This is a genomic window from Lentzea chajnantorensis (genome assembly GCF_054300775.1).
The window spans coordinates 5,206,755-5,429,456 of record NZ_JBSDZT010000002.1; the positions used below are offsets into that span (position 1 = coordinate 5,206,755).

Consider the following 222,702-nt stretch of genomic DNA (forward strand, 5'->3'; position numbering starts at 1 on the left):
GTGACGCACACGGTCTCATCGTCAGGCGAGGGCGAGATGTCCCGCTCGCCGAGGACGGCCTGCGTGGGTGCCATGTCGAGCTTCGTGCCGAACACGAACGGAGACCGGCCATCCAGGACAAGCGCTTCACCGGCTGCTACTTCGAGCCACTCCGGCTCCTTGCCGAGGCGGAACTTGATCTGCCCTCGCGTCACCGCCAGGACCTTGACCCTGCCGGGCGGTGGCGATTGGATCAACCAATCGCCCGAACCGGACCGATGACCGGCAAGGACGCAACTGAGACGCAATGTGCTCATCACGTCGGAAAAAATGTCTTCGCCGGTCATGACTCTCCGGTGTCAGGCGTTGATCTCATCCCACCACTCCAGCGAGAACGAGTCGATCATCTCACCGAAAGCCTCGCTGACTTCCGGTGTGGTGGCGCGCCAGGCGGCGTAAGCGGCCTGGTCCTCCTTGGAATCCCACTGCTCGATCAGCATGAAGTTGTCGGGGTTTTTCGCCTCGCGCACCACGCGAAGCCCGATGAGTCCCGGACGGGAGCGCGTGGCAGCCAGCGTGACCCGGTAAAAATCGATGACGTCTGACGCGCGGCCGGGCTTGGCCGTGACTTTCAGCAGAGCGGTGTGTGCCATGAGGAGCCTTCTTCTGGGGGAGTGGCCGGTTCGGCCTGGAACTACCTGTCGCAGGTCGCTCAGCCAAGCTACAGGCTCCGATGCGGACCGCAGTCGTCATTCTGACCGCCGTTGTTGTCAATGCGTACGGGTTGGGCAGTCGAATGACGCGGCTACGAGATCCGCATGCCACCCGCCTAGGCTGGTGGCATGCGGATCGGAGAACTGGCCCGGCTGACCGGGGTCAGCGCCCGCTCGCTGCGCTACTACGAGCAGCAGGGCCTGATGCACAGCACGCGGTCCGTCGGCGGGCAGCGGCACTACCCGCCGACGACGGCCGTGCGCGTCGAGATCATCCGGCGGCTGTTCGACGCGGGCCTGAGCAGCAAGGTGATCGCGCGGCTGCTGCCCTGCGTGGACAGCGACAGCAGGGCCGTCGCCGAGGACGCCTTCACCACGATGACCGGCGAACGGGACCGGCTGACCGCCGACATCGCCAGGCTCGTCGAGGCCAGGGCCGTCCTCGACGAGCTGATCGAGATCAACACCAGCTACCGGCAGGGGACGGCCACCGGCTGAGCGCCGTCAGCGGCTCAGGTCGACGACGAGCTTGCCCGTGGCGTGCCGCGACTCGACGAGCGCCAGCGCCTCCTGCGCCCGCGCGAGCGGGTAGGTGCCGGTGATGTGCGGGTCGAGCCGCCCGGCGACCATCAGCTCCGCCACGCGTTCGAGCCCCGCCCGGTCCAGCCGCCGCCGGACCGCCGCGCCACCCAGGTCGGCCACCGACGGGTCACCGACGGAGACGAGCGCCTCCGGCTTCACCGCGAGTGCGGCCACCGCGCGCAACGACTCGCCGCCGACGGTGTCGACCACCGCGTCGAACCCGTCGGGCGCCAACTCGCGCAACCGCTGCACGACATCGCCCCCGGTGTAGTCGACGAAGGTCGCACCGGTCTTCGCGACGAGCTCCCGCTTGGCCGAGCTCGCCGTGCCCGTCACGACCAGGCCGCGGTCACGCGCGACCTGCGCCAGCGCGATGCCGACACCGCCGCCGATCCCGTTCACCAGCAGCGAGGAACCGGCGGGCAGGTCGAGCTGGTCGACCACGTCCAGCGCCGTGGTGCCCGCGACGGGAATGGTCGCCGCCCACGTCGCCGGCAGCGCGTCGGGGATGCGGGCGGTGGACTCGGCGAGCAACAGCGTCGTCTCGGCATAGGTGCCCGCGAACGTGAGCGCGAACCCGGTGACCCGGTCACCGACGGCCAGCCCGGTCACGTCGGCGCCGACGGCGAGGATCGTTCCCGCTGCCTCCATGCCGAGCACCTGCGGAAAGGGCACGTCGCCGTTCATCGCGGTCACGTGCCCGGAGCGCAGCAGGTGGTCGAGGGGGTTGACCCCGGCGGCCTCGACGCGGACGAGGACCTCCGCCGGACCGGGCACCGGATCGGGCCGCTCGAAGAACTCCTGGACCTCCGGTCCGCCGAAAGCCTTGTAGCCCAACGCAGTGCCCATCGCGGATCTCCTCCACCGGTGGCGTTCCGGCCTTCGGAACGCGCTGCCCCGACGTTAGGTGCTGACACCGGTGTCAACTTCCACCCGATGTGACGCGGGCAACTCGGGGAGGGCGGGAACCACCTGAAACGGACGACACGGCGCAAACATCAATTGCGCGAAACAACCCGATGGTGTGGTGATCGGCCGACATTCACACCATCGCGTGATCATGGATTTCTGGGTCCCGCACCGGTCTGGCTACGGTGCTGCGAGGTTCCGGCTGAGCGGTTGCTCGCCGAGTCCCGAGTGAACACAACCATTCTTAGGAGATTTCGTGCTGAAGAAGGCAGGAGCGGCCGTCGCCATCGCGGGCGCTTTCCTCGGTTTCGGTTCGCAGGCCATGGCCGCCACCCCCGAGCTGGACCTCACCCACCAGGTCGGCCTCGTCGACCTCGACGACACCGAGATCGCCAGCGACATCAACGCCTGTTTCATCGACGTCAACGTCATCGCCGTGCCGGTCCTGTCGGACAACGACAGCGGCCTCTGCGGCAACCCGGACGACAAGTAGGCGGTGGGCCGGGCGCCTGGGCGGCGCCCGGTCTGCCCCGCCGGTGCCGGAAGTCGGCGCGCGGGCTGTGACGGCTGGTACTTCGGGGATCGGCCGCCTGTCCGCCGCGCCGGCGCCGGTGCGGCGCTCGCCACCGGGAGGTGCGGGCCGGCAGCAGCTCCGGTGCTCCTCGCCGCACTGTCCATTCGGAACAGACTGCTGGTGGTGTCGGACCGCGCCATCGCGAAGGCCGACGACGTCGGCCACTCGATCACCATCTTCCGCCGGCCATGGCGCGGGCGATCGGCCAGGCACCGGGGGAGGTGTTGGACAGCACCGTGCAGGTGGTGCCGGTGTGCGGGTCGTGGGTCGACTTGAACGACACCCCGGCGTCGCTGCCGACGAGCATCACCGTGTCGGTGCCGCCGCGCAGCCAGAAGCCCAGCGCGTACTGCACCGGTTCGTCCTCGGGCACGTCGAACCGCGGGCGCACGACCTCCTCGACGTCGGGCACGATCCGCCCGGCGAACAGGGCGCGCCAGAACGCCGACATGTCCGCCGCGGTGGTGTGGATGCCGCCGTCGCCGGTGGCCAGCACCGGCAGGTGGAAGACGTTGGAGCGGTTCACGCCGTCGATCGGCAGGTAGCCGATGGCCGCGTCACCGGGCAGCTCGTCGGAGCGCAGGAAGTCGGTCCTGGTCATGCCGGCGGGCCGCAGGACGCGTTCGCGGACCAGGTCGTGGTAGCCGGTGCCGCTCGCGCGTTCGGCGAGCAGGGCGAGGACGACGAAGCCGCTGTTGCAGTAGCTGAACCGTTCGCCCGCGGGGAACTTGGCCGGGTGGCCGTCGAGCAGCGGCAGGAACGCCTCGGTGGTCGTCAGTTCGTGCGCGGCGCCGACGACGTAGTCGGTGAGCTCGTGGCCGGCTTCCTCGTCGAGGTAGTCGCCGATGCCGGAGGTGTGGGTGAGCAGGTGCTCGACGGTCACGTCGTCCGCGATCAGCGGCAGGTCGTCGCCGAGCAGCGAACGGGCCGCGGTGTCCAGGGCCAGCTTGCCCTCGTGCACCAGCGAGAGCACGGCCAGCGCGGTGAAACCCTTGCTGCCGCTGGCGATGCCGAACCTGGTGTCGACGGTGTTGGGCACCCGGTGGGCGCGGTCGGCGAGCCCGTAGGCGCGTGCGATCTCGACCTCTCCGCCGTGGTCGAGCCACGCGACCCCGGAGAAGTCCTCTTCCTCTGCTGTGCGGTCGATCTCCCCCTGCACCATCCAGGCAGGGTAGGTCCGGTGAACGCGCCGGACGAACGATTTACCGCTCACTCACCGGGGACCACGATGCCCATCTCGTAGGCGGCCACGATCGCCTGCGCCCGGTCGCGCACGCCCAGCTTCGCGAACACCCGGCTGACGTGCGTCTTCGCCGTCTGCTCGACGATCACCAGCGCGGCCGCGATCTCGGTGTTCGAGAGGCCGCGCGCGACCAGCCGCAGCACCTTCAGCTCCTGCGCGGTCAGCCGGTCGGCGCGTTCGGGCCGCACCGCGCCTGGGCGGCGGGCGGCGAACTCCGCGACCAGCCGACGGGTCACGGCGGGCGCGAACAGGGCGTTGCCGGCCGCCACCACCCGCACGGCGTTGACGAGGTCCTCCAGCGGGGCGTCCTTGAGCAGGAAGCCGGAGGCGCCGACCCGCAGGGCGCCGTAGACGTACTCGTCGACGTCGAACGTCGTCAGCATCAGCACGCGGGTGCCGAGGTCCGGGGTGCCGAGGATCAGCCGGGTGGCCTCCAGGCCGTCCATCACCGGCATGCGCACGTCCATCAGCACGACGTCGGGGCGGTCGCGGACGGCCGCGTGCACGGCGTCGGCGCCGTTGCTCGCCTCGCCGACCACGGTGATGTCCGGCTGTGCGGCGAGCACGGCGCGGAAGCTCTGCCGGACCATCGTCTGGTCGTCGGCGATCAGCACTGTCGTGTTCACGGCTGGTCCTCGTTCCCGGTCAGGGGCAGCGTGACCGCCACGACGAAACCACCCCGTTCACCCGGACCCGCGACGATCGTGCCGCGCAGGGTCGCGACCCGCTCCCGCATGCCGAGCAGGCCGTGCTTGGCCCGGTCGTCCGTCGGCGGCCCGGGTTCGGCGGCGGCGCTGTTGCGCACCACCACCCGCAGGTCGGCGCCCACCGTGACGCGCACGTCCACAGTGGACCCCGGGGCGTGCCGGACGGCGTTGCTCAGCGCCTCCTGCGCGATCCGGTACGCCGACAGCGCGACACCGCCGGGCACGCCGCTCACGTCGCCGTCGAACCGCACGGTCACCGCGACTCCGGCGCTGCGCAGGCGGTCGACCAGCTCGGCGATCTGCTCCACGCGCGGCTGGGGCGCGGTCTCGGCCTCGCCGTTCTCGTTGCGCAGCACGCCGAGCAGCCGCCGCATCTCGGTCAGGCCCTCCCGCGCGGTCTCCTGCATCTCGGCGAACTCGCCCTCCAGCTCCGCCGACAGGCCGGGGAACCGGTACCGCGCGCTCCCGGCCCGCAGCGCCAGCACGGACATGTGGTGCGCCACCACGTCGTGCAGCTCGCGGGCGATGACCGCGCGTTCCTGCAGCGTGGCGGCGCGGACCTCCTCGACCTCGCGGCGCCGGGACTGCTCGTTGCGGTCGGCCTCGGCCACGCGCCGCAACCGCATCGCGTTGCCCACGACGAGCACACCGCCCACGATGGCACCGACCAGGAAGATGTCCCGGTAGTCCCACATGTGCGCCCACACGACGACCATCGAGAAGAAGAACACCCACACGAGCACGGTCTGCCGGTAGGCCTGGGCGGTGGTCAGCAGTGCCGCCGCGGCTGCGAGGACCGTGCCGGGCGTCCACGGCCAGCCCCACGCCGAGCGGAAGTCGTGCAGGACCACCGGTTCGAACACCATCACGACCGCGAGCATCCGCCACGCCCACAGCGGGTGGATCTGCGTCAGCAGCACGGCGGCGACGGCGAGACCGGTGAACCACCACGCGGGGATCGACGAGTAGGTGAACCGCAGCTCGGCCGGGCCGACCACGTTCAGGAAGACCACCCAGGACGCGACGCCGAGCACGAGCACGATCCGGAGGCGCCGCCAGCCCGCCGACGCCGGCGTCCTGACCAGCCTGCTCGCCGAGAACAACGTGAACACGCCGGCGGCGAGGAACTGCCGCACCACGGCACCCCTCATCCGCCCCACCGCCCCGGAAGATCATCCACTCGCGCCGAACCTACTCCACCCCCGGACAGGAGGCCGCGCCACGCGAGCACCCCACCGACGACCGCGACCAGCACGTAGAGGTTGTCCAGCACGGCGTTCCCCGTCGGCACCAGCAGCGGCCACAGGACGAAGACCGCCCAGACGGGCACCTGCGCGGCACCTGGCCCGCGCAGGAGGAACGCCACCAGCGGCACGACCCACACCCAGTGGTGCGACCACGAGATCGGGCTGACCAGCAGCCCGCAGAACGCTGTGACCAGCAGCGCCCCCAGGGGCTCACCGCGCAGGTGCGCCCGCCGGGCCAGCACCGCCGCCGCGGCCACGCAGCCCAGGCAGAGCGCCGCGACCAGCAGGGGAGCCCACGGTGCCGCACCGGTCAGCCGCTGCACCGCACCGGAGATCGACTGGTTGGCGAGGTGCCCGTTGCCCGTCGCGTCGTTGCCGCGGAGGACCGCCGACCCCCAGTACCGCAGCGAGTCACCGGGCAGCAGCAGGAACCCGAGCAGCTGCAGACCGCCGAACACCGCCAGCGCCCGCCCCGCGTCCCGCACCCGCCCGGTGACCAGCAGGTGCAGCACGAACACCAACGGCGTCAGCTTCACCGCCGCGGCGATCCCGACCAGCACGCCGGAGAACCGGCCCTGCCGCAGCACGTCGACCACGACGACGGCCATGAGCAGCACGTTGACCTGTCCGTATCCGACGGTCCGCCACACCGGTTCGAGACCGAACACCGCCGCGAACAGCAGCGGTGACGGCGTCCGGCCGGTGGTCCACCGCAGCACCACGCCCACGCCGAACGCGGTGGCGACGGCGAACACCGCCCACGTGAGCTGGGTCGGCAGCACCGCCAGCGGCGTGAACAGCACGGCCGCGACCGGCGGGTAGGTGAACGGCAGGTCGACCGCCCACTCCGGTGTGGCGGTGAGGTGGTCGTACAACGCCTCACCGCGGAGCACGGCCAGCGCGCCGGAGCGGTACACCGCGCTGTCGAGGCCCAGCGGCAGCCGCAGCGCCCACCCGGCCAGTCCGAACAGGACGAACGAACCGGCGAGGAGCACCGGGGCGGAACGGGAGCTGAGCACACCGGGAACGCTAGGGGGACGGCGCCGTGGCGTCGTCGTACCCCGGCGCCCACCGCGAGCGCTACCGCGGTAGCGGGTGTTCGGGCGTGCTACCGGGGTAGCACGGAACGCCTTCACCACCGACCGTCCTCACGCAACAGCCCGGTGACGGACGCCGGGGAAGCCGGTCGAAAGCGTTACCTTGGCTTCATGAGCAACAACGGGGAGGGGCGCGACGGAGCGCTCGTGCAGTCCGTCGACCGGGCCATCGCCGTCCTGGAGCTGTTGGCGCGCAACGGCGAGGCCGGCATCACCGAGATCGCGGCCGAGCTCGGCGTGCACAAGTCCTCCGCGTCCAGACTCGTCTACACCCTGCGCGCCCGCGACCTCGTCGAGCAGAACGGGGAGCGCGGACCGTTCCGGATCGGACTGGGCATGCTCCGGTTCGCGGGCGCCGTCACCGGCCAGCTCGACTACGCCCGGCTGGGTGGCCCGGTCTGCTCGGCGCTCGCCGACCAGCTGGGGGAGACGGTCAACATCGCCGTCCTCGACGGCGACAACGCGCTCAACGTCAGCCAGGCCCGCGGCAGCTCCGCCGTGGCGGCGCAGAACTGGGTCGGCCAGCGCACGCCGCTGCACGCCACGTCCAGCGGCAAGGTCCTGCTCGCCGGTGCGTCCGGTGCGGACCGGGAACGCGTGCTCGGCGGCGACCTGGAGGCCTGCGCGCCGCGCACGATCACCGATCCGGTGCGGCTGCGGGAGGAGTTGCGGCGCACCGCCACGGACGGTTACGCGACCTGCTTCGAGGAGCTCGAACCCGGCCTGCACGCGGTCGCCGTCCCGGTGTTCGGCGCGCACGGCGACGTGGTGGCCGCGATCAGCGCCGCCGGACCGGCCTACCGGCTCTCGCAGAAGCGCGTGCCCGAGGTCGTCGAGGAGCTGCGCGCCGCGTCCCGCGACCTCTCGGCCCGCCTGGGGCACCCCGCCTGACCGACCCCGCCCGCCGCGGCGACCGGCGCCAAGGTCAGATCAGGGCCCGGATCGCCCGCTCGAACCCGATGACGTGCTGGGAGGCCAGCTCGGCCGCCTTCTCGGCGTCGCCCTCGACGATCGCGGTCAGCAACGGCACGTGCTCGTCGACGTGCCCGGCCATCCCGGACAGGCGCGGCAGGAACACGCACCAGATGCGGGTGGCGAGGTTGTCGTAGGAGATGAGCGTGTCCTCCAGGAACGGGTTGTGCACGCACCGGTAGATCGCGCGGTGCACGTCCACGTCGGCGCGCAGCAGCGCGGTGTTGTCGCCCGGCCGGGCTGCGGTCTCCAGCTGGGACCGCAGCCCGGTCAGGGCGGCCCGGTCCGCTGCGGTGGCGCGCTCGGCCGCGGCGGCGGCGGCCAGCGGTTCGAGCGTGCGGCGCACCTCGGAGACGTGGGAGAGGTCGGAGATGTTCACGTCGGTGGCGAACGTGCCGCGGCGGGGGAAGGCGACGACGAGCCGTTCCTGCTCCAGGCGCTTGAGCGCCTCGCGGATCGGCGTGCGGCCGACGCCGAGCTCCGCGCGCAGCCGGTCCTCGTTGATGGGCTCGCCCGGCCTGATCTCCAGCATCACCAGCCGGTCGCGCAGCACGGCGTACGCCCGTTCGGTGAGCGAGACGGCCGCCGGCTCGTCGTTGACCCGTGCGTTCATGTGACCTACGGTAACCCACAGACTGATATACCAGAAGTCGACCAGGTGATTCCCGCTGGAGGCGTCGCATGACCAGCCCGCCAGGAGCCCATCTGCCCGAGCACCCGGACTTCCTGTGGGAGAACCCGGAGCCGAAGGCCTCCTACGACGTCGTGGTCGTCGGCGGCGGGGGCCACGGCCTGGCCACCGCCTACTACCTCGCGAAGGTCCACGGCATCACGAACGTGGCGGTGCTGGAGAAGGGCTGGCTCGCGGGCGGCAACATGGCCCGCAACACCACGATCATCCGGTCGAACTACCTGTGGGACGAGAGCTCCGGCATCTACGAGCACTCGCTCAAGCTCTGGGAGGGCCTGGAGGACGACCTCGGCTACCCGGTCCTGTTCGACCAGCGCGGCGTGCTGAACCTCGCGCACAGCCTCCAGGACGTCCGCGACAGCGTCCGGCGGGTCAACGCCAACCGCCTCAATGGCATCGACGCCGAGTGGGTGGACCCCGACGGCGTCGAGGAACTCTGCCCGATCGTCAACACCTCGCCGGACGTGCGCTACCCGGTGCTGGGCGCGACCTACCAGCCGCGTGCGGGCATCGCGAAGCACGACTACGTGGCCTGGGGCTACGCGCGGGCCGCGCACGCCATGGGCGTCGACCTGATCCAGAACTGCGAGGTCACCGGCCTGGAAACGGCTCACGGCCGGATCACCGCGGTGCGGACGTCGCGTGGCCGGATCGCCGCGGGCAAGGTCGCGTTGTGCGCGGCCGGCCACAGCTCCGTGCTCGCGCAGATGGTCGGCCTGCGGCTGCCGCTCGCCTCGCACCCGTTGCAGGCCCTGGTGTCCGAACTGCTCGAACCAGTGCACCCGACCGTCGTGATGTCCAACGCGGTGCACGTCTACGTCTCCCAGGCGCACAAGGGCGAACTGGTGATGGGCGCGGGCATCGACAGCTACAACGGCTACGGCCAGCGGGGTTCGTTCCACGTCATCGAGGAGCAGATGGCCGCGGCGCTGGAGCTGTTCCCGGTGTTCGCGCGGGCACACCTGCTGCGGACGTGGGCGGGCATCGTCGACGTCTCGCCGGACGCCTCGCCGATCGTCGGCCTCACCCCGGTCGGCGGCCTGTACCTCAACTGCGGCTGGGGGACCGGCGGGTTCAAGGCCACGCCCGGTGTCGGCGACTGCTTCGCGCACACGGTCGCGCACGACGAACCGCACCCGTACAACGAGCCGTTCACCCTCGACCGCTTCACCACCGGCGCCCTCGTCGACGAGCACGGCGCCGCCGCCGTCGCGCATTAGGGCCTGTGTCGAGGTCCGTGTTCGCGATAGCCGGGCCTGAGGCGGCCCCAGGGGGCACGGGCGGACAGCCCACATAGAACACCGCGGTATGCGGGCTGTCCGCCCGCACCGCCAGGAACCACCTCAGGCACGACTCTCATCGAACGGGACCTCGACACAGGCCCTGGCAGGAGCTGACGATGCAACTCATCCCGTGCCCGTGGTGCGGACCGCGCGAGGAAGCCGAGTTCCACTACGGCGGCCAGGCCCACGTCGCCTACCCCGAGGACCCGTCGGCGCTGACCGACGAGCAGTGGGCGCAGTACGTGTTCTTCCGGGACAACCCCAGCGGCCCGTTCGCCGAGCGCTGGAGCCACAGCGCCGGGTGCCGCCGCTGGTTCAACGCCGTGCGCGACACCCGCACCCACGGGCTCCTCGCCACCTACCGGTCCGGCGAGCCGATGCCGGAGGTGGCCCTGTGATGTTCCGGACCCCGACCGGCGGCGAGGTCGACCGGACCACGCTGCTGCGCTTCACGTTCAACGGACAGGACTACACCGGCCACCCCGGCGACACGCTCGCCTCCGCGTTGCTGGCCAACGGTGTCCACGAGATCGGCACCAGCGTGAAGCTGGGCCGCCCGCGCGGGATCGTCGCGGCCGGGTCGGAGGACCCGACGTCGCTGGTGCAGGTCGAGGCGCCGTTCTCCGAGCCGATGCTGCTCGCCACGACCGTCGAGCTGTACGACGGCCTGGTGGCGCGCGGCCTGGCCGGGCAGGGACGGCTCGCCGCCGAACCTGACCCGGCGCGCTACGACGCCAAGCACGTGCACTGCGACGTGCTGGTCGTCGGCGCCGGACCGGCGGGGCTGATGGCCGCGCTGACCGCCGCCCGCAGCGGTGCCCGCGTGGTGCTGGTGGACGAGCAGAACCGGCCCGGCGGTGCGCTGCCGGTCTTCGAGGAGCACCTGGACGACCGGCCGGCGGCCGCGTGGGTCGCCGACGTGGTCGCGGAGCTCAAGGGCACGCCCGGTGTGCTGGTGCTGGACCGCACCACCGCGTTCGGCATGTACCAGGACGGGTTCGTGCTCGCGCTGCAGAAGCGCACCGACCACCTCGGGTTCGCCGCACCCGCCGGCGTCGCCCGGCAGCGGGTGTGGCGGATCCGCACCAAGCAGACAGTGCTCGCCACCGGTGCCCACGAACGCCCGGTCGTGTTCCCGGACAACGACCGGCCCGGGATCATGCTGGCGTCCTCGGCCCGCACGTTCCTGCGCCGCTACGGCGTGCTGCCCGGTTCACGCGCGGTCGTGTTCACCACCCATGACAGCGCGTACTGCGCGGCGATCGACCTCGCGGAGTCCGGTGTGGACGTCGCGCTGGTGGTCGACGCCCGGCCGGAGGTACCCGCCGCGCTCGCGGCCGAGTGCGCGGCGCGGGGGATCGAGGTCCGCGCCGGGCGGGTGGTCACCGGCACGGAGGGCGAGGGACGGATCACGGCGGTGCACGTCGGCGACGAGGTCGTCGCGTGCGACACCCTGCTGGTGTCGGGCGGCTGGAACCCGGTGGTGAGCCTGTTCAGCCAGGCCGGCGGCACACTGCTCCACGACGACGGGCTCGGCGCGTTCGTGCCGGGACCGGCCGAGCCGACGGTGCGGGTCGCCGGTGCGGCGAACGGGAACCTCGACCTCGCCCGGTGCCTGGGCGACGGCAGCGTCTGCGGTGCCGAGGCGTCGCTCGGCGCCGGGTTCGACCCCCGGACGATGGTGCCGCGACCGGTGCCGGACGCGCGGTGCACGGGCCGGTCCGGTCTGGTGCTGTGGCGGGTGCCCGGCTCCGACGAGACGAGCTTCGTCGACCTGCAACGGGACTCGACGGTCGCGGACGTGCTGCGCGCGACGGGCGCGGGGTTGCGGTCGTTGGAGCACATCAAGCGGTACACGACCATCGGCACCGCGCACGACCAGGGCAAGACCTCGGGCACGATCGCGGCCGGCATCGTCGCGGAGACCCTCGGCGTCGAACTGGCCGAGCAGCGGCCGACAACGTTCCGACCGCCCTACACCCCGGTGTCGTTCGCCGCGCTGGCCGGGCGCAACCGCGGCGAGCTGCACGATCCGGTGCGGGTCACGGCGATCCACCCGTGGCACGTCGCGCACGGGGCGGTGTTCGAGAACGTCGGCCAGTGGAAGCGGCCCTGGTACTACCCGCGGCCGGGTGAGGACCTGCACACGGCCGTGCTGCGCGAATGCCGGGCCGCACGCGAGGGCGTCGCGCTGATGGACGGCTCCACGCTGGGCAAGATCGACGTCCAGGGCGCGGACGCCGGCGAGTTCCTCGACCTGCTCTACACCAACCTGATGAGCACGCTGAAGGTCGGCCGGATCCGCTACGGCGTCATGTGCGGCGTGGACGGCATGGTGATCGACGACGGCACCGTGATCCGCGTCGGCGAGGAGCGCTACCTCGTCACCACGACGACCGGCAATGCCGCCAAAATCCTCGACTGGATGGAGGAGTGGCTGCAGACGGAGTGGCCGCACCTCGACGTGCACTGCGCGTCGGTCACCGAGCACTGGGCCACGATCCCGCTGGTGGGGCCGAAGTCCCGTGCGGTGCTCGCCGCGGTGGCGCCCTCGCTCGACGTCTCGAACGCGGCGTTCGAGTTCATGACCTGGCACGACACCGAGGTCGCCGGTGTGCCCGCGCGGGTGTGCCGGATCAGCTTCTCCGGCGAGCTGGCCTACGAGATCAACGTGACCGCCTGGCACGGCATCGCCGTGTGGGAGGCGCTGATGGCGGCGGGGGAGGAGCACGGGATCACGCCGTACGGCACCGAGACCATGCACGTCCTGCGCGCCGAGAAGGGCTACCCGATCATCGGCCAGGAGACCGACGCCACCGTCACACCCCAGGACCTCGGCATGTCGTGGGCGGTGTCGAAGAAGAAGGCCGACTTCATCGGCAAGAGGTCCTTCGCCCGTGCGGAGAACAACCGCGCCGACCGCAAACAGCTCGTCGGCCTGCTGCCAGTCGACCCGCGGGTGCTGCTGCCGGAGGGCGCGCAGGTCGTCGAGACCGACCGGCTGCCCGAACCGCCGGTGCGGATGCTCGGCCACGTCACCTCCAGCTACCCCAGCGCGGCGCTGGGCCGCACCTTCGCGCTCGCCCTCGTGCGCTCCGGCCGCGACCGCATCGGCGAGACCCTCTACGTGCCGGTCGGGGACGCGCTCGTCCCGGTCACCGTGACCGGCTCCGTGCTCTACGACCAGGAAGGAGCCCGCCGTGACGGCTGACCCGGTGAGCCCGCTGGCGGCCTGGACCGACCGGCTGACCGCGCTCGCACCCGCGCTGGGCGTGCGCGAGGTGCCGTTCCGCTCCCAGCTCACGGTGCGGGTGTCCAACTCCGGCGCCATCGCGGCCATGGGCGGCGCGCTGGGCGTGGTGTTCCCGGCGAACGCGTGCACGTTCACCACGGGAACCGGCCCGTTCGGTGCCGTGGAGGTGCTGTGGCTGGGGCCTGACGAGTTCCTGGTCGTGGCCGGACCCGATCTGCAGGCGGTGGTCGAGGAGGTGCTGCGTGGCGCGCTCGGTGGTGAAAGGGGGTCCGTTGTGGACACTTCGGCTCAGCGCACGACCGTGGAGCTGGAGGGTCCGCACGTCCGCGACGTGCTGGCTCACGGATGTGCCGTGGACCTGCACCCGGCTGCGGCTCCCGTCGGCACTTGCGTGCAGACGCTGCTCGCACGCACAGGGGTCATCCTGCAGGTGACCGGGCCCGACCGGGTCGCGCTGCTGGTGCGGTCGTCGTTCGCCGGGTACCTGGCGGCGTGGCTGGCCGACGCGTGCACCGAGTACCTGGCAGTGCCGTTCGACGGCAGCGGCACGGTCGTGTTCCGCTGACCCCGATCGCGGTTGAGCCGCCAGGCCACGGGTATGAGCGGAGGGTTCACACCCGTCGACGAAGCAGGTGGCGATGAAGGTCGAAGAGGTCGAGGCGGTCTCCCGGAACGACGAGGTCGAGGTGTCGGGGTCCGCGCTCCCCGTCGGTGACGGGTCCTGGGACCCCGAGAAGCTGTACGCCGCGGCGCTGGCCACGTGCCTGCACCAGGCCGTGGTGCTGGCGGCCTCCACCGGCGATCTCGACACGACCGGCAGCGCCGTGCGCGCACGGGTGGCGCTGAACCACGGCACCGCCTAGGACTACACCGTCGACGCGTCACTTTCGGTCGCGCTGCCCAACGTCTCGAGCGAACGCCGGGCCGACCTGCTCGACCAGGCGGTCCGGCACTGCCCGCTGGTCGGTGACTGGCCCGTCGCCCTGGACGGCTGATCCTGTTTTCGGCGGGTGCGCGGTGGGTAGGCACAGCGCATGGCCGACAGTTCAGCAACCACGGTTCGTTGTCAGGTTTCGCAGGCTGAGGTGACGCTGCGGTCCAAGACGGTGCTTTTGGACCTGGCCGGCGAGTGCCGCGTCGAGGGCGGCGCGGTGGCCGGCCTGCGGCTGTCCGCGGACCTGCCCGACGCGGGCGGCCCCGAGGACGGCGGCACCGTCGTGCTGGAGCAGGACGGGGACGGGCTCACCGCCGTGGTGACGCAGCCCGGCGGTGAGGTGCGGCTGAGGAGCGAGGAACCCGTGCGCTGGACCGGGAGCGGATCGCGGTTCGAGACGGGGGAGCTGACGCTCGTGCTGGCCGAGGCACCGGACGCGCCGGTGCTGTCCGCGCCGGGCTTGGAGCTGCAGGTGGAGGGGCAGTAGCGCCGGGTCGTGTCACGGCGCGCCTGCGGAGCGCGACACTCCTCAGGTGGAGCCCAACGAGCAGTACGACTTCGCGCTGTCGTTCGCCGGACCCGACCGGGTGTTCGCACGCGGTCTCGCCGAGGCGCTGAAGGCCGACGGGCACAGAGTGTTCTTCGACGAGTACCACCAGGCCGAGCTGTGGGGCACGAACCTCTTCGAGAAGCTGCTGGACGTCTACGGCAAGCGGTCCCGGTACGTCGTGGTGGTCGTGTCCCGCCACTACCTCGACAGCGTGTGGACTAGGTGGGAGCTGCGCTCGGCGCTGGAGACGGTGCTCCAGGGCAGGGACGACGCCGTGCTGCCGCTGCGCCTCGACGACACCGAGCTGCCCGGCCTGCCCAGGAGCACCGCCTGGATCGACGTGCGGGAGGACGGCGAGACCGACGTCGAGCTGCTCACCCGGCTGCTGGCCGGCAAGCTCGCCGCCGCCACACCGGTGCGCCGGCGGCGGGTGCTCGCACTGGGCCTGGGCGGGGTCGCGGTGGCCGCGACGGGCACCTACTTCGGGACCCGGTTGTTCGCACGCGCTGAGCCGGGCAGCGAACTGTGGCACAGGGGGTTCGAGTCGGCCTGCTTCCCCGTCGTCAACGGTGCCGACGTGGTGCTGTCGTTGCGGGACGGCGGCGTGGTCGGGCTGGGCCAGGACGACGGCGCGCAGCGCTGGCGGGTGGACCTCGGCGGCGCGATGACCGGGCCGTGCTCCGTCGTTCGCGGTCTGGTGCTCGCCGGCCGGGCGATGACGCAGAACCGAGGACGCCTGACCGCGATCGAGGACGGCGGCGCCGTGCGCTGGTCGCTGGACACGGACGGCCTCCCGGCCTGCCACCGGGAGGCGCGGGACGGCACGGTCCTGGTCGGCACGAACACCGGCTGGGTGTTGCGCGTCGACGAACGCTCCGGTCAGGTCGTTGAGCAGGTGCGGGTCTCCAGGCAGGTCAACGACGTCGTGGAACAGCAGGGGTTCGTGTACTCGGCGACGGCGGTCGACGGCGTTCAGGTGCACGCCGACGGCAAGCAGGCGTGGAGCCGCACCACCGCCGGGGCCGTCCAGGGGCTCGCCACCGACGCGAACCACCTCTACGCGACGGTCGGCATCACCCGGCAGGGGGCGTCGAGCGGGCAGGCCGTCAGGTACGACGCGATCACCGGTGAGCTCGGCTGGCAGCACAGCTTCGACGCGCTCGTGCAGGCGGCACCGGTGGTCGTGCGCGGCCAGCTCGTCGTCTCCGACATCGGCGGCACGGTGCACTCGCTCGACGTGGAGAGCGGCGCCGTGCGGTGGCAGCAGAACGTCGGTGCCGCTGCGCAGAGCCGGACGACGTGGGACGGCGACGCCCTGTACGTCGGGACCCGCCGCGGCCTCGCCGTGCTCGACGTGCGCAGCGGCGCCGTGCGGTGGACCAAGGACGTCACGACCGCGGTGCCCACCACCGCGCACTCGGCGGCACGGCCGGTGCTGGGGGACAAGGCGGTCTTCCTCGGGTACGGCGACATGCAGACGTCCAGCACGAACGGCGACCTGTACGCGCTCGTGCGCTGAGCCGGCCTCAGACGTAGTCCAAGACCCCGGCCTCCTCCACCGCCGCCAGCGACAACGTCTTGTACCCGACCTCGTCGAACAGCACCATCAACCGGTCACCGTCCTGCTGCACCACCGTGCCGCGCCCCCACAGCTCGTGCCGCACCTCGGAGTCCGGCCGGTGCTCAGCGGCCACGCCGGCCGCGTCGGCTTCCTCGGGCAGCCCCTCGTCGCACCGGTCGCAGTGACCGCACGGCCCGTCGAGCTCCTGCCCGAAGTACCCCAGCAGGAACCGGCGGCGGCAGCCGCGGGTGCCGGCGTACTCGCGCATGACCTCGACCCGTGACCTGTCGCGTTTCAGCTGCCGCTCGGCTTCTTCCTCGACGACCGCGACCGACTTCGCCGGCGTGGGTGCACCGTCCGCGTACCGCACGCCGTCGCGCGTGATCTCCACGATTCCGGCGCTCTCCAAGAGGTTCACCGTGCCGGTGACCTTCCGGCGCGAGCACTCGACCCGGTCCGCCAGCGCGGTGAGCGTGATGCCGGGCTGCTCGCGCACGAGCGCGGCCACCTCGCGGGCGCAGTCGAGGTCGGCGCGGCGGGTGTTGAGGAACCGTTGCAGGCCCTCGTCCTCCTGCCGGTGGAACAGGACGGCCTCGGCGGGCTCGCCGTCGCGGCCGGCGCGGCCGATCTCCTGGTAGTAGGCGTCGAGCGAACCGGGGGTGGCCGCGTGCACCACGAAGCGCACGTCGGGCTTGTCGATGCCCATGCCGAACGCGGAGGTGGCCGCGACGACGTCGAGGCGGTCGGCCATGAAGTCGTCCTGGACCCGTTTGCGGTCGGCTGCCTTCATGCCGGCGTGGAACGCGGCCGCCCGCAGTCCCTTGGCGGCGAGGGCCTCGGCGTAGCGCTCGGCGTCTTTGCGGGTGGCCGTGTAGAGCAGGCCTGGGCCCTTCCGCTCGACCACCCGGTCCACAACGGACCGGGAGCGGTCGTCCTCGTCGGTGCCGAAGCGCACGGACAGGTGCAGGTTGGGCCGGTCGAACCCGGCGACCACCACGGCGGGGTCGCGCAGGCCCAGGTGCTCTACCACGTCGCCGCGGACCGGGCCGCTCGCCGTGGCGGTCAGCGCGAGCACGACGGGGTGGCCGAGGCGGTCGACGACCTCGCGCAGCCGCAGGTAGTCGGGCCGGAAGTCGTGACCCCACGCCGACACGCAGTGCGCCTCGTCGACCACGAACAACGACGGCCGACGGCGGTCGAGTCGGTCGAGCACGTCGGGGTTCGCGAGCTGTTCGGGGGAGAGGAACAGGTACTCCGTCCGTCCCTCCGCGAACTCCCGCCACGCGTCCTCGTTGGACTCCGCCGAACGTGTTGAGTTCACGGCCGCAGCCGGGGGAGCGCCCGCCGCGCGCAGTGCCGCGACCTGGTCGCGTTGCAGCGCCACCAACGGCGAGACCACCACCGTCGGGCCGTCGAGCAGGATCGCGGGGACCTGGTAGATCGCGGACTTGCCCGCGCCGGTGGGCATCACGACCAGCGCGTCGCGCCCGTCCAGCACGTGCCGCATCGCGCACAGCTGCTCGGGCCGCAGCTCGGTCCAGCCGAAGACGTCCTCCGCCGTGCGCACCAGCCGGTCGTGCGAGCTCATCCGGTCGCCCGCAGGTCGTAGCGCTGGGCCGCCCACTCGGCCAGCCGCGGCCGCAGGACCTGGTACACGTCCGGATCGAGCGCCATGCCGGTGTGGGTGCTGTGCACCTCCACGCACTCGGCCGACGGGTCCTGGCACAGCTGCCACGGCACGATGCCGTCCGACCTGGAGTAGATCGACACGGCGGGCAGTTCCGGCGGCAACGGCGCGGCGGCGGCTTGGACGTTGTCCTCGAAGCAGTCACCGGCGAGGCACTCCGGGTCCATCAGCCCCGGCACGCCGACGCGGGACAGCTGCGCCAGCGCCCGTGCCGCGAGCAGCACCTGCGGGTGCGCGCCCATCGGGTCGAGCACCGGGCTGCCCATCATCACCAGACCGCTCACCACGTCGGGCCGGCGGGTGGCGGCCACCCTCGCGAGCCCGCCGCCGCGGCTCTGCCCGAGCAGCACGACCGGGCCGCCGGTGGCCTCCGCGTGCTCGACCAGCCGCTGCTCGACCCGGTCGACCAGCTCGGACGTGCAGCCCACGGTGAACCCGGTGCCCGCGCCGGTCGGGACGTAACCGCGGTCGCGCAGCCACGTCGTGGTGAAGGTGAGGCTCAGGTCGCTCGCACCGAAACCCGGCACCAGCACGACACCGAGACCGGCTCCCTCGTGCGGGTTCGCGTCGCGCCACACCCGGTGGCGCAGCAGCCGCGGGATGGTCAGCGCGGCGACGGCGACGTGTTCACGTGCGAGTGAACGCAGTTGTCCAGCAGGGGTCATCCGTGGTCTCCGCTTCCAGTTCGTGCGCGTGCGGAGGAATTAGCCCGGACGGGTGTCGGCAAACACGGACGGCGGTCACGTTTTCGGTTCAGCAGCTTTTGAAAATGATCAGAACCGAGTCGTTTGCGACGGATTTCGACGGGTAGCTCGTAGGCCAGGACACGACTACGAGCTGAGGAGTCAGCCGTGACCGAGAACCAGATGGGTGGAGTGCGCACCGCGGCCCGGGACGAAGGTTCCCAGGTCGCGCAGCACGCCAAGGAAGCAGCCGGCGAGGTCGGCAGCACAGTGCGCGACCAGGCCGCGCACGTGGCGCAGGAGGCGAAGCAGCAGACCCGCCACGTCGTCAACGACGTGCGCGAGCGCGTCGCGGCGGAGGCGGAGCAGCAGGCCCAGCGGGTGTCGAAGCAGCTCGGCCGCATCGCCGACGAGCTGAGCGAGATGGCCGGCGGCGCGTCGTCCGACTCGATGTCGGCGGGTGCGATCCAGAGCGCGGCCGACACGAGCCGCCAGGCCGCGCGGTTCCTCGACGAGCGAGGAGCGCAGGGGCTGCTCGACTCCGCACGGGACTACGCGCGGCGCAAGCCGGGCACGTTCCTGCTGGGCGCCGCGGTGGCCGGGTTCCTCATCGGCCGTGTCGCGAAGAGCGCGACCGGTGGCGGCCAGAGCGGGCAGCGCTCCGGCGGCGGCGTCGTGCCGGTGACGTCGGAACGCGCCGACCTGGCACCGGGCTACACCGAGCCCACGGGATACCCGTCCACGCCGGGCTACGGCTCGACGCAGGGTTATGCGGAGTCGCCGGGCCACGGCGTGACGCAGGGCTATGCGGAGTCCCCGGGCTACGGCTCGACGCAGGGCTACACCGGGACGCAGGGCTACACCGAGAAGCTCCGGGTACGCCGGGACCACGGGTCAGCAGGTGACCGGTGAGACCCCCGGCTACGGCGCGACGCCCGACTACGGTGCCCCGGCCACGTCGAACCCGGCGCCCGGTCGGCCCGCGGCGGGGGTGCCGCATGTCGAGCCCTGAGTACCCGCAGGCCCGCACCGAGGAGTCGCTCGGTGACCTGGTCAGCGAGCTCACCGGTGACCTGTCGAAGCTGATGCGCCAGGAGCTCGAGCTGGCGAAGGCCGAGCTGCGGCAGGAGGCGAGCAAGGCCGGCAAGGCCGGCGGCATGCTCGCCGCCGCCGGGTTCGCCGGGTACCTCACGACGGTGCTGCTGAGCTTCGCGCTCGTGTTCGCGCTCGGCGCGGTCATGCCGCTGGGCTGGGCCGCGCTGATCGTGGCCGTGCTGTGGGGCATCGCCGGCGCGGTCCTCTACACCAGCGGGCGGGCCAAGCTGCGCACCGTCAACCCGAAACCCGAACGCACCGTCGAAACGCTGAAGGAGGACGCGGAATGGGCGAAACACCCGACCAAATAAGGCGTGACATCGAAGTCACCCGCGCCGAGCTGAGGGCCGACGCGAACCGGCTCGTCGACCACACCAGCCCGAAGCGCATCGCCGAACGGCGGGTGCAGGGCGTGCGACGGGGACTGACCGCGATGAAGGACAGGGTGATGGGAACCGCGAGCGACACCGCCCAGAGCGTGCGGGCACAGGGGCAGAACACCGGGCAGGCCGTGGCCGAACGGGCCGAGCAGGCCGGTCAGGCCGTTGCGGACCGCGCGCAGCAGGCCGCGCAGGTGGTGCAGGAGGCCCCGCAGCGGGTCGCCCGCCAGACGCAGGGCAGTCCGCTCGCGGCCGGCCTGATCGCGTTCGGCTCCGGACTGCTGCTGGCGGCCGTGCTGCCCCGCACCGACGCCGAACAGCAGGCGGTGCAGCAGCTCTCCGACACCTTCAGCGATGCGATCGAACCGGCCAAGGAGGCGCTGACCGAGTCCGCTCAGCACCTGAAGGAGGACGTGACGTCCTCGGTGACCGACGCCGCCGGTGAGGTCAGGCAGGTCGCAGCGGACGCCGCGCAGACCACCGCCCAGCACACCCGCGAGGCGGCGCAGGACGTCGGCGGCCACGCCAAGGAGTCCGGTCAGCGCGTGGGCAACGAGGCCACCGGTCACTGACCGCCCGCACATCGCCGTTGTGGCGCGACGAGAGGAGAACGACGTGCCCGTTCCCGTCGAAGACCTGAGGAAGCTGCTCGACTCGCCGCGCCACAACGCGATGCTGGTGCACGTGGAGGGCCGGTACGTGGTGGCCGGCAGCACCGAGCTCGACCGGCCCGACCTGCGCGGCGCCCTGCCCGTGGTGTCCAGGGACGACCTGCTGGACCGGGCCGGTGGCGAGCCGGTCTCGGACCGGGCGCTCGCCGAGGCCGCCGCGGCACTGAGCTCCGCGGTCGACAACCGCGGCGGCTGATCGGGGGACACCGCGACTTTCCCGCGCACAACCCGTTTGCCACCCGTGAACCGCGGGTAGCCGGGATCGGCGTCAAGCAGTCGGCGCTCCCGTTCCCGACTGTCCGAAGGTGGCCACCGTGCAGCACCGCTCCCTCGACCAGGCCATCTGCGACGCCCTGGTGCTCCTCCGCGCGACCGGCGGCGCCGACCTGGCGCTGCAGGCGGAACAGGCCCGCAAGTGCCTGGCGCGCGCGGTGCTGAGCGCACCTGCGGCGCCGCAGCAGGCGCTGGCCCACGTCGCCGCCGCTGACGACCACCTGGAATACGGTGAGCTGATGGAGGCGCGGACGCTGCTGACGGCGGCGCGCAACCACCTCCGCGGCCGTCGCGCCGTGGTCGCCGCCCGCGCATGAGGGGGCCGGCCTTAGCACTGGCCGTTCTGTTCGTCGCGGGCTGCGGAGGCCTCGGGCCCAGCGCGGCCGATCGGCCGAACACGCTCGTCACCATGGGTTTCGGCCTGCCGGACGAGCACGCCACCGCCCGCGTGGCGGTCTTCAAGGCTGACCGGCCCGAGGTCGACCTGCGGGTCAACGAGGGCGTGTTCGACGAGCAGCAGTTCCTCTCCTCGGTGGCCGCGGGCGACCCGCCGGACCTGGTCTACGCCGACCGCCGCAAGCTCGGCGGGTACGCGGCCAGGGGAGCGGTGCAGGACCTCGGGCCGTGCCTGGCCCGCCACCGCGTCGACCTCGCCGGTTACCGCGAGGCGGCGGTGCGGCAGGTGACCTACGAGGGCACCGTGTACGGGGTGCCGGACTTCTTCACCGTCCGGGTGCTGATCCTCAACAACCCGGTGCTGCGCGAGAACGGCGTCGACCCGGCCCGGCTGTCCACAACGGACTGGAACGCTCTCGCCGAGGTCACCGCGCGGCTCGCCCGCGTGCAGGACGGCCGGGTGCAGCGCATCGGGTTCGACCCGCGCATGCCGGAGTTCGTGGCCATGTGGGCCAAGGCGAACGGCGCCGACCTGCTCGGCGACGAACCGCACCTGGACGACCCGCGCGTGGTGGAGGCCGTCCGCTACACCGCCGGGCTGGTGCGCGAGCAGGGTGGCTGGGCGGCGTTCAAGGCGTTCCGCGACACGTTCGACTCCTTCGGGGCGAAGAACGAGATCGCCACCGGCCAGGTCGCCGCCATGGCGATGGACTCCTGGTACGTCAACACCCTCGCCGCCAACTCGCCGGACGTCGACGTCACGATCGCGCCGTTGACCGACCGGCGCGGTGCCCCGCTGACCGAGGCAGGAGGGCAGGCTTGGGCGATCCCGAAGGGCGCCCGCCACCCGGACCTCGCCTGCGACTTCATCACCACCATGACCGCGACCGACACGTGGGTCACCGCCGCGAAGGCGCGCAGGGACGCACTGGCCGCGAAGGGGAAGCCCTACAGCGGCACCTTCACCGCCAACCGCGCCGCAGACGAGAGGATCTTCGCCGAGGTCTACGACCCGCGCGGCATCCGGGTGCTCGAACAGGGCGTGCGAGTGCTGCAGTCCGTGCAGGACAAGGCCTTCGCGCTGCCACCGAGCCCCGCTGCCAGCGACCTCGTGCGGTCGTGGGAGGCCGCGGTCACCAGGGTGCTGCTCGGTCAGCAGAGCCCCGAGGAGTCGATGGCGCAGGCGCAACGCGAGGCCGGCCGGGCGCTGACCCGCGTCGGAGGACGCTGATGACGACCGCGCGGGAGGCCCGCGCGGGCTGGTTGTTCGTGCTGCCGTGGGTGCTCGGGTTCCTGCTGCTCACCGCCGGGCCGATGCTCTACAGCCTGTACCTGTCGTTCACCCACTACGACCTGCTCAAGCCCGCGCGGTTCACCGGGCTGTCGAACTACCGGGAGATCCTGACCGACGACCGGGCGGCGATCGCGTTGTGGAACACGGTCTTCTTCACGCTGCTGCACGTGCCGCTGCAGATCGTGCTCGCTCTCGGGCTGGCCTCGCTGCTGCGCCGCGCCGGCCGGTCCGCCGGGTTCTTCCGCACCGTGCTGTTCCTGCCCACGATGACCCCGCCGGTCGCGCTGGCGGCGTTGTTCCTGTTGCTGCTCAACGGCCAGAACGGCGCGGTCAACGCGGTGCTGGGCTGGTTCGGGTTCACCGGTCCGCAGTGGACGACCGACCCGGACTGGATCAAACCGGGCCTGGTGCTGATGAGCCTGTGGACCGTCGGCAGCACCGCCGTGCTGTACCTGGCGGCGCTGACCAGGGTGCCGGGGGAGCGCTACGAGGCAGCCAGGCTCGACGGCGCCTCGCCGTGGCGGCAGTTCTGGCACATCACCCTGCCCGGCATCAGCGGCACGGTGTACTTCACGGTCATCGTCAACACCATCGCGTCGCTGCAGGTCTTCACCGAGGCCTACACGATGTTCTTCGGCGCCCGCCCGTCGTCACCGGCCGAGGGCGACGCGGCGCTGTTCTACGTCATCTACCTGTTCCAGGAGGCGTTCGGCTCGCTGCGCATGGGCTACGCCTCGGCGCTGGCGTGGGTGCTGTTCCTGGTGATCGCGGCAATCACCGCCGTGCAGGTGCGGCTCTCGCGCGACTACGTGCACTACGAGGACCGGTCATGACCCGCAGGCTGCCCGTGGTGCTGGCGCTGGTCGCCGTCGGGGTGCTGTTCGCGTACCCGTTCTGGTGGCTCGTCAGCGCGTCGCTGAAGGACCGCTCGCAGGTCTTCGACAACGCCCTGCTGCCCGAGGTGCTCCGGCCGGAGAACTACGCCGAGGTCTGGCGGGCCGTGCCGTTGCTCGCGTGGGTGGGCAACAGCGTGGCGGTCGGGTTCGCGGCCGCCGCGGCGGCGACGGTGTCGAGCGCGGTCGTGGCGTTCGGCTTCGCCCGCTTCCGGTTTCGCGGCCGCGGTGTCCTGTTCGGGCTCGTGCTCGCCACCATGATGCTGCCCGCCGCCGTCACGATGGTGCCGGTGTACCTGGAGTGGCACGCGGTCGGCCTCGCGACCACGCAGGTCCCGCTGTGGGCGGGCAACCTGTTCGGGTCGGCGTTCTACGTGTTCCTGCTGCGCCAGTTCTTCCTCGGCCTGCCCGCGGAGGTGTTCGACGCGGCACGGGTCGACGGCGCCGGGCCGTGGCGGCAGTTCCGGTCCCTCGCACTGCCGCTGGCCCGGCCCGGCTTGATCGTCGTGTTCGTGTTCGAGCTCAAGGCCGCCTGGACGGACCTCATCCGGCCGCTGATCTACCTGCGCGAGCCGGAGCTGTACACGTTGCCGCGCGGGCTGAAGGCGGTGCTGGACCGGTTCGGCCAGGGCGGCGAGGCGCAGTGGGAGCTGGTGATGGCGGCCAGCGTCGTCGCCACCGTGCCGATGATCCTGCTGTTCCTGGTGGCCCAGCGGTACTTCGTGCGCGGCACGGTCACCCAGCAGGTCGAGGAGTGACTCACGGGTCCATGCCGCCCTCGTCGTCGGGCTCGGACTCGTCGGGTCCGCGGTGCGGGCCGCCGGGGTTCTCGTCGGCGTAGGTGGGCCGGGTGTGCTCGCCGCCGATGTCGGCGTCCTCCAGTTCGCTCTCGGCGGTCACCCGGTCGGGCTCGGGCGCGCGGCTCGTCATCGCCACTCCTCCTGCCAGTCGTGGTGCTCGTTGTAGGCGGACGCGACCAGCCGCAGCACCGCCTCGTCCTCGGTCTGCTCCACCTCGGTGCGCAGCAGGCCGACCTTCTCCGGGAACGGCACCGTGGCCCGTTCCTCCGCCGCCTGCACCGGTCCGGGCAGCAGGAGCAGCCCGGCGCCGTCGTCGGAGCGCACGACCCGCAACCGGCCGCGGCGCTCGGCGTCGTCGAGCCGCGGCAGCTCCTCGTCGGCCAGGCGGCGTTCGTCCTCGTCGAGCCGGTCCAGCACGAACCGCCGCAGTTCCTCGATCGGCACGCCAGGGGTGTTCACGCCAGAGTTGTTCATGAGAGAGGGGTATCCGCTCCGCCGCCGGGTACGCCTGCTGGCAGCAGTCGCTTCCGGAAGGAGCACCTCATGCGCAGTCGCGTCCGCGCCGCGGGCCACGCCGTCCACCCCATCCTCATCGTGTTCCCGTTGGGCCTGCTGACCACCGCGGTCGGCTTCGACGTGCTGTACCTGCTCACCGACCGGGTGAGCTTCCAGTTCACCGCCGCCCACCTCATCGCCGCGGGCGTGCTGATGGGGGTGGTCACCGCCGCCACGGGCTGGCTCGACTGGGCGCTGGTCGTCCCGCGCGGCACCCGAGCGCGGCGGATCGGGTTGCTGCACGGCCTGTCGAACGGCGTGGTGCTGGTGGCGTTCGCGATCAGCTGGTTGCTGCGCCTGGGCGAGCCGGACTGGCACCCCACCTGGCCCGCGATCGTCGTGGCCTGGCTGGGTTTCCTGGCCGGCGGCCTCGGTGGCTGGCTGGGCGGGGAACTGGTCGAACGCCTCGGCGTCAGCGTCGAGGAGAACGCCCACCCCGACGCACCCAGCTCCCTGAGCGGTGCCGCCCCGTCCCGGCGCTAACCGCCCCTTGGCTTTTCTGGCATCTGCAAGTACCCCCAACTCAACATCAACAGGCACTTTCCCACTACCAACAGCGTTTCCCGCCACCTGCGCACGCCGATCCGGTCCGGCGGGCGGCGACCATGTTGGTAGTGGTCAGCGGCGGTTTGATCATGAGTTGGTGGTACTTGCAGATGCGTGGGGCGACAACGGAGGGGCGGGCTAGACGAGTAATGCGTAAGTCAGGGTGGCAGCCGGGGACGGACGAAGGGTGTTCAAGATCCGTTTGTGACGACAGACCTGAACACCCTTCTGACCGCACTCTACGTCAAGATCGACGACCGCCTCGCCGGTCGGCCTCGGGCGGGCAGACCGCCGAAGCTCACCGACGCCGAGCTGGTCACCCTGGCCGTGGCCCAGGCGCTGCTGGGTTCACGTCCGAAGCCAGGTGGTTGCGGTTCTTGCCTCTCCGGATGCCCGGCGCGTTTCGGTACCTGCCCGGCCAGTCCGGCTACAACCGGCGCCTGCGCGCCGCGCTACCCCTGATCAAAGAAGTGGCGCGCTGGCTGGCAACCGACACCGACCTGTGGACCGACGACACCTGGATCGTCGACTCCACCCCGGTCGAGTGCGGCCGCTCCCGGCCCACGGTCATGCGTTCAGAGCTGGCCGGCTGGGCGAAATACGGCTACTGCCGCTCACACTCCCGCTGGTTCTGGGGGCTGCGCCTGCACCTGGTCTGCACCCCGGCCGGACTGCCGATCACCTGGGCACTGGCCGACCCGAAGATCGACGAACGGCAGGTGCTCATGGCCATCTGCGACCACGAACCCGACCTGCTCACCGCCCGACCAGGCTTACTGATCATCGCCGACAAAGGTTATGTGTCCCGCGAACTCGACCGGTTCCTGGCAGTACGCGGAGTCCGGCTGATCCGGCCGTCCTATCGCAACCGCACACCCCATCCCGGCGAACGCCTGCTCAAATCCATCAGGCAACTCATCGAGTCCGTCAACGACACGCTCAAAGGACAGCTGGACCTCGAACAGCACGGCGGACGCACCATCGACGGCGTCGGGGTCCGCATCGCCCAACGCATCCTGGCCCTCACAGCCGCTATCTGGCACAACCGCGCCACCGGCCAGCCCGTCACCCGATCCCTGACCGCCTACGACCACTGACCGACTTACGCATTACTCGTCTAGGGGCTCAGGTGGCGGCCGTAGCGTCGGGCGGCTCGGACGATCGTGGTGGAGGCGGGTGCGACCACGAGGTCCAGCACCCGGCTCACCGGCGCGAGAGCACCCAGGCGTGCGACGGCCCACCAGCGCGGCGCGGCCATCGTCCTGGAGGTTCGCGCGGTCAGGCACCGCTCGACCGCGCGGGCCACGGCCTCCGGCGCCGAACCCGCGGACAGCCGGTTCGGGGCCTCCTGCTCGGACGGACGGCCGTTGAGGTCGCGGGAGAGCCACTCGGTGCGGATCGGACCGGGGCAGACCGCGTGCACCTTCACGCCTCGCGGCACCTCGCGCCGCAACCCAACCGCCAGCCCCAGCACACCGGCCTTGGTGGCCGAGTACAGCGACAACGGCGGCACGGGCACCCACGCGCCGATCGACGACATCATCACCACGTGCCCGCCGCGGGACTCCAGGTGCGGCAGCACCAGCCGGGTCAGCTCGACCACCGCCGTGAAGTTGACCTCGACGAGGCTGGTCGCCTGCTCGGCGTCCAGCTCGGCGAGCTTCGCGACCCGGCCCTGCCCCGCGTTGTTCACCAGCGCGTCGATGCGGCCGAACCGGTCGACGACACCGCGCACCAGCTCCTCGCGCGCCCGCGGATCGGTGACGTCGCAGCACATGCCCCAGGCACCGGGCAGCTCCTGCACCGCGGCGGTGAGCCGGTCCTGGTCACGGCCGCAGATCGCCACACGGGCACCGCGACGGGCGAGCCGCCGCGCGGTGACGCGGCCGATGCCGGCCGACCCGCCGGTGATGAGCACGACCTGACCTTCGACGGAGCGCACGGCGTCACCTCGCGGACAGCAGAGTGGTGTACAGGGTCAGACCGGGGCCGAACGCCATCGCCACCACCGGGTCACCCGGTCGCAGCCCAGCGCCCCGCACCAGCTCGTCGAGCACCAGCAGCACGGTCGGCGACGAGCAGTTGCCGTGCTCGCGCAGCACCCGCCGGGACGGCTCCAGCGCGTCCGGCGGCAGCCCGAGCTCGTGCTCGACGGTGTCGAGGATGCGCGGACCACCGGGGTGCACGGCCCAGCCGCGCACCTGCGGCACGGTCAGGCCGTGTTCGGCGAGCAGCCGTTCCACGGCGTCCCGCACGTGCTTGCCCAGCACGTCGGGCACCTGCAGGGACAGCGTCATCCGGAACCCGTGGTCGGTCACGGTCCACGTCATGTGGTCCGCGGTGGCCGGATCGGTGACGGCACCGGTCCCGACCACCTCCAGCCCGCCCCGGCCGGGCAGCACGACCAGTGCGGTGGCCGCGTCGCCGAACAGCGCGTGCGTGACGACCTGCTGAAGGTCCTTCGTGGAAGGTTGGACGTGCAGTGACGTGCAGCTCCAGGCACAGCAGCACCGCAGGACGGCGGTGCACGGTCACGTAGTCGGCCACGGAGCTGAGCGCGGGGAGCGCGGCGTAGCAGCCCATGTGCCCGACGAGCAGCCGCTGGGCGTCTTGGGGGAGTTCCAGCGACGCGGCCAGCTGCACGTCCAGGCCCGGTGCCGTGTAGCCGGTGCACGACACGACGGTGAGCTGACCGACGTCGGACGCGTCAAGACCGGCCGACCGCAGCGCGGCGGTCACGGCCTGGTGCCCCAGCGGCCGCGCGTGCTCGTCGTACAGGCGCATCCGCTCACCGGTCGTCCACGCCGACACGTCGAGCTCCAGCGGGCTCACGACGGCATGCCTGCGCTGCACGCCGGCCGCCGCGAAGATCCGCCCGGCCGCCCTGCTGCCGTCCAGCAACGGGCTGAAGTGGTGCTCCCACACGGCGTCCTGCTCGATCACCGGCGGGAACGCGGTGCCGATCGCGGCGATGTGCGCGGTCACCAGCGCGCCACCTCGTCCGGGTTGTCGCCCAGTGCGCTCGCGCCGAGCCAGTCGGCGCACACGTCGGACGTCGCCGGTTGCAGCGCACCGCAGCGGGCGTCGCGGTAGAGCCGTTCCAGCGGGTGCCCGCGCCGGGTCGCCGACGCCCCCGCCGCCTCCAGCACGGAGAACGCCACCTGCGCCGCCGTGTCTCCAGCGGTGAGCTTCGCGCGCCACACCCAGCGGTTCGTCTCCGGGCTGCCGGGGTCGTCGGTGACCTGCCGCGCCGCCCTGCGCACGACCAGCTCGGCCGCGGCGACCGCCACGTCGGCCCGCCCGAGCCGGGCGCGCACCATCGGCAACGTGTGCAGCCCGCGTTCCCGCAGGTGCGCCACGCCGTGCCGCAGCACGGACTGCGCGACACCCACGTAGACCGCGGCGTAGGAGGCGACCAGCCACTGCGGCATCACCTGGGCCAGCAGCAGCGCGGCCCCCTCGATCCCGCCGACCAGCGCGTCCTCGCCCACCTCGACGTCGAGGTCGAGGTCGTGGCTCGTGGTGGCGCGCATCCCGAGCGCGTCCCAGGTGGGCCTGACCTCGACGCCGGGGCCGGCCGGCACGAGGAAGTACGACACCTTCGGTTCCTCCGACGTGCTGTCCCGCGCGGCCACGAGGTAGGCGTCGGCGTGTCCCGCGCCGGAGACGAACGTCTTCGCGCCGGTGATCCGGAAACCGGAACCGGTGCGCTCGTAGGAGGTCCGCACCTGCGACAGCCGCGAGCCGACGCCGCGTTCGCTCATCGCCACCGCGTACAGGGCGCCTTCCGCGGCAGCGGCCAGCACCCGGTCGCGGGAGGCGAAGAAGCTCTCCGGCGCACCGAACTGGCGCACCAGCTCGTCGGGGGTGTGAGCGAGCGCACCGGTGACCGACGCGTGCATGTTGAAGATCAACGCCGTCGCCCCGGCGCCACTGCCCAGCTGCACGGCGACGTCGGTGTAGTCGGCGAACGAGGCACCCGTGCCACCGAGCCGCTGCGGCACCATCAGGCCGAGCAGGCCCGCGGAGCGCAGGTCGGCGAAGTCCTCCTCGGGGAACTCCCCGGCCACGTCGTACTTCGACGCGCGGCCGGACATGCGGTCAACCAGTGCGGGGAGGTCCACGGATCATCCCTTCTTGCGGCCGGCGCCCTGGAAGAGCACGGCCGTGGACGCGGTCGGCACCATGCGGACGGACCGACCGCGGCGCGCGAACCACGTGAGCAGGTCGGGCAACGAGGGGCGGATACCCCGCAGAACCAGGCGCACACCGTGCCGGGTGCACTCGCGCACCAGCAGTGCCCGGTCGACGAACAGCGCCGGGTCGTGCACCCCGCGCGGCGCCAGGCCGAGCACGCGTTCCGCCACCCCGACGGCCACCAGCCGGCACAACGCGGTGTCGGCCAGCGTGTCGAGCACCAGCAGGCCACCGGGGCGCAGCACCCGGCAGGCCTCGGCGACGGCCGCGGGCAGGTCGGGGACGTGTTCGAGGATCTCGCCGGCGACGACGACGTCGGCGCACCCGTCGGGCAGCGGCACGGCGAGCACGTCCGCGCGGACGGGCAGCACGCCGCGTTCGGCCGCCTGGCGCAGTGCTTCGTGGGAGAGGTCGACCCCGATGTGCCGGTAGCCGCGCACGTGCGGCGCGAGCAGGCCCGCACCGCAGCCCAGGTCGACCAGCACCGCACCGGGAACGGCCGGTGGAACCAGGGCGGCCCGTGCGGCGGCGAGCCAGTGCAGCATCACGAACGCGCCGCTCGGCCGCCACCACTCGGCGGCCAGCCGTTCGTACAGCTCGGGGTCGTTCGGTTCAAGATCGTTCTGCGCGGTGGCCGCCCGCTGGCAGACTGGAGGCCCATGGGTCGCCTCGAAGCTCTCGCGCGTTCCTGTCATCCGCTGCCCTCCGTCGCGGTCACCGTGGTGGCCACCGTGCTGGCCGCGGCGGTCGGTCGGTCGGCCGCCGGACTGGTGGCCGTCGCGGCGGCGGTGCTGGCCGGGCAGCTGTCCGTCGGCTGGCTCAACGACCTGCTCGACGCCGGCCGGGACGCGCGCGTGGGCCGCGCGGACAAACCGGTCGCCACCGGCGTGGTGTCGAGGCGGGTGGTGGCGGTCGCGACGGTCGTCGCCGCGGTGGCCGCGGTCGGACTGTCGTTGCTGTCCGGTGTGGACGCAACGCTGCTGCACGTCGTGATGCTGTGTTCGGCGTGGGCGTACGACCTCGGGGTCAAGGCCACGGCGTTCTCCGTTGTGCCGTACGCGCTTTCGTTCGGGTTGCTGCCCGCGTTCGTGACGCTGGGCGGTCCGGACGGGCGGTGGCCACCGCTGTGGCTCATGGCGGCGGCCGCCGTGCTCGGCAGCGCCGCCCACTTCGCCAACGTCATCCCGGACCTCGACGACGACGCGGCGACCGGCGTGCGCGGGTTGCCGCACCGCATCGGCGGAACCGCCAGCGCGTGCGTTGCAGCCGCGCTGGCGGTGATCACCGGAGTGGTCCTCGCGGTCGGCCCGCCCGGCCCCGTCACCGCGGCGGGGCTCGTGGCGGTGCCGTTGTCGGTGCTGATCCTCGTGCTCGGCAGGCTGCGCGGACGACGGCCGGGGTCGCGGGCGAACTTCACCGCACTGCTCGCGGTGGCGGTCCTCGACGTGGCGCTGCTGATCATCACCGGTGGGGTGGAGCTGGGCGGCGCGGTCAGCTGACCGCGGGCCCGGAGTCGCTCGAACCCGACAGCTCCTTGATGAACTCGTGGCACTGCCGGGCGCGGGCGGAGTCCTCCTCCATCACGCGCCGGAAGAAGTCCGCGATGTCCTGACGGCCCGCGTTGTCGGCGTCCCGCACGTACTGGCCGTAGTCGTGACCGGCCTTGAGCGCGTGGTACTGCACGGAGATCAGGTCGTAGGTGACGTCGTCGAACCCGGTTTCACCCGTTGCCATTGATACCTCCAGTGTTTTGTTCGGCACCGGAGTCATACCCGCGCAGATCCGGTCGAACCCGGTTGTTCCGCGCAACGTCGGGTACTCACGGCTCTCGCGCTCCGAGAGAGGCAGAAACCATGAACTCAGCAGGGAAAGCGCTGCTGGCCGCGGGCGTGGTGACCGCGGCGGCGGTGGCGCGGCGCCGGCGGCAGGCGCAGGGGAAGGGGGAGCGGCCGCTGACCGTCACGGTCGACCGCGCTCCCACCGACGTGCAGGCGGCGTTACCGGACCTGACCGGGCCGTGGCGGGACCAGGCCGAGATCAGCATCCGCGCGGCCGCAGGGGACAAGGGCACCGAACTGGTCGCGCAGCCACTGGGCGACGCGTCCCGCGCCGATCTGCGGGAGGCGCTGCGCAGGGCGAAGTCGGTGCTGGAGGCCGGCGAGGTGGTCGAACCCGACACCGCGCCGACGCACCCCGGCCCCCTGGGCAAGGCGCTGCAGCTGGTGACCGGAAGGGGAGGTGGCCGGCTGTGAAGGCGTTGTGCTGGGAGGGGATCAACGACGTCCGCGTGCAGGACGTGCCGGACCCGCGGCTGCTGAACGACCAGGACATGATCCTCAAGGTCCGGCTGAGCACCGTGTGCGGCTCCGACCTGCACCTGCTCACCGGCCACATCCCGTTCATGCAGGCCGGTGACGTGATCGGGCACGAGTTCATGGGTGAGGTGGTCGAGGTCGGGCCCGGTGTCACGCGGCACCGGCCGGGTGACCGCGTCGTCGTGTGCTCGTTCATCGCCTGTGGCCGCTGCTGGTACTGCCGCAACGAGCTGTACTCGTTGTGCGACAACACCAACACCAACCCGGCCATCACCCAGGGCCTCTGGGGCGCCAACCCCGGCGGCATCTTCGGCTACTCGCACGCGATGGGCGGCTTCCGCGGCAGCCACGCCGAATACGTGCGCGTGCCGTTCGCCGACCACACCGCCATCCCCATCCCCGAAGCGGTTGACGACATGAGCGCGCTGTTCACGTCGGACTCGGCAGCGACGGGCTGGATGGGCGCCGACCTCGGCGGCGTGAAACCCGGTGACGTCGTCGCCGTGTGGGGGTGCGGCGCTGTCGGGCAGATGGCTGCCCGTGCGGCTCAACTGCTCGGCGCGGAACGGGTCCTGGTGATCGACCGGTTCGACTACCGGCTGCGGCAGGCGGAACAGCTGTTCGGCGTCGAGACCATCAACTACGAGAACACCTCCGTCGGTGACGCGCTGCTGGAGGCCACCGGCGGGCGCGGACCGGACGTGTGCATCGAGGCGGTCGGCTGCGAGGCGCACTCAACGGGGCCGCAGTACGCCTACGACCAGGTGAAGAGCAAGCTGAAGCTCGAAACGGACCGGCCGATCGCCGTGCGCGAGGCGATCTACAACTGCCGCAAGGGCGGGTCGGTGTTCGTGCTGGGCGTGTTCACCGGGTTCGTGGACAAGTTCCCGCTGGGCGCCATGATGAACAAGGGTCTGACCGTGCGCGGCGCACAGCAACACGGCCAGCGCTACATCCCGGCGCTGCTCGACTGCATCGCCACCGGCGAGCTCGTCACGAACCACCTGGCGACCCACGTCATGCCGTTGAGCGAGGGCGCACACGGCTACGACATCTTCAAGAAGAAGGACGACGGCTGCGTGCGGTCGGTCTTCAAGCTGTGAGCAGGTCCCGTGGGGGTGCGGTCACCGCACCCCCACGGGCATCAGCGGCCACGGGCCGGTGTCTGCTGGTACACGCCGTGCCGCAACGGGGTGTTGCCGTCCGGGGACTGCTGGGGCGACACCGGCGACCCGCCGGCCGTGCCGTCCGCCGGTGGCGTGTTGCGCTGGTCGCCGCCTGCCGGTTCGGCGCCGTCCGCGAGCTGCCGCAACCGTTCGTCGACGACCTCCAGCACCGGTGTGCGGTTGCCGTGCGCCTCCTCGTGCTCGCGCACCCGCCGCAGGTCCTGCTCGTCCAGCGACCGGATGCGGTGCTTGAGGTCGCCGAGCGTCAGCTGGTCGTAGCCGGAAATCGGGAGTTGTTCGCTCATGTGCGTCGGCTACCCGGCCGGGTCGGGGAAAAACGACCGGAGTTTGCCCGTGACCCCACCGGGCATTCGCGCACGGACAGGAACGGGGTGAGGTGTGTACGCAGACGACCTGGTGCGGCCGTGGTGGGAGGCGCTCGGGGAGACGGCGCCGTTGTTCGACATCCACACGCACGTGGGCACGAACGACCCGAGCGGGTTCTCCTGCACCTTCGACCAGCTGCTGGACGCCCTGTCCGAAGTGGACGCGGCCGCGGCGGTGTTCCCGCTGACCGAGCCGAAGGGCTACCGCCGTGCCAACGACGCGGTGATCGCCGCCGCGCAGTCACCGGTGGTCGCGTTCTGCCGGGTGGCGCCCGGTGACGACGCGGAGGCGGAGGCGCTGCGGTGCGTGCGGGCGGGTGCGCGGGGGATCAAGCTCCACCCGGCCAGCGACGAGTTCGCCCTCGACGACGACCGGTTGCACGGGGTGTTCGGCCTGGCGCATGAGCTGACGCTGCCCGTCGTGGTGCACGCCGGACCCGAGATCGACCCGTTCGGCGACACGCTGCTCGCGGTGCTGCGCCGCTACCCCCGTGCCCGGTTCGTGCTGGCGCACGCCGCGCTCACGGACCTGGCGTGGCTGTCCGGGCACCCGGTGGACAACCTGTACCTCGACACGTCCTGGTGGAGCCCGACCGACCTGGTCGTCGCGCTCGCCACGATGCCACCCGGACGGGTGTTGTTCGGCAGCGACGTGCCGTACTCGACGGCGCTGTGGGGCGCGCACGCGGCCGCACGCTGCGCCCGGTACGCCGGCCTGGACGACGAGCAGGTCGCGGGCGTGCTGGGCGGCAACGCGCTGCGGCTGGTGGAACGACGGGACGCCCCCGACCTCGGTCCGGCGCCCGGCCGGGTGCCGGTGCTGGACCCGTTGCTGGAACGCCTGTACGTGTACCTCGCGGCCGGGGTGGAGGCCACCAAGCGCGGCGAGTCGCCCGGCCAGATGCTCGACCTGGCGCGGCACTGCTGCGGCGTCCGGCCGGAGCACCCCGACCGCGCGGTCTTCGACTCCGTGCTCGAACTGCTCGACCGCTACGAGAAGCACGCACCGCACCTGGAGACCGGCAACGAGTACGCGCCCGGCTGGGACCTGATCGCGGCCGCCGCGCTGGTCGCCCGCACCCCCGGCACGGCGCTGCCGGGCTGAACCCGCACCACAACCCTCCGAACGACCGGATGTCGTCAGCGCTCCGCGGAGCTACCTTCGCCAGACCCTGCAAACCTGCAGACCCTGCGAAGGAGCTCCACCGTGCGAAGAAGACCCCTGCTCGGCACGGCACTGGCGGCAATCGTCGCCGCGGCGGTCGCCCTGCCCGCCTCCGCCACGGCCCAGGCCGGCTGTTCGGGCACCAACGACGGTGACGTCGCGATCGGTGACAACACCACCGTCGAGTCACCGCTCACCATCACCGACTGCCCCTCGGCACCGTCCGCCACCAGCACGGTCCCGGTGAAGATCGTCCACACCTACATCGGCGACCTCGCGGTGGCGCTGGTCGCCCCGGACGGCTCCACCTACCCCCTGCACAACCGCAGCGGTGGCTCCGCGGACAACATCGACCAGACCTACACCGTCGACCTGTCGGCCGAGACCTCGAACGGCACCTGGAAGCTGCGGGTCAACGACAACGCGGCCAACGACGTCGGCCGGATCGACTCCTGGTCGCTGAACCTCGGCGGCTCCACCCCGGCCGGCGACTTCTCCGTCGCCGTGTCGCCCACGTCCGGCTCGGTCGCCGCGGGCTCGTCGGCCTCGGCCACCGTCTCGACCCAGACGACGGCCGGCCAGGCGCAGACCGTGCAGCTGACCGCCACCGGCCTGCCCTCCGGCGCCACCGCGTCGTTCAGCCCGGCCTCGGTCACCACGGGCGCGAGCTCCACGCTGTCGGTCAGCACCACGTCCTCGACCGCGTCGGGCACCTACCCGATCACCGTCCGGGCCGCGGGCGGCACCACCAAGACCGCGACCTACACGCTGACGGTCACCGGCGGCACCGGTCCGCAGATCCCCGACGTCGACGTCGCGGCGGTCAAGGCGCACCTGACCCAGTTCGCCACCATCGCCTCCCAGAACGGCGGCAACCGCCGTTCGACCACGGCCGGCTACCGCGCCTCGGTCGCCTACGTGAAGGACAAGCTGACCGCGGCCGGGTTCACGGTGTCCGAACAGGCCTGCACCTCCGGCTGCTCCACCGGCGCCGGCCCGAACGTGATCGCCGAGTGGCCCGGCGGCAACGCGAGCAACGTCTACATGTTCGGCGCCCACCTCGACGGCGTGTCCGCCGGTCCCGGCATCAACGACAACGGCTCGGGCTCCGCGGCGCTGCTGGAGACCGCGCTCGTGCTCTCCCGCAGCAACCCGGCGATGCTGAACAAGGTCCGGTTCGCCTGGTGGACCGACGAGGAGCAGGGCCTCAACGGCTCGCGCTTCTACGTCTCGCAGCTGCCGTCGACCGAACGTTCGAAGATCAAGACCTACCACAACTTCGACATGGTCGGTTCCGTCAACGGCGGCTACTTCATCAACAACATCAACTCCACCCAGTCCGTGCACATGAAGGCCTACTGGGACTCGCTGGGCCTGCAGCCCGAGGAGAACACCGAGGGCCGCAACCGGTCCGACGACGCGTCGTTCACCAACGCGGGCATCCCGGCCTCCGGGTACGCGATGGGCGCCAGCGCCACCAAGACCTCGGCCCAGGCGACGAAGTGGGGCGGCACCGCGGGCCGCGCGTTCGACCCGTGCTACCACTCCTCCTGCGACACGACGGCCAACATCAGCGACACCCACCTCAACCGCGCGGTCGACGGCATCGCCTACACCCTGTGGAAGTCCGCGGTCGGCAGCAGCACCCCCGGCGCGGACTTCTCCGTCGCCGTGTCGCCGACGTCCGGCTCGGTGGCGGCGGGTTCGCCGGTCTCGGCCACCGTCGCGACCCAGACGGTGAGCGGCAACGCGCAGACCGTGCAGCTGTCGGCCTCCGGCCTGCCCTCGGGCGCGACGGCGTCGTTCAGCCCGGCGTCGGTGAGCACCGGTGGCAGCTCGACGTTGACGATCAACACCACCGCGTCGGTCGCGTCCGGCACCTACTCGGTCACGGTCACCGCGGCCGGTTCGGTGTCGCGCACCGCCACCTACGGCCTCACGGTCACCGGTGGTGGCGGCGGGAGCTGCAACGGCACCAACGGCACCGACCTCGCCATCCCCGACGCGGGCGCGGCCGTGGACAGCGACCTGGTGATCTCCGGCTGCTCGGCCACGCCCTCGGCCACCGCGACGGTCGCCGTGCGGATCGTCCACCCCTACATCGGCGACCTGACGGTGTCCCTGATCGCACCGGACGGCACGGCGTACGTGCTGCACAACCGCAGCGGCGGCAGCGCGGACAACATCGACCGCAGCTACACCGCCGACCTGTCCGCTGAGACCGCGAACGGCACGTGGAAGCTCCGCATGCGCGACCTGGCCTCGTCCGACACCGGCACCCTCGACACGTGGAGCCTCAACCTGACCCCGTAGTCACCTGTTGGGGAAGTGGCCTCTCAGAAATCTTGTGGACTGGGCCTTCTGGGAGGCCACTTCTTGCCGTGATGATCGTCGGCATGACGACGCACACCGTTGCCGAGCTCGACGACGAGAACACCGCCCTGGCCTTCGAGGCGATGCGGGAGCTGCGGGCGCACCTCGCCTCCGCGGACGAGTTCGTGGCGGCGGTGCGGGTGCAGCGCAAGGAGGGCTACCGGCTGGTCGGTTCGTTCGACGCGGACGGGAAGGTCGTCGCGGTGGCCGGGTTCCGTCCGCTGACGAACCTCTACGTGGGCTACCACCTCTACATCGACGACCTGAGCACCCTGCCCGCCGCGCGCAGGCAGGGCCACGGGGGAGCGCTGCTGCGCTGGGTCGACGAGGAGGCCCGCCGGCTCGGCTGCGGTCAGGTGCACCTGGACTCCGGCACGCACCGGCACGAGGCCCACAGCCGCTACTTCTCCGCCGGGTACGTGATCCCGGCGTTCCACTTCAGCAAGCCGGTCTGAGCACCCGGCCAGAAGCCTTTCCCGCCCCCTCGTTGCTGCCCAGGCGTCTGCAAGTACCATCAACACTTGATCAAATCGCCGCCAACTACCACCAACCTGTTCGCCACCTGTGAATCAGGTTGATGTTGAGTTGGTGGTACTTGCAGACGCCGGCAAAGGCAGCGGCCCGGAGGGGCGGCCGGAGATGCGCCGATCAGCCCTTGGGCTCGTCCTCGATCACGCCGACCAGCTCCGGGTCCTCGGGAGCGGGCATGTGGCGGATGCTGTCACTGCCCTTGTGGTCGCGGGCGCGGGCGTAGCGGGAGTCCAACGCCCTCACCAGCTTCTGCGCCGCGCCGGCGTACGCGTCGTCCACGGTGGTCGCGTGGTGGGTGACCGCGACCGGCTGCTTGCCCTTCGGCCGCGCGTCGATCACGCACTTCTTGTCCTCCGGGGTGGTGCCCCCGTCCTCGCTGAGGTGCACCTCCACCCAGGTCAGCCATTCGCTGAACCGGGACAGGCCGCTCTCCAGGTCGGTGGTCACATAGGCGGCCAGTCCTTCGCCACCGTGGATGTTGTGGTCGGTGTTGACCTGGATCTGCATGAGCACCCTCCATACGGGAAACAAATGGTCCTGGTCGATACCACGGGAGCGGCCGGTTCAAACGCGGCGCCGTTCAGCGCAGGGGAGCTGCCCGGCAGCCGTTCTCGGCGCCGACCGGTGCGGAGGCTGGGAAGTTCTTGACCACCGGTGCCGTTCGAGGCACTGTTCAGCCAGGTGTGGAAAGCGGTTACCGGGGGGTGGCGTGGCACGGCCGAGTGCGTTGGTGGTCCGCGGTGGCTGGGAAGGCCACCAACCGGTGGAGGCCACCGAGTTGTTCATCCCCTTCCTGGAGGACAGCGGTTACGCCGTGCGGGTCGAGGAGTCGACCGAGGTGTACGCCGACGCCGCCGAGATGGCGCGCACCGACCTCGTCGTGCAGTGCATGACGATGTCGGAGATCACCGACGAGGAACTGAGCGGGTTGCGCTCGGCGGTCGAGGCCGGCACCGGGTTCACGGGATGGCACGGCGGCATTGCGGACTCGTTCCGCGCGTCGGCGGACTACCTGCACCTGGTGGGTGGGCAGTTCGTCACGCATCCGGGCAAGGAGCCGTGCGAACGCCAGGGCGGGCCGGAGGACAACTTCCTGCCGCACGAGGTGACCATCACCGCGCTCGGCCGGGAGCACCCGATCACCGCGGGCGTCGAGGACTTCGAGCTGGTCACCGAGCAGTACTGGGTGCTGCACGACGACCTGGTCGACGTGCTGGCCACCACCACCCACCCGACCCGGCCGTGGCACCCGTGGCACCGGCCGGTCACCTGCCCGGCGATCTGGACGCGGCGGTGGGGTGCAGGGCGGATCGTGGTGACGACGCCGGGGCACAGCCTGGACGTCCTGCGGCACCCCGCTGTCCGCACCGTCATCACGAGGGGGATGTCGTGGGCGACCCGCACCGCGTCGGAATCGTAGGGCTCGGGTTCATCTCCGGGCAGTACCTGGACACGCTCCGCGACCACCCGGCGGTGCGCGTCACCGCGGTCGCCGATCTCGACACCACCCGCGCGGCGGCGGTCGCGGCCGAGTTGCCGGGTGCCGAGGCGGTCAGCGTCGAGGGCCTGCTCGGCAGGGCGGACGTCGACACGGTCCTCAACCTGACCGTGCCCGCGGCCCACGCGGAGATCGCGTTCCGGGCGATCGACGCGGGCAAGAACGTCTTCGGCGAGAAACCGCTCGCCGTCACCTTCGCGGACGGCCGGGCGATCGTCGACCGGGCCGCCGCGGCCGGTGTCCGGGTCGGGTGCGCGCCGGACACCGTTCTCGGCACGGGCACGCAGACCGCGCGGGCCGCGATCGACAGCGGGCTCATCGGTCGCCCGCTCTCCGCGTCGGCCGTGATGGTCACGCCGGGGCACGAGCGCTGGCACCCCAACCCCGACTTCTACTACACCGCGGGGGGCGGTCCGCTGGCGGACATGGGGCCGTACTACCTCACCGCGCTGATCCACCTGCTCGGCCCGGTGCGCGCGGTGGTCGGCGCGGTCAGCCGCCTGCGCAGCGAGCGCGTCATCGGGTCCGGGCCGCGGACCGGTGAGCGGGTCCCGGTCGAGGTAGACACCCACGTCTCCGGCGTGCTCGAACACGTCAGCGGTGCGCTCTCGACCATCACGACCAGTTTCGACGGGGTGACCACCACCGCCGTGCCGATCGAGGTGCACGGTGAGACCGGCACGCTCGCGGTACCCGACCCGAACCACTTCGACGGTGAGACCCGCCTGTTCCCGCTCGACGGCACCGGGTGGCGGACCCTTCCCGCCGCTGCGGGCTACACGGGAGCAGGGCGCGGAGTCGGCCTGCTCGACCTCGTCGCAGCCGACGGGCAGCGGGCGCCGCGCGCCGGCGACGAGCTCGCGCTGCACGTGCTCGAGACGATCACGGCCGTGCTCCGGGCGGGGGAGGAGGGGCGGCGGATCGAGCTGACGACCACGGCGGAGCGGCCGCCGTTGGTGCCCCTCACGCCCGTGGCCGGGCTGACACCGCGAACCGGTAGTGCTCCAAGGGAAAGCGCCCCGCAGCCCGGTGCGCGTTGATCGTCGAGGTCGGTCGCAGCAGCGTCGCCTCGCCGTGCTGGTTGAAGTAGTAGCTGCGCGAGGTGGCGCACTGTCCCAGTGAGAACACGGAGTTCTCCGCGACCCGCGTCCGCATCCGGTGCAGGAACTCGTCGTTGGCCCGCTGGGTCACCTCGAAGACGTCCGCCCCGCGTGACCGCATCGCCGTGAACAACCGGGCCATGTGCTTCATCTGGCTCTCGATCGTCGTGAAGTACGACAGGCCGCTGTAGGAGTAGGGGCTGTTGAGCGACACCAGGTTCGGGAACCCCGGCACGGTCACGCCCTCGTAGGCCTGGAACCGGTTCTCCCGCCACCACGTGCCCAGGTCCCTGCCGTCCCGTCCGAGCACCTCGAACGCGGGGAAGTTGACGTCCCACAGGTTGAAGCCGGTCGCGAGCACGAGCACGTCGATCTCGGTGCGCCCGGCGGCGGTGACGATGCCGGACGAGTCGACCCGCGTGATCGGCGACGTCTCCAGGTGGACGTGGGGACGCGTGAACGTGCGGAAGTAGTCGTTGGAGAACGTCGGCCGCTTGCAGCCGAAGGAGTAGTCCGGGGTGAGCGCGCGGCGCAGCCCGGGGTCGCGGACCTGGCGGTGCAGGTGCGCCCGGCACCACCGCTCTGCCAGCCGGTTGGCGACCCGCAGCTGCCGGTAGTGCACGACACCGGAGATCATCATGAGCTCCAGCACCGAGCTGCCGAGCCGGCGCACGGCCCGTTGGACGACCGGCAGCCGCGCGAACAACCGCCGCACCGGCGGCGGGATGCGGTAGTCCGGTTTGGGACTCACCCAGATCGGGGTCCGCTGGTACACGGTCAGCGCCGCCGCCGTCCTCGCCAGCTCCGGGACCAGCTGGACCGCCGTGGCGCCGGTGCCGATCACGGCCACCCGCTCGCCGGTCAGGTCGACCGGCTCCCACGCGGCGGTGTGGACGACCCGGCCGGCGAAGGTCTCGATGCCGAGGATGTCCGGCGTCCTGGGCATCGACAGGAACCTGGTTGCCGTCACGAGGTACCGCGCCGCCACGACCGAGCCGTCCGCGGTCCGCACCTCCCAGTGGTCGTCCCGCCAGACCGCACCCGTGACGGTCGTGCCGAACCGCATCGACCGGCGCAGGTCGTACTTCGCGGCCACGTGCTCGGCGTAGCGCTTGAGCTCCTCGCCCGGCGCGAAGAGCCGCGACCAGTGCGGGTTCGGCTCGAACGAGTAGGAGTACGTCGGGGAGGGGATGTCGACCGCGAGGCCGGGGTAGCGGTTGACGTGCCAGGTGCCGCCGAGGTCGTCCTCCCGCTCCAGGACCAGCAGGTCGCACATCCCCAGCCGCCTGAGCTGGATCGCGGCACCCATGCCGCCGAACCCGGCACCGACGACGACCGCGTCGTGGACCATCGGGAACCTCCTCACGGAATCGCGTGTCAGCTTCGGAACCGTATGTCAGCTTTGTGGTGATCACAAGGGATCGCAGGTCATAGACTCGGCGTCATGACGTCCAGCGCCCACCCGGTCAGCCGCGCCGAGCGCAAGAAGCAGGAGCTGCGCCGCGAGATCATCGACGCGGCCTTCGACTGCTTCGCCGAGACCGGCTACCACGCCACCGGCATCGCCGACGTCGCCGCGCGCCTGGGCATCGGGCACGGCACCTTCTACCGCTACTTCCAGAACAAGCGCGACATCGTCGACCACGTCATCGACGACCTCGTCGCCCGCGTCACCGGCGCCCTCACCGCGGAGAACGCCCCGGACGCCGTCTCCACCCTCGACGAGTACCGCGCCCAGTCCGCCCGGATCGGGGAGTCGCTGGCGCGGATCTTCACCGCAGACCCGCGGGTGCCGCGGCTGCTGCTGTTCGAGGCCCCCGGCATCGACCGCGCCATGGCCGACCGCGTCCTCGACCTCTTCGAGCTGGCCGACTCGCTGACCGCCGCCTACCTCTCCCACGGCGTGGAGCTCGGCTACCTGCGCGCGGACCTCGACGTCGCGAACACCGCGCGGGCCGTCAACGGCATGATCCTCGGCTCGGCGATCGCGTCGTTGCGCGCGCCGGGGGAGCAGGAGCAGCGGCGGTTGAGCGAGGCGGTGCGGCGGGTGATGTACGACGGGATCGCGGCACGCGGCTGACCGCGTCCTGATCGAAGCTCAAGCCTTCCCCAAATGAGATGCGCGTCACTCGTGCGGTCCCTAACCTCGGTTCATGAAACTGCTGCTCTGGTTCGCGCTGGCGTGCATCTGCGCGCTCAGCGGTGACCACGCGCTCGCAGCGGTCACCGTGATGCTGCTGGTCGCCTGCGCGACCGACCGGGTGCGTCACTGACCCTTCGACAGGAGCCGGGCCGTCGGCCTGGCCCCGATGCCGTGCACCAGCACGCTGCCGAGCACGCACACGATCGTGATCACCAGGATCGTGTCCGCGGCGTCGCCCTCCGGCAGCTTGTTGAACGCGAGCAACCCGAACACCACCGTGGTCGTCCCGCGCGGCCCGAGCGCGCCCACCAGCACGCGCTCGCGGCCGCGCAGCCGCGACCCGCCCAGCGCCAGCACCACCGGGACGAGCCGCACCACCGTGAGCACCGCGAGGCAGAACAGCAGGACCTGCCACGACACGCCGAGGGAGAAGGTCAGCACCGCGGCGATGCCGACGACGAACCACATGGTCATCGTCAGCAGCCCGGTGACGTCGTCCAGCAGGTGCAGGTCGTTGTTCAGCACGTCGGCTCTGATCTCCGCGCGGTCGGCGGCACCGGCGCGGACCCGGCGTGCCTTGAGCAGCCGGTGCACGTACCGGAAGGCGATGCCGCACACGAACGAGGCGACGAACCCGTTGCCGTCGATCGCGACCGTCGCGGTGTAGGTGAGCAGCGGTGCCAGCAGCACCGCAACGCGTCCGGACTGCGCCGTCACCCAGCCCGCCCGGTGCGCCCGGTCCATCAGCCACCCCAGCAGCAGGCCGAGGACCACGCCGGCGACCACGGCCTTGACCGCGAACGGCAGCACCGTGGCCAGCGCCTCGACCGGCGAGCGCTCCTGGGTGTGGTCGCCGGCCAGCACCAGCGCGAACAGGAACAGCGGGGAGACGATGCCGTCGTTGTAGCCGCTCTCGACGTTCAGCGTGCTGCGCACCCGCACCGACAACGCCGGGTCGCGCACCACCCGCTCGGCCGCGGCGAAGTCCGTCGGCACCGTCACGCACGCGACCAGCAGCAGCACCGCCCACGACAGCGACGGGAACAGCAGCCAGCCCAGCACCGCCGCCAGGCCCAGGCTCAGCGGCATCGCGACGAGCAGCACCCGTGCCGCGGCACCGGGATAGGCGCCCCACAGCCGGCCGGCGCGCACCTCGGTGGCGTCGGCGAACAGCAGCACCGCGAGGATGATCTCGGCGACGTGCTGGGCCGCCTCGGTGTTGAAGACCGCGGCGATGGAGTTCTCGTTGGCGAGCCCGACCGCGACGCCGGCGAGCACCATCACGACCGGTGCGCCGAGGTTCCAGCGGTCCAGCCGGGACGCCGCCAGCGAGCGGACGACCATGGCGAACGCGGCGGCGAGCAACAACGAGTTCATGCCGCCATCTTGACCCAGAAGTCCTAAGAGGACCCTGTTCGGCGCGAAGTGGGACGACCTCGTGTCCACGGTGAAGTCGATGGGCGCCGGGATTCGCCTGGAGCGCGCATCGGACAGTAAATAACCTCTATAACTTCAGTGCTATCTAAAACCAACCCTCTGCTCCGGGTGCCGCAAGTCCAGTCTTGTACGCCAACAAGACCGCCTGTACGTGGCCGACCAGCGGGTGGTGAGCCCGTTCACCGGACGGTAGATCGCCCGGTGAACGGGCTCACCGGGCTACCTCTGAGCGGTCATGGTGGCCGTGTCGATCACGAACCGGTACCGCACGTCGCCGGCCACCACCCGTTCGAACGCCTCGTTGATCTGCGCGGCGTCGATCACCTCGACCTCCGCTCCGATGCCGTGCTCGGCGCAGAAGTCGAGCATCTCCTGGGTCTCGGCCATGCCGCCGATCTGCGAGCCGGCGAGCGAGGTGCGGCCCTGCAGCAGGGAGAACACGCTGACCTCCATGGACTCCTCGGTGATCCCGAGGCAGACCATGGTGCCGCCGTTGGCCAGCAGCGTCAGGTGGGAGTCTACATCGGACAGTCCGGAGACCGTGCACAGGATCAGGTCGAACGTGCCGGCGAGCTGTTCGAACGTCGCCGGGTCCTCGGTCGCGTGGTAGTGGGCGGCGCCGAGTCGCAGGCCGTCGTCCTTCTTGCGCAACGACCTCGACAGCACGGTCACTTCGGCGCCCATCGCGTGTGCGATCTTCACCGCCAGGTGTCCGAGCCCGCCCAGGCCCACGACCGCGACCTTGCGGCCGGGTCCGGCCTGCCAGTGCTTGAGCGGGGAGTAGGTGGTGATGCCCGCGCACAGCAGTGGTGCGGCCTGCTCCAAGGGCAACGCGTCCGGGATGCGCAGCACGAAGTGCTCGTCGGCCACGATGTGCGTGGAGTAGCCGCCGCGGGTGCGTTCGCCGCCCTGGTAGCTGTCCACGTCGGAGTAGGTCTCGACCGAGTCCGCGCAGTACTGCTCCATCCCGTCGGCGCACTTGTCGCACGACCGGCACGAGTTGACGATCACGCCCACCCCGACCCGGTCTCCGACGGCGTGGCGGGTCACCTCGGGGCCGATCTCGGTCACGACGCCGGCGATCTCGTGGCCGGGCACCATCGGGAACAGCTCCCTGCCCCAGTCGCCGTTGACCTGGTGGACGTCGGAGTGGCACACCCCGCAGTAGCGGATGTCGATCGCGACGTCGTTCGGGCCGAGTGGGCGGCGGGGGATGGTGGTCGGTTGCAGCGGGGCGCCGGCTGAGGGGGCGGCGTAGGCCAGTGCTGTGTGCTCGGACGGTTTCTGGTCGGTCAGGGCGCCGGAGAGGAGCTCCGCCGGACCGGCCAGTGCGTCGACGACGTCGGCGGCGGCGCGCAGCAGCACGCGGGCGAGCACCGGTTCGATCGCGCCGGCCAGGTGCGGCACGCTGGTGCGGAACGCCACCCGGTGCACGACGCGGCTGCCGGTGCCGTCGGGTTCGACCTCCCACGCGCCGCCGAAGTCCACGAAGTCGCCGCTGACCTGTTCGAACCGCACCACTCGCGCGTCGCGGTCGGTCTCGGTGCGCTGTGTCCAGCGGGCCAGTCCGCCGCGGAACCGCAGGGCGTACCGGTCGCCGTCGTCCGACGGTGCCACGGACTCGATGTCGGTGGCGGCGTCGGCGAAGCGGCCGGGGTGCAGCAGTTGGTCGAAGACCTCGTCGGCCGGTCGTGGTGTGCGCAGGACGACGCTGTGCTCGTTCACCGTGCTCCTCCCCGGTTGATGTTCACGCCCTGCAGGTGGGTCGTGCGCAGCATGAGGTAGTTGGCCTCGCCGAACACGCCGCCGGTGAGGCCGGTGCCGCCGTGGGTGGGCAGGAACGGGCGGAACGCGGAGTGCGAGTCGTTGACGTTGACCACGCCGCCGGAGGTCACTCCGGCGGCGACTTCGGCGACCAGCGCTTCGTCCTGGACCCAGAAGGAGTTGCGCAGGCCGTAGCGGTTGGCGTTGACGAACCGCACGATCTCGTCGAACAGTCCGTCGTGCTCTTCGGGGACGACGACCGGCAGCAGCGGTGAGAACGTTTCCTCCCGCACCGCGGGCATGTCGCGGGCGCGGTCGAAGCCGTCGACCCGCAGCACGGCGGGTTCCACGAAGAAGCCCGTGTCCGATGGTGTCCCGTCGACTTCGAGTCGTCGTCCGCCGTGCAGCAGTGTCGCGCCTCGGCGCACGGCGTCGGCGATGTCGGCGAAGTAGGCGTCGGCCATCAGCACCGGTGTGAGCACCACTCCGGGTTCGTCGGGGTAGCCGGGTTTGGTGGCGGCTGCGGCGGCCACCAGTTTCTCCAGCAGCGCGTCGGCGATGGCCGGGTGTGCGATGACGTGGTTGGGGATGTTGCAGATCTGCCCGGATTGGCGGAAGTTCTCCGTGATCGCCGCCGCCGCGCTGTCGAGGTCGGCGTCGGCCCACACGACCACGCAGTCGTTGCCGGCGAGCTCCAGCACGGGTTTCTTGCCCGCGGCGATGGCGGCGCGTTCGAACTCCAGGCCCTTGGCGCTGCCGCCGACGTAGACGATGTCGTTGACGTGCGGGCTTGTGAGCCACAGGTCGGTCATCGGTGGCCCGCAGAGGATGTTGAGCACTCCGGTGGGTGCTCCGGCTTCTTCCAGCACGGGTACGACGACCTCGCGCAGTGCGTGGGTGGTGGCCAGTGGCACGCCGCGGGGGGCGCGCACCACCACGGCGTTGCCCGCGAGCAGTGCGGTCGCGCCGAACAGGGCGTTCGGGGTCGAGGCGTTCTGCGGTGGGTTCACGCACACCACGCCGTCGGGTACGCGTCGCACGATCGCCTGTCCGCCGCAGCCGCGGTGCTTGGTGGTCTGCATCTGCGATGCGCACCAGGTCAGCGTCTCGGCGCTGAAGTCGGCCCGCCAGTACTCGTCCAGTGTCGGGCCTGCCAGGTCGCGGGGCTGTCCTTCGGCCACCAGGAGTTCGACGATGTCGTCGCGCTTCTCCCGGAGTCGTTCGCCGATGCGCATCCCGATCTCCAGGCGGTCGCGCAGCGGCACCCGCGCCCACTCCGGTGCCGCTCGCGCCGCTGCTTCCAGCGCGTCGGTCGCCATGCGGTCGTCCGCCAGGGCGCATCCGCCGACCACGGCGGGTCCGGCGGTGCGCGGGTCAGTCAGACCGGCGTCGAGGTCGCGTTTGAGCGCGAGCGCCGGCATCGTGTCCTCCAGCACGGCCCGTGCCGTCACCGTGTGCACGTACCGGCCCTGTGGGTGCTCGACGTCCTTGCCGTCGATGTAGGCCGGGTACATCAGCAGGTCGTTCATGTCATCACCCCTCGTCGCACGTGCGCGGCGATCTCCGCCGCCTGCGCCCGGATCTCCGGTACCGCGGTGCTCTCGAACTCCTCACCCCGGCGCAGCGCGCCGAGTGTGAACACCCGTCGTGGCGTGCCCCACCGGTCCAGCACGCGGCCGTCGGCGCCGGTCCGCACGCCGAGCCCGACCGGGTCGGGTCGCGCGGTGCCTTCCGCGACCAGCTCCCGCACCAGTGGGCCACCGTCGCGGCGGAAACCGGTCGCGTTGACCAGCCACCCCACCCGCAGCGCCTGCCCGCCGGTCAGGACGACTTCGAACCCGTCCTGCACGGGTGTCAGCGCCTCCACCCGGCCGCGGTGCAGCCGCAAGCGTCCCGAGGCGAGCAACGCCCGCACCGCGCGGTGGGTGTCGGGTGCGGCCCGGTGCCGGTGCACGTTCCAGTAGTGGTGCACCCGTTCCAGGAACCGCCGTTGTTCCGCCACTCCCAGCTGTCGCCACAGCCGGCGGGTGTGCGGCCGCAGGTGGTCCACGAACTCGCGCCACCGCTCGGGGTCGGCGGACACGCAGCGGCGGGCGAACCGCAGCAGCTCACCGAGTGAGCCGATCTGTTCCGGCGGGTCCGGGAAGGACGGTGCCCCCGGCTTGCGGCGGTGCGGGCGGGGGAGCAGTCCGTGCCGGGACACGGCGTGCAGCGGCGAGTCCGGTGCCAGACTCACGGCGATGTCCATCATGGACAGTCCGGTGCCGAGCACCAGCACCGGTGCGCCACCGGTGTCGGGCAGCGGTCCGGCCCACGGGTCCGCGACGTAGCGCGGTGACCCGTCGGGCAGGAGGTCGGCGAGCGGGTCACCGCCGCCCGCGCCCGGTGCGAGGACGGCGAAGTCGGCGTGCACCGCCCCGGTGCGGGCCAGTTCCACGGTGACGCCGTCGTCGCGGGTGGACAGTCCGACGGCGGTGTCGGCGACGTGCCGCACCACGGCCTGGCGGTCTGCCTGCTGGTTCTCGGCCCGCTGTTCCTCGGCGGCCAGGGTCTGGGCCAGGTAGCGCCCGTAGTCCCGGCGGGGCAGGAACGCTCCCGGTTCCGCTCCGCTCCAGCGCACGAAGTGCTCCGGGTCGTCGTCGAACGCGCTCATCTTCTCGGCGACGGTGTTGAGCAGGTGCCCGGGGTCGCCGGTCCGGTACGCCCGGCCCGGGCCGAACTCGCCGCTGCGGTCCACCAGGACCAGCTCGACGGGGACGCCGGAGCGCAGCAGGTGCACCGCGGCCAGCGTGCCGCTCGCGCCCGCGCCGATGACGACGACCCGGACCCGCTCGTCGGTCACGGGGCGGTCCCGGTCGCCGGCGACGACCCGGTCGTGCTGACCCGTCACCGGGCGGCCGCCGGCGCCGTCCTGCTCACCGGCGGCCGCCCGGACGCGCTCTTCCGCGACGCCCCGGTCCCGCTCACCCATCACCGCGCCCGTCGGTCACCGCCGAGAGCGTGTCGCCGACCTGGCCCGCGGCGAGGGTGTTGCCGCCGTTGGGGTCGATGAGCAGGAACGCGCCGGTCGCGACGCAGTCGGTGTAGTCGTCGAACGGCAGGGCGTCGGCGACCTCCAGGCGCACCTGGCCGATCTCGTTGAGCTCCAGGCACTCCGGGTCGCGTTCGAGCACGAGCTCCTGCTCGTCGAACCGGGCGGCCAGGCTCGGGACCCGGCACTTCGTGGTGCGCGTGCCGTGCCTGAGCAGCACCCGCGCACCGGGGCGCAGGGGTTCCTCGGCGAGCCAGCACACGGTGGCGGTGAGCTCGGCGGCCAGCTCCGGCAGGCGGTCGGCGGCGGCGATCAGGTCGCCGCGGCTCACCGGCAGGTCGTCGGCCAGCGTGAGGGCCACCGGCTGCCCGACGGTCGCCTCGTCGACCGGGCCGTCGGGGGTGCCGATCTCGGTCACCGTCGAGCGGGTGCCGGCGGGTAGCACCACGACCTCGTCGCCGGTCCGCACGGCGCCGGCGGCGATCTGCCCGGCGTAGGCGCGGTAGTCGTTGTCGCCGTCGCGCAGCACGTACTGCACCGGCACCCGCAGGCCCACGTCGCAGCCGCGGTCGTCGGGCTGCACGGTCTCCAGGTGCTCCAGCAGTGTCGGTCCGTCGTACCACGGGGTGTTCTCGGAGCGGGTCACGACGTTGTCGCCGGTCAGGGCCGACAGCGGGATGGTGGTGATCTGCTCTGGCCGGAAGCCCAGCGACTGCGCGTGTGCGACGAACTCCTCGCGCACGGAGGTGTAGGTCTCCTCGGAGAAGTCGACCAGGTCGAGCTTGTTGACCGCGAGCGTGATGCCGGGAACGCCCAGCATCGCCATCACGGCCAGGTGCCGGCGCGTCTGGGGGAGCACGCCCTTGCGCGCGTCGGTCAGCAGCACCGCGTGGTCCGCGGTCGACGCACCGGTCACGGTGTTGCGCAGGTAGTGCACGTGACCGGGGGTGTCGGCGAGCACGAAGGTGCGTTTGGCCGTGGCGAAGTAGCGGTAGGCGACGTCGATGGTGATGCCCTGCTCGCGTTCGGCCCGCAGGCCGTCCACCAGCAGCGAGAGGTCGGGGTTGTCGAGCCCGCGTTCCTCGCTGCTGCGCAGCACGGCGTCGATCTGGTCGCTGAGCACGGACTTGGTGTCGTAGAGCAGCCTGCCGACCAGGGTGGACTTGCCGTCGTCCACGCTGCCCGCCGTCACCAGTCGCAACAGGTCGGACGTCATCAGAAGTACCCCTCCCGCTTGCGGTCCTCCATGGCGGCCTCGGACATGCGGTCGTCGGCCCTGCTGGCACCGCGCTCGGTGAGCCGGCTCGCCTTGATCTCCTCGATGATGTCGGTGACCGTGGCCGCGTCGGACTCCACGGCACCGGTGCAGGAACCGTCGCCGACGGTGCGGTAGCGCACGGTCTTCTCGACGGTCTCCTCGTCGTCGGCCGGACCACCCCACTGCCCGGAGGTCAGCCACATGCCATCGCGCAGGAACACCTTGCGCTGGTGGGCGAAGTACAGCGAGGGCAGCTCGATGTCGCGGGCCTCGACGTAGCGCCACACGTCCAGCTCGGTCCAGTTCGAGATCGGGAACACCCGCACGTGCTCACCGGGGGAGTGCATGCCGTTGTAGAGGTTCCACAGCTCCACGCGCTGGCGGCGCGGGTCCCAGCGGCCGAAGCTGTCGCGGACGCTGAAGATCCGCTCCTTGGCCCGTGAGCGCTCCTCGTCACGGCGGCCGCCGCCGATCACCGCGTCGAACTTCTGCTCGGTGATCGTGTCGAGCAGCGGCACGGTCTGCAGCGGGTTGCGCATCCCGTCCGCGCGTTCCTGCACCGCGCCCTTGTCGATCCAGTCCTGGACCTCCGCGACGTGCAGCCGCAGCCCGAAGCGGTCCACGATGTCGTCGCGGAACTGCAGCACCTCGGGGAAGTTGTGGCCGGTGTCGACGTGCACCAGGGTGAACGGCGGTGCGATGGGGGCGAACGCGCGCACCGCCAGGTGCACCAGGACCGTGGAGTCCTTGCCGCCGGAGAACAGCAGTGCGGGCCGGTCGAACTCGCCCGCCACCTCCCGCAGCACGTGGATCGCCTCGGCCTCCAGCTGTTCGATGCCGGTGACCGCTTTTTCCTTGGCCGGCGCGCTCATCGCAGCACCACCTCCCGGATGTCCTGTTCACGGCGTTCGGACTCGCAGCGCTCCAGGGCGCGTTCGATCATCTCGACGCTCTCCTGCACGCTCAGCGACGCGGTGTCGACGAGCACGTCGGGGGAGGCGGGTGCCTCGTAGACGTCGCTGACCCCGGTCATCGCCTCGACCTGGCCGGCGTCGGCCTTGGCGTAGAGGCCCTTGACGTCGCGTTCGGCGCACACCTGCACCGGTGCGTCGACGTAGACCTCGACGAACGTCAGCCCCGCCGCCTCGTGCGCGGCGCGGACCTCCTCGCGCACCTCGCGGAACGGTGCGATCACCGACACCACCGACAGCACGCCGTGGGAGGCGAGCATGGCGGCGAGCTTGCCGATGCGGCGGATGTTCTCGGTGCGGTCGTGCTTGCTGAACCCCAGCTCGGGGAAGAAGTCCTTGCGCACGGCGTCACCGTCGAGGTGCTGCACCGTACGGCGGTCGCGCAGCCGCTCGACCAGCTCCCGGCCCAGTGTCGACTTGCCCGAGCTGGGCAGCCCGGTCAGCCACAGCGTGGTGGTCACGTGTTCCTCCTTGTCCAGTCGTGGTTTCGGTCCGGGCCCGTCAGGGCGCGTGCTCACGGCCCAGCAGCTCCCGTGCCACCACGAGCTTGGTGGCGTTCTCGGTGCCGTCGGCGATCTCCTGCCCGATGGCGTCGCGCACCCGCCGGCTCGCCGGGTGCTCGTCGCTCCAGCCGCGGTGGCCGAGCGTGAGCAGCGCCTGGTGCGCGGCGTCGACACCGACGCGCGGTGCCCACCACTTGGCCATGTTCGCCTCGGCGCGGTGCGGCAGCCCTGCGTCGGCGCGCCACAGCGCCTCGAAGGCGAGCAGCCGGGCCGCGTGCACCCGTGTGGCGTGTTCGACCAGTGGGAACGCCACGCCCTGGTGCTTGCCGATGACCTGCCCGAACGACTCGCGTTCACGGGCGTAGGCCAGTGCGTCGTCCAGTGCGGCCTGGGCGTTGGCCACGGCCAGCACGGCGATCAGTGCGCGGGAGTGGTCGAAGCCGCGCATCACCCCGCTGAAACCCTCGCCGACACCGCCGACGACCTCGTCGTCCGCGGCGCGCACGCCGTCGAAGTGCAGCGTGGCCCGGCCTCCCGCGCGCACACCGAGGTCGGTGAGCCGTTCGCGGGAGATGCCGTCGCGGTTGAGCGGGACGAAGAACGCGGTCACACCGCGCGCCCCGTCCTCGCCGGTGCGGGCGAACACCAGCCCGTGGGTGGCGTGCATCCCGAGCATGATCGAGGTCTTGGTGCCGGTGAGCAGCCAGCCCTCGCCGTCGCGTTCGGCGCGCAGCTCGATCGCGGCCGCGTCCGTGCCGTGCTCGGGTTCGGTGAGCACCAGTGCCACCACCGAGTCACCCGAGGCGACCGCCGGCAGCCACCGGCTCTGCTGCTGCGCGGTGCCGCTGCGGCCGATGATGCCGCCGATCAGCGCCGCGTTGAGCACCGGGTAGCACGCCGTCGCCTCGGCGCGGGCCAGCTGCTCCACCGCGATGCCGACCTCGACCGCGCCCAGCCCGCGGCCGCCGTGTTCCTCGGAGATCGCCAGACCGGTCAGCCCGGCCCGGCCCAGCTCGGCGAAGAACCCGGACCAGAACGTGCCCTCCCGGTCGTCGAGTGCCGCGTGCCGGGCGATGGTGTCCTGGGCGAACGCGCGGACCTTGTCGGCCAGCGCCTGTTGCTCGTCGGTGAACGAGAAGTCCATCTCCTGCCCTCCCTCAGCCGCTGACCAGCTGCTCGCGCAGCTTGAACTTCTGGACCTTGCCGCTGGGCGTCGTCGGCAGCTCACCGACGTGCTCGACGCGTTCGGGCCAGTACTGCTTGGCCATGCCCAGCCCGTCGAGGTGCTCGCGCAACGCCGGCAGCTGTGGTGGCTCGCCCTGTGCCACGATCACCGCGCACGCCCGCTCACCGAGCCGGTCGTCGGGGTAGGCCACCACCGCGACGTCCTTGATGTCGGGGTGGCGGCGCAACGCCGCCTCGACCTCCACCACGGGCACCTTCTCGCCGCCGCGGGAGATCACGTCCTTCTCCCGCCCGGCGATGCGGATGCCGCCGTGTCCGTCGTCGCGGGCCAGGTCACCGGTGTCGAACCAGCCGTCGGCGGTCACGTTGTCCGCGTAGACCTCCGGGCGTTCGAAGTAGCCCAGGCACTGGGTCGCGCCCCGCACCTGCAGCCTCCCCGTGGCTCCCGGCTCGACCAGGGCGCCGTCCTCGTCGACGATGCGGACCTCCATGCCCGGCACCGGGGAGCCGTCGCTCTCGGCGGCCCGCATCTGCGGGTCCTCCGGCCGGGTGATCGTGGGGGCGCCGTTCTCGGTCATGCCCCACAACGCGTACAGCCGGCAGCCCAGCACGTCGCGGGCCTGCTCGACCAGCACTGGTGGGATCGGCGCGCTGCCGGTGGCGAACGTGCGCAGGCTCGACAGGTCGCGTTGCTGCTCGCGCTGGCGGTCGATCAGGTCCACCAGGAACGGTGGCGCGCCCATGAAGAACGTGACCTGCTCGGTTTCGAGGACGCGCAGCATCAGGTCGGCGTCCCAGTTGTCGATGTGCACGCACGTGGCGCCGAGCAGCAGCGGCATCGTGAAGTTCCACGTCCACCCGGCGTTGTGGGTGGTGGGGGAGCCCATCGCGGTGACCTCGTCGTCGCGCAGGTGCAGCGCGTCGATCTGCATGCGGTTGGTGGCGTGCAACGTGTTGTGGCTGTGCATCACGCCCTTGGGCTCACCGGTCGTGCCCGAGGTGAACATGACGTAGGCCAGGTCGTCGGGCTTGGCCTCACGGCCCTCGATGTCACCGAAGACCGCGCCCTCGGTGCCGGGTTCGCCCAGCAGCGCGGTGTCGAAGTCCCGGGCGTCACCGAGGTCGGCGTCCGAGCCGGCGGCGCCGACCAGGACACGTTCTCTGATCGACGCCACCTCGCGGGCGACCTCCTCGCTGAGACGGGCGTGCGAGAAACCGCGGTGCTCGACCGGTCCGATGTAGACCGGGCTCTTCGTCAGGGTCGTCATGAACGCCAGCTCGCGGCGGCGCATGATCGGCAGCACCGGTCCGGCGACCGCGCCGATGCGGGCGCACGCCAGCGTCGTCGCGAGCAGCTGCCAGGAGTTCGGCAGCTGCAGCGTCACCACGTCACCGCGTTCGACGCCGAGGCCGGCCAGTCCCGCCGCGATCCGCTCGACTCGGCGTTCCAGTTCGGCGTAGGTCAGCGTCTCGGTGTCGCGGCCGTCGGTGTGCCACACGACGACCGCGCGCCGGTCGGGGTGCTCCCGCGCCGCCCGGCGCAGGTCGTCGACGAGCGTCTCGTCGGTGCGCCACCACCCGTTGGCGCGGTAGGTCTCGGCCAGGTCCATCGTTCTCACTCCTGTCGCGGGGTCGTGGTCACACCGGCGCGCGCGTGTTGCCGCCGTCGACCAGCAGCAGCGCGCCCGTGACGAAGGCGGCCTGCCGGGAGGCGAGGAACGCGGCCAGCGCACCGAAGTCGTCCGGGTCGCCGACGCGGCGCAGCGGTACCTCGGCGGCCGCGGCGGAGGTGTCCTCACCGGACGGTCCGCGCAGCGCCGGGGTGTCGTGGTAGCCGGGTGCGAGGACGTTGACCGTCACACCGCTGTCGCCGAAGGCGTGCACGAGGTTGCGGGCGTAGGACAGCACCCCCTGCCGGGCCACCCCGGACAGCACGTTGTGCGGCATCGGCTGGCGCACCGCCTCCGAGGTGATCATCAGCACCCGCCCGTCGCGGCGCAGGTGCGGTGTCGCCGCCTTCACCAGCGCCACGTGGGGGATGAGCGCGGTGTCGACGGCCCGGCGGTAGTCCTCGGGCCCGAAGTCGGCGACCGGGCCCTGCACGACCCCGCCGGTGTGGCTGACCACGACGTCGATCCCGCCGAACTCGGCCACGGCGCTGTCCACCCAGCGCTGCACCGCGCCGTCGATGCCGACGTCGGCGATCTGGGCGTGCACCCGGCCACCGCCCAGCGCCTCCAGCTTGCCGCGCGCCTCGGTGAGCCGGTCGCGGTCGCGGCCGCAGATCGACACGTCCGCACCCTCGGTCACCAGGGCGCGGGCCACACCGAGCCCGAGGCCGCTGCTGGCGCACGCCACGAGGGCGACCTTGCCGTCCAGTCCGAGGTCCATCAGCCCTCCCTGCCCGCGCGCACCGGGTAGCCGTAGCGCACCAGCTGCGGTGCCGCGGCGGCCGTGGTGAACGCCCTGGGCTTCCACGGCAGGTCGGTGCGCCACCGGCCGTCGGCCTTGATCAGCACCTGGCCGTGGTGGAAGCGGTCCGGGTTGCCGGTCACCGTGTGGTTGACGCCGAGCTCGACCGTGCCGCCCGCGGTCACCGGGACGCTGCCCGGGATGCCCGCGAACGCCATCACCTCACCGATCACCTCGTCCGGGCGTGCGGAGAAGTCCTCGTGACGCACCCGCAGGTACCGGTCGTGGCCGGCCAGCGCCAGCAGGTCGGAGGCGGCGTTGACCGCGCTCCAGTAGCCGGTGCTGCGGGCCGCGCTCATGCGCGTCACGTAGCTCTTGTCCTTGCGGTAGGAGTGCGCGGTGGCCCGTGCGTCGCGGACCACGTGCAGCACCCGCACGTCCAGGTCGTCGCGGCCCAGCAGCGCCGCGGCCTCCGCGGGGTACTTCGAGCTGTCCACGACCACCTCGGCACCGGCGGCGCGTGCGGCGGCGCGGTAGAGCTCGGTGGTCACCCCGGTCACCCACCGCACGTCCGGGGGTGTGTGCAGCGGGCCGAGCGACTCCGCCAGGCGCAGCGGGGTGTGGCGGGCGCGCAACCGGGTGGCCTGCACGGCCTCGACCGCCTCGGCGACGTGCCGGTCGGCGGCCACCTCCTCGGCCAGCACCTGCGACCACACCGGGCAGCCGGTCAGCGGTTCACCGCAGCCGCAGCTGGAGTTCGTGCCCCGCGTGAGGATGCCGTTGCGCCACAGGTAGTGCAGCTCGCCCACGTGGACCGCGTGCGGGGTCTCGTTGAGGACGTTGCCGATCATCGTGCTGCCGCAGCGCATCATGCCGGTGACGTAGAGGACCCGCATCAGCGCGCACCCTCCTGCTCCACGAGCACGAAGTGCTGCGGCAGGTGCACCGCGAGACCCATGCGGCTGCCCGCCTCCAGCAGGTCACCGCCGTCCGGGGCGGCACCGCGGCGCAGCGTCAGGTGCGAGATGCCGGGGTCCAGGAACGTGGTGGCGGCGCGGAAGTCACCGAGCAGCACCTGGTGCTCCGGGATCATCCTGGTCCGCGCGATCCGCACGCCCGCCTCGGCGAGCCGGCCCAGCAGCCCGGACTCCACGGCCTGCCAGTACACGGCGTTGTGCGCCACGATCCCGTCGCACGACCCACCGGTTTCCTCGACCAGTGCCGCCGCCCTGGTGAGCAGGTCCACCGGCCGGCAGTCGACGGTCATGCGGCGGGCCTCCGGCAGCTCCAGCAGACCGGGCACCGCGCCGTCGTCGCTGCCGCGCAGCAGCACCTGGTTCTCCGTGGTGCCGAACCGCACGATCAGCCGGAAGTCGATGAACGCCGCCAGCAGCCGCGGGTGCTCCAGCAGGCCGGCGGGCACCGGCAGCGACACCCCGATGTCGGTGAGCTTCGCCGCGTCCAGCAGCGGCTGGAACCCCGCCTCCGGGGTCGTGTCGAACGTGACGCCCGAGCGTTGCCCGCGGTCGGACTCCGGCTGCGGTTCCCGCACGAACGGCGTGTCGCCGTCGCGGACCGTCGCCATCTTCATCAGCTGCCGCACGGTGAACCGCGGTCGTTCGGCGAACAGCGGGAACGCCGTGGGCAGGTAGCCGCGGTAGGTGACGGTCACGTCCTCCGCGCGGTTGCCGAACGCCGCGGCCTGTGCGAACTCCGAGCCGGGCGAGCTTCTCGGTCATCGCCGGGTCGGCCAGCAGCTGCCGCATCTGCTTGATCTGAGCAGTCATGAGTGCCTTTCCTCCCCGGTTCAGGCCGCGATCGCCATGCGGCCGTGCACGACGTCACCGATGTCCCTGGCCAACCGGCCGGGAGTGGGGTGCTGGAAGATGTTGCGGCCCATGGCGAGCCCGGCCGCTCCCGCCCGCATGGTGGCGGCGACGCGCTGCAGCAGCTCCCGCCGGTCGTCCACCGGTGCCCCGCCCGCGACCAGCACGGGGATCGGGCACGCGCGCACCACGTCCGACAACGCGTCCGCCGTGCCGGGGTAGGTGACCTTCACCAGGTCCGCGCCCAGGTCCGCCGCGAGCGTGGCGGAGTGCCGCACCAGCTCGGTGTCGGTGCCGTCGTCGATCTGCGGGCCGCGGGCGTACATCATGGCCAGCAGCGGCACACCCCAGCGGTCGGTCTCCTCCGCGGTGCGGGCGAGGTCGGCGATCTGCTCGGCCTCCTGCTGCGAGCCCATGTTCACGTGCACGCTCACCGCGTCCGCGCCCAGCCGCAACGCGGCCTCCACGCTGGTGACGAGGTACTTGGCGTCCGGGTCGGGGGCGTGGGCGGTGCTCGCGCTCAGGTGCACGATCAGGGAGGTGTCGACGAACAGCTTCGGGTCGAGGTGGCGGACGGTGCCCTTGTGCAGCACCACCGCGTCGACCTTGGCGGCGACGAGCTGGCCGATCAGGTCGCCCAGGGAGTCGTCGGGGGTCACCGGTCCGTCGGCGACGGAGTGGTCGAGCGGGACGACCAGCAACCGCCCGTCGCCGTTGCGGTCGATGCGGTTCAGGCGCAGCTTCGCGCCGAAGGATTGCGGCTGGTTCACCGGAACTGGCTCCTTTCGCACAGTGGTGGGGTCAGGCGGGCAGTGCGCTGTCGGGGTCGTGCAGCCCGAAGCGCTCGTGCAGCGTCCGCACGGCGTCGTGCACGCGGTCGCGGGCCACCAGGAACGTCGTGCGTTCCTGGCTGCACGACACGCATTCGGCCGGGATGCCCGCTGTTGTCAGGGCGTTGAGGCCCAGCGCGGTGAGGCCGGGCCGGCTGAGCAGGCCGGTGCCGACGGCGCAGACCCGGCCGAGGTCCTGGCGCAGGGTGACCGCGCAGTCGTCGTCGGGCAGCTCACCGCGCACCGCGCCGGCCGCGTCGTCCGCGGCGGTGTCGGTGACGCAGAACCGCATCCGCAGCGGAGCGCCGCGGTGCGACAGCCACTGCACCGAGTCGACCGCGATTCCCAGGCGCGCCACCGCTTCCAGCACGCGCGCACCGCCGTCGGCCGGGTCCCGCCCTGCCTCGACCACGACCTGGGTGACCTTGTCGTCGTGGGTCACCGCCACCACACCGGCGCGTCCTTCCAGGACGTCCGAGTCGAGCATCGCCGCTCTCCCTCCGAAGATCGTGCTTCCCTCGCCGAGCCCGGCCGAGTCGCGCACCACGATGTCCACGCCGTGCGCCGCGGCCAGCTCGACCGACCGCGGGTGCAGCACCCGTGCGCCGGAGAACGCCATCTCGGCCATCACCGCGGCCGGCAGCCGCTGCAACAGCCCGGCACCGGGCACCACCCTGGGATCGGCGCTGGCGACCCCGAGGACGTCGGTGTAGATCTCGCACACCGGCGCGCCGTGGGCGACGGCCAGCGCGACCGCCGAGGTGTCCGACCCGCCGCGGCCCAGCGTCACCACCGCGCCCTCCTCGTCGAGGGCCTGGAAACCGGCCACGACCACGACGTGGCCGCGGTCGAGCCACTGCCGCACCGTGCCGGTGTCGATCGAGGCGATCACCCCGGCACCGGGCGGGCCCACCGCCTTGAGGCCGGCCTCCGGCCCGGACAGCGACACCGCCGGCACGTCCAGCTCGCGCAACGCGATGGCGAGCAACGCCGCGGAGGCCAGCTCACCGGTGGCGAGCAGCTTGTCGGTCTCCCTCGGGTCCGGTGACGTGCTGACCGCCGTGGCCGCCCGGACCAGCTCATCGGTCGTGGCACCCCGTGCGGACACCACGACGACCACCTCGGCGCCGGCCCGGTGGGTCTGCGCCACCCGCCGCGCCACCGCCGCCACCTGGGCGTCGTCGGCCAGCGAGCTGCCCCCGTACTTCTGGATGCTGATCTGCATGCCACTCCGTCCGGAATAAGTCCAGAAGGGAAGTCGAATTCGCTCAGAACCGGTCCGAGCAGCGCCACTCGTGGTGGGCTCGAACTCGTCGCGAATTAGAAGTTCCCCGTGGCGGGGGTCCGTGAAGCTCGCTCAAATCCATGAACCTGCGCGCGGCGAATGCCGAATGCGTGCGGCGCTTCTCACGTGAATGAGTGAGGCCAGATGGCGGTGAAAGAAAAAGAACGCCCGCCGGTGGCACCGGCGGGCGTTCGAAGGTCGGGGTCGGTCAGGGGGTGCGGCGGGGTGCGCGGTCGCGGTCGTGGGCGATGACCTGCAGCGCCAGCTCGACCCGGTTGGTGACCTGCAGCTTCGTGAACGCGTTGCGCACGTGCGTGCCGATGGTGTTGGGGGAGAGGGTCAGCCGGGTGGCGATCGCCTTGTTCGTCAGGCCCTGGGCGACCAGCCGGGCCACCCGCACCTCGGTCTCGGTGAGGCTCGCCCACAGCTCCAGCGACGGCTCCGGTACCGCGTCCCGCGGCGGGCGGGTCTGCCGGGGGCCGTCGGCGAGGTAGCTGCCGGTGCGGCCGGGGGCCAGCGGGACACCGCACGCCGCCCACGTCTGCCGTGCCTGCTCCAGCAGCTCACGGGCCCGGTCGGGGTCGTCGTGGGCACGGGCCAGCCTGCCCGCGTCGGCCAGTGCGGCCGCGGCGGCCGCCCGCCGGTCGCTCAGCCGGTTCAGCTCCGCGGCGCGGACCACCGCGTCCGGGTCACCGTCGCGCAGGCCCGTGGCGTGCGCGGCCGCGGCGGCCACGCCCAGCACACCGGGGTTGAGCTCGCTGAGCTGCTGCGCGACCCGCACGACCTGGTCGACGCGGTGCTCGTCGGCGCGCCGGCGGGCCAGCCCTACCAGCACCGGTGCGACCGGGGACGGCGCGGTGGCCGTGATCGCCAGCAGGTCCGCGCCGCTGAGCAGCCCCTCGGCGACCTCGGCCGCCTCGTCGTGCCGGTCAGCCGCGCACAGCCACAGCACCCGCCGCCACGCCAGCCGGGCCGCCCCGGCACCGCGGCCGCCGACCTGCTCGGCCTCCCGCAGGTTCGCCTCGGCCGCCCCCAGGTCACCCAGCCCCGTGCGGATCTCCGCGAGCAGCAGCAACGCCCGCCCCAGCAGCGGCGTGAACGGCCGGTCCCTGGCGCTGCGCACCGCCAGCTCGGCGTCGGACTCCGCGGTGCGCAGCCGGCCGCTGGCCAGGTGCGCCCTGGCCCGGTGGTACTGCCAGCGCGGCATCGGCCACGCCGTCCCCAGCTGGGCCGACTCACCGGCCACCACGGTCAGCGTCGAGTGCACCTCGTCGAACCGGTCCAGCGCCACCAGCGGCGCGCACAGCCACAACCGGGAGTGGTGCCTGCGCGGGAACGGCCCGGTCCGGTCGGCCTCCCGCACGGCGGCCCTGGCCAGCTCCAGCGACCGGCTCAGCTCACCGCGGCGCAACGCGACCTGCGCCCGTGCCGCGGACCCGAACACCACCGCCTCACCACCGGCTGCCCGCGCCCGTGCCGCGGCGCTCTCCGCAGCGTCGGTGTGCCCGGCGGCCGCGAGCCGGTAGGCCTGCACCGCCGCGAGGTCGGCCCGGTGCTGGTCGTCGAGGTCCGGCCGGGCCAGCGCGCGCCGCGCGTACTCCACGACCACGTGGTCGTGACCGGGGTCGCGGCCGTCGGCCAGCTCGCCCAGCGCGCAGACCAGCCGCGTCTGCGTGGCGGGGCCGGGCACCCGGCTCAGCGCCCGCACCGCCAGGTCCCAGGCCTCGCCCGTGCGCCCGGCCAGCGCGAGCAGCCGCACCGCCTCCACCACCAGCTCGTCACCGCCGGGGTGGTCGTCACCGACCACGTCCAGCAGCTTCACCGCCAGCTCGGCGGCCTCGACCGGGCCACCGGTGCGTTCCCGCACGGCCTTGCGCAGCGCCTCGACCACCGCGGGCGAACCGCGGCGGCCACCGCGTTCGAGGTGGCGCACGACCTCCGCCGGCGCACCGCCCTCCGCGGCGACGACGTCGGCGGCCTCGCGGTGCAGCGCGACCCGCACCGGCTCGGCCAGCCCCGCATACACCACCCGGCGCACCAGCTCGCTGCGGAAGGCCAGGCCTCCGGCATCCGGTGCCAGCACCCCGGCCTCGACCAGCTGCGCGGCGGCCTGCAGCAGCTCGGGCACCGGCTTGCGCAACAACGCGGCCGCCTCGTGCACGGTGAACGCCCTGCCCAGCACCGCCCCGGCGTGCAGCACGGCGGTGGGGGTCGCGGCCAGGTCACCCAGGGCGGCGCGGACGTCCGCGACCAGCCAGGACGGCAGCGGCTGCCGGTCGGCGCCGGCGGCGAGCACCGCCGTACCACCGCCGACCTGGATGTGCCCGGCCTCGTGCAACGCGCGCAGGACCCGTTCCGCGTCACCGTCGACGTCCGTCGCGATCGCGACCACGGCCGGGTCGGGCTCGGCGCCGAGCACCTGTGCGCACAGGTGCCGCGCGTCGTCCCCGGTCGGCCACCGCGCGGGCAGCAGCCGCGCACCGGCGTCCAGGAGCACGTCGACGACCCCGCGCACGGCGGGGGAGGCCTGCGCCGGGCGCAGCGAGAGCAGCCACAGCACCGGGGTGGTCGCCAGACCGGGGATCAGCACCCGCAGCGCCAGCGCCGTCGCGTCGTCGGCGTGGTGGAAGTCGTCCAGGCACACCAGCACGCCGCCGTCACCGGCCAGCCCCACCAGCTGTGCTCTGACCTGCCGCAACGCGGTCAGGTGGTCGACGTCGAAGTCGCGGTGGGCGTTGGGCACCCCGGCGCTGAGCGCCGCTCTGAGCGTGGACAGCGGTGCCACCCGGTCGACGTGGGTCGCGCGCCCGTGCACCACTCTCGTGCCCCTGCGCGCGGCCTCGGCCCGCGCGTGCCCGACCAGCGCTCTGCGCCCCAGCACGCCGTGCTGCTCGGCAACGAGCACGCTGCCCTCGCCGCGTTCGAGTGCGGCGAGGGCAGCGGTGACGAGCTCGGGGCTGCCGGGTGTTCGCGGTGCTCCCGGTGTTCGCTGTGGTCCCGGTGTTCGCTGTGTGGACGGTGCTGTGGCGGGCTGCTCGACGTCCTTGAGCACAGAGGTCCTCCCCGTCGGCGGACGTGGCGCGTCGTCACCCTCAGGCGCCGCGGTACTACTGCACGTACCCACTCGCTCACCCGCTTGAACCGCCCATCCAGGTGCTAATCGGACATCCGTGGCTGGGCTGATCCCGTGACGACTGTGGTTGGTCCTACGTGCGAAAATACGCGCAGATCCACCGGACCCGCGCCGAATGCCTGCGGGACCCCGTAGTCCGTCACGGGGAAATTTGCTTAGCCGTGAAGCGAGCTGAGAACCCTCTGCGCAATTGCGTTGTCGACGCGCACGCCTGGAGGGGGCAGTGAAGAGGATTTGGATATGGGCTTTGTTCAGCGGCGCGTTCGCGGTGGCGTGCACCGAATTCGCCGTCGTCGGACTGCTGCCCCAGATCGCGCGTGACCTGAACGTGTCGGAGGCGGCCGCGGGCCAGCTGGTGACGCTCAACGCCGTCGCGTTCGCCATCAGCGCCCCGGTGCTCGCCGCCGCCTGCCACCGGATGGACCGGCGCAAGGTCCTGTTCGGCGCGCTCATCGTGTTCGCCGTCGGGCACCTCACCGCCGGGCTCGCACCCAACTACGCGGTCCTGCTGGGCTCGCGCATCCTCTCCGGCGCCATGATGGGCCTCTACCTGGCCACCGCCATCGGTGCCGCCGCCCGCCTGGGCGGGGAGGAGAAGCGCGCCTCGAAGATCGCCACGATCCAGGCCGGCGTCAACACCGCCACCGCGCTGGGCGTGCCCATCAGCACCCTGCTCGGCCACCAGATGGGCTGGCGGGTCCCGATGCTCGTCATCGGCGGCATGGCGTTGCTGTCACTGGCGTTCATCGCCATCGCACTGCCGCCCACCGGTGCCGACGACGGCCCGCCGCTCAAGGTCCGCCTGCGCGCCATCCGCACCGCGCCCGTGCTCATCGGCCTCGCCGCGATCACCCTGTTCTGGGGTGCCTCGTTCACCGTCTACACCTACCTCGTGCCACTGCTGGAACAGCGCGCAGGCCTCGACAGCACGATGGTCATCGTCGTGCTCGTCATCGCCGGTGTCTGCGCCGTGGTCGGCAACGTCATCGGCGGCAAGGGAGCCGACACCGACTCCCGCAAGACGCTGCTCATCACCTCCGCCATCACCTCCGTGGCCCTGCTCGCCGTGCTGCCGATGTCCACCAGCGCCCTCCAGACCATCGCGCTCGTCGTGGTGTGGCAGCTGGCCGCCTGGTCGTTCGTCCCGGCGGTGCAGGCCGCGCTGTTCCAGGCGGCGGGGGAGGGCGGCGAGCTCGCGGTCTCGTTCGCCGTCTCGGCGTTCAACATCGGCATCGTCGCGGGCGCCGGCTTCGGCGGCATCGCACTCGACCAGTTCGGCCTGCCCGGCGTGGCCGTGCTCGGCGCGGCACTCAGCCTCGTGGCACTGGGCTTCGTCGTGCTGCTCGTCCGCCAGGTCGCGCGCCGCGAGCTCGCGGACACCACAGCGAAGTAACAGCACCGCGGTGAGGCCAGCCGGTCGTGACCGCCGTGACCCCTGCACCACCGGATCGAAGGGATGACCATGGGACTCGAATTCGACGCCGTCCTGTTCGACATGGACGGCACCCTGATCGACTCCACCGCCGCCGTGCGCAGGGCGTGGCACCGCTGGGCCGAGGAGGAAGGCGTCGACCCGGCCCGCCTCGCCGGCACGGAAGGCAAGCCCGCCAAGGACATCGTCGCCGCCCTGCTGCCACCGGACCGGCACGAGTCGGGCCTCGCCCATTACTCGCACATCGCCACCCACGACCTCGACGGCGTCGTCGTGCTGCCCGGCGCGCTCGACGCGACCACCGCCGTCGGCGACCGCAAGGCCATCGTCACCTCCTGCACCCGTGACGTGACCGACGCCCGCACGACCGCCGCCGGGTTACCCGTGACCGACGTGCTGGTGACCGCCGACGACGTCGACCGCGGCAAACCCGAACCCGTCCCGTACCTCAAGGCCGCCGAACAGCTCCACGTCGACCCGCGCCGCTGCCTGGCCGTGGAGGACACCGCCTCGGGCCTCGCCTCCGGCCGTGCCGCCGGCTGCACCACGCTGGGCGTCGGCACCGACCTGGACGCCGACATCGTCGTGCCCGACCTCTCCCACGTCCGCTTCGAGCTCGCGGGAGACCGCGTGACCCTCCACGTCCGCACCCCGGCCTGAGCATCTGCAAGTACCACCAACCTGTTCGCCACCCGCAGGGGCCGGAGGTGCTGTTGGCGGTGGTTACGAGCCTGTTGATGTCGAGTTGGTGGTACTTGCAGATGCGGGGGAGCGGTTAGAGGACGTCCAGGGGTTCGGGGCCGTCCGGGGGAGGGAAGGCCGTGTCGAGGTCGGACAGGTCTTGGACGGTGAGGTCGAGGTCCACGGCCGCGGCGTTCTCCCGCACGTGCTCCGGGGAGCTGGACTTGGGGATGGCGGTGACACCGGGCCGGCGCAGCACCCACGCCAGCGCGACCTGCGCGGGGGAGGCGTCGTGGCGGCGGGCGACCTCCGCCAGCACCGGTGAACGCAGCAACCGGCCCTGCTCGACGGGGGAGTAGGCCATGACCGAGATGGACCGCTCCGCCAACCACGGCAGCAGGTCGTGCTCCGGCCCGCGGCGGCTGAGGTTGTAGAGGATCTGGTCGGTCTGGCAGAACCCGGACAACGCCGTCAGCTCACTCATGTCGGCCACGTCGAAGTTGCTGACGCCCCAGTGCCGGATCTTGCCCGCCTCGACGAGCGCGGCGAACCCGTCGAGGGTCTGCTCGAACGGCACCCGCCCCCGCCAGTGCAGCAGGTACAGGTCGATCCGGTCGGTGCCGAGCCGCCGCAGGCTCGCCTCGCACGCCCGCACGGTGCCCGCCGCGCTGGCGTTGCGGGGGAGCACCTTCGACACGAGGAACACCTCATCCCGCCGCCCCTCGACGGCCTCGCTCACGACCTCCTCGGCGCCACCGTCGGCGTACATCTCGGCGGTGTCGACCAGCGTCATGCCCAGGTCGAGGCCCAGCCGCAGCGCGGTCACCTCGTCCGCGCGCGCCGCCCGCGACTCACCCAGGTGCCACGTGCCCAGGCCGAGGGAGGGGATGGACTCACCGGAGGGCAGCCGCACGTGCGTGGTCGTCATGCGCACAGGATGCCCGCCGCACCGCGCTTGTCACCCGTTGATCAGCCGGAACCACACGCACACGACAGGTGCCCGTCCGCTGGGCCGGCCACCGCCGTGCTCCGCCCAGAACCCGGCGTGCACCTCCCGCCAGTGCTCCACCGAGGTGAACCCCTCGCCCTCCGCCTCGGCGAGCTCCCAGCCGACCAGGTCGAACGGCGTCACGAGCACGGCCGTCACCTCGACCACCGCGAGCCGGTCACCGGCGCTGTCCACGAGCACCAGCCGCTCACCGACGTGCTCGGGCAGCTCACCCTCACCGGTGTAGCCGGCCAGCAGACCGGCGGTGGCCTGCTTCGTCCCGGCGAGCACCAGGGCGGTGAGCCGGTCGCGGTGCTCACCGGGCAGGCCGAGCTCGAGCGTGCGCAGTCCGTCCAGGCGTGGCCACATGATCAAGATCCTAGGCCGCACCCGGTGCGCCGCGTGCGGCTTTCCGGGCACGCAAAAAGCCGCCCCGGAAGGCGACCGGGACGGCTTGAGCGTCTGTGCTCGGGTCAGGCCGTGCGGGTGCGGCGTCCGCGCAGCTCTTCAAGGCGCTCGTCGAGCAGCTCCTCGAGCTCGGGGATCGACCGGCGCTCCAGGAGCATGTCCCAGTGCGTGCGCGGCGGCTTGACCTTCTTCACCTCCGGCTCGACACCGTCGATGATCTTCGACTCGGTGCCGTGCAGACGGCACTCCCACGTCGGAGGCAGCTCGGCGTCGTCGGAGAACGGGACCTCGAAGTCGTGTCCCTTGGGGCAGGCGTACCGCGCTGCCCGGCGCGGAGCGAGATCGTGGTTGCGGTCGGTCTCGTAGCTGACTGCTCCGAGCCGGCTTCCACGCAAAACGCGGTCGGCCATGGCGGTGTCCTTTCGCTCGGCTCAGGGCCGGGGCCCAGGCTTCTTGCTCACCGTGTGCAACGCCCGGATTGCTCCGTTTGTTTCCGGTTCGCTCTCATGGTTGCCCACAGTGACGTCGTTCACTCGTCAACGAAGGCTTCCTACTAATGGATGCGATCGCTCAAGGATCGTGACGCGTTATCAAGCTACTGGGCTTATGCGTCACTCTAATGGCCTAGCAGGCCGCTGGGAAGTCGATCACGCCAACCGGAGTTGACCACTTTGTGCGACGTCAGGACCCAGATCACCTAGCCGAAAGTGACGCCGACAGAGGACCTGGTAGCGGACAGTAGTTTCCGTGGTATCGGTTACACAGTTGCTGTCCGTACCCGATCGGTGCTGTTCCGTGTCCGGCACCGTGTCGGCCACCAGAACCGTGTCCCCGGCCCGGATCACCCGTCCGGCCCGCACCCGCGCGTTGAACCGTCCCGGCACCCCGCACCAGCACAGGACCTCGACCTGGATCGCCTTCAGCTCGTCCGCGAGCTCGAACAGCCGCTGCGAGCCCGGGAACATCTCCCCGCGGAAGTCGGTGGCGAGCCCGAAGCAGTAGACGTCGACCTGGACGTCGTCCGCGAGCTCGGCCAGCTGCTCCACCTGGACGGGGGTGAGGAACTGCGCCTCGTCCACGATCAGGTAGTCCACCCGGCGGCCCTGCGCCCACTCGGCGCGCACCAGCCGGCGGAGATCGTCGTCGCGGATCTCCGCGGCCTCTCTGGTGATGCCGATGCGGCTGGAGATCTGCGGACGCCCCGACCGGTCGTGCCGCACCAGCAGCAGGCCGCGCCGGCCCTGCCGCGAGTTGTTGTGGTCGATCTGCAGGGCGAGCGTGGACTTGCCGCAGTCCATCGGGCCGAAGAAGAACTTCAGGTGCCCCACCACCGGGGTGGTCCGCCGCGAACCCGCTACGGGCACGGCGGACAGGGCGTCTGTCGGATCGGGTAGGGCGTCCACGGCGGGTCACCCTAGTGCCTGGCCGGTGATCAACAGGAATCGGCTGATCAACGCCGACCGGCACCGCGGCGTCCCCGCGCTGTGTCGTTGTCCATCGTGCTCCTCCTGTTGTGCTCGCCGGCCTCCGGTGGGCTGGAGATAGCCGGTGCGCCGGGGGCCGAAACATCACGTTTGAATACACCTCCACCGCCGATACCAGGCCGGTTCGCTGCGCCATGGGATTGGAACAATTGTTTTCAGAATCTCCATGACTTCAGTGTTGACTGAAACAAGCACTTCGCCGATGTCCGGCTTCCCGATATAGCTCGCGTCGCGATATATTCAGGGACATGAGTGGTCGGATCATGTCCGAGCAGGCGTTCCTGGTGCTCACCGCACTGGCCGAGGAGCCGCTGCACGGGTACGCGATCGTGCAGGCGGTGGAGCAGCTGTCGCAGGGCCGGACCATGCTGCGCGTCGGCACGCTGTACGGGGTGCTGGACCGGCTGGTGGCCGACGGCCTGGCCGAGCGCGACCGCGAGGAGGTCCACCAGGGCCGCCTGCGGCGCTACTACCGGCTCACCGACTCGGGGGTGCGGGCGTTGCAGGCGGAGGTCGCCAGGCTCGGCGCGAACGTGCGCGCGGCGGCGGCGGTGCTGCGGGGGAGGGGGATCGAGGCATGAGCAACCTGGAGCGCCGCTACCGGCGGCTGCTGAAGGTCCTGCCGGGCTGGTACCGGCGTGACCGCGAGGAGGAGATGGTCAGCATCTTCCTCGCCGAGCGGACCGACGAGCTGGACCTGGAGCACAGCTGGCCGGGCTGGGGGGAGACGTGGGCGACGCTGGGCCTGGGGGTGCGCACCCACCTGGCCGCCGGCGCGGCGCTGGTGCACGTGCCGGACCGGGCGCGGTGGCGCGGTGAGGTCGTGCGCGCCCTGGGGGTGCTGGGGCTGCTGCTGGGCGTGTTCTACGCCGGTGCCGCCGCCCTGCACCTGGTGCTGACCCGCGGCGGTTCGCCGTGGGTGCCGCCGGCCGCGTCCGTGCGGTGGTTCGAGCTCGCGCCGGTCGTGGCGTTCGCGGCGCTGCTGGCGGGCAGGCGCACGGTGGCGAAGGTGGTGGCCGCGCTTGCGGTGGTGCCGGTCGTGGTGGCGCTGTCGGAACCGGGGCCGGTGCTGTTCTCGCTGGCGTTCCAGGTGCCGACGCTGGTGCTGTTCGCGTGCCTGTGCCTGGGTTTCCACCGGGAGGCGCCGACGCCGCCTGCGCGCCGGCTGGCGTGGTGGGGTGGGGGAGCGCTGGTGCTGGGGCTGGGTGCCGGGCTCGCGCCGGGAGTCGGGCTGGTGGTCGTGGCGCTGCTGGCGGTCGCGGTGCGCGTGGTCGCCTACGTGCGCGGGGATGTGGTGCTGGGGAGGGCGCTGTCGGTCTTCGCGGCGTTGCTGCTGGTGCCGGTCGCGGTGCTGCTGGCCGGCGAGGTGACCTGGGTGGTGTGCGCGCTGGCCGTGCCGTTGGTGGGGAGCGTGGTCGCGCCGGTGCGGCGGGCGCGGGTGGCGTTGTCGTGACGGGGAAGGGGCGCTGACCGCGGTCAGCGCCCCTGGGCGGGTCAGACGAGGGTGGGTTCGGGGTTGCCGACGGCCTTGATGGCCCTGCGGACCGGCACGAAGATGAGCAGGACGAAGCCGGCGACGAAGAAGATGATCAGCGCGAGGATCGCGGGCCGCAGGCTGCCGGTGGCCTGGCCGACGCCCGCGAACACCAGCGGGCCGAGCCAGCTGGTGGAGCGCTCGCCGACCTCGTAGAGCGAGAAGTACTGCGCCTCGCGTCCTGGCGGGACCATCTGGCTGAACAGGCTGCGCGACAACGCGTTCGTGCCGCCCAGGACGATGCCGATGCCGGCGGCGACGAGGTAGAACTGCATCTCGTCACCGGCCTGCACGAAGAACGCCGCGGTGATGACGACGATCCACACGAGCAGCGAGCCGAGGATCGTCTTCTTCGCGCCGACGCGCTTGGCGACGAAGCCGTGCAGCACGCCGCCGAGGAAGGCGACGAACTGGACGATCAGGATCACGGTGATCAGCGTCTGCTGCTCGAACTTGCAGCTCGACGCTGCCGTACTGCGCGGAGACGTTCGCGACGGTGGCGATGCCGTCGGTGTAGATCAGGTAGGTGCCCAGGAACGCGAGGGTGAGCGGGAAGGCCTTGGCCTGGCGCAGGGTCGTGCCGAGTTCCTTGAAGCCGGCGGAGATGACCGAGGTGCCGTGTTCGCGGCCGTGCGGGTTCTGGTGCTCGGTGAGGGCGCGCAGCGGGATGATCGTGAACGCGGCCCACCAGATGCCGGAGATGACGAACGCGATGCGCGCGGCGTCACCGGAGCTGATGCCCAGCGAGTCGGCCGAGAGCGTGATGCCCAGCTGGACCGCGAGCGCCACGCCGCCGCCGAGGTAGCCGAAGGCCCAGCCGCGGCTGGAGACGGCGTCGCGTTCGTCGGGGGTGGCGATCTCGGGCAGGAACGCGTAGTAGACGACGACGCTGGAGCCGTAGCAGATGTTGGCGATGACGAAGAGGAGGACGCCGAGCTTCCAGTTGGTGCCCTCGACGGTGGCGAGGGCGATGGTGGCGGCCGAGCCGGTGAAGGCGAAGGCGCCGAGCATCTTCTTCTTGTTCTGGGTGCGGTCGGCGATGGCGCCCATGACCGGCAGGACGAGGACCTGGACCACCGTGGCGACGGAGAGCAGGTAGCCCCACAGGGACCCGGCGGGGAACTGCAGCCCGAGCAGCGTGACGTCGCAGCGGTCGAAGGCGTTGTCGCCGGCGCACGGGGTGGCGCCGTTGAGCGCGCTGTCGGCCTTGGCGGCGTTCTCGGCGATGCTGGTGAGGTACAGCGAGAGGAAGACGGTGATCACGGACGTGGGGAACACGGAGTTCGCCACGTCGTACCAGACCCAGCCGCGCTGTTCCCTGCGGCGGCCGGCGGTGGTGGCGTCAGTGGGGTCGTCGCCCTTGACCTTCATGTCGGCGGACTGTACTTGTCCGCCGACTCACCCGATCCGGTGACTGTCCAACCTGTTACCAGTCGCCACGTGAGCGCAGGACGTCGCGCAGGACGTCGGGCCGGTCGGTCACCAGGCCGTCGACTCCGAGGTCGAGCAGGGCGCGCATGTCGGCCTCGTCGTCGATCGTCCACACGTGCACCTCGAGGGCCCTTTTGTGGGCTGCGGCGACGAAGCGGCGGTCGACGACGGTGAGGCGGCCCTGGCTGCGGGGGACCTGGGCGACCTGGCCGCGGACGGCGAGCCCGGCGAACGGGACGCGGCGTGCTGCCCACAGCGCGCCGGCGGAGCGGGGGCCCATGGAGGTGAGCAGGCCTGCTCCGCCGAGGCGGCGCAGGCGGGCGAGGCGGTGGTCGGAGAAGCTCGCGAGGCAGACCCGGTGCAGTGCCCCGGTCTTGCGCAGCAGCGTGACGACGGGTTCGACGGCGTTGTCGGCCTTGACGTCGATGTTGAAGAACGTCTCGGGCAGTTCCTCCAGGACGTCGGCGAGGCGGGCGATGGGTTCGCGGCCGCCGACGCGGGCGTCGCGGACCCGGGCCCAGGGGAGTGCGGAGACCACGCCTTCGCCGTCGGTGGTGCGGTCGAGGGTGTGGTCGTGGTGGACGACGACCTCGCCGTCGCTGGTGGCGTGCACGTCGGTCTCGACGTAGTGGTAGCCCTCCCGGGCGGCGCGGCGGAACGAGCTCAGCGAGTTCTCCATGCCGGTGAGGTCGTCGAGGTGCCAGCCGCGGTGGGCGAAGGCCCGCGGGTGCGGGCCGGCGAGGTAGGGGTGGGTCACGGGTGCGAGTGTGCCTGGCGAAGCCGGCCGTGAGGTGGCGGTTGGGTGGCGCACCACTTTCTTGTTCAATTCTATGGTTTCAGTGCAAACCAAAATTAACACTCCAAGGTGGTCACGCTCTCAACACACCTCAAGACCGAAAACAACCAGGAAGAAGCCGAGCAGGTCCGTGGCGGAATGGGACCAATCGCGCGACCGGTGCTGTCCGGTTCCCTACGAACGTCGGGGTTTGTGGCGCGTCGCTTACGCCCACCCCAGCTCACCCGCTACCGTCGCGCGCCATGGAGCGCTCCATGGAGGCGGATGAGCCCAGGCACTGCGCGTGGTGCGGGCGGCGGTTGCCGGGGAGTGGGCGGATCGGCCGGCCGCGCAGGTACTGTGCTCAGCCGTGTCGCCAGCGGGCGTACGAGCGGCGGGCGGCGTTGCAGCGCGGTGGGCTCCCCGAGGACGCCGTGGTGCTCAGCACGGCGGAGTTGGCAGACTTGCAGGACCGGCTGTTCCAGCTGCGGTGTGCCGCGGAGGACGTGGTGACGGCGGCGCAGGACGGTGCGGAGAACGAGGAGCTGCGCAAGTTGGCGGCGGAGTTGGTGGAGTCGGCGAAGGGGTTGGAGCGGCTGCGTTAGCCGTTCGCACTCCAGCGAACCAACCGGCGTAGCGGGTTGCTTACGTCCGGTGATCGGACGATCATGACGCGCGTGACCTCCTATTGCCGCACGGTGCTCGACCGGGCGGATGTCGGCTATGCCGTGACGGATGCGCGCGGCAGCCTGTTGTGGTGCAACCGCGCGCTGGGCGCTGTGCTGGGTGTGCCGGTCGAGCAGGCGTACGGGCGGTCGTTGCCCGCGTTGCTGCCGGGGGTGCCGGAGGGGCCGTCGCCCGCGCGGGAGGTGCTGGCGCCGGGGCCGCGGTGGCTCGAGGTGCGGTGCAGCCGTTTGGGTGACGACCTGATGTACGAGGTCGTGGACGTGTCGACGTGGCGTGACCGGGAGCTGACGGTGACGCAGGAGGCGGACGCGCTGCGGCGGGCGCAGGCGCTGGGCCGGATGGGCACGTGGGAGTGGTCGATCTCGGAGGACCGGGTGACGTGGTCGGACACGTTGCTGGAGATGTTCGGGTTCGCGCCGGGCACGGCGTTCGACTTCGAGATGTACGCGCAGCTGGTGCACCCCGACGACCTGCCGATGATCGAGGAGAAGCTGGACACGGCGCTCAAGACGGGGTCGGTGTTCACCTACACGCACCGGATGTTGCGCCCGGACGGTGCGGAGCGGGTGTTCGAGTGCTTCGGTGAGGTCGTGGTCGACGAGACCGGGGCGCCGTTGCGGGCGTTGGGGACGGCGCACGACGTGACGCAGTCGAGCCGGGTGCACGACGAGCTGGTGCGGATGGCCGAGCAGGACCCGTTGACGGGGTTGCCGAACCGGCGTGCGCTGACGCGGGCGTTGGAGAAGGAGCTGGCGAACAACGGGTCCGGTGCGTTGCTGGTGCTGGACCTGGACAACTTCAAGGACGTCAACGACCTGCGCGGGCACGCGGTGGGTGACCGGGTGATGCGGATGCTGGCGTCGGCGCTGCAGTCGCGGCTGGGTGAGCAGTTGATCGCGCGGCTGGGTGGTGACGAGTTCGCGGTGGTGCTGCCGGGGTCCTCTGCGCGGGACGCGGGTGCGGTGGCGGACGGGTTGCGCGACGCGGTGGCGGGTTTTCCGCTGGCGGGGATCGGGACGCCGGCGCGGATCACGGTGAGCACGGGGCTGGCGGAGTACGGGCCGGGTGACTCGTGGGAGCTGGTGCTGGCGAACGCGGACCTGGCGTTGTACGCGTCGAAGGCGGCGGGCCGGGACCGGGTGACGGTGTACGAGCCGAACCACTACGCGGACACGGTGAAGCGGGTGTCGGTGCTGGACCGGTTGCGGCAGGCGCTCGCGGGTGAGGGTCTGGCGTTGTACGGGATGCCGATGGTGGAGCTGCAGTCGGGCAAGACGCTGGGGCACGAGCTGTTGCTGCGGTTGGAGGACGGTCAGGAGCCGTACCTGGGGCCTGCGGACTTCCTGCCGGTGGCGGAGCGGTCGAACCTGATCCTGGAGGTCGACCGGTGGGTGTTGTCGACGGCGATCGACGCGCTGGTGGCGGAGCCGAGCTCGTCGTTGCGGTTCAACGTGAACGTGTCGGGGCGGACGTTGGAGGACCCGGACTTCGCGGGGTTCGTGCTGGACCGGTTGGGGCGTGCGGGGGTGGCGCCGGGCCGGTTGGGGTTGGAGATCACGGAGACGGCGGCGGTGACGAACCTGGACGCGGCGGTGTCGCTGGCGACGCGGCTGCGGCAGTTCGGGTGCCGGATCACGCTGGACGACTTCGGTTCCGGTTTCGGGTCGTTCGTGCACCTGAAGCACCTGCCGATCACGGGGATCAAGATCGACGGTGAGTTCGTGAAGGGGATCGAGACGAACGACGCGGACGCGGTGCTGGTGTCGGGGATCGTGCAGATCGCGAACGGGCTGGGGTTGTCGGCGGTGGCGGAGTGGGTGGAGCGGCCTTCTCAGGTGGAGGCGTTGCGGCGGTTGGGGGTGCGGGTGGGGCAGGGTTTCCACCTGGGCCGGCCGGTGCCGTTGCGTGAGGTGGTGAACGCGGAGCGCATGCCGCCGAATGGTGCATTGTCGTCTCGGGTGGTCGGCGCAGAGGATGGTGCGCGCTCCTGATCACCGCCTTGATGGGATGCCCGTGTCGTCTTGTGGTCTGCGTCGTCTTGAGTTGGGTGTTGCCGAGCCCGAGGTGTCGGTGGACTTCTTCGCCGGTGTGCTGGGGTGGACGGTGATCGCGGAGCCGGGTGGTTCGTTCTCGGGCTGGGTCGGTGACCGGTTGGCTGCGCGGGTGGCGGTGGGGGAGTCGGGCTGGCGCGTGGTGTTCGGTGACGACGGGGCGCGGGAGCTGGGGGACGGGTCCTGTGTGGACGTGGGCCGGGTGTTGCACGGTCCGTGGGCGCCGGCGCCGCGTGCGGGGGAGCCCTGCTGGGTGGAGCTGGTGGTGGAGCGGCCCGACGACGCGTTCTGGGCCGGGGCGCTGGGGTGGGACGTGGAGGCGAGGTCGGAGGACTTCGCGGTGTTCCTGGCGGCGCGGCAGGGTGATCGGCGTGCGGTGGCGGGCCGGTTGCGGACGGGGCGGGCGCCGGGGTGGATGACGTACTTCGCCGTGGACAGCGTGGAGGACGCGTGTGCGCGGGTGTCCGAGTTGGACGGTCGGGTGCTGCTGGGGCCGACGACCGTGCCGACCGGACTGGTCGCGTCGATCTCGGGGCCGCACGGTGGTGCGTGTGCGGTGCTGGAGCGGCCCCGCGGCTGGGGCGGTGCCTGGGCGGTCTGAGCCCGGTCCGCGGTGCTCAGGTGTCGAGCTCGGGTGGGAAGCCGCCGGTGGCGATGGGGCCCCAGGTGTCGATGGTGACGCGGAGGAGGGCCTTGCCCTGGCGGCGCATGGCGGCGCGGTACTCGTCCCAGTCGGGGTGCTCACCCGCGATGCAGCGGTAGTACTCGACGAAGTCGTCGAGGGCGTGCGGCAGGTCGAGGACCTCGGCGGTGCCGTCGACCTGGACGTAGGGGCCGTCCCAGTCGTCGGAGAGCACGCAGAGGGTGACGGCGGGGTTGCGGCGGGCGTTGCGGACCTTGGCGCGCTGCGGGTAGGTCGCGATGACGATGCGGCCGCCGGTGTCGACGCCGCAGGAGACGGGGGAGACCTGCGGGCCGCCGGTGCTGGAGCGGTGGGTGATGAGGACGCCGTGGTGGCGCGGGCGGAGGAACTCGAGCAGCTGCGGCCGGTCGACGAGGTCGGTCGTGGCGATCTTCGGCATGATGTGCAGCATGGCACGGTTCACCTCGTTCGACGGTACTCGGCTCGCCTACCGGGAGGTGGGGGAGGGTGCTCCCCTGCTGGTGCTGGCGGGTGGTCCCGGCAGGGCGTCGGAGTACCTGGAGACGCTGGGCGGGCTGGACCGGCACCGCAGGCTGGTGGTGCTGGACAACCGGGGTACCGGTGAGTCCGACGAGCCGGTGGAGGCGTTCACCTACCGGCGGGACATGTTGGTGCGGGACGTGGAGGTGCTGCGCAGGCACCTGGGGCTGGAGCGGGTCGACGTGCTGGGGCACTCGGCGGGTGCGGGGATCGCCATGGGGTACGCGGCGGACTTCCCGGACCGGGTGGGCCGGTTGGTGCTGCTCACGCCGGCGTTGCGGTCGGTGGGGCTGTCGCCGGAGCAGAGCGACTGGGACACCTTCCTCGCCGCTCGCGCCGATCAGCCGTGGTTCGCGGCGGCGCAGGAGGCGCTGGAGCGCAGCGCGGCCGGTGACGACTCGGTGGAGAACCGGGTGGCGGCGTCCCCGTTGCTGTACGCGCGGTGGGACGAGCGGGCGCGGGCGCACGCGGCCGCGGAGCTGGGGCAGTGGAAGTACCCGGTGGCGCTGGGCTACAACGCCGAGGGCGCGTTCGTGCCGGGGGTGCTGCGGCGGGCGTTGGTGGAGTTCGACCACCCGGTGCTGGTGTACGCGTGCGGTGAGGACCCGATCTCGCCGGTGCGGCGGTGCCGGGAGCTGGCGGAGCTGTTCCCGGACGCGGTGCTGACCGTGCACGAGGGTGTGGGGCACTACCCGTGGGTGGAGGAGCCGGACGAGGTGTCGGCGCGGATCGCGGCGTTCCTGGACGCGTGAGGGTTCGCCTGGGGGCCGGTCAGAACGCGGGTGCGGTGGCCACGCGGTCGCGGCCGGAGTTCTTGGCCCGGTAGAGCGCTTCGTCGGCGGCGAGCAGCAGTGGGCTGAGCTCGGTCGCGGTGTCGGGGAACACCGCCGCGCCCACGGAGGCGGTCAGGCCGGTGATGACGCGGGGTTCGCCGCTGCGGTCGACGGCGGGGACCTCGAGGCGGGCGATGTCGAAGCGGATGCGTTCGGCGGTGGCGCGGACCTCGTCGGTGCCGACGCCGGGCAGCAGGACGGCGAACTCCTCGCCGCCGAAGCGGCCGACGAGGTCGTAGGAGCGCACGGCGTGGCGGACGGAGTCGGCGATGGCGCGCAGGACCCGGTCGCCCGCGAGGTGGCCGTAGGTGTCGTTGATGACCTTGAAGTGGTCGATGTCGAGGATGAGGACGCCGACGGTGGAGGTCAGGCGGCGGGCGCGGGCGAGCTCGCGTTCGGCGACGTCGTGCCAGAAGGTGGCGTCGACCAGGCCGGTCTTGGAGTCGGTGCGGGCGGCGACGCGGAACTGCGGCAGCAGCAGGCCCATGTGCAGGGCCAGGACGGTGAGCAGCAGGATCGGCGTGAGCCACGGTCGTGCGGTGGCGATGATGGCGACGCCGGAGCCGAGGCCGACGGAGGCGGTGACGATGAGGACGTCGGAGGCGTGGCCGAGCGCGGTCTTCACCGGGTTGGCCGGGTTGGTCATGATGATGGCGCCCACGACCAGGGCGTAGTTGACGAACCAGTAGAGGAACCCGGCCACCGCGAGGGCGATCAGCCCACGTGGACCGTCCAGATCAGACGGAGCTGACGCCGAGAACATGTGCAGCACCCATTGCGCTGCGGCACATCCAAGTATGACAGTGGCGGCGGAGAACAGCTTCCGGTACAGGACCGCCCGGCGTTTGTAGACCCGCAGCCACGCGTGCAGGTAGATGGTCACGACCAGCAGGACGACCAGTGGCATCGGGAGTACGAGCACGCCCGCGAACTGCCACACCGACTGCATCTGCGCGTGCGGGGCACCCTCCACGGAGATCTCGCGGATGCGTTCGATGCCGCGTGCCGCTTCCAGGTGGACCAGGGCGGCGACGGCGAGTGCCGCGAACCACGTCCACGAGCGCGCCTCGACAGGGGTAAGCCGTGCGGTTGCGAGCGTGACGAGTGCCGCCGTCACGGAGATCGTCACGACGTAGGTCAGCACGACAGGAGGAAGAGACCATAGCTTCCACCGGCGCGGGTCGAGCCAAGGCACGCTGCCACCCCCACCGAAAACCATCAGGAACCAACCACTGTAGCCACCGGGTCACGCCAAGTCGTGGCTCCATGTGGGGGACCTCACCCTGAGTAGTCCTCGCGTTCTCGCGCACCATTCACCCCTTGCAACTCCCGCATTCCCACAAGGAGACGGTCATCATGATGAACACCGCGCTGTCCACCGACTGGACCTTCGCCGCGTCGACGGACTGGACCTTCCGGTCCTCCACCGACTGGACGTTCACGTCGACGGACTGGACGTTCGCCTCGACCGACTGGACCTTCGCGTCCACCGACTGGACCGTCTGACCACCTGGGACGCAGTGGGAGAGGGGTGCGCCGGCCGGTGTGGACGGCCGGCACCCCGCTCTCTCGTTCACGGCGTGCCGCGGGCAGGCGCCGCCACCGCCTGCCGCCACGACCAGCCCGCCGCGCACGCCGCGAGCACGCCCGCGAGGCCCGCGGCGGCGATGACCTGGTGCGCCGCCCACCGTTCGGCCAGCAGCCCGGCCAGGCCGACCCCGACGCCCTGCGACACCCGCAGTGCGGTGACGGCGAGCCCGAAGGCCTGCCCGCGGGCGGCGTCGGGCACCTCGCGCACGAACGTGGTGTTCGCGAGCAGCTGGTAGGCGCTCGCGACCCCGGACAGTGCGATCAGCGCCAATGACCAGCCCAGTCCCGGTCGCAGCAGCACGGGCAGCAGCACCGCGCAGGAGGCGACCGCCAGCCACGGCATGGCGGCGAGCTGCCGGTGGTGCGGGATGCGCGCGACCACGGCCATGCCGGCGACGGCACCGGCGGCGTGCGCGGCGAGGATCAGCCCCACCGCCGACGCGCCCGCTCCCAGCTGTGCCGCGTAGGGAGCGGCCAGTGCCTCGGCGACGATGTAGAACCCGGACACGCAGGCCAGTGCGACCAGGGCCCGCAGCCGGCGGGCCCGCCAGACCAGCCGTGCGCCGCCCAGCAGGTCCGAGGACCAGGCCCGCACGTGCGGGTGCTCCGGGACCGCGCGGCGCAGCACGTGGGCGCTGACCAGCAGGGCGGAGACGGCGAAGGTCACCGAGTCGGCCACCAGCACCGGACCGGGCCCCCACCACGCCACCAGCGCGCCGCCGGCGACGAACCCCAGCACCTGCGCGGCCTGGGTGACGGTGCTCAGCGCCGCCATCCCCAGCGGGTAGCGCTCGTCGGGCAGCACGTGCGGCAGCAGCGCCGCCCGCGCCGCACCGTGCGGGGCCCCGGCGAGCTGCACCAGCACCAGCACGGCCGCCAGCACCCACAGCGGCAGCCCCGGTACGGCCATGACCAGCAGCAGCACCGCCCGCACCAGGTCGGCGGCCACCATCACGTCCCGGCGCGCGAACCGGTCGGCCAGCCCGGACAGCAGCGGCCCGCCCACCAGGTCGGGCAGGAACGTCAACGCGTAGGTCAGCGCCGTCAGCCCCGCGCTCGCCGTGCGGTCGTAGACGTGCACCGCCAGCGCGACCCGCGCGAACTGGTCCCCGGCCACCGACACCACGTGCGCGGCGAAGAGGGCGCGGAACTCACCGTCACGGGCAAGATCGCGGTAGCCGGGCATGGGCTACAGGATGGCCGACCCGGCCGCGTGCCGGGTGATCACCGGCGAAATCCGCTGTCCGGGTTGCCCCACCTGCCGTCACCGCGCCGCCGAACGCGACGACCCCCGCGGCAGGCACATGCAAATTGCACGCCCACGGCCACCCTGGCCCTTCCGGTGACGCAGCGTCACCAGCAGGGCCAGGGCGGGCCGCGCCCGTTCCCGGTCTCAGAGCTGGGCCCAGAACCCGCACCGGTGGTCGCGGGCGAAGTCGGTGGGGCCGATGGCACCCGGAGCCAGCGACTGCACCGCGGCCCGCCAGCCGGGGTCGCCGGTGCGGGCGAACCGGCCCCACGCCGTGATCATGTAGTCCGACACCGCGCGTTGGGCCGGGGTGAGCACCACGCCGGGGAAGTCGAACAGCATCAGCAGCTCGGAGGCGTGGTAGGCCCTGTACCCGCCGGGGAACGGCGGCAGGTCCGGGAACAGCAGCGGCACGCCCGCGTCCGCGAACTCGTAGCCCGACACCCGCTGGTGGCGGCCCAGCTCCCGGCGCGCGTCGGCCACCGTGCACGCCCACGACTGGTCGGTCATCAGCCGGGCCAGCTCGTCGCGCACGTCGCCGTTGCCGTCGGCGGGGTAGCGGGCCAGCACCCGGTCCACGTCCTCGGCCGCGTACAGCCCGGCCAGCGCCTGCCGGTAGGCCGCGGTCGGGATGGGCTGCGGGAAGAGCAACGCCGCGAACAGCGTCGCCTCGTCGTGCGTGGAGCCCACCAGGGTGGGCACGTGGTGCATCCGGCCCGTGCGCTGCGCCACCACCGGGTCGACCGGCAGCACCGCCGTGCCGTGCGCGGGGGTGCCGAACGCGGTGTGCACACCGAGCAGCGCGGTCACCGGCAACGCCCGCAGGCACGCCACGTCCGCGCACCCCAGCCCCGCGGCGGCCTGCGCGCCGGTCTGCTCGACCGCCGCCCGCTCGCGCCACAGCGTCGAGAACACCCCCGGCTGCCCGCCCGGTGTCGTCAGCCCGCACGGACCGGACTGGATGATCGCCTTGTCGAACAACCCCGCCGCCCGCGGCGATGCCAGCAGCGCGCACACGCTCAACCCACCGGCGGACTCGCCGAACACCGTCACGTTGCCCGCGTCGCCGCCGAAGGCCCGCGCGTTGCGCTGCACCCACCGCAGCGCCGCCTGCTGGTCGGCCAGCCCGAACGCACCCGACCCGGCGAGGCCGGGCAGCCCGAAGAACCCGAACACCCCGAGCCGGTAGTTCACCGTCACCACGACCGCGCCGGTGCGGGTCGCGAGCCGGCGCGCGTCGTAGTCCGACGCCGCCCCTGCGGTGAACCCGCCGCCGTGGACCCACACCATCACCGGTCGCGGCCGTGCCGGGCCGGTGGGTGCGGTGACGTTGAGGTACAGGCAGTCCTCGGTCTGCGAGCCCGGCTGGCCCAGCTGCGGCAGCTGAGCGCACTTCGGGCTCGGCACCGTCGCGTCCCGCACCCCGCGCCACGCCGCGGCCGGCTGCGGGTCGCGCCACCGGTTCGCGCCCACCGGCGGCGCCGCGAACGGGATGGCGCCGAACGTCCGGTACCCCTCGGCCACCGTCCCGGCCACCAGGCCCTTGTCGGTGCGCACCACCCGGCCGTCCCCGGCCCCGTTCCCGGCGGCCGCCGGAGCCGTCACCACCGCCGTGGCGAGCACCGCGGTCAGCGTCGCGGTCAGCACGGACCTCATCGGCTTGCGTCTCATGGAACCCCCTCAGTCCGCCACCGAACGTAGCGAGGCCGCCACGGGGCCGATACCGCCGGAGGTCGCCGTCCCCGTCATCCGAAGGCGATCGCCCGGTTGCCGACATACCGACCGGTCGGTACCCTCCGGTCCGTGGGTGACACGACACTTCCCGACAGCCCGTCGGTCGACGCGCTGGTCTTCGACTGGGGCGGGGTCATGACCGTCTCCGTACCCGAGTTCGTCGGTCAGTGGATGCACGCCGAGGCCGTGGACCGCGACGTCTACGGCCGCATCATGCGCGACTGGCTGGGCCGGGAGGCCCGTCCCGGCAACCCGGTGCACCTGCTGGAGACCGGCGAGCTGACCGTGGCGGAGTTCGAACGGCTGCTGGCCGCCGAGCTCATCACCACCGGCGGTGACCCGATCCCCGGCAAGGGGCTGCTGCGGCGCATGTTCGGCGGCGCCACCCCCGACCCGGCGATGGTCGAGCTGGTCCGCAAGGCCCGCGCCGCCGGCCTGCACACCGCGCTGCTGTCCAACAGCTGGGGCGAGGGCTACCCCGCAGACCTGCTCGTCGAGCTGTTCGAGACCGTCGTCATCAGCGGCCGCGTCGGCCTGCGCAAACCCGACCGGCGCATCTACCACCACACCCTGGAGCAGATCGGCCTGCCCGCCGGGCGTGCCGTGTTCTTCGACGACGCGCCCGTCAACGTCGAGGCCGCCCAGGCGATCGGCATGCACGCCTTCCGCCACACCACCGCCGATGCCACCCGCGCCCACCTCGCCACCCTCGGAGTGACCCTGTGAGTGAACCCGTGACCGACCGCCCTGCCCCGGACCAGCCCGGCTCGGAGCTGCCTGGCTCGGAGTTGCCCGGCCTCGACCTGCGTGCCCTGGCCACCCACCTGGGCACGGGCCCGCTCACCGGTGAGCTGTTCCGCGGCGGCCGTTCCAACCTCACCTACCGCGTCGGCGACGGCACCCGCACCTGGGTCCTGCGCCGCCCGCCGCTGGGTCACGTGCTGGCCACCGCCCACGACATGGCCCGCGAGTTCCGCGTCATCTCCGCCCTGGCCGGCACCGCGGTGCCCGTGCCCGGCACCCACCGGCTCGTGGAGGACCCGTCGGTCATCGGCGCGCCCTTCTACCTGATGGACGAGATGCCCGGTGCCGCCCTGCGCGAACGCTCCCAGTGCCCGTGGCTGACCCCCGAGGACGCCCGCGCGTTGTCGCAGCGCCTCGTCGACGTGCTCGCCGACCTGCACGCGGTCGACCCCGCCTCGGTGGGCCTGGCCGGCTTCGGCCGCCCCGACGGGTTCCTCACCCGCCAGGTCACCCGCTGGGGCAAGCAGCTCGACGCCTCCCGCAGCCGCGACCTGCCCGGCATCGACGAGCTGCGCGACAAGCTCGCCGCCACCGTCCCCGCCTCCGGGCGCGCGACGATCATCCACGGCGACTACCGCCTCGACAACGCGCTGGTCACCCGCGACCCGCTCGCCATCAGCGCCGTCTTGGACTGGGAGATGGCCACCCTCGGCGACCCGCTGGCCGACCTCGGCCTGCTCTACGTCTACTGGGCAGGCCTGGGCGCGGACCTCGGCAAGGGCGCCGACCCCATCACCGGCGGCGTCACGTCCCTGCCGGGTTTCCTCACCGCCGACGAGCTCGTCGCCCGCTACACCGCCCGCACCGGCACCGACACCTCCGGCCTGGGCTGGTACATCGCCTTCGGCTACTTCAAGCTCGCCGTCATCGTCGAGGGCATCCACTTCCGCTTCGCCAGCGGCAAGACCGTCGGCGCGGGCTTCGACAAGCTCGGCGCCTTCACCGTCCCCCTCGTCCGCCAAGGACTCGCCGCCGCCCACAAGGAGCTTCTGACATGGACTTCGCCTACGACGCCAAGACCGAGGAACTGCGCACCCGGCTCCTCGCGTTCATGGACTCCCACGTCTACCCCGCCGAGGCCGTGCTGGAGCAGCAGCTGCACGACGCCGAGGACCCGTGGCAGCGCCAGCCGGTCCTGGAGGAGCTCAAGGCCGAGGCCCGCCGCCAGGGCCTGTGGAACCTCTTCCTGCCCGACCCCGAGCACGGCGGCGGCCTGACGAACCTGCAGTACGCGCCGCTCGCCGAGATCACCGGCCGCAGCCCCCACCTCGCCCCCGAGGCCCTCAACTGCGCCGCCCCGGACACCGGCAACATGGAAGTGCTCGCCATGTTCGGCACCGACGAGCAGAAGAAGCAGTGGCTGCAGCCGCTGCTCGACGGCGAGATCCGCTCCGCGTTCTGCATGACCGAACCCGACGTGGCCTCCTCCGACGCCACCAACATCGCCACCCGCATCGAACGCGACGGCGACGACTACGTCGTCAACGGCACCAAGTGGTGGTCGTCGGGGGCGATGAACCCCAACTGCGCGATCTTCATCGTCATGGGCAAGACCGACCCCGACGCTGAACGCCACCGCCAGCAGGCCATGATCCTCGTCCCGCGCGATGCCCCCGGCGTCACCGTCAAGCGCGCCCTGCACGTCTTCGGCTACGGCGACCACGCCCACGGCGGCCACGCCGAGATCGAGTTCACCGACGTCCGCGTGCCGGCGGCGAACCTGATCGCGGGGGAGGGCGAGGGCTTCGCCATCGCGCAGGCCCGCCTGGGCCCCGGCCGCATCCACCACTGCATGCGCCTGATCGGCATGGCCGAACGCGCTCTGGAGCTGATGTGCCGCCGCGCCGTGTCCCGCGTCGCGTTCGGCCGTCCCATCGCCACCCAGGGCGTGCTGCAGGAGTGGATCGCCGAGTCCCGCGTCCGCATCGAACAGGCCCGCCTGCTCGTGCTCAAGACCGCGTGGCTCATGGACACCGTGGGCAACAAGGGCGCCCACACCGAGATCCAGTCGATCAAGATCGGCGTCCCGGCCATGGCCGAGTGGGTCATCGACAAGGCCATCCAGGCCCACGGTGGCGGTGGTGTCAGCCAGGACTTCCCGCTCGCGGAGCTGTGGGCGGCCACCCGCACGCTGCGCCTGGCCGACGGCCCCGACGAGGTCCACCGCATGTCGCTGGCCAAGCGGGAGCTGAAGAAGTACCTCTAGGACACGACCACGGGGCCGGGTCGCCACCGCCGTGGCGACCCGGCCCCGTGATGCTCAGGTGAACAGGCAGAACGGGTGCCGTCCGGGTCGAACAGCACCCGCACGCCGGGCTGCGGCTGCACCGGGGCCAGCGCCGCCCCGCACGCCGGCGCGTGCCCGGTGGCCGCCTCCAGGTCCTCCACCTCGATGTCGAGGTGCTGCGTCGCGTTCTGCCCCGAGCGCGTGCTCGGCCACACCGGCGGCGTGAACTCGTTCTCCAGCTCGAAGTTCACCGCAAGCCCGTCCGGCGTGCGCACCAGCGCCCATCGCGGTTCCGCCTCCGCCACGTCCGCGCCCAGCAGCCGCGCGTAGAACTCCGCCAGCTCCCGCGGCCGCGCACAGCCGACCGTGACCGAGGTGAGCCGCATGCCGTGAACCTCCCGTGTCGCCTCCACCGGCAGGCGGTACCCGCCGCGGCCGGGTACCCGACACCGGTCAGTTGTTCAAGGCTTCGCGGGCCGCGAGAGCCGCGCGGCAGGCGTGCACGAAGTCCCAGAACACCTCGGTCGTGGTGTGCCGGCGGTCGGAGCGGGAGTTCTCGGCGAACATGGCGCCGCGCAGGGGAGTGGTGAGCTCCAGCTGCCCGCCCCGGCGCGACCGGGTGCGGTTGGCGATGTTCGCCCGGTCGCCGCCACCGAGGATCGGGTGGTCGGCGGCGTCGACCGTGTGGAACCCGGCGCGGCGCAACCGGGTCAGCAGCTCCGCGCGCAGCAGGGCGTCGCGGCCGCCGACCAGCACCGCCCGGTCGTGGTCCTCCAGGCCCGCCGCCGCCGCGGTGCACCCGTGCAGGCCCAGTGCGTGCGCCGCACCCGACACCAGCGTGCGCGCCACCCGGTCGTCGCAGTGCGACGAGGTCACGTGCAGCTCGTCGTTGGCGACCGAGCGCAGGCCCTCGAACATCCAGTAGTCGTGGGTCTGCCCGATGGGCACCCGCGTCGAGGGGTGGTAGCCGGCGATCGCGAGGCACAGCTCGGACGTGCCGACCTCGATGCCGCCGCCGTGCGGGGCGAGGACGACCGACTGCGTGCGGGGACGGTGCCGCTTGAAACGGCGCCGGTAGTCCACCCGTTCCACCAGTCGGGGATCGGCGTAGAGGTCGGTGTTGGACGCGTAGACGTCCAATGCCGCCCATTGGGGCTGGGGTCTCATGGCGGGCGGAAGCCTACCCGGGATCACCCGGTCGGCCGCCGCCCGCCGTGTGAACCATCACGCGCGGTGAGTCGTCACGCGCTGGGAACGGTCACGCGTCGATCTGCTTCGGGGACTCGTCACCCGAGGTGATCGCGATCTTGCGGGGCTTGGCGCGCTCGGCGATCGGGATCCGCAGCGTCAGCACACCCGCCTCGTAGCCCGCGTCGATGTGGTCGGTGTCGAGCGTGTCGCCCAGGAACAGCTGCCGCGAGAACACGCCCAGCGGCCGCTCCGAGACCTGCATCTCGACGTCCTTGCCGACCGGCCTGCGCTCGGCCTTGACCGTCAGCACGTTGCGCTCGACGTCGAGCTCGATCGCGTCCGGCGAGACACCCGGCAGGTCGAAGCACACGACGAACCGGTCACCGTCGCGGTAGGCGTCCATCGGCATGGCCGAGGGCCGCGACCACGTGCCCTGTCCGCCGAACACCTGCTGCGTCAGCCGGTCGAGCTCGCGGAACGGGTCAGTGCGCATCAACATCTGACACCTCCTGTCACCTCGTGGACTGTCAATGCGCTGCACCACTGTTGTAACATGTCGTCGAGACGATGACAAGCCACCGATGTCATCAGGAGGACGACATGCCGAGTGACTACGAGACGGTCCGCGCGACCGCTGCCCGGCCGGGCAGCGCCACCGAGGTCCTGTCAGCCCTGATGCTGCTGCGCCGGCTGCGCGACGAGCTCTCCGACTACGAGCCGCAGCTCATCGAGGCCGCCCGTTCCCTGGGCACCAGCTGGGCCGACCTCGCCCCCGCGCTCGGTGTCGCCAGCCGTCAGGCCGCCGAACGCCGCTACCTGCGCGTGCGCCGCACCGATGACACCGGCACCGGCGACGAGCGCGTGCAGGCCGAACGCGACCGCCGCGCCGGCGACAAGGCCGTCACCGCCTGGGCGCGCGAGAACGCCGCCGTCCTGCGGGTGCTCGCCGCCCAGGTCGGCCCGCACGACGCGGGCGTGCAGGACGCCCTCGGCCACACCGACGCCGCCCAGCTCCTCGAGCCGCTGACCCAGGCCGGTCCCGGCCTGCGCGACGGCCACCCCGGCCTCGCCGACCAGATCAGCGCCATCGGCCGGCAGACCGACCGGCTGCGCCTCGACGCCCAGCAACGCCGCACCCTCTGATCACCCACACGAGCCCCACCCGCCACATCCGAGGGCACGCGGGGACCTTTCGTACCCTCCAGGGGTACGAAAGGTCCCCGCGTGCCCTGAACAGACGGGGGGTCAGAGGAGGCGGAGTGTTGCGGCGGCGGCGTCGAGTTCCGCCGCCACGCCCAGAGGCAACGTCCACTGCCCGGCGCAGTGCCCGAACCCGAAGTCGCCCAGCACCGGCACCCCCAGCGGCACGAGCCGGTCCAGCAGCACCGCCGACGGGTCACCGCACCCGGTCCACGACCCCAGCACGATCCCCGACACCGGCTCGAACCACCCGGCCCGCAGCAGCTGCGTCAGGATCCGGTCCAGCCGGTAGGGCTCCTCACCGACGTCCTCCAGCAACGCGATGGCCCCCGGCTCGGGCACCGACCACCGCGGCCCGCCCACCGACGCCGCCAGCAGCGCCGCGTTCCCGCCCACCAGCACCCCGCGGGCGGTACCGGGCACCACGGGCGTTCCCGCGGTCCACGACGACACGCCCTCGAACAGGAACCGCCGCAGCCGCTCCTGCGCCACCGGGTCCTCGACGAAGTCCCGCGTGCCCGGCATCGGCCCGAACACCGTCGGCTGCCCGGCCGCGTTGAGCTCCGCGTGCAGCACCGTCACGTCCGAGGAGCCCACGAACACCCGCGGCGGCAGTGACCGCCACGGCACCAGGTCCGTCATCCGCAGGCACCCGTACCCGCCGCGCATGCAGAACACCGCCGCCACGTCCGAGCACCACGCGTCCACGAACTCCGCCGCCCGGTCGGCGTCGGAACCGGCCAGGTACGGCAACGACCACGCGTCCACCACAGGTGTGGTGACCGTCAGCCCCCACGACCGCAGCACCGCCACACCCGCGGCGACCAGCGGCGCGAGAGCCGGGCCGGCCGGTGACACCAGCGCGACCCGGTCCCCGCGCTTCAGAACGCTCACGAGCGCACCGCGCGCAGGGTCACGAACGCAGGTCCAGCACCGGCACACCCGGCGGCGTGAACCCGAACACCTGCCCGTAGAACGACAGCTCCGCCTCCAGGGCGGCCTTGATGTTCTCGGCCTTGCGGAACCCGTGCTGCTCGCCCTCGAAGGTGAGGTAGGCGTGCGGGATGCCCGACCCGTCCAGGTCCGCGGCGAACCGGTCGGCCTGCTCGGGCGGGCAGATCTCGTCCTCCAGGCCCTGCAGCAGCAGCACCGGACCGGACACCGACCGCGCCTTGTTCGACGGCGACCGGTCCCGGTAGCGGTCAGCGGCCTCGGGCAGCGTGCCCACCAGGCCCTCGACGTAGCGGGACTCGAAGTCGTGGGTCTCCCCGCCCTCCGAGGTCCAGCCCGCCAGGTCGAGGATCGGGAACGCCACCATGCCGCACCGGTAGACGTCGGTGGAGGTCAGCGACGCCGCCGAGGTCCAGCCACCGGCCGAGCCACCGCGGATGGCCAGCCGCTGCGGGTCCGCCGTGCCCTCCTTCGCCAGCTCCTGGGCCACGAACGCGCAGTCCTGCACGTCCACGACACCCCATTGCTCGCGCAGCCGTTCCCGGAACGCCCGGCCGTAGCCGGTCGAGCCGCCGTAGTTCACCGCCACCACGCCGATGCCGCGGCTGGTGAGGTAGGCGATGTCGGAGTCGAGCTTGGGCAGCGCCCGCCCGGTCGGCCCGCCGTGCACGTGCACCACGTACGGCGGCAGCTCACCCTCGGGAGCGGCGAAGTCGGGGTTGGTCGGCGGGTAGACGTAGGCGGGGACCTCCCCGAACACCCGCTCCACCGGCACCGGCAGGTACGCGGCCTGCGCCGGTTCCTCACCGCCGGTCAGGTAGGTCAGCTCGCCGTTGGACAGGTCCAGCCGCACGACGTTGAACTCCAAGGTCGGCCCGGCCGCCCCGTCGATCACCACGCCGTCGCGCACCGACAGGTCCGCCGCCCACATCGGCAGGTCGGTCTCCACGTCGGTGACCGTGCCGCTGCGCTCGTCGAGCACCGCCAGGTGACCCGAGCGCACCACCAGGTAGCGGCCCGGCGCCAGGGTGGCGAACCAGCGGTTGCCCAGCCGCCACATCGGGCCGCCCAGCTCCTCCGCGCACTCGGCCAGGTTCGTGCGCGAGCCGTCCAGCCCGACGCGGAACAGGTTCCACCAGCCGTGCGGGTCGGTCAGCGCCAGCAGCGAGTCGCCCTCCCACTCGAACTGGCACACCGCCTCGGTCGTCGACCCGGTGAGCACCCGGTGACCGGGTTCGCCGATGTCGGCCACGCACAGCTCGGAGCCGTCCCACGGCATCTGCGGGTGGTCCCAGCCGATCCACGCGAACTTCGTGCCGTCGGGGCTGATCTTCGGGCCGGTCATGAAGTGGTGCGACGACCCCAGCACCCGCACCTCACCCGACGGTGTGATCGCCACCAGGTCGCGGCGCACGTCGGTGCGCGCGTCCCCGGTGATCGACTCGCGCACGCACCACACCTCGCCGTCCGGTCCCGCGGACAGGTCGGCGTAGCGCAGCCCGTGGTGGCGCTGCGGTTCCGGCGTCAACGGCACCGGCGGCACCTGCGGGGTGTCCGGGTTGAACACGTAGACGCGCTGGTCGGTCCAGTGCGTGAACGCCACCCGGTCCTCGGCGAGCACCACGAACGGCCGCCCGCCGTACTCGTGCACCCGGTTGCGGGCGTTCCACGGCGCGGGCAGCACCTCCACCCCGTCGCGCACCAGAGCGACCCGGCCACCCTCGGCCGGCCTGCTCTCGGCCCACCACACCTGCTCACCGTGCAGGTCGGCCCACTGGAACCCACCACCCGGCTTGGAGGTGTCGCCGGCGCTGATCGGCGAGGTCCACGTCCCGTACGAAGCGATCTTCACCACAACCCGACCCTATACGCGGAGTGTTTGGTGGGGGAGGACCTGCCGACGATCTCCGCGTGGCCTAGGGTCGTAGGTGCCATGGCTCGCGTCATTCACGTATTCCGCGCACCCGACCGGTTCATCGCAGGAACCGTCGGGCAGCCCGGCGACCGCATCTTCTACCTGCAGGCCTCCGAGCAGAGCAGGTTGATCAGCGTCGCGCTGGAGAAGCAGCAGGTCCAGGTCCTCGCCGAACGCATCGGCTCGCTCCTGGAGGAGGTGCATCGCCGCTTCGGCACCGAGGTGCCCGACGACGCGCCACCCGACGACGTCGACACCGAACCCCTCGACGTGCCCGTCGAGGAGGAGTTCCGCGTCGGCACCATGGGACTGGGCTGGGACGCCGAGTCCAAGGCCGTCGTGATCGAACTGCTCGCGATCTCCGAGGAGGAGGTCGACGAGGCGGTGGTGCTCGACGACACCGAGGAGGGCCCCGACGCCGTGCGGGTGTTCCTCTCACCCGGTGCTGCCCGCGCCTTCGCCGCCCGCGCCGACCGCGTCGTCAACGCCGGCCGCAAACCCTGCCCGCTGTGCGCCGAACCGCTCGACCCCGACGGCCACATCTGCCCGCGCCAGAACGGCTACCGCCGCACCGAGGAAGACTGACGTGGACACCGCCGCGGCCATCGAGTTGCTGACTCACGGCCGCATCGAGGTCGAGGGCAGGCTCGTCGACGCCTCCAACGCGACGCTGTTCTGCAAGATCTCCCACAACGGGCTCGACGCGCAGTGCGTGTACAAGCCGGTGCGCGGCGAACGGCCGCTGTGGGACTTCCCCGACGGCACCCTCGCCGGCCGCGAGGTCGCCACCTACCTGATCTCGGCGGCCTCCGGTGTCGGCGTGGTGCCGCCCACGGTGCTGCGTCCCGGCCCGTTCGGCTCGGGCATGGTGCAGCTGTGGGTGGACACCCGCGAGGAGGACGAGCTCGTCGACATCGTCGGCGTCGACGACGTGAAACCGGGCTGGATCCCCGTCTTCCACGCCCACGACCGCTTCGGCGACCCGGCCGTGCTCGTGCACGCCGACCACCCCCGCGTCCAGCTGATGTCCGCGTTCGACGTCGTGGTGAACAACGCCGACCGCAAGGGCGGCCACGTCCTGCACGCCGTGGACGGCGGGGTGTTCGGCGTCGACCACGGCATCTGCCTGCACGTCGAACCCAAGCTGCGCACCGTGCTGTGGGGCTGGGCCCGCGAACCGCTGCCCGAGCCGGTGCTGGAGGCCATGCGCCGCCTCAGGTCCGCGCTCGAGGGCGACCTGGGCGAACAGCTGCACGACCACCTCACCCGCGCCGAGGTCCGCGCGGTCTCCGAACGCACCGACAAGCTGCTCGCCGACGGCGTGTTCCCCGAACCGTCGGGCGACTGGCCGGCAATTCCGTGGCCCGCGTTCTGACGCACGGTTAGCGTCCGGGGTTGTGATCACCCCGCCCAAGCCCGTGCCCGGTGACCGCGTCGCGGTCGTCTCCCCCTCCGCGGGCCTGCCCGGGCTGTTCCCGCTGCCCTACGAGCTCGGCCTGCGGCGGTTGCGCGAGCTGGGCCTGGAACCCGTGGAGTACCCGGCCACCCGCAAGATGGGCGCGAGTCCGCGTGAGCGCGCTGCGGACCTGCACGCCGCGTTCGCCGACCCGGACGTCAAGGCCGTGATCGCGAGCATCGGCGGCGACAGCCAGATCGAAGTCCTGCCGCACCTGGACGTCGAGCTGGTCACCGCCAACCCCAAGCCGTTCGTCGGGTTCAGCGACAACACGAACCTGCTGGTCTGGCTCGCCAACCGCGGCATCGTCGGCTACCACGGCGCCACCGTCATGACCGAGCTCGGCCGTCCCGGTGCCCTGCACCCGGCCACCCGTGACTCGCTGCACGCCGCCCTGTTCACCACCGGCGAGTACGCACTGCCGCAGTCCACCGCCTACGGCGACGTGAACAAACCCTGGGACGACCCCGCCACGTTCGACGCCGAACCCGAGCTGCGGCCCGCTGCCGGCTGGCAGTGGCACCACGGCGACCGCGTCGTGGAGGGCCAGGCGTGGGGTGGCTGCCTGGAGGTCCTGTCGTGGCTGCTGATGGCCGACCGCGAGATCAAGCCGCCCGAGCACTACGAGGGCAAGGTCCTGTTCTTCGAGACCTCCGAGGAGATGCCGCCCGCCACCGAGGTGTTCTACGTGCTGCGCGCGATGGGCGAACGCGGCCTGCTGGCCCGGTTCGCCGCCGTCCTCGTCGGCCGCGCCCGCGCCTGGTCGTTCACCAAGCCCGGCACCGACCGGGCCGCTTACACCGCAGACCAGCGCGAGGCCGTGCTGCGGGCGTTCGCGCGGTACGCGCCGGGCACGCCGATCGTGTTCGACGTCGACCTCGGCCACACCGACCCGCAGCTGGTGGTCCCGGTCGGCGGCCGGGTGCGGGTGGACGGCCCGAACCGCACGATCACCGTCACCTACTGACCCGCACAACCTCACCTCCCCGCACCGATCTGCCCCGGTAGCGACCGGAAAACGACCGGAAACCGGGGTGAATCCGGCCTCCGGGGCGAAACAGACCCGGCGTCCTGGCCCGAGTCGCTAGCGTGAAGCGGGTGATCGACGACCCCGCCAGAGCCCGCCTGGTCCGCCGTTTCGGAGACTCCGCCACCACCTGGCTCGACGCCCTGCCCGACCTGGTCGCCACCCTCTCCGCCCGCTGGGGCCTCACCGTCGTCGAGCCGATGCCCGGCGGCACCGGTGTCACGTTCCGGTGCACGAACGCGGTGCTCAAGCTGACCCCCGAGCACGACATCGCCGCCCACGAGGCCAAGGCGCTCACCGCGTGGGCCGACACACCCGCGGCGGTGGACCTGCTCGACACCGACCTCGCCCGCGGCGCCCTGCTGCTGGAGCTGCTGCACCCCGGCACCGAGGCCACCGACCCGGCGCGTGTGGTGCCGGTGCTGCACCAGGCCGACCCGAAGGGGTTCCCGCCGCTGCGCGCCCGCGTGGACTTCCTGTTCGAGACGTTGCTGCCGCGCCGCACCGGCACCTACTACGCCACCGAGCACGCCAAGGCCCGCCGGCTCGCCACCGACAACACCCCGGTGGTGCTGCTGCACGGCGACATGCACCCCGGCAACGTCCTGCAGAGCGCGCGCGGGCCGGTGGCGATCGACCCACGGGCGTGCGTGGGTGACCCGGCGGTGGACTGGCTGGACTTCGTGCACGGCGGGTACGACCTGCACGGCGCCGACGTGGACCTCGACCGCGTGCACGAGTGGCTCACCGCCTTCAAACCGTTCTACGGCTAGGGTCTGCGGGTGCGTTCTCACGACTACGGCCGCGATGTCCTGTCCACCCCGAAGCGCAAGAAGGTCCGCGAGGTCGCGGCCGAACCCGGTCTCGTCGTCGAGGACCCCGCCAGCGGCTTCTGCGGCGCGGTCGTGAAGTTCGAGCACGGCAACGTCGTGCTGGAGGACCGTCACGGCCGCCACCGGCTGTTCCCGCTCACGCCCGCCGGGTTCCTCGTCGACGGGCAGCCCGTCACGCTCGTGCGGCCCGTGGCCGCGCCGCAGAAGGCGCGCATCAGCGCCTCCGGTTCGGTGAAGGTCGAGGGGCTGCGGGCGCGGACGGCCAAGGCCAGCCGCATCTGGGTCGAGGGCAAGCACGACGCCGAGCTCGTCGAACGCGTCTGGGGCCACGACCTGCGCGTCGAGGGCATCGTCGTGGAACCCCTCGACGGCGTCGACGACCTGCCCGCCCGCATCGCCGAGTTCGGCACCGCGGCGCACCGCCGCCTGGGCGTGCTGGTGGACCACCTCGTCGCCGGGTCGAAGGAGCAGCGCATCGTCGACCAGGTCCGCGACGACAACGTGCTGGTCACCGGCCACCCCTACGTCGACATCTGGCAGGCCGTGAAACCCGCCGCCGTGAAGATCGAGGCGTGGCCGGTGGTGCCCAGGCACATCCCGTGGAAGGAAGGGGTGTGCGCGCAGCTGGGGTGGGGTGAGACCTGGGAGGGCTGGCAGCGGGTGCTCGGCGCGGTCAGCAGCTACCGCGACGTCGAGTCCGACCTGCTCGGCGCCGTGGAGCGGCTCATCGACTTCGTCACCGTTCCCCGGGACTGACCCGCCTGTAGCGGGCGACGAGCACACCCGTGCCCGTGGTGGTGCTGCCGGTGAGCGCGAACCGGGTCAGCGGCGCCGGCCCCTCCCTCACACGAACGGCGGCCGCAGGTGTCGACGCCGCAGGATGATCGGTTTTGTCACGGTCGGGGGCGCAGCGCGCTGAAGTTCAGCCGGTCGGGCGGCCCGTGGTGTATGTATGGGCGCATGGCCGCCGCGCTGATCTGGCTGATCGTCGGGATCCTGCTCGTCGTCGCCGAGGTTCTCTCCGGTGACTTCGTGCTGGTGATGCTCGGCGCCGCCGCGCTGGCCGCGGCGGGGGTGACCGCGCTGGGTGCTGGTGACCTGGTGAGCGTCCTCGTCTTCGCCGCGTCCTCGGTGGGTCTGATCGCCGGTGCCCGGCCGCTGCTCAAGAAGCGGCTGCAGCTGGGTTCCAGCGTGCGGATGCACCACGAGGCGCTGCTGGGCAGCAAGGCCGTCGCGGTGTCCGAGGTGGACGAGCACGGCGGGCAGGTCAAGATCGGCGGCGACACCTGGAGCGCGCGCACCCTCGACGGGTCCGTGATCGCGGCAGGCGAGGCCGTCACCGTAGTCGAGATCTCGGGAGCGACGGCCGTGGTGATCGCCGCGGTCTGACCGCCGCGCTGCGATCACGCGACCGGCCGTCGGAGCCCAGAAGGATGTGAACCGAGTTGGACCCGATCACCGGCGTGGTCGCGGCCGTCATCGCCCTGTTCGTGTTGATCGTCGCCGTGAAATCGGTGCTGGTCATCCCGCAGGCGCAGGCCGCCGTCATCGAACGTCTGGGCCGCTACCGCAACACCGCCGCGCCCGGCCTGAACATCATCGTGCCGTTCATCGACAAGGTGCGGGCCCGCATCGACCTGCGCGAGCAGGTCGTGTCGTTCCCGCCGCAGCCGGTGATCACCCAGGACAACCTGACCGTGTCGATCGACACGGTCGTGTACTTCCAGGTCACCGAGCCGCGCAGCGCCGTCTACGAGATCTCCAACTACATCGTCGGTGTCGAGCAGCTCACGATCACGACGCTGCGCAACCTCGTCGGTGGCATGAGCCTGGAGGAGACGCTGACCTCCCGCGACCACATCAACGGTCAGCTGCGCGGGGTGCTCGACGAGGCCACCGGCCGCTGGGGCCTGCGGGTGGCGCGGGTGGAGCTGAAGTCCATCGACCCGCCGCCGTCGATCCAGGACTCGATGGAGAAGCAGATGCGCGCCGACCGCGAGAAGCGCGCCATGATCCTCAACGCCGAAGGCCAGCGCGAGTCGTCCATCAAGACCGCCGAGGGCCAGAAGCAGTCGCAGATCCTCGCCGCCGAGGGCGCCAAGCAGGCCGCGATCCTCACCGCGGAGGCCGAGCGGCAGTCCGCGATCCTGCGCGCGCAGGGTGAACGCGCCGCCCGCTACCTGCAGGCGCAGGGCCAGGCGAAGGCGATCGAGAAGGTCTTCGCCGCCATCAAGGACGGCCGCCCCACCCCGGAGGTGCTGGCGTACCAGTACCTGCAGACGTTGCCGCAGATGGCGCAGGGCGACGCGAACAAGGTGTGGATGATCCCGTCGGACTACGGCAAGGCCCTCGAGGGGTTCGCCCGCATGCTCGGCGCACCCGGTGAGGACGGTGTGTTCCGCTACGAGCCGCCCGCCGACACCGGTGAGCGGCCGAAGCCGGAGCAGGACGACCCGTCGGTCGCCGACTGGTTCGACACCAAGCCCGACCCGAAGGTCGCCGAGGCCGTCGCCGCCGCGGAGGCGGTGGCCCGCAAGGAGGTGCCCAGTCCGCTGAGCGCACCGCCGCGGTCCGTGGGCGGCGCGGCGGCGTTCCCGGAGCTGGAGGCCGAGCAGCCGCGTTCCCTGCACCAGCCCGACGAGCAGGCCTGAGCACAAGACACGACGAGGAACGGCCCGCCCCTGCCACCGGGGGCGGGCCGTTCGCCGTCGTGAGCTGCGGAAACAAGAAAGTCCGGAAAATCTGCGGGCCGGGTGTCGATCCCGGCACCGGCCCGTTCGACCTGGGCGTGAAAGGGTCCACACCGGACCCACCCGAACCCCCTGGGGAGATCGTCATGAAGTTCATGCTCATCTGGCGCGTCGAGTCCGACGAGGCGTGGAGCAACCTGGGCGAGATCGACTTCGACCAGATGATCGAGACCGTCGGCCGCTTCAACGAGGAGCTCATCGAGGCCGGTGTGCTGATCGCCGCCGAGGGCCTCGCACCCGCCGAGGAGGGTGTGGTCGTCGACTTCTCCTCCGAGCCGCCGGTGGTCACCGACGGCCCCTACGGGGAGACCAAGGAGCTGTTCAACGGCTTCTACCTGATCCGGGTGGACTCCATCGAGGAGGCCGTCGAGTGGGCCAAGCGCACCCCGATGACCGCCGCCGGGTTCAAGACCGAGATCCGCCGCGTGTCCGAGATCCACGAGTTCCCCCAGGACAACGAGTGGATCAAGAAGGAGCGGGCCTGGCGCGAGTCCACCGGCCAGCTCTGAGCACACGCGTCTGATCTATTTTGGGCGCCATGAGCGACCCCACCGGCCGCAAGGCCGTCGCCGCGGTGTGGCGCATCGACTCCGCCCGGATCGTCGGTGCGCTCACCCGCTACACCGGTGACTTCGCCCTGGCCGAGGACCTCGCGCAGGAGGCGCTGGCCGAGGCGCTGGTGACGTGGCCGCGCGAGGGCGTGCCGGCCAACCCGGCGGGGTGGTTGCTCACCGTCGGGCGGCGCCGGGCGATCGACGCGTTCCGCCGGCGCAGCACCCGTGACGAGAAGTACGCCGCCCTCGCCCACCACCTGCCCGAGGGCGGCGCGCTGACCGGTGCCACCGAACCCGCCCCGGCCCCCGGCGACGTGCTGTGGGACCCCGACCAGATCGACGACGACACCTTGGCGCTGGTGTTCACCTCGTGCCACCCGGTGCTGTCGCGGGAGGCCGCCGTCGCGATGACGTTGCGCGTGATCGGCGGTCTGAGCAGCGACGAGATCGCGCGGGCGTTCCTGGTGCCGACCGCGACGGTGCAGGCGCGCATCACGCGGGCGAAGAAGACGCTGGGCGCGGCGAACGTGCCGTTCGAGGTGCCGCCCGCCGCCGACCGCCCGAAGCGCCTCGCGCAGGTGCTCAGCGTGATCTACCTGATCTTCACCGAGGGTTCGTCGGCCAGCTCCGGTGACGAGGTGATGCGCCTGGACCTGGCCGGTGAGGCGCAGCGCATGGCCCGCATCCTGGCGCGGCTGATGCCGGGGGAACCCGAAGTGCACAGCCTGCTGGCGTTGCTGGAGCTCACGGCCGCCCGCTTCCCGGCCCGCCGCGGCCCCGACGGGGAGACGGTGCTGCTGGAGGACCAGGACCGCTGCCGCTGGGACCGCTCGGCCATCACCCGCGGCCGCGCCGCCCTGGCGAAGGCCGCCGACGCGGGCCGCGGCTACGGCTACTACGGGCTGCAGGCCGCGATCGCCGAGTGCCACGCCCTGGCGCCCTCGGTCGAGCAGACCGACTGGAACCGCATCGTCGTCCTGTACGAGGCGCTGGGCCGGCTCGCGCCCTCACCGGTGGTGGACCTCAACCGCGCGGTGGCGGTGTCGATGGCGCGGGGGCCGGAGGCGGCGCTGCCGATCGTGGACGCGCTGGCCGGGTCGGAGGCGTTTCGCGACTCCCACCAGCTGCCGGGGGTGCGGGGGGAGCTGCTGCGGCGGCTGGGGCGGGTGGACGAGGCCCGGGCCGAGCTTGAGCGCGCGTTGGTCCTGTGCGGCAACGAGCGTGAGCGGGCGGTGCTGACCCGCAAGCTCGCCGAGCTGTAGGCGGGCGACCACGAGCGGTGAACAGCAGGGTTCCGTTAGGGCGACATCGGTAGCACTCGGTCGAGTGACGAGTGTTTGATGTTGTGATGAACTCGTTGCCCGCCGCCGTGGCTTCCGCGCTCGCCGAGGCCGGTGGTGAGGACGACGCCGACTGGCCGGCGCGCTGGCAGGAGCTCACCGCCGTGTCGGTGGAGCTGCAGTCGTTGCTGCTCACCGATCCCGGGCCGGAGCTGGTGGCGCTGGTCGAGCAGATCGTCACGCAGCTCGCCGACGGGGTCGCGGGCAGCCGAAGACACCGGGTGGAGCTGGCGGAGCTGACCCACCGGGTGCTCGACATCCACGCCCGCGCGTGCGCGGTGAGCACGCCTGACCCGGTGCGGCTCGCCGACTGGCTGCTCGATCTGCAGCTGGAGCACCCGGAGGCGCCTGAGGTCGCGCTGGCGCCGTACGCGGGGGCGCTGGACGACGAGGGGCTGGCGCACTACCGCGAGCGGGCGGTCGCGTTGTTCGAGCCGTTGCCGGTGGTGGGGTTCGGGGAGACCGGCCGCTACGACCGGGCCCGGTGGGCGTTGCTGCGGGTGATGGAGGAGCTGGCCGAGTACACCGACGACGTGGACCTGCAGCTGCTGGTGCTGTCCAAGGACCTGTCCTCGGGGTGGCACTACCTGCAGGTCGCCACGGTGCTGCGCGACGCGGGCCGCGCCGATGAAGCGCTGGAGTGGATCGACCGGGGGTTGCGCGCGACCGGTGGGCGGGGTGCGGCGTTGCGGTTGATCGACCTGGCGGTGGAGGAGCACCTGCGCCGGGCGGCGCCGCACCGGGCGGTCGCGGTGTGCCGGGAGGCGTTCCTGGTGCGGCCCAACCTGGAGATCTACCTCAAGGCCCGTGCGCTGGTTGTGCACACCGACGAGTGGCCGCCGTTGCGCGCGGAGCTGGTGGAGCACCTGGTGCGTGACGGTGGCCGGTTGGCGATCGAGGTGTACCGGCGCATCGTCGAGGTCGAGCTGGCGCGGCGCGGGGTGCAGGAGCAGGAGGTGGTCGTGGGGTGGTTGCGGCAGCTGCGCGGTCTGCAGCCGGACGCGTTCGCCGACTACCTGGAGCACATCAAGTCACGGCACGTCGCCGACCGGGAGCTGCTCGACGAGCTGTCGCGCCGCGGCCTCTGACCAGTTCACCTCCGGACAGTCCGCACTCGTGCTGCGTGGTCGAGGCCGGAAGGGGTCCGGTCCGCCCACGGCCGGACGCGTTCGAGCTGGGCGGAGAGCGAGAGCAGGGTGCACTCGTCGTGCTGGCGGCCCACGAGCTGCACCGCGAGCGGCAGTCCCGCGGCGCTGCGGCCGGCGGGAACGCACGCGGCCGGGTTGCCCACGATGTTCCACAACGGCAGGAACGTCGTGTAGCGGGCGGCGGCCAGCAGAGCCGCGACGACGGTGGTGCGGTTCCACTCGCCCACGCGGATCGGCGGCCGGGTCAGCGCCGGGGTCAGCAGCACGTCGACCCGGCCGAAGACGCGGTTCGCGTGCGCCGTGAGCGCCGCGTCCTGGCTGCGTGACCAGCGCACGAGCGCCCGCGGCAGGCGCCGGCCGAGGTCGGCGGCGGCGCGGGTGCGCGGTTCGAGCAGGTCCGGCAGCTCCACCTCGGTGCGGGCGAGGTGGGCGTTGTGCAGGTAGCGCAGCGCGAAGCGGGTGGAGGCCGACAGGTCCTTCATCGGCGGGTCGAGCCGCACGACGTCATGTCCCAGGTCGGTCAGCAGGGCGGCGGTGTCCTGCACGGCGTCGCGGACCTCGTCGTCGATGCCGATGCCCGGTCCCCACGGCCGCAGCGACACCCCGATGCGCAACCGGCCGGGGTCGGTGCGGGCGGCGTCGGTGAACGTGGTGCGCGGCGGGTGGGCGACGTGCGCGTCACCGGGCACGGGGCCGTGGATCTGATCGGCGACCAGTGCCCAGTCCTCGACCGTGCGGGTGATCGGCCCGGCCACCACGAGCCCGCCCCACACCTGGGGCTGCGGGGCGAGGGAGACGCGGCCGCGCTGGGGCTTGAGCCCGAACAGGCCGGTCACCGCCGCCGGGATGCGGATGGACCCGGCGCCGTCGGTGCCGATCGCCGCCGCGGCCAGTCCCGCCGCGACCGCGACCGCCGATCCGCCGCTGGACCCCCCGGGGGAGTGCGTCAGCGACCACGGGTTGCGCGTGGGCCCGGCCCAGCCGCTCTCGGTGTGGGGCCACAGCCCCAGCTCCGGCATCCGGGTGCGGCCGATGACCACCGCGCCGGCGGCGCGCAGCCGGGCCACGACCGCGGAGTCGGCCGGCTGCGGGGTGCGTGCGGCGTTGGTGCCCCCGGTGGTGGGCAGACCGGCGACCGCGAGGTCCTCCTTGACCGCGATCGGCACACCGCGCAGCGGCAGGTCGGCATCGCAGCGGTCGGCGGCGTCGGCTTCGGCCAGCGCCTGCTCGGCGAACACGACCCGGAACGCCCGCAGCACCGGGTCGAGCCGTTCGATGCGCTCCAGGTGCCGCCGCACCAGCTCACGCGAGGTCACCTCGCCCGCCCTGATCGCCGCGGCCTGCCCGGCGACACCGGCGAACACCAGCTCCTCGGTCATGGCCCGACCCTAACGTGATCACCCGGACCGCAGTACCGGTATGAGAGTCCGCGGTCCTCGTCACCGGCTGAGCCGGCCGGGGGGAGTCAGGCGGGCCGGCGGCTGCGGTGGTTGGCGACGTTGACGCGGTTGGCGCACCTGGTGGAGCAGAACCGGCGGCGGCCGTTGCGGCTGGTGTCGACGTAGACGGTGTCGCAGCCGTCGCGGTCGCACCAGCCGATGCGCCCGGCGTCCTCGCAGAACAGCGCCGCCATCCCCGCCGCGGTGTAGGCCTTGAGCCGCACGTCGGTCGGCGCGTCCTCGCGTGCGTAGTGCAGGTGCGGCGCGCGGCCGTCGTGGGTGGAGATGTAGTGCGTGGTCGAGGACTGGGCGAGCAGGTCGTTGAGCAGGTCGACGCCCGGTTCGCGGAAGACCTGCCGCAGCCGCTCGACCCAGTTCCGCACGTCACGTTCCTGGCGTGCGTCCAGCGAGCCCAGCGGCTTGTAGTCCGAGGCTTTCAGCACGTCGAGCAGGGGTGTGGCGGGGTCGGCGTTGACCAGGGTCGCGGCGAGCTCGGCGGCCGCCCCGCCGTAAGGGTTGAAATGCACTAGACCATGACACCAGAGTTGGGGGCATGATCGCCACCTGCCCCGCGTGCCACTGGCCCTGCGACTCCGCCCTGTCCCGCCACGGCCCGGTCGCCTACGTGCGGTGCGTGTGCGGCCTGTTCCTGGTGATCGACCGCGGGGTGCTCACCGCGACCGCCGGGACCAGCGCGTTCCGCCCGGTGCCGCGGACCAGCGGTGACCAAGTACCCTCGGGGCGTGAGCCGTCGTGATCTCCTGTGCGACACCGCGATCCAGATCCTCGCGGTGGAGGGCGGCCGGGGACTGACCCACCGCGCGATCGACCGCGAGGCCGGCGTCCCCATCGGCACCACCAAGAACTACTTCCCGACCCGCGAGGCCATCCTCGAGGCCTCCGCCGCGCGCATGACCGCACTGCACCGCGCCGCCGTGGACCGCCTGCGCGAGACCACCCCGGCCGACATCAGCCCCGCCGACGTCGCCGAGCTCTACCCGGCGCTGCTGCGGCGCGCGGTCGCCGAGGACCCGACGCAGATGCTCGCGATGGTGGAGCTGTACCTGGAGGCGGTGCGCCGGCCGGGGGTGCGTGCGGCGTTGTCGGGCATGGTGCTGGCCAACGCCGAGGCCGCCGCCGCTCTGCAGCAGGCCGCGGGGCTGCCCTCGACGGTGCGCGACACGGGCCTGCTCGACGCGTACTTCCTGGGGGTGGCGATCTCGTTGCTGGCGTTGCCGGTGGACACGCTGGAGACCGTGGGCCTGGACGACCCGTACGCGCTGGGCATCGGCGTGTTCTCCGCGACCGTGCCCGGCCCGGTCGCGCCCCCGGCGCAGCACCGCGAAGCGGGCAGCTAGCCCAGGGCCGCGAGCAGCGCGGTGTAGGTCTGTTCCACGTCCAGCCCGCCGTTGTCGATGACCGTCGTCCCCGGTGTCAGGTACCGCCGCAGGTCGTCGAACACCTGGTGGATCAGCGCCTGCCCGCCCAGTGCCCTCACCACGGCGTCGATGGGTTCGTCGCGTTGCTCGAACCGGGTGATCGCCGTGGTCCGCGGGGCGAGCAGCACCACCTCCACGTACCGCGCGCCGGCGGAGCTCACCGCGTCGGCGAGGACGTCGCGCTGGTCGCGGCGGGTGATCAGCTGCGGCATCACGACGTCGTGCCCGGTGCGCAGGTGGTGGGCGGCCATGGTGAGCGCGAGCGGGCGGACCAGGTCGACGGTGGCGAAGAAGTCGTCCTGCCAGCCGCCGACCAGGCCCACGATCCGGTCGGCGTCGAGGTTGAGCGTGAGCGGGTGGTCGGCGGCGTAGCGGGCGGCGAGGGTGGACTTGCCCACGCCGGTGGGACCGTTGAGGTGGATCAGCCTGGGCGGCACGCGCTCACCAGTTCGTCGACGGCGGTCGCGACCAGTGCGGTCGCGGTGTCGGGTGAGCGGCCGCAGCTCGACGGGCGCGGGGGCACCGGCCGCTCGGTCAGGGTCACCCGCCATTCTCGGCCATCGGCGTGGCGCACGGTCGCGGAGCCGGCGTTCTCGGCCACGACGGTGAGCACGTCGCCGGTCTCGCCGATCCGCTCGCGCACGGCGACCTCGGCGACCTGCCCGCGCGGGGTGAAGCAGGACCGGCCCCGGCAGCGTTCGGCGGAGACGCCCTTGGTGGTGAGCCGTTCGGCCAGGTCGTGGTCCAGGCGGCCGTAGAGGTGGCCGGTGGGCAGCAGCACACCGGTGGGGGCGAAGCGGTGGCCGCCGGTGTGGGTGCACTCCCACAGGTTCAGGGCGGTGGCGATCGGCCGCCCGTACAGCGCGCAGCACACGTCGCGTTTGCTGTTGGTGCACACCAGCAACAACGGGTCGTGCACCGGTGTGCCGAACGCCGTGGAACGCCCAGCGCCCAGCGCGGCGAAGTCCAGCTCCAGCAGCTCCTCGGGCGCGCCGACGTCGGCCTGTTCCAGCCACGACGCACCGGGGGTGGTGGCGGCGAGGTAGACGCGGCGGCGGGCGGGCACGCCGGTGTCGGCGTGGCGGCCGGGACGGCGGATCAGCAGGATGCGCACCCCCGTGCCGCTCGCACGGCGGTGCAGCTCGGCACCCAGCTCGCGGTCGAGGTGGCTGTCCAGCAGCGCGTCGCGGCCCCACGGGCCGGGCTGCTCCAGGCACAGCCACGCGGTGGCGGTCGCGGCCGTGCCGGCCAGCGGCTCACCCGCGAGGTCGGCGAGTACGGAGCACCTCATCTGCGCACTCTATACGGCCGATCGGGTGATGGCTAAGGACACCCTTACCTTCATCGTCGGCGGGTACCCGGCATCGACCGGGTGAACACACCACTGGGTTGTGCGACGGCGCCGCCTGCGTGCACGGCCGCCACGAGACCACGACCGCCCCGGTCAACGTCGCGTTCGTCGTGGTGACCCGCGCCGGGCAGCTCTGACCGCGGGCGTGCGGGTCCTAGGGTGACCGGCATGACAACGGTGATCACCGGGGGAAGCCGGGGGATCGGTGCCGCGACCGCGCGCAGACTGGTGCGCGACGGGCACCGGGTCGTGATCAGCTACCGGCAGGCCGCCGACGAGGCCCGTGCCCTGGAGCAGGAGCTGGGTGTGGTGGCCGTGCGGGCCGACACCGCGGACGAGCACGACGTGGCGCGGCTGTTCGACGCCGCCGGCGAGGTCACGGGCGTGGTGAACAACGCGGGCATCACCTCCCCGGTGGGGACGCTGGCCGAGCTGCGCACCGAGGACCTGCGCCGCGTCGTGGACGTCAACGTCGTCGGCGCGTTCTTCGTGGCCCGCGAGGCGGCCCGGCGGATGAGCGCGGGCGCGATCGTGAACGTGTCCTCCGGTGCCGCGACGCTGGGCAGCCCCGGCGAGTACGTGCACTACGCCGCCACGAAGGCCGCGGTCGACGCGCTGACGATCGGCCTGGCCAAGGAGCTGGCGCCGCGCGGGATCAGGGTGAACTGCGTGCAGCCGGGCACCGTCCGCACCGACATCCACCGGCTCTCCGGTGTGCCGGACCGGGCCGACCGGGTGGCGCCGCGGGTGCCGCTGGGACGCGCGGGGGAGGCCGAGGAGATCGCGAACGCCATTGCCTGGCTGCTGTCGGCGGAAGCCTCCTACACCACCGGGGCGGTTCTGCGGGTGACCGGCGGGATGTGACGGGCGGGCGCACCTAGACTGCTGGGTCATGTCCGCTCCGACCCTGGCGGAGTTCGTGCTCGCGAACACGACTCCGACGCCGGTGCCGCTCGTGCCCGAGATCGTGCTGCACAGCGCGTGCGAGGCCATGGAGCTGTGGGAGCGCACGCACCACGACCAGCCGCCGTTCTGGGCGTTCCCGTGGGCCGGTGGGCAGGCGCTGGCCCGGCACGTGCTCGACCACCCCGAGCTGGTCGCGGGCCGCACGGTGTTCGACCTCGCGTCCGGTTCGGGGCTGGTGGCGATCGCCGCGGCGCTGGCGGGAGCCCGGGAGGTCGTCGCGAACGACATCGACCCGTTGTCGCTGGCGGCGGTGCGGCTCAACGCCGAGGCCAACGGGGTGCGCGTCACGACCCTGGCCGCCGACCAGCTCGCCGGGGACGCCGCGGGCGCGGGCGTGGTGCTCGCCGGGGACGTGTTCTACGACGCGCGGATCACCGCGCTGGTGCTGCCGTTCCTGCACCGGGCGGCGGCACGGGGCACGGTGGTGCTGCTGGGCGACCCGGACCGGGCGCACCTGCCGCGCGAGCGGTTCACGCAGCGGGCGCGCTACGAGGTGCCGGTGCCGTTGACGCTGGAGAGCACCGAGACCCGCAGCGCGACCGTGTGGACCGCCTAGTTGGTCACCAGGCAGAAGGGGTGACCGGCGGGGTCGGCGTAGACGCGGAACCCCGTCTTGGACCGCGAGCCCTTGAGCTTGGTCGCCCCGAGTTCGAGCACGAGCGGTTCGGACTCGTTGAGGTTGCTCACCATGACGTCGAGGTGCACCTGCTGCGGGTGCTCCTGGCCGGGCCACTGCGGCGGCTCGTAGTCGTCGACGCGCTGGAACGACACCCGCATCCCACTGGGAGCCTCCAGGGTGGTCCACCACCCGTCGGAGTCGGTGACCTTCCCGCCGATCAGCTCGCGGTAGAACTCCGCGAGCTCGTCCGGTTCGGGGCAGTCCAGCACCACGTCGTAGAGCTGCACCGATCGCCACGACTCTCCTCGTCAGCCGCACCTCGCGCCACCTGCTGGCGGCGCGAGCGACCTTAACGCCCACCCGCCGGGCACCCCGCGTCAGCCCAAACGTTCCACCACGAACGCCGTGAGGAACCCCGCCGTGGTGCACAGCCCGGTGTAGAGGCGGGCCCGTTCGAAGGCCTCGGGGATCATGGTGTCGGCGATCATCGCCAGGATCGCCCCGGCGGCCGTGGCGGTGATGACGGCGATCACCTGCGGAGAGGCGCCGTCGAGCAGCACGTTGCCCAGCGCCGCCGAGATGCCGCTGGCCACGGCGATCACACCCCACACGCCGAAGACGTAGCCCGCTCCGCGCCCCGCCTGCTTCATGCCCGCGACGCTGGACAGGCCCTCCGGGACGTTGGAGATCACCACGGCCACCAGCATCGCGACCCCGATGCCCCCGCCGTCGAGCAGCGACACACCAAGCACCACCGACTCCGGCACCCCGTCGAGCAGCGCGCCGACCGCGATCGCCGTGCCGCTGCCGGCCTGGTCGGACTCCGAGGGCTGGTTCGCGGCCCGTTTGCGGTGCCGTGCCCCGTGGCGGGCCAGCACCACGTTCGCCAGCACGTAGGCCAGCGCGCCCCCGGCGAACCCGGCCGAGGTCGCCAGCAGGCCACCGGTCTGCTCGGCCTCGTCCACCAGCTCGAACGACGCCGCCGCGATGAGCACGCCCGCGCCGAAGGCCATCACCACCGCGACCACGTCGCGCGGCACGCGCACGAACCAGGCGACGACCGCGCCCGCGACGAGCGCGCCGCCACCTGCCAGACCCCACAGTCCCGCTTCGATCCACTGCGTCACCGAGGCGGGGTGCCCTGCAACTTCGCGAAGAACACCTTCAGGTCCTCGGCCAGCAGATCGGGTGCCTCGTGCCCGGAGCAGTGCCCGCCGCGGTCGAACTCCGACCAGTGCACCAGGTTGTGGTGGTCGCGTTCGGCGAAGCGGCGGATCGACTGGAAGTCGTCGGGGAAGACCGCCACGCCCAGCGGGAACGTCGTCGGCTCGCCCGGGGTGTCCTCGCGGTGGGCGTCCTCGTAGTACAGCCGCGCCGAGGACCCGGCGGTGCGGGTGAACCAGTGGATCGACACGTTCGCCAGCAGGAAGTCCCTGCTCACCGCCGGCTCACCCATCAGCTGCAGGATCCAGGCGAGCTGACCTGTGGGGGAGTCGGCCAGGGCGAACGCCACGTTCTGCGGCCGCGACTGCTGCAGCTTCGCGTACCCCGACATGGTGTCGTAGAAGTTCTGCAGCACCCCCGGGCGCCGGTGCTCGTCCTGCGTCAGCCCCTCCACCTCGGCCGGGTCGCCCGAGGGGAACGAGAAGACCTGCGTGACGTGCACCCCGGCCACGTGCTCGCCGTCCACCCGGCCCAGCTCCGGCCCGATGATCGCCCCGGCGTCGTTGCCGTGCACCCCGTAGCGGGTGTGGCCCAGCCGGCTCATCAGCTCCGCGTAGGCCCGTGCGACCCGCCCGGAGTGCCAACCGGTCGCGGTCGTGGGACCGGAGAACCCGACACCGGGCGTCGAGGGGATCACCAGGTGGAAGTCGTCGCGCAGGTGCTCGATGACGTCCACGAACTCCAGGACCGTGCCCGGCCAGCCGTGGATCATCAGCAGCGGCAACGCGTCCGGATTCGTGCTGCGCACGTGCAGGAAGTGCACACCGGTGCCGTCGATCTCGGTGACGAACTGCGGGAAGGAGTTGAGCCGCGCCTCGACCGCCCGCCAGTCGAACTCCTCGGCCCAGTACCGCGCCAGCTCCCGCACGGTCTCGACCTCGTCGCCGTAGCGCGCCCCCGCACCGGGCACCTGGTCGGTCCACCGCGTGCGCGCCAGGCGCAGCGCCAGCTCGTCGAGCTCTGCCGCGCCGACCGCGACCCGGAACTCCCTGATCTCCGTCGTGTCACCCATCCTCCGCGGCATTGTGGCCAGCTCCTGTCCTAAAGTTCCGGGTCATGTTGGAAACCTCCGCACGCTTGCTGCGCCTGCTCGCCCTGCTGCAGTCCCGCCGCGACTGGCAGGGCTCGGAGCTCGCCGACGAGCTGCGGATCAGCCCCCGCACCGTCCGCCGCGACGTCGACCGGCTGCGCGAGCTCGGCTACCCGGTCAACGCCACCACCGGCAGCTTCGGCGGCTACCGCCTCGGCGCCGGCGCCGAGCTGCCCCCGCTGCTGCTCGACGACAACGAGGCCGTCGCCGTCGCCGTGGCCCTGCGCACCACGCCGGTCACGGGCCTGGAGGAGGTGTCGCTGCGCGCCCTGCTCAAGCTCGAACAGGTCCTGCCCTCCCGGCTGCGCCACCGCGTCTCCGCGCTCGAAGGCGTCGAGTCCGTCCCCCGCGACAGCCCCGCACCGGCGCTGGACCCCGAGCTGCTCACCACCCTCGCCGCCGCCTGCCGCGACAGCGACACCCTCCGCTTCGACTACACCTCCCACGACGGCACCCCCACCCGCCGCCGCGCCGAACCCCACCGCCTCGTCAACTGGGGCCGCCGCTGGTACCTCGTCGCCTGGGACGCCGACAAGCAGGACTGGCGCAGCTTCCGCGTCGACCGCATCAGCCGCCCCGTACCACCGCACGGGCCCCGCTTCACCCCGCGCGAGCTCGACGCCACCACCTACGTCGCCTCCCGGGTGACCTCCGCGGCCTGGCGCTACGAGGCCCGCGTCCTCGTCCACGCCCCCGCGACCGAGGTCCTCACCCGGATCAGCCCCGCCATCGGCAGCGTCGAGGCCGTCGACGAGCACACCTGCGTCCTGGTGACCGGCTCGGACTCCGTCGAGACCCTCGCCGTCTGGATCAGCATGCTCGGCTTCGACTTCGAGGTCACCTCACCGCCCGACCTGGTTGCACACGTTCGCACCCTTGCGGCCCGCTACGCCCGCGCCGTACAAGACTGACCATGGCCATCACGGGTAGGGACATCGAGCACCTGCTCTACACCGACACCCCCGACCCGGTCCTGGTCCTGCACGACGGGGCCACCGAGATCGTCGCCGCGGCCGAGCTCGGCGCCTGCCCGGGAGCGGTGGTGGTGTGCTCGCGCGCCGAGGTGCTGCGCCGGGTGGGGGAGAGGGACCTCAGCGAACAGGACCTGGCGGGACTGGCCGCCGCCCTGTCCGACGCGGTCGCGGACCCCGCCCGCGCACGGCCGCTGTGGCCCCTGTGAGCACCCGGCCTACCGCCTGCGGCGCACCCTGACCGGGTCACCGGGCGCGGGCGCCTCGTCCTGCCGCTGGGCCTCGGCGTGGACCTCGACGTTCGTCCGGTGTGCAACCGGATCCCAGATCTCCTCGAACGGCGCCATGAGCGAATGCCCGCTGCCGCTGCGCCGGGCCCGATGGGCGTACCAGGCGAAACCCGCCAGGAAGAGGGGCAGGCTCAGCAACGCGGCCACGGACGCCAGGAGCTCCACCCACCCGACGGTACAGTAACGTCGGGTATCCAGAAACACCGTGTTACCGAATGGACGGCGATGACCCGCCTCACCCGAGCCGAGCAGCAGCGGCTCACCCACGACCACCTGCTCACCGCCGGCCGCCAGGTCTTCCTGCGCCGCGGTTTCCTCGCCGCCACCGTCGAGGAGATCGCCGCCGACGCCGGCTACACCCGCGGCGCCGTCTACAAGCACTTCGGCGGCAAGGAAGGCCTCTGGCTCGCCCTCGTCGACACCGACGCCGACACCCACCTGCAGACCCTGCGCACCGCCCTGAGCGCGGCCACCACCCGCGACGAGCTGATCGCCGCACTCACACCCGCCACCACGACCGGCGACCAGGCCGCGCGGTGGAGCGCGGCCGCCGCGGAGGTGCTCGCCGCGACCGCCCAGAACCCCGGCACCGCGGCCCAGGTCGCCGCCGTCCAGCAACGCCACGACGACGCCGTCACCGCACTGCTGCGCGAACACTCCCGCCGCCTCGGCCTGCACCCCGCCCTGCCCCTGGAGCAGGCCGTCGTCCTGCTCGGCGCACTGGGCATCGGCCTCGCCCTGCGCCAGACCGTCGCCCCGGCCGCCGACCCCGCCGCGATCCTCGGCCATGTGCTCGACACCCTGTTCCGGTGACTCAGCCGGAGAACAACACCAGCAGACCGATCCCGACCAGCACCACCGGCAACGCGATGTGACCCCACCTGGCCAGCGCGCGGGCGACCACCTGCCGGGAGGCCAGGAACCAGCCCGCCAGGCACCACACGCCCACGAGCGCCAGGAACACCACGACGTAGAGCCACAGCGCGTCGGTCACCGTGAAGACCGGGACGTAGACGCCGATGTTGTCGCCACCGTTGGCCAGCGTCACACCCGCGACGGCCAGGACGCCCGGAGCCGCGCCGGGGTCGCCGTCGTCGTCCCCGCGCCACAGCGACCAGGCCGCCTTCAGGCCCAGCGCCAGGGGGATCAGGCCGAGCCAGGGGCGGAACTGCTCGGGCAGCAGGGAAGCGCCGAGGGCACCCAGCACCGCCACCACGAGGATGCCCGCGAAACCCAGGTACTGACCGGCCACGATCTGCCAGGCGGAGCGGGCGCGGGCGAAGAACAGGGCCAGGAGCACCAGGTCGTCGACGTTGGTGACGGCGAACATGCCTGCGGCCTGGGCGATCACAGCGAGGTCCACGAGCGGGGATTCTCGCGCACGCGACAAACGGATAGCTCATCCGGATGTGCTAGCGTCCCGAAACGGATCATCTATCCACACAGGAGACGCCATGCCACCCAAAGCAGTCATCACCGCCGCAACCGCCGGCATCGGACTCGAAACCGCAAAAGAACTCGCCCGACGCGGATTCGCCGTCACCGTCATCGGACGCAACCCACAACGAGGACACCAAGCAACCGCACAGATCGGGGGAGAAGCCCGATTCCTCCGCACCGACCTCGCCTCACTGCACCAAGTACGCGCACTCGCCCGCAAACTCACCGACGAAGGACCACTCGACGTCCTCATCAACAACGTCGGCGCCATGTTCCCCCGACACCAGCACATCGACGGCCTCGAAGCCACCTTCCTCGTCAACCACCTCTCGCCCTACCTGCTCACCGAACTGCTCCTGCCCGTCATCACCGGCCGCATCGTCAACGTCACCTCAGCAGCCGTCATCGCCGCCAAGAAGAACTTCGACCACACCGAACCACCCGGCGGCTACTACGCCTTCCACTGGTACGGCCGCGCCAAACTCGCCAACCTCGCCTACACCCTCGACCTCAGCACCCGCACCAACGGCATCACCGTGATCGCCGCCGACCCCGGCGGAGCAGCCACCGACATGACCAACGGCACCATGAACGACCCGAACATCGTCTCCCCACCACTGCGCCTGCTCTGGCCACTGGTCAAACGCACCTTCGCCCGCTCCACCGCCCGACCCGCCACCCACGCCGCACAACCCTCCATCACCGCCGCCACCAACCCCGCACTCACCGGCCGAACACAACTCCTCATTGGGCCGAACGGGACACCCACCACCCCCCACCGCACCGCACTGCAACCCCACGTGATCGCCGCCATCCGCCGCCTCAGTGAACAGCACGCGCCACTCGAGCCCAGCTGACCCAATACGGATGGGCTATCCAATTACCCTGGACACATGACGCCACTGCGCAAGGACGCCGCCCGCAACTTCGACCGCATCGTGGCCGTCGCACGCGAACTCGTCGACCAAGGCACCCCACTGCAGCTCAACGACGTCGCCCGCCGCGCAGGCCTCGGCGTCGGCACCGTCTACCGCCACTTCGCCACCACCGAAGCCCTCCTCGAAACCATCGCCACCCCCTACCTCGAAACCCTCACCGCACACGGCCACCACGCCCTCACCGCCGACAACCCCTGGCACGCCCTGCGCACCTTCCTCGAACGCACCGTCGAAGCCCAGGTCACCGACCCCGCCACGGTCAAAGTCGTCGCCTCCACCACCGACGCCCTCCCACACACCACCGAGCTCAAACACCAACTCCAAGCACTCGGCAAAGCCCTCTTCGCCCGCGCCCGCGACGCCGGCCACGTCCGCACCACCGTCCACGACGGCGACATCGTCCCCCTCATGTGCGGCATCGCCTACGCCGTCCACCTCCACGGCCACCCCACCCACGACCGCGTCACCACAGCCCACCGCTACCTCGACACCCTCCTCGAAGGCCTCCACGCCTCCTGACCGCACACCTACCGCGGGGGACCGGCCACCACGAACTCCCGCAACCCCGCCACATCCCGCGCACCACCATCAGTCAGCACCCACGTCACCCCCGCCTCCTCATACGCACCCACATCCGACAACCCCGGACCCCAGATCACCAGATCACCCCCGACCGGCCCACCCGACGCCACGAACTCCGCCTTGATCCGCGCCGCATCAGCGGGGGAGACCACCGCCAACCCCGACCCACCGAACACCGCCGGCACCACCCCGTCCGCCAACGCCGCCGCACGGAACGGCACCTCCCGAGGCCACACCCCACCCACCCAGATCGGCACCTCCACCGGCGCGAACCGCACACCCTCCGCACGGAACAACGCACCCCGGTGATCCACCACCTCACCCGACAACAACGCCCGCACCAACCCCACGCCCTCCGACATCGCCTCCGCCCGCGACACCACCTCACCGAAGGGGGAGAAGTCCTGCGGCGTCCCCGCACCCACCCCCAGCACCAACCGCCCACCCGACAACCGCTGCACCGTCGACGCCTCCAGCGCCACCTTCCACGGCCGCCGCCGCCCCAACGACGTCACCACCGGCCCCAACCGGATCGACGACGTCCGCGCCGCCACCGCACCCAGCACCACCCACACGTCCGCCACCACCGGCTCGTCCGGCACCACCACGTGGTCCCACAGGAAGAACCCGTCCCACCCCGCCTCCTCGGCGGCCACCGCCAGCGACACGAGCTCAGCCGGGTCACCCAGCTCCGGACCGAAGCACGGCACGTACATCGCGAATCGCATGCACCGAGTGTGGCAAGCACCCCTGACAAGATCATCTGACCAGGGGAGCTAACGCCACGGTGACGAAAGCAGGCGAGCGTCGGCGAGCGGCCGCAGCGCGGTCACCGAAGCGCCACCTTCACCAAGCGGCAACAGCGACGCGCGTCCCGACGCAGAACGACGAACCGACACGCGAACCGAGCGTCAGCGCCCGGCGAACGCAACGCGGCGCAAGGCAGGCGCGCGAACCCCGGAGGAGGGCTCCAGCAGCGCCGGATCCGCGTTACTTGACATAATGTAGATTATCGGCGAAACGGCGACCTGCGGAGATCGTCCAGAAGGACCCGAATCCCAGGCCGTCGCGCCGGACTGTCCTCAGGTGCGTCTGCGGGTGTCGCCCACGGGCAGGTCGGCGGACACCCCTGCAGACGCCTGAACCTCGAACCTCGGCGATGCCGGAGCGCGGTCGGCATCGACTGGTTGTGGAAGAGACGCGCGAACCGGTGAATCGTGACGCGGGCTCCCCGAGGAACTCCGGCGCCACCGACCGTGCCACCGCCCGCCGCCGGAGTCCGGCGAAACGGACATTTGATGCATAATCGCCATTATCCAGCACAGAACGCGGAATTGTCGGTGCTGTGCGGTACAAGATCCATATGCACGTGCTCGCCGCGCAGGACGCCTTCTTCCTCGCCCGCCGGACCCGCAAGGACTCGCCGCACACCACCGCGGCCTACCAGCGGGATCTCGCCGGCGTGACCGCACTCCTGGCCGAGACCCTCTCCTCCCCCGTCGAGGACCTCGTCGTGCAGGACCTCACGGGCGCCAACCTGCGTCACGCTTTCGGGTTGTTCGCGGACACGCACGCCAAGAGCTCCGTGCTGCGGGCCTGGTCGACGTGGAACCAGTTCCTCACGTTCTGCGTGGCCGAGGACCTGATCGCGGGCAACCCGATGGGTGCGGTGGCGCGGCCGAAGACCCCTCCCCTGGTGCCCAAGCCGTTGCGGGGTGAGGACACGCCCGAGCAGTTGCTGACGGCGGCCGCGGAGGGGGCGCGCAAGGGGCGTGACCCGTGGCCGGAGCGGGACGTGCTGGTGATCGCGCTGGGGTTGGTGGCGGGGTTGCGCAGTGCGGAGATGCGGACGTTGACGCTGGCGAGCGTCGTGGGGCGGGAGGGTGATCGGCGGTTGCACGTGAAGGGGAAGGGGAACCGGGACCGGTCGGTGCCGATCGAGCCGCCGATGGAGCGGATCGTGGAGGCGTACCTGGCGAGTTGCCGGCGGCGGTTTCCGCAGGGGCGGTTCGACCGGGACAGTGCGTTGTTGCGGGATCGGCATGGTGAGCCGATCGGGCGGGGTGGGTTGGAGTACCTGGTGAAGTCGTGTTTCCGGTGGGCGGGGTTGCACGACCGGGTGCCGACGGGGGCGAACCTGCACGCGTTGCGGCACACGTTCGCGACGCGGTTGGCGGAGGACGGGGCGTCGGCGAGCGAGATCATGGCGTTGCTGGGGCATGCGAGTTTGGCGACGAGTCAGAACTACATCGAGGCGACGGCGCGGGAGCGGCGTGCGGCGGTGGCGAGCAATAGGACGTATCGGGCGTTGCGGGACATGTAGTGGGGTTCGACCGGTGTGCGGGAGCCTCGGTGGGTCGGGGTTGCCCTGGTGCCGGTGGGGTGGGCCGTGTGGGTGACGTGGTGGTGCGAAAACCGCATTTCAGGGGTACTCAGTGGGAATGAGATCCGTGTGGCGTGGGGCCATCTCCTTCGGGTTGGTGACGATCGCCGTGCGCCTCTACACGGCTGTCGAGGAGCACGACTTCCGTTTCAACCAGGTGCACCGTGAGGACGGCGGGCGCATCAAGTACAAGCGTGTGTGTTCGGTGTGCGGCAACGAGGTGGAGTACGGCGAGATCACCAAGGGCTATGAGCTGGACGACGGCCGGATGGTGGTCATGGAGAACGAGGACTTCGAGAAGTTGCCGGTGAGGACCGACAAGTCGATCGAGGTGCTGGAGTTCGTGCCGGCGGAGGAGATCGATCCGATCTACTTCCAGAAGACGTACTACCTGGAGCCGGACAAGGCGGCGGCGCGGCCGTACGTGTTGTTGCGGGATGCGTTGGTGAAGACGGGTCAGCTGGCGGTCGTGAAGATCACGATCCGGCAGAAGGAGACGCTGGCGACGATCCGGGCGCGTGATGACGTGCTGGTGTTGCACACGATGTTGTGGCCGGATGAGATCCGCAGGGCGGAGTTCGACTTCTTGGAGCAGGACGTGGAGGTGCGTCCGCAGGAGTTGAGGATGGCGACGTCGTTGGTGGAGTCGATGGCGGGTGACTTCGATCCGGGCTCGTTCACCGATGACTACCGGGATGCTCTGGAGAAGGTCATCGCGGCGAAGGCGGAGGGTGCGGAGTTGCCCGAGCAGCCGGAGTCGGAGGACAAGGGCGATGTGATCGACCTGATGACGGCTTTGGAGCGGAGTGTGGAGAAGGCGAAGGCCGGGCGCAAGGGTGCGTCGGCGAAGAAGGCCGCTCCGAAGAAGAAGGCTTCGTCGGCGTAGATGGCCGGGCTCGACGAGTACCGGCGCAAGCGGGATCCGGCCAGGACGCCGGAGCCCGTGCCGGGTGCTGCGGTTCTCCCCCGTGGTGACGATGACACGTTTGTGGTTCAGGAGCACCACGCGTCGAGCCTGCATTGGGATGTGCGGTTGGAGCGGGGTGGGGTGCTGGTGTCGTGGGCGGTGCCGAAGGGGTTGCCGCCGACGACGGATGTGGTGCGGCTGGCGGTGCGCACGGAGGACCACCCGCTGGAGTACGCGGAGTTCTCGGGTGAGATCCCGAGGGGTGAGTACGGCGGCGGGTCGATGGTCATCTGGGATCGGGGCCGGTACGAGACGGTGAAGTGGTCGGACCGCGAGGTGGACGTGGTCCTGCGCGGGGGTCGGGTCGAGGGTCAGTTCGTGTTCTTCCGGTCGGGTGGGGACGGGAAGAACTGGATGGTGAAGCGGCGGTACGCGAATGCGCGGCCGGACTGGCAGGTGTTGCCCGAGCAGGTGAAGCCGATGCTGGCGGTTCCGGGTTCGTTGCCTGCTGATGATGACGACGAGTGGGCGTACGAGTTCAAGTGGGACGGTGTCCGGGCGATCCTGCGGGTCGAGGGTGGCCGGGTGCAGGCGTGGTCGCGGTTGGGCAACGACATCACGGTGGCGTATCCGGAGCTGCAGGCGGTGGGTGCGCAGCTGGGGTCGACGGAGGCGTTGCTGGACGGGGAGATCGTGGCGTTGCGGGATGGGCGGCCGAGTTTCAGCGCGTTGCAGAACCGGATGCACGTGAGCAAGTCGGATGCGGCGCGGCGGGCGGCGCGGCAGTACCCGGTGACGTTGTTGGTGTTCGACCTGTTGCACCTGGATGGCCGGTCGTTGGTGTCGTTGCCTTTTCGGCAGCGCCGTGAGTTGCTGCGGGAGCTGGGGCTGAGGGGGCCGAACTGGCTCACTCCCCCGTCGTATGACGCCGATGGGGCGGCGGTGCTGGCGGCGAGCCGGGAGCAGGGTCTGGAGGGTGTGGTGGCGAAGCGGCTGGACTCGGTGTACCAGCCGGGGGTGCGGTCGCCGGTGTGGCGCAAGATCACCGATCTGATGGCGCAGGAGGTGGTGATCGGGGGCTGGCGGATGGGTGAGGGCAAGCGTGCGGGGGTGGTCGGTGCGTTGTTGCTGGGTATTCCGCAGGACGGCGGGCTGGCGTTCGCGGGGTCGGTGGGCACGGGGTTCAGCGACGCGGAGCTGGCGGTGCTGACGCCGCGGTTGAAGGCGTTGGCGCGCAGGTCGTCTCCGTTCGTGACGGAGATGCCGAGGGAGAGGTCCAGGGGCGCGAAGTGGGTGGAGCCGGAGCTGGTGGCGGAGGTGGTGTTCCGGCAGTGGACACCGGACGGGCGGATGCGGTTCCCGGCGTGGCGGGGGTTGCGGCCGGACAAGACGCCCGGGGAGGTGACGCGGGGTGAGCGGTGAGGTGTCGGTGCGGGTCGAGGGCCGGGTGTTGAAGCTGACGAACCTGGACAAGGTGTTGTACCCGGGGTTCGGGTTCGCCAAGGGTGAGGTGATCGACTACTACACGCGGGTCGCGCCGGTGCTGCTCCCCCACCTGAAGGACCGGCCGGTGACGTTGAAGCGGTTCCCGAACGGGGTGGACGGGAAGTGGTTCTTCGAGAAGAACGCGCCGCAGCGCCGTCCTGAGTGGGTGCGGACGGTGCGGTTGGAGTCGCCGGGCAGCACGAAGGGCAACGAGACGGTCAACTACGTGCTGGTCGACGAGTTGGCGACGGTGGTGTGGCTGGCGAACCTGGCGGCGTTGGAGTTGCACGTGCCGCAGTGGACGGTGGGTCCGCGGGGTGGGAAGCGGGATCCGGACCTGCTGGTGTTCGACCTGGATCCGGGGGCGCCGGCGACGGTGGTGGAGTGCTGCCGGGTGGCGGAGCTGGTGCGGACGGTGCTGGACGACGACGGTGTGGACTCGTGGGCGAAGACGTCGGGCAACAAGGGGATGCAGGTGTACGCGTACGCGCCGGCGAAGGACACGTCGGAGTACGCGAAGGGGGTGGCGCGGCGGTTGGCGAGGGAGTTCCCGGAGCTGGTCGTGTCGACGATGGCGAAGGCGCAGCGCACCGGGAAGGTGCTGATCGACTGGTCGCAGAACAACCCGGCGAAGACGACGGTGGCGCCGTACTCGTTGCGGGCGCGGGAGCGGCCGACGGTGTCGGCGCCGGTGACGTGGGACGAGGTCGAGGAGTGCCGGGTGGTGGAGGACCTGGTGTTCACGGCGGATGAGGTGCTGGCGCGGGTTGATGCGGTGGGTGACCTGTTCGGGGGTTGATATTCTGGCCGACTGCCTACGAGGGGGTGTGTCGTGGACGTCGAGCTCGTGGAGTACGACTGCGCGTGGCCGGGGTTGTTCGAGCGGGAGCGTGCGCGGGTGCTGGGGGCGGTGCCGGGTGCGGAGCTGGAGCACGTGGGGTCGACGTCGGTGCCGGGGTTGTGCGCGAAGCCGGTGGTCGACCTGATGCTGGTGGTGGCGGACGCGGCGGATGAGGCGTCGTACGTGCCGGCGTTGGAGGCCGTGGGGTATCGGGTGGTGGTGCGGGAGGACGACTGGCACCACCACCGCATCCTCAAGGGGCCGGACACGAACGTGAACCTGCACGTGTTCGCGCGGGGGTGTGCGCAGGTGCGGCGGCATCGGGTGTTCCGCGACTGGTTGCGCGTGAACGACGAGGACCGTGCGCTGTACGCGCGGGTGAAGCGGGAGCTCGCCGGGCGGCAGTGGGAGCGGGTGCGGGACTACGCGGCGGCGAAGAACGAGGTCGTGCTGGAGATCCTGGAACGCGCGTACGTGGCGTGGCGGTTGCCGTCGGACGACGTGGAGTTCGTGACGGAGTCGCCGGTGGGGTCGGGGCAGGTCGTGCTGGAGGACTACAACCCGGACTGGCCGGGCTGGTACGAGCGGGAGGCGCGGCGGATCCGGGGTGCGCTGGGGGCGGCGGTGCTGCGGCTGGAGCACGTGGGGTCGACGTCGGTGCCGGGGTTGGCGGCCAAGCCGTTGATCGATGTTCTGCTGGTGGTGGCGGACTCGAACGACGAGGACGCCTATGTGCCGGCGTTGGTGGCGGCGGGCTATTACCTGCGGTTGCGGGAGCACGGCTGGTACGAGCACCGGTTGTTGCGCGACCACGGGCCGGACGTGAACCTGCACGTGTTCTCCCCTGCCTGTGAGGAGGTCGACCGGATGCTGGTGTTCCGCGACCGGCTGCGTTCCCACCCGGCGGACCGGGAGGAGTACGAGCGGACCAAGCGCGTCTTGGCGGGGCGGACCTGGGATCGGGTCCAGGACTACGCCGACGCCAAGACGCGCGTGGTGGAGCGGATCATCCTGCGGGCGCTGGCCTGATCAGCCCAGGCGGCACGCGCTGATGACGATCTGCTGGCCGAGCAGCGTCTGCACGCGCACGGCGGTCTGGGTCAGCTGACCGCCGGGGCCGGTGGTCGTTTCGTTGAGGTGGACGGTGGCGACGCCGGGGATGCCGATGGTGGCGGGTGCGGAGCCGATCGGCTGGCCGTTGAGGCTGCCGACCTTGGAGGTGCCGGTGATGCCGCCCGAGTCGCTGGTGCAGGAGGCTTCGACGGCGTTGAGCTGGATGGCGCCGCCGAGCAGCGTGGCGCCCTCGACGCGTGCGTTGGCCCGGGTGCGGCCGGTGGTGGGGTCGAGGGTGCAGTCGGCGTGCAGGGCGTTGACCGACGCCAGGCCCAGGACGTTGACCGTGGCGATGGTCTTGTCCTCGTTGGGCGGGCACGTGGCGTGCGGGGTCTTGGCGACGGTGATCAGGCCGCTGGCCGAGAGGGCCCATGCTTCGCCGCGCAGGTAGATGACGACGGTGAGCACCGCGGTGGCGGAGCCGCCGTCGTCGTCGGTGACGGTCACCAGGACGTTGTGCACGCCCAGGGTGGTGAAGGCGTGTGAGCCGGTGCAGGTCTTGGCGCTGTGGTTGACGGTGCCGTTCTCCGGCGCGCCGCCGTCGACGTAGTCGAAGGTGCAGGTGTGGGTGTCGTTGGCGGCGATGTCGGTGAACGGTGCGGTGAAGTTCACGGTGGTGCCGCGGGTGGCGAGGGTCTTGTCGGCGGTGAGGGTGGTGTTCGGGGCGACGTTGGTCAGGGTGAGCGTCGTGGTCGTGGAGACGGCCGGGTTGAGGCCGTCGTCGGCGGTCAGCCGCAGGGTCCACACGCCGTCATCGGTGCACCTGACCGTGGTGGTCTGGGCGGTGGGGTCGGCGAAGGTGCAGGTGGCGCCCGCGTCGACACCGGACTGCGGGGTGGCGGTCCAGGAGGTGGTCAGCGAGGGGCCGTCGGGGTCGGTGACGGTGCCGGCGAGGGTGACGTCGGTGCCTTCCTGGCCGGCGTAGGGGCCGCCGGGCAGGACGACGGGTGGGGCGTTGACGCGCACGGTGGTGCATTCGGTGACGCTGCCCGGTCCCCCGCCGTCGGTGCCGCGGGCGGTGACGCACAGCTGGTGGGTGCCCGCGGTCAGCGCCGGGGTGTCGACGGTGTAGTCGACGGTGGCGGGGCCGTCCTGGGGCAGGGCCGGGGTGATGGCGGTGACGGGCAGGTCGGCGCCGCCGTCGACGGTGAGCGTGAGCTGGGTGAGCTTGGAGGCGATCACGCCGGGGACGAGGTCGGGCAGCTGGGAGACGTCGGGGACCTCGGTGCAGGTGCCGCCGGTGGTCTCGGCGATCTTGCGCAACGAGCTCTGCGAGCCGGCGAGGTCGCAGGCGACGCCGTTGGACACGGCGAAGGTGTAGATCGTGATGCCGGCGGCGACGGCTTGCTGCAGCTGGGCGTCGACGGAGCCGGCACCGGCGCCGTCGGACAGGAACACCATGAGCTTGCGCTGCTGCGGTGCGGCGGTGGCGGAGGCGAGTCCGGCGGTCAGCGCGGCGGTGTAGTTGGTGCCGCTGGGGAAGCTGTGGTCGGTGAACAGGCCGACGCCGCCGTAGCGGGCGGTGGTCACCGCCTCGATGACGTCGGGGGTGCCGTTGCCGTTGGTGTCGGCGGCGGGGGCGGCGGTCTTCTGCTCGCCGGCGGCGGGGCTGACGTCGACCGGCGCGCCGTCGGTGCCGAACACGGCGGCGCCGACGCTGCCGACGACGGTGTTGGGGACGGCGGCCTTGGCGTGCAGGGCCTTGGCTGCGGCGACCTCGCAGTCCAGGACGGTGTTGGGCTGGCCGTCGCCGTTGTGGTCTCCGCCGCAGCCGGCGGCCACGGGTGAGGCGGTGGAGCCGGACACGTCCAGGACGTAGGTCAGCGCGGTGTCGACGATCGCGACGCCGGTGCCGATGGTGGCCTTGCCGGTGACGGTGACGGGGCCCGGTACTACGAGGGTGCCGGGTGCGGGGCTGGTGATGGTGACGCCGATGCTGGTGCCGCCGGGCAGGTTGCCGGTGGCCGCGTGCGCGGGCAGGGCCAAGGCCACGGTGGTCACCAGTGCGGTGCCGACCGTGAGGGTGGGTCTCATGCGCGTGGTCTCCGCTCGTTGGGTTCTGTTCCCCGACCGATCGGAAGGAGATCGCACGCGGGCGTTCGGATACACACCATCACCGCTTTGCACCGGTAGTCGGCCTGTTCGGACCAATGCCGGTTCCGGCCCGGTGGGTGTGCGGTGCCGGGAAGGAGCACCGGTCGTGGTGGTGGGGTGCCGGGTCCGGGCAGGTCGGTGGGCGGGAGGTCGCCGCGATGCGGCAGCGGGCGCTGCTCGCGCTGGAGGTTGGGCGGATCGTGGGGCACGAACAGCTGATCGGCGGCTTGTACCCGCGGCCGCCGGCGGGTGCGGTCGCAGCGGTCCACACCGCCCCTGCCGATCTCGGCGGGGGCGGTGCAGCACCTCAGATGCGCGGTACCGCGCGGACCAGGGTGCGGGTGTAGTCGTGTTCGGGGTTGAGCAGCACCTGCTCGACCGGGCCCTGTTCGACGATCTTGCCCTGGTGCATCACCGCGACCCGGTCGGCGATCTGCCACGCCAGGCCGAGGTCGTGGGTGATGATCAGGGAAGCGAGGCCCAGCTCGCGGCGCAGCCGCAGCAACAGCGCCACGATCTCGCCGCGCACCGAGGCGTCCAGGGAGGCGACCGGTTCGTCGGCCACCAGCAGGCGGGGTCGCAGCACCAGGGCGCCGGCGATCACCACCCGTTGCTGCTGGCCGCCGGACAGCTCGTGCGGCACGGCGTCGAGGTACACCGTCGCCGGTCGCAGCTCGGCTCGTTCGACGGCGGTGGTGACCTGTGCGTGTTCGTCGTCGGCCAGGCCGTGCACGCGCAGTCCCTCCGCGACGGCGGCGTAGACGGTGTGGCGGGGGTTCAGGGCGCTGGCGGGGTCTTGGAGCACGAGCTGCACCTGGCGGCGGAACGCCTTGAGCGCCCGGCCCGAGCGGGGCACCTCGGCGCCGTCGAAGACCACCGTGCCGCAGGACGGTGCCCGCAGGCCCATGATGGCGCGGGCCAGTGTCGTCTTGCCGGAGCCGGACTGCCCCACCAGCGCCACGATCTCCCCGTGGCCGACCTCCAGGTCGACGCCGTCGACCGCGCGGGTCCGGCCGTAGTCCACGCGCAGGTCGCGCACCTGCAGCAGTGGCCGCGGGGGGTCTTCCGCGGGCTCGGTCCAGCGGTGGGCGGGGTCGCCGATGACCGGGAACGCCGCCGCGAGCGCCGCGGTGTGCGGGTGGCGCGGGTTCGCGATCACCGTGCGGGTGCCGCCGCGTTCCACGAGCGCGCCGCGGTGCATGACCGCCAGGTCCTCGCAGGTCTGCGCGAGCACCGACAGGTCGTGGCTGATCATCAGCAGGCTCAGGTCCTGCTCGGTGACCAGCCGTGTGACCAGTGCCAGCACCTGGGCCTGCACCACGACGTCGAGCGCGGTGGTCGGTTCGTCGGCGATCACCAGCCGCGGTGAGCACGCCAGCGCCATCGCGATCATCACCCGCTGCTTCTGCCCGCCGGAGAGCTCGTGCGGGTAGGCGCGGGCTTTGCCGGCCGGCAGCTCGACCTGTTCCAGCAGCTCCCGGACGTTGCCGGGCGTGTGGTGCAGGCGCATCGGTTCGGCGATCTGCTCGCCGACGCGGCGCACCGGGTTCAGCGAGTGCATCGCCCCCTGGAACACCACCGACGCCGATGCCCACCGCACCGCTCGCAGCCGGCCCCACGACATCGCCGCGACGTCCTCGCCGTCGAGCAGCACCTCGCCCTCGACCCGCGCGGTCTTGGGCAGCAGCCGCAGCACCGACATCGCCAGCGTCGACTTGCCCGACCCCGACTCCCCCGCCAGGCCCAGCGTCCGCCCGGCGGCCAGGGTGAGGCTCACGTCGTCGACGACCCGCTTGGGTCCGTAGTGGACGGTGAGGTTCTTCAGCTCCAGCACCAGGTCACCTCTTCGGTGTCACAACGGCTTCCAGGGCGCGGCCGACCAGCGTGAACGCCAGCACCACCACGACGATCGCCACTCCCGGCGGCAACAGGAACCACCACGCCCGCTGCGGCACCGCGCCGTGCAGCTGCGCCTGGTGCAGCATCGCGCCCCACGAGATCCGGGTCGGGTCGCCCAGCCCGAGGAACGCCAGCGTCGACTCCGCCACGATCGAGGACGCCACCGCCAGCGTCGTGTTCACCAGCACCAGCGGCACCACCGAGGGCAGCACGTGCCGGCCGATCACGTGCAGGTGCCCGCCGCCCAGGGCGCGGGCGCGTTCCACGAACGGCCGTGCCTCGATCGTCAGCGTCTGCGCCCGCACCATCCGCGCCGTCGACGGCCAGCTCGTCAGCCCGATGGCCAGCACGATCGTGCCCAGCCCGCGCGGCAGCACCGTGGACAGCGCGATCGCGAGCACCAGTGCCGGCAGCACCAGGAAGAAGTCCGTGACCCGCAGCAACGCCCCCGACACCAGCCCGCCGAAGTGCCCGCTGGTGATGCCCACCAGCGTGCCGATGCCCACCGACAGCACCGCCGCGGTCAGCCCGACGAACAACGACGTGCCCGCACCGGAGACGACCAGGGCGGCCACGCTGCGGCCGGTGTGGTCGGTGCCCAGCCACGCGGCCGCGTCCGGTGGCTGCCAGGCCCGTGCGCTGACCCGCGTCACGTCCAGCGCCTCCGCCGGCACCAGCCACGGCGCGAGCACCGCCACCACCGCCGCGACCAGCAGCACCACCGCGCCCGCGACACCCGAGCGGTGGGACAGCATCACCCTCATACGACCTTCACCCGTGGGTCCAGCACGCCGTGCAGCAGGTCGGCCAGCAGGTTCATCACCACGACCCCGCCCGCCGTCACCACCAGCAGCCCCTGCAGCAGGAAGTAGTCCGGCCCGGTCAGCGCGTCGTAGAACAACAGCCCCAGCCCCGGCCAGGAGAACACCGTCTCCGTCGTGATCGCCCCGCCGACCACCAGCCCGAACCGCAGGAACACCAGCGTGATCGCCGGCAGCACCGCGTTGGGCACCGCGTGGCGGCGGCGCACCAGGTCGTCGCGCAGCCCCTTGGCCCGTGCCGTGGTCAGGTAGGGCGCGTGCATCTCCTCCAGCAGCGACGAGCGCATCACCAGCATGTACTCCGCCGCCACGACCGCGACCAGCGTGAGCGACGGCAGCACCAGGTGGTGCCCGACGTCCAGTGCCTGGGACAGGAAGTCGGGTGCGGTGTCGGTGTCGCGCATGCCGCGGGAGGGGAACAGGTCGCCGGTGGCCATCATGAGCAGCATGCCGAGCCAGAACGTCGGCACGGCCCACAGCGTCAGCGACACCCCGGTCGTCACCCGGTCGAACGCCGTGTCGCGCTTCCACGCCGCCCGGATGCCCAGCCACAGGCCCAGCAGCACCGCGATGAGCGTGCCGGTGCCGACCAGCAGCAGCGTCGGGCCCAGGCGTTCGGCGATCACATCGGCCACCGGCCGGCGGAACGTGAACGACGTGCCCAGCTCACCGCGCAGCAACCCGGTGAAGTAGGTCCAGAACTGTTCCGGCAGCGGCCGGTCCAGGCCGAACTGCGCGCGCAGCTCGGCCTGCATCGCCGCGGTCGTCGGCCGTCCGCGCGTCATCGACACCACCGGGTCGCCGGGCACCACGCGGAACAGGAAGAACCCCAGCACCGCCACCATCACCAGGCTCAGCGCAGCACCGCCGAGCCGACCGAGCAGCCGCACGCTATTCGCGCTCCCCCACCGTCGCCCGCCGCCGCGCCACCACGGCGACCACCACCACGACCAGCCCCAGCAGCACCACGCCGCCGATGACCAGTGCCGTGCGGCTCACCGTCGCCGTCGTCGCCGCCCGGTCGGCGGGTTCGGCGCCGTAGTAGCCCCACACGCCGTTCTGCGCCATGATCACGCCGCCCTGCGCCGGTTGCGTGGTGAAGCGGGCGACGTGGTCGGACCGGTAGGCCTCCAGGGCGTTGTCGTAGGCGAGCACGACCGCGGGCACCTGGTCGTAGAAGCGGGCCTGCATCTGCTTGACCAGCTCGATCCGCTTGGACTCGTCGAACTCCGAGAGCTGGCGGGCGTAGAGCCGGTCGTAGGTCTCGTCGCAGAAGTAGGCGTCGGTGGTGCCGCCCTTGCCGTCCGCGCCGGGACGCTGCCCGCAGGTGTGCAGGCTCAGCACGAAGTCGGGGTCGACGTTGGTGGCCCAGCCGGAGAACGCCAGGTCGTAGGTGCCGGCCGTGGTGGCCTCGTTGAGCTGGTTGTCCGACACCAGCCGCACGTCCAGTGCGATCCCGACCTCGCCCAGCGACCGCTTCAGGTACTCCGAGGCCTGTTCGTCGTAGGCGCGTCCGGCCCGGCCCATCAGCCGCAGCGCCAACCGGGTCCCGTCGGCTTTGCGCGCGACACCGGCGGCGTCGAGGGCGGCGTTGGCCGCGGCCGGGTCGTACCTGCGGCGTTCCTGCTCGCTCGGTTGCCAGTGCCACTTGGCGAACACCGGTGGCACCAGGCCCGCACCGCGCTCGGCGTAGCCGAGGTTCACCCGGGAGACCAGCGCGTCCATGTCGACGGCCTGCGCGATGGCCCGCCGCACCCGCACGTCGCGCAGCGCCGGGTTGCCGTCGCCGATCGGTTCACCCGAGCGGGTGGCGGCGCCGGGGTTGATCAGCAGCTCGGTGAACCGGCGGCCCTGCGCCTTGTTGCGCGTCACGCCCTGCCGGCCGGCCAGCGAGTCGAACTGGGCCGGTGCCATCCGGTTGACCAGGTCGACCTCGCCCTTGCCCAGTGCCTGCACCGCGGCGTCGGAGTTCTGGAAGTACACGAAGTGCAGCTCGTCGTACTTCGGTGCGCCCCGCCAGTGGTCCTTGTTGGCCTTGAGCTTGATGAACTGCCCGGCCACGTGCTCGGTCAGCACGAACGGCCCCGACCCGACGACGGGCATCCGGTCGTTGGCGTAGTCCTTGACGCCGGTCACCTCCTCCCACACGTGCCGGGGCACGATCGGGATGTCCAGCGCCAGCATCGTCACCTGCGGTGCCTTGGTCCTGATGACCACGGTGCGGTCGTCGGTGGCGGTGACGGACTCGAAGTTCGCGACGAAGCTGCCGTTGGCGGTGCGCGCGGCCTCGTCGGTCAGCATCAGGGTGTAGGTGAACGCGACGTCGTGGGCGGTGATCGGCTGCCCGTCGCTCCACCTCTTGCCCTCGGGCACCGTGAAGGTCCAGGTGAGCTTGTCCGCCGAGGTCTCCCACCGGCTGGCGATCCCCTCGGTCACACGCTGGTCCTCGGCGGCGTAGGCGGTGAGGTAGTCGTACATCAGCCGGTTGACCTCGGTGCTCGACTGGAACACCGCCAGGAACGGGTTCAGCGAGTCGATCTGCTGCACGATCGCGACCTTCAGGATCGTCGGCTGCTGCGCCACCGCCGCCGGTGTCGTGGCCCCCAGGACGGTCGCGGCAGCGACCAACGCGCACAACCTCACCCGCACGAAATACCCCTCTCCCCAGCCGCCCGCCGCTACGTTACCCAGATGTGCGGATCATGATCTCGGCAGACATGGAAGGCGCCACCGGCGTCACCTGGACCGGTGACGTCGTTCCCGGCACCGAGCCGTGGCAGCGGTTCCGGCGGCTGTTCACCGGCGACGTCAACGCCTGCGTCGAGGGCCTTGTCGCCGGCGGGGCGACCGACGTGCTCGTCAACGAGGCCCACTCCTCGCAGCGCAACCTGCTGCTGGAGGAGCTGCACCCGGCCGCGCGGCTGCTCACCGGCCGCCACAAGCCGCTGTCGATGATGCAGGGCGTCGACTCGGGCGTGGACGGGGTGGTGTTCCTGGGCTACCACGCCGCCGCGGGCGACACCGGGGTGCTGGCCCACACCTACCTGGAGAACTCCGTCACCGGTGTGTGGCTCGACGGCGTACTTGCCTCCGAGGGCCTGCTCAACGCCGCACTGGCCGCCGAGCACGGGGTGCCGGTGCTCATGGTCACCGGCGACGACCGCACCTGCGTCGACGCCCGCGCTTACGCGCCCGGCGCGCAGCTCGTGGCCGTGAAGGAGTGCGTGTCGCGCTACGCCGCGGTGTGCCTGCCGCCCGCGGTGGCCCACTCCCGCATCACCGAGGCGGCGACGCTGTCGATGGCACGCGCCGGGCGTGACCGCGGTGCCGTGGCGGCGCATCGCGTCGAGGTGGAGTTCGACGCCACCCACCTGGCCGACGCCGCCGCGGTCGTGCCGACCGTCGAGCTCGTCGGGGTGCGGCGGGTCGGGTTCGACGCGGTGTCGATGACCGAGGCGATGAAGGCGTTCAAGGTCGTCACGCACGTGGCCGCCGGGGCGATCGAGGGCATCTACGGCTGACCCCCGCCGCACACCCGGTGCGTGCGATCGTCCCGGATCGTGGGTGCCGTGACCTTCTCACGAGGCACCTGTGGTTACGGTGGCCCCATGACGTTGGACGTGGCACAGCTGTGTGCGCAGCTCATCCGCTTCGACACCACCAACCGCGGCGGCGGTGAGTCCCGGGGCGAACGCAAAGCCGCCGAGCACGTCGCGGCCGTGCTGCACGACAGCGGCGTGGTGCCGACGCTGCTCGAACCCGCGCCGCGGCGCACCAACGTGCTCGCCCGCATCCCCGGCACCGACCCCGGCCTGCCCGCCGTGCTGGTGCAGGCCCACCTCGACGTGGTGCCCGCCGACCCCGCCGAGTGGAGCTTCGACCCGTTCAGCGGCGAGATCCGCGACGGGTTCGTCCACGGCCGCGGCGCGGTCGACATGAAGGACATGGTCGCCATGACGCTGGCCGTGGTGCACCGCTGGCACACCGAGGGCCGCCGACCCCGCCGCGACGTCGTGCTCGCGTTCGTCGCCGACGAGGAGGACCTGGGCGCCTATGGTGCGCACTGGCTCGTCGAGCACCACGCCGGCCACTTCGCCGGGGTGCAGGCCGCGATCAGCGAGTCCGGGGCGTTCTCCTACGACGTCGACGGTGTGCGGCTGTACCCGGTCGGCACCGCCGAGCGCGGCACCTCCCACATGCGGCTCACCGCCACCGGCCGCGCAGGGCACGGGTCGCGGCGCAACCCCGACAACGCCGTCACCGCCCTGGTCACCACCCTCGCCCGCATCGCAGCCCACCGCCACCCCGTCGTGCTCACCCCGACCGCGGAGGCGTTCCTGGTCGGCGCGGGCAAGGCACTGGGGATCGAGGTCGACCTCGACGACGTCGACGCCACCGTCGCCCGCCTGGGCCCGGCCGCCAAGCTCGTCGAGAACACCGTGCGCTGCTCGACCACCCCGACCGTGCTCGACGCCGGCTACAAGGTCAACGTCATCCCCGGCACCGCCACCGCCGAGCTCGACGTGCGCACCCTGCCCGGCACCGTCGAGGAGGTCCTCGCCACCATCGACTCCCTGCTCGCCCCCGGCGTGACCAGGGAGCTGATCAACAGCCAGGCACCGGTCGAGGCACCGGTCGACACACCCTGGTTCACCGCCATGGCCGAGGCGCTGCGCGACGAGGACCCCTCCGCCGTCGTCGTCCCGTACTGCCTGGGCGGCGGCACCGACGCCAAGGCGTTCAGCAAGCTGGGCATCCACTGCTACGGCTTCGCGCCGCTGCTGCTGCCCGCGCGGGGGTACGACTACCGCGCGATGGCGCACGGTGTCGACGAACGCGTTCCCGTCGAGGGCCTGGAGTTCGGTGCCCGCGTGCTCGACCGGTTCCTGATGTCCTAACGCGGCGGCAGGGGCAGCGGCACCGCGGGCAGGCCGTCGATGCTCGCGACGTTCGTCGGCTTCTTGCCGGTGTACTCGCGGAACTCCTCGTCGGACTTGCGGCCGAAGTAGTCCGCGTGCAGCGTGCGCTCGCAGCGGTAGTCCATGAACGGCACGGCGAACCCGCAGGTGTCGCTGACCAGCTCCGCGTGCACCACGACGACCGCCCGCAGCCCCGGCCCGTCCGCGTCGCCGAAGCCGGTGACCAGCTCGGTGAAACGCGCGTCGTCGCGGAAGACGACCTCGCCGCGGCCGTGCACGCGCACGATGTTGGGCGGCCCGTCGAACGCGCACCACATCAGCGTGATCCGGCCGTTCTCCCGCACGTGCGCGATCGTCTCGGCGTGGCTGCCGCCGAAGTCCAGGTACGCCACCGTCCGGTCGTCGAGGACGCGCAGCGTGCCCGCGCGGCCCTTGGGCGAGAGGTTCACGTGACCGTCCCCGGCCAGCGGCGCCGTCGCCACGAAGAACACCTTCTGGTCCTCGATGAACTCCCGCAGTCGCGGCTCGATGCGCTCGTAGCTCTTACCCATGCCCGGCAGTATCGACGGCGTTGCGGAACCTGTCAGCCGTCTTTCCCAGGTGCTGAACCAGCTCCGGCGGACCGTCCACCTCGAACTCCGCGTCCAGCATTCCCAGGTGCACCGCCAGCACCTGCGGGGTGTCCGACCCGGCCGTCACCCGGCACGTGCGCTCGTCCACCGCCTCCACCAGCGCCGCCGGCACCCTCGCCGCGATCTCCGCCGCCGGCGCGTGCACCAGCACCGTCGTGCGCCACCGCCACGCCGCCGTGGCCAGGCCCTGGGCCAGGTGGGTCTCCAGGTCCGGCAGCTCCCGCGGCGTGAACCGCGGCCCGGCCGGCACCCGCGGCCGCACCCGGTCGGCGCGGAACGTGCGCCAGTCCTGCCGCGCCACGTCCCAGGCCACCAGGTACCAGCGGCCCCGCGCGTGCACCAGCCGGTGCGGCTCGACCTCGTGGCGGTCCTCGGTGCCGTCGAACGCCACGTAGTCGAACCGCAACCGCTCCCGTGCCCGGCAGGCGTCGACGATCGTCACCATCGCGTCCGGGTCCGGCTCCGCGCTCGTGCCGGTGCTGTGCTCCCGCACCGCCGAGACCCGGTGGCGCAACCGGGAGGGCAGCACCTGCTCCAGCTTCTTGAGCGCCCGGTCCGCGGTCTCGGAGTCCTGCGTGCTCAGGCTCAGCGCGACCGCCACCGCCTCGTCGTCGTCGAGCAGCAACGGCGGCAGGCTCGCTCCCGCGCCCAGCCGGTACCCGCCGGTCACCCCGGGTGTCGCGTGCACCGGGTAGCCCAGGGTGCGCAGCCGGTCCACGTCGTTGCGCACCGTCCTGGTCGTCACCTGCAACCGCCGTGCCAGCTCCGGACCCGTCCAGTCGCGCGGGGACTGCAGCAGTGACAGCAGCTTCAGCAGCCGGGCCGACGTCTCCAGCACGAGTTCCACCCCTCCCCGCGAACGCGGAATGAAACTTTCCGCAATTGTTCCCAGTGTGTCAGCCGTGAACACAGTCCGCGTGGAGGTTCCCCGGAGCGAGCCCGGCGACCTGCGGCAACGCCTCACCGCGCATCAGGCGGACCCGCGGGAGACCGCCTGTCGATCATGGCAGGGTGACGCCCATGTCCCGTGACCCCAAGGCAGACCTGCACCACTACCTCAAAGCAGCCCGCGAGGCCCTGCTGTGGAAGCTCGACGGCCTGTCCGAGTACGACGTGCGCCGCCCGCTCACCCCCACCGGCACCAACCTGCTCGGCCTGGTCAAGCACCTCGCCGGCGTGGAGCAGGAGTACTTCGGCGCCTGCATGGGCCGCCCCTTCGGCGAGACCCTGCCCTGGATCGACAACGGCGACCCGAACGCGGACATGTTCGCCACCGCCGAGGAGTCCCGCGAGTTCGTCCTGTCCCTGCACGCCCGCGCCACCGCGTTCGCCGACAGCTCCATCGAGGAGCTGCCCCTGGACGCACCCGGTGTCGTGCCGTGGTGGCCGCAGGACCGCAGGCACGTCACCCTGCACCTGCTGCTCGTGCACGTGATCGCCGAGACCAACCGGCACTGCGGCCACGCCGACATCGTCCGCGAGACCCTCGACGGCACCGTCGGCCTGCGCGCGGCCGTGTCGAACCTGCCCGACGGCCAGGACTGGCCCGCGCACGTCGCCCGCGTCGAGCAGGCCGCCAGGGAGGCCGCCGCGCGCACCGCCTGACCTCGGACGGGGTGCGCTGCCCGCGGCGTGCGGCGCACCCCGTCGCGGCGCGCACCTCGGTTGACGGTCAGCCCCGTTCCACCAGGTGGCGCCATACGGATGGCGGGATGACAGCGGGGCTTCACACGCACTACACATTGCGGAGCCATGTCCCTGCCGTGGTTCGAAAGGGTTGCCCTGCATGCGAAAAAGCCATCTCAGACCCCTGATCGGGGTCACCGTCGCCGCCTCGGTGTGCTTCGCGATGGGCGGCGTGCCCACCGGCGCGGCCCCCGACCAGGCCGAGACGTCGACGAACTACCAGGTCAGCGGGGTGCGCACCGCTGAGCAGCGCACCAAGGTCGCCAAGTCCGGTGCGGCGATCGACTCGGTCGAGGAACACGGCATCGTCGTGGTCACCGCGACCGGTCGTGAGGTCAGGAACCTGCGCGCGCAGGGGTTCGAGGTCACCGAGCTGCCCAAGCGGCTGGAAGCGAGCTCCGCCATCGGGCCGTTCGACTTCCCCGCGGCGGACTCGAACTACCACAACTACGCCGAGATGACGACGGCGATCAACAACGCCGTCGCCGCCTACCCGAACCTGATCAGCAAGCAGGTCATCGGCAAGTCCTACGAGAACCGCGACATCATCGCTCTCAAGATCAGCGACAACGTCACCACCGACGAGAACGAGCCGGAGGTGCTGTTCACCCACCACCAGCACGCCCGTGAGCACCTCACCGTCGAGATGGCGCTGTACCTGGTCAACCAGTTCACCACCCAGTACGCCACCGACGCGCGGATCAAGGGTCTCGTCGACAGCCGCGAGATCTGGATCATCCCGGACGTCAACCCCGACGGCGGCGAGTACGACATCGCGACCGGCACCTACCGGTCGTGGCGCAAGAACCGCCAGCCCAACGCCGGCTCCAGCAACGTCGGCACCGACCTCAACCGCAACTGGGCCTACAAGTGGGGCTGCTGCGGCGGGTCGTCGGGCAGCACCGGCAGTGAGACCTACCGCGGGCCGAGCGCGGAGTCCGCGCCCGAGGTCAAGGTCGTGGCCGACTTCGTGCGCGGCCGCAACGTCGGCGGCAAGCAGCAGATCACCGCGTCCATCGACTTCCACACCTACAGCGAGCTCATCCTGTGGCCGTGGGGCTGGACCTACGACGACATCGCACCGGGCCTGACCCAGGACCAGCGCGACACCTTCGCCACCATCGGCCAGTCGATGGCGCAGAGCAACGGCTACACGCCCGAGCAGTCCAGCGACCTCTACATCACCGACGGGTCCATCCCGGACTGGCTGTGGGGCACGCAGGGCATCTTCGCCTACACCTTCGAGATGTACCCCGGCAGCGCCGGCGGCGGCGGTTTCTACCCGCCCGACGAGGTCATCCCGGCCCAGACCTCCCGCAACAAGGAGGCCGTGCTGCAGCTGCTCGAACGCGCGGACTGCCCGTACGAGGCGATCGGCAAGGAGGCGCAGTACTGCGGTACCACGCCCCCGCCGACCGGCAAGTACTTCGAGAACGCCACGGACTTCCAGATCAAGGACAACGCCACGGTCAACTCCCCGATCGCGGTGTCGGAGGTGGCGGGCAACGCCCCGTCGACCCTCAAGGTCGCCGTCGACATCAAGCACACCTACCAGGGCGACCTGCGCGTCGAGCTGGTCGCACCGGACGGCACCGCCTACGTGCTGCACAACCGCTCCGGCGGCGGCACGGACAACATCAACACCACCTACACCGTCAACGCCTCCAGCGAGGTCGCCAACGGCACCTGGCAGCTGCGGGTGAACGACAACGCCGCCCAGGACACCGGGTTCCTCGACAAGTGGAGCCTGCAGTTCTGACCGGCTGACCGAAGCGGTCCCTCAGGGCGCCGGCAGCACACCGGCGCCCTGAGGGCCGTAGTCGCGCACGACCATCGAGTCGTGCAGCCGCACGCCCTTCGAGTTGAGCTTGGCCAGCGGCCGCACCAGCCACACCGGCAGCGACGTCGCCACCTGCATGCCGCGCACCAGCCCCGTGACCCCCAGCCGCGACCGCGGGATCAGCGTCCTGGCCATGCCGAGCGCGAACTCCCGGCTCGCGTGCACCACGCCGCGCATCTCCCGCTCGTAGCGGGCGAACCCCGCCACGTGGTCGCCGCCGGCGAGCTCCCCGGCCAGCACGTACGCGCCCAGCACCGCCAGGCTCGTGCTCCCGCCGACCGCGGGACCAGGGCAGTGGGCGGCGTCACCGACCAGCCCCACCCGCCCGCGTGACCACGTGTCCTCGCGCAGCTGGGTGATCGAGTCGAAGTAGAACGCCCCCTCGCCGTCCAGGTGCCCCAGCCACGAGTCGACCTCCGGGTGCAGGCCCGTGAACGCCTCCCGCAGCAGCTGCTTCTGCCGTGCCACGTCGTGGTGGTGGTAGTCGAGCTCGCGCTCGCGGCGGAACAGGAACACCGCCCGCGCGTCGCCCAGGTGCCGCGCCCCGTACAGCGCCGCGCTGCGCCCCGGCCCGATGTGCCCGGTCATCGCCCCCGGCACGCCCAGCTCCCGCGGCACCGACAACACCGCCAGGTACGCGCCGGTGAACCGCTTCGCCACCTCGCCGAACACCAGCCGCCGCACGTTCGAGTGCAGCCCGTCCGCGCCGATCACCAGGTCGAACCGCCGCGGCACCCCGGCCTCGAACGTCACGTCCCCCTCGGTGATGGAGGTGATCGAGTCGCCGAAGACGTACTCGACGTCGGCGCGCGTGGCGTCGTAGTAGACCTCGCTGAGGTCGTCGCGCATGACCTCGACGTGCCGGTCGGATGCCGCCGCGAACAGCTTGGTCGCGTCCCCGCTGATCGGCCGGCGCGTGCCCTCGCGCAGGAACGTCAGCCGCTCGGTGCCGGTCTTCATCGACTCGATGCGCTCCAGCACGCCCATGCGCTCGGAGATCTTCATCGCCGGGGCGAACAGGTCGACCGCGTGCCCGCCGGTCTTGCGCAGCACCGGTGACCGTTCCACCACCGTCACCTCGTGCCCGTACCGCGTGAGCCAGTACGCCAGCACCGGACCCGCGATGCTCGCCCCCGAAACCAGAACCCGCACGTCACACCCCCTTACTTAACGGTCGGTAAGTGACCTGGTGCCAGGCTAGCACCGCCGCTTACCTACCGTTAAGCAAGTTATGCTGCGCCCGTGGCCCGACCGTCCGACACCAAGCAGCGCATCCTCACGACCGCCCGCGAGCTCTTCGCGGCCAAGGGCGTGCAGCAGACCAGCCTGCAGGAGATCGCCGACCGCCTCGGCATCACCAAACCGGCGCTGTACTACCACTTCTCCTCACGCGAGGAGCTGATCCGCAGCATCGTCGAACCGCTGCTCAACGACGGCCAGAGCTTCCTGGAACAGATGGAACGCCGCGCCGACGTCGCACCGCGCGAGCTGCTGGAAGGGTTCTTCGACTTCCACCACCGCTACCGCGCCGACATGCTGTTCCTGCTCACCGAGATGACCACGCTCGCCGAGCTCGGCCTCATCGACGTCGTGCTGTCGTGGCGCGCCCGCCTGAGCAGGCTGATCTTCGGCGACCACCCGACGCTGGAACAGGAGGCCCGCGCCGTGCTCGCGTTCGGCGGCATGCAGGACTGCACCATGCAGTTCCCCGACGCCCCGGTGGACGAACTGCGCGCCGCCACGGTCGCCGCCGCGTGGGACGCGCTGGGCCTGCCCGCCTGAGCACCCGGCCGTTGCTGCCCAGGCGTCTGCAAGTACCACCAACACATGATCAAATCGCCGCTGACTACCAGCAGCTGGCAACCTGCTCAGACGAGCAGCCGCTGCTGCGCCACGGCGCGCGCGAAGCCGTCCACGTTGTCGATCATGATGTTGTGCCCGGTGCTGGGCACCGCGACCAGCTGCACCCCGGCCTGCGTCAGCTCCCGCGCACCGGCCGGTGGGCTGTCGGCCGGGTGCAGCAGGACGCAGGGGATCTCCAGCTCCAGCAACAGCCTGCGCATCGTCGGGTGCGTGCCGCGCACCAGTCCGGCCGCGCTGCGGTACAGCGCTTCGCGCCCGGCCAGCCGCATCGTCGCCGCCCACTCGGGACCGGCGTCGGCGAGCACCTGCTCGTAGCCGTGCGAGAGGAACTCGGCCTCGTCGTAGGCGGCGATGCCGCGGCTGCCCAGCGCGCCGAGGTACGGCTCGAGCGGGTCGAGGTTGGGGTCGACGAGCACGAGGGAACGCACCATCTCCGGGTGCCGCGCGGCCAGCACGACCGCCACCGCGCCACCCATGCTGTGCCCGACGATCTCACTGCGCCGCAGGCCGATCTTCGCCAGCGCCACGGCGAGCGCGTCGGCGTGGCCCTCCAGCGAGTAGGCGAACCCGGTGGGGCGGTCGCTGATGCCGAAACCGAGCAGGTCCAGCATCAGGCTGCGGCGGCCGGCCAGCAGCGGGTGCGCGACGGCCTCCGCGTAGTAGGGCGCGGAGGACGCGCCGAGACCGTGCAGGTAGACGCGAGCGGGTGAGGCGCCGGGAACCTCGACCCACCGGATGTTGACCCCAGGTCTGATCTCAACGGCGCGCATGGCTGGACATTACCCTGCCGCACAGCGGTCTCAGACCGCTTTCGACAGCAGCCCCGTGCTAGTCGACCAGGCCCGCCGACAGCACCGCGAGCACCAGCGACACCGCCGTGAACACCAGCGTGTAGCTGAAGGCGATGCCCGCGTGCAGCCACCGTGAGCGCGCTCCCTCGCACAGCGACAGCTGCCAGTACCCGGCGCCCAGACCGAACACCAACCACGGCAGGACCAGGAGCGCCGGCGCCGGTTCGCCGAGCACACCGGTCACCGCGAACGGCGTCAGGACGGTGACCGCGCCCGTGCCCAGGGCCAGCGGCCACGGCCGGTCCACCGGCTCCCCGGACAACCGCCCCGCACCCACCGCCACGACCGCCGCCAGCACGACGGCGGCGATCAGCACCCCCAGCAGCCACACGTCACCGGCCGGAGCGGACCGCGCGACGGGCACGAGCACCACCGCGAGCGCGACGACGACGGCGGTGGGCAGCACCGGCAACACCCAGGCGTGGCGGAGGGTCACGCCTGTGATGGTCGCGCACCACCCCCGCGCCTGTCGCCGCGTTCGTGTTATTCCACCCCGAGCTCCCGGTCGATCGCCCCCGACACCAGCTCCCGCGCCCGCGCCACGCTGACCGAGCCGCTGTGCCACCGTTCACAGAGCCCCTCCACCAGCGCGGTGAGCCGCTCCGCCGCCGCATCCGCGTCCTCGCCACCGGCCACGCGGACCAGCTCGGCCACGTCGGCGTTCCACGCGCCGGTCGTGCGCTCCAGCGGCTCGCGCAGCTCCTCGCAGAACACCGCGCTGGCCCGCAGCTCACCCCACGCGACGCTGTTCTCCCGCACCTCGTCGACGTCCTGCAGCTCGGCCAGCAGCAGCTCCCGCAACGCCTCACGCGGGTCCCGCGCGGTCGTGCCGGTGTACTCGGCGGCGCGGTGGTTCACGTGCTCCAGCGCCGCGCGCAGGATGCCGGCCCGGTCCTTGAAGTGGTAGTAGATCAACGCCGTCGACACCCCGGCCTCGGCGGCGAGCTTGTCCACCCGCAGCCCGCGCACCCCGTCCTGCGCGATCACCCTGACCGCCGCGTCGAGCAGTTGGGCCCTGCGCTGCGACACGCTCACCTCGGTTCCTGTTGCGTCGTGCGGTGGCGACTACCGCCGTCTCCGCGGCTCCGCCCAGTGAGCAGGCCGGGTGAGCACCGCGGGGAGCTTCGTCCCTGCGTTGCCGCGCGCGGCGTTGACCTGCATCTGCGTCAGGAACAGGCTCGTGCTCAGGTCCGCACCCGACACGTCCGCGCCCCGCAGGTCCGCCCCGATCAGGTCGGCACCGCGCAGGTCGGCACCCGTGAGGTCCGCGCCGATCAAGTAGGCGCCGCGCAGGTCCGCGTCGACCAGCTTCTTGTTGCGCAGCCGGGCCCCGATCAGGTCCGCGCCGCGGTAGGACTTCGCACTCGACCGCAGCCGTTCGCTCGTGCGCAGCAGCAGGACGTCGACCTTCGCGCGGATCTCGGCGACGTCCAGCGCGAGAACGGTGTCCGGATCAGCCGAGGCACAGCCCTCGACCTCCGCGTACGCCGCGGTGAGGTCGTCGTGCGGGTCGCGCCGCTGGGCTTCGGCGAGGTACCAGAGCAGTTCGTGCAGCTGCCGCACGACGGGGAAGACGTCGAACATCTTCTGCCGCTCGGCGGTGCGCCAGTCGACACCTCCGAACACCGTCTGCGACACCCGCTGACCCGCACCGAAGCAGTCGTACACGGTGCAGCCGGCGTAGCCGGACGTGCGCAGCTTCGCGTGGATTCCGCAACGGTGATCGGCCAGCAGGTTGCGGCACGGCGTGCCCGCGTCCTTGGTGGCCGCGAAGTCCGCCGACCTCGCGAACGGCAGCGCCACGCAGCACAACCCGAAACAGGCGGCGCAGTCCGCCTTGAGCTCGTCCATCGCGGTCAGGATACGGGCCAGATCAATGCCATCACTCGCGACGGTCACCGTGCGGCCAGAACACTGGGACGCGAGGGGACCGTGCACACCGAGGCGCACCACCGCGAGGCCGTCGGCACCGGTGCCCGCGTGGGGCGGGATGGGCGCGGTGCTGCGGCAGCGCAGTGACCTGCCGGGCGCCCACGAGTGGTTCCGGCACGGCGCCGAGCTGGGCGACGAGTACTCCGTTCTCAGCTCGGCGCGCGCAGGCTTCGCAGTTCGGCCATCACCTCGTCCAGCTGGCGCTCGGCTCGTTCCGCACGCGCCAGCGTTTGCGCCCGCGCGTCCTCCACCGCCGCCAACGCCTGCCGCACCGCCGCCACCTGCTCGCCGCTCTCCCGCCGGACCTGCGCGAGCCGTTCGTCGACCTCGTCCCGCATCCGTTGCACCTCGGCGCGCGCGTCGGCCGCCGTCTGCTCGGCACGTTCCGCGCGCACCACGGCCTGATCGCGTGCCATCGCCGCCTTGCCCACGGTGTCCGCGGCGGCCTGGCGTGCCTGCTCGACCTGCGCCACAGCTTCCGACCGGATCTGCTCGACCTGCGCTGCGGCCTCCGACCGGGCCTGGTCAGCGGCTGCCTGCGCCTGCTCGGCCGCCGCCTGAGCCTGCTCCACCCGGGCCTGGGCTTCGGCGCGGGCTTGTTCGATCTCCTTCGCCGCCTGCCGCCGTGCCTGCTCGGCGTGCTTCACCGCGTCTGCCCTCGCCTGCTCCACGGCCTCACCCGCGAGCCTCACCTTCTCCTCGGCCTCGGCCCTGATCTCCTCGACCACGGCCGCCGCCTGCACCCTGACCTCGGCGACCTCCGCCTCGGCCCGCTCCTTCGCGGCCTGCGCCTGCTCACGCGCCTCGTCCCGCTCGGTGAACGCCCGGTCCGCGGCCTCGTCGGCTTCCTCCGCGGACCGCACCGCCTGCTCGGTGACCACCTCGGCCGCCTTGCGTGCCTGCTCAGCGTCGTGGCGGCGCCGTTCCGCGGCCGCGAGGTCGGCCTGCGCCTCCGCGACCCGGCGAGCCGCCTCGGCCTCCGCCGCCTGAATCTGGCTCTCGGCGACGCTCGGGTCCGCCATCGCGTTGAGTTCACCGACCGCCCGGCCCAGCGTCTGGGTCATCTGCTCGGACAGCACCCGGAAGCGGTCGAGGAGCTCTTCAGCCCTGATCTTGGCGGTACCGGAGACCCTAGGCAGATTCGTCACGGTGACGACCTCCAGGTTTTGCTCCGCCCCTTTCTCGGCCGCCTCTTGGAGCCGTTGCCGTTCCCGCCATGCCCGCCAGCGCGTGTGCTCGGGCAGGTCGCAGTACTCCGAGGGCCTACCGGGGCCGCTACCTCGGAAAACGGGGCGTTCGCAGCCCGGGAAGTTACAGCTCGTCTCCACGGGCAATATCGTAGCAGGGTTACGTGTGCAGTTACGTTGTCCAACGCAACGCAAACCAAATAGGCGTCCAGAATCTGACCGCCGATAAGTGAAAATTATCGGCGGCCAGCATCCGGGGAGGCTGCCAACGAAACCGGTCCCCCGGCAGCCTCGAAACGCCCTGCGAAAACTGTGAACCGCCTACAAACTTCCCTAATGGCGGCGATCGCGGAACGTGGCCCGCAAATCACTCACCCACGCCTGCGGGTTCTCCCACGGGATGAAGTGCCCGCCACGCTCGTGGGCATTGACGTTCACGTGGTTGAACCACGCCGCCTGCGGACCGCCGAGGAACGCCGCGACCCGCTCCTCGGCGGTGTGGATGCCCGGCGGGTTCTCGTAGGTGACGAACGTGAGCCCGACCGGCGCCTCCACGACCGGGGTGCGGGAGTGCGAGGGCTGCCACGGGTGCCGGTTGGCGTTGGCGTAGTAGCGCATCGAGGTGGTGATGGAGTTCGTGACCCAGTAGATCGTCGCGTGCGTCAACAGGTCGTCCCTGGTGAACACGGACTCGACATCGCCGCCGTTGTCGCTCCACGCGGTCCACCGCTGCAGCAGCCACGCGAGCAGCCCGGCCGGCGAGTCGCTCAGCCCGTGCGCCAGCGTCGCGCCGTCGAGCATGTGCACGGCCAGGTGCGTCGCCCAGCGGCGGTCCATCTCGATGATGCGGTCGCGGACGTCGGCGGGCTGGTCGTCGGTCAGCGGGCGGTTGCGGGCGAAGTCCCAGGCGCGCGGGCCGGTGAAGAAGTCGAGCGGCAGGCCGGAGCCGATGTGGATGCCGTGCAGCGAGCCGGCGTACTTGTGGCCGAGCTGGCTGGAGACGATCCCGCCGATGTCGCACCCGCCGGCGGCGTACCGGTCATGTCCGAGGACGTCGGTCATCAGCGCGTGCCACAGGTCGGCGACCTTCCAGAAGTTGACGTCCGGGAACCCGGTGAGCGGACCGGGGAACCCGAAACCGGGCAGCGAGGGCACGATGACCTCGAACGCGTCGGCCGGGTCACCGCCGTGCGCGGCCGGGTCGGCGAGCGGGCCGATGACCTTCGACCAGTGCCAGAACGTCCACGGCCAGCCGTGGGTGAGGATCAGCGGGATCGGCGCCGGGCCGCGTCCGGGTGCGCGCAGGAAGTGCACCGGGACATCGGCGACGGTCACCTCGTAGTGTTCGTGGGCGTTGATGGCGGCTTCGGCCGTGCGCCAGTCGTAGCCGTCGCGCCAGTACGCGACCAGCTCGCCGAGGTAGCCGGCCGGTACGCCGTAGGACCAGTCGTCGTTGCCCTCGTCCAGCGGCGCGCGGGTCCGCGCGAGGCGGGCGCGCAGGTCGTCGAGGACCTCGTCGGGCACGTGGATCGGGGTCGGGTGCAGCGGGAAGGCCTGCCCAGTGGTCATGACCTTCGTTCTACCCGCCGGTGCCGGCCGGGTTCAGGCGGGCCAGGCGCGCAGCAGCGAGTCGAGCGCGTCCACGGCGCGGGTCCACGACGCCTCGACCCCGCGCGGGTGGCTGTGGAAGGCGCCCGCCTGCTCCAGCGACACGTAGCCGTGGAAGGTGCTGTGCAGCAGCCGCACGGCGTCGGTCTGGTCGGGTTCCCACAGGTCGTAGCCGCGCAACAACGCCCGTGTCAGCTCGGTGTGCCGCTCGGCCGCGCCGGTGGCCGCCGTGTCCGGGTCCAGCGCGATCCGCGTGGCCGCGTACCGGCCGGGGTGCTGCTTGGCGTAGCCGCGGTAGGCGTCGGCGAACGCGCGCAGCGCCTGCTTGCCGGAGCGGCCGGCCAGTTCGGCGGCGACGCGGTCGGCGAGTTCGGCCAGCGACTGGACGGCGACGCGGGTGCGCAGGTCGTGGGCGTTGCGGATGTGCGAGTACAGCGAGGCGTCTTTCACGCCGAAGTGGCGGGCGAGCGCGGACACCGTCACGTTGTCGAAGCCGACCTGGTCGGCCAGCTCCGCCGCCGCCTGCGTGAGGCGGTCGGCGGTGATCCCCGCGCGTGCCATGCACCACCCTTCCTAGGGCTCTTAATCATTTGCCTAGTACCTCTAGGTAAACCTACCGTCGAGGTCATGAAGCCGCTGACCGAACACGACATCCGCGCGTCCTTCGTCAATTCCACCAAGGGCGAGGCCAAGCGCATGCACGTGCCCCGCGATCTCGCCGACCGCCCGTGGGACGACCTGGACTTCCTCGGCTGGCGCGACCCGGCGGCACCCGACCGCTCCTACGTCGTCACCGAGCTCGGCGACCGGTTCGCGGGCGTGGCGCTGCGGCGGGCCGCCCAGTCCGGGCTGCCGCGCAAGTCGATGTGCTCGTGGTGCCTGACCACGCACTCCGGTGACGGCGTGTCGCTGATGACCGCGCGCAAGGCCGGCAAGGCGGGACAGCTGGGCAACTCGGTCGGCGTTTACCTGTGCGCGGACCTGGACTGCTCGCTGTACCTGCGGGGACGCAAGGACGCCGGGTTCGGCGGGCGGATCCACGAGTCACTGGCACTGGAGGACAAGGTCGACCGGCTGCTGGGGAACGTGGCGGCGTTCTTCGCGCGCGTCAGCTCCTAGGGACCGCGGTCTACAGCTCCAGCACGAGCTCGGCGGTGCACGCGCGGGCGCACGGCCACGGGTCGCCGCACTCGGTGCAGCCGGAGGTCGCGGGCAGGTGCGCCTCGAGCACGCTGACCGCCCGGTCGCGGTAGCGCTCCAGGTCCGACTCCCAGCCGTGGCGGGAGGACGCGGTCGCACTCGTCATCGTCATCAGTCCTCAGGGTTGTGCTGTAGGACACAGGATGCACCCGCGCGAGCGGTTGTGGGTGCGCAACGGGCGAACAGGTCCCGTTCCGGCAGGAAAGCGCACGGCACGTTCGCGCGGCGGGCCGGGCGGGACGTGACCTCCAGCCACGCCCCCAGCTCGCGCCACCGGCCCCCCGGTCGATGGCTGCCGGCGCCCCCGACGAACGCCGGCACCACCGTTGTATCGGTCCGGGATTTTTCATGTTCGGGCATCGGCGGCTAATCAACGGGAAAACGTTCCACCGACCGGGGGACCCGCACCGCCCGCACGGCGAACCCGGTGCGCGGAAGGCGAATCTGGGCGGGTGCGGGCGGCATCATGTGGGCATGGACATACCGGCGGCGCTGGCCGCGGCCGCGCGTGGTGACCAGACGGCGTGGGATGCCCTGATCAGGCAGTTCAGCGGGCTGCTGTGGTCGGTCGCCCGCGCCCACCGGCTCAGCGACGCCGACGCCGCCGACGCCGTGCAGTGCACCTGGATCAAGCTGGTGGAGCACCTCGACCGCATCGCGGAGCCCGAGCGGCTGGCCGGGTGGCTCGCCACCACGGCGCGGCACGAGTGCCTGCAGCTGATCCGGCGGTCGGGGCGGTTGCCGGAGCCGGCCGAGATCGACGACTCCGCCGACCCCGCGCCGCCGGTGGACCACGCGCTGCTCGTCGGTGAGCGGGACGCGGCGCTGTGGCGGGTGTTCGAGGGGCTGCCGGACCGGTGCCGGCGGCTGTTGCGCGTGCTCATGGCGTCACCGCCGCCCGCGTACGCCGAGGTCGCGGCCGCGTTGGACATGCCGGTGGGCAGCATCGGGCCGATCCGGCAGCGGTGCCTGAACCGGCTCAGGGCGCTCGTCAGCGGCGAGCCGGTGCTGGAGGAGCGGTCATGAGCGAGGACGACGACTTCCTGGCCGAGCTGCGGGCGGCGGCGGACCGGTTCGACCCGGTGCCGGCCGGGGTGCTGCGCGACGCGAGCGCGGCACTGGCGCTGCGGGCGCTCGACGAGGAGCTGGCGGTGCTCGTGGAGAACGAGGCGGCGCTGGTGCGCGGTGACGACGGGCCGTTGCTGCTGGCGTTCGAGTCCGAGCGGGTGACGCTGAACCTGGAGATCAGCGGCGACACCGTGCGCGGGCTCGTCACCGGCGCGGTGGGCGAGGTGGTGGTGGAAACACCGCGGTCACGGCGTTCCACCCCGGTCGTCGACGGCTGGTTCACGGTCACGGACGTGCCGTCCGGGCTGGTCAGGGTGCGGGTGACCGCCACGGACGGCACCGTCGTGGTGACCCAGTGGGCGCGCTTCTAGAGCAGGACCCGCACGTCGAACGGGCCGTTGACGCCCCACGCGTGCCGGGTCTCGCACCGGCCGAGCAGCACGTCCCGCGCGGCCGTGGCGGTCAGGCCGCTCTCCATCAGCGCACCGATCCGCCCGGTCACCGCGGCGGCCGCGAACGAGGTGCCCGACCACGTCGCGAACCCCTTCTCGAACGGGCCGTGCACGTCCTCACCGCGGGTGAAGACCGTGATCCACCGGCCGCAGGCGCTGAACTCGGCGATCTCCCCGCTCGCCGTGGTCGCGCCGACCGAGAGGACGCCCGCGTCGGCGGCCGGGTAGTTGCGCAGCGGTGAGGCGTTGTTGGGCACCGCTGCGACGACCACGACGTCACCGGCCAGCGCGTCGAGCGCGGCCCGCAGACCCTCGGGGGTGCCCTGTTCGGAGAGGCTGCCGCCGAACGACAGGTTGATCAGCTTGATGTCGGGCCGGTTCAGGTTCTCCAGCGCGGCCACGACCTGGGTGTCGTCGTCGGGTCCCTCGACCAGGGCGCGGCGCAGGACGACCGTGGCGGTCTTCGCGTGGTCGAGGACCACCCCGGCGACGAACGTGCCGTGCCCGGAGCCCGCCGCCTCGACGTGGTCGTCGTCGACCTCGACGTGACCGTCGAGCCACGGGTGCGGTGCGTAGCCGGTGTCGACCACGCCGATCTTCAGTGCGGCGTCCGCCGCCGGCAGCGGCACCCTGGCGATGGTGCTGACCGCCTGGGCGAGGCCGTAGGCGTGCGGGTCTCTGCCGCCCATGGTGTCCACTCCCCTCCTGCGTCCGGATGAGCATGTCCGAAGCTTGATGCCGCGGCAACGGATAGCTGATACACACCGCCTATGACGCTCGTCCGTGCGGAGCAGGCGAAGGACCTCGCCTACACCTCACCGGCGCGTGCCCGCCGCCTGGCCGAGTCCGTACGCGGTGGAATGGACGCGGAGACCGAGTCGGTGGCGCTGCACGCCCTGGGCATGGCGGCCTCGGCGGTGGGGCGGCTCGACGAGGCCGAACGACACCTGCGCGCGGCCGTGTCGGTCGCGTCGGTGGCGGGGCTGGTGGTGCGGGCCGCGCAGGCGCGGGGGTCGCTGGGGTACGTGCTGACGCTGACCGGGCGCACGGCGGAGGCGTTGCGGGCGCTGGCCGACGTGCCCGAGCAGGTGGACGGGGTGACCGCGGCGCGGCTGCTGATGCAGCGGGCGCTGGTGCTCACCGAGATCGGCCGGTTCGCCGAGGCCGCCGACGGGTTCGCCGCGGCGCTGGCCGCGAACCCCGGTGACCCGCTGCTGGAGGCGACGATCCGCAACAACCGGGGCCTGCTGCGCGCGCACCGGCGGGACTGGCGGGGTGCGGCGGAGGACCTCGACCTCGCCGAGTCGCTGTACGTCGCCGCCGGTCACACCGGGCGGACCGCGATGGTGTTCCACAACCGCGGGGTGGCGTTCGAGGCACGCGGCGACGTGCCGGCGGCGCTGGCCGCGTTCGACGAGGCGGCGGCCCGGTACGCGGCGGCCGGGCGGGACCCGGGGTTGCTGCCGATCGAGCGGGCCGAGGCGTTGCTGTCGGTGCGGCTGGTCGCGGAGGCCCGGTCGGCGGCCGCGGCGGCGGTGGCGGCGTTCACCCGGCAGCGCAACTTCGTGGACGTGGTGCAGGCACGGCTGGTGCTGGCGCGAGTGGAGCTGGTGGCGGGGGACCCGGTCGCGGCACTGGCCTCGGCGGTGTCGGCCGGGCGGTCGGCGCGGCGGCAGGGGCGGCCCGCGTGGGCGGCGTTCGCCGGGTACCTGGCGTTGCGGGCGCGGTGGGAGCGGGGGTCGGCGTCGCTGCGGTCCGCGCGCCGGGTCGTCGAGGCGCTGGCCGGTGAGGGCTGGGTGGTCGCGGCGCTCGACGCGCGGCTGATCGTGGCGCGGCTGGCCCTGCAGGCACCGCGGCACCGGGCGGTGGCGCGCGCGGAGCTGACCGCCGTCGCTGCGGCCGCCCGCACCGGTCCGGCGGAGCTGCGCGCACGGGCCTGGCACGCGACGGCCCTGCTGCGGCTCGCCGACGGTGACGTGAAGGGCGCCGAGGCGGCGCTGCGGTCCGGGGTCGACGTGCTGGCGGCGTTCCGCAACGGTCTGGGCGCGACGGAGCTGCGGGCGCACGCGTCCGGGCTGGCGGGCGAGCTGGTCGCCACCGGCACGCGGCTGGCCCTGGCCGGCGGCCGTCCCGCCGCGGTGTTCGGGTGGGCGGAGCGGTGGCGGGCGGGGGCGTTGCGCGTGCGCCCGGTGCGGCCGCCCGACGACGACCGGCTGGCCGACGACCTCGCGGAGCTGCGGCAGGTCATGGCCGCCGGAGACCTGCGCCGGCAGGCCGAGCTGGAGCAGGCGATCGGGGCACGGGCCCGGCACGCGACCGGCATCCGCGCCGCCGACCCACCGCCGTCGCGCACCCGGCTCAGCACGGCGCTGGGCGATCACGTGCTGGTCGAGTACGTCGAGTCCGACGGGCGGCTGCACGCGGTCGTCCTCGACCGCGGCAGGGTCCGGTTGCTCGACGCGGGCCCGGCCGAGGCCGCCGCACGGGAGGTGCAGGCGCTGCGGTTCGGCATCAACCACCTCGCGCACCGCATCGGCTCCGACCGCACCCGCAAGGCCATCGAGGAACGCCTCGGCCAGGCCGCCGACCGCCTCGACCGGCTCCTGCCCGCGACGAGGAAACCGCTGGTCATCGTGCCGACCGGTGCGTTGCACGCACTTCCGTGGCCCGCGCTGCCCAGCTGCCGGGGCCGGGCGGTGACCGTCGCGCCGTCCGCGGCGCTGTGGCTCAGGGCCGCGGAGTCCGACCACGTCACCGGGCGCACGGTGCTGGCCGCCGGACCGGGCCTGCGCCACGCCGTGGCCGAGGTCGAAGCCCTGAAGCGCCGCTACCCGCACGCCGAGCGGTTCACCGGCAGGAGGGCGACCACGGCGAACCTGCTGCACGCCCTCGACGGCGCCGAGCTCGCGCACATCGCCGCGCACGGCCGGTTCCGCGCGGACAACCCGCTGTTCTCGACGCTCACCCTCGCCGACGGTCCGCTCACCGTCTACGACCTCGAAGGACTGCACCGGCCGCCGCGGCAGGTGATCCTGTCCGCGTGCGAGGCGGGCAACTCGGGCATCCGTCCGGGTGACGAGCTGCTCGGCCTCGCCGCGGCACTGCTGGCGCTGGGCACCAGGACCCTCATCGCCTCGGCGGTGTCGGTGCCCGACGACACCAGCAAGGCGCTGATGCTGCGCTACCACCGGGAGCTGGCGGCCGGCCGTGCCCCGGCGGAGGCGTTGGCGAAGGCGCAGCGCACCTGGACCGAGGCGGTGTTCCAGTGCTACGGCGCGTCTCTGCCCTGACCAAACGGTCCGACGGGTGCGGTGCGCTCAGGTCCCCGTGCGATCACGCGTGGAGAACCGCCCGCAGCCCGTCGATGCCCGTGAAGTGGTGCCCGCGCATCCCGGCCCGCCGCGCCGCCTCGACGTTCTCCAGCCGGTCGTCCACGAACAGGATCTCGTCGTCGCCGAGGCGTTCCCGGCACCACTCGAACGCCTCGATCGACGGTTTCGCGTGTCCGATGCGGCAGGAGAACGCCCGCAGCTCGAACAGGTCGAGCCACGGGTAGCGGCGTTCGAAGTCGCGGGCGTGGTCCTCGGGGATGTTCGACAGCAACGCGATGCGCCTGCCCGCGGCGTGCAGTGCGCCGAGCAGGGCGACCATCTCGTCGTCGACCTCGGTCCAGCTCGCCACGTCCTGCTCGACCATCGGCGGGTACCCGACGCGCCGCCAGTACTCGGCGGCGGTCACGTCGCCGCGGTCGTAGGCGGGGCGGTGCGCCCAGTAGGCCTGCCAGAACGCCGGGTCGGTGCTCATGGTGTCCATCACCGCCCGGGACTGGTCGCGGGCGATCACCCCGAACATGTCGAACAGCACGATCACGCCGTCACCACCGCCACGCCCGCTGCCGTCAACCCGTCGTCGCCGTCCGCATCGGTCACCACGGCGTCCAGGGCGGACACCGGTGCCACGAACGCCAGCGCGGTGCGCGTCAGCTTCGAGGCGTCGGCCGCGGCGATCACGCGCCGGGCCGACGAGATCGCCGCGCGCTTGACCGCGGCGTCGTCCAGGTCGAACGCGGTCAGGCCCTGCTCGGCGGAGAGGCCGCAGCAGCCGATGACCGCCGTGTCGAAGCGCAGCGACTGCAGCGACTGCAGGGTCAGCGGTCCGGTCAGCGCCAGCTCCCCCGCGCGCGGTGTGCCGCCGGGGATCAGCAACGTCAGCGACGGGCCGCCCACCAGCGCGTTCACCGCGTGCAGCGACAGCGGCATCACGGTCAGACGGCGCGCATGCAGCACGTGGGCGACCTCCACGCACGTGGTGCCGCTGTCGAGCACGACCGACTCGCCGTCGGAGAGCAGGCCCGCGACGACCCCGGCGATGCGGCGCTTGGCGTCCAGCGCCTCCTCCGAACGCAGTGCGTACGGTGGTTCAGACCCGCGCAGCAGCAGGCTGCGCGCACCACCGCGGTAGCGCTCCAGCACGCCTTGCGCGGCGAGCACCTCCAGGTCGCGGCGGATCGTCATCTCGGACGCGCCGGTCAGCGACGCGAGCTCCGCCACACCGAGGGAGCCGGCGTCGCGCACGGCCTCGGTGATCTGCCTCAGTCGGGACACACTCGCGATTGAACACCAGCTGTGTTCGAAGTTCAAACTTTCAAACACGCGGATTGTTCGTTAGCGTGAAGCATGTGAACGCTCTCAGGGCCGCGCGGGTGGCCACCTTCACGTACTTCGCACTCAACGGCTTCCTGCTCGGCATGTGGATCGTGCACATCCCCACGGTCGAGCGCCGGGTCGGCATCGACCACGCGGAGCTCGGCCGGTTGCTGCTGGTCCTCGGGCTCGGCGCGTTCATCGGCATGCGGGCCGGCGGCTGGCTGACCGACCGGTTCGGCGCGCGCACCGTCACCCCGCTCGCGGGCGTGCTGTGCAGCGCGGCCGTCGTGCTGCCGGGACTCTCCACCGGTGAGCTGGCGCTCGCCGCGGCGTTGCTGGCGTTCGGGTTCGGCAACGGCGTGCTGGACATGGCGATGAACGGGCACGCGGTCGTCGTCGAACGCGAGTACGCGCGCCCGGTGATGTCGGCCTTCCACGCGACCTGGTCGCTGGGCGGTGTCGCCGCCTCCCTGGTCGGCGCGCGCACGCTGAGCTGGGAGCTCTCGCCGGACACGACGCTCGCGGTGGTCGCCGTCGTCGGCGTGGTGGTCAGCCTCGTCACGGCACCGGCGTTGTCGCACGGCGCGACGACCATCCCGCACGAAGGCGACGAGGACCAGCCCAGGACGAAGAAGAAGGTGCCGCTGCGGATCTGGGTCATGGCGGGGCTCGCGTTCATGGTGATGCTCAGCGAGGGCGTCGCCAACGACTGGAGCGTGCTGCACCTGCAGGACGTCCTGGGCGCCGAACCGCAGATCGCCGCGCTCGCCTACGGCGCCTTCGCGACCACCATGACCGTCGGGCGGCTGCTGGCGGACCGGGTCACCGCGAAGATCGGGCCGATGGCGGTGCTGCGCTGGGGTGCGGTGATCGCGGCGGCCGGGTTGCTGCTGGCGGCGTTCGCACCGTGGACCGGCCTGGCGATCGCGGGCTGGGCGGTGGCCGGCGCCGGGTTGTCCGGCACGGTGCCGCAGCTGTTCAGCGCGGCCGGGCACGCCGACCCGAGCTCCGCGGCGGTGAACATGTCGCGGGTGGCGGGCCTGGGCTACATCGGCGTGCTCGCCGGGCCCGCGGTGATCGGCTGGCTCACGCACCTGATGCCGCTCAACGTCGCGTTCGTGCTGCCGGTGCTGTTCTGCGTGGTCACGGCGTTCGCGGCCGGTGTGCTCAGGCCCGCGGCCACCGAGGTCGAACGCACCGCCGACCCCGTGCACTGACGGAACGGGCGCGGCACGCCGGAAAGGCCTCGATCTTTCCGGCGTGCCGCAGCGCTCGCAGGTGATTCACTGTCCCGCATGGATCTCCCCGAACTGGACCTCGCCGCGCTGGACCTGACCACCGCGCACCTGGCCGACGCCTGCATCCGCACCGGCGTCCCGGTCCGCACCGCCACCCTCGCCCCGGTCGTCCCCGGCAGCAGGGTCGCCGGCCGCGTCCTGCCCGCTCGCCACGCCGGCAGCGTGGACGTCTTCCTCGAAGCCGTCGAGCGCAGCGCACCCGGTGACGTGCTCGTCGTCGACAACGACGGCCGCACCGACGAGGCGTGCATCGGCGACATGGTCGTGCTGGAGGCCCAGGCCGCGCAGCTGCGCGGCCTGGTGGTCTGGGGCCTGCACCGCGACACCTCGGACATCCGCGCGATCGGGCTGCCGGTGTTCAGCCTCGGCGCGAACCCGACGGGGCCGCTGAGCCTGCGCGACCGGGCACCGGAGGCGCTGTCGACCGCCCAGGTCGACCAGTGGACCGTCACCAGCGGCGATGTCGTGTTCGGCGACGACGACGGCGTGCTGTTCGTGCCCGCCGACCAGGTCGAGACCGTGATCGCCAAGGCGCGGGGCATCCGCGACGTCGAACGGGCGCAGGCGCAGCGCGTGCGGCAGGGTGAGTCCCTGCGCAGCCAGCTGCGGTTCGACGAGTACCTCGCGAGCGGGCTCACGTTCCGCGAGCACCTGCGCGAGATCGGCGGCGCAGTCGAGGAGTGAGGACCGCGATCGCGCAGCTCCGGTATGCGGGTCGCGACCCCGTGTCGAAAAGGTCCTGAGCCCTTCGACGGACCGGTGACAACGCCAGCCGCGGAGAGGAAGCGCAGAGATGGACTGGACCCTCGAGGTCGTCGTCGTACCGGTGTCGGACCTGGACCGGGCGAAGCACTTCTACGCAGAACAGCTCGGGTTCGTCGTCGACCACGACACGACGTTCGACGAGAACACGCGCATCATGCAGCTCACGCCACCCGGCTCCGGCTGCTCGGTGGTGATCGGCAAGGGGATCGTGAAGGGCGAGCCCGGCACGCTCAAGGGCGTCCAGCTCGTGGTCTCCGACCTGGAGAAGGCTCGCGCGCAGCTCGTCGAGCGCGGGGTCGAGGTCAGCGAGATCGTGCGGATGAACGAGAAGGACGGCGGGTCGTTCGTGTTCTTCGACGACCCGGACGGCAACAGCTGGGCCGTGCAGGAGATCAGGGCCCGCGCGACCGGTGGGGAGTGGAAGTGAAGTACATGCTGGTCAGCTACGGCGGCGCCCAGGAGGACTGGGAGGGGCTCGCCGCGTGGACCGACGAGGACATGCACCGGATGATCGGGTACATGCGCGACCTGGACGCCGAGCTGCGCGCCACCGGTGAGCTGCTGCAGTCCGAGGGGCTCAGCGGGCCCGCGCGGGCGTTCGTGGTGCGCGGCGGCGAGGACGGCGTGCCGAACGTGGTCGACGGGCCGTTCGCCGAGTCCAAGGAGGTCATCGCCGGCTACTGGGTGGTCGACGTGGACAGCCGCGAGCGGCTGCTGGAGATCTGCCAGAAGGCCTCGGCGTGCCCCGGCCCCGGCGGGAAGGTCCTGAACCAGCCGATCGAGGTGCACCCGATCATGGGCGCCCCCGACGTCGACCAGGACACCCTGGCGCCGTACAAGCAGTGACCGGGACGGGGTCGGACCGCTCAGGCCCGACCCCACCAGGATCAGCCGTGCGGGTAGCCGCTGACGTAGAGGACCTGGCCGGTCACGAAGTCGGCGTCCTCGGCGGCGAAGAACAGCACCGCACGCGCGATGTCGTGCGGTGTGCCGATCCGCCCGACCGGGATCGACCTGCGCACCACTTCGAGGTGTTCGTCCATGGTGCGCCCGGCCCGCGCGGCGCTGACCTCCGTCATGCCGGTCCGCACGGTGCCGGGACCGACGGCGTTGACGGTGATGCCGTGCGGTGCGAGGTCGAGCGCGGCACCGCGGGTGAGCCCCTCGACACCGGCCTTCGCGGCGACGTAGTTGATCCGCTCGCCCTGCACGATCGCGGAGATGCTGGAGATGGTGACGATCCGCCCCCACCCGGCGTCCCGCATCGCCGGCGCGGTGGCCTTGAGCATCAGGAACGCGCCGCGCAGCACCGTGCCCTGCACCGCGTCCCAGTCCTCCAGGGGCATGTCCAGCGGGTGGTTGTCCCGTGCGAACCCGGCGTTGTTGACCAGGATCTCCACCGGCCCGAACGCCGCGACGACCTCGGCCACCGCCGCGTCCACCGAAGCCGGGTCGCTGACGTCGCACTCCACCGCGACCGCCTGCCCACCCGCCTCGGCGATCCGGCCGGCGACCGCGCGGGCGCCCTCGACGTCGCGGTCCACCACGGCGACCCGGTGACCCAGCTCGGCCAGCTCCTGCGCGATACCGGCGCCGATTCCCGATCCAGCGCCGGTGACCAGCGCGACACGTGACTGCATGTGGTCAACCTGCGCGAGGCCGGTCCCGTCCGCAACCGGGTTTCGCGAACGGTGCGGCTTCACCAGATGAGCAACGGCTCAGGCCAGCGCGCGTGCGACGGCGGCTTCGACGTGCAGCCGGGTCGTGGGGAACACCGGCAGCGGCACATCGTGCTGGCTGATCAGCAGCTCGATCTCGGTGCAGCCGAGGATCACGCCCTGCGCGCCCTCGAACCGGCTGATCACGTCCTGGTAGGCGCGTCGCGACTCGTCCTTCACCACACCCAGGCACAGCTCGTCGTAGATGATCCGGTGCACGGTCGCGCGGTCCTGCGGGCTGGGCAGCAGCACCGTGAGGCCGTGCTGCTCCAGGCGTTCGCGGTAGAACGGCTGGTCCATGGTGAACCCGGTGCCGAGCAGCCCGACGGTGGTGAGCCCGGCCTGCGTGATAGCGGTGGCGGTGGTGTCGCCGAGGTGGACCACCGGGATGTCGACGGCGGCTTGGACCTCGTCGAACACCTTGTGCATGGTGTTGGTGCAGATGAGCAGGAAGTCCGCGCCGCCGGCCTGCACGAGCCGCGCGGCGTCGGCCAGTGCCTTCGCCGCGTCGTCCCACCTGGCCTCGACCTGCATGCGTTCGATCTCGGCGAAGTCGACGGAGTGCAGCACGACCTTGGCCGAGTGCAGGCCGCCCAGCCGTTCGCGCACGACGGTGTTGGCGAGCCGGTAGTACTCCGCGCTGCTCTCCCAGCTCATGCCGCCGAGCATCCCGATGGTCAACATGCCGTCAGTCAAGCACTCCAGCGCGCGTCGCGTCCGGTCTTGGCCAGCAGCCGTTCGAACGCGGTGGCGTCGGCGGGTGGTTCGGTGGGGGCCTGGAAGACGTTCCACTCCAGGGCGGTGGGGCCCATCTGCTCGACGAGGCCCTCGACGGCGGTGAGCACCTCGGGGTCGGGTTCGAACCGCTGACCGGTGGCCTGCGCGAGGTCGGAGGCGTGGATGGTGAGGTCGAGCAGCGCGAGCCCGCCGACCACGGAGGCGGGCAGGTTCATGTTGCCGGCGATGCCCTCGTCCGCGCCGGGCTGTCCCCAGGCCTCGACGAGCCGGGCGGTCTCGGCCGGGTACTGCGCGCGCCAGTCCGGGTAGTGCGGTGTGGTGCTGAAGTCGGCGTCCTGCTTGACGGCGAGCTTCTGGAACTCGACGACGACGTGCAGCAGGTGGTCGAGCAACGCGCGCACGTCGTAGTCGGCGCACGGGGTCGGCTTGGTCAGGTCGTCGTCGCTGATGGTCGCGATGACGGGCAACGCGTGGTCGCGGGCCCGGTCGAGCAGAACGCTGAGCTTCATGGTGAGGACGGTAGGACGCGGCGTGGGGACGTTCTTGAAGAAACGCGCCACATAGGATTCCCGGCGTGCAGGGGCCGCGCCGGGACACACGGGGGATCGTCGACGCACGGGAGCTCTTCGCCCGTGTCCGGTTCCGCCGCCGCCTGCCCGCGCCCGAGCTGCGGCCGTACCTGGAGCACTACTGGCTCATCGACGGCGAGCTGGACACGCCCTACACCTCGCACGTCGTGCCGCACCCGTCGGTGAACGTCGTGTTCGAGCACGGCCACGAGCACCCGGAGATCGCCGGGGTCGGGCTGGGGTTGTTCAGCCGGGAGCTGCGCGGGCGGGTGCGGGTCGCCGGGGTCCAGTTCCGGCCGGGCGGGTTCCGGCCGTTCCGCGCGGAGCCGGTGTCGCGGTGGACCGGGCGGCACGTGCGGCTGACCGACGTGCCCGCGGCGCTCGTGCTGGCCGTGGAGGGCGAGGATGATCGGGTGGCGGCGCTGGACGCGTTCCTGCTGGGCCTCGGACCGGTCGCCGACCCGCAGGCGGCGCTCGCGGTGGAGCTGGTGCAGCGCATCCGCGAGGACCGGGAGATCCGCCGGGTCGCTGACTTCGCCCGTGCCGAGGGCGTGGCGGTGCGGACGTTGCAGCGGCTGTTCGCCGACTACGTGGGGGTCAGCCCGAAGTGGGTGATCCTGCGCTACCGCATCCACGAGGCTCTGGAACGGGCGGAGACCGACGTCGAGTGGGCCGGGCTCGCCGCCGACCTCGGCTACAGCGACCAGGCGCACCTGGTCCGCGACTTCACGCAGACCGTCGGCGTCTCCCCCACCGCCTACGCCAGGGCGCTGACCTGAAAACGGTTCGACGCCGCCGCCGGCCCCTGCCACAGTGCCCGCTGTGACGACCGAACTCCTCACCGCCGAGGACGTGCGCCTGATGCAGGGCCTGGCTCAGCGGGTCACCGCGGTCCGCCCGGAGCTGGTCAACAGCGACGCCTCCTACGGTGAGCTCGCGTGGAACTGGGGCAAGGACCACGCCACCGAGGGCCACGCCTGGGTGCGCCGGCTCTGGTTCGCGGGCGACGACCTGGTGGCCTGGGGGTGGGCGCAGCTGCCGCGCCGGGTGGTCCGCCGTGACGGTTCGGTCAGGGACGTCACCGGCGCCTACCTCGCCCACCAGGTGCACCCCGGCCACCCGGCGCTGCTGGACGAGGTGGTCGACTGGTTCGACGGCGTCGCACCGGGTGTCGACCGCACGGTGCTGCCCAACGCCGACGACGAGGCCGCCCTCGCGCGGTGGACGGCGCACGGCTACGAGGTCGACCGGGACTCGCTCGGCGGCTGGACCCAGCTCAACGAACGCGACCTCACCGACATCGCGCAACCCGTGCTGCCGGCCGGTTTCCGGTTCCGCACCGCCGACGAGGCCGGTCCGGAGGCGGTGGTGCGGGCGCACGTCGACGCCTGGGCCGGCTCGACGTACTCGCCGCGGTCCTACGAGGGTGTCCGGCAGACGGCCGCTTACCGCGGTGACCTGCACGTCCTGGTCGAGGCGCCGGACGGGACGATGGCGTGCTCGGCGATCATGTGGCTCGACGAGGTCAACCGGACCGCCGAGTTCGAACCGGTCGGCACCCATCCGGAGCACCGCAGGCGTGGCCTGGCCAGCGCGGTGTTGCTGCACGGCATGGGGCTCGCGCGGGCGGCAGGGGCGGTGCACGTGACGGTCGCGTGCCTGGGCGCGGACGAGCACCCGTCGGCACGGGAGCTGTACTACGGCGTCGGGTTCCGGCTGCTGTCGCGCGACCTGCCGCTGATCAAGCGGGCGGACAGCGCCTGATCGGCCACCCCACGGCTCACCTCGCCAATGCGCGTCCGATCGCGGCCACCGCCGTCGTGATGTCCCCCGGTGTCGTCGCCGCGTACCCGAGCACCAGCCCCGGCGCGTGCTCGGTCTGGCAGTGCCACGACAGCGGCTGCACCTTCACCCCGCCGGCGAGCACCCGCGCCCGGTTCTTCGCGGTGTCGTTCACCGCGCTGGGGGTGACGCTCGCGCTCACGTGAGGCAGGCGGCGGCGCGGTCGAGCAGCAGGGTGCGCTCGCGTTCGTTGCGGGTCAGGCCCGCCGCCTTCTCGAACTCCGCCCGTGCCTCGTCGGTGCGGCCGAGCTTGAGCAGGAAGTCGCCGCGCACGCTGGGCAGCAGGTGGTAGCCCTGCAACGCCTTCGCGCCCGCGATCTCGTCGACGAGCGCGAGCCCGGCGGCCGGTCCGTAGGCCATGGACAGCGCCACCGCCCGGTTGAGCTCGACCACCGGCGAGGGCGAGAGCCGTGCGAGCACCTCGTAGAGCGCGGCGATGCGCCGCCAGTCGGTGTCCTCGGGCCTGCGGGCGCGGGCGTGGCAGGCCGCGAGCGCCGCCTGCACGTAGTAGGGGCCGGGCGGCTGGTTGAGCGCCTCTGCCCGTTCCAGCGCCGCGAGGCCGCGGCCGACGAGCAGCCAGTCCCACCGGGCGCGGTCCTGTTCCAGCAGCAGGACCGGTGTGCCGTCGGGGGCGGTGCGGGCCTGGGAGCGGGAGGCCTGGATCTCCATCAGTGCCACCAGCCCGTGGACCTCGGCCTCCTTCGGCGCGAGCTCGGCGAGCACCCGGCCCAGCCGCAGCGCCTCCGCGCACAGCTCCGGTCGCATCCAGTGGTCGCCCCGGGTGGCGGAGTAGCCCTCGTTGAAGATCAGGTAGATGACCTCGAGGACGCTGGCCAGGCGGGCGGCGAGCTCCGGTCCCTCCGGTACCTCGAACGGCACCCCGGCCTCGGCCAGCGCCTTCTTCGCGCGCACGATCCGCTGCGCCACCGCGGTGTCGCTGACCAGGAACGCCCGCGCGATCTCCTCGGTCTTGAGGCCGCCGAGCATCTTGAGCGTCAGCGCGACCCGCGCCTCGGTGCCCAGCACGGGGTGGCAGGCGGTGAACATGAGGCTGAGCAGGTCGTCGCCGATCTCGTCCTCGACGCCCGCACTGGCGTCCGGTGAGGACTCCCGGACGTCGCGGCCGATCTCCTCGACCTTGCGGTTGAAGTTCTCGCGGCGGCGGATCTGGTCGACGGCCCGGCGCTTGGCCGTGGTCGTCAGCCACGCGCCGGGGTTGTTCGGCACTCCCTCGACCGGCCACTGCTCCAACGCCGCGACCAGCGCGTCCTGTGCCATCTCTTCGGCCAGGCCGACGTCGCGCACGTACCTGGCGAGCGCGGCGATGACCTTCGCCGACTCCATCCGCCAGACCGCGTCGATCGTCCGGTGCACCGAGGTCGTAGCCCCCATGGGGGCATCAGACCACAGCCACCTGCCGGATTTCCACGATGCACCCGGCCACTGGCAGGCGCCGCACGCGTTCGACCGCTTCGGCGTGGTCGCGCACGTCGATCAGCCAGTACCCGCGCACCGGCGCACCCGCCGTGGCACGGCCGTTCCCGTCGACGGCGCCGGCGCGCAGGTCGGCCGCGTCGAGCAGCACCCCCGCCCGCGCCAGCGCGTCGCAGTACCTCGTGGCGAACGGCAGCTCAGCCGCCGTCCTGACGATCACCAGAAACCGCACCGGGTCCTCCTCGTCGCGCGTCCCCCGCGGGAACGTCGATCGAGGAGCCGCCGAAATCGACGGCGTGGTCGCGCGCCCATGCCGCGAACGTGCGGTAGGGCCTGCCGGTGACGGTCTCGAAGTCCGGCTCCACCGCGAACTCGTAGTCGGAGAAGTCGTCCGCGTCGCCGCCCTCGTAGCCGCCGAGGCCCAGGACGTAGCGGGCGATCTCCTCCGGCCAGCCCACGCTCACGTAGTAGGCCAGTGCCTGCTCGACCGTGACGTCGGCGAAGCGCAGCTCCCGCCCGAGCACCTCGCCGATCGCCCGCGCCATCTCGCGTTGCGTGAGCGGCGCGGGGCCGCTGAGCGTGTAGGCCTTGCCGTCGTGGCCGTCCTCCAGCAGCGCGGCGACCGCCACGTCGGCGACGTCGGCCTCGTGGATCGGCTGGCCGAGCTCGTCGGGGTTCGGGTGCACGATCGTGCCGTCGGCGCGGATCGACGGTGCCCACAGGTCGACCTTGTTGACCGCGAACTCGCCGGGCCGCACGTGCGTCCACGCCACCCCGGAGGCCTCGACCGCCTGCTCGACCGGCAGGTGGTGGGTCCGGTCGTAGCCGTGGGTCACCGCGCCCGAGGACAACGTGACGATCCTGCGCACACCGGCCCGCACGGCCAGGTCGACGACGCGCTGCGCGGTGGGCGGGTGCGCGAACAGGTAAAGCTTGTCGACGCCGTCGAACGGGATGCCGCCGGGGTCGTCGAGGTCGCCGCGCACCACCTCGACGCCGTCCGGGAAGCTCGCCTTCGCGGGGTCGCGGGTCATCGCCCGCACGCGAGTGCGGTCCGCGAGTCCCCGCACCACCAGCCGGCCGACGTTGCCGGTCGCCCCGGTCACCAGGACCGTCATCGCAGGCCTCCCTCGATGCCGTCGAGCAGCTTGGTCAGGCCGTAGTCGAACGAGCCGCGCACCTGCTCGGCGAGCGTGCCGCCGGTGTCGTAGGCGCCGGCGTTCCACAGGGTCGTCATCGTCGGGTAGCGCTCCACGTCGAAGTAGTCGTCCCAGAACAGCTGCCGCGCGTGCCACCAGGAGTCGCCGGACTCGCCGGTGACCTGTTCGAGCTGCTGGTCGTCGACCTCGGCGGCCGCGGCGCCGTGCACGAACCCCTCGACGGCGGTGTGCGCGACGATGACCTGCCGCGGTTCGAGCCCGGAGTCGGCCAGCGCGGCCAGCACGAACTCCTGCCCGTCCATCAGGCCCGGTCCGAGCGGTGGCCGCACCATCGACACGTCCCGCATCCACGGGTGCGCCTGGTAGACGGCGCGGGTGCGGTCGGCGTAGTGCTGGATGCGTTCCCGCCACGTGCCCTCGGCGCTCAGGTCGCGTTCCTGCAGCACCGTGTCGGCCATCAGGTCGATGAGCTCGGCCTTGCCGGGCACGTGCCCGTAGAGCGACATCGTGCCGACGGTGAGCTCCTGTGCGACGCGCGCCATCGACATCGCCGCGAGTCCTTCGCGGTCGGCCACGGCGATGGCGGCCGCGACGACCTGGTCGACGCTCACCTTGGGCTTCCTGCCGACCGGTTTGGGCTCCGGCGGCCGGCGCCAGAGCAGTGCGATGGTCTTGGCGGCGTCTCCTGCGCCGCTGCGTTCGACGGCCATGCGTCCCCCTTATTTCCGTAGGCCATACGGAAATAATACCGTACGTCATACGGAAACTGGGTCAGTTCGCGCCCAACCGCGCCCGGAGGTCCGCCACCTGGGCTTTCGCGGCGGTCAGGTCGTCCTGCAGCCGGACGATCACGACCGCGGAAGCCAGCGGGTGACCGTCGTCGAACAGCGCCCGGAAGCGCTGCGCGAGGCCGAGCTGACGGCGGGAGTAGCGGCGGTGACCGCCGTCGGAGCGCTGCGGCACGAGGACGTCGGCCGCGTCGAGGCTGCGCAGGAACGCCTGCTGCACGCCGAGCAGCTCGGCCGCCCTGCCCATGCTGTAGGCCGGGTAGTCCTCGTCGTCGAGGTCGCTGAGCGGCACGCCGGACTCCTCTATCGGGTGGTTGACTAAACCTACAGTGCGCGCTACAAAAAATATGTACCTGCTAGCTCTTCATCGAGGAGTGGTACAAGGTGCTGACGACCGGTGAGAGGGCGTTCGCGGACCTGGTGTACGCCGACCCGGCGTGGGTGAGCGCGGAGTTCGAGGCGATCATCGACGCCAACTTCGGTACGACACCGAGACCGCGTCACCACCGCCCCGCGGCCGCCGTCGGGTTCGCGGAGCCCGCGGCACTGCGAGGGGTGTGGCGCACCGGGTCCGCGAGGTCGCGGCAGCGATCTCCCCCGGCCGGATGAGGCAGTCGCGTTCTCGTCCAGCCGACGCGGGAAGGAGCCCAGACACAGGGGAAGGGGCGGCAGACCCGGAGGTCTGCCGCCCCTTCCGCGTGGTGGGAGCTGGTCTTCTAGGCGGCGAGGTCGGCGCCCGCCGGTTCGAGCAGGAGCTGCGCCACGCCGAGCTGGCGGGCCGCGGCGCGCAGGTCCTTCACGACCTCGGCGACGTCGCGGCCGAGGTCGCGGTCGGCGCGTGCGGCCAGCCGGGCCGCTGCCGAGCTCAGCTCGGCGCTCCTGAGGCTGATCTCTTCCACCGCCGCGCGCAGTTCCCCGGCGGTCAGCGGGGCGCTCATCCGCGCCACGCCAGCTTCGTCAGCATGTCCTTGCCGCGTTCGGCGCTGCGCGGGTGGCTCAGCACGTCGTAGCGGCCCGCGACCAGCTGCGTGGTCGAGGCGAAGTCGCGCTTGCCGCGTGTGGCCGCGTAGCGCATGGCCGACGAGGCCAGACCGAAAGCCGTACCGACGAGCAGACCGGTGACGATCGGGGCGATGGCGCCGCCGGTCGAGAACAACCCGAGCAGCAGACCGACGAACAGACCGAACCAGGCACCGGACGCGGCGCCGGCGCCGAGCACGCGACCCCAGGTCAGGCGCGCGGTGACGCGTTCGACGATCATCGGCTCGACACCGACGATGGTGACGTCGGCGACCGGGAAGTCGTTGTCCGCCAGGTGGTCGACGGCTCGCTGCGCCTCTTCGTAGGTGGCGTAGGACCCGATCGGCCAGCCGCTGGGCGGGGTGGGCAGTGCGTTGACGCCGGTCGTGGCTCCAGCGGTGAACGGAGTCGCGGTGGTCATGTGCAACACCTCCGATGTGCGATCCCCTACATCTATTAGTACGAATGTGCGGGCACGGGTGTTCCTGAAGTTGAGCCGATGTGACTCAGCTCCCTCTCGGTGAGCGCGATGTCCAGCGACTCCAGTGCCGCACCGAGGTCCTCGACCTCGACCCGCTCCGGTTCGGCGCCCGCGCGGTCGACGGTGAGCGTGCGGCCGACCAGCCGCCGGCTCAGACCGGGTTCCAGGCGCATCACGACGAGCTGGCCGCTGAACGGCGACCTCGGGTGCGTGGCCACGTAGTAGTTGGCCGCCAGGTAGTCGACCGGCAGCTGCTCGACGTCGTCCTCGAACGCGTGCTGCAGCTCCCAGCCGTCCGCGGTCTGCTTCTCCAGCACCCAGCGGCGTTGCGCGCGCCGCAGCCGGTGCGGCCACCCCGCCTGGTCCACGACCGCGCCGTCGCGCAACGGCATCGGGTGCAGCATCCCCGCGCCGAACCCGACGTCGGCGAGCTGACCGTCCACGATGGACATCATGTGCGTGCGCGGGCCGGTCCTCACCCGGCTCATCCGCCGCTGCACCGTGTGCCCGAGGCGTTCCAGCACCGCCGTGAACAGCAGCTGGTGCTCGAAGCAGTACCCGCCGCGGCGGCGGTGGACGAGCTTGTCCTGGATGTCGGCCATGTCCAGCGACGGCACGAGACCCAGCATCACGTCGATGTTCTCGAACGGAATGGCGCGCACGTGCGCCTCATGCAGCTCCGCGAGCGAGCTCGACGCGGACGCTCCCGTGCGCTCCAAGTACGCGTCCACGTCGACGACGTCCGTCTCCCACATGCGTGACCCCCTTCGGCTGTGAACCCCTCGCCCACCCCAACTCGATCACGCCGACTCCCATTCCTGGCGGGTCAGCTCGTACTCGACGTCACCGTGCTCGGCGCCGGGCAGCGGCTCGTCCCACTGCGGGAACACCGTGCGCACGTACCGCAGCCCGCATTTCCGCATGACCCGCCGCGACCCGGCGTTGACCGCCATCGTGGTCGCGACGACCCGCTGCGCCCCGCGTGCGCGGAACGCGTGCTCGACCAGCGCCCCGGCCCCCTCGGTGGCGTACCCGCGGCCCCAGCAGTCGCGGCGCAGCCGGTAGCCCAGCTCGAACACACCGGCACCGGTGTCCCCGAGCTCGAACCAGCCCAGCCACCGCCCGGTGCGCCGCTCCACGGCCGCGTGGAAACCGCCGGCCAGGTAGTGCTCGACGGGCGCGGGGTCGAGGAACCGCATCACCTCGGGGTCGGCGTGCAGCCGCCGCAGGTCGTCCACGTCGGACTCGGTGAGCGGGCGCAGTGTCAGCCGTTCGGTCCGCAGGCGTTCCACACCGGCATCCTGTCCGGGCTGTCCACCGGATTACGACTGGGTCGCGCGCAGGGCGAGTGCGGCGACCAGGCGCAGAGGTGTCCTGCGGAGCAGGAAGGCGGTGAGCTTGTTGAGGTGCCCGTCGACCACGGCCGGTCCGCGGCGCTCCAGTGCGGCCAGCGCGGTGCGGGCGACCTGGGCGGGATCGCGCTTCCCGCGGCCGGGCCGGGCGTTCATCGCCGTCCGCGTCGGTCCCGGGCTCACCGCGACCACGCGGACGCCGCTGGAGCGCGTCTCGGCCCACAACGCCTGCGTGAAGGACAGGACGTAGGCCTTCGACGCCGCGTAGGCGGCGAGCACGGGCGCCGGGGTGTAGGCCCCGGTGCTCGCGATGTTGACGACCGATCCGCGGCCCCGCCGGACCATCCCGGCGACCACGAGCGCGGTCAGCTCGGTCAGGGCACCGGCGTTGAGGTCCACCAGCCGGCGCAGGGCGGCGGGGTCGCTGTCGGCCACCGGCGCACGTGAGCTGGTGCCGGCGTTGTTGACCAGCATCTCCACCTCGACACCCGCCTCCCGCACGACCTCCAGCAGGCGGTGGGGAGCGCCGGGCTCGTCGAGGTCGAGCGGCACGCACCGCACGACGACACCGTGCCGCTCGCGCAGTCCGGCGGCGGTCCTCTCCAGTTGTTGAGGGTCGCGGGCCACCAGCACCAGGTTCGCCCCGTGGCCCGCGAGCGCGTCCGCGATGGCCTCGCCGATGCCGCTCGACCCGCCGGTGACCAGGGCGTGGCGGCCCTTCATCTCGGATGCCGTTGTCATGGCGGCTAACCTAAACATTGACGTCAACGTGAAGGTCAAGCCGACGGCCGGGAAGGCGGGACGTGATGCGCATCGGAGAAGCTCAGCCGGGCGACCGGCGCGAGCACGCGGGCTCTGCGCTACTACGAGGAGCAGGGACTCATCCGCAGCGAGCGCCTGCCCAACGGGTACCGCGACTACGGGCCCGAGGCGGTCGGCGTGGTGGAGTTCATCCAGGACCTGCTCGCCGCCGGGCTGTCCTCCAGGGTGCTGCGCGACGTCGTGCCCTGCGTGGGCGGCGGCCACGAGAGCACCGCGTGCTCCGAGCTGCTCGCCCGGGTTCAGCAGGTCCGCGATGACCTGCTGGACCAGGAGCGGCGCATCCGCGCCCGCCGGCAGGCGCTGGAGCAGTACCTCACCGGCCGGCGCAGCCCGCGCGGCAGCACCGGTCTGACCGGTGTGCCCGGGACTTCGGCCTGACCGTCTCCGGTGCCCCCGGCGTCCGATGTGGTGGCCGTGACCGGGGTCACGGCAGGCCTGCCCTCGTGCGGGGCGCAGGAGGGCGCGATGGCAAGATCCTCGCGTGCCGATCGATCAACAGTCCGGCAGTGCAGAGCCGGCGACCGAGGTGTTCGCGAAGATCACGTCAGAGGAACCGAAGGCGGCACCCGCGCCGGCGCCCGTGCGCCGACGCAGGTCGCTGTCGCGGCGGCTCGCCCGCCGCATCCTCGGCCCTACTCTGATGACCAGGAAGGACTGAGCTCACTACCGGTCGGGGACCTGGCCGAGCCCGCCGCACGCGCGGCAGGCGGTCCGGTCCTCGTTGAGCCCAGATCCATGGCAACGGCTGCACTCCTTCACAGGACGACAGTGTCCGCTTCTACTCCGAGTGGCCGCAGCCGCCGAAAAAGGGACCCCTTGGCAATAATGGGTGAACCCCATCGTTCACGCTCGGTGACGACCCGGTGATCAGGCCGGGGTGGACGGTCCCGCCGGGATCTCGTTGGCACGTGCGACGTTCCCTGCGACGATGCCGCTGCGCTCGGCCGCCGGGACCCGCCACCAGCCCGAGCAGCCGCGCGGGCACGGGTGTGACATCTCCTGCACGACAAGGCCTTCGTCACCGAACACCGGCTGTTGCCACGACATGGTCCCCGACCCCGCGCACAGCAGGCAGGTGTCCTCTTCATGTTCCACCAGTGGTGATTACTCCACACTCGACACCGCGGGCAATCGCTGGATCGAGGGGAGAAGCGGGCATGGCGGTAGCGGTCGTGACGGGAGCGGGTTCGGGTGTGGGGCGTGCGGCGGCGCGCACCCTGCTGGCCGCGGGGTTCCGGGTGGCGCTGGCCGGTCGGCGCGCGGACGCGTTGCGCGAGACCGCCGAGGGCTTCCCGGACACCGCGCTGGTGGTACCGGCCGACGTGTCGCGTGAGGACTCGGTGAGCGCTCTCTTCCAGGCGGTGGTGGACTCCTGGGGCCGGGTGGACGTGCTGTTCAACAACGCCGGCACCACCGTGCCGGCCACGCCGGTCGAGGACTTCGGCCTCAGCGCGTGGGAGGAGGTCGTCGGGGTGAACCTGACGGGCGCGTTCCTGTGCGCACGGGAGGCGTTCCGGGTGATGAAGACCCACGGCGGCGGGCGGATCATCAACAACGGCTCGGTCTCGGCGTCGGTGCCGCGCCCGCACGCGGTGGCCTACAACGCGACCAAGCACGCGATGACCGGGCTGACCAAGTCGTTGTCGCTGGAGGGCCGCGCGCACAACATCGCCTGCGGGCAGATCGACATCGGCAACGCGGCCACCCCGATGACCGAGCGGATGGGCCGAGGCGTGCTGCAGGCCGACCTCGAGACGCGGCCGGAGCCGACGTTCGACGTGCGGCACGTGGCCGACGCGGTGCTCTACCAGGCGCGGTTGCCGCTGGAGGCCAACGTGCAGTTCATGACCGTGATGGCCACGGCCATGCCCTACATCGGCCGGGGTTAGACCGCGGCATCAGATCGGCTGGGGTTAGACCGCGGCATCAGATCGGCAGGGGCTGGGCCTGGTACATGCCGCCGCCGCGTTCGAGCAGGCCGTGGTCGACGAGGTAGCGGCGGAGGGTGACGTGGTCGACCTCTCCCCCGTCGCACCACGCCCGCAGCCGTTCGTTGACCTGCTTCTCGTCGTAATACTCGCGGGCGGTGAAGGCGCGTGCGGCGACATGTTCGAGGATCTTGCGGCGGCGTTCGGCCGCCACCGGGAGCGAGATCAGCTTGTCGCCGCGCACGAACGGCGCGAGCCCGTCGGCGGGCATCGCCTCGGTGAGCGTGGCGGCGAGCGGCTTGAGGTCGGCCGGGCGGGCCGGTTCTCCCTCGACCAGCCCGGCCTCGCGCAGCTTGAGCAGTGCGACGCCCGCGTCCTTGACCTTGAGCCCGGACGCGGCGGCGACGTCGGCCAGCGTTCCCGCGCCGAGGACGACGGCGGCGAACGCCCGCAGCCTCGACGGTTCGGCCAGTGCGCGCACGACGTTCTCGGGGGTGGTCATGTCTGCGAACCTAGCCACCCCGTCCAGCCGTTTACCGGGACGGCGCCCCTGTCCAGTCGCTCATCGGCCGACCGGTCCCCGCGCCAGGCTGTCGGCGAGGTAGGCGGTGAGGTCCGGCTCGTCGGTGTCGAGCACGTGCCGCACCCAGGCCCTGCGTTCGTGTTCGAGCGGCGGCAGCTCCCAGACGCAGCCGATGAGGTCCTTGGGGATGACGCTGAAGCGGGTGAGGTCGGGGTCGGTGGAGCCGAGGAACGGCTGGTCGCCGGAGACGGCGGTGCGGCAGTGCAGGACGTTGTCCCAGACCCAGTTGTAGGCGTTGAGGTACATGCCCGCGGCGCTGCGGTGCAGCACGGTGACCGTGGCGGGCGGGGTGGGGTCGGCGAAGTCCGGGTAGATCGTCGGCAGGAAGTCGTACGCGGCGGCGCGGACGTCGTCAGTGATCTCCAGTCCGGGGGTGACCACCTCGTACCGCTTCACGTGTCTGCCCGCGACCACCAGGGGTTCGCGCACCGTCAGGTTCTTCTCGTAGAACGCCATGCGTCGAACGTATGAGCCCACTGCTGACACCTTGTGGCAGTGTATTTCTGTGCGTGCGAGCCGGTTGGTGTCGTTGCTGCTGTTGTTGCAGGCGAAGGGGCGGATGACCGCGCAGGCGCTGGCCGACGAGCTGGAGGTGTCGGTCCGCACGATCTACCGCGACGTGGAGTCGCTGCACGCCGCCGGGGTGCCGCTCTACGGCGACGCGGGCCCGGCGGGCGGCTACCAACTGCTGGAGGGTTACCGCACCCGGTTGACGGGCCTGACCGAGCAGGAGGCGGAGTCGCTGTTCCTGGCCGGGTTGCCGGGTCCGGCGGCGGAGCTGGGTCTGGGGGCGGCGGTGTCGGCGGCGCAGCTGAAGCTGATGGCGGCGTTGCCCTCGCCGATGCGCGACCGGGCGGCACGGATGGCCACGCGGTTCCACCTCGACGCCCCTGCCTGGTACTACGACCCGGAGCGGTCGCCGTTCCTGGAGCTGGTCGCCGACGCGGTGTGGCACGCGCGGCTGCTGGAGGTCTCCTACCGGCGCTGGCAGGCTCCGGAGGAGGTGACGCGGGTGCTGCGCCCGCTCGGCCTGGTGCTGAAGGCGGGCCGCTGGTACCTGGTGGCGCTGGGGTCCTCGCGCATCTCGACCTACCGGGTGGCGCAGATCCAGGCCGTGCGGGCGCTGGAGGGGACGTTCGAACGCCCGGCGGGTTTCGACCTGGCGGCGCACTGGGCGGCGTCGCTGGAGGACTTCCAGGCACGCCAGCACACGGGGTCGGCGGTGCTGCGGTTGTCGCCGCGCGGCTGGGAGTCGTTCGCCGTGCACGTGCTGCCGGTGGTGGCGCGGGCGGCGGAGGACTCGGCGGTGCCCGACGGCGGGTGGACGCGGGTGACGATCCCGATCGAGTCGGTCCCGCACGCGACGGGGATGCTGCTGCGGCTGGGCGCGGAGGTGGAGGTGCTGGAGCCGGCGGAGCTGCGCGAGCGGGTCACGGCGGTGGTGCGGGACCTCGCAGCGCTGTATGCGCCAGGTGGTGCCACAGGTGTTTCCTGACCTGCGGGTCGGCGTCAGCCTGCGCGAGGACCCACGGGTCGATGACGCCGTCGACGGCGATGCGCAGTCCCAGCTCCACCGACTCGGGCGTGCGGAAGCCCGGATCGAGGTCCGTTGTGGACATCCGGAACCCGCTGTGCCACTCGACGCGGGTGTCCAGGGCGTGCGCGGCGTCCTCTACCTCGGTGCCGCGGAAGGACGGGTCGAGCACGACCGCCTCGACGTCGGCGAGGGTGACCGGGCCGTGGACGTGGGCCTCGACGTAGTCGTCGAGCAGGTCGCGGTGGCCGGTGAGGGCGATCAGCGGCATGTGCCGCGCGGTGCCGAAGTCGACGGGTTCGAAGACGCTGTCGGGGTAGCAGAACGTGCTGCGGTCGAGGGTGTTCTCGGTGAGCCGCAGGTGCGCCGAGCCGAACCGCGGTGCGCCGCCGAACTCGCTGCGGCGGTGGTTGAGCGCCCCGTACTTGGGGCGCGCGGCGGGTGGGGCGTGGTCGTAGGCGCCGCCGAACAGGCGGCTCTCCCACTGCCAGCGGGCTCCGCCCGGGTGGGCGGTGAGGCCGCCGTTGCCGGTGCCGGTCTCGAACTGGGAGCGGTAGACGCCGTCGCGGGCGAGGGCGGCCAGGACCCCGTGGCCGGGGTGGAAGTTGAGCGTGATGCGCAGGTCGCGCGGCACCGGCGGCCCGGTGAGGCCGCGGAAGTTGTCGGTGCCGGCTGCGACCAGTTCGGGGTCGGAGTCGCGGTACAGCCGGCCGGTCATCATCTTCTGCTTCTCGGTGATCACCCTTCGAGGGTGCCCGAACGCAGCAGTGCGCGGGCGCGTCCGGCGGCGATCTCCATCAGTGCCACGAGCTCCTCGGCGGCGAAGCCCGGTGGCGCCTCGACCGCGAGCACCACAGGTGTGGTGGCCGGGACGCCCGGTCGTGCGGGCAGCTGACCTGCGGCGACGTCGGAAACCACCACAGGTGTTCTGGTGCCGACGGGTCCGGCGATGCGGGAACGCAGTGCGTCGAGCAGTTCCTGTTCGGGTTTGCCCTTGAGCAGCAGCAGGACGAACGGGTCGGCGTCGAGCAGCCAGCCGACCTGGAAGGCCAGTGCGGCGGCGTGGCGGCAGGGCAGCTCCCAGCCGGGGCAGTCGCAGTCGGGGTCGAGGTCGCCGATGCCGGGCAGCAGGTCCACGCCGACGTCGGCGGCGGAGGCGACCAGGGTGCGGGGCATGTCGTTGTCGAGCAGGGCGGCGATGTGACCGGACTGCTCGGCGACGCGGTCGAGGAACCGTCCCCAGTGGAGCTCGGTCAGCTCCGGGACGTGCACGGTGGTGCTGTAGACGGTGTCGTCGTCGTGGACCTGGGCGTGCAGGCGGCCGGGCTGACGGTGATGGGGCCGACGACGCCGGCGTGGGCGTAGCGGCGGCCCATGCGGATCACGGCGGTGTCGAGAGCGGTGTCCTCCAGTGCCTTCACCCACGTCTTTCCCCACCAGGTGGTGGCGACGCGGCGCTTGGTCTTCGGGAACGCGGCGAACCCGCGGGCGGTCATCGGGTGCTCCTCAGTTCGACGAGCTCGGCGAGTTCGGCGTCGGTCAGTTCGGTGAAGGCGGACTCCCCCGCGGTGAGCACGGCGTCGGCCAGGGAGCGCTTCCGCGCCAGCAGTGCGGCGATGCGTTCCTCGACGGTGCCCTCGGTGACGAGCTTGTGGACCTGCACGGGCCGGGTCTGGCCGATGCGGTGGGCGCGGTCGGTGGCCTGGTCCTCGACGGCGGGGTTCCACCAGCGGTCGAAGTGGATCACGTGGTCGGCGCGGGTGAGGTTGAGCCCGGTGCCGGCGGCTTTGAGCGACAGCAGGAACACCGGGGCGCGACCGGCCTGGAAGTCCTCGACCATCTGCTCGCGCCGGGCGACCGGGGTGCCGCCGTGCAGGAACAGGGTGGGGGCGGTGATGTGCTGTTCGAGCAGGCGGGCCATGGCGGTGTACTGGGTGAAGACCAGCACGGAGCCGTCCTCGGCGAGGATCGTGGCGAGCAGCTCGTCGAGCAGCTCCAGCTTGCCGGAGCTGCCCCGCAGCGTGTCGTGGCCCAGGTACTGCGAGGGGTGGTTGCAGATCTGCTTGAGGCCGGTGAGCAGTGTGAGCACCAGGCCGCGGCGGGCCATGCCGTCGGCGGTGGCGATCCGGTCGAGGGTCTCGCGGGTCAGCGCCTCGTAGAGGGCGGCCTGCTCGGTGGTGAGCGAGACGGGCAGGTCGGTCTCGGTTTTTGCGGGCAGCTCGGGTGCGACGCCGGGGTCGGACTTGCGGCGGCGCAACAGGAACGGCCGCACGACGCGGGCGAGCGTGTCGTCGGGCTCCGGCCAGCGGGCGCGGAACGCGCGGTGCGTGCCGAGCAGGCCCGGTGTCGTCCAGTCCAGGATGGACCACAGCTCCGACAGCGAGTTCTCCACCGGTGTGCCCGACAGCGCGACCCGCGCCGCCGACGGGATGGCGCGCAACGCCGTGGCGGTGCCGGAGTGCGGGTTCTTGACGTGCTGGGCCTCGTCGGCCACGACCATGCCCCACGTGTGCTCGCGCAGGACCTCGGCGTCCAGGCGCATGGTGCCGTAGGTGGTGAGGACGACGCCGCGGCCGGGCAGCGTCCGGTGTGGACCGTGGTAGCGGGTGACCGGCACGCCGGGTGCGAAGCGGTGCAGCTCGCGTTCCCAGTTGCCCAGCAGTGAGGCGGGGCAGACGACGAGCGTCGGTGCGTCGAGGTCCTTGTGCAGGTGCAGGGCGATGAGCGTGATGGTCTTGCCCAGGCCCATGTCGTCGGCCAGGCAGGCACCCAGGCCGAGGGAGGTCAGGTGCGCCAGCCACCGCAGGCCGTGCAGCTGGTAGTCGCGCAGGGTGGCGCGTAATGCCGCGGGCTGGGCGATCTCGGGGATCTGCGTGACGGTGCGGGCGAGGTCGTGCGGGGCGACCTCGACGTGTTCGCCGTCGATGACCGCGACCCCGGTGAGGGCGGCGGTGACGGCCTGGACCGCGGGGATCGGCGCGAGCCGTGCGCGGGCCTTCTTCGCGAGCGCGGGGTCGAGCAGCACCCACTGGTCGCGCAGCCGCACGACGGGGCGGCTGGCCTCGGCGATGAGGTCCATCTCGGCGGCGGTGAGCGGGTCGCCGCCCAGGGCGAGCTGCCAGTCGAACGTGAGCAGCTCCCCGGCCGTGAACTGCCCGCTCGCCTGGCCGATGACCGCCCGCGCGGCCAGGGTGGTGTTGAGCTCTCTGGGCCAGTGGACCTCGATGTCGCTGCCCAGCAGCGAGCCGACCTCGTCGTCGGTGAGGTCGAGGTGGTGCGGGGAGGCCTGGTCGAGCAGCCGGTGCAGCGGTGTCCAGCTCGACCGCCGGATCGCCTTGATGGCGTCGAGCTCGCGCCCGGAGCCGGCGACGTCACGGGGGTGGGCGTCGGTGACGGCGCGGACCTGCAGCGTCGCCCGGAAGTCCAGGTCCAGCCGCAGCGACAGGGTGATCTGCTCGTCGGCCCAGGCCTTGAGCTCGGGCACCGCGCACGGCTCGGCCGCCGCGAACGGCCCGTCGCCCCCGCGCGGCAGGGTGTCGGCGATCGCGTCCATGAACGCGCGCAGCTGGTCATAGGACCCGTGCGCGGCCAGCGCGCGCAGGTGCAGCTCGTCGGCGTGGTCGAGCGGCCCGATCCGCCACGTGTCGTGCCCGGCGGCGGTCACCCCGGGCACGATGCGGCCGCGGGCGACGAGGTGCAGCGCGGTGGCGGCGGCCACGGCCCAGTAGTCCTCACCGGCCAGCACCGCGGGCAGGGCGTCGAGCAGACGTTTTCCGTCGAGCTGACCGAGGCGGGGCGGATCGGCAGGGGCGAACATACCCTGTACCGTACAGCATACGGTACGGTAGTGTCGTCGTCGTGATCGAACACACGGGCAGCGGTGACCCGGCACGGACGCTGGCGTTGCTGTGGCGCACCCAGGAGCGGACCAGCCGCAAGGGCAAACCGGACCTGAACGTGGACCGGATCGTGCGGGCCGGCATCGACCTCGCCGACACCGAGGGCCTGCGGGCGCTGTCGATGCGGCGGGTCGCCGAGGCGCTGGGCGTGGGCACGATGTCGCTCTACACCTACGTGCCCGGCAAGGGCGAGCTCATCGACGTCATGGTCGACACCGTCCAGCAGGAGACCGGCCGCGTCCCGGCCGCGGGCTGGCGCGCGCACCTGGCGTCCGTGGCGCGGGAGAACCTCGCCCTGCACCGGCGGCACCCGTGGCTGCTGCAGGTGGCGCCGTCGCGGACGGTGCTGGGCCCGCAGGTTGCGGCCAAGTACGACTTCGAGCTGCGCGGCCTGGAAGGCATCGGCCTGTCGGACGTGGAGATGGACTCGGTGCTGAACCTGGTGCTGGGCCACGTGCACAACTCGGCGCGCGGGCTGACGGCGGCGGCGCTGACGGAGAAGGAGACCGGTCTGACCGACCAGCAGTGGTGGGACGCGGCGGCACCGGTGCTGATGACGGTGTTCGACCCGGCCCGCTACCCGGTGGCGGCACGGGTGGGCGGCGCGGTGGGCGAGCAGCACCACAGCGCGTTCAGCCCGGAGCACTCGTTCGACTTCGGCCTGGAGATGATCCTCGACGGCGTGGAGCGGCTGGTCACCACCCGCCAGGCAGACACCGGTGGCCGCTGACGCAACCGCCGTACGGGTGGCGGAGCTGATTCGCGCGGTTACGGCCTGGTGACACCTCGCACGTCCGGTCGCGAATTCGCACGCGGTGGTGCCCGGATGCCTACAGTTACGCCACGCGGCGTGGTGACGATCACCGGATCAGCGACCGCGCACCGGGCAGGCACCGCTGCAGGGAGGGCAGATCGTGGTGATCGACGCGCACCCCCGGCAGGCGCTCGTGCGCCGGATCACCGGTCTGGCGCGGTCGACGCCGGGGCGGTTGAGCCTGATCATCCTGGTGCTGGCGCTGGCGAGCCTGGCCAGCGGCACCCTGACCACCTACGGCGTGGTCCGGCAGTCGCAGGCCCTCGACGACCTGTCGGCGCGGTCGGAGCCGCTCGCGCACGCCGCGCAGGAGGTGTACCGGTCGCTGCAGGACGCGGACGCGACGGCGGCGAGCGCGTTCCTGTCGGGCGGGCTCGAGCCGGTGCGGCTGCGGGAGCGCTACGAGAAGGACATCGCGCAGGCGCAGGCGGCGCTGTCGGTGGCGACGGCCTCCTCCCCCGAGCTGACGGCGACGCTGTCGGCACAGCTGCCGGTCTACACCGGGCTGATCGAGACCGCGCGCAGCAACAACCGGCAGGGCTACCCGGTGGGCGCGGCCTACCTGCGGCAGGCGTCGAACCTGATGCGCACCCAGCTGCTGCCCGCGGCGCAGCAGCTCTACGCCGCCGAGACCGGGCGGGTGACGCGGGCGCAGGACGAGGCGCGGTTCCCGGTGGCGGAGGTGGGGGTCGCGGTGCTGTTCGTGGTGGGGCTGCTGCTCACCCAGCGGTACCTGACCCGCAAGACCAACCGCGTGCTCAACATCGGGCTGCTCGTCGCGACCGGCGCGGCGGTGGTGTCACTGCTGTGGGTGACGACGGTGTCGTTGCTGGTCATGCGCGACGTCAGCGACAGCCGCACGGCCTCGCAGCAGGCCGACGTGCTCGCCCAGGCCCGGATCGCGACGCTGACCGCCCGCGGCGACGAGACGCTCACGCTGGTGGCGCGCGGCGCCGGGCAGACCTACGAGAAGAGCTTCGTGGACACCTCCGCGCGCCTCAAGGGGCTGCTGGAGCAGGCACGCCCCGGTGGCGGTGAGCCGGTGGAGCAGGCCGGGCGGGCGTTCGAGCAGTGGCAGCAGGTGCACCAGCGGATCCGGGAGGCCGACGACGCCGGGCAGTACACCGAGGCGGTCAAGCAGATCAGCCTGCCCTACTTCGACTCGCTGGACCTCGCCCTGGTGCAGGCGATCGGTCAGGCGCGGCAGGACTTCAGCGACGAGGTCGCGGTGGCGCGCTCGACGCTGGCGGGCACGGTGGTGGGGGTGCTGGTGCTGTCGCTGATCAGCGCGGCCGGGTCGACGACGGGACTGTGGCAGCGGCTCAAGGAGTACCGATGAGGCGGCTCGTGCTCGCGGCGGTGCTGCTGGCGGGGGCCTGCACGGGCGGACCCGTCCCCAGCGAGGTGGTGCCCGAGGAGGTGCCGGCACCGCTGCCGGCGGGGGCGAGCACGGTGACGGGCGCCCCGACGTCCTCCCCCGGTCCGGCGCCGCAGTGCGACGCGACGGCGAGCCTGCGCCCGGGACCGCTGCCGCCCGCGGGGCAGATGCCGCAGGGCTCGGCGATGGACCGCATCCTCCAGCGCGGCCGGTTGATCGCCGGGGTGGACCAGAACTCGTACCTGATGGGGTTCCGCAACTCCTTCACCGGCGAGATCGAGGGCTTCGACGTCGACGTGGCGCGCCAGATCGCGCGGGCGATCTTCGGCGACTCGGCGAAGGTGCAGTTCAAGGTGGTCACGGCAGCGGAACGGATCGGGGTGCTGCAACGCGGCGAGGTCGACGTCGTGGCCAGGACGATGACGATCACCTGCGAGCGGCTGCGCGACGTGGACTTCTCGGCCGTGTACTACCAGGCGGGCCAGCGGGTGCTGGTGCGGCGCAACTCAGGCATCTCCGGTGTCGGCGCCCTGAGCGACAAGCGGGTGTGCGTGGCCACGGGCTCGACCTCGCTGGGCAACGTCGCGGGCAGGGCGCGCACGCTGGTGTCGGTGCCGAACTGGACGGACTGCCTGGTGATGCTGCAGCAGGGGCAGGTGGAGGCGATCTCCACCGACGACACGATCCTGGCCGGCCTGGCCGCGCAGGACCCCTACACCGAGGTGGTGGGGGCGCGGTTCACCGAGGAGCCGTACGGGGTGGGGGTGCCCAAGGGGCAGGAGGACCTGGTGCGGTTCGTCAACGGCGTGCTGGAGCGGATGCGTTCCGACGGCACGTGGGCGCAGACCTACCGGCGGTGGCTGGGCACGCTGGGCCCGGCCCCGCAGCCGCCGGTCGCGCGGTATCGGGACTGAGGAGGGCCGTGATGAGCGAGGACCTGGACCTGCCCGTCACCGGACCGGCGACGGCACCCGCGGAGCGCGGCACGGGACCCGCGACCTCCCCCGCCACGTCACCGGGGACGGCGCCGTGGTCGGTGTCGCAGCCGGCGGCGACGGGGTCGGGGCGGGCGCGGCGCACCTCGGTGCGCTCGATGAGCCGGGGCCGGCTGGGCGCGGGGCTGGTGGAGGTGCCGCGGGTGCCCTACCGGGACCCGACGACCGCGGTGCTGGCTGCCCCGGAGGTGCCGGAGGCGAAGCGGTTCTGCTCCCGCTGCGGCAAGAAGGTCGGGCGCACGCGGGAGGGCAGCCCCGGCCGGGTGGAGGGGTTCTGCCCGCAGTGCGGGCACCGCTACTCGTTCACGCCCAAGCTCGCACCCGGTGAGGTGCTGCACGACCAGTACGAGGTGCTGGGGTGCCTGGCACACGGCGGCCTGGGCTGGTTGTACCTGGCGCTGGACCACGCGGTGAGCGACCGGTGGGTGGTGCTCAAGGGCCTGCTGGACTCCGGCGACGCCGACGCGATGGCGGCGGCGCTGGCGGAGCGGCGGTTCCTCGCCGAGGTCGAGCACCCCAACATCGTGAAGATCCACAACTTCATCCGGCACGCCGACCGGGAGACCGGCGGTTTGGTCGACTACATCGTGATGGAGTACGTCGGCGGCGAGTCGATCAAGGAGATGATCACCAGCCGGCGGCGGGAGGGCCGCGGGGACGAGGCGCTGCCGCTGGCGCAGGCGATCGCCTACGTGCTGGAGATCCTGCCCGCACTGGGCTACCTGCACGGGGTGGGGCTGCTGTACTGCGACTTCAAACCGGACAACATGATCCACACCGAGGAGCAGCTCAAGCTGATCGACCTGGGCGCGGTGCGGCGCATCGACGACCACCACTCCCCCATCTACGGCACGATCGGCTACCAGGCACCGGAGATCGGCACGATCGGCCCGTCGGTGTTCTCCGACATCTACACGGTCGGGCGGGCGCTGGCGGTGATGTGCTTCCCGTTCGACTTCCGCGGCACGTGCAAGGACCGGCTGCCCACCCCGCAGGAGCAGCCGCTGCTGGCGCGGTTCTCGTCGTTCCACCGGCTGCTGCTGCGCGCGACGCACCCGAACCCGGAGCTGCGCTTCGCCAGTGCCGAGGACATGGCCGAGCAGCTGACCGGTGTGCTGCGCGAGGTGCTGGCGATCGAGGACGGCGTGCCGCGGCCGGGCATGTCCAAGCAGTTCACCCCCGAACGCCGCCGCTTCGGCGTGGAGGGCGGCCTGGACCTGGTCGAGGCGGCGCTGGCGTTGCCGGCACCGAGCGTGAGCACTTCGGACGCGGCGGCCTCGTGGCTGGCCACGGCGGCGACGTCGGACCCGGCGGGGCTGCGCAAGGCACCGGAGTACACCGTCGAGGTGCGGCTGCGGATCGTGCGGGTGCTGATCGAGTCCGGTGACACCGCGGCGGCGCTGCGGGAGCTGGAGTCGCTGACGGTGCCGCCGCTGTTCGACGAACCGGACGTGGACCCGGAGGACTGGCGGCCGGACTGGTACCGGGGCCTGGCGGCGTTGCGCGACGGCCGCGCCGACGAGGCGCTGGGGTTCTTCGACGCCGTGTGCTCGGCACTGCCGGGTGAGGCGGCACCGAAGCTGGCGCTGGGGGTGTGCGCGGAGGCGACCGGGGACCTGGAGTCGGCGACGTGCTGGTACGAGCTGGTGTGGCGCACCGACCACGCGCACGTGTCGGCGGCGTTCGGACTGGCGCGGGTGCTGCTCGCGTGCGGTGACCGCGCGCGAGCGGTGCAGGTGCTGCTGTCGGTGCCCGACACCTCCTCCCAGCACCTGGCCGCCCAGATCCTCGCGGTGCGCGCGCAGCTCGGCGACTGCGCCGCGGAGGACCTCGTCGCGGCCGGGGAACGGTTGCGGGCCTTGGACATCGACCTCCACTCGCGCACACAGCTCGCGGCCGAGCTGCTGGAGGCGGCGTTCGACTACGTGACCCGCAATCACGCCGCCGAGGGCAGGGTGCTGGACTGTGCACTCTCCGAACACGAGCTTCGGCTGGGTCTCGAGCGGCGCTACCGCACGCTGGCCCGGTTCGCGGCCACGCCGGAGGAACGGATCGCATTGGTGGACCGCGCGAACGCGGTAAGGCCTAGGACGTTGGTTTGATGGACACCCTGAAGTGCCCGGACTGCTTCGCACCGATCGCCGCGGAGGACCGGTTCTGCGAGGCGTGCGGGCGCAACCTGCTGGTGCGGCGCACGCCGATCGGCGGACCGACCGGTCCCGCGCAGGCCTCGTGCATCCTGTGCGGATCACCCGACATCGACGACGAGGACTACTGCACCCAGTGCGGCCGGCACCAGCCGTCGGCGCGGGACCGGGTGGAGTACGCGCTGGGCGCGGTGTCGGGGGTGAGCGACCGGGGCAAGCGGCGGGCCCGCAACGAGGACTCGATGGCGTTCGGCCAGGTCGCGGGCGCCGGTGTGGCCGCGGTGGTGTGCGACGGGGTGGCGTCGTCCGAACGCGCGGAGCAGGCCTCGCAGGCCGCGGCCGACGCGGCGGTCGACGTGCTGCTCAACGCGTTGATCGAGGCCGCGGACGCCGAGCAGGCCATGGTGGACGCGGTGGCGGCGGCGTGCCTGGCGGTGGAGCAGCTGGTGGAGACCGACCCGGTCGAGGCCGGTGGCCGCGGTGTGGCGCCCTCGTGCACGTTCGTCTCGGCGGTGGTGACGCCCTCGGCGGTGACGATCGGCTGGGTGGGCGACTCGCGGGCCTACTGGCTTGCGCAGGAGGGCTCCCGGCAGCTGACCGCGGACGACACGTGGGCGGCGCAGCTGGTGGCCGAGGGGGTGCTGACCGAGGAGCAGGCCCGCACCGACCGGCGCGCGCACGTGCTGTCGCGGTGGATCGGCGCGGACGCGGGCCCGGTGGTGCCGCAGGTGGTGACGTTGCGGCCGAGCACGCCGGGGACGTTCCTGCTGTGCTCGGACGGCCTGCACAACTACCGGCCGCTGCCGGAGGACCTGCAGCCGCTGCTGCCGTGCGGGCCGGAGGACTTCGTGAAGGTGGCGCTGGACGCGGGCGGGCACGACAACATCACGGTGGTGCTGGTGCCGTTCGTGCCCGGCGACTGACCGGGGTGGTCGTCGTGGCGCGGGTTCGTCACCCCGGTGTTCGCGCAGGTCGCGAACACCGACCGGCGCTGCTGAGATGAGCGGGTGCGCGGGGCGGTGTTGATCTCGGCGGCGGTGGTTGTCACCATCGTCGCCGTGGTCTTCGCGTTCCAGCGCAAGCTGGTCTACTTCCCGTCCCCCGGTCCGCTGCCGTCCGCCGAGGAGGTCCTGCCCGGTGGGCGGGACGTGCGGCTGGTGACGGCGGACAGCCTGCTGCTCGACGGCTGGCACTTCGAGACCCGTGACGCCCCGGCGACGGTGGTGGTGTTCCCGGGCAACGGCGGCAACCGGCTGGGCCGGGTGCCGCTGGCGCGGGCGCTGGTCGACGCGGGGGTGTCGGTGCTGCTGTTCGACTACCGCGGCTACGGCGGCAACCCGGGCACGCCCTCGGAGGAGGGCCTGGCGATGGACGCCCGCGCCGCCCTGGACCTGGTCGACGGGCCGGTCGTCTACTTCGGCGAGTCGCTGGGGGCGGCGGTGGCGGTGGAGCTCGCGACCTGGCGGGCACCGGCGGGGCTGGTGCTGCGCTCACCGTTCGCGTCGCTGGCCGAGGTGGGCTCGCACCACTACCCGTTCCTGCCGGTGAGGATGTTGTTGCAGGACAAGTACCCGGTGGCCGAGCGGGTGGCCGGGCTGGACGTGCCGGCGGTGGTGCTGCTGGGGACGGCGGACTCGGTGGTGCCGCCGGCGCAGAGCCGGGCGGTGGCCGCGGCGGCACGGGCACGGCTGGTCGAGGTGGCGGGCGCGGACCACAACGACGAGGTGCTGCTCTCGGGCCGCGAGGTGGTGGACGCGGTCGTGTCGGTCACGCCACGCGGCTAGTGCCGAACGGGTTGTCGATCACGTACCGCCACCGCCCGTCGGCACCGAGGCGGGCGACGTCGGTGGCGGTGCCGGTGACGTCGCCGATGGCCCAGTCGACGACGAGCAGCGCGATTCCGTCGTGGGCGTAGACGTGGCGCGGTGTGACGGTGATCGGCAGGCCGGTGTCGAGGAACTCCTGGTTGGCGGCGCGCCGGTCGCTGCCGGTGACGGTGTGGCCGGGCCGGGGCACGAACAGGGCGCCGGGTTCGTAGACCGCGTCGACGGCGCCGGCGTCGCGGGAGTTGAACGCGGCGGCGAACGCGTGGGCGACACTGGCGGGGTGGATGCTCATGGGCTCAGCGTGGCGAACGCCGGCGTGGGTCACCAAACGGTGACCTGGGACGAGGAGCTGGTGCCGACCGAGCGGGGCCGGACGGTGGCGCCGTCGGCGGTGTGCCCGGTGGAGGTGGCGCTGGCGGCGGTCAGCGGCCGGTGGGCGACGCTGGTGCTGCGCGACCTGATGGGCGGGCCGCGGTCGTTCAGCGGGTTGCGCGCGGGGTTGCCGCAGCTCAGCGCGAAGGTGCTGACCGAGCGGCTGGATGGTCTGGTGGCGCGGGGGCTGGTGCGCCGCGACCGCTCCCCCGGTTTCCCCGCCCGCACCGAGTACGCGCTGACCGACGCCGGTGTGGCGCTGCGGCCGTTGCTGCTGGAGCTCTACCGCACCGGTGAACGGCTGCTGGGCGTCGCCGACCGGTGAGATCGCCTGGTCGGCTGCCGCTGCGGCGGGGTCCGGGCTGATCGCCGGGGCGGACCCCCGATGGCAGGCCAAGTGCTCGCGGCGGTGCTCGCCGCCGGTCGACCGAGCACCTCTTTCGGGTGGTCGAAGGCTCGAAATCGCACCCCGGCTGCGTCAAGGCTGGCACATTGGTCAGTTGCAGGAGCGGGTGAACGCACCACAGCCATGGATGCGTGAAGGTGACACGGGGGTGTCGAGATGAGATCCGTCAAAGCCATCTTCGGAACGGCTGTGCTCATGGCCGCAGCGTTGAGCGCGACCCTCACGAACACCGCGGCGGCGGTCGACGGGTGCGTTCGCACTGACCCCCATCCCAACTCCGGCACCGTGTACTGGGTCCACGTGATCAACGCCTGCAACTACACGCTCTACAACGTCGACGCCCACGTGTACAACGGTCCCGCCGGGATCGACAAGCGCAGCGGATACCGCGCCAACCTCAAACCGGGCGGCTGGTTCGAGCTCACCGGCGCCTGGAAGGCGCCGGCGGGGTCGTGGACCTGCGGAGAACTGTGGGGTCCCGACGCGAAACACTGGGGGACCGACTGCGTGCGGATGTGACACGGCCTACCGCGTCCACCGGCAACGCTTCGACACCGGTCCGGTCGCGGCTGACCCGGAACCCGCAGTTCAGCCGCGGGCTTCCCCGGCTTCCACGAAAGTCTCACAGCGGTACGGCGTCGAGTGCCTTGTAGATGCGCTTGTCGCTGACGGTGTAGCGGGTGCCGATGGTCTGCGCGAAGTACGACAGCCGCAGTTCCTCGATCATCCAGCGGATCTCGTCGAGCTCGGGTGCGGGTTCGTCGGCGGGGGTCTGGGCGCGCAGCTCCCGGTACTCGGCGTGGACCTGGTGGACCTTGGCGGTCCATTCGAGGTCGCGGCGCGGGTTCTCGGGCAGCTTCTCGACGCGCCGGCTGATGCCCTTGAGGTAACGCACGAGGTCCGGCAACCGGTCGTAGCCGGTGTCGGTCACGAAACCCTTGTACACCAACGAGTTGAGCTGCCCGCGGATGTCGTTGACCGAGTCAGGGGCGCCCTTGAGGCCGGAGAGCTTGAGCTCGGCCTCGTGGGCGGCTTCGAGGACCTTGCGGACCTCCTGCACGGTGACCCAGGTGGTGTCGGTGAGCGCGGCCTGCACCTTCTTCAGCTGCGCGGCGTAGGCCTTGGCGTCCCAGGCCGGCTCGCCCATGAGCCGGTCGACGGCGGCGGTGATGCAGTCCGACAGCAGGTTCGCGACGCCGCCGTGGGGGTTGCGGGTCAACGCGAGCTTGGAGGCGTTGTCGAGGTGGCGCTGCAGGTGCTTGACCGGTGAGTTGACGCCCAGCAGCAACAGCCTGCGCACCCCGCGGCGGTGGGCGTGGGCCTGGCGGCCGGGGGTGTCGAGGACCTTCACGGCGACGCTGTCACCGCGGTCGACCAGCGCCGGGTAGGCGGTGACGGTGATGCCGGACTGGCGTTGCTCGATGGTGCGGGGCAGGGCGTCGAAGTCCCAGGTCGTGAGCCCGGTGCGTTCGAGGTGCCCGGCGGCCTGCGACAGCGACTCGCGGACCTCGGCGCGCAGCTGGGTCTTCAGCGCGGCGATGTCCTTGCCCTCGGCGAGGGTGCGGTTGTGCTCGTCGACGACCTGGAAGGTGAGCTTGAGGTGGTCGGGGACGGCGTCGAGCTGCCAGTCCTCGCGGTGCACGGTGACACCGGTGAGGGCTTTGAGCTCGCGTTCGACCCCGGCCAGCAGGCTGGTGTCGGCGGGGTCGATGCGGGCGAGCACGGCGGTGGCGACGTCGGGGACGGGCACGAAGTTGCGGCGGATCTGCTTGGGCAGCGACCGGATGAGGGCGACGACGAGGTCGTGGCGCAGGCCGGGGATCTGCCAGGAGAACGCGTCGTCGTCCAGCGTTGTGAGCGCCGGCAGCGGCAGCTGGACGGTGACGCCGTCCTTCTTGGCGCCGGGTTCGAAGTGGTAGCTCAGCGGCAGGGTGAGCTCGCCTTGGCGCCACTGGTCGGGGTAGGCGTCGGGGCGGACGTCGGCGCGGTCGTTGACCAGCATGTCCTTGGTGAAGGTGAGGAGGTTCTTGTTCTTCTGCTTCTTCCACCAGGTGTCGAAGTGCCGTGCGGAGACGACGTCGGCGCCGACGCGGTGTTCGTAGAACTCGTAGAGGGTTTCCTCGTCCACGACGATGTCGCGGCGCCGGGCCCGGTTCTCCAGCTCCCCGACCTCCTCGAGCAGGGCGCGGTTGGTGTGGAAGAACCGGTGGTGGGTGGTCCACTCCCCCTGCACGAGGGCGTGGCGGATGAACAGCTCCCGCGACAGCCCGGGGTCGATGCGCCCGTAGTTGACCTTGCGGCCGGCGACGATCGGCACCCCGTAGAGAGTGACCTTCTCCAACGCGACGACGGAGCCGCGTTTGGCTTCCCAGTGCGGTTCGGAGTAGGTGCGTTTGACGACGTGCTCGCCGAGGCGTTCGGCCCACTCGGGTTCGATCTTGGCGACGATGCGGCCCCACAGCCGGCTGGTCTCGACGAGCTCGGCGGCCATCACCCACTGGGGTGGTTTCTTCGCGAGGGCGCTGCCGGGGAAGATCGCGAACTTGGCGTTGCGGGCGCCGAGGAACTCGGTCAGGGGACGGCGTTTCTCACCGGGTGCCTGCTTTTTGAGGACGTCTTTGACGCCGATGTGGCTGAGCAGCCCGGACAGCAGCGCGATGTGGATGTTGCGCGGGTCGCCGGGCTGGTCGTTGAGGGTCATGCCGATCTGCTTGGCGACCTGGCGCAGCTGCAGGTAGATGTCCTGCCATTCGCGCACGCGCAGGTAGTTGAGGAACTCGGCCTTGCAGCGCTTGCGGAACTGGTTGCCCGACAGTTCCTTCTGCTGCTCCTTGAGGTAGCGCCACAGGTTGAGGAAGCTGACGAAGTCGGAGTCGGCGTCGACGAACCGGGCGTGCTGCTGGGTGGCGGCTTCCTGGGCGTCGGCGGGCCGTTCGCGGGGGTCCTGGATGGACAGCGCGGCGGCGATGATCATGACTTCTTTGAGGCAGCCGGTGGTGTCGGCCTCCAGGACCATGCGGCCCAGGCGGGGGTCGACGGGCAGGGCGGCGAGCTTGCGGCCGGTGGGGGTGAGCTTCTGCTCCCCCGCCCCCTTCTGCCCGGTGCTGATGGCGCCGAGCTCCTGCAGCAGGCCGATGCCGTCGTTGATGTTGCGACTGTCAGGCGGGTCGATGAAGGGGAACTTCGCGACGTCACCGAGGCCGATGTTGGTCATCTGCAGGATGACGCTGGCGAGGTTGGTGCGCAGGATCTCCGCGTCGGTGAACTCGGGGCGGGCCTCGAAGTCCTCCTCGGAGTACAGGCGGATGCAGATGCCCTCGCTGACGCGGCCGCAGCGGCCCTTGCGCTGGTTGGCCGACGCCTGGCTGATGGGTTCGATGGGCAGGCGCTGGACCTTGAGGCGGTGGCTGTAGCGGGAGATGCGGGCGGTGCCGGGGTCGATGACGTACTTGATGCCCGGCACGGTGAGGCTGGTCTCGGCGACGTTGGTGGCGAGCACGACGCGGCGGCCGGTGTGGCGCTGGAACACCCGGTGCTGCTCGCCGACGGACAGCCTCGCGTAGAGCGGCAGGATCTCGGTGTTGCGCAGGTCCTCTGCTTTGAGGGCGTCGGCGGTGTCGCGGATCTCCCGTTCACCGGACAGGAACACCAGGACGTCGCCGGGGCCTTCCGCCTGCAGCTCGTGGACGGCGTTGATGATGCCCTGGGTCTGGTCGTCGTCCTCCTCCAGCGGCCGGTAGCGGGTCTCGACGGGATAGGTGCGGCCGGAGACCTCGATGATCGGCGCGTCGCCGAAGTGGGCGCTGAAGCGCTGCGGGTCGATGGTGGCGGAGGTGATGACGACCTTGAGGTCGGGGCGGCGCGGCAGCAGCTGCTTGAGGTAGCCGAGCAGGAAGTCGACGTTGAGGCTGCGTTCGTGGGCCTCGTCGATGATGATCGTGTCGTAGCGGCTCAGCGTCCGGTCGGTCTGGATCTCGGCGAGCAGGATGCCGTCGGTCATGAGCTTGACCAGCGTGTCGTCGCCGGACTGGTCGGTGAAGCGGACCTTGTAGCCGATGGTGTCGCCGAGCGTGGTGCCCAGCTCCTCGGCGACGCGTTCGGCGACGGTGCGGGCGGCGATGCGGCGGGGCTGGGTGTGGCCGATCTGGCCGGTGATGCCGCGGCCGAGCTCCAGGCAGATCTTGGGCAGCTGGGTGGTCTTGCCGGACCCGGTCTCACCGGCGACGATCACGACCTGGTGGGCCGCGATGAGGTCCTTGATCTCGTCCTTGTGCCGGCTGACCGGCAGCTCGTCGGGGTAGCTGATCGGGGGGACGGACTCCCTGCGCAGCGCGACCTTGACGGCGGCCTCGTCGATCAGGCCGGCGATCTCCTCGGTGATCTTGCGGCGCGCCAGGGGGTCTGTGACCTTGCGTGCGCCGTCGAGGCGCCTGGCGAGCCGGCGTTGATCACGCGGCATGAGCTCAGGCAGGCGTTTGTGCAGTTCAGCGAGCGGGGTGTCCATTTGGGCTCAAGGATAGTCAGGAGGGTGCGAATCCCTCGCGTCAATAACCGGTGGGCTGGCTCACCGGCACCGCCCCCTCACCGCTTCGGGTGCTTTGCGGGGCTTCTGACCTGCGGTGACGCAAAATTGTCAGACCCCCTCGCTAGCGTGCTCGGCATGGACCTGAACCCGTTCGGGGCCCTGGCCGCCGGCCAGGCCGCCCGCCCGCCGTCGGCTCCCGCGCCGAGCCCGCGGCCGGTGCCGTTCGGTGGTGCGCGGACCGCGGAGCCGGGAGCGGACCCGATCGTGGCGTTGTCGGTGGTGCCCGGTTCGGGGCGGTTATCGCACGGGCAACCGGTCGCGGCCGACCTGGGTGCCGCGCGGCAGGCACTGCTCCCGGGCCTGGGTTCGGGCTGCTCACGGCCGTCGCCGGACGGCCGGCGGGGGCCGGGACGCGCCGGCGGTCGGTGGTTCTCATCCGGTCCGCGGAGGATCCCGCGAGGGACTGCGCTGGGTGCGCTGTCGGGTGTGGTGTTCGGGAAGGTGGCGTGATGGACGTCCCGTTCGACGTGGTGGTGTGGCGGGCGCCGGGTCCGGCGTCGTTCGCGGAGGCGGCGGCCCGGTACGCGGAGCTGCGGGCCTCGCTGCTGGGGGCGTTCGACCCGGCGGTGGCGGCGTTCGTGCGGGAGCTGCGCCAGACCGCACCGGACCCGGCGGTTCCGGCCCGGTGGGACGAGGCGCTGACGGTGGGCACGGACGCGGTGATCGTGCACGTGGTGTGGCCGCAGTGGCGCCGGGTGGCGGAGCTGGTGGGGTTGCTGGCGGCCAAGCACGGCCTGGTGTGCTACGAGCCGTCGCGCCAGGCGGCGATGTCGTGACGCAGCCGCGCTTTCACCCGCGGCGGCGCGAAGGAGGCGTCGACGGCGGTGAGGGCGAAGGAGGCCATGCGGGTGTCGGTGAAGCCGAAGGCGGCGCGCACCCGTGAGTACTCCTCGGTCAGGGTGGTGCCGGTCGAGGCGGGGATGTCGGTGTTGAGCGTGACGGTCAGCCCGGCGTCGAGCAGGTGTGGCAGCGGATGAGAGGAGAGCGAGTCGACCAGTCCCAGCGCGACGTTGGACGAGGGACACACTTCGAGCGGGACGGCGCGGTCGCGCAGCAGTGAGACGACCCCGGGGTCGTCGAGTGCGCGGATGCCGTGACCGATCCGGTCGGCCAGCCCGGCGGTGACCGCGTCGGCGACACTCGGTGCTCCGCACGTCTCCCCGGCGTGGTGCACGAGCCCGATCCCGGCCTCCCGCGCGGCGCGGAACACGGGGGTGAACGGGGTGAGCGGGTGGTCTTCGGCCCCGGCGACCCCGATCGCGACGACCTGCGGGTGCCTGCGCGCGAGCCGCAGCGAGTCCTCGAAGCGCTGTACCGACCGCCTTCTCGGGTGGTCCACGATCACACGGCATTCGATGCCGTGGGCGGTCTGTCCTGCGGCGAGCCCGGCGATCACCGCCTCGAGCGGCATGTCCGGATCACCGAGTCGTTCCCCGTGGCCTGCCGCGGTGAACGTGACCTCGGCGTAGCGGGTCCCCTGCGCTGCTTCCTCGGCGCAGAACTCGTAGGCGATCCGGTGGAAGTCGCCGGGCTCCCGCAGGCAGTCCCGTACCGCGCCGTTGTGCGCGGCGAACGGCCCGAACCCGTCGAAGACCCCGGTGTGGGCGGGCACCCGCACCCCGTGCCGGTCGGCGAGATCGGCGAGCGTGCCGGGGCGGACGGTGCTTTCCAGGTGCACGTGCAGGTGGGCCTTGGGCAACGTCGCAAGATCACGCATGGTCGTGACCCTAGAGAGCCGCACCGGTGCGGCGCCTGCCCATTTCCGCAGGTCACCTCCGCGGGCGAAATGCGCGCGACGGCGGCCGCGGGCGGCCGCTACTTTGCTGCGCATGTCGGATGTTGTGGGGACGCGCCACGGTGCGACGGTCCTGATGTGCTCGCCGGACGGCCCGCTGATCGGTGACGAGCAGTCCGCTGTGGACCTGATCGGCACGTTGTGGGGCCAGGACGTGGCGTGGATCGCGCTGCCGGTGGCGCGCCTGCCGGAGGACTTCTTCCGGTTGCGCACGCGGGTGGCGGGCGCGGTGGTGCAGAAGTTCCAGCAGTACGGGTTCGGGGTGGCGGTCGTCGGGGACATCAGCGGGTACGTGGCGCAGAGCACGGCGTTGCGGGACTTCGTCTTCGAGTCCAACCAGGGCCGGCAGCTGTGGTTCGTGGCGGACGAGGCGAAGCTGGACGAGCGGTTCTCGGCGCTGGCCGGCCGCGCCTGACCCCCACCTGGGTGTGCCCGGCCGCCTGACCGCCGGGCGCTCGACCGCGTGGCTGCTTCGGGTGCCCGGAACCTCCAGGCACCCGACCGTGGCCGGTCACCTGGCGTTCACCGGACACTCGGCGCTCGCCGTGTGCCTGACCGTCCCGTGTGCCTGTCCGGCGGCGCGCCCCTTGTCCGTCGCCATCCCCCGACCGCCGTCGCGGTGCGCTTGCCGCTCCCGAGTGCGTCCTGCTTCCGAGTACCTGCCGTTTCCGGGCGCCGCGTTCCGCAGCCGTACCACCGCCGTGCGGGCGCTGTTGCAGGCCACTGGCGAGACCTAGGCTCGGGTGGTGGAGATCCGCCGGTCGTTGTCGATGTACGCCAGTCCGCGCCGTTCGCCGTTCGAGGTGTTGCGGCGGCTGTCCGAAAGCGGCCTGATCGCCCCGGACACCACACCGGAGGAGCCGGTCGCGCGGCTGGAGGAGCGTGTGGCGGGGTTGCTGGGCAAGCCGGGGGCGTTGTTCTTCCCGTCGGGGACGATGGCGCAGCAGACGGCGTTGCGGGTGCACGCGGAGACCCGTGGCCGGCGTGCGTTCGCGGGGCATCCGCAGACGCATCTGCAGGTGTGGGAGAACCAGGGGTACAGCGCGGTGCACGGGTTGCGGTTCCACCCGGTCGGTGACCGCAACGCGCTGATGGGGTTGCCGCACCTGCGGGCGGTGGGTGAGCCGTTGGCGGCGGTGGTGTTCGAGCTGCCGCAGCGGGACCTGGGCGGTGTGCTGCCCGCGTGGGAGGACCTGCGGGAGCAGACGCGGTGGGTGCGGGAGCAGGGGGCGGCGGCGCACTGCGACGGGGCGCGGTTGTGGGAGGCGCAGACCGGTTACGAGGCGTCGCTGGCGCAGGTCGCGGACCTGTTCGACACGGTGTACGTGTCGCTCTACAAGGGTCTGGAGGGTGCGCGGGGCGCGGTGCTGGCCGGGGACGAGGTGACGATCGCGCACGCGGCGGTGTGGCGGCGGCGGCTGGGCGGGGCGATCGCGGACGCGTGGCCGTTGGCGGTGCTGGGGTTGCTGGGGCTGGATGAGGTGCTGCCGCGGATGGCGGAGTGCCGCGACCACGCGCGGGCGCTGGCGAAGGCGATCAACGACGACGGGTTCGCCCGCACCCACCCGGTGGTGCCGCAGACGCCGATGTTCCACGTCCACCTGCCGATGCCCCCGGCCGACGCCGAACGCGCGGCGCAGGCCCTGGCGGAGGAGACGGGGGTGAAGCTGTTGCTGTACACGCGGTCGAACCCGGATCCGGGGCGGTGCAGCTTCGAGGTCGGGGTGGGGATCGGGGCGCTGGAGCTGTCGCCGCGGGAGGTCGCGGAGTTGATCAGAGGGCTACCATCGCGGGTGTGAGCCTGCCGGAGCCGGTGAAGAGCGCGCTGGTGCGGGTGTCGCACTCGGTGCTGGTGGACGGTGAGGCGCTGGCGGCGGTGCGGGCGCGGTTCGACGACGAGCAGGCGGCGTCGCTGGCGAGCTATCTGCGCAACGCCCAGTCGCCGAACACGGTGCGCGCGTACCGGTCGGACTGGGTGGGGTGGGCGGGGTGGTGTGCGGCGGAGGGCCGGCAGGCGTTGCCCGCGGATCCGCTGGACGTGGCGGTGTACCTGGCGGCGGCGGCGGACGCGGTGCGCGAGGACGGGTTGCCGGCGTTCGGGGCCTCGACGCTGGAGCGCAAGTCTGCGGCGATCTCGGCGGTGCACGCGGCGAACGGGTTGCCCAGTCCGACGCGCAGTGACGTGGTGCGGTTGACGTTGCGCGGTATCCGCCGCTCGCGCAAGGCGCAGCCGCGGCGCAAGCGGCCGGTGCTGCTGGACACGCTGGAGGCGTTGCTGGCCGAGCGGCCGGCGCAGGGTCCGGCGCGGGCGCGGGACGCGGTGCTGCTGCTGGTGGGGTTCGCGGGGGCGTTGCGGCGCAGTGAGCTGGCGGCGATCGAGTTCGAGGACGTGGCGGTGGACGTGGATCCGCGCACGCACGAGCCGTTGCTGCTGATCGCGCTGGGGACGACGAAGACCGACCAGACCGGCAAGCACCAGCAGACGGTGGTGCTGCCGCGTGGCAGCAGGCGGCCGACGTGCCCGGTGTGCGCGTTCGCGGACTGGGCCGATGTGCTGGAGGGCCGCGAGCCGCGGGACTCGGGTCTGCACCGCTGTCACGGCTACCGGGGCACCACGCGCACGGGGCCGGTGTTCCCGGTGGTCAACCGGCACGGCGGCATCGGGGAGAAGGCGATGTCGGGGCGTGCGGTGGCGGAGCTGGTGAAGCGGTACGCGGTGCGGGCGGGGCTGGACCCGGAGCTGTTCGGGGGGCATTCGCTGCGGGCGGGGTTCGCGACGCAGGCGGCGCTGGGCGGGGCGAGCGACCGGGAGATCATGCGGCAGGGCCGGTGGACGAACCCGCGCACGGTGCACCGCTACATCCGCACGGCGAACCCGTTGGAGGACAACGCGGTCACCCGTCTGGGCCTGTGAATTCGTGACCCAGGTCTCAGTGAATCGCGTTAACTGTAAACAAGATCCCCGCCGGTAGGGCTGCACCGGCCGGCGCAGCGCGCTGCGCCGTCGGCAGGAGTGCCGCCGGGTGTTTCCGTCGCGTTTCCACATTGGTTGAGCTGTGGTTTTGGTTCAGCATTCGGACAAATCCCGATCTCGTGACCAGCACCGCAGGTCAATTCATGAAGCAATCTCGGATTCTGGGAGTGGATGGTTCCCTGCACTCTGCGCAATACGATCGCCACGCCCGGTCATCGAGACGAAGGTCGGGCTGTTCCACGGTGCCCGGTCCGGCACCCCTGTAACGCCGGAACGGGCTCCCCCTGCGTGTGAACAGGAGTCCCATGAAGCGCATCAGCCTGGGCATCACCACCGCCCTCATATCAGCGGTGGCGTTCGCCGCCGCCGGCACCTCGGGAGCCGGCGCGGCACCACAGCCGGTCAACCCGTTGCTCGCCAAGTCCGAAGCACTGCACGCGGCAGCCGAGCAGGCGGGGACGATCTCCTCCGCCCTCGGCCTGTCCGGCGGTGAACGGCTCGTGCCCCGCGACGTCGTGCGCGACGCCGACGGCACCGCCCACATCCGCTACGACCGCACCCTGGGCGGCCTGAAGGTCATCGGCGGCGACCTGGTCGTCGCCCGGAAAGCCGGACAGGTCACCGGCGTGACCAAGGCGTCGCAGGCCTCCCTCGCCGGCCTCGACACCACCGCCGTCACCACCGCACGTTCCGACGCCACGCTGGTGGTGTTCGCCCTCGACCACGCCCCCGTGCTGGCGTGGGAGCAGGTCACCCACTCGGTCAAGGACGACCAGACCCCGAGTGAGCTGCACACCTTCACCGACGCCCGCACCGGGCAGACGCTGCTGAGCTACGACGGCGTGCACGACGTCGAGGGCACCGGCCAGTCGACCTTCAGCGGCACCGTCGCGCTCAACACCACCCAGTCGGGGACGACGTTCCAGCTCAAGGACCCGGCGCGCGGCAACCAGTCCGTGAACAACCTCAACAACACCTCCGGCACCGGCACGCTGTTCACCGACGCCGACAACAAGTGGGGCAACGGCACCTACACCGACAAGGCCACCGCCGGTGTCGACGCCGCCTACGGCGCCGCGCAGACGTGGGACTACTACAAGAACGTCCACGGCCGCAGCGGCATCAAGAACAACGGTGTGGGCGCGCTGAGCAAGGTCCACTACGGCAACAACTACAGCAACGCGTTCTGGACGGACTCGTGCTTCTGCATGACCTACGGCGACGGCGCCCAGAACCGCAACCCGCTGACCTCGATCGACGTGGCCGCGCACGAGATGTCGCACGGCGTCACCTCGGCCACCGCGGGCCTGGTGTACTCCGGTGAGTCCGGCGGCCTCAACGAGGCCACCAGCGACATCTTCGGGTCCACCACGGAGTTCCACGCGGCCAACGCCGCCGACGCCGGTGACTACCTGATCGGCGAGAAGATCAACATCCGCGGTGACGGCAAGCCGTTGCGCTACATGGACAAGCCCTCCAAGGACGGCAGGAGCCTGGACTACTGGTCGTCCTCGGCGGGCAGCGTCGACGTGCACTACTCCTCGGGCATCGCCAACCACTTCTTCTACCTGCTGTCCGAGGGCAGCGGCGCGAAGACGATCAACGGTGTCGCCTACGACTCCCCCACCGTCGACAACCAGCCCGTCACCGGCATCAGCCGCGCCAAGGCCGAGAAGATCTGGTACCGGGCGCTGACCACCAAGTTCACCTCCAGCACCAAGTACGCCGCCGCCCGCACCGGCACCCTCGCCGCCGCGGCCGACCTGTACGGCGCCTCGTCGCCGGAGTACGCGGCGGTCAACCGGGCCTGGGCCGCGGTGAACGTCAAGTAGAGACCCGCCGGGAAGAAGACCGGGGCCCGGACCGCTTCCCCCTGCACGGTCCGGGCCCCGGCCTACATCCACTAGGGCGTCTCCCGCGGCTCCAGATCGGTCGCCGCGAGGAACGACCCGTCCATGTGGAACGGCACCGACTGGTGCTCGTGGACCACCAGCCACCGCCCCTCCCGCCGGCGCAGGCCCACGGTGACGCGCATCCACATCGAGAACCCCTCCGGGTAGCCGACCGGGACCGCCGCCAGCCGCGCCAGACCGTGCGCGAACGCCACATCACCCGACACCGCGACCCGCAGATCCCGGTGCTCCAGCGTGATCGGCCCGCTGAACCCGGCCATCCACCCCGCCAGCGCCTCCGGGTCACGCGCGTCCAGACCCGTGTTGCGCAACGGCGGCGCCAGCGTGCACGTCACCGCGTCCCGCGCGTACCGGGCGACGATCCGTTCCGGGGACCGCAACCTCATGCCCTGCTCGTGCTCGGTGAACACCGCGCGAACCGCGGTCTCCTCCCGCACCGACGTCGTGGTCATCTCCCACACCTCCCTCTCGACTGACACACCGGTGTCGAGACACGGCCCGCGGATTCGACATGGCGGTGAGAAGATCTCTCGCCAGCCAGCCGAGCGGAGGCCGGAAGTGAAGTACCTGATCCTGATCTACAGCAACCCGAAGTCGCGGGCGGCCTGGGAGAAGCTGACCGACGAGCAGCAGAGGCAGTTCGGCCAGGCCCACTACGACCTCACCGACACGCTGCGCGCCTCCGGTGAGCTGGTCGTCAGCGAAGGCCTGCCCGGACCCGAGACCGGCAAGGGCGTCAGCATCCGCGGCGGCGAGGTCGTCGTCACCGACGGGCCCTTCGCCGAGGCCAAGGAGTACCTCGCCGGGTTCTACCTGGTCGAAGCCGACACGATCGACCAGGTCATCGCCCACGCCGCCACGTTGCCCGACGCCCACAACGACGGCATCGAGGTCCGCCCGGTGTGGGACAGGTCCACGCTGGACGACCTGTGACCACACCCCTGGTCGAGGGCCTGCTGCGTGAGCTCGCGCCGCAGGTCCTCGGCGTGCTCGTACGCCGCCACGGCCAGTTCGACGTGTGCGAGGACGCCGTGCAGGAAGCCCTGCTGCAAGCCGCGCAGCAATGGTCGGCCGACGGGCTGCCGGACAACCCCAAGGGCTGGCTCATCACCGCGGCGAGCCGCCGGTGGATCGAGCAGTACCGGGCAGACCTCGCCCGCCGGGCACGGGAGGACAAGGTCGCCGCCCTGACCCCATCGCCCGCGGACCCGGCGCCGGCCCGCGACGACACGCTCACGATCCTCGCGATGTGCTGCCACGAAAGCCTCACCACGGCATCACAGATCGCCCTGACACTGCGCGCGGTGGGCGGCCTCACGACAGCGGAGATCGCCAGGGCGTTCCTCGTACCCGAAGCCACCGTGGCACAGCGCATCAGCCGGGCCAAGCAGAAGATCAAACAGGCCGGGGCCACGTTCCGGCCGCCCACCGACCTCACCGCCGTCCTGCACGTGCTCTACCTGATCTTCACCGAAGGCTCCACCGCCAGCTCCGGCGACACCCTCGTCCGCGTCGACCTCACCGCCGAAGCCCTCCGCCTCACCCGCCGGCTGCACCACACCCGACCCGACGACGGCGAACTCACCGGACTGCTCGCACTGATGCTGCTCACCGACGCCCGCAGACCCGCCCGCACCACCGAACACGGCGACCTGGTCCCGCTGGCCGAACAGAACCGCGGCCTGTGGGACACCGACGCCATCGACCAAGGCACCCGGCTCATCCAGCACGCCCTGCGCACCACCCAGATCGGCCCCTACCAGCTGCAAGCCGCCATCGCCGCCGTCCACGCCGACGCGACCACCGCCGACGACACCGACTGGCCCGAGATCCTCGGCCTCTACGACCTGCTCACCGCACTGGCACCCGGCCCCATGGTCGCCCTCAACCGCATCGTCGCCCTCGCCATGGTCCACGGCCCCGACCGGGCCCTCGCCGAGCTGTCCACACTGGACCTCGACCACCACCGCGTCCACGCCGTCAAAGCACACCTGCTCGACCTGCGCGGAGACCACCACCACGCCCGCGAAGAGTACGACAAAGCCGCCACACTCACGCTGAACGCCCAGGAACAGCGCTACCTCAAGCTCCGGTCGCGCCACCCACGGTAGCGTCCGACGACGGCTCCTCCTGCGGCGGCGCCTTCGGCACCACACCCGCCAGATCCCCACCGTTGTCGTTCACCCGCAACACGAACGGCCGCGTCTGCGTGTACTGCACCACCGACACCGAACACGGATCCACCACAATCCGCTGGAACCCGTCCAAGTGCACACCCAGCGCATCCGCCAACACCGACTTGATCACATCACCGTGCGAGCACAACACCCACACCGCACCCGGACCGTGCTCCTCGGCGATCCGCGCATCATGCGCTCGCACCGCGGCCACCGCACGCGCCTGCACGTGCGCCAACCCCTCACCCTCCGGGAACACCGCCGCCGACGGGTGCTGCTGCACCACCGTCCACAACGGCTCGCTCAACAAGTCCTTGAGCGCCTTGCCGGTCCACGCCCCGTAATCCACCTCGGACACGTCCGGCTCCGCGACCGCCTCCAGCTCCCGGTCCGCCAGCAACGGCGCCAACGTCTCCTCACACCGCTGCAACGGCGACGACACCACCGCAGCCACCGGGATGTCCCTCAACCGGGCGACGAGAGCCGCGGCCTGCGCCTGCCCCCGCTCGTCCAAACCCACACCCAACATCCGCCCGGCGAGCACACCGGAACCGTTGGCGGTCGAACGAGCATGTCGAAGCAGGATCACCGTGGCCACGGCACCCACCTTAGATCGGCTGGATCAACCCCATCGACAGCAGCCCCATCAGCACCAGGCCCAGCATCAGCCGATACCACACAAAAGCCGAGTAGGAGTGCTTCGACACGTACTTCAACAACCACGCGATCGTCGCGTACCCGACCACGAACGAGATGACGGTCGCGACGACCATCTGCGGGACCGACGCCTGCACACCCTCACCACTGCGCTCCAGCACGTCCGGGATCGAGAACAACCCCGCACCGAACACCGCCGGAATCGCCAGCAGGAACGAGTACCGCGCCGCCGCCTCCCGCGTCAGCCCCAGGAACAACCCCGCCGTCAACGTCCCACCCGACCGCGACACCCCCGGGATCAACGCCAGCGCCTGCGCCAACCCCATCCCGATCGCGTCCTTCATCCGCAGCTCATCCCGCTGCTGCTTCGCCAGATGATCAGCCAAACCCAGCAGCAGACCGAACACCACCAGCATCGTCGCCGTGATCCACAGGTTCCGCGCCGACGTCCGGATCTCGTCCTTCAACAGGTACCCGAGCACCGAGATCGGCACCGAACCGATGATCACGTACCAAGCAAGCCGGTAATCCCGCTCCTTGCGCGCCTCCGCGTTGACCAAACCGCGGAACCAGGCGCTGATGAAGCGCCCGATGTCCTTCGCGAAGTAGATCAGCACCGCCACCTCGGTACCCAACTGGATCACCGCGGTGAACGACGCACCCGCATCGTTGCCGAAGAACAACGTCGACGTGATGCGCAGGTGCGCACTGCTGGAAATCGGCAGGAATTCCGTCAGTCCTTGGACCAGTCCGAGGACCAGAGCCTGCAACCAGCTCAACTACCCACTCCTGCCAGATCCAAAGCCTCGGCCGCGGTCCGAAGACCCGCGATCCCCTGCTCCAGATCTTGCAGCATCGGCGAAACGGACAGCGTGGTGACCCCCGCGCCGGCAAGCGCCTGCATCTTCTCCGCTATGCGCTCCCTCGACCCCAGCAACGCCGTCGCGTCCAAGAACTCCAACGGGATCGCCCCCATCGCACCCGCGTAGTCCCGCGACAGGTACCTCTCCTGGATCTCCTCCGCCTCAGCCGGAAAACCCATCCGCACCATCAGGTTGTTGTAGAAGTTCTGCTTCCGCGACCCCATGCCGCCCACGTACAACGCCGTGTACGCCCGCACCGGATCCGCACACGCCTTCCAGTCCTCACCCACCACCAACGGCACCGTCGGAACGACGTCGAACCCCTCCATCGACCTGCCGGCCCTCTCCCGGCCCGCCCGCACCGACGCCAGCGACTCCGCAGAGAACTCCGGCGAGAAGAAGATCGCCAACCACCCGTCCGCGATCTCCCCCGTCAACTCCAGGTTCTTCGGACCCACCGCCGCCAGGTACACCGGGATCTGCTCCCGAACCGGGTGCACCGTCAACTGCAACGCCTTGCCAGGACCATCCGGCAACGGCAACGTGTAATGCTCACCCTCGAACCGCAGCTTCTCCCGCGACAACGCACGCTTCACGATCTCCACGTACTCACGCGTCCGCGCCAACGGCTTGTCGAACCGCACACCGTGCCACCCCTCCGACACCTGCGGACCCGACACCCCCAGCCCCATCCGGAACCGGCCACCCGACAACGTGTCCAGCGTCGCCGCCGTCATCGCCGCCATCGCAGGCGTCCGCGCCGGAATCTGGAAGATCGCACTGCCCACGTCGATGCGGTCCGTCTGCGCCGCCACCCACGCCAGCACCGTCGGCGCATCGGAGCCATACGCCTCCGCCGCCCACACCACCGAAAAACCGAGCCGGTCGGCCTCTTTCGCCAGCTCGAGGTTCGCCGCGTCATTACCGGCGCCCCAGTACCCGAGGTTCAGTCCCAGCTTCACGCAGCGAGACCCTACCGGTCAGTAACACCGATTGCCAGGCTGACACGATCATCACCCCTTAGCATCCCGCACGTGGAACAGCGACACCTCGGCCGCAGCGGCCTCCGCGTCTCCCGCCTCGCACTGGGCACGATGACGTGGGGCCGCGACACCGACGCAGACGAGGCCGCCACCCAGCTCATGGCCTTCGCCGACGCCGGCGGCACCCTCATCGACACCGCCGACGTCTACACCGAAGGCGAATCCGAACGCATCCTCGGCACCCTCATCGACGAAGTCGTCCCCCGCGACCACCTCGTCATCGCCACCAAAGCCGTCGCACGCCGCACCGACGGCCCCTTCGGCGGCGGCGCCAGCCGCGGCGCCCTCCTCACCGCCCTCGACGGCTCCCTGCGCCGCATCGGCGTCGACCACGTCGACCTCTGGCAACTCCACGCCTGGGACCCCACCGTCCCCGTCGAAGAAACACTCTCCGCACTCGACACCGCCATCACCGCAGGAAAAGTCCGCTACGCCGGCACCTCCAACTACAGCGGCTGGCAACTCGCCACCGCAGCCACCACCCCCACCACCTTCCCCCTCATCTCCACCCAGCACGAATACTCCCTGCTCGAACGCGGCATCGAACGCGAAGTCGCCCCCGCCGCCGCCCACCACGGCCTCGGCCTCCTGCCCTGGGCACCACTCGGCCGCGGCGTCCTCACCGGCAAGTACCGCAACGGCACCCCACCCGACTCCCGCGGCGCCTCCGCCCACTTCGCCGGCTACGTCGAACAACACCGCACCGACCGCGCCGCCCGCATCGTCCAGGCCGTCAGCACCGCCGCCGAAGGACTCGGCACCTCCGCCCTGTGCGTCGCACTGGCCTGGGTCCGCGACCGGCCCGGCGTCGTCGCCCCCGTCGTCGGCGCCCGCGACACCAACCAGCTCCTCGCGTCCCTCGACGTCGAACAGCTCACCCTCCCGCCCGCGATCCGCGCCGCACTCGACGACGTCAGCGCCATCGAGCTCGCCTACCCCGAGCGCCCGATGCCCTGAGTTCCTGGCTGTTTTGTGTTACTGAGTTTTCGTTGGTAGCTGTTCTTGTGAGGGTGTTAAATTTAGTCGACACTGAAGTTATTGAGATAACAGACCAAAAGGCCCTGAACGAGATTCACCCCACCCCTCGCGTGACCTTCGTGAGCACTGCGGGCATGCTGGAAGACCACGCAGATCCACGGAGGAACGACCTTGCACCGGCTCGCAGCTCTGATCTTGGCCACCGCGACGCTGACGGCGTGCGGACAGAGCGAGAAGTCGCAGGACCCGCTGCAGGTCGCCGAGACGCTCGAGGTCGCCAAACCGGCCCTCTCCCCCGCCCAGAACACCGCCCTGCCCGGCGACATCACGCCCGGCGGCTCGTTCACCGAGGGCGACACCACCCTGAAGTTCGAGGTCAACGGCCGCAAGGTCGAGCTCGACCGGCTCCGCAGCGCCGTCTTCGAGATGACCACCGACGACAAGGGCTCCCCCACCCGCGGCCCCGGCCTGCGCGCCGGCGACGGTGCCACCAACGCCGTCCCCGACCGCTTCGGCCGCCTGCTCGTCGTCGACACCCGCGGCGGCGAGTTCATCGCGTTCTCGATCGACCCGCTGATCATGCGCCAGCGCTACCCCGTGCCCGGCACCCCCTACGGCATCGCCTACGACGCCAAGCGCGACATCGCGTGGATCACGCTTACCGACCGCAACGAGGTCGTCGGCCTGGACGTCGCCGCCGGCGAGCCGTCCGAGAAGCACCGCTTCGCCACCGTGCGCCAACCCAACACGGTCAGCGTCGACCAGGAGACCGGACGCGTCACCGTCACGTCCGGCGACAACGGAGGGATACAGGTGATCTCGCCATGACCGAAGGGGTGATCGACGGGGACTGGGAGTACCGGCCGCTGCGCCTGCCGCCCGGCATCTCCCGCCGCACCGCGACCACGCAGCTGGCCATCCACGCCGAGTTCGCGGGCTGGGAGCTGTCCCGCACGCTGCTCTACGGCGACGGCTCCCGCAAGGTGTGGCTGCGCCGCAAGCGCGTCCCGGGCGACCTGCCCGGACTCATCACGTAACGCGTCACACGACACGAAGTGCCGCTCAAACGCCCCCTCCGCCTGCGGCCCACAACGCTGAGGTGCTCACGTCCCGGCGTTTGAGATCCTCTGTTCGTTCGTTGAAGCTGAGCACCGCGTGACGGTTCATTTCAGTCAACACTGAAGCAATAAAATTGACCGGAGTCGTAGAATATGTGATCAGATTCTGGGTCATGGAGCTCGTGCCGCAACAAGTCGGGGTCGCGCACAGCGCACTGCCGCACGACGAACCGTCCACCCGTGCCCTGCTCGCCGAAGCCGCGGCCCAGGGCCTGCACACCGTGGTCGTCACGGCCCCGGAGAACGATGAGAGCGCTCTCGCCGTCCTGCGCGAGCTGAGAGCCGAGTGGCACACCGAGAACGGCCAGGTCACCGCCCAGCTCGACACCGACGCCCAGGGCCAGCTGGCACACCTGTGGGGACTGTCCGCGCAGGACAGAGCGGCGTGGCTGGCCGCGTTCCCCCGCGCCGACGACCCGAACTGGTGGATGCACCGCCTGCTGGTGCTGAACCACCACCCCGAGTGGGCACCGCTCAAGGAATGGCTCGTCGGCGAGCACGTGCGGCTCTTCGGCCGGCCACCGGGACGGCGCCGCACCTCCGCGTCGTAGACGATTCCGGAAAGCGTGTCGAGAACGCGCCACCTGGCAGGCCGCGCGTTCCTCACCTGCTCCACGACCGGTTGCGGCCGCGAGATGGTCGGTGGGGGGCACATCACCGCGCCCCCGCCGACCATCAGGCCTTGGCCACCTCGCGGATCAGGTTCGCGATCTCTGCGGGACGTTCCAACGGGAGCATGTGCCCCGCGTCGGGCAGCACCACCGACGTGCCGCCGAACCTGGCCACGTCCGACTCGGACACCAGCCGGTCCTCGTCGCCCACCACCGCGACGACGGCCTTCTCCTGCGCCACGGTCAGTCCCGCCTCGCGGTCGTAGCGGTCCACGGCCGGGCGGAACAACGCCACCGTCTCCGGCCACTCCCCCCACACCATGTCCGCGGTCAGCTCGACGTCGTCGTCGGACGGCTCGTCACCGAAGAGCCACCACCGCAGGCCCGCGGTCTTGGTGGGCTCGATCTTCTCCCTGACCGCCCGCACGATCGGCCCGAACGCCCGTTCCAGCTCCCGCACCAGCTTGCCGAGCGACTTGGGCCACGCGAGCGAGGTCTCCGACAGCCCGCTCGCCGCCGTCGACACGAACACGATGCCCAGCACCCGCTGCCGGAACAGCCGCGGCCTGCGTTCGGCCATCGCCAGCGCCGCCATGCCGCCCATCGAGTGCCCGGCGATCACCACGTCACCGCTGGGCACCGCGCGTTCGATCAGCTCACCCAGGTCGTCGCCGAGCTGCTCGATCGTCGCGGTCTCCTTGTCGGCCTTCGAGGACTCGCCGTGGCCGCGGTGGTCGTAGGCGATCACCTGGAAGTCGCCGCTGAGCCGGTCGACGACCTTGTGCCAGCTGCGGTGGTCGAGCGCGTACCCATGCGCCAGCACGATCGTGGTCCGCGCGTCGGGATCGCCCGCCCGCAGCACGTTGAGCTCGGTCCCGTCCTCCAGCCGCACCATGCCGTTCCTTTCGCCGTGCCGTCTGCATGCCCAACGACACGACACACCGAAAAGACACGGTCCATCTGCGACACAGCACCACCTGTCCGTTGTGGATTCCTTCACTGGAACGGGTGATACAGCGCGTGTCCCCGCGTTCGAGGTGGTACTCCGGAAGAACGAAGCGAAGGAGGAGGTTGTGATGATGCGAACACTGGCCCGTCCGGTTGTTGCGCCGGAGGACATGGCCGAACTGATGACGGCGGTGGCGGAGCCCGAGGCCGCGGTGGCCGACCCGCCGCTGCACGTGCCCACCGCCGGCGGCGCGCTCCTGGCCGGTCTGCTGCTGATCGTCTCCCCCGGCAACCCGACGGAGCCGGAGAAGCGGTGACCACAGGTGGCGCGATCGACCGCACGTCTCGTGCGGACGCGGTCGCCGCACTGGCCGGACACCTCGTCGGCGCACTCGGGGAAGGTGTGCCGACGAGGCTCGCCGACTTCCTCGACTCCTGCGCCGACGGCGTGGCCGGCCTGTGGGCGGTCCGCCTGGTGGGCGCCGACGCCTTCGCGCCGCACCTGCTGGCGGGCCGCCTCCTGGAGGGCCGGGACGCCGCTGTCGTGTCCGACGCTTTCGAGGCGTTCCCGCCCGTCCAGCAGCCGGTGACGCACCAGCAGTGCGTGCTGGCCCACCGGGACCAGGCAACCGCCGAGCTGCTGGTGCGGCTCACCGACGGGCGGTGCGCGCCGCCTGGGACCGTCGAGGTGTGGGAGAACCGGGAGGCCTCGGCCCACCTCGGCACGTCACCGGTCGACGCCCTGCTGGGCCCGGCCGAGCAGTGGGCGCGCTGGTCGGTGGCCGTCGCCCAGCTCTCGCCGCTGGCCCTGCCGGGCTTGGACGGCCCGGTGTTCGAGGCGGTGGCGGGTGCGCCGCTCGCACTGGCCAGGGGTACCACCCGGGCCGTGCTGCGCCGGGACTACGCCACCGCAGCACGCCTGGTTCGCTGGGTGGCCCTGCTCGCCGACCGGGTTCCGCTGGACGCGGCCCTGCTGGTGGAGCACCTGAGGCTGCACGCGGGCGCCGACGCCCGGCTGCTGCTGGACCTGGCCATTGCTGAACGCGTCCTCGCCGCCGAGCCGGTGTCCTCGCGACCGGCGCTCCCGGCCCCGACGCCTCCGGTGCCCTCGGCACCGACCGCGGTGGTGCACGACGTGGCGAGCCGGGCGATGGCCTGGCTGCACGCGCACCACGAGCTGGGTGCTTTCACCGACACGGCGACCGCCGACCTCGACGACCCCAACAGCGTCTACAAGCCCCTGTGCGAGGTGGCCCTGGCGTCCGCGTTCGTGCTGCGCGAGGGCGTTGCCGGTGCCGCGCAGCTGCGGCACGCGCGAGAGCTGCTCGACTTCTCCTGGGAGCAGATGCGCCGCGGCGACCTGCTCTACGAGCGCCAGCTCCGGCACGCCCTGCTCACCGACCCGGTGGAGACCTACGCGTCGTTCGCCCGCTCCGGGTACCGGCACGCCGCCCTGGAACGGGTCGCCGCGCACAGCTCGGCCGCCGACGCGGTGAACGAGGTGGTGCCCAACCGGCGGCTCGCCGTGGCCAACGCGCACCGCGTCGTGGGCATCCCGCGCGACGACGACTGGGACGCCCTGACCGCCGCGACCTGGCTCGGCCGCGAGCCCGAGCCGTGGGTGATCGACTGGTACACCGGGTACTGCGCCACGCACACCGTCTTCCACCTCACCGACTGGGGCGCGCGTCCGGAGGGCCTGCCGGCCGGCACGGCCCGCTACCTCGACGCGTGGCTGCCGGTGTGGATCGACGTGTGGACCGAGGCGCGGCAGTGGGATCTGGTGGGCGAACTGCTCCTCGTGGGCGCGTGCCTGCCGGAGCCGCGCATCGAGGCCGCCGAGTGGGCGCCGTTCGCCGCCGCCCAGCACGAGGACGGCCTGGTGCCCCGTGACGGCGAACCCGTGTCCGACGACCCGCGCACCCGGTTCCTCGACCACCAGCACACCGCCGTGGTCGCGACCGCGGCGGGCACGCTCGCGCTGTCCCGGCTGCTCGCAGGGTGAACGAGGACCGGATCACCGCACTGCTGTCCGCCGCACCCGGTGTCGCCGTCGCCGCTCGGGTGGGCGACGAGGAGACCGTGCTGGTCGCGGGCGTCACCGCGCTGGACGACCCGCACCCGGTCACCGCCGCCACCCGGTTCGAGATCGGCTCGCTGACCAAGACGTTCACCGCGCTGCTGCTGGCCGAGCTGGTGGCGCGCGGCGAGGTGCGGCACGACGACCCGGTGGACCGCTTCCTGGACACCGGCCTGGGCCCCGGTGTCACGCTGGAGCGCCTGGCCACGCACACCTCCGGCCTGCCCCGGCTGCCACCGGGCCTGCTGCGCGCGGCCTTGCCCGCCTGGCGCACCAACCCCTACCGGGCGTTCGGACCAGAGCGCCTGACGGCGGCGCTGCGCCGCACCCGCGTCCGCCCCGACGACCGAGCGCGGTACTCGAACTTCGGCGTCGCCGTGCTCGGCCTGGCACTGGCCCGCGCGACCGGCCGGCCGTTCGAGGACCTGCTCGCCGACCGCGTCCTGCGTCCCCTCGGCCTGACCGACACCGGTTTCGACACCGCGCCGCACGCCACCGGTCACCTGCGCGGCCGGCCGCGGCCGCCGTGGGAGATGCCCGGGATGCCCGCCGCCGGCGCGCTCCGGTCCTCCGCCCGCGACCTGCTCGTCCTGCTGACCGCCCTCCTCGACGGCCGACCGGCCTCCCTCGCGCCCGCGCTCGCCGACGTCGTCGCGCCCCGCGTCGCCGTCTCCGCCACCGACCACCTGTGCCTGGTGTGGAACCTGCGCCGCCTCCCCGACCACGACCTGCTGTTCCACTCCGGGGGCACGCGCGGCTGCACCGCGTTCGCCGGGTTCAGCCCGCAGCGCCGCACTGCGCTCGTGGTCCTCGCCAACACGGGCCCGACCGTGCGAGCCACGCTCGTGCAGGACTCGTACAACGCCCTGCGCGCCCTCGACGACCCGGCCGCCGCACAACGGCCTGGGACGAGAGGGAGCGACAGGGATGCGACGCGGGAGACGACTGCTTGAGCCGCCGGACGGTCCCGTCAGCTGTTGCGCAGGAACCGGTCCAGCACCCGCACACCGAACTTCAGCGCCTCCACCGGCACGCGCTCGTCCACGCCGTGGAACAGCCCGGAGAAGTCCAGGTCGGCCGGCAGCTTCAACGGTGCGAAGCCGAAGTTGCGGATCCCCAGCTGCTGGAACGACTTCGCGTCGGTGCCGCCGGAGAGCATGTACGGCAGCACGCGCGCACCGGGGTCCTCGGCGGTGATCGAGGCGGTCATGGCGTCCACGAGCGCGCCGTCGAACGTCGTCTCCACGGGCGGCAGGCCGATCCACTCGCGTTCCACGTCCGGACCGAGCAGCTCGGCCAGCTCGCGGTCGAACGCCTCCTCGCGGCCGGGCAGGATGCGGCAGTCGACGGTCGCCTCGGCGGTGGACGGGATGACGTTGGCCTTGTAGCCGGCCGTGAGCATCGTCGGGTTCGCGGTGTCGCGCAGCGTCGCGCCGATCATCCGCGACAGCGCGCCGAGCTTGCCGATCGAGCCCTCGACGTCGTCCTCGGGGAAGTCCAGGCCGGTGATCTCGGTGACGCCGTCGAGGAACTCGCGCACCGACGGCCGGATGATCAGCGGCCACTGGTGCTGGTCGAGCTTGGTGACGGCGGCGGCGAGCTTGGCCACGGCGTTGTCGCGGTGGATCATGCTGCCGTGCCCGGCGGTGCCCTTGACCCGCAGCTTCAGCCAGCGGATGCCCTTCTCGGCGGTCTCCACGAGGTAGGCGCGGACGTCGTCCTTGAGCGTGATCGAGAACCCGCCGACCTCGCTGACCGCCTCGGTGACGCCCTCGAACAGCTCCGGCCGGTTGTCGACCAGCCACTTCGCCCCGTAGAGGCCGCCGGCCTCCTCGTCGGCGAGGAACGCGAACACGATGTCGCGTGGCGGCACCACGTTCTCCCGCTTGAAGTGCCTGGCCAGCGCGAGCGTCATGCCGACCATGTCCTTCATGTCGACGGCGCCGCGGCCCCACACGTACCCGTCCTGCACCGCACCGGAGAACGGGTGCACCGACCACTCCGACGCGTCGGCGGGCACGACGTCGAGGTGCCCGTGCACGAGCAGCGCGCCCCGGTTCGGGTCGGCGCCCGCGAGCCGCGCGACCACGTTGCCGCGCCCCTTCGCACCCGACTCGACGTAGGTCGTCTCGTAGCCGACCTCCCCGAGCTTCTCGGCCACCCACTCCGCGGCCTTGCGCTCCCCCACCACCGTCGCGGGGTCACCGGTGTTGGTGGTGTCGATCCTGATCAGCTCGCTGACGAGCGTGACGGCCTCGTCCTCGGCCCGTGCCAGCGCGTTGCCCAATGTGCTCACCCCGTCTTCCTACCACCCGTCAGAACACCGACCACCCTGTGAGAGTGGTGAACCTGTCGAGCGCGTCGACCCCGGCCACCGAGTTGCCGCGGGCGTCCAGCCCGGGACCCCACACGCAGATCGCGCACCTGCCCGGCACCACGGCCACGATGCCGCCGCCGACGCCGCTCTTGCCCGGCAGCCCGACCCGGTAGGCGAACTGCCCGGCCGCGTCGTAGGTGCCGCACGTCAGCATCACCGCGTTGACCCGCTTCGCGCCGCTGACCCCGAGCAGCCGCTCGCCGTCGTTGCGCACCCCGTGCCGTGCCAGGAACAGCGCGCTCCTGGCCAGGTCCGCGCAGCTCATCGCGATCGAACACTGCCGCACGTACTCGTGCAACACGACGTCGACCGGGTTGCGCATGTTGCCGTAGGAGGCCATGAAGTGCGCCAGCGCCCGGTTGCGGTCGCCGTGGTCCAGTTCGGACCTGGCGACCTCCTCGTCCACGTCGATCGCGTGGTTGCCGCTCTCCGCGCGCAGGAAGTCGAGCAGCCGGTCCGACGCACCCGGCCCGAGGTGGTCGGTGACCACGAGCGCCCCGGCGTTGATGAACGGGTTGCGCGGGATGCCGTTCTCGGTCTCCAGCTGCACCAGGGAGTTGAACGGCGACCCGACGGCTCCCGCCCCACCCGCTCCCACAGCTCGTCGCCCACGGCGAGCGCCAGCGTGAACGCCTTCGAGATGCTCTGGATCGAGAACGGCGCCCGGTACTCCCCCGCCCCGCACACCTCGCCGTCGAGCGTGGCGACCGCCATGCCGAACCGCCGCGCGTCGACCCGTGCGAGCGCCGGGATGTAGTCTGCGGCCGCACCGCCGGGCATGACCTCGCCCGCGATGCGGTCCACCAGCTGCTGGAGCTCCATGGCGGCCATCCCACCACCTCAGGGCACGAGCGACGCGGCCACCTCCTCGGCCGTGCGCCCGGACGTGTCGACCGCCGTGCCGATCCCCCGCAGCCGCCCGGCCTGCGCCACGGCCTCCTCGACCACCCGGTCGAGCTCCTCCTCCGACCGCCCCGCCAGCGGGTCACCCGGCTCCGGCCAGCCCTCTCCCCTGCCCCGCCGCCGGATCCGCTCCACGAGGTCGGCGCGCGAGGCCTCCAGCCGGTACACCGTGGCGCCGGGGAACACGTCGGCGTACGGGCCGACCACGACCAGCACCCGTGCCCCGGCCTCCTGGTAGGTCCGCCACACCGCCGCGAGGGTGTCCGCACGGGCGTGCTTCATCCCGAACCCGAGCTGGCCCGCGTCGACGAACCCGGCGCGCATCCCGGTGCCCAGCAGCCGCAGGTACACCGCGAAGCCGACGACCGACTTGCCGACACCGGTCGTGCCGCAGAACCACAGGACCCGCTCCGGCCCGGCCCAGTCGCCGGCCGCCCGCTCGACCCGGTCCGCCACCTCGGTGACCGACAGCCCGGTCGTGTCCACGCACACGTCGCCGATCGCGCGGGCGTCGAGCTCGTCGGCCTCGCGCAGCACGTGGTCGAGCTGCTCCGGCCGCATCCCGCGCCCGAGGTACCGCTCCCGCAGCACCTCGCGGTCGGCCCGCAGCCGGCACACCGTCAGCGTCGCGCCGGGAATCGGCGCGGCGCCGTTCGGATCGGCCACACCGGACACGACGAGGCTGCGCACCCCGCTCGCCCGCGCGCCGGCCACCACCGCGGCCAGGTTGCGGGCCTTCATGCGGTACCGGCCGGGGTCGTCGTCCGGGTCCGGGTAGCAGATGCCGAGCTGGTCGACGTCGACGTACGCCCCGCCGTTGCGGCGGTGCACCTCCCACCCGACCACCGTCTTGCCGACACCGGGAGGTCCGCAGATCCACAACACCGAAACCACGACCGCAGTCTCCCGGCCCCGTCAACGCGTTTACAGGAAGAACAGCCGCGCGACCGCGTCCCGCGCCACCAGGAACCCGGCGATCCCGAGGATCCACCCGGTGGCACCGGCGCCCTTCTCCGCGAACCACCTGCTGATCCGCTGCAGCACCGGCTCGACCCGTTCCCGCAACGCGATCCGCGCGGCCAGCAGCACCAGCGCGGGCACGACCATGACCACGCAGTACCCGGCGAGCAGCAACCCGGTCTGCGCCGGCGTGAGGTCCGCGGCGCTCATCATCCCGATCGCGCCGAGGTAGGGCAGCATCGTCGCGAGCTCCACCACCCCGGCCAGCAGCGCGACCCCGACGAGCGCGGCCGTGGACCCGCCGACCCGCCTCGTCCACTTCGTCGTATCGGTCTTCTTCTTGCTGTCGAAGCGGAAGCTCACGACGAACAACCCGACGCCGATCACGAGCTGGACCCACAGCGCGACCCGCCCGTCGAGGTGCTCCAGCACCTGCGCCGCCCCCAGCACCAGCCCGATGCCGACCACGAAGTAGAACACCGTGATCGTGCCCAGGTAGACGGCGAACCGCCCGACCCGCAACCGCCCCGGCGCGAGCATCAACCAGATCGGGACGAACAACGTCCCGATGCTCGTCGAGTCCAGCAACGCCAGCCCCGCCAACGCGAGCAACAACCCCGTACCCACCGCGTCCCCCTCGCCCCACTTCGCACAGTGCCCGTGCCGGATCTTTTTAGCACAAGTGTAATATTAAAGCGTGCGCGGGCCTGCCGGGGGCATGACATCTGTCATCACGTTCCGATGCGTCCTGACACTGCCGGGACCGGGAGTTTCACGCGATCGTTGAACACATGACAGCGATCGAGGTGAAAGACCTGACCCGGCGCTACTCAGGGGGATTCGAGGCCGTGCGCGGCGTCTCGTTCGAGGTGGAGCGCGGCGAGATGTTCGCGTTGCTCGGCACGAACGGCGCGGGCAAGACCTCGACCGTCGAGGTGGTGGAGGGCCTGACCCGGCCGGCGGAGGGGACCGTCCGGGTCCTGGGCCACGACCCGTTCCTGGAGCGCAAGGCCGTGCGCCCGCGGGTGGGCGTGATGTTGCAGGAGGGCGGCTTCCCGCCCGACCTGACCGTGTCCGAGGCGACCACGATGTGGGCGGGCACGCTGACCCGGCCCCGCCCGGTCGCCGAGGCGCTCGACCTCGTCGACCTGGGCCACCGCTCGGCGGTGCGGGTGAAGCAGCTCTCCGGCGGTGAACGGCGGCGCCTGGACCTGGCGCTCGCGTTGCTCGGCCAGCCAGAGGTGCTGTTCCTCGACGAGCCGACCACCGGCCTCGACCCGGAGAGCCGGCGCAACACGTGGCAGCTGATCCGCACCCTCCTGCACGAGGGCACCACCGTGCTGCTGACGACGCACTACCTGGAAGAAGCGCAGGAACTGGCCGATCGGCTGGCCATCATGCACCGCGGCCGCATCGTCGCGCGTGGCACGGTGTCCGAGGTCGTCGACGCCTACCCGGCGCGCATCACGTTCACGCCGCCGGCCGGCGTCGCACTACCGGTCGTGGCCGACCTCGACGAGTCCGGCCGCGCGACCGTGCGCACCAACACCCTGCAGGAGACGTTGCACGAACTGCTGACGTGGGCACACGCGCAGGACGTCGTGCTGTCCGGTTTGGACGCCCGCTCGGCGTCCCTCGAAGAGGCGTTCCTGGCGATCGCGGAGGAGGCGGCATGAGGGCCGTGGCCATCGGGCAGGCGGAGCTGAAGCTGTTCTGGCGCAACCGCACCGCCCTGTTCAACTCGCTCATCGTGCCGCTGCTGGTCGTGCCGCTGCTGCTGTCGATCGACGCCGACGGCGTGCCGCTGGTCGTCGGCCTGACCGGGTTCGTGCTGCTCATGGCGGTCTACTACAACCTCGTCACCGTGTTCGTCGCGCGCCGCGAGGAGCTCGTGCTCAAGCGCCTGCGCGTCGGCGAGCTGACCGACCCCGAGGTGCTGTTCGGTGCCGCGCTGCCGTCGATGGTGGTCGCGATCGGGCAGATGGTGCTGTTCGCGGTGATCATCGGCGTGATCACCGGCGTGGCGGTGCCGACGAAGCCGTGGTTCCCGCTGCTGGGCGTCGTCGGCGGGACGCTGCTGTTCGCGTTGCTGGCGGCGGCGTCCGCGGCGTTCACCCGCACCGTCGAGATGGCGCAGGTGACGTCGTTGCCGGTCCTGATGGCGTGCATCATCGGCAGCGGCCTGATGGTCCCGCTGTCGGTGTTCCCCGACGAGGTCCAGACGGCGCTGCGGTTCCTGCCGCTCACCCCGGTCCTGGACCTGCTGCGGGCCGGCTGGCACGACGGCCCGGTGCTGCAGCCGGTGGTCGTGCTGGCGGCGTGGGTCGCGGCCGGTGTCTACGCTGTCCGGCGATGGTTCCGCTGGGAGCCGCGGAGGTGACCTTGCTGTCCTGGTGGCGCTCGCGCAGCAGCGCGTCGCGGTTCGACTACTTCACCCGCTCGTCGTTCTACCTGACCCTCGTCGCGCTGCCGATCCTGCCGATGACGAGCCTCGCGAACGACGACTCCGTGAGCCGCATCGCCGCCGTCGCCACCATCGTCGCGATCGTCGTGCACGCCGCGTGCTGCATGTGGCTCGTCCACCAGGGCATCGAGCACTACCTGGGCAAGGCGCCGTTCCCGCGCCTTGCCCTGACCGTCGCCGCCGTCGTGACCGCCGTGGTGGTGGCAGGCGGCATGGCCGTCCTGCCCGGCGCACCACCCGGCGGGCGCGACGGCCCGGTCGACGCCGTGACGCTGTTCGTGCCGGTGCTGTTCGTGACCGCGGTGTCGTGCACCCTGCGCCCCCGCGTGACGGCGGCCGTGGTGGCCGCGACCGGCGTGTTCCTGGTGCTGACCGTGCCGCTGGGCGCCGCGGTCCCGATGACGATCGCCCTGGTCTTCTTCACCGCCGTCTACCGCACCTCGGTGTGGATGATCGGCACGATGTGGGAGCTGGACCGCTCCCGTGAGGTCCGCGCCAGCCTCGCCGTGGCCGAGGAACGCCTGCGCTTCGCCCGCGACCTGCACGACGTGGTCGGCCGCAACCTCTCCGTCGTCGCCCTGAAAGCCGAACTGGCCGCGAAACTCGCCCAACGCGGCCGTGACGAGGCCGTCGCCGAGATGCTGGAGGTCCGCCGCATCGCCCAGGAGTCCCTCGACGAGCTCCGCGCCGTCGTCTCCGGCTACCGCACAGCGGACCTCACGGTGGAGCTCGCCGGCGCCCGCTCCCTGCTCACCTCCGCGGGCATCGACTGCCGCGTCATCGGCGAGCCCTCCCTCCCCGACGAGGCCGCGGGAGCCCTGGGCTGGGCCGTCCGCGAGGGCGTGACCAACGTCCTGCGCCACAGCGAAGCCCGCACGTGCACCATCGCGTTGCGCGGCACCACCCTCACCATGTCCAACGACGGCGCCACCGCCACCACCATCCGCTTCGGCAGCGGCCTCACCGGCCTGCGCGAGCGCGTGGCCACCCTCGGCGGCTCGGTGACCGCCACCCCGGAGCCCCCCAACCGCTTCGTGCTGACCGTGGAGCTTCCCGTGATCCGCATCCTCCTGGCCGACGACGAACACCTGATCCGCGGCGCCCTCGCCGCCCTCCTGGCCCTGGAGGACGACCTCGAGGTGGTCGCCCAAGCCGCCACCGGCGCCGAAGCCGTGGCCACCGCCCGAGCAGTCCGCCCCGACGTGGCCGTGATCGACCTGCAGATGCCCGACCTCGACGGCGTCACCGTGGCCCAAACCCTGGCCACCGAGCTCCCCACGTGCTCCACGATGATCGTCACCTCCCACGGCCGCCCCGGCCACCTGAAACGCGCCCTGGCCGCCGGCGTCCGCGGCTTCCTCCCGAAGACCGTCTCCGCCGACGTCCTGGCCACCGTCGTCCGCACCGTCCACTCCGGCGGCCGCTACGTCGACCCGGCCCTGGCCGCAGAAGCCATCAGCGCCGGCGACAGCCCCCTGACCCCACGCGAGGCCGACGTCCTCGAACTGGCCCTGGAAGGCGCCCCGATCGACGAAATCGCCCGCCGCGCCTCCCTCTCCCCCGGCACCGTCCGCAACTACCTGTCCTCAGCAGTCGGCAAAACCGCCGCCTCGAACCGCCACGAGGCCGCCCGCATGGCCCGCGCCCGCGGCTGGATCTAACCCCACCACTCCAGCACCCTGGCCCCGTACAGCGTCAGCCACCTCGACGGCTGCCCTCGTTCGACGTCGACCTCGAACCACATCCGCCCTGGATGCCGCCCAGCCTGCACCCACGTCCCGTCGGGTTGCCTCTGCTCCTTGATGCGCTCGACGGCCTGCGCCATGCGCTCGTCAGGCCGCGCTGCACGCCGGAAGTAATCGGCCGCGTTGAGCACGCTGTACTGCCACCGCAACGGGTACCGGAACGTGTCCACCCACTCCGCTACCGGCTCCCCCGTCGACAACCGCCGGAACAGGTGCCTTTCGAGCAAGTACTCCTCCCCTCTCCTGCGCGCACTCCTCGACTCGTCGGTGCCCCCCGTGGCCACCTCGTAGTCCAGCAACCCCTTGAGCGAGTTGAGCGTGGAGTGGAACGACGACCTCTTCGCCCCCTCAACCCACTCGCAGTTCCACCCGCCGTCCTCAAGCTGGTGCTCCACGAACCACGCGACGTTGTGGTGGACGTCCACCCCGAGCCACAGCCCGTTCGACACCGTCATCGCGTTGATGCAGCAGTCGACCTCGCCACCCCAGTACGGCAACCCGTCGTACTCCCACCGGCTGTTGGCTGCCAACAACTCCGCAGTGCCGTGCAGCGCTTCGGGGTCAAGGCCCCACTCGCGCAACGTGACCAACGTCCAGGTGGTCGCGGTCCACGGCTGCGGCTCGTCGCCGCGCATGTCGTAGTCAGGCGGGAAGAAGGCCCCACCCGCCCACTGCCCGTCCTCGCCTTGGAGTTCCAGCAACCGCTTCCCGAAGCCTTCCGTGGCAACTCGTGCTCTCGTCGCCTTCCACACCTCTTCGGGCTCGTGCAGGAGGTCCCGTTCGACCTGCCAACGCAGGGCCGGGTCCGCGTCCTTCAGCAACCACTCCACCAACGCCGTCGTCAGCACCCGGTGACCCTAGCCCCGCTTGAGTTTGATCTGCCTGGCTTCCGCCGGCTCTGTGCACCCAACCATGCTCCTACCAGCGGAAATCTTGCTCGGGGCGCTCGATTTTGGTCGTTGCCGACGATCATGTAATCTATGCACGCACCACGGCGCGAGCTGCGGTGACAACTGAACAGGTCCGGGTGGCGGAATGGCAGACGCGCTAGCTTGAGGTGCTAGTCCCCGAAAGGGGGTGGGGGTTCAAGTCCCCCCTCGGACACCAGCACTATTCACCCCCACGGGGTTGATGGAGACATCAGCTTCGTGGGGGTTTTGCTTGTAACGGACCTGCAGGTCGATCGCCTCGTACAGCTCCTCCAGCCTCGTCGGGGCGTGGCCTCTCAGCGCCGCGCTGATGTCGCCTATCGAGTCGATCGCCGCATAGATCTCGGCGATGTCCCGCTCCACCGGTGCCGGGACGTTGTCCAGGGCAGCCCGTGCCGCCAGCCTCTCGCCTGCGCGTCGTTGATCGCCTCGACCAAGGCAGCTGGATCGACGCCGGCCATGATGGCGTTCTGGAACCTCGTCAGCTTGGCTTCCGCGTCAGCGAGCCTCCTCTTCGCGGCATCGCGACTGACCTCGATCACCGGTTCTTGTGAGTCCATCAACGCGGCGACGGTCCGGTCTCGGTTCTTCCGGTCGAACAGGTGCCCGAGCCAGCCGTTGATGACGTCCTGAAGAAGGTCCTCCCGCAAATAGACCGCTCCGGGATGCGACGCGAGCACCGGAGATCCCAGAGCGAGGGTGCGTGCCGGGCACCGGTAGTACATGGCTTTCTTACGTGGGCTGCGCTCCATCTTCCGCCCGCAGATGTCACACCGAATCCGGCCGCGAAACAGATAGCGGTGCTTCACCGCCCGTTCGGACCGCTCTGCCTTCCGCGCGATCCGCAGGCTGCCCTTTGATTTCCGCAGGAGCTGGGCAGCCGTGAAGTCCTCGATCTCCACGATGTTCGGGTGCGCCGGATTACGCGGCCGGATCACGCGGTCCGGACTGGCCTTGCGGAAGCGGACCACCCGGTCGGCGCCACCGGCGTACGCATGCTCGGCACCCTCGCGCGCGAACTGCACCGCCGCCAGACACGCTACGGCCTCGAGACCATGTGCATCGGTGGTAGCCAGGGCATGGCCGCCATCTTCGAACGGATCACGTAAGCGGTTGAGTCCTGTTTGAACACTCACGACCGGACGGAGCACCCGGCGATCACTCACCGCGACAACCGCTGAGAACTCGCGACAGTTGAATACGCGGCCTCATCAGTCTCAAGGGCCAACTCCTGCGGGGCGGGGGAAGCGGAGAACGCCCGCGTCTACCCGCAACCGAAACGGACCATCTGCCTCGGCCAGGTCTAGCCCCGCCGCAGGCCCGTCATAGGATCCGGTCATGGCGAACCGTTCGTACCTGTACAGCACCAGCAACCGGCCGGAGTCCTATGAGGATCGGCCGGAGACGGTCTCCGGGTTGTCGGAATGGCCCTACGCCATCCCGTTCTCATTCCTGGTGCTCCTGTCCGGCGATCCCCGGCTGTGCGCGTCCCTGATCGCCGACGGGTTCGACGGCGAGCCCCCGGAGAGCAGGACCACGCTGTACGCGATCAGCGGTGAGTTCGACGCCGGGTTCGCGCGGCTGACGAAGTTCGCCGCCGCCGTGCGCGCCGTGAGCGACGCCGAAGGCCTGCACGCCGGGCTCGCCGAGGCGGAGCGGTTCCTCGACGCGCACCGCGACCGGTACGTCCTGCTCGAGACCATCGAGCTCGACACCATGATCGAGAGCGGCGAGGACGAGCTGCGGGCGCTCATCGAGGGCCACCTCGACCTGTGCCGGGCGGCGGGCGAGGCCATCGACGCGCTGCCCGACGATGCGGCGGCGGCCGGGGCCGTGCTCGCCGCAGCGGCGGCCGAGCGGTCGGCGCCGCCGCTGAACGCGTTCCACGGGCTCGTGCTGACCGACGACTTCGACAACACGCGTGACGACAGGACCGAGAACCCGATCGGCCTCAGCTGGTGGACCGACGTCCTCTACTTCGCGCTGTGGAACCGGGCGGAGTACGCGGCGAACCAGCCGAAACAGTAGCTCGCGGCGGCCAGGACGATCTCGGCGATGGCCTCGTGCCCGGCTGGGGTGGGGTGGACGTCGGTGACCATGCAGAAGTACGTCAGCGCGCACACCCGCGCCACCGGCTGTGCGTGCCGAAAACTACGTCCATGCAGGTGAAGACATGACGATACTTGGAAGAAGACTCAGCCAAGATCATGTCCGTCTACGGTGAAGCGTTCGATCTGATTGGCTTTGACAGGCTGAGGCCGGACCCGCAGGGGTGCCGCACCAGCGATCGGTGGGTGCGGTGCTCGTTGCGGTGGCGGTCGTACTCACGCAGCGCCTGCCGCATATGGGCCTGATTCCACACCAGCGCGTGGCGCAACAGGTCGCCGCGAAGTTCTTGCTCCAAGTCGACACAACTCAGCGACGAAAGATTGATCAGTGCCGACTGGCCCTCTATACCAAATTCGAGCTATCCAATAGCGCATGAACACACGAATTGCGCAAGCTCGCTACTTGTGGGGACTCAAGTCCCCCTCGGACACGTACGCTAAGCACACGCGAAGAGGTCGTCGCATAGACGGCCTCTTTTGCTTTGTCGTACCTCAGCCCGCTCCCAAGTTCCTCGTAGAGTCTCGCCAGCTTCTCCGGCTGCCCTTCGTTGATGATTACGGTCACATCTGCGAGGGAGTCCACCGCGGCCTGTAGCCCTGCGGCAGTCGCCAGGTTCGGTGCAGGCAAACCGCCAAGTTCGGCTCTCGCTGCGGCCCTGCGCGTGGCAAAATTACGTTTGCGCAGGTCAAGCGGCATGCCGATACACGCGGATAACTCAGCCGAGACACTCCCGTTGGAGTACCGCGAGGCGTCCGATCTGGTCGGGTTCAAGAGCCTGCGACCGCGCTCGCAAGGGCGCTGCGGCGGCGAGTGACCGGCGGGTTCGGTGCGCGTCGTAGTGCCGCTCGTACTCACGTAGCGCCTGACGCAGATGGTCTCGCGTGTTAGGGGTAACTGGGAAGACCTCCTGCCAGCTGGAGCGACGTATCAATCTCATCAGCGTGGCGAACCAGAAACGGTTCGCGAGCTCGTAACGAACCGGTCGGGCCAACTGCCGACGAAGCACAACGTTCTCGTGCCACAGACCAAGAAGCTCCGCGTCCTTGGTTGCTTTACTGCGAACTAGCACCGCCGGAACAGACAGCAACTTGCACAACGCCTGGTACAACAGCGAACTAATCACCCATGCATGCTCACAGCCGGTACGACCTCGCTTATCAGCGAGGCGATGACCTATGGGCGGCACAGCTGCGGAGATCGGGTCTCCCGCAGCGAAGACGTCCGGATCTCTCTGCTGGGACTGCCCCTGACCACGATCAAGGCCACCAGGGTCAGGCTGACCGGCGTGCAGACGTAGGCCGGGCTGCTGAGAGAGAAGTACCTGGTGCTGCTCGGCTCCAGCGCCGGCGCTGCGACGGACCGACGGGTGTGGCGGGTGTCCACCGACTCCGCGATGACCTCCTCCAATTGTTGATCCCGCGGGTGTTCGCGAGCGAGCTGGACTCGCGCCGACCCTCTGGCAGTGGAGTGCCGCGTTTGGGCCGAATGGTGCCTGGGTGCCAGGAGCAGGTCGCCTTATGGTTCTGGGAGCGCTCCCAGAACCTGGAGGATTCTCGATGAGGAGAGTTCTGGCCGGTCTGCTGGTCACCTCGATCGTGGCAGGGCTGCTGACGCACGGTCCCGCCGCGCTCGCCGCCGACACACCGGTGACGGTGGTGTCCAGCACGTTCGAGGACGACACGGTGCAGGGCTGGACCTCGCGCGGGGGAGAGACCACCGCGGTGAGCTCGGCCGTCGCGCACGGAGGTGCCCGGAGCCTCCTCGTCTCGGGCCGGACTCAATCCTGGGAAGGGCCAGTGCTCGCCCTGCTCGACGACGTCGAGAAGGGCGTGCGGTACAGCCTGTCGGTGTGGGTGCGGCTCGCGGGCGGTGAGGAGCCCGCGCGGCTCCGGATGTCCGTCGAACGCCATGCTGACGGCGTCACGTCCTACGAAGGGGTCGTCGGCGACACGCTCGTCACCGCCGACGGCTGGGTCAACCTCACCGGTGGCTACACGCTGGCGTCCGATGCCGACTTCCTCACCACCTACGTGGAGAAGCTCCAGTCCTGCGGCGTCGTTCCACCTCGACGACTTCGTCCTGTCGTACACACCGCTTCCCCCGATCCAGACCGACATCCCCGCGTTGCGGGACGTGGTGCCGTTCCGGCACTTCGGGGTTGCCGCCGAGCCCGCCCTGCTGTACGGGGAGCACGGCAGGCTGCTCGACCGGCACTTCAGCTCGATCACGCCGGGCAGCCAGCTGAAGTGGGACGCGACCGAACCCACCGAGGGCGCGTTCCGGTTCACGGACGCGGACACGCTCGTCGACTGGGCCAAGGCGCGGGGGAAGGCGATCCGCGGTCACACTCTCGTCTGGCACCAGCAGACTCCCGACTGGGTCTTCAAGGACTCCTCCGGCGCCGACATGACACCCACCGCGGAGAACAAAGCGCTGCTGCTGCACCGCATCGAGACGCACATCCGCGCCGTGGTGGGCCGGTACCGCGACGACATCACGGCGTGGGACGTGGTGAACGAGGTCGTCGACGAGGCGCAACCGGACGGCCTGCGCCGCAACAAGTGGTTCGAGATCGCGGGACTGGACTACATCCGCACGGCGTTCCGCGTGGCGCACGAGGTCGCACCGAACGCCAAGCTGGTCATCAACGACTACAACACCAATGTGCCCGCAAAACGGGACCGGTTGTACGACCTCGTGTCCCAGCTGCGCGCGGAAGGCGTTCCCGTCGACTCTGTCGGACACCAGATGCACGTCAACGTCGACTGGCCCTCGGCCGCCGAGACGGAAGCGATGATCACCAAGTTCCTGCCCCTGGGCGTGGACCAGCAGATCACCGAGATGGACGTCTCGATCTACACCGACAGCAACCAGTCGTACCCGCGCCCGCCCGCCGCTTCCTTGCTGGCACAGGCACAGCGCTACCACGGCCTGTTCGCTGTGTTCACCAGGTACGCGCACGCGATCAGCTCGGTGACGTTCTGGGGCCTGGCCGACGACAGCACGTGGCTCGACACGTTCCCGGTGACCCGCAAGGACCACCCGCTGCTGTTCGACACCCGACTGCGGGCCAAGGACGCCTTCTGGGCCGTGGCCGATCCCAGCCGGATCGGGACCGTTCTCCCCACTGCCACCTGCGAAATCACCTACGAGACAACGGCGCAGTGGCAGGGCGGATTCCTCGGCTCGGTGCGGGTCACCAACTCCGCCACCGCACCGCTCGACTCGTGGACCCTCGCCTGGTCGTACGCCAACGGCCAGCGTGTGACCCAGCTCTGGAACGGTTCGTTCACCCAGGACGGTGCAGTGGTGACGGTGCACGGTGCGCCGTGGAACTCGGCGATCCCGCCCGGCGAGTCCCGCTCGTTCGGCTTCCTGGCGGACTGGAGCGGTGCGAACGACCGGCCGGCGTCCTTCGTCCTGAACGGCGCGCCGTGCCGGTGGGTGTGACGGTATCCCTCGCGACATCCTTCTCCCGAGAAGGACATGCGCAGAAGCCCGATGACGACCGCTGCCCACCAACGCTTACTGACCTGCACGGGCGTCTTTCTCGGGAGCACGAACAATTCGCACTCGACACGTCCCCCACGTCCATCGCTTTCTCACATGGCCCCGCTCGTCGAATTCGTCGAACCACCACTCGATTCGAGTGCCGAACCGCAGCACACGTGAAGCGAGGACCTGATGGCGCCCGCGCGCAGCCACCCACAAGCTAAAAAGTCACCCGAATTTTAGCGATCCCAAACACTCCGGCGATCTACCTCCTAGCCGGAAGAAATCTTTTCGTCGCGTCTTGACCACACCGAAATCATCCTTCACAGTTCAAGGCACAGTCCTCCAAGCGGAAGCGAGGATGTCACCGGCATGAACATCCGAGCACGGCAGCGAAAGATCGCGGTGGCCACGGTCATCCTGGGCATGGTCTCCGCGAGCGTCACCGGCACCTCGGTCGCGGCACCCGAAGGACCGTGCCCCGGCGGGCCGTTCGGCACTCCGCTGCCCTCACCGAACCTGACCGCGACCAAGATCAAGGACGGGTTCAACTTCCTGGAGGGCCCGACCTGGGACGCGGCGACGCAAACCCTGTTGCTGTCCAACATGTACGACGGCACCGGCCCGCAGAACGTCCAGCCTTCGGACATCCTGCGGTACACCCCCTCGACGGGCACGTTCACCACTTTCGTCAAGAACGCGGGCAGCAACGGTCTGGCGATCAGCCGTGACGGCACGTCCGTCCTCGCGGCGACCCACGACCAGCGCAGCCTGTCCTCGTACGACCTGGCCACCGGGCGGCGGACGACGATCGCGGCGACCTACCAGGGACGACTGTTCAACTCTCCCAACGATGTCACCGTGGCCGCGAACGGAACGGCCTACTTCACCGACCCGAACTTCCAGCGCGCGAACCGCCCGGACCAGATGTCGGGCAGGACCGGCGTCTTCCGCGTCACCAACGGTGTCGTCACCCTGATCGACGACACGATCCGCCAGCCGAACGGCATCGAGCTTCTCCCCGGACGGCAAGACCCTCTACGTCGGCGGCAACGCGACCGGCAAGATCTACCGCTACCCCGTCAACGCGGACGGGAGCACCGGGCAGCGCAGCGATTTCGCGTCGCTCGACGGCACCGACGGCGGCACCGTCGACTGCGCGGGAAACCTGTACCAGGCCACCTACGGCAGCGGGAAGGTCTACGTCTACTCCCCGGCCGGCAAGCTCCTCGGCACGATCTCCGCCGGCCGCAACGCGACCAACGTCGCCTTCGGCGGCCCCGACCGGAAAACCCTCTACATCACGTCGGGTACCGCATCCACCGGCGGCAACACCGGAAACTTCGGCCTGTACAGCATTCGCTTGAACGTTCCCGGCTGGCCCTACTGACTCCGGCACATTTCGGCAGTCCTGTGGGGTGCCAAAACCATGCCCGGTGGTCTGACCTGCGCCTCAGGCCGCCGCAGATTCGTATTGCACGCCGACTGGTCCTCTAGGAGTGGGACGCGAGCACCCGCCTCGACATCGACGAACATGGGCGGTCTGCTCGTCGTGACCGCTGATGCCCGATCGGACAGATCCAGCAGAAGCTGCAGCACGCAGACCGCAGCCAACTGAGCAGCGAGAGACCAGGGCGCCCGTCATGCGGGAACCAGCCGAGGAAGTCCTCGTCGGCCTACAACCCTTGCAGCCGATCCTTCATCCACATCGCAGTCGTACCGACCGATTCACTCGTTCGCGCAACCCCGTCGCACGGTGAGGCCAAGATCACCTGCAGAGTTGAGCCAAGTTCTCACCGCGATCATTTCCGGCTTTGCGGGACTCCGCAGTCCCTGCCTCACGCCGGAGCTTCCCACGGGCTGAGCCGGTGGAGGTGACGCCGCCCGGCTCGGCACCCAACGCGCTCCCGATACCGCCCGAGTACCGCGCGGCGAATCTAGGTGCTCGAAGGGCGTTCGAACCACGAGATGGCGCACGAGCTCAAAGTTTCCCGGCGCACGAACAAGTTCCACCTGCCGCAAGCTCGGGTGCGCCGCCGAACCCAGCTGTCGTCCGCGCGCGGAGGCTTCGTGCTGCGGATGTGACTTCGCCCGGTCGCGCCGGGTACTGCGGTTCTCCGCAGTACCCGGCACTTCGTCCTGATTGACAGTGGGCTTTGCCAGCGGCGCTCCGTGCGCCGACAAGCCACTTGCCGCAGGAGGACACGTCTTTGTCCAGCGAGGAGGCCGTGCGAGGCCGCCCGGTCAAGAAGGCCTTCGAGCTCGTCGAGCTGTTGTCCTCTTCGGGAGCGATGACACTCGCAGAACTGGCGCGCGCGTCCGGCCTGCCGAAGTCCTCCCTGCACCGGATGATGGACGCCCTCACGGGTTCGAGCCTCGTCCGGCGCACGTCGAGCGGGTACGAGATCGGTGACTGTCTGTTCGACCTGATCGACGACAGCGCGCGGGCGCGGGTCGATCGGGTGCTGAAGTCCACGCTGGCACCGCACATCATCGACCTGCGGGAGAGGACGGGCGGTGTCGTCAGCACCGGGATCTTGGCGGGATCGCACGTCCGCCAGGTCGACGTGCAGTACGACCTGCGGCACCTGTGCCTCGTGCAACGAGTGCCCACGATGCTTCCCGCGCACTGCACCGCGATCGGCCGTGCCCTGCGGTCCCGCGACCCGGACGCCGTCGTGGTGGCGAACGGCGAGTTGTACAGCGGGGTGATCGGTGTCGCCGCCTCCCTCGTGGCCGGAGACCACCTGCCCCGCATGGCGATCAGCGTCTGGGGTCCGGCGGAAACGATCAACGTCGACTTCACCACCGCCCTCCTCAAGTACGCCGTTCGCGCCATGCGTTCGGACCTGCTGCGCTGCGCCCGACCGAGCGCGGCTGTGCTGGACGACCTGAAGCAGGCCAACTGATCCCGCTCGATCCAGCCACATCCCCAGGAGTCGTGCCGGTGGAGTCGCTTTCAGAAGCCCGCAACGCGCCGGGTGGTCCTCTGCGCAAGGCGCTCGCGTTGATCGAGGAGTTGGCTGGAGCCGAGGGCGCGATGTCGCTCTCCGACCTGGCCAGGCGGTGTGGCCGGCCCAAGTCGTCGGTCCACCGCGTGCTCGGCGTGCTGACCGACCTCAACCTCGTGGCTCCTTCCGAGGGTGGTTTCGTGCTCGGCGACCACCTCCACGACATGACCCGGCACAGCGACCGGGCCAAGGCCGAACGACTGCGCCGGATCTTCAACCCGCTCCTGGTCGACCTGCAGAACCGCACTCGCGGCATGGTCGCCCTGGACGTCCTCAACGGCACGCAGGTCCGCTACGTCGAACTGCTCTACCGCCACGAACTGGCCGGGTACGTGCAACGCCAGCCGTCGCTGCGCCAAGCCGCGAACACCGCCACCGGACGCGCCCTGCTGGCGTTCAGGCCGGATCTCCGCGAGCGCGTCGACGAGGTCGCCGCCGCGGCCGGTGTCAGGCCGGAACAGCTGATGCTCGACCTGCGCACCGTGCGCACGCGCGACATGGCGGTCGTGACCGAGGACGCCGGACGCGGCGGTTGCACCGTGGCGATACCGGTGCGCATCGGCGGTGAGCTGCCGTTCCTCGCGATCAGCGTCGCCAGTCCTGAACGGCTGGACGTGCCGCGCACCACCATCGCGCTGCGCAGGGTCGCCACCATGGCGGCCGTGTTGGCCACCGCCCGGCCCACCAGCACGGCCAACGGCCGGCAGGTGGGCTGAGCGGCGCACGTCAAGCCATGCGCTCCAGCATCGACTCGACGTCGTCCTCGGGCGTCAGGTAGCGGCCCGACAGCGGGTCCGCCTTTCCGGACGCCAGCTCCATCAGCACTTCCGCGGCACGCTCCGGTGTGGCGAACCGCCCCTGCTCGCGCTGCTCGCTCAGCCACTCCTGCATCCGGTCGCCCCACTTGTCACCGGTGGGTTCGAGGTCCAGGGCCTGCTTCGTGATGCCCAGGTCGACCAGGCCCGGGTGGTAGCTGAACACCGACACGCCGGTGCCGAGCAGCTCAGGGGCCAGGTTGTCCGCCACCTTGATCATGGCGGCCTTCGACACCGAGTAGGACGAAGCGCTCGGCCAGCGGTGCCTGCCCGCGGAGCTGACGATGTTCACGATGCGGCCCGAACCCCGTTCGACCATGCCGGGCAGCACGGCACGGCAGACCTTCAGCGTGCCGCGGAGGTTGACCTCCATGCCCCGCCACCATTCGTCCTCGTCGGTCTCCCACAGGGGTCCGATCGGGCCGGCGATGCCCGCGTTGTTGACCAGCACGTCCACCGAACCGAAGGTGTCGACGGCCTGCTTGACGACGCCGGCCACACCGGCTTCGTCCATGATGTCCGCGGTGTCGAAGACGACCTCGGCACCGAGGGAGCGCGCGGATTCCGCCACTTCGGCCAGTGCCGCGCCGTCCCGGCCGGTCAGCACCAGGTTCGCACCGGCGGAAGCCATCGACTCCGCGAACAACCGGCCCAGGCCACCGGTCGCACCGGTCAGCAGGACGGTGGTGCCCGTCATCGACACCGGAGCCGGCGTGGAGGTGGAACCGGCCGAAGCCGCCTCGAACCGGGTGCGCAGGTACTTGGCCAGGCTCTGCGGCGTGGGGTGCTCGAAGAGCGTCGTCAGCGGGATCGAGGTGCCGGAGGCCCGTTCCAGCGCGTTGCGCAGTTCCAGTGCGGTGAGCGAGCTCAGACCCATCTGGAGCAGCGCGGCGTCCGGTGACACGTCCTCGACGCGGTGACCGAGTGCCTCGGCGACCATGTCCGTGATCGCGGCGATGAGGTCGCTGTGTCCGAGACCGCTCAGCCTGGGCTCGTTCGTGATGACGCGGCCACGGGCCGGGACGGGCCCGGCAGCGGGCGCCAGCCGCACCGGCAGGAGCACGGCCTCAGCGGACCCCAGCGCGTTGTCGAAGGCCGACAGCGCGTCCTCGGTCGACAGCGGCAGCACACCGCTGCGGGCGAGACGTCGCAGGTCCACGTCGTCGAGGTGAGCACCGAGGGCGCCCTGTTCCGCCCACAGCCCCCACGCGAGGGAGATCCCCGCGAGACCGGTCGCGCGCCTGCGGCGCACGATGGCGTCCATGGACGCGTTGGCCGCGGCGTAGTTCGCCTGCCCGGCGGTGCCCCACCAGCCTGCCGCGGACGAGCAGACGACGAACCAGTCGAGGTCGAGCTCACGGGTCAGTTCGTCGAGGGCCGACACCGCGTCGACCTTCGAGGCCAGCACGCGGTCGAAGTCCCCGCTGGTGAGGCGTTCGAAGACCGCGTCGGACGTGGTTCCGGCCGCGTGCACGACACCGCGCAGATCAGGGATGCCCTTGATCAGTGTCGCGACCTGGTCGTGATCGCCCGCGTCGCAGGCCTCCACGACCACGGAGGCGCCGAGGTCGCGCAGTTCCGCCGCGACCGCCTGCATTTCGGGCGATTCCGCACCGCGACGGCTGACCAGGGCGAACCGGTCGACCCCGTGGGCGTCGGCGGCGTGCCGGGCCAGTGCCGAACCGACGACGCCACCGGCGCCGGTGATCAGCAGGGTGCCGCCCCGCCAGGCCGGCACCGGACTGGCCGTCGCCTTGCGGAGCCGCGGGACGTACGGCTTGCCGTTGCGAACCAGGACCTGGCGGTCGTCGGCGAGCACGACGTCACCGTCGGTGTCGACCAGCTGGATCCGGCCGGGGTGCTCGGTCTGCACGGACCGCAGCAGGCCCCAGACGGCGCTGCGCACCGGGTCGCTCTCGACCTCACCGCTGACCAGCACCAGCACGTCGTTCTGCTCGGCGAGCCGGCGCCGGGTGAAGGCGGTGACCTCTTCCAGTGCCGAACGCACTCGCTCAGGCAGGGTGGCGCCTTCCACCGCGGCCGGCACGATGTCGTCCAGCTTCACGAACGAGCCCGCCTCGACCGGCGTGGCCGGCACCCACTGGACCTGGTGCAGCACGTCGTCCACCGCGAGGGTGACCGGTCGCGCGACCAGTTCGTCGGCGGTGAAGACGGGAACACCCCTGGTGTCCCAAGCGGAGATCGACACTCCGTCGGGGCCGGTCGCCGTCATGCGCACGCGCAGCGCGGTGGCGCCGGGCGTGTGCACCTGCGCACCCCTCCACGCGAAGGGCAACCGCGTGCCCGTGGTGTCCGCCAGCAGGTAGCCGGCAGCGAGCGGGTGCAACGCCGCGTCGAGCAGTGCCGGGTGCAGCACGTGCTCCCCCGCCGCGACGGGCAGGCGCACGTCCAGGAACAGCTCGTCGTTCCTGCGCCACAACGCTTCGAGGCCGCGGAAGGCAGGACCGTACGTCAGGCCGCGATCGGCCAGCCGGTCGTGCAGCCCCGCGATCTCGACCGGCTGTGCGTCGGCCGGCGGCCATTCGGTGAGCGCGGCGGGAGCTTCCGCCGGTGCCGTCACCCTGGCGCGGGCGTGCTCGGTCCACGGCGCCTTCTCGGAAGCCCGCGCGGACACCACGACGGTGCCGTCGCCATTCTCGTCCACTGTGGACAGCTGCAGCTGCACCTCGGCCGGTGCGGTCACGGGAGCGGTGAAGACGATCTCGTCGATCCGCTCGGCCCCCGTCCGCAGGACCATGTCCAGCAACGCGGTGCCGGGAACGACGACGTCGTCACCCACCCGGTGGTCGGCGAGCCAGCCCTGGTGACCGGGCGACAGCCAGCTGGTGTGCACGCTGCCACCGGTCGCCAGCTCGACGACGGAAGCCTGCGGCGGCACGGCGTTGGTGGCCGCGGTGCTGTCGATCCAGTAGCGACGACGCTCGAAGGCGTAGGTGGGCAGCGGAACCGCGGTCCCCGAACCGGCGAACGCGGCCGCCAGGTCGACCTCGGTGCCCGTGACGGCGAGCGCGCCCAGAGCCGAGAGCAGCTCTTCGCGGTTCGAGCAGGCCGCTCCGATCTCCAGTCGCGTGACGGCCAGGTCCTCGGTGGCGGACCTCCACCCCGCACCGCTCGTGACATCGCGCGCCAGCGGGAACCGAGGACGTCGGTACGAGACGGTCTCACCCTTGTTCAGGGCGACGGCGTGCCGCGCGGCTTCCGGCAGGGACAGCAGACCCGCCAGGTGGGCGGCGACGAGCTCACCGACGCCATCGCCGTGCAGCAGGTCCGGTTTCACACCCCACGACCGCACCAGCCGGAACTGCGCCACCTGCAACGCGACCAGCGCGACGAGTCCGTTCTCCCGCAGGACAACGTCCCGCGTTCGGCCGAAGGCCTGGCACGTCTCGTCGAAAGCGTCCGCGAACACCGGATGCGCGTCGAAGAGGTCGTGTCCGATCGCGGAGGGCACGACGCCGGAGAAGACGAACTGCAGCGGAGTGGATCCGGCGACGCCGGTCAGGACGCCGGCCGTCTCCTCCCCCGCGGCGACGGCGGCGAGGCCGGCGAGGTGCCCTCCCCGTACGAGCGCACGGTGCTTGAACCGCGTTCGCCTCGTGAGCGACACAGCCACGTCGCCCGGATGGAGGTCGGGGTGGCTCAGGAGGTGTTCGCGCAGGCGTGCGGCCTGAAGTCGCAGTGCCTGAGCGGTTTCCGCGGACAGGATCCACGGCGTCGAGACGCGCTCGACCGGCGGCGGTGCGTCCGCGGCCGGTGCCTCCTCCAGCACGACGTGCGCGTTGGCGCCGCTGATGGCGAACGCGGACACGCCGGCGCGGCGGGGCTCTTCGCCCCGCGGCCACGGAGTCGCCTCGGTCACCAACTGCACCGGGCTCGTGGTCCAGTCGATCAGGGGGGTGGGCTTGCTGATGTGCAGGGTGCGCGGCAACATGCCGTGGCGCATGGCCTGCACGGTCTTGATCACACCGGCGACACCTGCGGCGGCCTGGGTGTGGCCGAGGTTGGACTTCAGCGAGCCGAGCCACAGGGGCCGGTCCCGGCCGGACCCGTAGACCGCGTCGAGCGCCTGGACCTCGATGGGGTCACCCAGCGGCGTGCCGGTACCGTGCGCCTCCACCGCGTCGATCTGGTCGCTGGTCAGCCCGGCGGAGGCCAGGGCGGACCGGATGACCCGCTGCTGGGCGGGGCCGCTCGGTGCGGTGAGTCCGCTGCTCGCGCCGTCGGAGTTCATCGCGGAGCCGCGGACCACGGCGAGCACCGGGTGCCCGTTGGCCCGCGCGTCCGAGAGGCGTTCGAGCAGGAGCATGCCCGCGCCTTCGCCCCAGGCCACACCGTCGGCGTCGGCCGAGAACGGCTTGCAGCGGCCGTCCGGCGACAACGCGCGCTGACGGCTGAACTCGGTGAACGACCCCGGAGTCGCCATCACGGTGACGCCGCCGGCCAGTGCCATGGAGCACTCGCCCGACCGCAGCGCCCGGGACGCCAGGTGCAGCGTCACCAGTGAGGACGAGCACGCGGTGTCGACGGTGAACGTCGGGCCCTCGAGGCCGAGCAGGTAGGAGATGCGCCCGGAGGCGACGCTGCCCGCGATCCCGATGGTGAGCTGCCCCTCGACGGCCGGGGGCGCGAGGTGCGACGGCGGACCGTAGTCGTGGTACATCTCGCCGACGAAGACGCCGACCTGGCTGCCGCGCAGCGCCCGCGGGTCCAGACCGCCGTTCTCCAGTGCCTCCCACGAGGTTTCCAGCAGCAGCCGCTGCTGGGGGTCCATCGCCAGGGCCTCCTTCGGCGCGATGCCGAAGAACGGGGCGTCGAAGCCGGCGACGTCGTCGAGGAAACCACCGCGTCGCGTGTAGCTGTGACCGGACTTCGAGGGGTCCGGGTCGTAGAGCGCCTCCAGGTCCCAGCCGCGGTCCTCGGGGAACTCGCTCGTGGCGTCGCGCTCGTCCACGAGAGCCTGCCAGAGGTCCTCCGGCGACCGCACACCGCCGGGGTAACGACACGCCATGCCCACGATGGCGATCGGCTCCTCCGCGCGGTTCTTCACCGCACGGAGCTCCTCCCTGGTCTCGAACAGGTCGACGGCCAGCTTCTTGACCGCGGACCGCAGCTTGTCGTCGTTGCTCATCAGGAGACTCCGAACTCGCGGTCGAGGAATGCCAGCAGTTCGTCGTCGCTGGACGACTCGATCTCGGCGGCCAAGGAACGGGCTGCGCCGCCCCCTTCCGCCACCGGCTCGTCGAGGTCGGCGCAGAGCGTGCCGACCAGGTGCTCGGCCAGCGCCTTCGGGGACGAGTGGTCGAACAGGGCCGTGGCCGGCAGCTTGAGCTTCGTCGCCGAGTTGAGGCGGTTGCGCAGTTCCAGCGCGGTGAGCGAGTCGAACCCGATCTCCATGAAGCCCCGGTGCGGTTCGACCGAGCTCGGCGTCGTGTGGCCGAGCACCGCGCCGACGTGCTCGCGGACCACCGCCAGGACGATGTCGACGCGGTCCTCGGCCGGTGCCGAGGCCAGGGTCGCTGCCAGGTCAGTGCGGTCGGCCGTCACCGGCTTGGCCGCCTTCGAGGGCTTGGTGCGGACGAAGCCGCGCAGCACCGGGGCCGCCGAGCCGTCCTGCGGCACCGAGAACCGGGCGGGCACCAGGACCGCGGCGTCCGAGGCGACGGCGTCGTCGAACAGGCCCAGGCCCTCCTCACCGGTGATCGGCACGACGCCGAGGCGCAGGAGCCGCTTCCGGTCGACGTCGCTCAGCCGGGCCGCCATGCCACCGTCCTGCTCGGTTCCGGCCCACGGGCCCCAGGCCAGCGACGTCGCGGGCAGCCCTGCACCGTGCCGCAGGTCGGCCAGCGCGTCGAGGAACGTGTTCGCCGCCGCGTAGGCCGCCTGTCCCGGCAGGCCGAGCAGGCCGGACGCCGAGGAGAACAGCACGAACGAACGGAGACCGAGATCCTGGGTGAGCTCGTGCAGGTACCAGGCCGCGTCGACCTTGGGACGCAGCACGGCGTCGACGCGCTCGGGCGTCAGGTCGCTGAGGACGCCGTCGTCGACGACGCCCGCCGCGTGCACGACCGCGGTGAGCGGGTGCTCCGCCGGGATCGCGGCCAGTACCGCGGCCAGCGCGTCCCGGTCGGCGGCGTCACAGGCCGCGAAGGTCGCGGTGGCACCGAGCTCGGCCAGCTGGGCTTTCAGCTCGGCCGCACCCACCGCGGCCTCACCGCGCCTGCTGAGCAGGAGGAGGTGCCTGGCGTCGTGCCGCACCACCAGGTGGCGGGCCAGCAGACGTCCGAGACCGCCGGAGCCGCCGGTGATGAGGACGGTGCCCTCGGGATCGAGGACGGTCCTGCCGGTGCCGGTCTGGGCGTTCGCCAGCCGGGGCACGTGGACGCGTCCGCCGCGCACGGCCAGCTGCGGCTCGCCGGTGGCGACCGCGGCGGGAAGCACCTGCCGGAACGCCTCGTCGTCGGCACCGTCGACCAGCACGAAGCGGCCGGGGTGCTCCGACTGGGCGGACCTGACCAGGCCCCACACCGAAGCCGCGGCGACGTCCACCTGCCCGGTGAAGACGGCGTCGGTCGTGTGCAGCACGATCGGGCCGTCGGTGTCCTGCACGGTGCGCAGCGCGCGGTGCAGGACGTCGTGCGTCTCAGCCACCGGGTCGGTGCCCGTTGTGCTGATCCGCACCACCGGCGGGACGTCGCCCGCGGTGCCCGTCGTCACGGGCTGCCAGTCGAGCCGGTGCAGCAGGCCGCCTCGGGTGGAGGTGGACGCCCGCAGTTGCTCGGACGACACCGGGCGCAGGGTGATCGAGTCGACCGTCGCGACCGGGGTGCCGTTCGGATCGGTGATGTCGATGGCCATGGTGTCGATGCCTTGCTGGGTCAGTCGCACGCGCACCGAGTCGACCCCGGTGGTGTGCAGCGTGACGCCCGACCAGGCGAAGGGCACGCGCACCTGGTACT

At 71.6% G+C, this 222,702-nt stretch carries 228 protein-coding genes, 1 tRNA gene and 12 pseudogenes (2 of these 241 running past the window's edge); 123 read left to right on the top strand and 118 right to left on the bottom strand.

All coding sequences use genetic code 11. The features are described 5' to 3' along the window. Positions 1-326: the beginning of an AraC family transcriptional regulator gene (locus ACVDFE_RS25730; RefSeq protein ID WP_458432183.1), read on the bottom strand. Its footprint begins 577 nt before the window's first position; only the first 326 of its 903 coding nucleotides appear in the window; the start codon lies at positions 324-326; its stop codon lies off the left edge, out of view. Between the two features lie 12 nt (positions 327-338). Next, complete coding sequence (locus ACVDFE_RS25735) at positions 339-632, bottom strand: putative quinol monooxygenase (protein WP_458432184.1); 294 nt, start codon at positions 630-632, stop codon at positions 339-341. A gap of 189 nt (positions 633-821) precedes the next feature. On the opposite strand from ACVDFE_RS25735, the gene ACVDFE_RS25740 reads away from it, so the two are divergent. Beyond that, complete coding sequence (locus ACVDFE_RS25740; protein ID WP_360396568.1) at positions 822-1,190, top strand: MerR family transcriptional regulator; 369 nt, start codon at positions 822-824, stop codon at positions 1,188-1,190. A 6-nt stretch (positions 1,191-1,196) separates the two neighbouring features. On the opposite strand, the gene ACVDFE_RS25745 is transcribed toward ACVDFE_RS25740, so the two are convergent. Next, a complete protein-coding gene (locus ACVDFE_RS25745; protein WP_458432185.1) occupies positions 1,197-2,123 on the bottom strand; it encodes an NADP-dependent oxidoreductase in 927 nt (308 codons plus the stop codon). A 316-nt stretch (positions 2,124-2,439) separates the two neighbouring features. Here ACVDFE_RS25745 and ACVDFE_RS25750 point away from each other — a divergent pair, with 316 nt between their 5' ends. After that, complete coding sequence (locus ACVDFE_RS25750) at positions 2,440-2,676, top strand: hypothetical protein (RefSeq protein ID WP_360396571.1); 237 nt, start codon at positions 2,440-2,442, stop codon at positions 2,674-2,676. Between the two features lie 250 nt (positions 2,677-2,926). Here the strand turns inward: ACVDFE_RS25750 and ACVDFE_RS25755 are convergent, their stop codons facing one another. The 4 genes from ACVDFE_RS25755 to ACVDFE_RS25770 are packed head-to-tail and all read right to left on the bottom strand — an operon-like array spanning position 2,927 to position 6,973. Continuing rightward, entirely contained in the window at positions 2,927-3,919 is a 993-nt protein-coding gene (locus ACVDFE_RS25755) for a serine hydrolase domain-containing protein (RefSeq protein WP_458432186.1), read from the bottom strand. 47 nt (positions 3,920-3,966) lie between these two features. Beyond that, the gene (locus tag ACVDFE_RS25760; RefSeq protein WP_360396575.1) at positions 3,967-4,626 is read right to left on the bottom strand and encodes a response regulator transcription factor; all 660 of its coding nucleotides are present in this window, start codon (positions 4,624-4,626) and stop codon (positions 3,967-3,969) included. Continuing rightward, positions 4,623-5,858 carry a sensor histidine kinase gene (locus ACVDFE_RS25765; RefSeq protein ID WP_458432187.1) on the bottom strand — a complete coding sequence of 412 codons (1,236 nt, stop codon included), beginning with the start codon at positions 5,856-5,858 and terminating at the stop codon, positions 4,623-4,625. The genes ACVDFE_RS25760 and ACVDFE_RS25765 overlap by 4 nt, the downstream gene beginning before the upstream one ends. Beyond that, a complete protein-coding gene (locus tag ACVDFE_RS25770; RefSeq protein WP_458432188.1) occupies positions 5,855-6,973 on the bottom strand; it encodes a glycosyltransferase 87 family protein in 1,119 nt (372 codons plus the stop codon). Before ACVDFE_RS25770 ends, ACVDFE_RS25765 begins: the two co-directional genes overlap by 4 nt. 189 nt (positions 6,974-7,162) lie before the next feature. On the opposite strand from ACVDFE_RS25770, the gene ACVDFE_RS25775 reads away from it, so the two are divergent. Next, positions 7,163-7,942 carry an IclR family transcriptional regulator gene (locus ACVDFE_RS25775; protein WP_458432189.1) on the top strand — a complete coding sequence of 260 codons (780 nt, stop codon included), beginning with the start codon at positions 7,163-7,165 and terminating at the stop codon, positions 7,940-7,942. Between the two features lie 34 nt (positions 7,943-7,976). Here ACVDFE_RS25775 and ACVDFE_RS25780 read toward each other — a convergent pair whose 3' ends face one another. Further along, positions 7,977-8,636 carry a GntR family transcriptional regulator gene (locus tag ACVDFE_RS25780; protein WP_360396581.1) on the bottom strand — a complete coding sequence of 220 codons (660 nt, stop codon included), beginning with the start codon at positions 8,634-8,636 and terminating at the stop codon, positions 7,977-7,979. Between the two features lie 68 nt (positions 8,637-8,704). On the opposite strand from ACVDFE_RS25780, the gene ACVDFE_RS25785 reads away from it, so the two are divergent. The 7 genes from ACVDFE_RS25785 (at position 8,705) to ACVDFE_RS25815 (ending at position 16,253) form a co-directional block, all read left to right on the top strand. Continuing rightward, positions 8,705-9,934 carry a sarcosine oxidase subunit beta family protein gene (locus ACVDFE_RS25785; protein ID WP_360396583.1) on the top strand — a complete coding sequence of 410 codons (1,230 nt, stop codon included), beginning with the start codon at positions 8,705-8,707 and terminating at the stop codon, positions 9,932-9,934. Positions 9,935-10,113: 179 nt separating this feature from the next. Then, positions 10,114-10,395 (top strand): sarcosine oxidase subunit delta, encoded by a 282-nt coding sequence (locus tag ACVDFE_RS25790; RefSeq protein ID WP_458432190.1) that lies wholly within the window; start codon positions 10,114-10,116, stop codon positions 10,393-10,395. Further along, positions 10,395-13,208 (top strand): 2Fe-2S iron-sulfur cluster-binding protein, encoded by a 2,814-nt coding sequence (locus ACVDFE_RS25795; RefSeq protein ID WP_458432191.1) that lies wholly within the window; start codon positions 10,395-10,397, stop codon positions 13,206-13,208. The genes ACVDFE_RS25790 and ACVDFE_RS25795 overlap by 1 nt, the downstream gene beginning before the upstream one ends. Further along, positions 13,198-13,815 carry a sarcosine oxidase subunit gamma gene (locus tag ACVDFE_RS25800; RefSeq protein WP_458432192.1) on the top strand — a complete coding sequence of 206 codons (618 nt, stop codon included), beginning with the start codon at positions 13,198-13,200 and terminating at the stop codon, positions 13,813-13,815. The genes ACVDFE_RS25795 and ACVDFE_RS25800 overlap by 11 nt, the downstream gene beginning before the upstream one ends. A 73-nt stretch (positions 13,816-13,888) precedes the next feature. Next, positions 13,889-14,113 carry a hypothetical protein gene (locus ACVDFE_RS25805; RefSeq protein ID WP_458432193.1) on the top strand — a complete coding sequence of 75 codons (225 nt, stop codon included), beginning with the start codon at positions 13,889-13,891 and terminating at the stop codon, positions 14,111-14,113. 222 nt (positions 14,114-14,335) lie between these two features. Beyond that, on the top strand, positions 14,336-14,671 hold the full coding sequence (locus tag ACVDFE_RS25810; protein ID WP_458432194.1) for a hypothetical protein: 336 nt from the start codon (positions 14,336-14,338) through the stop codon (positions 14,669-14,671). Between the two features lie 46 nt (positions 14,672-14,717). After that, on the top strand, positions 14,718-16,253 hold the full coding sequence (locus ACVDFE_RS25815; RefSeq protein WP_458432195.1) for an outer membrane protein assembly factor BamB family protein: 1,536 nt from the start codon (positions 14,718-14,720) through the stop codon (positions 16,251-16,253). 7 nt (positions 16,254-16,260) lie between these two features. Here ACVDFE_RS25815 and ACVDFE_RS25820 read toward each other — a convergent pair whose 3' ends face one another. Together ACVDFE_RS25820 and ACVDFE_RS25825 are read right to left on the bottom strand one after the other, a co-directional pair. After that, positions 16,261-17,883 carry a RecQ family ATP-dependent DNA helicase gene (locus ACVDFE_RS25820; RefSeq protein ID WP_458432196.1) on the bottom strand — a complete coding sequence of 541 codons (1,623 nt, stop codon included), beginning with the start codon at positions 17,881-17,883 and terminating at the stop codon, positions 16,261-16,263. Then, complete coding sequence (locus ACVDFE_RS25825) at positions 17,880-18,647, bottom strand: esterase/lipase family protein (protein ID WP_458432197.1); 768 nt, start codon at positions 18,645-18,647, stop codon at positions 17,880-17,882. The genes ACVDFE_RS25820 and ACVDFE_RS25825 overlap by 4 nt, the downstream gene beginning before the upstream one ends. Positions 18,648-18,833: 186 nt before the next feature. On the opposite strand from ACVDFE_RS25825, the gene ACVDFE_RS25830 reads away from it, so the two are divergent. The 8 genes from ACVDFE_RS25830 (at position 18,834) to ACVDFE_RS25865 (ending at position 24,425) form a co-directional block, all read left to right on the top strand. Then, a complete protein-coding gene (locus ACVDFE_RS25830; protein WP_458432198.1) occupies positions 18,834-19,577 on the top strand; it encodes a hypothetical protein in 744 nt (247 codons plus the stop codon). 86 nt (positions 19,578-19,663) lie between these two features. Beyond that, positions 19,664-20,071 (top strand): phage holin family protein, encoded by a 408-nt coding sequence (locus ACVDFE_RS25835; RefSeq protein WP_360396600.1) that lies wholly within the window; start codon positions 19,664-19,666, stop codon positions 20,069-20,071. Next, positions 20,047-20,712, top strand: a complete 666-nt coding sequence (locus ACVDFE_RS25840) for a DUF3618 domain-containing protein (RefSeq protein WP_360396602.1) — start codon at positions 20,047-20,049, stop codon at positions 20,710-20,712. The genes ACVDFE_RS25835 and ACVDFE_RS25840 overlap by 25 nt, the downstream gene beginning before the upstream one ends. A gap of 43 nt (positions 20,713-20,755) precedes the next feature. Further along, positions 20,756-21,007, top strand: a complete 252-nt coding sequence (locus ACVDFE_RS25845; RefSeq protein ID WP_360396604.1) for a hypothetical protein — start codon at positions 20,756-20,758, stop codon at positions 21,005-21,007. Positions 21,008-21,125: 118 nt separating this feature from the next. Continuing rightward, the gene (locus ACVDFE_RS25850) at positions 21,126-21,401 is read left to right on the top strand and encodes a hypothetical protein (RefSeq protein ID WP_360396606.1); all 276 of its coding nucleotides are present in this window, start codon (positions 21,126-21,128) and stop codon (positions 21,399-21,401) included. A gap of 92 nt (positions 21,402-21,493) precedes the next feature. Beyond that, positions 21,494-22,711 (top strand): extracellular solute-binding protein, encoded by a 1,218-nt coding sequence (locus tag ACVDFE_RS25855; protein WP_360396608.1) that lies wholly within the window; start codon positions 21,494-21,496, stop codon positions 22,709-22,711. Beyond that, the gene (locus ACVDFE_RS25860; RefSeq protein ID WP_458432199.1) at positions 22,711-23,607 is read left to right on the top strand and encodes a carbohydrate ABC transporter permease; all 897 of its coding nucleotides are present in this window, start codon (positions 22,711-22,713) and stop codon (positions 23,605-23,607) included. The genes ACVDFE_RS25855 and ACVDFE_RS25860 overlap by 1 nt, the downstream gene beginning before the upstream one ends. Then, a complete protein-coding gene (locus ACVDFE_RS25865) occupies positions 23,604-24,425 on the top strand; it encodes a carbohydrate ABC transporter permease (protein WP_458432200.1) in 822 nt (273 codons plus the stop codon). The genes ACVDFE_RS25860 and ACVDFE_RS25865 overlap by 4 nt, the downstream gene beginning before the upstream one ends. Before the next feature lies 1 nt (position 24,426). Here ACVDFE_RS25865 and ACVDFE_RS25870 read toward each other — a convergent pair whose 3' ends face one another. Further along, entirely contained in the window at positions 24,427-24,597 is a 171-nt protein-coding gene (locus ACVDFE_RS25870; RefSeq protein ID WP_360396613.1) for a hypothetical protein, read from the bottom strand. Next, entirely contained in the window at positions 24,594-24,941 is a 348-nt protein-coding gene (locus ACVDFE_RS25875; protein WP_360396615.1) for a hypothetical protein, read from the bottom strand. Before ACVDFE_RS25875 ends, ACVDFE_RS25870 begins: the two co-directional genes overlap by 4 nt. Before the next feature lie 69 nt (positions 24,942-25,010). On the opposite strand from ACVDFE_RS25875, the gene ACVDFE_RS25880 reads away from it, so the two are divergent. Both ACVDFE_RS25880 and ACVDFE_RS25885 read left to right on the top strand, forming a co-directional pair. Beyond that, a complete protein-coding gene (locus ACVDFE_RS25880) occupies positions 25,011-25,505 on the top strand; it encodes a DUF2231 domain-containing protein (protein ID WP_360396617.1) in 495 nt (164 codons plus the stop codon). A gap of 267 nt (positions 25,506-25,772) precedes the next feature. Continuing rightward, positions 25,773-26,665 (top strand): annotated as a pseudogene (locus ACVDFE_RS25885) (IS982 family transposase). A gap of 20 nt (positions 26,666-26,685) precedes the next feature. On the opposite strand, the gene ACVDFE_RS25890 reads toward ACVDFE_RS25885, so the two are convergent. The 5 genes and pseudogenes from ACVDFE_RS25890 to ACVDFE_RS25910 all read right to left on the bottom strand — a co-directional run bounded on the left by ACVDFE_RS25890 (position 26,686) and on the right by ACVDFE_RS25910 (position 30,460). After that, positions 26,686-27,510, bottom strand: a complete 825-nt coding sequence (locus ACVDFE_RS25890) for an SDR family NAD(P)-dependent oxidoreductase (RefSeq protein ID WP_360396619.1) — start codon at positions 27,508-27,510, stop codon at positions 26,686-26,688. Between the two features lie 4 nt (positions 27,511-27,514). Next, positions 27,515-27,970 carry a 3-oxoacyl-[acyl-carrier-protein] synthase III C-terminal domain-containing protein gene (locus ACVDFE_RS25895; RefSeq protein ID WP_458432201.1) on the bottom strand — a complete coding sequence of 152 codons (456 nt, stop codon included), beginning with the start codon at positions 27,968-27,970 and terminating at the stop codon, positions 27,515-27,517. A 160-nt stretch (positions 27,971-28,130) separates the two neighbouring features. Next, positions 28,131-28,613: pseudogene (locus ACVDFE_RS25900) on the bottom strand (hypothetical protein); the annotation flags it as partial. After that, positions 28,550-29,692: an acyl-CoA dehydrogenase family protein gene (locus tag ACVDFE_RS25905; protein WP_458432202.1), complete on the bottom strand. Its 1,143-nt coding sequence runs from the start codon at positions 29,690-29,692 to the stop codon at positions 28,550-28,552. The pseudogene ACVDFE_RS25900 and the gene ACVDFE_RS25905, both read right to left, overlap by 64 nt. A 3-nt stretch (positions 29,693-29,695) precedes the next feature. Then, positions 29,696-30,460 (bottom strand): methyltransferase domain-containing protein, encoded by a 765-nt coding sequence (locus ACVDFE_RS25910; protein WP_458432203.1) that lies wholly within the window; start codon positions 30,458-30,460, stop codon positions 29,696-29,698. Here ACVDFE_RS25910 and ACVDFE_RS25915 point away from each other — a divergent pair. Further along, positions 30,425-31,264, top strand: coding sequence for a UbiA family prenyltransferase (locus ACVDFE_RS25915; RefSeq protein ID WP_458432204.1), 840 nt, complete (start codon positions 30,425-30,427; stop codon positions 31,262-31,264). The two genes, ACVDFE_RS25910 and ACVDFE_RS25915, sit on opposite strands and share 36 nt — an antisense overlap. On the opposite strand, the gene ACVDFE_RS25920 is transcribed toward ACVDFE_RS25915, so the two are convergent. Then, positions 31,257-31,499 (bottom strand): acyl carrier protein, encoded by a 243-nt coding sequence (locus tag ACVDFE_RS25920; protein WP_360396629.1) that lies wholly within the window; start codon positions 31,497-31,499, stop codon positions 31,257-31,259. The genes ACVDFE_RS25915 and ACVDFE_RS25920 overlap by 8 nt on opposite strands. Before the next feature lie 119 nt (positions 31,500-31,618). Here ACVDFE_RS25920 and ACVDFE_RS25925 point away from each other — a divergent pair, with 119 nt between their 5' ends. Then, complete coding sequence (locus ACVDFE_RS25925; protein ID WP_458432205.1) at positions 31,619-32,017, top strand: hypothetical protein; 399 nt, start codon at positions 31,619-31,621, stop codon at positions 32,015-32,017. Then, positions 32,014-33,183 carry a zinc-dependent alcohol dehydrogenase gene (locus tag ACVDFE_RS25930; RefSeq protein WP_458432206.1) on the top strand — a complete coding sequence of 390 codons (1,170 nt, stop codon included), beginning with the start codon at positions 32,014-32,016 and terminating at the stop codon, positions 33,181-33,183. The genes ACVDFE_RS25925 and ACVDFE_RS25930 overlap by 4 nt, the downstream gene beginning before the upstream one ends. A 41-nt stretch (positions 33,184-33,224) precedes the next feature. Here ACVDFE_RS25930 and ACVDFE_RS25935 read toward each other — a convergent pair whose 3' ends face one another. Further along, positions 33,225-33,551, bottom strand: coding sequence for a hypothetical protein (locus ACVDFE_RS25935; RefSeq protein WP_360396635.1), 327 nt, complete (start codon positions 33,549-33,551; stop codon positions 33,225-33,227). Between the two features lie 94 nt (positions 33,552-33,645). Between ACVDFE_RS25935 and ACVDFE_RS25940 the strand changes: the two genes are divergently transcribed. The 3 genes from ACVDFE_RS25940 (at position 33,646) to ACVDFE_RS25950 (ending at position 37,625) form a co-directional block, all read left to right on the top strand. Continuing rightward, complete coding sequence (locus tag ACVDFE_RS25940; protein ID WP_458432207.1) at positions 33,646-34,737, top strand: amidohydrolase family protein; 1,092 nt, start codon at positions 33,646-33,648, stop codon at positions 34,735-34,737. Between the two features lie 102 nt (positions 34,738-34,839). Beyond that, positions 34,840-37,110, top strand: coding sequence for a M28 family peptidase (locus ACVDFE_RS25945; protein ID WP_458432208.1), 2,271 nt, complete (start codon positions 34,840-34,842; stop codon positions 37,108-37,110). A gap of 83 nt (positions 37,111-37,193) precedes the next feature. Next, positions 37,194-37,625 (top strand): GNAT family N-acetyltransferase, encoded by a 432-nt coding sequence (locus ACVDFE_RS25950; protein WP_458432209.1) that lies wholly within the window; start codon positions 37,194-37,196, stop codon positions 37,623-37,625. Between the two features lie 193 nt (positions 37,626-37,818). On the opposite strand, the gene ACVDFE_RS25955 is transcribed toward ACVDFE_RS25950, so the two are convergent. Further along, the gene (locus ACVDFE_RS25955) at positions 37,819-38,208 is read right to left on the bottom strand and encodes an HPF/RaiA family ribosome-associated protein (RefSeq protein WP_360396643.1); all 390 of its coding nucleotides are present in this window, start codon (positions 38,206-38,208) and stop codon (positions 37,819-37,821) included. A gap of 202 nt (positions 38,209-38,410) precedes the next feature. Here ACVDFE_RS25955 and ACVDFE_RS25960 point away from each other — a divergent pair, with 202 nt between their 5' ends. Together ACVDFE_RS25960 and ACVDFE_RS25965 are read left to right on the top strand one after the other, a co-directional pair. After that, a complete protein-coding gene (locus ACVDFE_RS25960; RefSeq protein WP_458432210.1) occupies positions 38,411-39,121 on the top strand; it encodes a ThuA domain-containing protein in 711 nt (236 codons plus the stop codon). After that, entirely contained in the window at positions 39,091-40,239 is a 1,149-nt protein-coding gene (locus ACVDFE_RS25965; RefSeq protein WP_458432211.1) for a Gfo/Idh/MocA family protein, read from the top strand. The genes ACVDFE_RS25960 and ACVDFE_RS25965 overlap by 31 nt, the downstream gene beginning before the upstream one ends. On the opposite strand, the gene ACVDFE_RS25970 is transcribed toward ACVDFE_RS25965, so the two are convergent. Beyond that, the gene (locus ACVDFE_RS25970; RefSeq protein WP_458432212.1) at positions 40,163-41,650 is read right to left on the bottom strand and encodes a flavin-containing monooxygenase; all 1,488 of its coding nucleotides are present in this window, start codon (positions 41,648-41,650) and stop codon (positions 40,163-40,165) included. The two genes, ACVDFE_RS25965 and ACVDFE_RS25970, sit on opposite strands and share 77 nt — an antisense overlap. 93 nt (positions 41,651-41,743) lie before the next feature. Here ACVDFE_RS25970 and ACVDFE_RS25975 point away from each other — a divergent pair, with 93 nt between their 5' ends. Then, a complete protein-coding gene (locus ACVDFE_RS25975; RefSeq protein WP_360396650.1) occupies positions 41,744-42,379 on the top strand; it encodes a TetR/AcrR family transcriptional regulator in 636 nt (211 codons plus the stop codon). 186 nt (positions 42,380-42,565) lie between these two features. Here ACVDFE_RS25975 and ACVDFE_RS25980 read toward each other — a convergent pair whose 3' ends face one another. The 16 genes and pseudogenes from ACVDFE_RS25980 to ACVDFE_RS26055 form a co-directional block, all read right to left on the bottom strand. Continuing rightward, positions 42,566-43,819 carry a cation:proton antiporter domain-containing protein gene (locus tag ACVDFE_RS25980; RefSeq protein WP_458432213.1) on the bottom strand — a complete coding sequence of 418 codons (1,254 nt, stop codon included), beginning with the start codon at positions 43,817-43,819 and terminating at the stop codon, positions 42,566-42,568. 279 nt (positions 43,820-44,098) lie between these two features. Next, positions 44,099-45,175: an NAD(P)-dependent alcohol dehydrogenase gene (locus ACVDFE_RS25985; RefSeq protein ID WP_458434397.1), complete on the bottom strand. Its 1,077-nt coding sequence runs from the start codon at positions 45,173-45,175 to the stop codon at positions 44,099-44,101. Positions 45,176-45,214: 39 nt separating this feature from the next. Then, a pseudogene (locus tag ACVDFE_RS25990) lies at positions 45,215-45,604 on the bottom strand (SRPBCC family protein); the annotation flags it as partial. Further along, positions 45,601-47,172, bottom strand: coding sequence for an aldehyde dehydrogenase family protein (locus ACVDFE_RS25995; protein WP_458432214.1), 1,572 nt, complete (start codon positions 47,170-47,172; stop codon positions 45,601-45,603). The gene ACVDFE_RS25995 and the pseudogene ACVDFE_RS25990, both read right to left, overlap by 4 nt. Beyond that, entirely contained in the window at positions 47,169-48,614 is a 1,446-nt protein-coding gene (locus ACVDFE_RS26000; protein ID WP_458432215.1) for an FAD/NAD(P)-binding protein, read from the bottom strand. Before ACVDFE_RS26000 ends, ACVDFE_RS25995 begins: the two co-directional genes overlap by 4 nt. Beyond that, entirely contained in the window at positions 48,607-49,890 is a 1,284-nt protein-coding gene (locus ACVDFE_RS26005) for a sulfate adenylyltransferase subunit 1 (RefSeq protein ID WP_360396657.1), read from the bottom strand. Before ACVDFE_RS26005 ends, ACVDFE_RS26000 begins: the two co-directional genes overlap by 8 nt. Beyond that, on the bottom strand, positions 49,890-50,804 hold the full coding sequence (gene cysD / locus ACVDFE_RS26010) for a sulfate adenylyltransferase subunit CysD (RefSeq protein ID WP_360396659.1): 915 nt from the start codon (positions 50,802-50,804) through the stop codon (positions 49,890-49,892). The genes ACVDFE_RS26005 and cysD overlap by 1 nt, the downstream gene beginning before the upstream one ends. Continuing rightward, positions 50,801-51,421 carry an adenylyl-sulfate kinase gene (gene cysC / locus ACVDFE_RS26015; RefSeq protein WP_458432216.1) on the bottom strand — a complete coding sequence of 207 codons (621 nt, stop codon included), beginning with the start codon at positions 51,419-51,421 and terminating at the stop codon, positions 50,801-50,803. The genes cysD and cysC overlap by 4 nt, the downstream gene beginning before the upstream one ends. Then, positions 51,405-52,550 carry an acyl-CoA dehydrogenase family protein gene (locus tag ACVDFE_RS26020; RefSeq protein WP_360396663.1) on the bottom strand — a complete coding sequence of 382 codons (1,146 nt, stop codon included), beginning with the start codon at positions 52,548-52,550 and terminating at the stop codon, positions 51,405-51,407. The genes cysC and ACVDFE_RS26020 overlap by 17 nt, the downstream gene beginning before the upstream one ends. 13 nt (positions 52,551-52,563) lie before the next feature. Next, complete coding sequence (locus ACVDFE_RS26025; protein WP_360396665.1) at positions 52,564-54,201, bottom strand: AMP-binding protein; 1,638 nt, start codon at positions 54,199-54,201, stop codon at positions 52,564-52,566. A gap of 28 nt (positions 54,202-54,229) precedes the next feature. Further along, positions 54,230-54,982 carry an SDR family oxidoreductase gene (locus ACVDFE_RS26030; RefSeq protein ID WP_360396667.1) on the bottom strand — a complete coding sequence of 251 codons (753 nt, stop codon included), beginning with the start codon at positions 54,980-54,982 and terminating at the stop codon, positions 54,230-54,232. Continuing rightward, positions 54,982-55,899 (bottom strand): sulfotransferase, encoded by a 918-nt coding sequence (locus tag ACVDFE_RS26035; protein ID WP_458432217.1) that lies wholly within the window; start codon positions 55,897-55,899, stop codon positions 54,982-54,984. Before ACVDFE_RS26035 ends, ACVDFE_RS26030 begins: the two co-directional genes overlap by 1 nt. Then, positions 55,899-56,714: pseudogene (locus ACVDFE_RS26040) on the bottom strand (family 3 encapsulin nanocompartment shell protein); the annotation flags it as partial. The pseudogene ACVDFE_RS26040 and the gene ACVDFE_RS26035, both read right to left, overlap by 1 nt. A gap of 96 nt (positions 56,715-56,810) precedes the next feature. Then, positions 56,811-57,599 carry a 2-amino-3,7-dideoxy-D-threo-hept-6-ulosonate synthase gene (locus tag ACVDFE_RS26045; RefSeq protein WP_360396673.1) on the bottom strand — a complete coding sequence of 263 codons (789 nt, stop codon included), beginning with the start codon at positions 57,597-57,599 and terminating at the stop codon, positions 56,811-56,813. Positions 57,600-57,630: 31 nt separating this feature from the next. Next, a complete protein-coding gene (locus ACVDFE_RS26050; RefSeq protein ID WP_360396675.1) occupies positions 57,631-58,884 on the bottom strand; it encodes an aspartate kinase in 1,254 nt (417 codons plus the stop codon). 268 nt (positions 58,885-59,152) lie between these two features. Continuing rightward, the gene (locus ACVDFE_RS26055) at positions 59,153-61,996 is read right to left on the bottom strand and encodes a LuxR C-terminal-related transcriptional regulator (RefSeq protein WP_458432218.1); all 2,844 of its coding nucleotides are present in this window, start codon (positions 61,994-61,996) and stop codon (positions 59,153-59,155) included. Positions 61,997-62,300: 304 nt separating this feature from the next. On the opposite strand from ACVDFE_RS26055, the gene ACVDFE_RS26060 reads away from it, so the two are divergent. Continuing rightward, complete coding sequence (locus tag ACVDFE_RS26060; RefSeq protein WP_360396679.1) at positions 62,301-63,470, top strand: MFS transporter; 1,170 nt, start codon at positions 62,301-62,303, stop codon at positions 63,468-63,470. Between the two features lie 69 nt (positions 63,471-63,539). Further along, on the top strand, positions 63,540-64,169 hold the full coding sequence (locus ACVDFE_RS26065; protein ID WP_360396681.1) for an HAD-IA family hydrolase: 630 nt from the start codon (positions 63,540-63,542) through the stop codon (positions 64,167-64,169). A 115-nt stretch (positions 64,170-64,284) separates the two neighbouring features. Here the strand turns inward: ACVDFE_RS26065 and ACVDFE_RS26070 are convergent, their stop codons facing one another. From ACVDFE_RS26070 to ACVDFE_RS26085, 4 genes are all read right to left on the bottom strand, one after another. Continuing rightward, positions 64,285-65,118 (bottom strand): aldo/keto reductase, encoded by an 834-nt coding sequence (locus tag ACVDFE_RS26070; RefSeq protein ID WP_458432219.1) that lies wholly within the window; start codon positions 65,116-65,118, stop codon positions 64,285-64,287. A gap of 30 nt (positions 65,119-65,148) precedes the next feature. Then, the gene (locus ACVDFE_RS26075) at positions 65,149-65,547 is read right to left on the bottom strand and encodes an ASCH domain-containing protein (RefSeq protein ID WP_458432220.1); all 399 of its coding nucleotides are present in this window, start codon (positions 65,545-65,547) and stop codon (positions 65,149-65,151) included. A 104-nt stretch (positions 65,548-65,651) separates the two neighbouring features. Then, a complete protein-coding gene (locus ACVDFE_RS26080; protein WP_030466135.1) occupies positions 65,652-65,996 on the bottom strand; it encodes an RNA polymerase-binding protein RbpA in 345 nt (114 codons plus the stop codon). Between the two features lie 237 nt (positions 65,997-66,233). Next, positions 66,234-66,950 carry a thymidine kinase gene (locus tag ACVDFE_RS26085; RefSeq protein ID WP_360396686.1) on the bottom strand — a complete coding sequence of 239 codons (717 nt, stop codon included), beginning with the start codon at positions 66,948-66,950 and terminating at the stop codon, positions 66,234-66,236. Positions 66,951-67,318: 368 nt separating this feature from the next. Here ACVDFE_RS26085 and ACVDFE_RS26090 point away from each other — a divergent pair, with 368 nt between their 5' ends. Together ACVDFE_RS26090 and ACVDFE_RS26095 are read left to right on the top strand one after the other, a co-directional pair. Then, a complete protein-coding gene (locus ACVDFE_RS26090) occupies positions 67,319-67,651 on the top strand; it encodes a PadR family transcriptional regulator (protein WP_458432221.1) in 333 nt (110 codons plus the stop codon). Continuing rightward, the gene (locus tag ACVDFE_RS26095; protein WP_458432222.1) at positions 67,648-68,523 is read left to right on the top strand and encodes a hypothetical protein; all 876 of its coding nucleotides are present in this window, start codon (positions 67,648-67,650) and stop codon (positions 68,521-68,523) included. Before ACVDFE_RS26090 ends, ACVDFE_RS26095 begins: the two co-directional genes overlap by 4 nt. Positions 68,524-68,564: 41 nt before the next feature. Here ACVDFE_RS26095 and ACVDFE_RS26100 read toward each other — a convergent pair. Both ACVDFE_RS26100 and ACVDFE_RS26105 read right to left on the bottom strand, forming a co-directional pair. After that, a pseudogene (locus tag ACVDFE_RS26100) lies at positions 68,565-69,975 on the bottom strand (MFS transporter). A 55-nt stretch (positions 69,976-70,030) separates the two neighbouring features. Further along, positions 70,031-70,792, bottom strand: a complete 762-nt coding sequence (locus tag ACVDFE_RS26105) for a glycerophosphodiester phosphodiesterase (protein WP_458432223.1) — start codon at positions 70,790-70,792, stop codon at positions 70,031-70,033. A 281-nt stretch (positions 70,793-71,073) separates the two neighbouring features. On the opposite strand from ACVDFE_RS26105, the gene ACVDFE_RS26110 reads away from it, so the two are divergent. The 3 genes from ACVDFE_RS26110 to ACVDFE_RS26120 all read left to right on the top strand — a co-directional run bounded on the left by ACVDFE_RS26110 (position 71,074) and on the right by ACVDFE_RS26120 (position 74,149). Continuing rightward, entirely contained in the window at positions 71,074-71,415 is a 342-nt protein-coding gene (locus ACVDFE_RS26110) for a hypothetical protein (RefSeq protein ID WP_030475304.1), read from the top strand. A gap of 72 nt (positions 71,416-71,487) precedes the next feature. Further along, positions 71,488-73,488: a putative bifunctional diguanylate cyclase/phosphodiesterase gene (locus tag ACVDFE_RS26115; RefSeq protein ID WP_360396696.1), complete on the top strand. Its 2,001-nt coding sequence runs from the start codon at positions 71,488-71,490 to the stop codon at positions 73,486-73,488. Positions 73,489-73,540: 52 nt separating this feature from the next. Continuing rightward, entirely contained in the window at positions 73,541-74,149 is a 609-nt protein-coding gene (locus tag ACVDFE_RS26120) for a VOC family protein (protein ID WP_458432224.1), read from the top strand. Positions 74,150-74,165: 16 nt separating this feature from the next. Here ACVDFE_RS26120 and ACVDFE_RS26125 read toward each other — a convergent pair whose 3' ends face one another. After that, on the bottom strand, positions 74,166-74,630 hold the full coding sequence (locus ACVDFE_RS26125) for a PPOX class F420-dependent oxidoreductase (RefSeq protein WP_458434398.1): 465 nt from the start codon (positions 74,628-74,630) through the stop codon (positions 74,166-74,168). Between the two features lie 10 nt (positions 74,631-74,640). Here ACVDFE_RS26125 and ACVDFE_RS26130 point away from each other — a divergent pair, with 10 nt between their 5' ends. Beyond that, on the top strand, positions 74,641-75,483 hold the full coding sequence (locus ACVDFE_RS26130; protein WP_458432225.1) for an alpha/beta fold hydrolase: 843 nt from the start codon (positions 74,641-74,643) through the stop codon (positions 75,481-75,483). A gap of 19 nt (positions 75,484-75,502) precedes the next feature. On the opposite strand, the gene ACVDFE_RS26135 is transcribed toward ACVDFE_RS26130, so the two are convergent. Then, positions 75,503-76,708, bottom strand: coding sequence for a GGDEF domain-containing protein (locus ACVDFE_RS26135; RefSeq protein ID WP_360396702.1), 1,206 nt, complete (start codon positions 76,706-76,708; stop codon positions 75,503-75,505). 176 nt (positions 76,709-76,884) lie between these two features. Between ACVDFE_RS26135 and ACVDFE_RS26140 the strand changes: the two genes are divergently transcribed. Further along, positions 76,885-77,070, top strand: a complete 186-nt coding sequence (locus tag ACVDFE_RS26140) for a hypothetical protein (protein WP_360396704.1) — start codon at positions 76,885-76,887, stop codon at positions 77,068-77,070. A gap of 67 nt (positions 77,071-77,137) precedes the next feature. On the opposite strand, the gene ACVDFE_RS26145 is transcribed toward ACVDFE_RS26140, so the two are convergent. Beyond that, positions 77,138-78,340, bottom strand: coding sequence for an MFS transporter (locus ACVDFE_RS26145; protein WP_458432226.1), 1,203 nt, complete (start codon positions 78,338-78,340; stop codon positions 77,138-77,140). A gap of 207 nt (positions 78,341-78,547) precedes the next feature. Continuing rightward, positions 78,548-80,074 (bottom strand): carboxylesterase/lipase family protein, encoded by a 1,527-nt coding sequence (locus ACVDFE_RS26150; protein WP_458432227.1) that lies wholly within the window; start codon positions 80,072-80,074, stop codon positions 78,548-78,550. Between the two features lie 132 nt (positions 80,075-80,206). On the opposite strand from ACVDFE_RS26150, the gene ACVDFE_RS26155 reads away from it, so the two are divergent. The 3 genes and pseudogenes from ACVDFE_RS26155 to ACVDFE_RS26165 all read left to right on the top strand — a co-directional run bounded on the left by ACVDFE_RS26155 (position 80,207) and on the right by ACVDFE_RS26165 (position 83,147). After that, positions 80,207-80,863, top strand: a complete 657-nt coding sequence (locus ACVDFE_RS26155) for an HAD family hydrolase (protein WP_458432228.1) — start codon at positions 80,207-80,209, stop codon at positions 80,861-80,863. 47 nt (positions 80,864-80,910) lie between these two features. After that, positions 80,911-81,909 (top strand): annotated as a pseudogene (locus ACVDFE_RS26160) (phosphotransferase family protein); the annotation flags it as partial. A gap of 26 nt (positions 81,910-81,935) precedes the next feature. Next, the gene (locus ACVDFE_RS26165) at positions 81,936-83,147 is read left to right on the top strand and encodes an acyl-CoA dehydrogenase family protein (protein ID WP_458432229.1); all 1,212 of its coding nucleotides are present in this window, start codon (positions 81,936-81,938) and stop codon (positions 83,145-83,147) included. Here the strand turns inward: ACVDFE_RS26165 and ACVDFE_RS26170 are convergent. From ACVDFE_RS26170 to ACVDFE_RS26180, 3 genes are all read right to left on the bottom strand, one after another. Next, positions 83,144-83,554 carry a VOC family protein gene (locus ACVDFE_RS26170; RefSeq protein ID WP_458432230.1) on the bottom strand — a complete coding sequence of 137 codons (411 nt, stop codon included), beginning with the start codon at positions 83,552-83,554 and terminating at the stop codon, positions 83,144-83,146. The two genes, ACVDFE_RS26165 and ACVDFE_RS26170, sit on opposite strands and share 4 nt — an antisense overlap. Positions 83,555-83,621: 67 nt before the next feature. Next, a complete protein-coding gene (locus tag ACVDFE_RS26175) occupies positions 83,622-84,335 on the bottom strand; it encodes a poly-gamma-glutamate hydrolase family protein (RefSeq protein WP_360396716.1) in 714 nt (237 codons plus the stop codon). A 91-nt stretch (positions 84,336-84,426) separates the two neighbouring features. Beyond that, positions 84,427-84,858 (bottom strand): Hsp20/alpha crystallin family protein, encoded by a 432-nt coding sequence (locus ACVDFE_RS26180; RefSeq protein WP_360396717.1) that lies wholly within the window; start codon positions 84,856-84,858, stop codon positions 84,427-84,429. A 101-nt stretch (positions 84,859-84,959) separates the two neighbouring features. Between ACVDFE_RS26180 and ACVDFE_RS26185 the strand changes: the two genes are divergently transcribed. Further along, the gene (locus ACVDFE_RS26185; RefSeq protein WP_360396719.1) at positions 84,960-85,502 is read left to right on the top strand and encodes an HSP18 transcriptional regulator; all 543 of its coding nucleotides are present in this window, start codon (positions 84,960-84,962) and stop codon (positions 85,500-85,502) included. Between the two features lie 102 nt (positions 85,503-85,604). Here the strand turns inward: ACVDFE_RS26185 and ACVDFE_RS26190 are convergent, their stop codons facing one another. Further along, complete coding sequence (locus ACVDFE_RS26190; RefSeq protein ID WP_458432231.1) at positions 85,605-86,453, bottom strand: S66 peptidase family protein; 849 nt, start codon at positions 86,451-86,453, stop codon at positions 85,605-85,607. Positions 86,454-86,472: 19 nt separating this feature from the next. Beyond that, positions 86,473-88,365 carry a prolyl oligopeptidase family serine peptidase gene (locus ACVDFE_RS26195; protein ID WP_458432232.1) on the bottom strand — a complete coding sequence of 631 codons (1,893 nt, stop codon included), beginning with the start codon at positions 88,363-88,365 and terminating at the stop codon, positions 86,473-86,475. A gap of 78 nt (positions 88,366-88,443) precedes the next feature. Between ACVDFE_RS26195 and ACVDFE_RS26200 the strand changes: the two genes are divergently transcribed. The 10 genes from ACVDFE_RS26200 to ACVDFE_RS26245 all read left to right on the top strand — a co-directional run bounded on the left by ACVDFE_RS26200 (position 88,444) and on the right by ACVDFE_RS26245 (position 97,473). Then, positions 88,444-89,010 (top strand): DUF3090 domain-containing protein, encoded by a 567-nt coding sequence (locus ACVDFE_RS26200; RefSeq protein ID WP_360394440.1) that lies wholly within the window; start codon positions 88,444-88,446, stop codon positions 89,008-89,010. 1 nt (position 89,011) lies between these two features. Then, a complete protein-coding gene (locus ACVDFE_RS26205) occupies positions 89,012-89,800 on the top strand; it encodes an SCO1664 family protein (protein ID WP_360394443.1) in 789 nt (262 codons plus the stop codon). Between the two features lie 22 nt (positions 89,801-89,822). Next, entirely contained in the window at positions 89,823-90,848 is a 1,026-nt protein-coding gene (locus ACVDFE_RS26210) for a S66 family peptidase (RefSeq protein WP_458432233.1), read from the top strand. A 131-nt stretch (positions 90,849-90,979) separates the two neighbouring features. Continuing rightward, positions 90,980-91,681 carry an aminoglycoside phosphotransferase family protein gene (locus ACVDFE_RS26215; protein WP_360394447.1) on the top strand — a complete coding sequence of 234 codons (702 nt, stop codon included), beginning with the start codon at positions 90,980-90,982 and terminating at the stop codon, positions 91,679-91,681. Positions 91,682-91,690: 9 nt separating this feature from the next. Continuing rightward, entirely contained in the window at positions 91,691-92,497 is an 807-nt protein-coding gene (locus ACVDFE_RS26220) for a DUF3097 domain-containing protein (protein WP_458432234.1), read from the top strand. Positions 92,498-92,701: 204 nt separating this feature from the next. Beyond that, on the top strand, positions 92,702-93,130 hold the full coding sequence (locus ACVDFE_RS26225) for an NfeD family protein (protein WP_458432235.1): 429 nt from the start codon (positions 92,702-92,704) through the stop codon (positions 93,128-93,130). Positions 93,131-93,195: 65 nt separating this feature from the next. Beyond that, on the top strand, positions 93,196-94,392 hold the full coding sequence (locus ACVDFE_RS26230; RefSeq protein ID WP_458434399.1) for an SPFH domain-containing protein: 1,197 nt from the start codon (positions 93,196-93,198) through the stop codon (positions 94,390-94,392). Positions 94,393-94,577: 185 nt separating this feature from the next. Further along, on the top strand, positions 94,578-95,000 hold the full coding sequence (locus ACVDFE_RS26235; RefSeq protein WP_360394457.1) for a YciI family protein: 423 nt from the start codon (positions 94,578-94,580) through the stop codon (positions 94,998-95,000). Between the two features lie 29 nt (positions 95,001-95,029). Further along, a complete protein-coding gene (locus tag ACVDFE_RS26240; protein ID WP_458432236.1) occupies positions 95,030-96,307 on the top strand; it encodes an RNA polymerase sigma factor in 1,278 nt (425 codons plus the stop codon). Between the two features lie 86 nt (positions 96,308-96,393). Next, the gene (locus ACVDFE_RS26245) at positions 96,394-97,473 is read left to right on the top strand and encodes a hypothetical protein (protein ID WP_458432237.1); all 1,080 of its coding nucleotides are present in this window, start codon (positions 96,394-96,396) and stop codon (positions 97,471-97,473) included. 5 nt (positions 97,474-97,478) lie between these two features. Here ACVDFE_RS26245 and ACVDFE_RS26250 read toward each other — a convergent pair whose 3' ends face one another. Together ACVDFE_RS26250 and ACVDFE_RS26255 are read right to left on the bottom strand one after the other, a co-directional pair. After that, on the bottom strand, positions 97,479-98,912 hold the full coding sequence (locus ACVDFE_RS26250; protein WP_458432238.1) for an amidase: 1,434 nt from the start codon (positions 98,910-98,912) through the stop codon (positions 97,479-97,481). 86 nt (positions 98,913-98,998) lie between these two features. Continuing rightward, complete coding sequence (locus tag ACVDFE_RS26255; protein ID WP_458432239.1) at positions 98,999-99,499, bottom strand: CGNR zinc finger domain-containing protein; 501 nt, start codon at positions 99,497-99,499, stop codon at positions 98,999-99,001. A 26-nt stretch (positions 99,500-99,525) separates the two neighbouring features. On the opposite strand from ACVDFE_RS26255, the gene ACVDFE_RS26260 reads away from it, so the two are divergent. Next, complete coding sequence (locus tag ACVDFE_RS26260) at positions 99,526-99,729, top strand: hypothetical protein (RefSeq protein ID WP_360394470.1); 204 nt, start codon at positions 99,526-99,528, stop codon at positions 99,727-99,729. Next, complete coding sequence (locus ACVDFE_RS26265) at positions 99,716-100,330, top strand: TetR/AcrR family transcriptional regulator (RefSeq protein WP_360394472.1); 615 nt, start codon at positions 99,716-99,718, stop codon at positions 100,328-100,330. The genes ACVDFE_RS26260 and ACVDFE_RS26265 overlap by 14 nt, the downstream gene beginning before the upstream one ends. Here the strand turns inward: ACVDFE_RS26265 and ACVDFE_RS26270 are convergent. Next, positions 100,327-100,848 (bottom strand): AAA family ATPase, encoded by a 522-nt coding sequence (locus tag ACVDFE_RS26270; protein WP_458432240.1) that lies wholly within the window; start codon positions 100,846-100,848, stop codon positions 100,327-100,329. The two genes, ACVDFE_RS26265 and ACVDFE_RS26270, sit on opposite strands and share 4 nt — an antisense overlap. After that, complete coding sequence (locus ACVDFE_RS26275; protein WP_360394478.1) at positions 100,833-101,702, bottom strand: sucrase ferredoxin; 870 nt, start codon at positions 101,700-101,702, stop codon at positions 100,833-100,835. The genes ACVDFE_RS26270 and ACVDFE_RS26275 overlap by 16 nt, the downstream gene beginning before the upstream one ends. A 228-nt stretch (positions 101,703-101,930) precedes the next feature. On the opposite strand from ACVDFE_RS26275, the gene ACVDFE_RS26280 reads away from it, so the two are divergent. Further along, complete coding sequence (locus ACVDFE_RS26280; protein ID WP_458432241.1) at positions 101,931-102,626, top strand: SDR family NAD(P)-dependent oxidoreductase; 696 nt, start codon at positions 101,931-101,933, stop codon at positions 102,624-102,626. 28 nt (positions 102,627-102,654) lie between these two features. After that, positions 102,655-103,284: a class I SAM-dependent methyltransferase gene (locus tag ACVDFE_RS26285; RefSeq protein WP_458432242.1), complete on the top strand. Its 630-nt coding sequence runs from the start codon at positions 102,655-102,657 to the stop codon at positions 103,282-103,284. Here ACVDFE_RS26285 and ACVDFE_RS26290 read toward each other — a convergent pair. From ACVDFE_RS26290 to ACVDFE_RS26300, 3 genes are all read right to left on the bottom strand, one after another. Continuing rightward, a complete protein-coding gene (locus ACVDFE_RS26290; RefSeq protein WP_458432243.1) occupies positions 103,281-103,634 on the bottom strand; it encodes a VOC family protein in 354 nt (117 codons plus the stop codon). The two genes, ACVDFE_RS26285 and ACVDFE_RS26290, sit on opposite strands and share 4 nt — an antisense overlap. Before the next feature lie 90 nt (positions 103,635-103,724). Beyond that, positions 103,725-104,474, bottom strand: a complete 750-nt coding sequence (locus tag ACVDFE_RS26295) for a ZIP family metal transporter (protein ID WP_458432244.1) — start codon at positions 104,472-104,474, stop codon at positions 103,725-103,727. Then, positions 104,471-105,583 carry an epoxide hydrolase family protein gene (locus ACVDFE_RS26300; protein ID WP_360394490.1) on the bottom strand — a complete coding sequence of 371 codons (1,113 nt, stop codon included), beginning with the start codon at positions 105,581-105,583 and terminating at the stop codon, positions 104,471-104,473. The genes ACVDFE_RS26295 and ACVDFE_RS26300 overlap by 4 nt, the downstream gene beginning before the upstream one ends. 44 nt (positions 105,584-105,627) lie before the next feature. On the opposite strand from ACVDFE_RS26300, the gene ACVDFE_RS26305 reads away from it, so the two are divergent. Both ACVDFE_RS26305 and ACVDFE_RS26310 read left to right on the top strand, forming a co-directional pair. Beyond that, positions 105,628-106,572 (top strand): helix-turn-helix transcriptional regulator, encoded by a 945-nt coding sequence (locus ACVDFE_RS26305; protein WP_360394493.1) that lies wholly within the window; start codon positions 105,628-105,630, stop codon positions 106,570-106,572. A 2-nt stretch (positions 106,573-106,574) separates the two neighbouring features. Further along, positions 106,575-106,841 (top strand): hypothetical protein, encoded by a 267-nt coding sequence (locus ACVDFE_RS26310; protein ID WP_458432245.1) that lies wholly within the window; start codon positions 106,575-106,577, stop codon positions 106,839-106,841. A gap of 9 nt (positions 106,842-106,850) precedes the next feature. On the opposite strand, the gene ACVDFE_RS26315 is transcribed toward ACVDFE_RS26310, so the two are convergent. Continuing rightward, entirely contained in the window at positions 106,851-107,087 is a 237-nt protein-coding gene (locus tag ACVDFE_RS26315; protein ID WP_458432246.1) for a hypothetical protein, read from the bottom strand. Between the two features lie 60 nt (positions 107,088-107,147). Between ACVDFE_RS26315 and ACVDFE_RS26320 the strand changes: the two genes are divergently transcribed. Then, entirely contained in the window at positions 107,148-107,735 is a 588-nt protein-coding gene (locus ACVDFE_RS26320; RefSeq protein WP_458432247.1) for a TetR/AcrR family transcriptional regulator, read from the top strand. A 1-nt stretch (position 107,736) separates the two neighbouring features. Here the strand turns inward: ACVDFE_RS26320 and ACVDFE_RS26325 are convergent, their stop codons facing one another. Then, complete coding sequence (locus ACVDFE_RS26325; protein ID WP_458432248.1) at positions 107,737-108,285, bottom strand: cadmium resistance transporter; 549 nt, start codon at positions 108,283-108,285, stop codon at positions 107,737-107,739. A 91-nt stretch (positions 108,286-108,376) separates the two neighbouring features. Here ACVDFE_RS26325 and ACVDFE_RS26330 point away from each other — a divergent pair, with 91 nt between their 5' ends. Together ACVDFE_RS26330 and ACVDFE_RS26335 are read left to right on the top strand one after the other, a co-directional pair. Further along, complete coding sequence (locus ACVDFE_RS26330; RefSeq protein WP_458432249.1) at positions 108,377-109,219, top strand: SDR family NAD(P)-dependent oxidoreductase; 843 nt, start codon at positions 108,377-108,379, stop codon at positions 109,217-109,219. 36 nt (positions 109,220-109,255) lie between these two features. Beyond that, positions 109,256-109,819 carry a TetR/AcrR family transcriptional regulator gene (locus tag ACVDFE_RS26335; protein WP_458432250.1) on the top strand — a complete coding sequence of 188 codons (564 nt, stop codon included), beginning with the start codon at positions 109,256-109,258 and terminating at the stop codon, positions 109,817-109,819. Positions 109,820-109,827: 8 nt separating this feature from the next. Here ACVDFE_RS26335 and ACVDFE_RS26340 read toward each other — a convergent pair whose 3' ends face one another. After that, positions 109,828-110,610, bottom strand: a complete 783-nt coding sequence (locus ACVDFE_RS26340; RefSeq protein WP_360394512.1) for an LLM class flavin-dependent oxidoreductase — start codon at positions 110,608-110,610, stop codon at positions 109,828-109,830. A gap of 617 nt (positions 110,611-111,227) precedes the next feature. On the opposite strand from ACVDFE_RS26340, the gene ACVDFE_RS26345 reads away from it, so the two are divergent. The 5 genes from ACVDFE_RS26345 (at position 111,228) to ACVDFE_RS26365 (ending at position 116,527) form a co-directional block, all read left to right on the top strand. Further along, positions 111,228-112,205, top strand: a complete 978-nt coding sequence (locus ACVDFE_RS26345; protein WP_360394514.1) for a tyrosine-type recombinase/integrase — start codon at positions 111,228-111,230, stop codon at positions 112,203-112,205. Positions 112,206-112,323: 118 nt separating this feature from the next. Further along, the gene (ku, locus tag ACVDFE_RS26350; RefSeq protein WP_360394517.1) at positions 112,324-113,151 is read left to right on the top strand and encodes a non-homologous end joining protein Ku; all 828 of its coding nucleotides are present in this window, start codon (positions 112,324-112,326) and stop codon (positions 113,149-113,151) included. Then, entirely contained in the window at positions 113,152-114,594 is a 1,443-nt protein-coding gene (gene ligD / locus ACVDFE_RS26355) for a non-homologous end-joining DNA ligase (RefSeq protein ID WP_458432251.1), read from the top strand. Further along, complete coding sequence (ligD, locus tag ACVDFE_RS26360; RefSeq protein ID WP_458432252.1) at positions 114,584-115,456, top strand: non-homologous end-joining DNA ligase; 873 nt, start codon at positions 114,584-114,586, stop codon at positions 115,454-115,456. The genes ligD (ACVDFE_RS26355) and ligD (ACVDFE_RS26360) overlap by 11 nt, the downstream gene beginning before the upstream one ends. A 33-nt stretch (positions 115,457-115,489) precedes the next feature. Then, complete coding sequence (locus ACVDFE_RS26365) at positions 115,490-116,527, top strand: GrpB family protein (protein ID WP_458432253.1); 1,038 nt, start codon at positions 115,490-115,492, stop codon at positions 116,525-116,527. Here ACVDFE_RS26365 and ACVDFE_RS26370 read toward each other — a convergent pair whose 3' ends face one another. Further along, the gene (locus ACVDFE_RS26370) at positions 116,528-118,645 is read right to left on the bottom strand and encodes a choice-of-anchor P family protein (RefSeq protein WP_458432254.1); all 2,118 of its coding nucleotides are present in this window, start codon (positions 118,643-118,645) and stop codon (positions 116,528-116,530) included. A gap of 116 nt (positions 118,646-118,761) precedes the next feature. Here ACVDFE_RS26370 and ACVDFE_RS26375 point away from each other — a divergent pair, with 116 nt between their 5' ends. Beyond that, positions 118,762-119,052, top strand: coding sequence for a hypothetical protein (locus tag ACVDFE_RS26375; RefSeq protein ID WP_458432255.1), 291 nt, complete (start codon positions 118,762-118,764; stop codon positions 119,050-119,052). Here the strand turns inward: ACVDFE_RS26375 and nikE are convergent. From nikE to ACVDFE_RS26395, 4 genes are read right to left on the bottom strand one after another with little or no spacing between them, the layout of a single operon-like run. After that, positions 119,013-120,539, bottom strand: coding sequence for a nickel ABC transporter ATP-binding protein NikE (gene nikE, locus ACVDFE_RS26380; RefSeq protein ID WP_458432256.1), 1,527 nt, complete (start codon positions 120,537-120,539; stop codon positions 119,013-119,015). The genes ACVDFE_RS26375 and nikE overlap by 40 nt on opposite strands. A gap of 4 nt (positions 120,540-120,543) precedes the next feature. Then, positions 120,544-121,368: an ABC transporter permease gene (locus ACVDFE_RS26385; RefSeq protein WP_360394535.1), complete on the bottom strand. Its 825-nt coding sequence runs from the start codon at positions 121,366-121,368 to the stop codon at positions 120,544-120,546. Further along, on the bottom strand, positions 121,365-122,315 hold the full coding sequence (locus ACVDFE_RS26390) for an ABC transporter permease (protein ID WP_458432257.1): 951 nt from the start codon (positions 122,313-122,315) through the stop codon (positions 121,365-121,367). Before ACVDFE_RS26390 ends, ACVDFE_RS26385 begins: the two co-directional genes overlap by 4 nt. Position 122,316: 1 nt before the next feature. Beyond that, complete coding sequence (locus ACVDFE_RS26395; RefSeq protein WP_458432258.1) at positions 122,317-124,053, bottom strand: ABC transporter substrate-binding protein; 1,737 nt, start codon at positions 124,051-124,053, stop codon at positions 122,317-122,319. A gap of 65 nt (positions 124,054-124,118) precedes the next feature. Here ACVDFE_RS26395 and ACVDFE_RS26400 point away from each other — a divergent pair, with 65 nt between their 5' ends. Together ACVDFE_RS26400 and ACVDFE_RS26405 are read left to right on the top strand one after the other, a co-directional pair. Continuing rightward, positions 124,119-124,946, top strand: a complete 828-nt coding sequence (locus ACVDFE_RS26400; protein WP_458432259.1) for a M55 family metallopeptidase — start codon at positions 124,119-124,121, stop codon at positions 124,944-124,946. Positions 124,947-125,033: 87 nt separating this feature from the next. Next, the gene (locus tag ACVDFE_RS26405) at positions 125,034-126,323 is read left to right on the top strand and encodes a M20/M25/M40 family metallo-hydrolase (RefSeq protein ID WP_458432260.1); all 1,290 of its coding nucleotides are present in this window, start codon (positions 125,034-125,036) and stop codon (positions 126,321-126,323) included. On the opposite strand, the gene ACVDFE_RS26410 is transcribed toward ACVDFE_RS26405, so the two are convergent. Both ACVDFE_RS26410 and ACVDFE_RS26415 read right to left on the bottom strand, forming a co-directional pair. Then, complete coding sequence (locus ACVDFE_RS26410; RefSeq protein ID WP_360394549.1) at positions 126,320-126,895, bottom strand: pyridoxamine 5'-phosphate oxidase family protein; 576 nt, start codon at positions 126,893-126,895, stop codon at positions 126,320-126,322. The genes ACVDFE_RS26405 and ACVDFE_RS26410 overlap by 4 nt on opposite strands. Beyond that, positions 126,888-127,814, bottom strand: a complete 927-nt coding sequence (locus tag ACVDFE_RS26415) for a helix-turn-helix transcriptional regulator (RefSeq protein ID WP_360394856.1) — start codon at positions 127,812-127,814, stop codon at positions 126,888-126,890. Before ACVDFE_RS26415 ends, ACVDFE_RS26410 begins: the two co-directional genes overlap by 8 nt. Before the next feature lie 182 nt (positions 127,815-127,996). Here ACVDFE_RS26415 and ACVDFE_RS26420 point away from each other — a divergent pair, with 182 nt between their 5' ends. Further along, positions 127,997-128,581 (top strand): DinB family protein, encoded by a 585-nt coding sequence (locus ACVDFE_RS26420; RefSeq protein ID WP_458432261.1) that lies wholly within the window; start codon positions 127,997-127,999, stop codon positions 128,579-128,581. 181 nt (positions 128,582-128,762) lie between these two features. Further along, on the top strand, positions 128,763-130,421 hold the full coding sequence (locus ACVDFE_RS26425) for a M14 family metallopeptidase (RefSeq protein WP_458432262.1): 1,659 nt from the start codon (positions 128,763-128,765) through the stop codon (positions 130,419-130,421). 21 nt (positions 130,422-130,442) lie between these two features. Here ACVDFE_RS26425 and ACVDFE_RS26430 read toward each other — a convergent pair whose 3' ends face one another. Continuing rightward, complete coding sequence (locus ACVDFE_RS26430) at positions 130,443-131,654, bottom strand: FAD-dependent monooxygenase (RefSeq protein WP_458432263.1); 1,212 nt, start codon at positions 131,652-131,654, stop codon at positions 130,443-130,445. A gap of 90 nt (positions 131,655-131,744) precedes the next feature. On the opposite strand from ACVDFE_RS26430, the gene ACVDFE_RS26435 reads away from it, so the two are divergent. Next, positions 131,745-132,284, top strand: a complete 540-nt coding sequence (locus ACVDFE_RS26435) for a TetR/AcrR family transcriptional regulator (RefSeq protein WP_458432264.1) — start codon at positions 131,745-131,747, stop codon at positions 132,282-132,284. 86 nt (positions 132,285-132,370) lie between these two features. Here the strand turns inward: ACVDFE_RS26435 and ACVDFE_RS26440 are convergent, their stop codons facing one another. From ACVDFE_RS26440 to ACVDFE_RS26470, 7 genes are all read right to left on the bottom strand, one after another. Further along, positions 132,371-133,135: an alpha/beta fold hydrolase gene (locus ACVDFE_RS26440; RefSeq protein ID WP_458432265.1), complete on the bottom strand. Its 765-nt coding sequence runs from the start codon at positions 133,133-133,135 to the stop codon at positions 132,371-132,373. Positions 133,136-133,193: 58 nt separating this feature from the next. After that, positions 133,194-133,652, bottom strand: a complete 459-nt coding sequence (locus tag ACVDFE_RS26445) for a hypothetical protein (protein WP_458432266.1) — start codon at positions 133,650-133,652, stop codon at positions 133,194-133,196. A gap of 47 nt (positions 133,653-133,699) precedes the next feature. Continuing rightward, positions 133,700-134,251 carry a TetR/AcrR family transcriptional regulator gene (locus tag ACVDFE_RS26450; RefSeq protein ID WP_458432267.1) on the bottom strand — a complete coding sequence of 184 codons (552 nt, stop codon included), beginning with the start codon at positions 134,249-134,251 and terminating at the stop codon, positions 133,700-133,702. A 30-nt stretch (positions 134,252-134,281) separates the two neighbouring features. After that, a complete protein-coding gene (locus ACVDFE_RS26455; RefSeq protein ID WP_360394571.1) occupies positions 134,282-135,067 on the bottom strand; it encodes a pentapeptide repeat-containing protein in 786 nt (261 codons plus the stop codon). A gap of 230 nt (positions 135,068-135,297) precedes the next feature. Next, on the bottom strand, positions 135,298-136,296 hold the full coding sequence (locus ACVDFE_RS26460; protein ID WP_458432268.1) for a hypothetical protein: 999 nt from the start codon (positions 136,294-136,296) through the stop codon (positions 135,298-135,300). A gap of 372 nt (positions 136,297-136,668) precedes the next feature. Continuing rightward, on the bottom strand, positions 136,669-137,904 hold the full coding sequence (locus ACVDFE_RS26465) for an epoxide hydrolase family protein (RefSeq protein WP_458432269.1): 1,236 nt from the start codon (positions 137,902-137,904) through the stop codon (positions 136,669-136,671). A 33-nt stretch (positions 137,905-137,937) separates the two neighbouring features. Further along, positions 137,938-138,504 carry a TetR/AcrR family transcriptional regulator gene (locus ACVDFE_RS26470; protein ID WP_458432270.1) on the bottom strand — a complete coding sequence of 189 codons (567 nt, stop codon included), beginning with the start codon at positions 138,502-138,504 and terminating at the stop codon, positions 137,938-137,940. 66 nt (positions 138,505-138,570) lie between these two features. On the opposite strand from ACVDFE_RS26470, the gene ACVDFE_RS26475 reads away from it, so the two are divergent. Then, the gene (locus tag ACVDFE_RS26475; protein ID WP_360394583.1) at positions 138,571-139,062 is read left to right on the top strand and encodes an FBP domain-containing protein; all 492 of its coding nucleotides are present in this window, start codon (positions 138,571-138,573) and stop codon (positions 139,060-139,062) included. 10 nt (positions 139,063-139,072) lie between these two features. Here the strand turns inward: ACVDFE_RS26475 and ACVDFE_RS26480 are convergent, their stop codons facing one another. After that, positions 139,073-139,249 carry a hypothetical protein gene (locus ACVDFE_RS26480; protein ID WP_458432271.1) on the bottom strand — a complete coding sequence of 59 codons (177 nt, stop codon included), beginning with the start codon at positions 139,247-139,249 and terminating at the stop codon, positions 139,073-139,075. Between the two features lie 368 nt (positions 139,250-139,617). On the opposite strand from ACVDFE_RS26480, the gene ACVDFE_RS26485 reads away from it, so the two are divergent. Then, a complete protein-coding gene (locus ACVDFE_RS26485) occupies positions 139,618-140,169 on the top strand; it encodes an RNA polymerase sigma factor (protein ID WP_458432272.1) in 552 nt (183 codons plus the stop codon). Continuing rightward, positions 140,166-140,582, top strand: coding sequence for a hypothetical protein (locus ACVDFE_RS26490; RefSeq protein ID WP_360394592.1), 417 nt, complete (start codon positions 140,166-140,168; stop codon positions 140,580-140,582). Before ACVDFE_RS26485 ends, ACVDFE_RS26490 begins: the two co-directional genes overlap by 4 nt. Here ACVDFE_RS26490 and ACVDFE_RS26495 read toward each other — a convergent pair. After that, entirely contained in the window at positions 140,579-141,352 is a 774-nt protein-coding gene (locus tag ACVDFE_RS26495; RefSeq protein WP_458432273.1) for a S8 family peptidase, read from the bottom strand. The two genes, ACVDFE_RS26490 and ACVDFE_RS26495, sit on opposite strands and share 4 nt — an antisense overlap. 81 nt (positions 141,353-141,433) lie before the next feature. On the opposite strand from ACVDFE_RS26495, the gene ACVDFE_RS26500 reads away from it, so the two are divergent. Next, positions 141,434-143,953: a CHAT domain-containing protein gene (locus ACVDFE_RS26500; RefSeq protein ID WP_458432274.1), complete on the top strand. Its 2,520-nt coding sequence runs from the start codon at positions 141,434-141,436 to the stop codon at positions 143,951-143,953. A gap of 43 nt (positions 143,954-143,996) precedes the next feature. Here the strand turns inward: ACVDFE_RS26500 and ACVDFE_RS26505 are convergent, their stop codons facing one another. Beyond that, positions 143,997-144,533: an HAD family hydrolase gene (locus ACVDFE_RS26505; protein WP_458432275.1), complete on the bottom strand. Its 537-nt coding sequence runs from the start codon at positions 144,531-144,533 to the stop codon at positions 143,997-143,999. Continuing rightward, on the bottom strand, positions 144,530-145,267 hold the full coding sequence (locus ACVDFE_RS26510; RefSeq protein WP_458432276.1) for a DeoR/GlpR family DNA-binding transcription regulator: 738 nt from the start codon (positions 145,265-145,267) through the stop codon (positions 144,530-144,532). The genes ACVDFE_RS26505 and ACVDFE_RS26510 overlap by 4 nt, the downstream gene beginning before the upstream one ends. A 74-nt stretch (positions 145,268-145,341) precedes the next feature. Here ACVDFE_RS26510 and ACVDFE_RS26515 point away from each other — a divergent pair, with 74 nt between their 5' ends. The 4 genes from ACVDFE_RS26515 (at position 145,342) to ACVDFE_RS26530 (ending at position 148,218) form a co-directional block, all read left to right on the top strand. Next, entirely contained in the window at positions 145,342-146,526 is a 1,185-nt protein-coding gene (locus ACVDFE_RS26515) for an MFS transporter (protein WP_458432277.1), read from the top strand. Between the two features lie 78 nt (positions 146,527-146,604). Next, positions 146,605-147,291: an RraA family protein gene (locus ACVDFE_RS26520; protein WP_360394610.1), complete on the top strand. Its 687-nt coding sequence runs from the start codon at positions 146,605-146,607 to the stop codon at positions 147,289-147,291. A 109-nt stretch (positions 147,292-147,400) separates the two neighbouring features. Then, positions 147,401-147,799 carry a VOC family protein gene (locus ACVDFE_RS26525; RefSeq protein WP_360394613.1) on the top strand — a complete coding sequence of 133 codons (399 nt, stop codon included), beginning with the start codon at positions 147,401-147,403 and terminating at the stop codon, positions 147,797-147,799. A 5-nt stretch (positions 147,800-147,804) separates the two neighbouring features. Then, positions 147,805-148,218, top strand: a complete 414-nt coding sequence (locus ACVDFE_RS26530) for a YciI family protein (RefSeq protein ID WP_360394859.1) — start codon at positions 147,805-147,807, stop codon at positions 148,216-148,218. A gap of 41 nt (positions 148,219-148,259) precedes the next feature. On the opposite strand, the gene ACVDFE_RS26535 is transcribed toward ACVDFE_RS26530, so the two are convergent. From ACVDFE_RS26535 to ACVDFE_RS26545, 3 genes are all read right to left on the bottom strand, one after another. Continuing rightward, positions 148,260-149,012 (bottom strand): SDR family NAD(P)-dependent oxidoreductase, encoded by a 753-nt coding sequence (locus ACVDFE_RS26535; RefSeq protein ID WP_458432278.1) that lies wholly within the window; start codon positions 149,010-149,012, stop codon positions 148,260-148,262. Between the two features lie 78 nt (positions 149,013-149,090). Further along, positions 149,091-149,774 (bottom strand): aspartate/glutamate racemase family protein, encoded by a 684-nt coding sequence (locus tag ACVDFE_RS26540; protein ID WP_458432279.1) that lies wholly within the window; start codon positions 149,772-149,774, stop codon positions 149,091-149,093. Positions 149,775-149,782: 8 nt separating this feature from the next. Beyond that, on the bottom strand, positions 149,783-150,337 hold the full coding sequence (locus ACVDFE_RS26545; RefSeq protein ID WP_458432280.1) for a TIGR03086 family metal-binding protein: 555 nt from the start codon (positions 150,335-150,337) through the stop codon (positions 149,783-149,785). A gap of 65 nt (positions 150,338-150,402) precedes the next feature. Here ACVDFE_RS26545 and ACVDFE_RS26550 point away from each other — a divergent pair, with 65 nt between their 5' ends. Together ACVDFE_RS26550 and ACVDFE_RS26555 are read left to right on the top strand one after the other, a co-directional pair. Then, the gene (locus tag ACVDFE_RS26550; RefSeq protein ID WP_360394625.1) at positions 150,403-151,176 is read left to right on the top strand and encodes a helix-turn-helix domain-containing protein; all 774 of its coding nucleotides are present in this window, start codon (positions 150,403-150,405) and stop codon (positions 151,174-151,176) included. Positions 151,177-151,219: 43 nt separating this feature from the next. Next, positions 151,220-152,161 carry a GNAT family N-acetyltransferase gene (locus ACVDFE_RS26555; RefSeq protein ID WP_458432281.1) on the top strand — a complete coding sequence of 314 codons (942 nt, stop codon included), beginning with the start codon at positions 151,220-151,222 and terminating at the stop codon, positions 152,159-152,161. Positions 152,162-152,177: 16 nt separating this feature from the next. On the opposite strand, the gene ACVDFE_RS26560 is transcribed toward ACVDFE_RS26555, so the two are convergent. From ACVDFE_RS26560 to ACVDFE_RS26585, 6 genes are all read right to left on the bottom strand, one after another. After that, positions 152,178-152,381: a hypothetical protein gene (locus ACVDFE_RS26560; RefSeq protein WP_360394631.1), complete on the bottom strand. Its 204-nt coding sequence runs from the start codon at positions 152,379-152,381 to the stop codon at positions 152,178-152,180. After that, positions 152,378-153,631 (bottom strand): RNA polymerase sigma factor, encoded by a 1,254-nt coding sequence (locus tag ACVDFE_RS26565; RefSeq protein ID WP_458432282.1) that lies wholly within the window; start codon positions 153,629-153,631, stop codon positions 152,378-152,380. Before ACVDFE_RS26565 ends, ACVDFE_RS26560 begins: the two co-directional genes overlap by 4 nt. A 7-nt stretch (positions 153,632-153,638) precedes the next feature. Further along, complete coding sequence (locus ACVDFE_RS26570; RefSeq protein WP_458432283.1) at positions 153,639-153,905, bottom strand: hypothetical protein; 267 nt, start codon at positions 153,903-153,905, stop codon at positions 153,639-153,641. Continuing rightward, positions 153,871-154,791, bottom strand: a complete 921-nt coding sequence (locus tag ACVDFE_RS26575) for an NAD(P)H-binding protein (RefSeq protein ID WP_458432284.1) — start codon at positions 154,789-154,791, stop codon at positions 153,871-153,873. Before ACVDFE_RS26575 ends, ACVDFE_RS26570 begins: the two co-directional genes overlap by 35 nt. Continuing rightward, entirely contained in the window at positions 154,788-155,543 is a 756-nt protein-coding gene (locus ACVDFE_RS26580) for a TetR/AcrR family transcriptional regulator (protein ID WP_360394643.1), read from the bottom strand. Before ACVDFE_RS26580 ends, ACVDFE_RS26575 begins: the two co-directional genes overlap by 4 nt. Before the next feature lie 61 nt (positions 155,544-155,604). Continuing rightward, entirely contained in the window at positions 155,605-155,913 is a 309-nt protein-coding gene (locus tag ACVDFE_RS26585) for a MerR family transcriptional regulator (RefSeq protein WP_458432285.1), read from the bottom strand. Between the two features lie 92 nt (positions 155,914-156,005). Between ACVDFE_RS26585 and ACVDFE_RS26590 the strand changes: the two genes are divergently transcribed. After that, positions 156,006-156,230, top strand: a complete 225-nt coding sequence (locus ACVDFE_RS26590; protein ID WP_458432286.1) for a hypothetical protein — start codon at positions 156,006-156,008, stop codon at positions 156,228-156,230. A gap of 107 nt (positions 156,231-156,337) precedes the next feature. Here ACVDFE_RS26590 and ACVDFE_RS26595 read toward each other — a convergent pair whose 3' ends face one another. The 5 genes from ACVDFE_RS26595 to ACVDFE_RS26615 are packed head-to-tail and all read right to left on the bottom strand — an operon-like array spanning position 156,338 to position 159,215. Further along, entirely contained in the window at positions 156,338-156,559 is a 222-nt protein-coding gene (locus ACVDFE_RS26595; protein ID WP_458432287.1) for a hypothetical protein, read from the bottom strand. Further along, the gene (locus ACVDFE_RS26600; protein WP_360394652.1) at positions 156,556-157,062 is read right to left on the bottom strand and encodes a general stress protein; all 507 of its coding nucleotides are present in this window, start codon (positions 157,060-157,062) and stop codon (positions 156,556-156,558) included. The genes ACVDFE_RS26595 and ACVDFE_RS26600 overlap by 4 nt, the downstream gene beginning before the upstream one ends. A 35-nt stretch (positions 157,063-157,097) precedes the next feature. Further along, positions 157,098-157,877: an arylamine N-acetyltransferase family protein gene (locus tag ACVDFE_RS26605; RefSeq protein WP_458432288.1), complete on the bottom strand. Its 780-nt coding sequence runs from the start codon at positions 157,875-157,877 to the stop codon at positions 157,098-157,100. A gap of 45 nt (positions 157,878-157,922) precedes the next feature. Next, positions 157,923-158,414, bottom strand: coding sequence for a GNAT family N-acetyltransferase (locus ACVDFE_RS26610; protein WP_458432289.1), 492 nt, complete (start codon positions 158,412-158,414; stop codon positions 157,923-157,925). A 30-nt stretch (positions 158,415-158,444) separates the two neighbouring features. Beyond that, positions 158,445-159,215: an SDR family NAD(P)-dependent oxidoreductase gene (locus tag ACVDFE_RS26615; protein ID WP_458432290.1), complete on the bottom strand. Its 771-nt coding sequence runs from the start codon at positions 159,213-159,215 to the stop codon at positions 158,445-158,447. An 87-nt stretch (positions 159,216-159,302) separates the two neighbouring features. Here ACVDFE_RS26615 and ACVDFE_RS26620 point away from each other — a divergent pair. Beyond that, positions 159,303-159,674, top strand: a pseudogene (locus ACVDFE_RS26620) (MerR family transcriptional regulator); the annotation flags it as partial. A 103-nt stretch (positions 159,675-159,777) separates the two neighbouring features. Beyond that, positions 159,778-159,954 carry a hypothetical protein gene (locus ACVDFE_RS26625; RefSeq protein WP_360394664.1) on the top strand — a complete coding sequence of 59 codons (177 nt, stop codon included), beginning with the start codon at positions 159,778-159,780 and terminating at the stop codon, positions 159,952-159,954. A gap of 209 nt (positions 159,955-160,163) precedes the next feature. On the opposite strand, the gene ACVDFE_RS26630 is transcribed toward ACVDFE_RS26625, so the two are convergent. After that, complete coding sequence (locus ACVDFE_RS26630) at positions 160,164-160,391, bottom strand: hypothetical protein (protein WP_360394667.1); 228 nt, start codon at positions 160,389-160,391, stop codon at positions 160,164-160,166. Between the two features lie 62 nt (positions 160,392-160,453). Between ACVDFE_RS26630 and ACVDFE_RS26635 the strand changes: the two genes are divergently transcribed. Then, complete coding sequence (locus tag ACVDFE_RS26635) at positions 160,454-161,185, top strand: SDR family oxidoreductase (RefSeq protein ID WP_458432291.1); 732 nt, start codon at positions 160,454-160,456, stop codon at positions 161,183-161,185. Positions 161,186-161,222: 37 nt separating this feature from the next. On the opposite strand, the gene ACVDFE_RS26640 is transcribed toward ACVDFE_RS26635, so the two are convergent. Both ACVDFE_RS26640 and ACVDFE_RS26645 read right to left on the bottom strand, forming a co-directional pair. Next, positions 161,223-161,726, bottom strand: a complete 504-nt coding sequence (locus ACVDFE_RS26640; RefSeq protein WP_360394673.1) for a DUF2087 domain-containing protein — start codon at positions 161,724-161,726, stop codon at positions 161,223-161,225. Between the two features lie 60 nt (positions 161,727-161,786). Then, positions 161,787-162,263, bottom strand: coding sequence for a hypothetical protein (locus tag ACVDFE_RS26645; protein ID WP_458432292.1), 477 nt, complete (start codon positions 162,261-162,263; stop codon positions 161,787-161,789). A 49-nt stretch (positions 162,264-162,312) separates the two neighbouring features. Here ACVDFE_RS26645 and ACVDFE_RS26650 point away from each other — a divergent pair, with 49 nt between their 5' ends. Then, the gene (locus ACVDFE_RS26650) at positions 162,313-163,302 is read left to right on the top strand and encodes a helix-turn-helix transcriptional regulator (protein WP_360394678.1); all 990 of its coding nucleotides are present in this window, start codon (positions 162,313-162,315) and stop codon (positions 163,300-163,302) included. Here the strand turns inward: ACVDFE_RS26650 and ACVDFE_RS26655 are convergent. Genes ACVDFE_RS26655 through ACVDFE_RS26670 form a run of 4 tightly spaced genes read right to left on the bottom strand, consistent with a single transcriptional unit; the run spans position 163,238 to position 167,158 of the window. Continuing rightward, the gene (locus tag ACVDFE_RS26655) at positions 163,238-164,083 is read right to left on the bottom strand and encodes a DUF3626 domain-containing protein (protein WP_458432293.1); all 846 of its coding nucleotides are present in this window, start codon (positions 164,081-164,083) and stop codon (positions 163,238-163,240) included. The two genes, ACVDFE_RS26650 and ACVDFE_RS26655, sit on opposite strands and share 65 nt — an antisense overlap. After that, entirely contained in the window at positions 164,080-164,613 is a 534-nt protein-coding gene (locus ACVDFE_RS26660) for an SWIM zinc finger family protein (protein ID WP_458432294.1), read from the bottom strand. The genes ACVDFE_RS26655 and ACVDFE_RS26660 overlap by 4 nt, the downstream gene beginning before the upstream one ends. After that, positions 164,595-164,837 (bottom strand): hypothetical protein, encoded by a 243-nt coding sequence (locus tag ACVDFE_RS26665; protein ID WP_458432295.1) that lies wholly within the window; start codon positions 164,835-164,837, stop codon positions 164,595-164,597. The genes ACVDFE_RS26660 and ACVDFE_RS26665 overlap by 19 nt, the downstream gene beginning before the upstream one ends. Next, on the bottom strand, positions 164,834-167,158 hold the full coding sequence (locus ACVDFE_RS26670) for a DEAD/DEAH box helicase (RefSeq protein WP_458432296.1): 2,325 nt from the start codon (positions 167,156-167,158) through the stop codon (positions 164,834-164,836). Before ACVDFE_RS26670 ends, ACVDFE_RS26665 begins: the two co-directional genes overlap by 4 nt. A 41-nt stretch (positions 167,159-167,199) precedes the next feature. On the opposite strand from ACVDFE_RS26670, the gene ACVDFE_RS26675 reads away from it, so the two are divergent. From ACVDFE_RS26675 to ACVDFE_RS26700, 6 genes are all read left to right on the top strand, one after another. Then, positions 167,200-167,970 carry a TetR/AcrR family transcriptional regulator gene (locus ACVDFE_RS26675; protein WP_458432297.1) on the top strand — a complete coding sequence of 257 codons (771 nt, stop codon included), beginning with the start codon at positions 167,200-167,202 and terminating at the stop codon, positions 167,968-167,970. 184 nt (positions 167,971-168,154) lie between these two features. Beyond that, a complete protein-coding gene (locus ACVDFE_RS26680) occupies positions 168,155-169,393 on the top strand; it encodes a hypothetical protein (protein ID WP_360394694.1) in 1,239 nt (412 codons plus the stop codon). Further along, complete coding sequence (locus ACVDFE_RS26685) at positions 169,390-170,346, top strand: glutamate ABC transporter substrate-binding protein (protein ID WP_458432298.1); 957 nt, start codon at positions 169,390-169,392, stop codon at positions 170,344-170,346. Before ACVDFE_RS26680 ends, ACVDFE_RS26685 begins: the two co-directional genes overlap by 4 nt. Before the next feature lie 11 nt (positions 170,347-170,357). Next, on the top strand, positions 170,358-172,529 hold the full coding sequence (locus ACVDFE_RS26690; protein ID WP_458432299.1) for a tetratricopeptide repeat protein: 2,172 nt from the start codon (positions 170,358-170,360) through the stop codon (positions 172,527-172,529). Next, the gene (locus tag ACVDFE_RS26695; RefSeq protein ID WP_360394701.1) at positions 172,529-173,497 is read left to right on the top strand and encodes a PP2C family serine/threonine-protein phosphatase; all 969 of its coding nucleotides are present in this window, start codon (positions 172,529-172,531) and stop codon (positions 173,495-173,497) included. Before ACVDFE_RS26690 ends, ACVDFE_RS26695 begins: the two co-directional genes overlap by 1 nt. An 84-nt stretch (positions 173,498-173,581) precedes the next feature. Continuing rightward, the gene (locus tag ACVDFE_RS26700) at positions 173,582-174,358 is read left to right on the top strand and encodes an alpha/beta hydrolase (protein WP_458432300.1); all 777 of its coding nucleotides are present in this window, start codon (positions 173,582-173,584) and stop codon (positions 174,356-174,358) included. On the opposite strand, the gene ACVDFE_RS26705 is transcribed toward ACVDFE_RS26700, so the two are convergent. Beyond that, positions 174,342-174,692 (bottom strand): YybH family protein, encoded by a 351-nt coding sequence (locus tag ACVDFE_RS26705; RefSeq protein ID WP_458432301.1) that lies wholly within the window; start codon positions 174,690-174,692, stop codon positions 174,342-174,344. The genes ACVDFE_RS26700 and ACVDFE_RS26705 overlap by 17 nt on opposite strands. Positions 174,693-174,716: 24 nt before the next feature. On the opposite strand from ACVDFE_RS26705, the gene ACVDFE_RS26710 reads away from it, so the two are divergent. Both ACVDFE_RS26710 and ACVDFE_RS26715 read left to right on the top strand, forming a co-directional pair. Continuing rightward, entirely contained in the window at positions 174,717-175,097 is a 381-nt protein-coding gene (locus ACVDFE_RS26710; RefSeq protein ID WP_458432302.1) for a winged helix-turn-helix transcriptional regulator, read from the top strand. A gap of 237 nt (positions 175,098-175,334) precedes the next feature. Further along, complete coding sequence (locus tag ACVDFE_RS26715) at positions 175,335-175,697, top strand: hypothetical protein (protein WP_360394711.1); 363 nt, start codon at positions 175,335-175,337, stop codon at positions 175,695-175,697. A 103-nt stretch (positions 175,698-175,800) separates the two neighbouring features. On the opposite strand, the gene hrpA is transcribed toward ACVDFE_RS26715, so the two are convergent. Then, positions 175,801-179,682, bottom strand: coding sequence for an ATP-dependent RNA helicase HrpA (gene hrpA / locus ACVDFE_RS26720; protein ID WP_458432303.1), 3,882 nt, complete (start codon positions 179,680-179,682; stop codon positions 175,801-175,803). A gap of 530 nt (positions 179,683-180,212) precedes the next feature. On the opposite strand from hrpA, the gene ACVDFE_RS26725 reads away from it, so the two are divergent. Further along, complete coding sequence (locus tag ACVDFE_RS26725; RefSeq protein WP_458432304.1) at positions 180,213-180,539, top strand: hypothetical protein; 327 nt, start codon at positions 180,213-180,215, stop codon at positions 180,537-180,539. Here ACVDFE_RS26725 and add read toward each other — a convergent pair. Next, positions 180,506-181,480: an adenosine deaminase gene (gene add, locus ACVDFE_RS26730; RefSeq protein ID WP_458432305.1), complete on the bottom strand. Its 975-nt coding sequence runs from the start codon at positions 181,478-181,480 to the stop codon at positions 180,506-180,508. The genes ACVDFE_RS26725 and add overlap by 34 nt on opposite strands. Positions 181,481-181,592: 112 nt before the next feature. On the opposite strand from add, the gene ACVDFE_RS26735 reads away from it, so the two are divergent. From ACVDFE_RS26735 to ACVDFE_RS26750, 4 genes are all read left to right on the top strand, one after another. Further along, on the top strand, positions 181,593-181,973 hold the full coding sequence (locus ACVDFE_RS26735; protein ID WP_458432306.1) for a DUF4180 domain-containing protein: 381 nt from the start codon (positions 181,593-181,595) through the stop codon (positions 181,971-181,973). 331 nt (positions 181,974-182,304) lie between these two features. After that, positions 182,305-183,357 (top strand): threonine aldolase family protein, encoded by a 1,053-nt coding sequence (locus tag ACVDFE_RS26740; protein WP_458432307.1) that lies wholly within the window; start codon positions 182,305-182,307, stop codon positions 183,355-183,357. Continuing rightward, complete coding sequence (locus ACVDFE_RS26745) at positions 183,354-184,472, top strand: site-specific integrase (protein WP_458432308.1); 1,119 nt, start codon at positions 183,354-183,356, stop codon at positions 184,470-184,472. Before ACVDFE_RS26740 ends, ACVDFE_RS26745 begins: the two co-directional genes overlap by 4 nt. Positions 184,473-184,837: 365 nt before the next feature. Then, positions 184,838-186,364, top strand: coding sequence for a M4 family metallopeptidase (locus tag ACVDFE_RS26750; RefSeq protein ID WP_458432309.1), 1,527 nt, complete (start codon positions 184,838-184,840; stop codon positions 186,362-186,364). Positions 186,365-186,435: 71 nt separating this feature from the next. On the opposite strand, the gene ACVDFE_RS26755 is transcribed toward ACVDFE_RS26750, so the two are convergent. After that, the gene (locus tag ACVDFE_RS26755) at positions 186,436-186,897 is read right to left on the bottom strand and encodes a YybH family protein (RefSeq protein WP_360394733.1); all 462 of its coding nucleotides are present in this window, start codon (positions 186,895-186,897) and stop codon (positions 186,436-186,438) included. Between the two features lie 106 nt (positions 186,898-187,003). Here ACVDFE_RS26755 and ACVDFE_RS26760 point away from each other — a divergent pair, with 106 nt between their 5' ends. Together ACVDFE_RS26760 and ACVDFE_RS26765 are read left to right on the top strand one after the other, a co-directional pair. Further along, positions 187,004-187,378 carry a YciI family protein gene (locus tag ACVDFE_RS26760; RefSeq protein ID WP_360394736.1) on the top strand — a complete coding sequence of 125 codons (375 nt, stop codon included), beginning with the start codon at positions 187,004-187,006 and terminating at the stop codon, positions 187,376-187,378. Continuing rightward, entirely contained in the window at positions 187,375-188,556 is a 1,182-nt protein-coding gene (locus ACVDFE_RS26765) for an RNA polymerase sigma factor (RefSeq protein WP_458432310.1), read from the top strand. Before ACVDFE_RS26760 ends, ACVDFE_RS26765 begins: the two co-directional genes overlap by 4 nt. Here ACVDFE_RS26765 and ACVDFE_RS26770 read toward each other — a convergent pair. From ACVDFE_RS26770 to ACVDFE_RS26780, 3 genes are read right to left on the bottom strand one after another with little or no spacing between them, the layout of a single operon-like run. Further along, positions 188,528-189,220, bottom strand: coding sequence for a histidine phosphatase family protein (locus ACVDFE_RS26770; RefSeq protein WP_458432311.1), 693 nt, complete (start codon positions 189,218-189,220; stop codon positions 188,528-188,530). The genes ACVDFE_RS26765 and ACVDFE_RS26770 overlap by 29 nt on opposite strands. 10 nt (positions 189,221-189,230) lie before the next feature. Further along, positions 189,231-190,058 (bottom strand): undecaprenyl-diphosphate phosphatase, encoded by an 828-nt coding sequence (locus ACVDFE_RS26775; RefSeq protein ID WP_458432312.1) that lies wholly within the window; start codon positions 190,056-190,058, stop codon positions 189,231-189,233. Then, positions 190,055-191,104, bottom strand: coding sequence for an LLM class F420-dependent oxidoreductase (locus tag ACVDFE_RS26780; protein WP_458432313.1), 1,050 nt, complete (start codon positions 191,102-191,104; stop codon positions 190,055-190,057). The genes ACVDFE_RS26775 and ACVDFE_RS26780 overlap by 4 nt, the downstream gene beginning before the upstream one ends. Positions 191,105-191,176: 72 nt before the next feature. Between ACVDFE_RS26780 and ACVDFE_RS26785 the strand changes: the two genes are divergently transcribed. From ACVDFE_RS26785 to ACVDFE_RS26800, 4 genes are all read left to right on the top strand, one after another. Next, positions 191,177-192,142, top strand: a complete 966-nt coding sequence (locus tag ACVDFE_RS26785) for an aldo/keto reductase (RefSeq protein WP_360394749.1) — start codon at positions 191,177-191,179, stop codon at positions 192,140-192,142. A 192-nt stretch (positions 192,143-192,334) separates the two neighbouring features. Next, entirely contained in the window at positions 192,335-192,991 is a 657-nt protein-coding gene (locus ACVDFE_RS26790; protein ID WP_360394752.1) for a YncE family protein, read from the top strand. Then, positions 192,988-193,200 carry a DUF5703 family protein gene (locus ACVDFE_RS26795; protein ID WP_360394754.1) on the top strand — a complete coding sequence of 71 codons (213 nt, stop codon included), beginning with the start codon at positions 192,988-192,990 and terminating at the stop codon, positions 193,198-193,200. The genes ACVDFE_RS26790 and ACVDFE_RS26795 overlap by 4 nt, the downstream gene beginning before the upstream one ends. A 194-nt stretch (positions 193,201-193,394) precedes the next feature. After that, complete coding sequence (locus ACVDFE_RS26800; RefSeq protein WP_458432314.1) at positions 193,395-193,832, top strand: hypothetical protein; 438 nt, start codon at positions 193,395-193,397, stop codon at positions 193,830-193,832. Positions 193,833-193,956: 124 nt separating this feature from the next. On the opposite strand, the gene ACVDFE_RS26805 is transcribed toward ACVDFE_RS26800, so the two are convergent. Further along, the gene (locus ACVDFE_RS26805) at positions 193,957-194,787 is read right to left on the bottom strand and encodes an alpha/beta fold hydrolase (RefSeq protein ID WP_360394760.1); all 831 of its coding nucleotides are present in this window, start codon (positions 194,785-194,787) and stop codon (positions 193,957-193,959) included. Between the two features lie 181 nt (positions 194,788-194,968). On the opposite strand from ACVDFE_RS26805, the gene ACVDFE_RS26810 reads away from it, so the two are divergent. Genes ACVDFE_RS26810 through ACVDFE_RS26820 form a run of 3 tightly spaced genes read left to right on the top strand, consistent with a single transcriptional unit; the run spans position 194,969 to position 197,873 of the window. Beyond that, a complete protein-coding gene (locus ACVDFE_RS26810; protein ID WP_360394762.1) occupies positions 194,969-195,157 on the top strand; it encodes a hypothetical protein in 189 nt (62 codons plus the stop codon). Next, entirely contained in the window at positions 195,154-196,845 is a 1,692-nt protein-coding gene (locus ACVDFE_RS26815) for a DUF6895 family protein (protein WP_458432315.1), read from the top strand. The genes ACVDFE_RS26810 and ACVDFE_RS26815 overlap by 4 nt, the downstream gene beginning before the upstream one ends. Continuing rightward, positions 196,842-197,873, top strand: a complete 1,032-nt coding sequence (locus ACVDFE_RS26820; RefSeq protein WP_458432316.1) for a serine hydrolase domain-containing protein — start codon at positions 196,842-196,844, stop codon at positions 197,871-197,873. The genes ACVDFE_RS26815 and ACVDFE_RS26820 overlap by 4 nt, the downstream gene beginning before the upstream one ends. 17 nt (positions 197,874-197,890) lie before the next feature. On the opposite strand, the gene ACVDFE_RS26825 is transcribed toward ACVDFE_RS26820, so the two are convergent. The 4 genes and pseudogenes from ACVDFE_RS26825 to ACVDFE_RS26840 form a co-directional block, all read right to left on the bottom strand. Next, a complete protein-coding gene (locus ACVDFE_RS26825) occupies positions 197,891-199,207 on the bottom strand; it encodes a M20/M25/M40 family metallo-hydrolase (RefSeq protein ID WP_360394863.1) in 1,317 nt (438 codons plus the stop codon). 28 nt (positions 199,208-199,235) lie between these two features. Then, positions 199,236-200,119 (bottom strand): annotated as a pseudogene (locus ACVDFE_RS26830) (glutaminase). Between the two features lie 18 nt (positions 200,120-200,137). After that, on the bottom strand, positions 200,138-201,094 hold the full coding sequence (locus ACVDFE_RS26835) for an AAA family ATPase (RefSeq protein ID WP_458432317.1): 957 nt from the start codon (positions 201,092-201,094) through the stop codon (positions 200,138-200,140). A 30-nt stretch (positions 201,095-201,124) separates the two neighbouring features. Beyond that, positions 201,125-201,787, bottom strand: a complete 663-nt coding sequence (locus ACVDFE_RS26840; RefSeq protein ID WP_458432318.1) for a GAP family protein — start codon at positions 201,785-201,787, stop codon at positions 201,125-201,127. 164 nt (positions 201,788-201,951) lie between these two features. Here ACVDFE_RS26840 and ACVDFE_RS26845 point away from each other — a divergent pair, with 164 nt between their 5' ends. The 4 genes and pseudogenes from ACVDFE_RS26845 (at position 201,952) to ACVDFE_RS26860 (ending at position 205,285) form a co-directional block, all read left to right on the top strand. Further along, positions 201,952-202,836 (top strand): ABC transporter ATP-binding protein, encoded by an 885-nt coding sequence (locus ACVDFE_RS26845; protein ID WP_458432319.1) that lies wholly within the window; start codon positions 201,952-201,954, stop codon positions 202,834-202,836. Further along, complete coding sequence (locus tag ACVDFE_RS26850; protein ID WP_458432320.1) at positions 202,833-203,540, top strand: ABC transporter permease; 708 nt, start codon at positions 202,833-202,835, stop codon at positions 203,538-203,540. Before ACVDFE_RS26845 ends, ACVDFE_RS26850 begins: the two co-directional genes overlap by 4 nt. 545 nt (positions 203,541-204,085) lie before the next feature. Beyond that, a pseudogene (locus tag ACVDFE_RS26855) lies at positions 204,086-204,331 on the top strand (histidine kinase); the annotation flags it as partial. 348 nt (positions 204,332-204,679) lie between these two features. After that, positions 204,680-205,285, top strand: a complete 606-nt coding sequence (locus ACVDFE_RS26860; RefSeq protein WP_360394781.1) for a response regulator transcription factor — start codon at positions 204,680-204,682, stop codon at positions 205,283-205,285. Here the strand turns inward: ACVDFE_RS26860 and ACVDFE_RS26865 are convergent. Then, complete coding sequence (locus ACVDFE_RS26865) at positions 205,282-206,217, bottom strand: squalene cyclase (RefSeq protein ID WP_458432321.1); 936 nt, start codon at positions 206,215-206,217, stop codon at positions 205,282-205,284. The genes ACVDFE_RS26860 and ACVDFE_RS26865 overlap by 4 nt on opposite strands. Positions 206,218-206,390: 173 nt before the next feature. Here ACVDFE_RS26865 and ACVDFE_RS26870 point away from each other — a divergent pair. Beyond that, a tRNA-Leu gene (locus ACVDFE_RS26870) sits at positions 206,391-206,476 on the top strand. A gap of 139 nt (positions 206,477-206,615) precedes the next feature. Here the strand turns inward: ACVDFE_RS26870 and ACVDFE_RS26875 are convergent. Beyond that, positions 206,616-207,050 carry a hypothetical protein gene (locus tag ACVDFE_RS26875; RefSeq protein ID WP_458434400.1) on the bottom strand — a complete coding sequence of 145 codons (435 nt, stop codon included), beginning with the start codon at positions 207,048-207,050 and terminating at the stop codon, positions 206,616-206,618. A gap of 216 nt (positions 207,051-207,266) precedes the next feature. Between ACVDFE_RS26875 and ACVDFE_RS26880 the strand changes: the two are divergent. The 9 genes and pseudogenes from ACVDFE_RS26880 to ACVDFE_RS26920 form a co-directional block, all read left to right on the top strand. Further along, a pseudogene (locus ACVDFE_RS26880) lies at positions 207,267-207,407 on the top strand (acetyl-CoA C-acyltransferase); the annotation flags it as partial. A gap of 229 nt (positions 207,408-207,636) precedes the next feature. Continuing rightward, the gene (locus tag ACVDFE_RS26885) at positions 207,637-208,326 is read left to right on the top strand and encodes a DUF7822 domain-containing protein (RefSeq protein ID WP_458432322.1); all 690 of its coding nucleotides are present in this window, start codon (positions 207,637-207,639) and stop codon (positions 208,324-208,326) included. Between the two features lie 1,210 nt (positions 208,327-209,536). Next, a complete protein-coding gene (locus ACVDFE_RS26890) occupies positions 209,537-209,704 on the top strand; it encodes a hypothetical protein (protein WP_458432323.1) in 168 nt (55 codons plus the stop codon). A gap of 259 nt (positions 209,705-209,963) precedes the next feature. Continuing rightward, positions 209,964-210,386: pseudogene (locus ACVDFE_RS26895) on the top strand (carbohydrate binding domain-containing protein); the annotation flags it as partial. Positions 210,387-210,414: 28 nt separating this feature from the next. Then, positions 210,415-211,857 carry an endo-1,4-beta-xylanase gene (locus tag ACVDFE_RS26900; protein ID WP_458432324.1) on the top strand — a complete coding sequence of 481 codons (1,443 nt, stop codon included), beginning with the start codon at positions 210,415-210,417 and terminating at the stop codon, positions 211,855-211,857. A 414-nt stretch (positions 211,858-212,271) separates the two neighbouring features. Beyond that, complete coding sequence (locus tag ACVDFE_RS26905; RefSeq protein ID WP_458432325.1) at positions 212,272-213,396, top strand: SMP-30/gluconolactonase/LRE family protein; 1,125 nt, start codon at positions 212,272-212,274, stop codon at positions 213,394-213,396. Between the two features lie 444 nt (positions 213,397-213,840). Continuing rightward, positions 213,841-213,984: a hypothetical protein gene (locus tag ACVDFE_RS26910; protein WP_458432326.1), complete on the top strand. Its 144-nt coding sequence runs from the start codon at positions 213,841-213,843 to the stop codon at positions 213,982-213,984. A gap of 125 nt (positions 213,985-214,109) precedes the next feature. Continuing rightward, entirely contained in the window at positions 214,110-214,808 is a 699-nt protein-coding gene (locus tag ACVDFE_RS26915) for a helix-turn-helix domain-containing protein (protein ID WP_360383480.1), read from the top strand. 38 nt (positions 214,809-214,846) lie between these two features. Continuing rightward, a complete protein-coding gene (locus ACVDFE_RS26920; protein WP_360383483.1) occupies positions 214,847-215,626 on the top strand; it encodes an IclR family transcriptional regulator in 780 nt (259 codons plus the stop codon). Positions 215,627-215,636: 10 nt separating this feature from the next. Here the strand turns inward: ACVDFE_RS26920 and ACVDFE_RS26925 are convergent, their stop codons facing one another. After that, positions 215,637-220,874: an SDR family NAD(P)-dependent oxidoreductase gene (locus tag ACVDFE_RS26925; protein WP_458432327.1), complete on the bottom strand. Its 5,238-nt coding sequence runs from the start codon at positions 220,872-220,874 to the stop codon at positions 215,637-215,639. Further along, positions 220,874-222,702: pseudogene (locus tag ACVDFE_RS26930) on the bottom strand (SDR family NAD(P)-dependent oxidoreductase) (its annotated part continues 3,307 nt past the right edge of the window); the annotation flags it as partial. The pseudogene ACVDFE_RS26930 and the gene ACVDFE_RS26925, both read right to left, overlap by 1 nt.

Bases quoted from the DNA above. Each gene is read 5' to 3' on its own strand.
- ACVDFE_RS26110 (WP_030475304.1), top strand. From the start codon at position 71,074: ATGGAGCGCTCCATGGAGGCGGATGAGCCCAGGCACTGCGCGTGGTGC.
- ACVDFE_RS25860 (WP_458432199.1), top strand. From the start codon at position 22,711: ATGACGACCGCGCGGGAGGCCCGCGCGGGCTGGTTGTTCGTGCTGCCG.
- ACVDFE_RS25925 (WP_458432205.1), top strand. From the start codon at position 31,619: ATGAACTCAGCAGGGAAAGCGCTGCTGGCCGCGGGCGTGGTGACCGCG.
- ACVDFE_RS26475 (WP_360394583.1), top strand. From the start codon at position 138,571: ATGAAGCCGCTGACCGAACACGACATCCGCGCGTCCTTCGTCAATTCC.
- ACVDFE_RS26575 (WP_458432284.1), bottom strand. From the start codon at position 154,791: ATGACGGTCCTGGTGACCGGGGCGACCGGCAACGTCGGCCGGCTGGTG.
- ACVDFE_RS26900 (WP_458432324.1), top strand. From the start codon at position 210,415: ATGCCGACTTCCTCACCACCTACGTGGAGAAGCTCCAGTCCTGCGGCG.
- ACVDFE_RS25920 (WP_360396629.1), bottom strand. From the start codon at position 31,499: ATGGCAACGGGTGAAACCGGGTTCGACGACGTCACCTACGACCTGATC.
- ACVDFE_RS26005 (WP_360396657.1), bottom strand. From the start codon at position 49,890: ATGACGTCCGACCTGTTGCGACTGGTGACGGCGGGCAGCGTGGACGAC.
- ACVDFE_RS26595 (WP_458432287.1), bottom strand. From the start codon at position 156,559: ATGAGCGCCCCGCTGACCGCCGGGGAACTGCGCGCGGCGGTGGAAGAG.
- ACVDFE_RS26530 (WP_360394859.1), top strand. From the start codon at position 147,805: ATGCTGGTCAGCTACGGCGGCGCCCAGGAGGACTGGGAGGGGCTCGCC.
- ACVDFE_RS26890 (WP_458432323.1), top strand. From the start codon at position 209,537: ATGCTCACAGCCGGTACGACCTCGCTTATCAGCGAGGCGATGACCTAT.
- ACVDFE_RS25875 (WP_360396615.1), bottom strand. From the start codon at position 24,941: ATGAACAACTCTGGCGTGAACACCCCTGGCGTGCCGATCGAGGAACTG.
- ACVDFE_RS26225 (WP_458432235.1), top strand. From the start codon at position 92,702: ATGGCCGCCGCGCTGATCTGGCTGATCGTCGGGATCCTGCTCGTCGTC.
- ACVDFE_RS26905 (WP_458432325.1), top strand. From the start codon at position 212,272: ATGAACATCCGAGCACGGCAGCGAAAGATCGCGGTGGCCACGGTCATC.
- hrpA (WP_458432303.1), bottom strand. From the start codon at position 179,682: ATGGACACCCCGCTCGCTGAACTGCACAAACGCCTGCCTGAGCTCATG.
- ACVDFE_RS26275 (WP_360394478.1), bottom strand. From the start codon at position 101,702: ATGAGGTGCTCCGTACTCGCCGACCTCGCGGGTGAGCCGCTGGCCGGC.
- ACVDFE_RS25755 (WP_458432186.1), bottom strand. From the start codon at position 3,919: ATGGTGCAGGGGGAGATCGACCGCACAGCAGAGGAAGAGGACTTCTCC.
- ACVDFE_RS25880 (WP_360396617.1), top strand. From the start codon at position 25,011: ATGCGCAGTCGCGTCCGCGCCGCGGGCCACGCCGTCCACCCCATCCTC.
- ACVDFE_RS25740 (WP_360396568.1), top strand. From the start codon at position 822: ATGCGGATCGGAGAACTGGCCCGGCTGACCGGGGTCAGCGCCCGCTCG.
- ACVDFE_RS26200 (WP_360394440.1), top strand. From the start codon at position 88,444: ATGGCTCGCGTCATTCACGTATTCCGCGCACCCGACCGGTTCATCGCA.
- ACVDFE_RS26615 (WP_458432290.1), bottom strand. From the start codon at position 159,215: ATGACAACGGCATCCGAGATGAAGGGCCGCCACGCCCTGGTCACCGGC.
- ACVDFE_RS26025 (WP_360396665.1), bottom strand. From the start codon at position 54,201: ATGGACCTGGCCGAGACCTACCGCGCCAACGGGTGGTGGCGCACCGAC.
- ACVDFE_RS26175 (WP_360396716.1), bottom strand. From the start codon at position 84,335: ATGAGACCCCAGCCCCAATGGGCGGCATTGGACGTCTACGCGTCCAAC.
- ACVDFE_RS26125 (WP_458434398.1), bottom strand. From the start codon at position 74,630: ATGCCGAAGATCGCCACGACCGACCTCGTCGACCGGCCGCAGCTGCTC.
- ACVDFE_RS26280 (WP_458432241.1), top strand. From the start codon at position 101,931: ATGACAACGGTGATCACCGGGGGAAGCCGGGGGATCGGTGCCGCGACC.
- ACVDFE_RS26580 (WP_360394643.1), bottom strand. From the start codon at position 155,543: ATGGCCGTCGAACGCAGCGGCGCAGGAGACGCCGCCAAGACCATCGCA.
- ACVDFE_RS26875 (WP_458434400.1), bottom strand. From the start codon at position 207,050: ATGGAGCGCAGCCCACGTAAGAAAGCCATGTACTACCGGTGCCCGGCA.
- ACVDFE_RS26250 (WP_458432238.1), bottom strand. From the start codon at position 98,912: ATGACCGAGGAGCTGGTGTTCGCCGGTGTCGCCGGGCAGGCCGCGGCG.
- ACVDFE_RS26065 (WP_360396681.1), top strand. From the start codon at position 63,540: ATGGGACTCGAATTCGACGCCGTCCTGTTCGACATGGACGGCACCCTG.
- ACVDFE_RS25835 (WP_360396600.1), top strand. From the start codon at position 19,664: ATGTCGAGCCCTGAGTACCCGCAGGCCCGCACCGAGGAGTCGCTCGGT.
- ACVDFE_RS26000 (WP_458432215.1), bottom strand. From the start codon at position 48,614: ATGGGTGAGCGGGACCGGGGCGTCGCGGAAGAGCGCGTCCGGGCGGCC.
- ACVDFE_RS26235 (WP_360394457.1), top strand. From the start codon at position 94,578: ATGAAGTTCATGCTCATCTGGCGCGTCGAGTCCGACGAGGCGTGGAGC.
- ACVDFE_RS25970 (WP_458432212.1), bottom strand. From the start codon at position 41,650: ATGGTCCACGACGCGGTCGTCGTCGGTGCCGGGTTCGGCGGCATGGGT.
- ACVDFE_RS26035 (WP_458432217.1), bottom strand. From the start codon at position 55,899: ATGCGGGTCCTCTACGTCACCGGCATGATGCGCTGCGGCAGCACGATG.
- ACVDFE_RS26470 (WP_458432270.1), bottom strand. From the start codon at position 138,504: ATGGCACGCGCGGGGATCACCGCCGACCGCCTCACGCAGGCGGCGGCG.
- ACVDFE_RS26080 (WP_030466135.1), bottom strand. From the start codon at position 65,996: ATGGCCGACCGCGTTTTGCGTGGAAGCCGGCTCGGAGCAGTCAGCTAC.
- ACVDFE_RS25825 (WP_458432197.1), bottom strand. From the start codon at position 18,647: ATGACCCCTGCTGGACAACTGCGTTCACTCGCACGTGAACACGTCGCC.
- ACVDFE_RS26525 (WP_360394613.1), top strand. From the start codon at position 147,401: ATGGACTGGACCCTCGAGGTCGTCGTCGTACCGGTGTCGGACCTGGAC.
- ACVDFE_RS26090 (WP_458432221.1), top strand. From the start codon at position 67,319: ATGAGTGGTCGGATCATGTCCGAGCAGGCGTTCCTGGTGCTCACCGCA.
- ACVDFE_RS26795 (WP_360394754.1), top strand. From the start codon at position 192,988: ATGACCGAAGGGGTGATCGACGGGGACTGGGAGTACCGGCCGCTGCGC.
- ACVDFE_RS25840 (WP_360396602.1), top strand. From the start codon at position 20,047: ATGGGCGAAACACCCGACCAAATAAGGCGTGACATCGAAGTCACCCGC.
- ACVDFE_RS26070 (WP_458432219.1), bottom strand. From the start codon at position 65,118: ATGACGACCACGCACGTGCGGCTGCCCTCCGGTGAGTCCATCCCCTCC.
- ACVDFE_RS25935 (WP_360396635.1), bottom strand. From the start codon at position 33,551: ATGAGCGAACAACTCCCGATTTCCGGCTACGACCAGCTGACGCTCGGC.
- ACVDFE_RS25980 (WP_458432213.1), bottom strand. From the start codon at position 43,819: ATGAACTCGTTGTTGCTCGCCGCCGCGTTCGCCATGGTCGTCCGCTCG.
- ACVDFE_RS26300 (WP_360394490.1), bottom strand. From the start codon at position 105,583: ATGGGTGACACGACGGAGATCAGGGAGTTCCGGGTCGCGGTCGGCGCG.
- ACVDFE_RS26845 (WP_458432319.1), top strand. From the start codon at position 201,952: ATGACAGCGATCGAGGTGAAAGACCTGACCCGGCGCTACTCAGGGGGA.
- ACVDFE_RS26490 (WP_360394592.1), top strand. From the start codon at position 140,166: ATGAGCGAGGACGACGACTTCCTGGCCGAGCTGCGGGCGGCGGCGGAC.
- ACVDFE_RS25785 (WP_360396583.1), top strand. From the start codon at position 8,705: ATGACCAGCCCGCCAGGAGCCCATCTGCCCGAGCACCCGGACTTCCTG.
- ACVDFE_RS26545 (WP_458432280.1), bottom strand. From the start codon at position 150,337: ATGAAGCTCAGCGTTCTGCTCGACCGGGCCCGCGACCACGCGTTGCCC.
- ACVDFE_RS25995 (WP_458432214.1), bottom strand. From the start codon at position 47,172: ATGAACGACCTGCTGATGTACCCGGCCTACATCGACGGCAAGGACGTC.
- ACVDFE_RS26165 (WP_458432229.1), top strand. From the start codon at position 81,936: ATGGACTTCGCCTACGACGCCAAGACCGAGGAACTGCGCACCCGGCTC.
- ku (WP_360394517.1), top strand. From the start codon at position 112,324: ATGAGATCCGTGTGGCGTGGGGCCATCTCCTTCGGGTTGGTGACGATC.
- ACVDFE_RS26640 (WP_360394673.1), bottom strand. From the start codon at position 161,726: ATGACCACCCCCGAGAACGTCGTGCGCGCACTGGCCGAACCGTCGAGG.
- ACVDFE_RS26240 (WP_458432236.1), top strand. From the start codon at position 95,030: ATGAGCGACCCCACCGGCCGCAAGGCCGTCGCCGCGGTGTGGCGCATC.
- ACVDFE_RS26605 (WP_458432288.1), bottom strand. From the start codon at position 157,877: ATGTGGGAGACGGACGTCGTCGACGTGGACGCGTACTTGGAGCGCACG.
- ACVDFE_RS26565 (WP_458432282.1), bottom strand. From the start codon at position 153,631: ATGGGGGCTACGACCTCGGTGCACCGGACGATCGACGCGGTCTGGCGG.
- ACVDFE_RS25805 (WP_458432193.1), top strand. From the start codon at position 13,889: ATGAAGGTCGAAGAGGTCGAGGCGGTCTCCCGGAACGACGAGGTCGAG.
- ACVDFE_RS25855 (WP_360396608.1), top strand. From the start codon at position 21,494: ATGGGTTTCGGCCTGCCGGACGAGCACGCCACCGCCCGCGTGGCGGTC.
- ACVDFE_RS26130 (WP_458432225.1), top strand. From the start codon at position 74,641: ATGGCACGGTTCACCTCGTTCGACGGTACTCGGCTCGCCTACCGGGAG.
- ACVDFE_RS26850 (WP_458432320.1), top strand. From the start codon at position 202,833: ATGAGGGCCGTGGCCATCGGGCAGGCGGAGCTGAAGCTGTTCTGGCGC.
- ACVDFE_RS26285 (WP_458432242.1), top strand. From the start codon at position 102,655: ATGTCCGCTCCGACCCTGGCGGAGTTCGTGCTCGCGAACACGACTCCG.
- ACVDFE_RS26600 (WP_360394652.1), bottom strand. From the start codon at position 157,062: ATGACCACCGCGACTCCGTTCACCGCTGGAGCCACGACCGGCGTCAAC.
- ACVDFE_RS26805 (WP_360394760.1), bottom strand. From the start codon at position 194,787: ATGGTGCGGCTGGAGGACGGGACCGAGCTCAACGTGCTGCGGGCGGGC.
- ligD (WP_458432251.1), top strand. From the start codon at position 113,152: ATGGCCGGGCTCGACGAGTACCGGCGCAAGCGGGATCCGGCCAGGACG.
- ACVDFE_RS26440 (WP_458432265.1), bottom strand. From the start codon at position 133,135: ATGCGCGCCGTTGAGATCAGACCTGGGGTCAACATCCGGTGGGTCGAG.
- ACVDFE_RS26410 (WP_360394549.1), bottom strand. From the start codon at position 126,895: ATGGGTAAGAGCTACGAGCGCATCGAGCCGCGACTGCGGGAGTTCATC.
- ACVDFE_RS25820 (WP_458432196.1), bottom strand. From the start codon at position 17,883: ATGAGCTCGCACGACCGGCTGGTGCGCACGGCGGAGGACGTCTTCGGC.
- ACVDFE_RS26465 (WP_458432269.1), bottom strand. From the start codon at position 137,904: ATGACCACTGGGCAGGCCTTCCCGCTGCACCCGACCCCGATCCACGTG.
- ACVDFE_RS26485 (WP_458432272.1), top strand. From the start codon at position 139,618: ATGGACATACCGGCGGCGCTGGCCGCGGCCGCGCGTGGTGACCAGACG.
- ACVDFE_RS25950 (WP_458432209.1), top strand. From the start codon at position 37,194: ATGACGACGCACACCGTTGCCGAGCTCGACGACGAGAACACCGCCCTG.
- ACVDFE_RS26050 (WP_360396675.1), bottom strand. From the start codon at position 58,884: ATGCAGATCAGCATCCAGAAGTACGGGGGCAGCTCGCTGGCCGACGAC.
- ACVDFE_RS25735 (WP_458432184.1), bottom strand. From the start codon at position 632: ATGGCACACACCGCTCTGCTGAAAGTCACGGCCAAGCCCGGCCGCGCG.
- ACVDFE_RS26335 (WP_458432250.1), top strand. From the start codon at position 109,256: ATGACGCCACTGCGCAAGGACGCCGCCCGCAACTTCGACCGCATCGTG.
- ACVDFE_RS26480 (WP_458432271.1), bottom strand. From the start codon at position 139,249: ATGACGAGTGCGACCGCGTCCTCCCGCCACGGCTGGGAGTCGGACCTG.
- ACVDFE_RS25765 (WP_458432187.1), bottom strand. From the start codon at position 5,858: ATGAGGGGTGCCGTGGTGCGGCAGTTCCTCGCCGCCGGCGTGTTCACG.
- add (WP_458432305.1), bottom strand. From the start codon at position 181,480: ATGCGTGATCTTGCGACGTTGCCCAAGGCCCACCTGCACGTGCACCTG.
- ACVDFE_RS26145 (WP_458432226.1), bottom strand. From the start codon at position 78,340: ATGCCCGGCTACCGCGATCTTGCCCGTGACGGTGAGTTCCGCGCCCTC.
- ACVDFE_RS26180 (WP_360396717.1), bottom strand. From the start codon at position 84,858: ATGTTGATGCGCACTGACCCGTTCCGCGAGCTCGACCGGCTGACGCAG.
- ACVDFE_RS25780 (WP_360396581.1), bottom strand. From the start codon at position 8,636: ATGAACGCACGGGTCAACGACGAGCCGGCGGCCGTCTCGCTCACCGAA.
- ACVDFE_RS26150 (WP_458432227.1), bottom strand. From the start codon at position 80,074: ATGAGACGCAAGCCGATGAGGTCCGTGCTGACCGCGACGCTGACCGCG.
- ACVDFE_RS25865 (WP_458432200.1), top strand. From the start codon at position 23,604: ATGACCCGCAGGCTGCCCGTGGTGCTGGCGCTGGTCGCCGTCGGGGTG.
- ACVDFE_RS26635 (WP_458432291.1), top strand. From the start codon at position 160,454: ATGGCGGTAGCGGTCGTGACGGGAGCGGGTTCGGGTGTGGGGCGTGCG.
- ACVDFE_RS25915 (WP_458432204.1), top strand. From the start codon at position 30,425: ATGGGTCGCCTCGAAGCTCTCGCGCGTTCCTGTCATCCGCTGCCCTCC.
- ACVDFE_RS25910 (WP_458432203.1), bottom strand. From the start codon at position 30,460: ATGACAGGAACGCGCGAGAGCTTCGAGGCGACCCATGGGCCTCCAGTC.
- ACVDFE_RS26320 (WP_458432247.1), top strand. From the start codon at position 107,148: ATGACCCGCCTCACCCGAGCCGAGCAGCAGCGGCTCACCCACGACCAC.
- ACVDFE_RS26810 (WP_360394762.1), top strand. From the start codon at position 194,969: ATGATGCGAACACTGGCCCGTCCGGTTGTTGCGCCGGAGGACATGGCC.
- ACVDFE_RS26750 (WP_458432309.1), top strand. From the start codon at position 184,838: ATGAAGCGCATCAGCCTGGGCATCACCACCGCCCTCATATCAGCGGTG.
- ACVDFE_RS26385 (WP_360394535.1), bottom strand. From the start codon at position 121,368: ATGAGGGTGATGCTGTCCCACCGCTCGGGTGTCGCGGGCGCGGTGGTG.
- ACVDFE_RS26310 (WP_458432245.1), top strand. From the start codon at position 106,575: ATGGCCATCACGGGTAGGGACATCGAGCACCTGCTCTACACCGACACC.
- ACVDFE_RS26330 (WP_458432249.1), top strand. From the start codon at position 108,377: ATGCCACCCAAAGCAGTCATCACCGCCGCAACCGCCGGCATCGGACTC.
- ACVDFE_RS26535 (WP_458432278.1), bottom strand. From the start codon at position 149,012: ATGCAGTCACGTGTCGCGCTGGTCACCGGCGCTGGATCGGGAATCGGC.
- ACVDFE_RS26885 (WP_458432322.1), top strand. From the start codon at position 207,637: ATGGCGAACCGTTCGTACCTGTACAGCACCAGCAACCGGCCGGAGTCC.
- ACVDFE_RS26645 (WP_458432292.1), bottom strand. From the start codon at position 162,263: ATGGCGTTCTACGAGAAGAACCTGACGGTGCGCGAACCCCTGGTGGTC.
- ACVDFE_RS26095 (WP_458432222.1), top strand. From the start codon at position 67,648: ATGAGCAACCTGGAGCGCCGCTACCGGCGGCTGCTGAAGGTCCTGCCG.
- ACVDFE_RS25745 (WP_458432185.1), bottom strand. From the start codon at position 2,123: ATGGGCACTGCGTTGGGCTACAAGGCTTTCGGCGGACCGGAGGTCCAG.
- ACVDFE_RS26305 (WP_360394493.1), top strand. From the start codon at position 105,628: ATGTTGGAAACCTCCGCACGCTTGCTGCGCCTGCTCGCCCTGCTGCAG.
- ACVDFE_RS25775 (WP_458432189.1), top strand. From the start codon at position 7,163: ATGAGCAACAACGGGGAGGGGCGCGACGGAGCGCTCGTGCAGTCCGTC.
- ACVDFE_RS26540 (WP_458432279.1), bottom strand. From the start codon at position 149,774: ATGTTGACCATCGGGATGCTCGGCGGCATGAGCTGGGAGAGCAGCGCG.
- ACVDFE_RS26405 (WP_458432260.1), top strand. From the start codon at position 125,034: ATGACGTTGGACGTGGCACAGCTGTGTGCGCAGCTCATCCGCTTCGAC.
- ACVDFE_RS26170 (WP_458432230.1), bottom strand. From the start codon at position 83,554: ATGCGGCTCACCTCGGTCACGGTCGGCTGTGCGCGGCCGCGGGAGCTG.
- ACVDFE_RS26370 (WP_458432254.1), bottom strand. From the start codon at position 118,645: ATGAGACCCACCCTCACGGTCGGCACCGCACTGGTGACCACCGTGGCC.
- ACVDFE_RS26075 (WP_458432220.1), bottom strand. From the start codon at position 65,547: ATGTGGCCACGCCTGGACGGACTGCGCACGCTCGAGCTCGGCCTGCCC.
- ACVDFE_RS25975 (WP_360396650.1), top strand. From the start codon at position 41,744: ATGACGTCCAGCGCCCACCCGGTCAGCCGCGCCGAGCGCAAGAAGCAG.
- ACVDFE_RS25955 (WP_360396643.1), bottom strand. From the start codon at position 38,208: ATGCAGATCCAGGTCAACACCGACCACAACATCCACGGTGGCGAAGGA.
- ACVDFE_RS26245 (WP_458432237.1), top strand. From the start codon at position 96,394: ATGAACTCGTTGCCCGCCGCCGTGGCTTCCGCGCTCGCCGAGGCCGGT.
- ACVDFE_RS26705 (WP_458432301.1), bottom strand. From the start codon at position 174,692: ATGAGCATCCACCCCGCCAGTGTCGCCCACGCGTTCGCCGCCGCGTTC.
- ACVDFE_RS26340 (WP_360394512.1), bottom strand. From the start codon at position 110,610: ATGCGATTCGCGATGTACGTGCCGTGCTTCGGTCCGGAGCTGGGTGAC.
- ACVDFE_RS26925 (WP_458432327.1), bottom strand. From the start codon at position 220,874: ATGAGCAACGACGACAAGCTGCGGTCCGCGGTCAAGAAGCTGGCCGTC.
- ACVDFE_RS26735 (WP_458432306.1), top strand. From the start codon at position 181,593: ATGTCGGATGTTGTGGGGACGCGCCACGGTGCGACGGTCCTGATGTGC.
- ACVDFE_RS26725 (WP_458432304.1), top strand. From the start codon at position 180,213: ATGGACGTCCCGTTCGACGTGGTGGTGTGGCGGGCGCCGGGTCCGGCG.
- ACVDFE_RS26420 (WP_458432261.1), top strand. From the start codon at position 127,997: ATGTCCCGTGACCCCAAGGCAGACCTGCACCACTACCTCAAAGCAGCC.
- ACVDFE_RS26260 (WP_360394470.1), top strand. From the start codon at position 99,526: ATGATCGCCACCTGCCCCGCGTGCCACTGGCCCTGCGACTCCGCCCTG.
- ACVDFE_RS26665 (WP_458432295.1), bottom strand. From the start codon at position 164,837: ATGACCGCCCGCGGGTTCGCCGCGTTCCCGAAGACCAAGCGCCGCGTC.
- ACVDFE_RS25870 (WP_360396613.1), bottom strand. From the start codon at position 24,597: ATGACGAGCCGCGCGCCCGAGCCCGACCGGGTGACCGCCGAGAGCGAA.
- ACVDFE_RS26755 (WP_360394733.1), bottom strand. From the start codon at position 186,897: ATGACCACGACGTCGGTGCGGGAGGAGACCGCGGTTCGCGCGGTGTTC.
- ACVDFE_RS26495 (WP_458432273.1), bottom strand. From the start codon at position 141,352: ATGGGCGGCAGAGACCCGCACGCCTACGGCCTCGCCCAGGCGGTCAGC.
- ACVDFE_RS26425 (WP_458432262.1), top strand. From the start codon at position 128,763: ATGCGAAAAAGCCATCTCAGACCCCTGATCGGGGTCACCGTCGCCGCC.
- cysD (WP_360396659.1), bottom strand. From the start codon at position 50,804: ATGAGCGCGCCGGCCAAGGAAAAAGCGGTCACCGGCATCGAACAGCTG.
- ACVDFE_RS25795 (WP_458432191.1), top strand. From the start codon at position 10,395: ATGTTCCGGACCCCGACCGGCGGCGAGGTCGACCGGACCACGCTGCTG.
- ACVDFE_RS25790 (WP_458432190.1), top strand. From the start codon at position 10,114: ATGCAACTCATCCCGTGCCCGTGGTGCGGACCGCGCGAGGAAGCCGAG.
- ACVDFE_RS26455 (WP_360394571.1), bottom strand. From the start codon at position 135,067: ATGGACGAGCTCAAGGCGGACTGCGCCGCCTGTTTCGGGTTGTGCTGC.
- ACVDFE_RS26500 (WP_458432274.1), top strand. From the start codon at position 141,434: ATGACGCTCGTCCGTGCGGAGCAGGCGAAGGACCTCGCCTACACCTCA.
- ACVDFE_RS26695 (WP_360394701.1), top strand. From the start codon at position 172,529: ATGGACACCCTGAAGTGCCCGGACTGCTTCGCACCGATCGCCGCGGAG.
- ACVDFE_RS26375 (WP_458432255.1), top strand. From the start codon at position 118,762: ATGCCGGTTCCGGCCCGGTGGGTGTGCGGTGCCGGGAAGGAGCACCGG.
- ACVDFE_RS26670 (WP_458432296.1), bottom strand. From the start codon at position 167,158: ATGTTCGCCCCTGCCGATCCGCCCCGCCTCGGTCAGCTCGACGGAAAA.
- ACVDFE_RS26685 (WP_458432298.1), top strand. From the start codon at position 169,390: ATGAGGCGGCTCGTGCTCGCGGCGGTGCTGCTGGCGGGGGCCTGCACG.
- ACVDFE_RS26800 (WP_458432314.1), top strand. From the start codon at position 193,395: ATGGAGCTCGTGCCGCAACAAGTCGGGGTCGCGCACAGCGCACTGCCG.
- ACVDFE_RS26690 (WP_458432299.1), top strand. From the start codon at position 170,358: ATGAGCGAGGACCTGGACCTGCCCGTCACCGGACCGGCGACGGCACCC.
- ACVDFE_RS26030 (WP_360396667.1), bottom strand. From the start codon at position 54,982: ATGGACCTCGGACTGGACGGCAAGGTCGCCCTCGTGGCGTGCGCCAGC.
- ACVDFE_RS26020 (WP_360396663.1), bottom strand. From the start codon at position 52,550: ATGGACTTCTCGTTCACCGACGAGCAACAGGCGCTGGCCGACAAGGTC.
- ACVDFE_RS26715 (WP_360394711.1), top strand. From the start codon at position 175,335: ATGAGATCCGTCAAAGCCATCTTCGGAACGGCTGTGCTCATGGCCGCA.
- ACVDFE_RS26185 (WP_360396719.1), top strand. From the start codon at position 84,960: ATGCCGAGTGACTACGAGACGGTCCGCGCGACCGCTGCCCGGCCGGGC.
- ACVDFE_RS26520 (WP_360394610.1), top strand. From the start codon at position 146,605: ATGGATCTCCCCGAACTGGACCTCGCCGCGCTGGACCTGACCACCGCG.